General features: G+C 65.1%; 198 protein-coding genes, 4 tRNA genes, 1 pseudogene and 1 riboswitch (2 of these 204 running past the window's edge). Of the genes and pseudogenes, 164 read left to right on the top strand and 39 right to left on the bottom strand.

The genetic code is table 11. The features are described 5' to 3' along the window. The 8 genes from NYE40_RS14685 to NYE40_RS14650 form a co-directional block, all read left to right on the top strand. On the top strand, positions 1-475 hold the 3' portion of the coding sequence (locus tag NYE40_RS14685; protein WP_028596980.1) for a hypothetical protein. 380 nt of this gene lie to the left of the window's left edge; only the last 475 of its 855 coding nucleotides appear in the window; the start codon falls outside the window, past its left edge; the stop codon is at positions 473-475. After that, a complete protein-coding gene (locus NYE40_RS14680; protein WP_101809322.1) occupies positions 472-1,092 on the top strand; it encodes a hypothetical protein in 621 nt (206 codons plus the stop codon). The genes NYE40_RS14685 and NYE40_RS14680 overlap by 4 nt, the downstream gene beginning before the upstream one ends. After that, positions 1,076-1,573, top strand: coding sequence for a GNAT family N-acetyltransferase (locus NYE40_RS14675; RefSeq protein ID WP_101809321.1), 498 nt, complete (start codon positions 1,076-1,078; stop codon positions 1,571-1,573). The genes NYE40_RS14680 and NYE40_RS14675 overlap by 17 nt, the downstream gene beginning before the upstream one ends. Before the next feature lie 95 nt (positions 1,574-1,668). Then, positions 1,669-3,015, top strand: a complete 1,347-nt coding sequence (locus NYE40_RS14670; protein ID WP_052332849.1) for a stalk domain-containing protein — start codon at positions 1,669-1,671, stop codon at positions 3,013-3,015. 84 nt (positions 3,016-3,099) lie between these two features. After that, complete coding sequence (locus NYE40_RS14665; protein ID WP_101809320.1) at positions 3,100-3,591, top strand: tetratricopeptide repeat protein; 492 nt, start codon at positions 3,100-3,102, stop codon at positions 3,589-3,591. Positions 3,592-3,897: 306 nt separating this feature from the next. Then, complete coding sequence (locus NYE40_RS14660) at positions 3,898-4,926, top strand: ATP-binding cassette domain-containing protein (RefSeq protein ID WP_101809491.1); 1,029 nt, start codon at positions 3,898-3,900, stop codon at positions 4,924-4,926. Continuing rightward, positions 4,923-5,723, top strand: a complete 801-nt coding sequence (locus NYE40_RS14655) for an ABC-2 family transporter protein (protein ID WP_228551559.1) — start codon at positions 4,923-4,925, stop codon at positions 5,721-5,723. The genes NYE40_RS14660 and NYE40_RS14655 overlap by 4 nt, the downstream gene beginning before the upstream one ends. Continuing rightward, positions 5,713-6,609, top strand: coding sequence for an ABC-2 family transporter protein (locus tag NYE40_RS14650; protein ID WP_339278596.1), 897 nt, complete (start codon positions 5,713-5,715; stop codon positions 6,607-6,609). The genes NYE40_RS14655 and NYE40_RS14650 overlap by 11 nt, the downstream gene beginning before the upstream one ends. Before the next feature lie 36 nt (positions 6,610-6,645). Here NYE40_RS14650 and NYE40_RS14645 read toward each other — a convergent pair whose 3' ends face one another. Next, on the bottom strand, positions 6,646-7,641 hold the full coding sequence (locus tag NYE40_RS14645) for a glycosyltransferase (protein ID WP_339278595.1): 996 nt from the start codon (positions 7,639-7,641) through the stop codon (positions 6,646-6,648). A gap of 160 nt (positions 7,642-7,801) precedes the next feature. On the opposite strand from NYE40_RS14645, the gene NYE40_RS14640 reads away from it, so the two are divergent. The 8 genes from NYE40_RS14640 (at position 7,802) to NYE40_RS14605 (ending at position 19,249) form a co-directional block, all read left to right on the top strand. Next, the gene (locus NYE40_RS14640) at positions 7,802-8,611 is read left to right on the top strand and encodes an alpha/beta hydrolase (RefSeq protein ID WP_153783807.1); all 810 of its coding nucleotides are present in this window, start codon (positions 7,802-7,804) and stop codon (positions 8,609-8,611) included. A gap of 60 nt (positions 8,612-8,671) precedes the next feature. Continuing rightward, positions 8,672-9,166, top strand: a complete 495-nt coding sequence (locus NYE40_RS14635; RefSeq protein WP_153783806.1) for a glutathione peroxidase — start codon at positions 8,672-8,674, stop codon at positions 9,164-9,166. Between the two features lie 237 nt (positions 9,167-9,403). Continuing rightward, on the top strand, positions 9,404-10,390 hold the full coding sequence (locus NYE40_RS14630; protein WP_339278594.1) for a Gfo/Idh/MocA family oxidoreductase: 987 nt from the start codon (positions 9,404-9,406) through the stop codon (positions 10,388-10,390). 1,520 nt (positions 10,391-11,910) lie between these two features. Next, positions 11,911-12,813 carry an ABC transporter ATP-binding protein gene (locus NYE40_RS14625; RefSeq protein WP_101809319.1) on the top strand — a complete coding sequence of 301 codons (903 nt, stop codon included), beginning with the start codon at positions 11,911-11,913 and terminating at the stop codon, positions 12,811-12,813. Further along, the gene (locus NYE40_RS14620) at positions 12,779-13,861 is read left to right on the top strand and encodes a biotin/lipoyl-binding protein (protein WP_028596969.1); all 1,083 of its coding nucleotides are present in this window, start codon (positions 12,779-12,781) and stop codon (positions 13,859-13,861) included. Before NYE40_RS14625 ends, NYE40_RS14620 begins: the two co-directional genes overlap by 35 nt. Before the next feature lie 31 nt (positions 13,862-13,892). Next, on the top strand, positions 13,893-16,799 hold the full coding sequence (locus tag NYE40_RS14615; protein ID WP_339280057.1) for an ABC transporter permease: 2,907 nt from the start codon (positions 13,893-13,895) through the stop codon (positions 16,797-16,799). Between the two features lie 6 nt (positions 16,800-16,805). Then, positions 16,806-17,690: an ABC transporter ATP-binding protein gene (locus NYE40_RS14610; protein WP_028596967.1), complete on the top strand. Its 885-nt coding sequence runs from the start codon at positions 16,806-16,808 to the stop codon at positions 17,688-17,690. Next, positions 17,687-19,249: an extracellular solute-binding protein gene (locus NYE40_RS14605; protein WP_084136445.1), complete on the top strand. Its 1,563-nt coding sequence runs from the start codon at positions 17,687-17,689 to the stop codon at positions 19,247-19,249. Before NYE40_RS14610 ends, NYE40_RS14605 begins: the two co-directional genes overlap by 4 nt. 156 nt (positions 19,250-19,405) lie before the next feature. On the opposite strand, the gene NYE40_RS14600 is transcribed toward NYE40_RS14605, so the two are convergent. After that, positions 19,406-20,149: a sulfite exporter TauE/SafE family protein gene (locus tag NYE40_RS14600; RefSeq protein WP_153783804.1), complete on the bottom strand. Its 744-nt coding sequence runs from the start codon at positions 20,147-20,149 to the stop codon at positions 19,406-19,408. Positions 20,150-20,357: 208 nt separating this feature from the next. Between NYE40_RS14600 and NYE40_RS14595 the strand changes: the two genes are divergently transcribed. After that, positions 20,358-20,534 (top strand): hypothetical protein, encoded by a 177-nt coding sequence (locus NYE40_RS14595; RefSeq protein WP_153783803.1) that lies wholly within the window; start codon positions 20,358-20,360, stop codon positions 20,532-20,534. A gap of 127 nt (positions 20,535-20,661) precedes the next feature. Further along, a complete protein-coding gene (locus NYE40_RS14590) occupies positions 20,662-21,582 on the top strand; it encodes an HD domain-containing phosphohydrolase (protein ID WP_228551555.1) in 921 nt (306 codons plus the stop codon). Positions 21,583-21,633: 51 nt separating this feature from the next. Here the strand turns inward: NYE40_RS14590 and NYE40_RS14585 are convergent, their stop codons facing one another. Further along, positions 21,634-21,942, bottom strand: a complete 309-nt coding sequence (locus tag NYE40_RS14585; RefSeq protein WP_028596963.1) for a hypothetical protein — start codon at positions 21,940-21,942, stop codon at positions 21,634-21,636. 246 nt (positions 21,943-22,188) lie between these two features. On the opposite strand from NYE40_RS14585, the gene NYE40_RS14580 reads away from it, so the two are divergent. The 3 genes from NYE40_RS14580 (at position 22,189) to NYE40_RS14570 (ending at position 22,595) form a co-directional block, all read left to right on the top strand. Beyond that, positions 22,189-22,262 (top strand) — tRNA-Met (locus tag NYE40_RS14580). 38 nt (positions 22,263-22,300) lie between these two features. Beyond that, positions 22,301-22,377, top strand: a tRNA-Ile gene (locus NYE40_RS14575). A gap of 135 nt (positions 22,378-22,512) precedes the next feature. Further along, positions 22,513-22,595 (top strand) — tRNA-Leu (locus NYE40_RS14570). Between the two features lie 63 nt (positions 22,596-22,658). Here the strand turns inward: NYE40_RS14570 and NYE40_RS14565 are convergent. Next, positions 22,659-22,910, bottom strand: coding sequence for a hypothetical protein (locus tag NYE40_RS14565; RefSeq protein WP_028596962.1), 252 nt, complete (start codon positions 22,908-22,910; stop codon positions 22,659-22,661). A 150-nt stretch (positions 22,911-23,060) separates the two neighbouring features. Next, positions 23,061-23,330, bottom strand: coding sequence for a hypothetical protein (locus tag NYE40_RS14560; RefSeq protein WP_043110782.1), 270 nt, complete (start codon positions 23,328-23,330; stop codon positions 23,061-23,063). 67 nt (positions 23,331-23,397) lie between these two features. Here NYE40_RS14560 and NYE40_RS14555 point away from each other — a divergent pair, with 67 nt between their 5' ends. Next, positions 23,398-24,123, top strand: a complete 726-nt coding sequence (locus tag NYE40_RS14555; protein ID WP_028596961.1) for a uracil-DNA glycosylase — start codon at positions 23,398-23,400, stop codon at positions 24,121-24,123. Next, positions 24,120-24,929 (top strand): radical SAM protein, encoded by an 810-nt coding sequence (locus tag NYE40_RS14550; protein ID WP_153783802.1) that lies wholly within the window; start codon positions 24,120-24,122, stop codon positions 24,927-24,929. Before NYE40_RS14555 ends, NYE40_RS14550 begins: the two co-directional genes overlap by 4 nt. Here the strand turns inward: NYE40_RS14550 and NYE40_RS14545 are convergent. Together NYE40_RS14545 and NYE40_RS14540 are read right to left on the bottom strand one after the other, a co-directional pair. Next, positions 24,892-25,875 (bottom strand): S-layer homology domain-containing protein, encoded by a 984-nt coding sequence (locus NYE40_RS14545; protein ID WP_052332848.1) that lies wholly within the window; start codon positions 25,873-25,875, stop codon positions 24,892-24,894. The genes NYE40_RS14550 and NYE40_RS14545 overlap by 38 nt on opposite strands. Positions 25,876-25,988: 113 nt before the next feature. Beyond that, positions 25,989-26,327: a L,D-transpeptidase gene (locus NYE40_RS14540; RefSeq protein WP_028596959.1), complete on the bottom strand. Its 339-nt coding sequence runs from the start codon at positions 26,325-26,327 to the stop codon at positions 25,989-25,991. A 162-nt stretch (positions 26,328-26,489) separates the two neighbouring features. Here NYE40_RS14540 and NYE40_RS14535 point away from each other — a divergent pair, with 162 nt between their 5' ends. The 4 genes from NYE40_RS14535 (at position 26,490) to pstA (ending at position 30,840) form a co-directional block, all read left to right on the top strand. Beyond that, on the top strand, positions 26,490-27,851 hold the full coding sequence (locus tag NYE40_RS14535) for a stalk domain-containing protein (protein ID WP_028596958.1): 1,362 nt from the start codon (positions 26,490-26,492) through the stop codon (positions 27,849-27,851). Between the two features lie 60 nt (positions 27,852-27,911). Further along, positions 27,912-28,775, top strand: a complete 864-nt coding sequence (locus NYE40_RS14530; RefSeq protein WP_028596957.1) for a phosphate ABC transporter substrate-binding protein — start codon at positions 27,912-27,914, stop codon at positions 28,773-28,775. 248 nt (positions 28,776-29,023) lie between these two features. Beyond that, a complete protein-coding gene (gene pstC, locus NYE40_RS14525; RefSeq protein WP_052332847.1) occupies positions 29,024-29,959 on the top strand; it encodes a phosphate ABC transporter permease subunit PstC in 936 nt (311 codons plus the stop codon). Beyond that, positions 29,956-30,840: a phosphate ABC transporter permease PstA gene (pstA, locus tag NYE40_RS14520; protein ID WP_028596956.1), complete on the top strand. Its 885-nt coding sequence runs from the start codon at positions 29,956-29,958 to the stop codon at positions 30,838-30,840. Before pstC ends, pstA begins: the two co-directional genes overlap by 4 nt. A 129-nt stretch (positions 30,841-30,969) precedes the next feature. Here the strand turns inward: pstA and NYE40_RS14515 are convergent, their stop codons facing one another. The 3 genes from NYE40_RS14515 to NYE40_RS14505 all read right to left on the bottom strand — a co-directional run bounded on the left by NYE40_RS14515 (position 30,970) and on the right by NYE40_RS14505 (position 32,062). Beyond that, positions 30,970-31,260, bottom strand: coding sequence for a hypothetical protein (locus tag NYE40_RS14515; RefSeq protein ID WP_028596955.1), 291 nt, complete (start codon positions 31,258-31,260; stop codon positions 30,970-30,972). A gap of 98 nt (positions 31,261-31,358) precedes the next feature. Continuing rightward, the gene (locus NYE40_RS14510; RefSeq protein WP_084136441.1) at positions 31,359-31,502 is read right to left on the bottom strand and encodes an aspartyl-phosphate phosphatase Spo0E family protein; all 144 of its coding nucleotides are present in this window, start codon (positions 31,500-31,502) and stop codon (positions 31,359-31,361) included. Positions 31,503-31,621: 119 nt separating this feature from the next. Further along, entirely contained in the window at positions 31,622-32,062 is a 441-nt protein-coding gene (locus NYE40_RS14505) for a VanZ family protein (RefSeq protein ID WP_052332846.1), read from the bottom strand. Positions 32,063-32,248: 186 nt separating this feature from the next. Here NYE40_RS14505 and NYE40_RS14500 point away from each other — a divergent pair. Beyond that, positions 32,249-32,321, top strand: a tRNA-Val gene (locus NYE40_RS14500). A gap of 149 nt (positions 32,322-32,470) precedes the next feature. On the opposite strand, the gene NYE40_RS14495 is transcribed toward NYE40_RS14500, so the two are convergent. The 3 genes from NYE40_RS14495 to NYE40_RS14485 are packed head-to-tail and all read right to left on the bottom strand — an operon-like array spanning position 32,471 to position 35,962. Beyond that, entirely contained in the window at positions 32,471-33,553 is a 1,083-nt protein-coding gene (locus tag NYE40_RS14495; protein WP_028596954.1) for a Ger(x)C family spore germination protein, read from the bottom strand. Beyond that, positions 33,550-34,620, bottom strand: coding sequence for a GerAB/ArcD/ProY family transporter (locus tag NYE40_RS14490; RefSeq protein WP_339278593.1), 1,071 nt, complete (start codon positions 34,618-34,620; stop codon positions 33,550-33,552). The genes NYE40_RS14495 and NYE40_RS14490 overlap by 4 nt, the downstream gene beginning before the upstream one ends. Further along, a complete protein-coding gene (locus NYE40_RS14485; RefSeq protein ID WP_339278592.1) occupies positions 34,613-35,962 on the bottom strand; it encodes a spore germination protein in 1,350 nt (449 codons plus the stop codon). Before NYE40_RS14485 ends, NYE40_RS14490 begins: the two co-directional genes overlap by 8 nt. Before the next feature lie 184 nt (positions 35,963-36,146). Between NYE40_RS14485 and NYE40_RS14480 the strand changes: the two genes are divergently transcribed. After that, a complete protein-coding gene (locus NYE40_RS14480) occupies positions 36,147-37,661 on the top strand; it encodes an alpha-L-arabinofuranosidase C-terminal domain-containing protein (RefSeq protein WP_205621409.1) in 1,515 nt (504 codons plus the stop codon). Positions 37,662-37,760: 99 nt separating this feature from the next. Here NYE40_RS14480 and NYE40_RS14475 read toward each other — a convergent pair whose 3' ends face one another. Then, positions 37,761-38,339: a TetR-like C-terminal domain-containing protein gene (locus tag NYE40_RS14475; protein ID WP_028596951.1), complete on the bottom strand. Its 579-nt coding sequence runs from the start codon at positions 38,337-38,339 to the stop codon at positions 37,761-37,763. A 206-nt stretch (positions 38,340-38,545) separates the two neighbouring features. Here NYE40_RS14475 and NYE40_RS14470 point away from each other — a divergent pair, with 206 nt between their 5' ends. From NYE40_RS14470 to NYE40_RS14430, 9 genes are all read left to right on the top strand, one after another. Continuing rightward, the gene (locus NYE40_RS14470) at positions 38,546-40,033 is read left to right on the top strand and encodes a DHA2 family efflux MFS transporter permease subunit (protein ID WP_028596950.1); all 1,488 of its coding nucleotides are present in this window, start codon (positions 38,546-38,548) and stop codon (positions 40,031-40,033) included. Between the two features lie 177 nt (positions 40,034-40,210). Further along, positions 40,211-40,690, top strand: coding sequence for a WGxxGxxG family protein (locus tag NYE40_RS14465; protein WP_043110731.1), 480 nt, complete (start codon positions 40,211-40,213; stop codon positions 40,688-40,690). A 121-nt stretch (positions 40,691-40,811) separates the two neighbouring features. Further along, positions 40,812-41,093: a phage holin family protein gene (locus tag NYE40_RS14460; protein ID WP_028596949.1), complete on the top strand. Its 282-nt coding sequence runs from the start codon at positions 40,812-40,814 to the stop codon at positions 41,091-41,093. Positions 41,094-41,097: 4 nt separating this feature from the next. Then, a complete protein-coding gene (locus NYE40_RS14455) occupies positions 41,098-41,289 on the top strand; it encodes a hypothetical protein (protein WP_043110730.1) in 192 nt (63 codons plus the stop codon). Positions 41,290-41,352: 63 nt separating this feature from the next. Then, positions 41,353-41,598: a hypothetical protein gene (locus NYE40_RS14450; protein WP_127464477.1), complete on the top strand. Its 246-nt coding sequence runs from the start codon at positions 41,353-41,355 to the stop codon at positions 41,596-41,598. Positions 41,599-41,908: 310 nt separating this feature from the next. Beyond that, positions 41,909-42,160 carry a DUF3892 domain-containing protein gene (locus NYE40_RS14445; protein WP_028596947.1) on the top strand — a complete coding sequence of 84 codons (252 nt, stop codon included), beginning with the start codon at positions 41,909-41,911 and terminating at the stop codon, positions 42,158-42,160. Between the two features lie 159 nt (positions 42,161-42,319). Continuing rightward, complete coding sequence (locus tag NYE40_RS14440; protein ID WP_028596946.1) at positions 42,320-42,529, top strand: hypothetical protein; 210 nt, start codon at positions 42,320-42,322, stop codon at positions 42,527-42,529. A 264-nt stretch (positions 42,530-42,793) separates the two neighbouring features. Continuing rightward, positions 42,794-43,360, top strand: a complete 567-nt coding sequence (locus tag NYE40_RS14435; RefSeq protein WP_028596945.1) for a copper amine oxidase — start codon at positions 42,794-42,796, stop codon at positions 43,358-43,360. Positions 43,361-43,438: 78 nt separating this feature from the next. Beyond that, positions 43,439-43,750: a DUF1292 domain-containing protein gene (locus tag NYE40_RS14430; RefSeq protein ID WP_028596944.1), complete on the top strand. Its 312-nt coding sequence runs from the start codon at positions 43,439-43,441 to the stop codon at positions 43,748-43,750. A 109-nt stretch (positions 43,751-43,859) separates the two neighbouring features. On the opposite strand, the gene NYE40_RS14425 is transcribed toward NYE40_RS14430, so the two are convergent. Beyond that, entirely contained in the window at positions 43,860-45,329 is a 1,470-nt protein-coding gene (locus NYE40_RS14425) for an aminotransferase class I/II-fold pyridoxal phosphate-dependent enzyme (protein WP_028596943.1), read from the bottom strand. Between the two features lie 61 nt (positions 45,330-45,390). Between NYE40_RS14425 and NYE40_RS14420 the strand changes: the two genes are divergently transcribed. Beyond that, positions 45,391-46,707, top strand: a complete 1,317-nt coding sequence (locus NYE40_RS14420) for an MFS transporter (RefSeq protein ID WP_084136438.1) — start codon at positions 45,391-45,393, stop codon at positions 46,705-46,707. 534 nt (positions 46,708-47,241) lie between these two features. Here NYE40_RS14420 and NYE40_RS14415 read toward each other — a convergent pair. Beyond that, complete coding sequence (locus NYE40_RS14415; protein WP_101807766.1) at positions 47,242-48,426, bottom strand: IS256 family transposase; 1,185 nt, start codon at positions 48,424-48,426, stop codon at positions 47,242-47,244. Between the two features lie 641 nt (positions 48,427-49,067). Next, positions 49,068-49,754 (bottom strand): DUF1054 domain-containing protein, encoded by a 687-nt coding sequence (locus NYE40_RS14410; protein ID WP_101809310.1) that lies wholly within the window; start codon positions 49,752-49,754, stop codon positions 49,068-49,070. Between the two features lie 333 nt (positions 49,755-50,087). Between NYE40_RS14410 and NYE40_RS14405 the strand changes: the two genes are divergently transcribed. The 3 genes from NYE40_RS14405 to gndA all read left to right on the top strand — a co-directional run bounded on the left by NYE40_RS14405 (position 50,088) and on the right by gndA (position 54,358). Next, positions 50,088-50,684 carry a hypothetical protein gene (locus tag NYE40_RS14405; protein WP_028596940.1) on the top strand — a complete coding sequence of 199 codons (597 nt, stop codon included), beginning with the start codon at positions 50,088-50,090 and terminating at the stop codon, positions 50,682-50,684. 521 nt (positions 50,685-51,205) lie between these two features. After that, a complete protein-coding gene (locus tag NYE40_RS14400; protein WP_339278591.1) occupies positions 51,206-52,786 on the top strand; it encodes a gluconokinase in 1,581 nt (526 codons plus the stop codon). A 150-nt stretch (positions 52,787-52,936) separates the two neighbouring features. Continuing rightward, positions 52,937-54,358 carry an NADP-dependent phosphogluconate dehydrogenase gene (gndA, locus tag NYE40_RS14395; RefSeq protein WP_028596938.1) on the top strand — a complete coding sequence of 474 codons (1,422 nt, stop codon included), beginning with the start codon at positions 52,937-52,939 and terminating at the stop codon, positions 54,356-54,358. Here gndA and NYE40_RS14390 read toward each other — a convergent pair. Further along, entirely contained in the window at positions 54,355-54,657 is a 303-nt protein-coding gene (locus NYE40_RS14390) for a hypothetical protein (RefSeq protein WP_028596937.1), read from the bottom strand. The genes gndA and NYE40_RS14390 overlap by 4 nt on opposite strands. A gap of 135 nt (positions 54,658-54,792) precedes the next feature. On the opposite strand from NYE40_RS14390, the gene NYE40_RS14385 reads away from it, so the two are divergent. From NYE40_RS14385 to ptsP, 5 genes are all read left to right on the top strand, one after another. Then, entirely contained in the window at positions 54,793-55,347 is a 555-nt protein-coding gene (locus NYE40_RS14385) for a shikimate kinase (protein ID WP_028596936.1), read from the top strand. Between the two features lie 49 nt (positions 55,348-55,396). Next, positions 55,397-56,689, top strand: coding sequence for a 3-phosphoshikimate 1-carboxyvinyltransferase (gene aroA, locus NYE40_RS14380; protein WP_339278590.1), 1,293 nt, complete (start codon positions 55,397-55,399; stop codon positions 56,687-56,689). Positions 56,690-56,767: 78 nt separating this feature from the next. Further along, complete coding sequence (locus NYE40_RS14375; protein ID WP_028596934.1) at positions 56,768-57,196, top strand: CoA-binding protein; 429 nt, start codon at positions 56,768-56,770, stop codon at positions 57,194-57,196. A 127-nt stretch (positions 57,197-57,323) separates the two neighbouring features. Continuing rightward, complete coding sequence (locus NYE40_RS14370; protein WP_028596933.1) at positions 57,324-59,213, top strand: glucose PTS transporter subunit IIA; 1,890 nt, start codon at positions 57,324-57,326, stop codon at positions 59,211-59,213. Further along, complete coding sequence (gene ptsP / locus NYE40_RS14365; RefSeq protein WP_052332842.1) at positions 59,210-60,979, top strand: phosphoenolpyruvate--protein phosphotransferase; 1,770 nt, start codon at positions 59,210-59,212, stop codon at positions 60,977-60,979. The genes NYE40_RS14370 and ptsP overlap by 4 nt, the downstream gene beginning before the upstream one ends. Before the next feature lie 67 nt (positions 60,980-61,046). On the opposite strand, the gene NYE40_RS14360 is transcribed toward ptsP, so the two are convergent. Further along, positions 61,047-61,571 (bottom strand): type 1 glutamine amidotransferase domain-containing protein, encoded by a 525-nt coding sequence (locus NYE40_RS14360; RefSeq protein WP_101809307.1) that lies wholly within the window; start codon positions 61,569-61,571, stop codon positions 61,047-61,049. 270 nt (positions 61,572-61,841) lie between these two features. On the opposite strand from NYE40_RS14360, the gene NYE40_RS14355 reads away from it, so the two are divergent. From NYE40_RS14355 to NYE40_RS14340, 4 genes are all read left to right on the top strand, one after another. Further along, positions 61,842-62,255 carry a hypothetical protein gene (locus tag NYE40_RS14355; RefSeq protein WP_101809306.1) on the top strand — a complete coding sequence of 138 codons (414 nt, stop codon included), beginning with the start codon at positions 61,842-61,844 and terminating at the stop codon, positions 62,253-62,255. Positions 62,256-62,297: 42 nt separating this feature from the next. Then, the gene (ytxJ, locus tag NYE40_RS14350; protein WP_101809305.1) at positions 62,298-62,636 is read left to right on the top strand and encodes a bacillithiol system redox-active protein YtxJ; all 339 of its coding nucleotides are present in this window, start codon (positions 62,298-62,300) and stop codon (positions 62,634-62,636) included. A 93-nt stretch (positions 62,637-62,729) separates the two neighbouring features. Beyond that, a complete protein-coding gene (gene ccpA / locus NYE40_RS14345) occupies positions 62,730-63,740 on the top strand; it encodes a catabolite control protein A (protein WP_028596929.1) in 1,011 nt (336 codons plus the stop codon). Then, positions 63,737-64,444 (top strand): 5'-methylthioadenosine/adenosylhomocysteine nucleosidase, encoded by a 708-nt coding sequence (locus NYE40_RS14340; protein ID WP_101809304.1) that lies wholly within the window; start codon positions 63,737-63,739, stop codon positions 64,442-64,444. The genes ccpA and NYE40_RS14340 overlap by 4 nt, the downstream gene beginning before the upstream one ends. 70 nt (positions 64,445-64,514) lie before the next feature. On the opposite strand, the gene NYE40_RS14335 is transcribed toward NYE40_RS14340, so the two are convergent. Together NYE40_RS14335 and NYE40_RS14330 are read right to left on the bottom strand one after the other, a co-directional pair. Beyond that, complete coding sequence (locus NYE40_RS14335; RefSeq protein ID WP_101809303.1) at positions 64,515-65,696, bottom strand: acetoin utilization protein AcuC; 1,182 nt, start codon at positions 65,694-65,696, stop codon at positions 64,515-64,517. 19 nt (positions 65,697-65,715) lie between these two features. Next, on the bottom strand, positions 65,716-66,348 hold the full coding sequence (locus NYE40_RS14330; RefSeq protein ID WP_028596926.1) for a GNAT family N-acetyltransferase: 633 nt from the start codon (positions 66,346-66,348) through the stop codon (positions 65,716-65,718). A gap of 275 nt (positions 66,349-66,623) precedes the next feature. Here NYE40_RS14330 and acsA point away from each other — a divergent pair, with 275 nt between their 5' ends. After that, a complete protein-coding gene (acsA, locus tag NYE40_RS14325) occupies positions 66,624-68,345 on the top strand; it encodes an acetate--CoA ligase (RefSeq protein WP_028596925.1) in 1,722 nt (573 codons plus the stop codon). Between the two features lie 128 nt (positions 68,346-68,473). Here acsA and NYE40_RS14320 read toward each other — a convergent pair whose 3' ends face one another. Next, positions 68,474-71,587, bottom strand: coding sequence for a transglycosylase domain-containing protein (locus NYE40_RS14320; RefSeq protein WP_101809302.1), 3,114 nt, complete (start codon positions 71,585-71,587; stop codon positions 68,474-68,476). 508 nt (positions 71,588-72,095) lie between these two features. Between NYE40_RS14320 and tyrS the strand changes: the two genes are divergently transcribed. The 3 genes from tyrS to NYE40_RS14305 all read left to right on the top strand — a co-directional run bounded on the left by tyrS (position 72,096) and on the right by NYE40_RS14305 (position 75,561). Continuing rightward, positions 72,096-73,379, top strand: coding sequence for a tyrosine--tRNA ligase (gene tyrS, locus NYE40_RS14315; RefSeq protein WP_339278589.1), 1,284 nt, complete (start codon positions 72,096-72,098; stop codon positions 73,377-73,379). A 95-nt stretch (positions 73,380-73,474) separates the two neighbouring features. Beyond that, positions 73,475-74,014 carry a protease gene (locus NYE40_RS14310; protein ID WP_339278588.1) on the top strand — a complete coding sequence of 180 codons (540 nt, stop codon included), beginning with the start codon at positions 73,475-73,477 and terminating at the stop codon, positions 74,012-74,014. Next, the gene (locus NYE40_RS14305; protein WP_028596921.1) at positions 74,014-75,561 is read left to right on the top strand and encodes a flotillin family protein; all 1,548 of its coding nucleotides are present in this window, start codon (positions 74,014-74,016) and stop codon (positions 75,559-75,561) included. The genes NYE40_RS14310 and NYE40_RS14305 overlap by 1 nt, the downstream gene beginning before the upstream one ends. A 137-nt stretch (positions 75,562-75,698) precedes the next feature. Here NYE40_RS14305 and rpsD read toward each other — a convergent pair whose 3' ends face one another. Further along, complete coding sequence (rpsD, locus tag NYE40_RS14300; RefSeq protein WP_028596920.1) at positions 75,699-76,304, bottom strand: 30S ribosomal protein S4; 606 nt, start codon at positions 76,302-76,304, stop codon at positions 75,699-75,701. 280 nt (positions 76,305-76,584) lie between these two features. On the opposite strand from rpsD, the gene NYE40_RS14295 reads away from it, so the two are divergent. From NYE40_RS14295 to NYE40_RS14280, 4 genes are all read left to right on the top strand, one after another. Further along, positions 76,585-77,235, top strand: coding sequence for a hypothetical protein (locus NYE40_RS14295; RefSeq protein ID WP_028596919.1), 651 nt, complete (start codon positions 76,585-76,587; stop codon positions 77,233-77,235). Positions 77,236-77,319: 84 nt separating this feature from the next. Next, on the top strand, positions 77,320-78,435 hold the full coding sequence (locus NYE40_RS14290; RefSeq protein WP_028596918.1) for an aminopeptidase: 1,116 nt from the start codon (positions 77,320-77,322) through the stop codon (positions 78,433-78,435). A gap of 117 nt (positions 78,436-78,552) precedes the next feature. Then, positions 78,553-78,795, top strand: a complete 243-nt coding sequence (locus NYE40_RS14285) for an HPr family phosphocarrier protein (protein WP_028596917.1) — start codon at positions 78,553-78,555, stop codon at positions 78,793-78,795. Between the two features lie 148 nt (positions 78,796-78,943). After that, positions 78,944-79,240 carry a YlaN family protein gene (locus tag NYE40_RS14280; RefSeq protein ID WP_028596916.1) on the top strand — a complete coding sequence of 99 codons (297 nt, stop codon included), beginning with the start codon at positions 78,944-78,946 and terminating at the stop codon, positions 79,238-79,240. Between the two features lie 72 nt (positions 79,241-79,312). Here NYE40_RS14280 and cax read toward each other — a convergent pair whose 3' ends face one another. Further along, positions 79,313-80,392, bottom strand: coding sequence for a calcium/proton exchanger (gene cax, locus NYE40_RS14275; RefSeq protein ID WP_043110728.1), 1,080 nt, complete (start codon positions 80,390-80,392; stop codon positions 79,313-79,315). Positions 80,393-80,569: 177 nt separating this feature from the next. Here cax and NYE40_RS14270 point away from each other — a divergent pair, with 177 nt between their 5' ends. Continuing rightward, positions 80,570-80,962, top strand: coding sequence for an Asp23/Gls24 family envelope stress response protein (locus NYE40_RS14270; protein WP_028596914.1), 393 nt, complete (start codon positions 80,570-80,572; stop codon positions 80,960-80,962). 164 nt (positions 80,963-81,126) lie between these two features. Here NYE40_RS14270 and ftsW read toward each other — a convergent pair whose 3' ends face one another. Then, positions 81,127-82,335 carry a putative lipid II flippase FtsW gene (gene ftsW, locus NYE40_RS14265; RefSeq protein WP_028596913.1) on the bottom strand — a complete coding sequence of 403 codons (1,209 nt, stop codon included), beginning with the start codon at positions 82,333-82,335 and terminating at the stop codon, positions 81,127-81,129. A 14-nt stretch (positions 82,336-82,349) separates the two neighbouring features. Next, the gene (locus NYE40_RS14260) at positions 82,350-82,697 is read right to left on the bottom strand and encodes a YugN family protein (RefSeq protein WP_028596912.1); all 348 of its coding nucleotides are present in this window, start codon (positions 82,695-82,697) and stop codon (positions 82,350-82,352) included. 165 nt (positions 82,698-82,862) lie between these two features. Here NYE40_RS14260 and NYE40_RS14255 point away from each other — a divergent pair, with 165 nt between their 5' ends. From NYE40_RS14255 to NYE40_RS14220, 8 genes are all read left to right on the top strand, one after another. Beyond that, complete coding sequence (locus NYE40_RS14255) at positions 82,863-84,059, top strand: amidohydrolase (RefSeq protein ID WP_101809296.1); 1,197 nt, start codon at positions 82,863-82,865, stop codon at positions 84,057-84,059. 184 nt (positions 84,060-84,243) lie between these two features. Then, a complete protein-coding gene (locus tag NYE40_RS14250) occupies positions 84,244-85,938 on the top strand; it encodes a DNA repair helicase XPB (RefSeq protein ID WP_339278587.1) in 1,695 nt (564 codons plus the stop codon). After that, on the top strand, positions 85,935-87,830 hold the full coding sequence (locus tag NYE40_RS14245; RefSeq protein ID WP_339278586.1) for a hypothetical protein: 1,896 nt from the start codon (positions 85,935-85,937) through the stop codon (positions 87,828-87,830). The genes NYE40_RS14250 and NYE40_RS14245 overlap by 4 nt, the downstream gene beginning before the upstream one ends. Before the next feature lie 181 nt (positions 87,831-88,011). After that, complete coding sequence (locus tag NYE40_RS14240; RefSeq protein ID WP_028596908.1) at positions 88,012-88,473, top strand: YlbF family regulator; 462 nt, start codon at positions 88,012-88,014, stop codon at positions 88,471-88,473. Between the two features lie 92 nt (positions 88,474-88,565). Further along, positions 88,566-88,832: a YlbG family protein gene (locus tag NYE40_RS14235; protein ID WP_028596907.1), complete on the top strand. Its 267-nt coding sequence runs from the start codon at positions 88,566-88,568 to the stop codon at positions 88,830-88,832. Between the two features lie 238 nt (positions 88,833-89,070). Next, positions 89,071-89,508, top strand: a complete 438-nt coding sequence (locus NYE40_RS14230) for a hypothetical protein (RefSeq protein WP_028596906.1) — start codon at positions 89,071-89,073, stop codon at positions 89,506-89,508. A 164-nt stretch (positions 89,509-89,672) separates the two neighbouring features. Next, complete coding sequence (locus NYE40_RS14225; protein ID WP_028596905.1) at positions 89,673-90,584, top strand: selenium metabolism-associated LysR family transcriptional regulator; 912 nt, start codon at positions 89,673-89,675, stop codon at positions 90,582-90,584. Then, positions 90,575-91,423, top strand: coding sequence for a PHP domain-containing protein (locus NYE40_RS14220; protein ID WP_153783784.1), 849 nt, complete (start codon positions 90,575-90,577; stop codon positions 91,421-91,423). Before NYE40_RS14225 ends, NYE40_RS14220 begins: the two co-directional genes overlap by 10 nt. 147 nt (positions 91,424-91,570) lie before the next feature. On the opposite strand, the gene NYE40_RS14215 is transcribed toward NYE40_RS14220, so the two are convergent. After that, complete coding sequence (locus tag NYE40_RS14215) at positions 91,571-93,346, bottom strand: NFACT RNA binding domain-containing protein (RefSeq protein WP_339278585.1); 1,776 nt, start codon at positions 93,344-93,346, stop codon at positions 91,571-91,573. 242 nt (positions 93,347-93,588) lie between these two features. Between NYE40_RS14215 and NYE40_RS14210 the strand changes: the two genes are divergently transcribed. The 18 genes and pseudogenes from NYE40_RS14210 (at position 93,589) to spoVM (ending at position 114,508) form a co-directional block, all read left to right on the top strand. Then, the gene (locus tag NYE40_RS14210) at positions 93,589-96,384 is read left to right on the top strand and encodes a calcium-translocating P-type ATPase, SERCA-type (protein ID WP_339278584.1); all 2,796 of its coding nucleotides are present in this window, start codon (positions 93,589-93,591) and stop codon (positions 96,382-96,384) included. A 294-nt stretch (positions 96,385-96,678) separates the two neighbouring features. Then, positions 96,679-97,509, top strand: coding sequence for a diaminopimelate epimerase (dapF, locus tag NYE40_RS14205; protein WP_339278583.1), 831 nt, complete (start codon positions 96,679-96,681; stop codon positions 97,507-97,509). A gap of 448 nt (positions 97,510-97,957) precedes the next feature. Next, positions 97,958-98,218 carry a DUF370 domain-containing protein gene (locus NYE40_RS14200; RefSeq protein WP_006036475.1) on the top strand — a complete coding sequence of 87 codons (261 nt, stop codon included), beginning with the start codon at positions 97,958-97,960 and terminating at the stop codon, positions 98,216-98,218. 14 nt (positions 98,219-98,232) lie between these two features. Beyond that, entirely contained in the window at positions 98,233-98,856 is a 624-nt protein-coding gene (gmk, locus tag NYE40_RS14195) for a guanylate kinase (protein ID WP_043110725.1), read from the top strand. A 17-nt stretch (positions 98,857-98,873) separates the two neighbouring features. Next, on the top strand, positions 98,874-99,077 hold the full coding sequence (rpoZ, locus tag NYE40_RS14190) for a DNA-directed RNA polymerase subunit omega (RefSeq protein WP_028596897.1): 204 nt from the start codon (positions 98,874-98,876) through the stop codon (positions 99,075-99,077). 139 nt (positions 99,078-99,216) lie between these two features. Then, a complete protein-coding gene (gene coaBC, locus NYE40_RS14185; RefSeq protein WP_101809294.1) occupies positions 99,217-100,434 on the top strand; it encodes a bifunctional phosphopantothenoylcysteine decarboxylase/phosphopantothenate--cysteine ligase CoaBC in 1,218 nt (405 codons plus the stop codon). After that, entirely contained in the window at positions 100,431-103,016 is a 2,586-nt protein-coding gene (priA, locus tag NYE40_RS14180) for a primosomal protein N' (RefSeq protein WP_339278582.1), read from the top strand. Before coaBC ends, priA begins: the two co-directional genes overlap by 4 nt. A 33-nt stretch (positions 103,017-103,049) precedes the next feature. Further along, entirely contained in the window at positions 103,050-103,538 is a 489-nt protein-coding gene (gene def / locus NYE40_RS14175) for a peptide deformylase (protein ID WP_028596894.1), read from the top strand. Between the two features lie 5 nt (positions 103,539-103,543). Next, complete coding sequence (gene fmt, locus NYE40_RS14170; RefSeq protein ID WP_101809292.1) at positions 103,544-104,551, top strand: methionyl-tRNA formyltransferase; 1,008 nt, start codon at positions 103,544-103,546, stop codon at positions 104,549-104,551. A 138-nt stretch (positions 104,552-104,689) separates the two neighbouring features. Next, a pseudogene (gene rsmB / locus NYE40_RS14165) lies at positions 104,690-106,066 on the top strand (16S rRNA (cytosine(967)-C(5))-methyltransferase RsmB); the annotation flags it as partial. 190 nt (positions 106,067-106,256) lie between these two features. Further along, positions 106,257-108,092, top strand: a complete 1,836-nt coding sequence (locus tag NYE40_RS14160; RefSeq protein ID WP_164820190.1) for an LTA synthase family protein — start codon at positions 106,257-106,259, stop codon at positions 108,090-108,092. Between the two features lie 232 nt (positions 108,093-108,324). Beyond that, positions 108,325-109,395: a 23S rRNA (adenine(2503)-C(2))-methyltransferase RlmN gene (rlmN, locus tag NYE40_RS14155; protein WP_339278581.1), complete on the top strand. Its 1,071-nt coding sequence runs from the start codon at positions 108,325-108,327 to the stop codon at positions 109,393-109,395. Positions 109,396-109,407: 12 nt separating this feature from the next. Then, positions 109,408-110,166, top strand: a complete 759-nt coding sequence (locus tag NYE40_RS14150) for a Stp1/IreP family PP2C-type Ser/Thr phosphatase (RefSeq protein ID WP_028596892.1) — start codon at positions 109,408-109,410, stop codon at positions 110,164-110,166. Positions 110,167-110,176: 10 nt separating this feature from the next. Further along, complete coding sequence (gene pknB / locus NYE40_RS14145) at positions 110,177-112,348, top strand: Stk1 family PASTA domain-containing Ser/Thr kinase (RefSeq protein WP_339278580.1); 2,172 nt, start codon at positions 110,177-110,179, stop codon at positions 112,346-112,348. After that, positions 112,341-113,264, top strand: a complete 924-nt coding sequence (rsgA, locus tag NYE40_RS14140; protein ID WP_101809286.1) for a ribosome small subunit-dependent GTPase A — start codon at positions 112,341-112,343, stop codon at positions 113,262-113,264. Before pknB ends, rsgA begins: the two co-directional genes overlap by 8 nt. 2 nt (positions 113,265-113,266) lie before the next feature. Further along, positions 113,267-113,911 carry a ribulose-phosphate 3-epimerase gene (gene rpe, locus NYE40_RS14135; protein WP_101809285.1) on the top strand — a complete coding sequence of 215 codons (645 nt, stop codon included), beginning with the start codon at positions 113,267-113,269 and terminating at the stop codon, positions 113,909-113,911. Positions 113,912-113,916: 5 nt separating this feature from the next. Continuing rightward, positions 113,917-114,186, top strand: a complete 270-nt coding sequence (locus tag NYE40_RS14130) for a hypothetical protein (protein ID WP_028596888.1) — start codon at positions 113,917-113,919, stop codon at positions 114,184-114,186. A 241-nt stretch (positions 114,187-114,427) separates the two neighbouring features. Further along, a complete protein-coding gene (gene spoVM / locus NYE40_RS14125; RefSeq protein WP_040711006.1) occupies positions 114,428-114,508 on the top strand; it encodes a stage V sporulation protein SpoVM in 81 nt (26 codons plus the stop codon). Positions 114,509-114,681: 173 nt separating this feature from the next. Here spoVM and rpmB read toward each other — a convergent pair whose 3' ends face one another. Beyond that, positions 114,682-114,870, bottom strand: coding sequence for a 50S ribosomal protein L28 (gene rpmB / locus NYE40_RS14120; RefSeq protein WP_048748286.1), 189 nt, complete (start codon positions 114,868-114,870; stop codon positions 114,682-114,684). Positions 114,871-115,160: 290 nt separating this feature from the next. Here rpmB and NYE40_RS14115 point away from each other — a divergent pair, with 290 nt between their 5' ends. The 5 genes from NYE40_RS14115 to NYE40_RS14095 all read left to right on the top strand — a co-directional run bounded on the left by NYE40_RS14115 (position 115,161) and on the right by NYE40_RS14095 (position 120,733). After that, positions 115,161-115,520, top strand: a complete 360-nt coding sequence (locus NYE40_RS14115; RefSeq protein ID WP_028596887.1) for an Asp23/Gls24 family envelope stress response protein — start codon at positions 115,161-115,163, stop codon at positions 115,518-115,520. 59 nt (positions 115,521-115,579) lie between these two features. Beyond that, positions 115,580-117,340 (top strand): DAK2 domain-containing protein, encoded by a 1,761-nt coding sequence (locus NYE40_RS14110; protein WP_052332838.1) that lies wholly within the window; start codon positions 115,580-115,582, stop codon positions 117,338-117,340. A gap of 78 nt (positions 117,341-117,418) precedes the next feature. Next, complete coding sequence (locus tag NYE40_RS14105) at positions 117,419-118,276, top strand: DegV family protein (RefSeq protein WP_101809284.1); 858 nt, start codon at positions 117,419-117,421, stop codon at positions 118,274-118,276. Beyond that, complete coding sequence (gene recG / locus NYE40_RS14100) at positions 118,273-120,336, top strand: ATP-dependent DNA helicase RecG (protein WP_101809283.1); 2,064 nt, start codon at positions 118,273-118,275, stop codon at positions 120,334-120,336. The genes NYE40_RS14105 and recG overlap by 4 nt, the downstream gene beginning before the upstream one ends. A gap of 109 nt (positions 120,337-120,445) precedes the next feature. Further along, positions 120,446-120,733 carry a stage VI sporulation protein F gene (locus tag NYE40_RS14095; protein ID WP_028596883.1) on the top strand — a complete coding sequence of 96 codons (288 nt, stop codon included), beginning with the start codon at positions 120,446-120,448 and terminating at the stop codon, positions 120,731-120,733. A gap of 67 nt (positions 120,734-120,800) precedes the next feature. On the opposite strand, the gene NYE40_RS14090 is transcribed toward NYE40_RS14095, so the two are convergent. Continuing rightward, complete coding sequence (locus tag NYE40_RS14090; RefSeq protein WP_028596882.1) at positions 120,801-121,244, bottom strand: Lrp/AsnC family transcriptional regulator; 444 nt, start codon at positions 121,242-121,244, stop codon at positions 120,801-120,803. A 146-nt stretch (positions 121,245-121,390) separates the two neighbouring features. Here NYE40_RS14090 and NYE40_RS14085 point away from each other — a divergent pair, with 146 nt between their 5' ends. From NYE40_RS14085 to NYE40_RS14065, 5 genes are all read left to right on the top strand, one after another. Next, positions 121,391-122,206 (top strand): alpha/beta fold hydrolase, encoded by an 816-nt coding sequence (locus tag NYE40_RS14085; RefSeq protein WP_028596881.1) that lies wholly within the window; start codon positions 121,391-121,393, stop codon positions 122,204-122,206. 100 nt (positions 122,207-122,306) lie between these two features. Next, positions 122,307-123,530, top strand: coding sequence for a putative sulfate exporter family transporter (locus NYE40_RS14080; protein WP_339278579.1), 1,224 nt, complete (start codon positions 122,307-122,309; stop codon positions 123,528-123,530). Positions 123,531-123,692: 162 nt separating this feature from the next. Beyond that, positions 123,693-124,325: an SGNH/GDSL hydrolase family protein gene (locus NYE40_RS14075; protein WP_101809282.1), complete on the top strand. Its 633-nt coding sequence runs from the start codon at positions 123,693-123,695 to the stop codon at positions 124,323-124,325. Beyond that, entirely contained in the window at positions 124,298-125,263 is a 966-nt protein-coding gene (locus NYE40_RS14070; RefSeq protein WP_180968514.1) for a GNAT family N-acetyltransferase, read from the top strand. Before NYE40_RS14075 ends, NYE40_RS14070 begins: the two co-directional genes overlap by 28 nt. Positions 125,264-125,437: 174 nt before the next feature. Continuing rightward, a complete protein-coding gene (locus NYE40_RS14065; RefSeq protein WP_028596878.1) occupies positions 125,438-126,376 on the top strand; it encodes a TauD/TfdA family dioxygenase in 939 nt (312 codons plus the stop codon). Between the two features lie 528 nt (positions 126,377-126,904). Here the strand turns inward: NYE40_RS14065 and NYE40_RS14060 are convergent. After that, positions 126,905-127,579 carry an SOS response-associated peptidase gene (locus NYE40_RS14060; RefSeq protein ID WP_028596877.1) on the bottom strand — a complete coding sequence of 225 codons (675 nt, stop codon included), beginning with the start codon at positions 127,577-127,579 and terminating at the stop codon, positions 126,905-126,907. 122 nt (positions 127,580-127,701) lie between these two features. Here NYE40_RS14060 and NYE40_RS14055 point away from each other — a divergent pair, with 122 nt between their 5' ends. From NYE40_RS14055 to NYE40_RS14020, 8 genes are all read left to right on the top strand, one after another. Continuing rightward, positions 127,702-129,186, top strand: a complete 1,485-nt coding sequence (locus tag NYE40_RS14055) for a DUF2515 family protein (RefSeq protein ID WP_052332836.1) — start codon at positions 127,702-127,704, stop codon at positions 129,184-129,186. A 264-nt stretch (positions 129,187-129,450) separates the two neighbouring features. Beyond that, the gene (locus NYE40_RS14050) at positions 129,451-130,779 is read left to right on the top strand and encodes a serpin family protein (protein WP_339278578.1); all 1,329 of its coding nucleotides are present in this window, start codon (positions 129,451-129,453) and stop codon (positions 130,777-130,779) included. 97 nt (positions 130,780-130,876) lie between these two features. Beyond that, a complete protein-coding gene (locus tag NYE40_RS14045) occupies positions 130,877-131,581 on the top strand; it encodes a G1 family glutamic endopeptidase (RefSeq protein WP_052332834.1) in 705 nt (234 codons plus the stop codon). 267 nt (positions 131,582-131,848) lie between these two features. Then, positions 131,849-132,871, top strand: coding sequence for a LacI family DNA-binding transcriptional regulator (locus NYE40_RS14040; RefSeq protein ID WP_028596876.1), 1,023 nt, complete (start codon positions 131,849-131,851; stop codon positions 132,869-132,871). 162 nt (positions 132,872-133,033) lie between these two features. Further along, positions 133,034-135,316 carry an alpha-amylase family glycosyl hydrolase gene (locus tag NYE40_RS14035; RefSeq protein WP_339278577.1) on the top strand — a complete coding sequence of 761 codons (2,283 nt, stop codon included), beginning with the start codon at positions 133,034-133,036 and terminating at the stop codon, positions 135,314-135,316. A 330-nt stretch (positions 135,317-135,646) separates the two neighbouring features. Next, entirely contained in the window at positions 135,647-136,957 is a 1,311-nt protein-coding gene (locus tag NYE40_RS14030) for a maltose ABC transporter substrate-binding protein (RefSeq protein ID WP_339278576.1), read from the top strand. 110 nt (positions 136,958-137,067) lie between these two features. Next, positions 137,068-138,378, top strand: a complete 1,311-nt coding sequence (locus tag NYE40_RS14025) for a sugar ABC transporter permease (RefSeq protein ID WP_028596873.1) — start codon at positions 137,068-137,070, stop codon at positions 138,376-138,378. Further along, a complete protein-coding gene (locus tag NYE40_RS14020; protein ID WP_028596872.1) occupies positions 138,375-139,208 on the top strand; it encodes a sugar ABC transporter permease in 834 nt (277 codons plus the stop codon). Before NYE40_RS14025 ends, NYE40_RS14020 begins: the two co-directional genes overlap by 4 nt. 265 nt (positions 139,209-139,473) lie before the next feature. Here NYE40_RS14020 and NYE40_RS14015 read toward each other — a convergent pair whose 3' ends face one another. Further along, a complete protein-coding gene (locus tag NYE40_RS14015) occupies positions 139,474-140,865 on the bottom strand; it encodes a PLP-dependent aminotransferase family protein (protein WP_028596871.1) in 1,392 nt (463 codons plus the stop codon). A 116-nt stretch (positions 140,866-140,981) separates the two neighbouring features. Here NYE40_RS14015 and NYE40_RS14010 point away from each other — a divergent pair, with 116 nt between their 5' ends. From NYE40_RS14010 to NYE40_RS13935, 16 genes are all read left to right on the top strand, one after another. Then, complete coding sequence (locus NYE40_RS14010) at positions 140,982-142,337, top strand: EamA family transporter (RefSeq protein ID WP_339278575.1); 1,356 nt, start codon at positions 140,982-140,984, stop codon at positions 142,335-142,337. Between the two features lie 35 nt (positions 142,338-142,372). Continuing rightward, complete coding sequence (locus tag NYE40_RS14005; protein ID WP_028596870.1) at positions 142,373-142,840, top strand: SRPBCC domain-containing protein; 468 nt, start codon at positions 142,373-142,375, stop codon at positions 142,838-142,840. Between the two features lie 50 nt (positions 142,841-142,890). Beyond that, positions 142,891-143,700: a GNAT family N-acetyltransferase gene (locus NYE40_RS14000; RefSeq protein WP_028596869.1), complete on the top strand. Its 810-nt coding sequence runs from the start codon at positions 142,891-142,893 to the stop codon at positions 143,698-143,700. Positions 143,701-144,646: 946 nt separating this feature from the next. Beyond that, positions 144,647-145,900 carry a DNA polymerase IV gene (locus NYE40_RS13995; protein WP_028596868.1) on the top strand — a complete coding sequence of 418 codons (1,254 nt, stop codon included), beginning with the start codon at positions 144,647-144,649 and terminating at the stop codon, positions 145,898-145,900. Further along, positions 145,897-146,397 (top strand): hypothetical protein, encoded by a 501-nt coding sequence (locus NYE40_RS13990; protein ID WP_028596867.1) that lies wholly within the window; start codon positions 145,897-145,899, stop codon positions 146,395-146,397. The genes NYE40_RS13995 and NYE40_RS13990 overlap by 4 nt, the downstream gene beginning before the upstream one ends. A gap of 107 nt (positions 146,398-146,504) precedes the next feature. After that, positions 146,505-147,524, top strand: a complete 1,020-nt coding sequence (locus NYE40_RS13985) for a LacI family DNA-binding transcriptional regulator (RefSeq protein WP_028596866.1) — start codon at positions 146,505-146,507, stop codon at positions 147,522-147,524. 148 nt (positions 147,525-147,672) lie between these two features. Beyond that, positions 147,673-149,820, top strand: coding sequence for an amylo-alpha-1,6-glucosidase (locus NYE40_RS13980; protein ID WP_339278574.1), 2,148 nt, complete (start codon positions 147,673-147,675; stop codon positions 149,818-149,820). Between the two features lie 105 nt (positions 149,821-149,925). After that, entirely contained in the window at positions 149,926-151,278 is a 1,353-nt protein-coding gene (locus NYE40_RS13975; protein ID WP_028596864.1) for a sugar ABC transporter substrate-binding protein, read from the top strand. A gap of 105 nt (positions 151,279-151,383) precedes the next feature. Then, on the top strand, positions 151,384-152,331 hold the full coding sequence (locus NYE40_RS13970) for a sugar ABC transporter permease (protein WP_052332832.1): 948 nt from the start codon (positions 151,384-151,386) through the stop codon (positions 152,329-152,331). Between the two features lie 6 nt (positions 152,332-152,337). Beyond that, the gene (locus NYE40_RS13965) at positions 152,338-153,180 is read left to right on the top strand and encodes a carbohydrate ABC transporter permease (RefSeq protein ID WP_052332831.1); all 843 of its coding nucleotides are present in this window, start codon (positions 152,338-152,340) and stop codon (positions 153,178-153,180) included. An 8-nt stretch (positions 153,181-153,188) separates the two neighbouring features. Then, entirely contained in the window at positions 153,189-155,510 is a 2,322-nt protein-coding gene (locus NYE40_RS13960) for a class I SAM-dependent methyltransferase (protein ID WP_028596861.1), read from the top strand. Further along, positions 155,497-157,914 carry a hypothetical protein gene (locus tag NYE40_RS13955; RefSeq protein WP_052332830.1) on the top strand — a complete coding sequence of 806 codons (2,418 nt, stop codon included), beginning with the start codon at positions 155,497-155,499 and terminating at the stop codon, positions 157,912-157,914. Before NYE40_RS13960 ends, NYE40_RS13955 begins: the two co-directional genes overlap by 14 nt. Before the next feature lie 146 nt (positions 157,915-158,060). After that, positions 158,061-160,109, top strand: a complete 2,049-nt coding sequence (locus NYE40_RS13950; protein ID WP_052332829.1) for an alpha-galactosidase — start codon at positions 158,061-158,063, stop codon at positions 160,107-160,109. Positions 160,110-160,652: 543 nt separating this feature from the next. After that, the gene (locus tag NYE40_RS13945) at positions 160,653-162,344 is read left to right on the top strand and encodes a spore germination protein (RefSeq protein ID WP_228551547.1); all 1,692 of its coding nucleotides are present in this window, start codon (positions 160,653-160,655) and stop codon (positions 162,342-162,344) included. Then, positions 162,341-163,570: a Ger(x)C family spore germination protein gene (locus tag NYE40_RS13940; protein WP_052332828.1), complete on the top strand. Its 1,230-nt coding sequence runs from the start codon at positions 162,341-162,343 to the stop codon at positions 163,568-163,570. Before NYE40_RS13945 ends, NYE40_RS13940 begins: the two co-directional genes overlap by 4 nt. A gap of 7 nt (positions 163,571-163,577) precedes the next feature. Continuing rightward, positions 163,578-164,786, top strand: coding sequence for an endospore germination permease (locus NYE40_RS13935; protein WP_339278573.1), 1,209 nt, complete (start codon positions 163,578-163,580; stop codon positions 164,784-164,786). 175 nt (positions 164,787-164,961) lie between these two features. On the opposite strand, the gene NYE40_RS13930 is transcribed toward NYE40_RS13935, so the two are convergent. After that, the gene (locus NYE40_RS13930; RefSeq protein ID WP_028596860.1) at positions 164,962-167,037 is read right to left on the bottom strand and encodes a GxGYxYP domain-containing protein; all 2,076 of its coding nucleotides are present in this window, start codon (positions 167,035-167,037) and stop codon (positions 164,962-164,964) included. A 333-nt stretch (positions 167,038-167,370) separates the two neighbouring features. On the opposite strand from NYE40_RS13930, the gene NYE40_RS13925 reads away from it, so the two are divergent. The 11 genes from NYE40_RS13925 to NYE40_RS13875 all read left to right on the top strand — a co-directional run bounded on the left by NYE40_RS13925 (position 167,371) and on the right by NYE40_RS13875 (position 182,375). After that, complete coding sequence (locus NYE40_RS13925) at positions 167,371-168,543, top strand: GntR family transcriptional regulator (protein ID WP_028596859.1); 1,173 nt, start codon at positions 167,371-167,373, stop codon at positions 168,541-168,543. Positions 168,544-168,697: 154 nt separating this feature from the next. Further along, positions 168,698-171,715 carry a glycoside hydrolase family 38 C-terminal domain-containing protein gene (locus tag NYE40_RS13920; protein WP_101809263.1) on the top strand — a complete coding sequence of 1,006 codons (3,018 nt, stop codon included), beginning with the start codon at positions 168,698-168,700 and terminating at the stop codon, positions 171,713-171,715. A gap of 106 nt (positions 171,716-171,821) precedes the next feature. After that, entirely contained in the window at positions 171,822-172,736 is a 915-nt protein-coding gene (locus tag NYE40_RS13915; protein WP_339278572.1) for an ABC transporter permease subunit, read from the top strand. Positions 172,737-172,754: 18 nt separating this feature from the next. Beyond that, a complete protein-coding gene (locus tag NYE40_RS13910; RefSeq protein ID WP_028596856.1) occupies positions 172,755-173,651 on the top strand; it encodes a carbohydrate ABC transporter permease in 897 nt (298 codons plus the stop codon). A 91-nt stretch (positions 173,652-173,742) separates the two neighbouring features. After that, the gene (locus NYE40_RS13905; RefSeq protein ID WP_028596855.1) at positions 173,743-175,386 is read left to right on the top strand and encodes an extracellular solute-binding protein; all 1,644 of its coding nucleotides are present in this window, start codon (positions 173,743-173,745) and stop codon (positions 175,384-175,386) included. A gap of 31 nt (positions 175,387-175,417) precedes the next feature. Next, complete coding sequence (locus tag NYE40_RS13900; protein ID WP_127464537.1) at positions 175,418-177,850, top strand: hypothetical protein; 2,433 nt, start codon at positions 175,418-175,420, stop codon at positions 177,848-177,850. Between the two features lie 136 nt (positions 177,851-177,986). Next, positions 177,987-178,094, top strand: a riboswitch (TPP riboswitch). Positions 178,095-178,270: 176 nt separating this feature from the next. Beyond that, on the top strand, positions 178,271-179,299 hold the full coding sequence (locus NYE40_RS13895; protein WP_028596853.1) for an ABC transporter substrate-binding protein: 1,029 nt from the start codon (positions 178,271-178,273) through the stop codon (positions 179,297-179,299). Positions 179,300-179,330: 31 nt separating this feature from the next. Further along, the gene (locus NYE40_RS13890) at positions 179,331-179,633 is read left to right on the top strand and encodes an MTH1187 family thiamine-binding protein (protein WP_028596852.1); all 303 of its coding nucleotides are present in this window, start codon (positions 179,331-179,333) and stop codon (positions 179,631-179,633) included. Beyond that, entirely contained in the window at positions 179,623-180,579 is a 957-nt protein-coding gene (locus tag NYE40_RS13885; RefSeq protein ID WP_339278571.1) for an ABC transporter permease, read from the top strand. The genes NYE40_RS13890 and NYE40_RS13885 overlap by 11 nt, the downstream gene beginning before the upstream one ends. After that, complete coding sequence (locus NYE40_RS13880) at positions 180,576-181,397, top strand: ABC transporter ATP-binding protein (protein ID WP_052332826.1); 822 nt, start codon at positions 180,576-180,578, stop codon at positions 181,395-181,397. Before NYE40_RS13885 ends, NYE40_RS13880 begins: the two co-directional genes overlap by 4 nt. Before the next feature lie 96 nt (positions 181,398-181,493). Continuing rightward, the gene (locus NYE40_RS13875; RefSeq protein ID WP_084136422.1) at positions 181,494-182,375 is read left to right on the top strand and encodes a TatD family hydrolase; all 882 of its coding nucleotides are present in this window, start codon (positions 181,494-181,496) and stop codon (positions 182,373-182,375) included. A 227-nt stretch (positions 182,376-182,602) separates the two neighbouring features. Here NYE40_RS13875 and NYE40_RS13870 read toward each other — a convergent pair whose 3' ends face one another. Beyond that, positions 182,603-183,169 carry a TetR-like C-terminal domain-containing protein gene (locus tag NYE40_RS13870; RefSeq protein WP_028596848.1) on the bottom strand — a complete coding sequence of 189 codons (567 nt, stop codon included), beginning with the start codon at positions 183,167-183,169 and terminating at the stop codon, positions 182,603-182,605. Further along, positions 183,150-183,887, bottom strand: a complete 738-nt coding sequence (locus NYE40_RS13865; RefSeq protein WP_028596847.1) for an MBL fold metallo-hydrolase — start codon at positions 183,885-183,887, stop codon at positions 183,150-183,152. Before NYE40_RS13865 ends, NYE40_RS13870 begins: the two co-directional genes overlap by 20 nt. Positions 183,888-184,035: 148 nt before the next feature. On the opposite strand from NYE40_RS13865, the gene NYE40_RS13860 reads away from it, so the two are divergent. The 5 genes from NYE40_RS13860 to NYE40_RS13840 all read left to right on the top strand — a co-directional run bounded on the left by NYE40_RS13860 (position 184,036) and on the right by NYE40_RS13840 (position 191,479). Then, on the top strand, positions 184,036-185,136 hold the full coding sequence (locus NYE40_RS13860) for a metallophosphoesterase (protein WP_028596846.1): 1,101 nt from the start codon (positions 184,036-184,038) through the stop codon (positions 185,134-185,136). 61 nt (positions 185,137-185,197) lie between these two features. Continuing rightward, positions 185,198-186,781, top strand: coding sequence for a tRNA (N6-isopentenyl adenosine(37)-C2)-methylthiotransferase MiaB (gene miaB / locus NYE40_RS13855; RefSeq protein ID WP_153783753.1), 1,584 nt, complete (start codon positions 185,198-185,200; stop codon positions 186,779-186,781). Positions 186,782-187,435: 654 nt separating this feature from the next. Next, complete coding sequence (locus tag NYE40_RS13850; protein WP_228551545.1) at positions 187,436-188,770, top strand: phosphodiester glycosidase family protein; 1,335 nt, start codon at positions 187,436-187,438, stop codon at positions 188,768-188,770. 536 nt (positions 188,771-189,306) lie between these two features. Next, positions 189,307-190,758: an amino acid ABC transporter substrate-binding protein/permease gene (locus NYE40_RS13845; protein ID WP_028596843.1), complete on the top strand. Its 1,452-nt coding sequence runs from the start codon at positions 189,307-189,309 to the stop codon at positions 190,756-190,758. Beyond that, entirely contained in the window at positions 190,751-191,479 is a 729-nt protein-coding gene (locus NYE40_RS13840) for an amino acid ABC transporter ATP-binding protein (protein ID WP_339278570.1), read from the top strand. Before NYE40_RS13845 ends, NYE40_RS13840 begins: the two co-directional genes overlap by 8 nt. 154 nt (positions 191,480-191,633) lie before the next feature. On the opposite strand, the gene NYE40_RS13835 is transcribed toward NYE40_RS13840, so the two are convergent. Then, the gene (locus NYE40_RS13835) at positions 191,634-192,086 is read right to left on the bottom strand and encodes a NucA/NucB deoxyribonuclease domain-containing protein (protein ID WP_339278569.1); all 453 of its coding nucleotides are present in this window, start codon (positions 192,084-192,086) and stop codon (positions 191,634-191,636) included. Positions 192,087-192,258: 172 nt separating this feature from the next. Here NYE40_RS13835 and NYE40_RS13830 point away from each other — a divergent pair, with 172 nt between their 5' ends. Next, positions 192,259-193,062 carry a hypothetical protein gene (locus tag NYE40_RS13830; RefSeq protein WP_339278568.1) on the top strand — a complete coding sequence of 268 codons (804 nt, stop codon included), beginning with the start codon at positions 192,259-192,261 and terminating at the stop codon, positions 193,060-193,062. Between the two features lie 90 nt (positions 193,063-193,152). Here NYE40_RS13830 and NYE40_RS13825 read toward each other — a convergent pair whose 3' ends face one another. Next, positions 193,153-194,214 carry a permease gene (locus NYE40_RS13825; protein ID WP_153784746.1) on the bottom strand — a complete coding sequence of 354 codons (1,062 nt, stop codon included), beginning with the start codon at positions 194,212-194,214 and terminating at the stop codon, positions 193,153-193,155. A 189-nt stretch (positions 194,215-194,403) separates the two neighbouring features. Here NYE40_RS13825 and selD point away from each other — a divergent pair, with 189 nt between their 5' ends. From selD to NYE40_RS13760, 13 genes are all read left to right on the top strand, one after another. Beyond that, positions 194,404-195,453, top strand: a complete 1,050-nt coding sequence (selD, locus tag NYE40_RS13820) for a selenide, water dikinase SelD (RefSeq protein WP_153783752.1) — start codon at positions 194,404-194,406, stop codon at positions 195,451-195,453. Between the two features lie 18 nt (positions 195,454-195,471). Further along, positions 195,472-196,509 carry a tRNA 2-selenouridine(34) synthase MnmH gene (mnmH, locus tag NYE40_RS13815; RefSeq protein WP_339280056.1) on the top strand — a complete coding sequence of 346 codons (1,038 nt, stop codon included), beginning with the start codon at positions 195,472-195,474 and terminating at the stop codon, positions 196,507-196,509. Between the two features lie 248 nt (positions 196,510-196,757). After that, a complete protein-coding gene (locus NYE40_RS13810) occupies positions 196,758-197,717 on the top strand; it encodes a sugar ABC transporter permease (protein WP_028596836.1) in 960 nt (319 codons plus the stop codon). Continuing rightward, positions 197,714-198,550: a carbohydrate ABC transporter permease gene (locus tag NYE40_RS13805; protein WP_153783751.1), complete on the top strand. Its 837-nt coding sequence runs from the start codon at positions 197,714-197,716 to the stop codon at positions 198,548-198,550. The genes NYE40_RS13810 and NYE40_RS13805 overlap by 4 nt, the downstream gene beginning before the upstream one ends. Before the next feature lie 109 nt (positions 198,551-198,659). Continuing rightward, entirely contained in the window at positions 198,660-200,444 is a 1,785-nt protein-coding gene (locus NYE40_RS13800) for a sensor histidine kinase (protein ID WP_339278567.1), read from the top strand. Continuing rightward, positions 200,419-202,041, top strand: coding sequence for a response regulator transcription factor (locus NYE40_RS13795; RefSeq protein ID WP_339278566.1), 1,623 nt, complete (start codon positions 200,419-200,421; stop codon positions 202,039-202,041). Before NYE40_RS13800 ends, NYE40_RS13795 begins: the two co-directional genes overlap by 26 nt. Positions 202,042-202,160: 119 nt before the next feature. Further along, positions 202,161-203,438 carry an extracellular solute-binding protein gene (locus tag NYE40_RS13790; protein WP_339278565.1) on the top strand — a complete coding sequence of 426 codons (1,278 nt, stop codon included), beginning with the start codon at positions 202,161-202,163 and terminating at the stop codon, positions 203,436-203,438. A gap of 262 nt (positions 203,439-203,700) precedes the next feature. Further along, the gene (gene nikR / locus NYE40_RS13785; RefSeq protein ID WP_028596831.1) at positions 203,701-204,117 is read left to right on the top strand and encodes a nickel-responsive transcriptional regulator NikR; all 417 of its coding nucleotides are present in this window, start codon (positions 203,701-203,703) and stop codon (positions 204,115-204,117) included. A 346-nt stretch (positions 204,118-204,463) separates the two neighbouring features. Beyond that, positions 204,464-206,107: an ABC transporter substrate-binding protein gene (locus tag NYE40_RS13780; protein WP_339278564.1), complete on the top strand. Its 1,644-nt coding sequence runs from the start codon at positions 204,464-204,466 to the stop codon at positions 206,105-206,107. After that, on the top strand, positions 206,095-207,174 hold the full coding sequence (locus tag NYE40_RS13775) for an ABC transporter permease (RefSeq protein ID WP_153783747.1): 1,080 nt from the start codon (positions 206,095-206,097) through the stop codon (positions 207,172-207,174). The genes NYE40_RS13780 and NYE40_RS13775 overlap by 13 nt, the downstream gene beginning before the upstream one ends. Next, positions 207,171-208,052 carry an ABC transporter permease gene (locus tag NYE40_RS13770; RefSeq protein ID WP_228551541.1) on the top strand — a complete coding sequence of 294 codons (882 nt, stop codon included), beginning with the start codon at positions 207,171-207,173 and terminating at the stop codon, positions 208,050-208,052. The genes NYE40_RS13775 and NYE40_RS13770 overlap by 4 nt, the downstream gene beginning before the upstream one ends. A 53-nt stretch (positions 208,053-208,105) precedes the next feature. Continuing rightward, positions 208,106-209,113, top strand: coding sequence for an ABC transporter ATP-binding protein (locus NYE40_RS13765; protein WP_153783746.1), 1,008 nt, complete (start codon positions 208,106-208,108; stop codon positions 209,111-209,113). 223 nt (positions 209,114-209,336) lie between these two features. Then, entirely contained in the window at positions 209,337-209,963 is a 627-nt protein-coding gene (locus tag NYE40_RS13760; protein ID WP_339278563.1) for an ATP-binding cassette domain-containing protein, read from the top strand. 1,023 nt (positions 209,964-210,986) lie between these two features. Here NYE40_RS13760 and NYE40_RS13755 read toward each other — a convergent pair. Then, on the bottom strand, positions 210,987-212,825 hold the full coding sequence (locus NYE40_RS13755; RefSeq protein WP_228551539.1) for a glycosyl hydrolase family 18 protein: 1,839 nt from the start codon (positions 212,823-212,825) through the stop codon (positions 210,987-210,989). 280 nt (positions 212,826-213,105) lie between these two features. Here NYE40_RS13755 and rsmD point away from each other — a divergent pair, with 280 nt between their 5' ends. Together rsmD and coaD are read left to right on the top strand one after the other, a co-directional pair. Further along, positions 213,106-213,696, top strand: a complete 591-nt coding sequence (gene rsmD, locus NYE40_RS13750) for a 16S rRNA (guanine(966)-N(2))-methyltransferase RsmD (RefSeq protein WP_101809250.1) — start codon at positions 213,106-213,108, stop codon at positions 213,694-213,696. Beyond that, positions 213,680-214,243, top strand: coding sequence for a pantetheine-phosphate adenylyltransferase (gene coaD, locus NYE40_RS13745; protein ID WP_153783743.1), 564 nt, complete (start codon positions 213,680-213,682; stop codon positions 214,241-214,243). Before rsmD ends, coaD begins: the two co-directional genes overlap by 17 nt. A 109-nt stretch (positions 214,244-214,352) precedes the next feature. On the opposite strand, the gene NYE40_RS13740 is transcribed toward coaD, so the two are convergent. Beyond that, complete coding sequence (locus NYE40_RS13740; protein WP_153783742.1) at positions 214,353-215,714, bottom strand: nucleoside recognition domain-containing protein; 1,362 nt, start codon at positions 215,712-215,714, stop codon at positions 214,353-214,355. Between the two features lie 98 nt (positions 215,715-215,812). On the opposite strand from NYE40_RS13740, the gene NYE40_RS13735 reads away from it, so the two are divergent. Then, positions 215,813-216,667, top strand: a complete 855-nt coding sequence (locus NYE40_RS13735) for a S16 family serine protease (protein WP_153783741.1) — start codon at positions 215,813-215,815, stop codon at positions 216,665-216,667. Between the two features lie 267 nt (positions 216,668-216,934). Here NYE40_RS13735 and NYE40_RS13730 read toward each other — a convergent pair whose 3' ends face one another. Further along, entirely contained in the window at positions 216,935-218,179 is a 1,245-nt protein-coding gene (locus NYE40_RS13730) for a nucleotidyltransferase (RefSeq protein WP_153783740.1), read from the bottom strand. Between the two features lie 137 nt (positions 218,180-218,316). On the opposite strand from NYE40_RS13730, the gene NYE40_RS13725 reads away from it, so the two are divergent. The 11 genes from NYE40_RS13725 to smc form a co-directional block, all read left to right on the top strand. Next, on the top strand, positions 218,317-218,820 hold the full coding sequence (locus tag NYE40_RS13725; protein WP_153783739.1) for a DUF177 domain-containing protein: 504 nt from the start codon (positions 218,317-218,319) through the stop codon (positions 218,818-218,820). A gap of 50 nt (positions 218,821-218,870) precedes the next feature. After that, a complete protein-coding gene (gene rpmF / locus NYE40_RS13720; protein ID WP_028597468.1) occupies positions 218,871-219,044 on the top strand; it encodes a 50S ribosomal protein L32 in 174 nt (57 codons plus the stop codon). A gap of 144 nt (positions 219,045-219,188) precedes the next feature. After that, positions 219,189-219,794 (top strand): transcription factor FapR, encoded by a 606-nt coding sequence (gene fapR, locus NYE40_RS13715; protein ID WP_028597467.1) that lies wholly within the window; start codon positions 219,189-219,191, stop codon positions 219,792-219,794. Beyond that, positions 219,791-220,792 (top strand): phosphate acyltransferase PlsX, encoded by a 1,002-nt coding sequence (plsX, locus tag NYE40_RS13710; protein ID WP_028597466.1) that lies wholly within the window; start codon positions 219,791-219,793, stop codon positions 220,790-220,792. Before fapR ends, plsX begins: the two co-directional genes overlap by 4 nt. Then, positions 220,789-221,775: a beta-ketoacyl-ACP synthase III gene (locus NYE40_RS13705; protein ID WP_028597465.1), complete on the top strand. Its 987-nt coding sequence runs from the start codon at positions 220,789-220,791 to the stop codon at positions 221,773-221,775. The genes plsX and NYE40_RS13705 overlap by 4 nt, the downstream gene beginning before the upstream one ends. Before the next feature lie 82 nt (positions 221,776-221,857). After that, complete coding sequence (gene fabD, locus NYE40_RS13700) at positions 221,858-222,802, top strand: ACP S-malonyltransferase (protein WP_028597464.1); 945 nt, start codon at positions 221,858-221,860, stop codon at positions 222,800-222,802. A gap of 13 nt (positions 222,803-222,815) precedes the next feature. Beyond that, on the top strand, positions 222,816-223,565 hold the full coding sequence (fabG, locus tag NYE40_RS13695; protein ID WP_028597463.1) for a 3-oxoacyl-[acyl-carrier-protein] reductase: 750 nt from the start codon (positions 222,816-222,818) through the stop codon (positions 223,563-223,565). Positions 223,566-223,683: 118 nt separating this feature from the next. Beyond that, complete coding sequence (gene acpP, locus NYE40_RS13690; RefSeq protein WP_021880976.1) at positions 223,684-223,917, top strand: acyl carrier protein; 234 nt, start codon at positions 223,684-223,686, stop codon at positions 223,915-223,917. A 244-nt stretch (positions 223,918-224,161) separates the two neighbouring features. Then, positions 224,162-225,403, top strand: coding sequence for a beta-ketoacyl-ACP synthase II (gene fabF, locus NYE40_RS13685; protein ID WP_028597462.1), 1,242 nt, complete (start codon positions 224,162-224,164; stop codon positions 225,401-225,403). Then, positions 225,393-226,091: a ribonuclease III gene (rnc, locus tag NYE40_RS13680; RefSeq protein ID WP_101809244.1), complete on the top strand. Its 699-nt coding sequence runs from the start codon at positions 225,393-225,395 to the stop codon at positions 226,089-226,091. Before fabF ends, rnc begins: the two co-directional genes overlap by 11 nt. Before the next feature lie 118 nt (positions 226,092-226,209). Further along, on the top strand, positions 226,210-228,644 hold the 5' portion of the coding sequence (gene smc, locus NYE40_RS13675) for a chromosome segregation protein SMC (RefSeq protein ID WP_101809243.1). Its footprint extends 1,150 nt past the window's final position; only the first 2,435 of its 3,585 coding nucleotides appear in the window; the start codon lies at positions 226,210-226,212; its stop codon lies off the right edge, out of view.

Genomic DNA, 228,644 nt, shown 5'->3' with positions numbered 1-228,644 from the left:
AACCATAAAGCAGGTCCGGGCCGGCACGCTGCGCAAGCGCGAGGAGTCGGTTCTAGGCATCAAGGGCAAGGGGGGCGGGTCCGACAACGGTTCCGTAAACGGCGCAGCCGCTTGCGACTGCACGCTCGAAAGAATCGAAGTCGTTCCTGCTGAGCTTGGCGACTCGATCCGGTTGAAGCCTTACGGCTTCGGGGCTAAGTCGCTGCAGCCGCCGGTCGCGCTGACCAAAGGGGAGACGATCCGGATCGACTGGTCGTTCGCGCCTGACGGCGGGAACAGCCTTCGCGGAGCCCATTATTACGAGATGGGCCTGGAGCTGACGTTCCGGACGGAGGACGGCCGGATCATCCGGGAGCGGGAGCCGCTTGCTTTTCCGAACTTGGCCATCGACGAGAACGACTTGACGGCGCTGGTGAAGCAGCTTCGAAAAGGAAGCGAGCCGCATCCGGCCATGAACGGAGGGAGCTCGCGATGAATGTATCCTGGCGAAAGCCGCTTCGCCGCATCGGCTGGGGCCTCCTCCTCGTGCTGCTCGACGTGCGGATCGCGGGCATCGACTGGCTGCCGGACTTCGTCGGCTATATGATGGCGGCGTCGGGATCGCTGCGGCTCGGCAGCGAGTTTCCCGCGATGCGCCGCGCCGGGCGGCTCGCCTGGGGGCTGGCGGCCGTCTCGCTCCCGGCTGTGCTCATGCCGTATACCATGAATCCGACGGAGGGAATCTCGCAGCTGCCGCTGCCGGTCCAGCTGTACGGCCAGCTGATGCTGGCGCTTCACGCCGTGCTGATCATGCTGCTCTGCACAGGGCTGCGCGAGGCGGCATCCAAGGCGAAAGCGAGGGACATCCAGCATCAGGCCGGAGGCAGGCGGACGTTTTATGCGCTGCTCGCTTTTGTCCTGCTGGTGTTCTATCCGTTCCAGTTCAATCTAGAGGAGCTGCAGTGGTGGGTCTGGTATGGAGGCGGCGTCCTCCTGCTCGGCATCGCCGAGCTGCTGGCGCTGCGGCTGCCGTTCCGTCTAGCCCGTGTCCGCAGGCACAGAGTCGACAAGGAGGCGACAAGGAGGCGCCAACCCTATGATCATCATTCGTAAACGAAATCCGGAAGAGCCGCTGCCGATGGAGCTGCTGCTGCTCGCCGACCCGTCCGCCGAGATGGTCGCTTCCTACGCGGAGCGCGGTGAATGCTGGCTGCTGGCCGATGGCGACGGACCGCCGATCGGCGCGTACGTGCTGCTGCCGACGAGGCCGGCGACGCTGGAGCTCGTCAATGTGGCGGTCGCCGAGGAGCGCCAGGGCCAAGGCCTCGGCAAGCGGCTCGTGCTCCATGCGGTCGAGCGCGCCCGCGAGCTCGGGGCGGCGACGCTCGAGGTCGGCACGGGCAACTCCAGCATCGGCCAGCTGGCGCTCTATCAGCGCTGCGGCTTCCGCATCGCGGGCGTCGACCGCGATTTTTTCGTGCGCCACTACGACGAGCCGATCGTGGAGAATGGAATTCCGTGCGTCGACATGATTCGGCTGTCGATGGATCTTCCCCGCTCCGACGCGGGTGCCGGGACTTCCGGCCCCCGTTGATTTTCCGATAGACAAGGCGAGGCCGACCTCCGATAATAGAGTTGAAGTTTTCCATACGTGGAGCTTACATAATCGAGGTCAGGGGAATGCCAATCATGAACCATTGGAAAGGTCTTGCCGCCACGGCAATCGCTGCGGCCGTCATCGCGACGAGTCTCGGAAGCGGCGCGGCCGATTCGGCCGCGGCGGCCGCCGCCAAGCCGGCGATCAGCGTCGTGCTGAACGGCAAGACGCAGAAGTACGATCAGCCGCCGGTCATCGTGAACGGCTCGACGCTCGTGCCGCTGCGCGGCATTTTCGAAGGGCTCGGCGCCAAAGTGTCCGTCAGCGGCAAGCAGATCACCGCGACGAAGGGCTTCACGACGATCGTCCATACGATCGGCCAGAACTGGGCGCTCGTCGACGGCCAGAAGGTCGAGCTGTCCCAGCCTTCGCTCGTGCTCAAAGGACGCACGCTCGTGCCGCTTCGCTTCATCGGCGAAGCGCTTGACAGCAAGGTCGGCTGGAACGCCGCCAAGCAGCAGGTGACGGTCGCTCCGCTCCAAGGCGCCGAGCTGCAGGCGCGCTGGGCGGACAAGGCCAACAGCTTCGCCTGGGCCGGCAAGCTGGACAAGCTCAAGGCGATGCTTGCCGCAGGCTGGAAGCCGGCGCTCAGCGAGCAGGCGTTCATCACGAGCGTCTTCACCAAAAACAAGGACATCGTCAAGCTGTTCCTCGACAACGGAGCCGACGTCAACATGATCGTCACGATGGAAGAGGGCGACGCCATCGCGCTCGTCGAAGCGGCGACGTTGCCTTACCGCGAGACGGCGGACGGGGAATATCCGGCAACGACCGAGGCGTCCGATCTGGAGCTCTTGCGGCTGCTGCTCTCCGCCAAGCCGGACATCGCCGGCCTCGAGCAGGAGAACGGCAACCTCGTCTGGACGGCGATCCACGCCGGACGCCTGGAGATCGTGAAGGAGCTGCTGGCGGCCGGAGCGAGCGCCAAGTCCGACGGCAAGCAGCAATTCGCTGCGCCGCTCGCCGCCGCTGCCGGCTATGTCGGCGCTGACGGCAGCCGCGCGTACGCCATGATGGAGCTGCTGCTCAAGAACGGCGCCGATCCGAACGACTGCAACTGCGACGTCAAGGAGAGCTACACGCCGCTTGAGCTCGCGAGCGGCATGCTGTACGACGCCCAGGATGACGGCATCGCCTACAAGCCGGAAGCCCGCGTCGTCGAGCTGCTGCTCCAGCATGGAGCCGATCCGAAGCGGGACCATGCGCTGTACGAAGCGGTCGACGCCGAGGCGCTGGACATCGTCAAGCTGCTGCTCGCCAAGGGCGCCGACCCGAACAAGAAAAATCCGTCTACGGAAAAAACGCCGCTGGATCTTGCCAAGGAGCTCGGCAACGCCGAGCTGACCGCGCTGCTGCAGCAGACCGCGGCAAGCGTATAGCAACAGAGCCCGTCCGCATTGTCGGACGGGCTTTTTTAAGTCAACCGGAATTTTAAGTCAATCGGAAGAAGGAGGCAGGCCGAGATGAATCGAGAGGAAACGATCCGCGCCGCGGCGCGCTTGCGCGGCGAAGGCCAGGGCGAGGAAGCGCTGCGGCTGCTGAAGGCGCTGGCGGAGCATGCCGAGGAGGACGCCGAGCTGCAGTACCAGCTCGCCTGGACGCATGACTCGCTCGGACTGGAGCGGGAGGCGGTGCCGCATTACGAGCGGGCGCTCTCGCTCGGACTGGCGGAGCCGGGAGACGATGCGGGAGCGAGGCTCGGACTCGGGAGCACGCTGCGGACGCTCGGCCGCTACGCCGAGGCGCGGCAGCTGCTGGAGGCGTCGGCGCAGCGGTACCCGGAGCGGGCGGAATTTCGCGTGTTCCTGGCGATGGCGCTGTACAACGAAGGCGAGGCCGCCCGCGCGATGGAGCTGCTGCTGCGCGAGCTGGCGGACAGCAGTTCCGCCGCCGGCGTGCGGGATTATGCGCCTGCGATCCGTTTTTATGCGGACAAGCTGGATCAGGTATGGTGAAAAAAAGCCTTTACCAAACCTTCCCTTCCGTGTAAGATGAATCATCAAACGGAAGGGTTTCTAGGGATCCGGGAAGCGGCCGCGCCGATGCGGCCCTCTTCGACCGAACCGAGCGAGACCGGCGCGGCGCCATAGGCCGCGTACACCGTAAGGGATAAAAGACCTTCGGAAAGTTCCGCCTGCACGCCTGTGCCGGCCGGCTTTCCGAAGGTCTTTTTGCCGATTCCGGCCGAGGCCGGGAAAGGAGCGGCCCCGCATCGCGTGCGGGTCCGGCACGGACAGACGAGCACGAAGGGAGCGGAGAGCATGAACGTATTGGAGACGAAGGGACTGCGGAAGACGTTCCGCGTCAAGCGCAAGGAGCCGGGATTCGCGGCGAGCCTCCGCTCGCTGTGGGCGCCGAGCTGGAGCGAGAAGGAGGCGGTGTCGGGCATCGACCTCGCGGTCGAGGAGGGGGAGACGATCGCTTTCCTCGGTCCGAACGGAGCCGGCAAGTCGACGACGATCAAGATGCTGACCGGCATCCTGCATCCGAGCGGCGGCGAGGCGACCGTGCTCGGCCATGTGCCTTGGAAGGAGCGCAAGCAGCTCGCCTACCGGATCGGCACCGTCTTCGGGCAGAAGTCGCAGCTGTGGTACCATCTGCCGCCTAGCGACACGTTCGAGCTGATGAGCCGCATCTACGAGCTCGACCGGGACGACTACCGCCGCCGGCGCGACTTGCTGATCGAGCGCTTCGAGCTCGGGCCGTACCTCGATACGGCCGTGCGGCGGCTGTCGCTGGGCGAAAGGATGCGCTGCGAGATCGCCTGCTCGTTCCTGCACCGGCCGCGCCTGCTGTTCCTCGACGAGCCGACGATCGGCCTCGACGCCATGATCAAGGAGCGGATCCGCGAGCTGATCGCGGAGCTGAACCGGGAGGAGGGGACGACGGTGTTCCTGACGTCCCATGACGCGGGCGACATCGAGCGGCTGTGCCGGCGGGCGGTCGTCATCCATCACGGCGGCATCATGGTCGACGGCTCCGTGCAGCGGCTGAAGCGCGACATCCTCCGCTACAAGACGGTCGCCGTGCGGCTTGCCGAATCGTCCCCGCCCGCCGAGTCGCTGCCGCTGCCTCCCGGGGCGCGGCGGCTGCCGGCCGACGCCGGCCAGCTGCGGCTGTCGGTCGATCTGACGGAGATCGGCGTCGAGCAGGTGCTGCAAGGGCTCATGTCGACGCTGGCGATCGCGGACGTGACGATCGAGGACCCGCCGATGGAGGAGGTCATCAAGACGCTGTTCGCCCGAGGCCGGGACGAAGGCGTGGCCGCGCGAGAGGAGGATGCGCCATGATCGCCGCCAAAGGCGCGAAATACGCCGCCGTCGTCCGCATCACGCTCAAACAGCAGACCGCTTACCGGATGGACTTCCTCATGCGCTCGCTGTTCCTGCTGCTCATCCTCTACGTGTTCATGCAGCTCTGGTCGGCGGCGTACAGCGGCCAGGGCGAGGGCGCGGAGATCGCCGGCTTCCGGCTCAAGGACATCATCTGGTACCTCGTGCTGACCGAGGCGTTCACGATGGCGTTTCCGCAGCTGTGCACGCGCATCGAGGAGGAGGTCAAGAGCGGCGGCATCGCCGTCCGCCTGCTGACGCCGATCTCGTACGCCGGCTACCAGTACGCGTCCTATCTCGGGGAGGCGGCGCTGCGGTTCGTCGTCAATCTGGCCTGCGGCAGCCTCATCGGCTGGATGCTCGTCGGCCCGCCGGAGCTCGGAGCCGGCTGGTCCTCGATCGCGGTGCTCGGGCTCGGCAGCTTCACGCTGGCGTTCCTGCTCAACCTGTCGATCGCGCTCTGCTCCTTTTGGGTGGAGGAGACGCGGGGACTGGAGTTCATCCTGCAAAAGCTGCAGTTCACCGTCGGCGGCATGCTCATCCCGCTCGACCTGATGCCGCACTGGCTGCAGCAGGTATGCGCCTGGCTGCCGTTCCAGGCGGTGCTGTACTTTCCGGCCAAGTCGGCCGTCAGCGGCGGGGAGGAGCTGGGCGCCTACGTGGCGCAGCAGCTCGGCTGGATCGCCGTCATGGCGGCGCTGTGCGCCTGGATCTATTCGCGGGGCATAAGGAGGCTGAATGCCAATGGAGGCTGATCGCAAGCCGGCCGAGCGGTCCGCGTCGGCGGCCGCGCCGACCCGGGCCACGACCATGGCCGCTTCCGCAACGGCTGCGGACGGGCGCAAAGGAACGTTTTGGCGAGGCACGCTGCCGTTCCTGCTCACCTGCTGGAAGCTGAACCTCGCCGGCGCGATGGAGTTCCGCCTGAGCTTCCTCATGACCGCCGGCATGATGTTCCTGAACAACGTCATCTGGCTGCTGTTCTGGGGCATCTTTTTCGACCGCTTCCCGGATGTCGCCGGCTGGGAGCTGAAGGACGTCATGCTGCTCTGGGCGGTCAGCGCAGGCGGCTTCGGCTGGGCGAGCGTGCTGCTCGGCAACTTCACGCGCATCGCCTATCTGACGGCGAACGGGGAGCTGGACGTCTACTTGACCCAGCCGAAGCCGCTGCTGCTGAACGTGCTGGCGAGCCGCATGTCGCTGACGGCGATCGGCGACTTCCTGTTCGGCGCGGCGATCTATGCGTACGTCGGCGACCATAGCTGGACAGGGCTGGCCTCTTTCCTGCTCGCGCTGCTGATGTCCGGCCTGTTCTTCCTGTTCTTCACGCTCGCGGCCGGCTCGCTGGCGTTTTTCTTCGGCAACGCCGAGGGCATCGCCTTCCAGCTGTTCAACAGCTTCCTCGCGTTCACGACCTACCCGGCGGACATCTTCAAAGGGCTCGGCCGGCTGCTGCTGTTCACGATCGTTCCGGCGGGCTTCATCAGCTACATGCCGATCGGCCTGCTGCGCGGCTGGGACGGATCGTTCATGCTGGCGGCGGCAGGCATGCTGCTGCTGCTGGCGGCGCTGTCGCTCGGGCTGTTCTATGCGGGCCTGCGGCGCTACAGCTCGGGCAACCGGATGGCGATGAGGAGCTGACGTCCAGCCGGCGGAATGGCTGCGGCCAGCGAATGCCTACAGCCAGCCGGAGTAGAATTTCTCGTAGCCGGCCTTCATGACGCGTCCGCTGAAGCGGCTGAACGCCTGGTCGCGGTTGTCCTCGGACACCCGGCGCGGATGCGCGGCCGCCATGTTCAGCAGCTCGAACCAGTTGGACTCGCTGCCGGCGAACGTATGCGTCGACGCGATATGCCCGTAGCAAGGATGCTCGGGCTTGACGACGAGCTTGCCCATCGCCATCGCCTCCGCGAGCGGCATCGAGAACGTGTCGAAGCGGCTGCTGCTCCAGTACACCTTTGCCGAATTCATCAGCTCGAACACCTCGTCCCTGGACAGCGCGAACTTCAGCGTCACGTTGGACGGGATGTCGTAGCGCTTCATGCTCTCGCGGTAGCGGAGGCCGCCCATCGCCATCACGACGTCCTTGTCCGGATTGCGGCGCGCGTACTCGAGCGGCAGGTCGGGACGGCGGTTCGGCTCGTCGCGCCCGATCCACAGGATGCGGTTCTCGACCACCTGCGACGGGTCGTAATGGCGCTCGGCGAGCTCCTCCTCGAAGCCGATCGGGATGACGTCCACGTCCGTGACGCCCCAATCGGCGCGGAACAGGCCTTTCAGATAGTCCGTATGCACGACCGCCTTGTCCACGATCGAGTAGAACGGCTTCATCATCTCGTAGCCGGTCAGGTCGGGATGCGGGTAGCTGTGCGGGAACAGCACCGCCTTGTCGCGGAACATCTTGAGGAACGTGAACCCGGATACCGTGTAGATGACATGCTCGATCCGCTCCCGGTCGAGCTGCTCCAGCACGAGGTCGTAGTTGACGAGATCGCCTTTTTCGTACTCGTAGCCGGGCGCCTGGTCGTATCCGCTCACATGGCGGTCCGGCGCGACGAACACGATCTCGACGCCGAGCTCGCGGCTGAGCGCCTGCAGCCTTTCGGCATAGATGCGGGGGCCCTGGGCCTCCGCGAATTGAATTTTTCTCATGACGAGACCGACTTTCGTCACCGTCGATTCCTCCTTCGGGTGGGGCATGCTTCTGCTAGTATAATCGACCGGCCCGATATGGGGTAGAGAAGAGGGAGGAGAACGGCAGAGCGGCGAGGAAGAGGGTATAAGGCATTAAGGAAACGAAACGCCGCATCAGCACTCGAGAGGAGCATGCATCATGGAAAAAATCGAGCTATGGCCGCAAGGAGCGCCGGGCGCGCTCGGCACGCAAGAGGAGGACCGGCCGCATCTGCTGCGCTTCCCCGCGGCCGGCACGGCAGCGAGAGGGGCCGTCGTCGTCTGCCCCGGAGGAGGCTACGCGATGCGGGCCGGACATGAGGCCGACCCGATCGCGGCCTGGTACCAGGAACGCGGCTTCCACGCGTTCGTCCTGCATTATCGCGTCGCCCCGTACGCCTATCCGAGCGCGCTGGAGGACGCCCAGCAGGCGATCCGCCTCGTGCGGCTGCACGCGCAGGAGTGGGGCGTCGATCCGGAGCGGATCGCGCTGCTCGGCTTTTCGGCAGGCGGGCATGTGGCGGCGAGCGCGGGCACGCTCAGCAACGACGGCGACCCGCTGTCGGACGAGCCGATCCGGCGGATCGGCTGCCGTCCGGACGCGTTGCTGCTTTGCTATCCGGTCATCAGCATGCGCCCGGACGTGACGCATGGCGGATCGCGGCGCAACCTGCTCGGCGAGCGGCCCGACCCGGAGCTGGAGGCGCTGATGAGCGCGGACGAGCAGGTCGGCCCGGATACGCCGCCGACGTTCCTGTGGCATACGGCGGAGGATGAAGGCGTCTCTTCTCGCAACAGCCTCCGATTCGCGATGGCGCTGGCGGAGCACGGCGTCTCCTACGACCTCCATGTGTACCAGCGCGGGCGGCACGGCATCGGCATGGCGGCGGACGACCGCCGCGCCGGCGGCTGGCTGGAGCTTTCCCGGAGCTGGCTGGAGGATCTCGGCTGGGGAGGATCGTCGCGTTGACGGCATTGAATTAATTTTATACAATTGAATCAGAAACGATTTAATTGGGAGGCGATGCCGATGTCGATCTATGAGATTCCAGTGGAGAAGTCCGGCGGGGAGCAGACGACGCTGGAGCCCTATCGCGGCAAGGTGATGCTGATCGTCAATACGGCGACCAAATGCGGGCTGGCGCCGCAGTTCGACGGCTTGGAGAAGCTGCATCAGACGTATAAGGACGAAGGGCTGGCCGTGCTCGGCTTTCCGTGCGGCCAGTTCGCCAATCAGGAGCCCGGCGGCGACGATCAGATCCAGGAGGCGTGCCGCATCAACTTCGGCGTCACGTTTCCGCTGTACGCCAAGGTCGACGTGAACGGCGACGGCGCGTCGCCGCTGTTCCAATACTTGACGAGCGAGGCCAAGGGCTTTCTCGGCACGAAGGCGATCAAGTGGAACTTCACGAAGTTCCTCGTCGACCGGGACGGCCGCGTCGTGCAGCGCTTCGCGCCGACCGACAAGCCGGAGAAGATCGAGAGCCATATCCGAAGGCTGCTCGGAGCCGGCGCTCCGGCGTGAGCCGCGCCGGGCGATGAGCGGCGCCAGGTGATGAGCGGCTCGACCGCAGAGGCGCCTGTCCGATAAGCGGCTCGATCGCAGATGCGCCCGTCCGATAAGCGGCCCGATCGCAGAGGCGCCCGATCGATGATGCCGGTCGTCGCCCGCCCGTCTCCGACTCCGGAGGCGGGCTTTTCTATCTGCCCAAGGCCGCTCTGTGATAGACTGGATACGATCCAGATCCAAGGAGGAACAAGCATGCTGCGTATCGGAATCATCGGCTCCAACTTCATCACGGAAACGTTCATCGACGCGGCTCGGCAAGTCGACGGGCTGCAGCTCGCGGCCCATTATTCGCGGAGCGCCGAGCGGGGGGCGGAATTTGCGGACAAGCACGGCATCCCGTACCGGTTCACGGATCTCGAGGAGATGGCGGCGAGCCGCGAGCTCGACGCCGTCTACATCGCCAGCCCGAACTCGCTGCATGCGGAGCAGGCGGTCTTGTTCATGAAGCGCGGCAAGCATGTGCTGTGCGAGAAGCCGATCGCCTCCAACAGCCGCGAGCTGCGGGAGATGATCGCCGCCTCCAGGGAGCATGGCGTGCTGCTGCTCGAGGCGATGAAGTCGACGTTCCTGCCGAACTTCGCCGCGATCCGGGACAACCTCGGCCGTCTTGGCGAGGTGCGGCAGTATTTCGCTTCGTTCTGCCAGTATTCCTCGCGCTATGACCGCTACAAGGCGGGCGAGGTGCTGAACGCCTTCAAGCCGGAGCTGTCCAACGGCTCGCTGATGGATATCGGCGTCTACTGCCTGTATCCGCTCGTAGCGCTGTTCGGCAAGCCCCAGACGGTGCAGGCGAGCGCCGTCATGCTGGATACCGGCGTCGACGGCCGCGGCAGCCTGCTGCTCGGCTATCCGGGGATGGAGGCGCTGATCGCGCACTCCAAGATCAGCGATTCGTCGCTGCCGGCCGAGATTCAGGGGGAGCAGGGCGTCATGCGCATTGAGCGGATCAGCCAGCCGGCGTCCGTTCGGCTGCAGCTCCGCGGCGGGCAGGAAGAGGACTTGAGCCGGCCGCAGGCCGCCAATACGATGCAGTACGAGATCGAGGCTTTCGTACGGCTGATCGCCGAAGGCCGGACCGAGTCGGACATCAACACGTTCGAGCTGTCGCTCGCCGTGATGGAGGTCATGGACGAGGCGCGCCGCCAGATCGGGCTTGTGTTCCCGGCGGACCGGGCGTAAGGGCAGGGGCGGCGCGAATCAAGGGTACAAGAGATGAGGGAAGAGGCTGTTTCCAAGCCGGCTGCGCGCCGGTTGGGGACGGCTTCTTTTTGTGTGCGGGATAAGGGGACTGGCGTTCGGGGGCGGACAAGCCGCTGTGCGGGCTGACTGGGACGAACAGGCCGCTGCGCGAGCCGAGCCAAGCCAAGCCTGTGGGACGAATAGGCCGCTGTGTGAGCCGAGCCAAGCCTGTGGGACGAACAGGTCGCTGCGCGAGCCGAGCCTCTCTCCGATTCCACTGGAAGCCGGATGGCTTGATCCCCTGACCTCCTATTCGGAGGCCATCCGTCTTCCAAGAGGACCGCTGCCGCTTCTCCGAAAGGCATCGTCTCGCTTCGCTCCCTTCGTCCGCCGCCCGCTTCCCCTTTTTTTAGGGGGGAGGGCCGTCTCCCGCAAACCTGGGAGACGGCAGCCTCGACTGTGCCCAGCGCTCGCCAAGCTAGCTCGGCTTTGCTCCATCTCCGCGTCCGCCCAACCCGCGTCGACTTCTAAGCAGGCTATGATCTGCCAAGCTGCCGACCCTACTGCCTCGTCAGCCAGCCATTGGCGAAGCTAGCTGGTGAACGGAGGAGCGTGATCGAGGCATGAAGTCGAAAAAATCATGTTACCTGGAGGACAGTTGGAGAAACGACGGAGATGCGCGGAAAAACCGAGTAGCTCGGGTGCGAAGACGAGTGAACAGGGGGAGATACGCGGTAAAACCGAGCAACTGGGACTCGTAGACGAGTAAACGAGGGAGATGTGCGGAAAAACCGAGCAACTGGGGTGTGGAGACGAGGAGAGGTGTGCGGGCTGCTGAGCTCGGGCGGCGTCGGTCGGGTGGCGCGAGCGCGGGATGCAAACGGTGGCATGCGAGCGGGACGCGGGCGGTGCGGACGGCGTGGGGGAGTGCGGGCTGCGGAGGCGAGGATGCAGGCAGCGGGAGCCCGGGATGTGCAAGGCGGGACGCGAGCGGTGCGGACGTCCGGGCGGCGTGGGCGGAGCTAACGAAACTGAGGAACGTTATTTGTCCGAAATAGGCGCAAATAAAATTGTAACGATACTGAGAAGTGCTATTGAAGGCTTCAACACCGATTTTTCGGAGTTGAAGGCCCCGTAGCGCTCGTCAGTTTCGTTAAAAGTTCAGAAAGGCGGTTTTCGGCGAAATAGCGTCTCTCCGTATTGTTAGCCCTCCAAGGATGCGGACAACACAAATGGAAGCGGCTGTAAGATGCCTCCGTTCTCGAGGAGCTTTCCGAACCGCCGCTTGTGCCGGAAAAGGGAATTCGTGGCTTCGGGCTCCACGAAGACCGAGAAGAGTCCCCGTCATTCGGACGTTCAAGTCCGGAGCTTTAGCCCGGGAAGCCGCATCTGAAACGGGACTTTTGTCGCGTTTTTTGGTTTTTTTTCGAAAAAGGCAATTTCCGGTGTAACCTTTAACCATTTCCATCCGTCTACAGGAAAAATGAGAAAGATGAGAAAATGGAGGGTCGAGATTCACCATGATCTGGAAAAAGAAGAAAAAAGATTCTCCTGCTCAGGCGCCGCCGGATGAACTGTCGCCGGAACCGACCGCCGAAGGCGAGCTTGTCGAGGCGGTCGGACCGGCCGATCCCGCCGGGCTCCAGGGCGGCACGCATCCGGCCGATCCCGCCGAGCTCCAGGGCGGCACGCATTCGGGCGCTGCCGCCGGCCGCATCGAAGCCGCGGCAGCGGAACGGGACGTTCCGTCCGGCGAGCCGCTGCTTCAGGTCAGCGGCGTCCAGCGCAGCTTTCCGGCCTCGGGCGGTCCCATCCATGTGCTCAAGGGCATCACGATGGAGGTGCCGCATCGCCGCCTCGTCATGCTCAAGGGCCGCTCGGGCTCCGGCAAGACGACGCTGCTCAATCTGATCGGGGGACTCGATACGCCGTCCAGCGGCGAGATCTGGTTCGACGGTGAGCCGATCCACAAGCTCGGCGACGACAAGCGCACGGTCATCCGGCGCGAGCGGATGGGCTTCATCTTCCAAGCGTTCGCGCTCATGCCGCTGCTCTCCGCGTACGAGAACGTCGAGCTGTCACTGCGCATGGCCGGAACGCCCCGCTCCGAGTGGAAGGGCCGCGTGGAGCATTGCCTCGCGATGGTCGGCCTCGAGCGCCGCATGAAGCACCGCCCGTTCGAGATGTCCGGCGGCGAGCAGCAGCGGGTCGCCATCGCCAAGGCGATCGCCCATCGGCCGCGCCTGCTGCTGGCCGACGAGCCGACCGCGGAGCTCGACACGCAGATGTCGGCGCAGATCATGTCCGTATTCCGCACGATGATTCAATCCGAGGGCGTCACGATCTGCATGACGACTCACGATCCTACGATTTTGGAGGTTGCCGATCATGTTTACGAAATGGTGGACGGGACGTTCATCTAAGCGTGCCGCCGCTCTGCTGCTGGGCTGCTCGCTGGCGCTCTCCGCCGGCTGCTCGCTGCTGCCGGCCGAGCCGGAGGAAGAGGTACTGCCGACCATCGCTCCGCCGCAGATTTCCAAGAAGCCGGAGTACGAGGTCACGACGCAGACGCTGGAGACGCGCGTCGAGGCCGCCGGCAAGCTGATCTCGCTGCGCGAGGAGACGCTCTATTACACGCTGGATGGAAAACGGCTCAAGGACTTGTACATAAAACCCGGACAAAAAGTGAAGAAAGGCGATCCGATCGCGTCGCTCGACGTCGAGGACATGCAGAAGCAGCTGCGCGACCAGCGCCTGCAGTTCCGCAAGGACGAAGTCGCGATGAAGGAGACGCTGCGAAAGAAGGACGAAATGCCGCCGGTCGACTTCGAGGCGGCCGTCATCGCCTTCGAGGAGAAGCGCCAGGCGATCGGCGACCTGGAGGAGGAGATCGGCAAGGCGACGCTCGTCGCGCCGTTCGCCGGCACGGTCGTGCAGCTGCCGGTGCAGAAGGGAGACGCGATCAAGGCCTACGATCCGATCTGCGTCATCGCCGATACGGGCCAGCTCGTGCCCGGCATCAAGCTCGACGCCGACGAGCTGGAGCAGGTGACGGTCGGCATGAAGGCTGTCGTCGACATCAACGGCGTCGGCGAGGTCAGCGGCAAGATCACCGCTTTGCCGGTGGCGCAGCCTGACGACAACGGCGGCAACGGAAACGGAGGCAATGGAGGCAACGGAGGCGCGTCCACGCCGGAGCGTCCGGAGGACTTCCTGCTCATCCAGCTCGACAAGGTGCCGGCGAACGTGGCGCGCGGCACGATGCTCTCCGTCAGCATCGTCGTCAAAAGCAAGCCGAACGCCATCGTCATCCCGCCGTCCACGCTGCGCAGCATCGGCTCCCGCACCTACGTGCAGGTCGTCGAGGGCGAGACGAAGCGGGAGGTGGACGTGGAGGTCGGCGAGCAGACGGCGACTGCGGTCGAGATTCTGAAGGGCCTCGAGCCCGGGATGAAAGTGGTGGGCAGGTAACGTGCTGCTGATCCGATTCCTGTTCCGCAAGATGTGGAACACCAGATGGCTGACGCTCAGCTCGCTCGCCGGCCTCGTGCTGGCGGTCGCGTTCGCGGTCAGCATCCCGATGTACGCGGACGGCTCGCTGAAGCGCGTCGTCACGCAATCGCTGCAGGAGGAGAGCGAGGGGCTGCCGGCCGGCTCCCTGCTCATGCGCTACAATGCAAGCCCGGGCCCGACCGATCTGGCCGCGCTCGGCAGCGTCGACGGCTACATCCGCGACGACGTCCCGGCTCAGATCGGCTTCCCGATCGAGACGGCGACGCGCAGCTACTCGATCCGCAGCGCCGACATCACGCCGGAGGACCCGACCAAGGTCAGCGCCAGCGTCAGCCGCAAGTTCTCGCTGCAGGCGCTGACGGGGCTCGAGGGCAAGGCCGAGCTGACGCAGGGGCGCTGGTTCGTGCCCGGCAAGGGCGGCGGGGATACGATCGAGGCGGTCGTGCTGGAGGAGGCGCTGTACCGCGCCGACATGCACGTAGGCGACGTGTTCCTTTACCCGGCCTACGGAGGCGGCTCGAACCAGACGCTGCGCGTCCAGATCGTCGGCACGTTCAAGCCGAAGCAGGATACGGATCCGTTCTGGTACCAGGGCCTCGAAGGGATGATGAACACCTTCCTCACGAGCGAGCCCGCCATGACGGACGGCATCCTGAAAGACCGCAAGCTGCCGCTCCACAGCGGCACCTGGTACTACGCGTTCGACCTGCGCGAGATTCGCACCGGCGAGCTCGTTCCGCTGAGCCGCACGCTGGAGAGGCTGAACATCGAGCTGTACCAAAAGCTGCCGGATACGCGCGTCGAGATCAGCTTCGCGTCGATCCTGCAGCAGTTCCGGACGACGAGCCTGCAGCTGCAGACGCTGCTGTTCACGCTCGCCGCGCCGATGATCGCGATGGTGTTCTATTTCATCGCGATGAACGCCCGCCAGGCGCTCGACAAGCAGCGCAGCGACATCGCCGTGCTGCGCAGCCGCGGCGCCGGCACCCGGCAGATCATCGGGCTCTATCTGCTGGAGAGCCTGCTGCTCGGCGGCGCGGCGTTCGTGCTCGGCCCGCTGCTCGGCTGGTTCATGGCCAAGAGCATCGGCTCGGCCAACGGCTTCCTTGAATTCGTCGACCGCAAGTCGATTCCGGTCGGCTTCACGACCGATGCGATCATCGCCGGCAGCGCGGCCGTGCTGCTGGCCGTGCTGGCGACGGTCATCCCGGCCGTCGTCTACGCGCGGGCGTCGATCGTCGGCTACAAGCAGAAGCTGGCGCGCTCGGACCGCGCGCCGTTCTGGCAGCGCTGGTTCCTCGACGTGCTGCTGCTCGGCGCGAGCGGCTACGGCTGGTACCTGCTGAGCGAGCGCCAGATGCTGACGTTCCAGACCGGAATGACGACGGATCAGCTGAACGTGCAGCCGTTCCTGTTCTTCGTGCCGGCGCTGGCGATCTTCTCGCTCGGCCTGTTCTTCCTGCGGCTGTTCCCGTGGCTGCTGCGGCTGTTCAACTGGCTCGGCCGCAAGCTGCTGCCGGTGCCGCTCTACTTGACGCTGACGCAGCTGTCGCGCTCGTCCCAAGGCTATTATCCGCTCATGATCCTGCTCATCCTGACGCTCGGGCTCGGCGTCTACAACGCCTCGGCCGCGCGCACGATCGACCTCAACTCGACCGAGCGCACGCTCTACCAATACGGCACCGACGTCGTCATGCAGACCGTATGGTCCAGCACGCCGGAGCTGCAGCCCGGCCAGGGCGGCAACGGAGGCGGAGGCAACGGCGGCAACGGCGGCAATGGCGGAGGCGGCAATGGAGGAAACGGCGGCAACGGCGGAAACGGCAATGGCGGCGGCAACGGCGGCGGCGGAGGCGGCAATCCGGGCGGAGGCGGCCAGCAGCCGGTCAAGGTCCGGTATTCGGAGCCGCCGTTCGAGGTGTTCCGATCGCTGGACGGCGTCGAGGCGGCGGCCCGCGTGCTGCAGGCCAAAGGCAACCTCGTCGTCTCCGGCCGCTCGATCGGCCAGGGCACGCTGATGGGCATCGACAATGTCGACTTCGCCAAGGTGGGCTGGTTCCGGGACGATTTGTATCCGGTCCATCCGAACCATTATCTCAACAACCTCGGCATCTATGCCGAAGGCGCCGGAGCGATCGTCCCGTCCGGCCTCGCCGAGAAGTATCAGCTCAAGCTCGGCGATACGATCTCGATGGGGCTTTCCGACGGCATGATCGACTTCGCGGTCGTCGGCATCCTGCCGTACTGGCCGTCGCAGTATCCGGACGAATCGCCGTTCCTGATCGCCAACCTGGACTACATCTACGATCAGGTGCCGCTCCTTCCGTACGAGGTCTGGCTCAAGATGAAGCCGGACGCCAAGGTCGCCCCGCTCATGACCGAGCTTCAGCAGCACGGCATCGAGCTGGCGAGCGTCAAGGACGTGCGCTCGGCGCTGATCGCCCAGAGCAAGCTGCCGACGCGCGGCGGCGTGTTCGGCATCCTGAGCCTCGGCTTCCTCGTCTCCGTCATCGTCACGCTGACCGGCTACATCCTGTACTGGTTCTTCAACCTGTCGGGACGGGTCGTGCAGTTCGGCGTGCTGCGGGCGATGGGGCTGTCCAAGCGCCAGCTGACCGGGATGCTGCTGCTCGAGCAGCTGTTCACCGCCGGCCTCAGCATCGGGCTCGGCGTCGCGATCGGCAAAATCGCGAGCCTGCTGTTCCTGCCGTTCCTGCAGACGGCGGACAACGCATCGGGCAACGTGCCTCCTTTCCGCGTCGTGTTCAACAGTCAGGATACGATGCAGCTGTACGTCGTCGTCGCCTTCATGATGCTCGTCGGCGCGCTGCTGCTGATGCTCCATATCCGCAGGCTGCGGGTGCATCAGGCGGTCAAGATGGGAGAGGAGCGATGATGGGTCATGATTGATTGCGAAGGGCTGGTCAAGATCTACAAGACCGACGATCTCGAGGTCGTCGCCCTGCAGGGGCTCAACCTCAGCGTCAAGGACGGCGAGCTGATGGCGATCATCGGCAACAGCGGCAGCGGCAAGTCGACGCTGCTCAACATCCTCGGCGGCCTCGACCGGCCGTCGGCCGGAACGGTGCGCGTCGGCCCGTGGGATCTGCTCAAGATCACCGACGAGCAGCTCGTCAAGTACAAGCGGGAGACGGTCGGCTTCATCTGGCAAAACAACGCCCGCAACCTGCTGCCGTACCTGTCGGCGATCGAAAACGTCGAGATGCCGATGATGCTGCGCGGCAAGGTGGACCGCGCCTATTCTCGGCAGCTGCTGGAGTGGGTCGGTCTGAAGGAGCGGATGCACAACAAGCTGCATCAGCTGTCCGGCGGGGAGCAGCAGCGGGTCGCGATCGCGATCTCGCTGTCCAACCGGCCGCAGATGCTGCTCGCCGACGAGCCGACCGGCTCCGTCGACAGCCGCACGAGCGACCTCATCATGGACATTTTCCGCACGCTCAACCGCGAGCTCGGCCTGACGATCGTCATCGTCACCCATGACCTGTCGCTCGCGGGCAAGGTCGACCGGGTCGTCGCCATCCGCGACGGCCTCACGAGCACCGAGTTCCTGCGGCGCAACACGCATCTCGACGAAGCGACCGGCTTCGGACAGGGCGGCCTGCAGGACGTGCACGAGGCTTTCGCCGTCGTGGACCGGGCCGGGCGGCTGCAAGTGCCCAAGGAGTACCTGACCGCGCTCGGCATTACAGGCAAGGCGTCGATGGAGTTCGACGGGGAGCGCATCATCATTACGAAACCGAAGCTAATTGAGGGGGAACAGGCATGAAGGAGCTTGGAGAAAACGCCGTGGTAAAAAAGAAGGGGACGCGCCTGCGCGCGGCCGGCTTGGCCGCGATGGCGGCGGCACTGGCCGCGGGAACGCTTGTAGGCTGCAGCGGCTCCTCGTCGGAGCAGGCGGAGCAGAGCGTGCTGCGCATCGGCATGCTGTACGGCTCGCCGGACAATGACTCGTGGTTCCGCCAGCAGTACACCGATACGTTCGAGTTCACGCATCCGAACGTCAGCTTGGAAATCGTCTATGCGAACAATTACAACGACATGCGCTACACGAACGGCGACCAGCAGAAGGAGCAGCCGGATCCGTACGAGAAGATGCAGGAGCTGCTGACCGGACAAAATCCGGTCGACGTCGTGATGGTCGACTATTACCAGCTCCAGCGGATGGTGCAGGACGGCCTGCTGCAGCAGCTCGACCCGCTCATCGCCAAGGATAAGTTCGATATCAGCGACTACGTGCCGACGGTCATCGACGGCATCAAGGCGGCCGGAGACTCCAAGATCTACGTGCTGACGCCGACCTTCTCCGGCTCCGCCCTGTTCTACAACAAGAAGATTTTCTCGGACGCCGGCGTGCAGCCGCCGACCGACAAGATGACCTGGAACCAGGTGTTCGACCTCGCCCGCAAGGTGAAGGGCGGCACGGGGGAGAAGCAGGTGTTCGGCCTGACGATGAACCGCTGGAGCGGCGGCGATCCGTTCAGCGACCTTCAGACGTATATCGCTCCGCTGCAGCTTAAGATGTTTGACGATAAGGGCGAGAAAATGCTCGTCGACAGCGGACCGGCCTGGTCCAACGCCTGGGATACGATCCTCAAGCTGTACAAGGAGGACGTCCTGCCGACGCAGGAGAAGATCCAGAAAATCAACGAAGCGCAGCAGAAGCAGCGGGAAAAGGACCAGAACTCGTTCATGTACCAGAACGACCTGTTCAACTCCGGCAACGTCGCGATGACGATCGCCGACTACAACTACATCATGGAGCTCAAGAACATCAAGGATGCGGCCGCGACGAACAAAAACATGAAGCCGATCGACTGGGACGTCGTGACGGTGCCGGTGTTCGAGGAGCACCCGGATGTCGGCGGCAACTCCTACCTCGGCCAGCCGATGGGCATCAACGCCAAGGCGCAGAATCCGGACGGCGCTTGGGAATTCATCAAGTTCCTCAACAGCCGCGAATGGGCGAAGCTGAAATCGCGCAGCACCTATGAAATTCCGGCGCGCGCGGAGTTCATCAAGCCGATCGACGGCATGCAGTACAACATCAAGGCGTTCTACTCGCTGAAGCCGGTGCCGCCGACGAGCAGCGCGATGGAAGAGCTCGCGCGCAAGAAGCCGGGCATCTACGAGGTGCAATCGATTGGACAGCAGTCGTTCCAGCAGGCGCTCAGCGGCAAGATGACGGCCGAGGAAGCGGTCAAGGACTGGGCGACGAAGGGCAACGCCTTGCTGGCGAAGCTGAAGACGAACCCGACGAACAGTCCGGAAGGCAAGGAAGGCGGAAGCACGGACGGAGGAGCGGTGGAGGTTCTGCCGGCCGGCTGACGGAAGCGTTCGAATCCGCCGGCTCTCGGGACGGCGTCCCGAGCCGAGCCGGCGATTGTCGGACTGCCGGCCGGATCGTTCCGGCAGGCGTCAAAAAGGGACGAAGCGCGCATCACTGCGCTTCGTCCCTTTTTGTCCTGCGGGATGCGTTGCGTCCTAGAAAAGGATCAGATTGAGGCCGCCAAGCGCGGCAAGCCCGAGAATCAGCGCTTGGAACACCTTTTGCGGAATGAGCGGCAGCAGCTTGATGCCGACCCAGGCGCCGGCGGCGACCGCCGGAATCATCCAGGCGTTCAGGACGAGCGTATCGGCCGTGATCAGCCCGAGCGAGGCGGTGAACGGCACTTTAGCGACGTTGACGATGAAGAAGAACATGGCGTTCGTGCCGACGAAGCGCATTTTGTCCATGCCCTTGGCGAGCAGGTAGATCGACATGATGCTGCCGGCGGCGTTGCCGATCATCGTCGTGAAGCCCGCCAGCACGCCGAGGCTGTTGTTGAACGCCGGAGCGGAGCTCAGCGAGACGGACGCGGCGCTTTCGATGCGGTTCTTGAACAGATGCAGCAGCAGCAAGGCGAGCACGAGGCTGCCGAGCAGAATCGAGAGCGGCCGGTCATGGATGCGCCCGAGCACGAGGAAGCCGCCGATCAAGCCGGCGAACACCCACGGCAGCAGCGTCGCCAGATGCCGCCAGACGACCTCCTTGCGGTAATAGAGGATCGCGATGATGTCGCCGATGATAAGCACCGGCGTGATCAGGCCGACGGATTCCCGTGCCGGATAGACGCTCGCCATGACGGCGGCGACGAACAAGCCGAGCGTCGGCATGCCGGTTTTGGAAAAGCCGATGAGGATGGAGCAGAGGACGAGGACGGCCAGCTGCAACGATGTCGGTTCCATGGTAGCCTCCTCTGCGTCAGCCAGGCGAATGCCTGGCCATGTCATGCGCGGTTTCCTTCATCTTAACGGACGGAAGGCGCGTCCGGCAATCCCGCCGTTTTCGCGCGTGCATCCGGAATGAAGCGCGTACATCAGGGGAACGATGACGATAAAGAGGCTCGGACGACAGGCAGGAGCCGCCCGACGACGAAAGGATGCGAGCGACGCGATGACAGCGATGACAAGATGGATTTATTGGGGACGCCTGTACGACAGCAAGTTCCAGGCGGGCTGCCTCGTCAAGCGGATGGAGAACGATTGGTGGATTTACGGCTACGAATGCCCGAAGGAAATCGAAGTGTTTCAATCGAAACGGGGAAAGTACGGCGTCCGCTACATGCCCTGAGCCTGCTCGGGGCCGCTCTCCAAAATCTCGTTGCAGCCGGAAATTGAACGCGATAGAATAGCGGTAGCATGAAGCCGAATGACGCGTTCAAACGTCAGCTTGGCAGAGAGCGAAGGGAGGGGCGCGCATGAAGGAAAGCCAGTCCGGCTTGACGATTCGGAGCTTCGACCAGCCCATGGAGACGGTCTCGCTGACGAGCAGCGGCTTGGAGCTGAAGCTGATCGCATCCGGCGACGGCACCGAGATCATTCACCACCGGCTGAAGGCCGGAAGCCGCTGGGCGTTGTATCCCGCCGACGGATGGGAAGCGCTGGAGTTCGTCTACGTGCTGACGGGCTCGTTGATCTGGCATTCTCCGTCGGGCGACCATGTGCTGAGGAGCGGGGACTCCGTCTCCGGAGAGCCGGTTCGGGACGAGACGATTTTCATCGCCGAGACGGATTGCGAGTTTTTGTATGTCGCTTCGCAGCCCGTGTTCCACCACTATAGCGAAAATGCCAAGGAGCTCATGAGGCTGGCTGTCGACATCGAGCAGAAAGACGGCTACACCGCCGACCATTGCTACACGATCATGAGGATGGCGATGATGATCGGGGAGAGCATGGGCCTCACCTCCGCCCAGCTGATGGAGCTGAATTACGGCTCGTTCTTTCATGACATCGGCAAGACGAGGGTGCCGGCCAGCATCTTAGGCAAGCCCGGCAAGCTGACGAGCGAGGAATACGAAATCATGAAGACCCATGCGGCGCTAGGGCGCAGCATCCTGAACGAAACCGGGATGACCCATCTGAAGGCGGCCGGGCTCATCGTGGAGCAGCATCACGAGCGATTCGACGGCAGCGGCTATCCGTATGGCTTGAAGGGCGGCAGCATCCACATCGGCTCGGCGATCGTCGCCGTCGTCGATTCCTACGATGCGATCACGGCCCAGCGCGTCTACAAGGAAGCCGTGCCCAAGGAGCAGGCATGGGAAGAGATGGAGCGCTCCCGCGGAAAATATCATCCCGATGTCATGGACGCCTTTTTCAAGCTGGCGCATCAGCTATAAAAAAACCTGCCTGGCCCCGAGCTCTCGAGAGAGCCCGCAGCCAGGCAGGTTTTACGTTTTTGGCCTGTTGATCAGCGCCAGGGGCGGATCGACGGCCAGCAGGGAGAAGCCGTTCAGCTTGACCATGGCGTAGGAATGATCGATGGAAAGGCCGGTGAGGCCGGTTACCGTCCCATGCACGTCTTCTTGCAGATTGAAGGTCGCTTCGCCCAGTGCGCCCGAAGGCTTGATGACGCTTGGCAGCAGGTTGATGCCGACGGTAATGTCCTGTTCAGGCTTGTAGGCGGCAAAGGCGCTTCCAGCGAGCAGCGTTTGGACCGCGATTGCAGCGGCAACGAGCAGCGTTGCTTTTTTCTTCATTCTACCCCTCCTATCAGGTGATGGATATAAACAAGGTCATAGGTCCTATAAACCGATAAAAATCGGTATATATGGGCCTTTTGACGCATGATTTATAGGGTGATCTTACCAATTCCTGCTAGAGTCGTCAATTGCGATTTGCGAGAGTTTGCATCGAATCAAAGCCCGCCGGCCGGCAGGTTGACTTTGCCAGAGCGGCTGTAGTATATTTATGTTTGTGTTCCCAAGCGGAACCGTGATTTTTGACGCGGGGTGGAGCAGCCCGGTAGCTCGTCGGGCTCATAACCCGAAGGCCGCAGGTTCAAATCCTGCCCCCGCAACTTATTCGCCCTTATGCGAGTCAACCTATCCCTCAAAAGGGCCCTTAGCTCAGTTGGTTAGAGCGGTCGGCTCATAACCGATTGGTCGCAGGTTCGAGTCCTGCAGGGCCCACCAATCAGAACGAACGGACCGCCTCGCGATGCGAGGCGGTTTTTTATTTCCCGGCGGTCCGGACAATCCGTTGACGCGCGCTGGCGAAGTATGGTAAGCTGTCTTTCGTCATGTCGCTCATACGGCGCATCTCGTCTTGCCGGAGTGGTGGAATGGCAGACACAACAGACTTAAAATCTGTCGGGGGCAACCCCGTACCGGTTCGAGTCCGGTCTTCGGCATCATACGCAAAAAAGCAGCCCTCGGGCTGCTTTTTTGCGTGGATCATGCTTTCGCGCGGCCGATCAAGGAAGCTCGTCCGAATCCGGCGTGGCAGGAGCGGCCGGACTTGCGGCGGCGGGAACGACCTTGGCCTGCACCTGCTGGGCCGGATTGCTCGGCGCGCCGTGGGGCATCGCCAGAGCGAGCAGCGACAGCAGCAGAGCGGAGGACCAGACGGCGCCGACCAGGCGGCTCGTCGCAGACAGCTTGCTCCATCTGGCCGGCAGCATGACGAACGGAGCCATCATCCAGCCGACGGCTGTAGCCAAGCGCATGGCAATCACGCTCCCTCCCGTGGATACGAACTATATCGGCAGGTTTTTTCATTCCATTAAACGGATCAGCGTGAAAAATAACGCCGGATTGCCCGGCTTGGCTGAATCCAGTACACTGGAGACAGAAAAAAAGAAGCCCCTGGAGGCCTCTTACTTCGCTGCCGGCTCGGCAGCCTTCAGCTCTTCCAGGTCGACCTGGCTGCTGATTTCCTCGATGAACTTGTCCATGCAGTTGCAGTAGTAGTCTCGGCGGCATACCGGACAAGGCGTCGTCTGGAGACGATTGATCTTGGTGCCTTCCGGGCCGTAGAACAGGCGGCATTCTCCGCCGTCCTTGAGCTTTACGACGACCTGGTACAGCTGGGTGGAGTCGTTGCGCTCCGCGAGCTTGACGTTCGTTACGAGCGGACGGTAACTCATGGCCATCACCTGCGACTTTCTTCGATATGGGCTAATCAATTTTACTTTCTACGGAGGGCGATGTCAAATGACCGTGACGTTCCGCAACGACTGGGAGCCGTTTATCCGGGAGGAGATGCAGCAGCCGTATTACCGCGAGCTGCGAGGCCGGCTGGCGGAGGAATACCGCAGCGGTCCGGTCTATCCCGACATGCATGATATTTTCAACGCGCTGCATCTGACCTCGCTCGCAGACACGAAGGTCGTCATCCTCGGCCAGGACCCGTATCATGGCCCCGGCCAGGCGCATGGCCTCAGCTTCTCCGTACAGCCGGGCGTGCGCATCCCGCCGTCGCTGCAAAACATCTACAAGGAGCTTCAGGACGACATCGGCTGTCCGCTGCCCGAGAGCGGCGACCTGCGCGGCTGGGCGCGCCAGGGCGTGCTGCTGCTCAACAACGTGCTCACCGTGCGGCGGGGACAAGCCGCTTCGCATCAGGGGCTCGGCTGGGAGCGGTTCACGGACCGCATCGTGCGGCTGATCGGCGAAAGGGAGCGTCCGGCGGTGTTCCTGCTCTGGGGCAAGCATGCGCAGAACAAGGCCGCTTTTCTGGACGGGAGCCGGCATCTGCTGCTGTCTACGCCGCATCCGAGTCCGTTCTCGGCCCATCGCGGCTTCCTGGGCAGCCGGCCCTTCTCCAAGGCGAACGCTTTTTTGGAAAAGCACGGCATGGAGCCGATCGACTGGTGCCGGACGGCCGAGCCGGCCGCTCGCGACGAAGCCGCCGCCGGGCACGAGCGCGGCGCCCGATGAGCGGCCCGGCGAAACGGCCGGCCCGCTGGCTCAATCCTGCGGCAGGCTATCTCGAAGGCTATACGCATACGCTCAATCCGTACACGGGCTGCAGCTTCGGCTGCAGCTACTGCTATGTCCGCCGGATGCCGGTCGGACTGTTCCGGGCCGAGCCGTGGGGCAGCTGGGTCGACGTCAAGAAGCTCGATGCGGCCGCGTTCCGGCGCGAATGGAGCCGCGAATCGGACAAAGGGCCGATCCGGCTCTTTTTCGGCTCGGCGACCGATCCGTACCAGCCCGCGGAGGCGCAGGCGCGCACGACCGCTTCGCTGCTCGAGCTCATGCTGGAGCGCCCGCCGGAGTTCATCCTGCTGCAGACGCGCAGCGCCTTGATCCTGCGGGACAAGGAGCTGCTGGCCCGCTTCGGCGGCAGGCTGCGCGCGAGCGTGACGATCGAGACGGACGACGAGGCGATGCGCCGCCGGTTCACGCCGCAGGCGCCGCCGCTCGCCGCCCGCTGGCGCGCGCTGAAGGAGCTGCGCGAGGCGGGCATTCCCGTGCAGGCGGCCGTCTCGCCGCTGCTGCCCCATACGGAGCGGTTCGCAAGCCGTCTCGTCCGCGAGGCGCCGCGCATCGTCGTCGACGACTTCCACCGCGGAGACGGCAGCGGCGGCCGGCGCTCCGGCCAGCTCGGCATGAGGGAGCAGTACCGTTCCCTCGGCCTCGAGGCCGACTATGCGCCGGCCGCCGCGGACCGGTTCTATGAGTCGCTGCTGGCAAGCCCGGACGTCAGCGTGCATTTTTCCCGGGCAGGATTCCTCCCTTGAGCGGCTCGCCGCTGCTGGCCGCCGCTTCGTCGAGCACGGCCGTATAAGCTTCGTCGACATACGTGTCGGCGCTCACCTCGGTGATGACCTGCGGGTACATCTGGCCCGGCTTCGGCCGTACGACGGCGACGCTCACGATCGCCTGTCCGCCGTCGAAGCGGATCGAGGCGATCCGGATGCCGTAGCCGGGATTCGGTGCTTGAGCGGATACGGTCACTTTGACGACGCCGTCCGCCAGCTTCGCTGTCGTCAGCTCGACGCCTGCAAGCGGCGAGACGGGAGAGGGAGATTCGCTTTCCGGTTTTATGCCTTTCACGAGCTTCCTTCCTCCTTCGACCCAGGCTGCCGCGTCGCTGCGCGAGACGGCCTTTTTGGGCTGGAAATTTCCCGACGGATCGAGCAGCGGCAGACCCGCGCCGATCAGCTCGAGCACGCTGTCCCGATAGGCGCTTCCGACCGCGGAATCGTCCTCGGGCGCCTCGCCTTTTGCTCCGCTCCACCCGCCGTCAGCCGCCTTCATCGCCTGCAGCAGCAGCGCCGCGAACGTCTCGCGGGACATCGGCGCGCCCGGCTTCACGTCCTTCGGCAGCCCGACGCCGAGCGCCGCGCCGATCAGAAACGACTCCGAATACCATGCGCTGTCGCTCATGCCCGGATAGTACTGGCTCGCCTGCGGAGCCTGAATGAACCGGATCCGGTCCAGATTGAGCCCGAACGCCTTCACGAGCAGAGCTATTCCTTCCGCATTCGTCAGCGCCTCCGCCGGCCGGAACTTGCCGTCTCCGCCGCTCAGCAGCCCGGCCTGTTCCAAGCTGCGGATGGCGGCCGCGTTCGGATCCGCTTCCACATCGGCAAAAGCGCCGGCATGGAGCGGCGCGGCCGCCAGCAGCAGCGCCGCTGCCAGACCGCCGGCCAGCAGCCGGCTTTTCTTTCTATTCCTCGTCATCTTCCCTCGCTCCCTTCTCGATTCCGCTATCTGTAGGTTGGCCCAAAACTCGGCCCGGCAAGCAAAGACCATTCTGCCGTTACAGACGCAGTCCAGGAGCGAATGGTTGCGGCTCAGGGACGGATCGTGACTCTGGTCCCGAGCGGCACGAGCGCCGAAAGCTCGAGCACGTCCTCGTTGTGCATGCGGATGCAGCCATGCGAGACTGCGCGCCCGATGGAGGCGGGATCGTTCGTGCCATGAATGCCGTAGTGAGGCTTCGACAGCCCCATCCATAGCGCTCCGAACGGCCCGCCCGGATTCAGCTGCTTGTTGATGATCGTGTACTCTCCGGTCGGAGTCCGGGTCAGCATCTTGCCGACAGCAATCGGAAACTGCCTCACGACAATATCTCCGTCCAGCAGATAGAGCGCGCGATCGGACAGATCGACGATGATGCGGTATTTAGGCATGCGGACCTTCTCCCTTCCCGGTAGCATATGCGACCGAAGCCCCCTTTCGCCTGGGTCTTTCCTTTACATAATCGTTAAAAATTCCAAATATAGCCTAAACAATTATGCCTTAGGATCAGCTTGTACGGGACAATAGTCGCAAAGAAGGGTGAAGAGCCAACCATGAACAGAGGATCTAAAGCAATTGCAGCGGCGCTGGTCGCCGCGATCGGAGCCGGTGCGGCAACAGCGGTGTCCGCGGCCGAAGCGAAGCAAGCCACGATCAGCGTCAATGGAAACGAAGTGATCGTACGCTCGATCGTCCAGGGGGGCAGCCAGCTGCTGTCCGCCGCTGATCTCGCCCATGCTCTCGGCGCCGAGCTGGAGGTTCTTCCCGGCGGAGCCGGCGTGCGCGTCACGCTCGGAGACCGCACGCTGCTGCTGCAAGCCGGCTCCAAGCAGATCCAGACGGACGAAGGTCCGGTCGCTCTGTCCAGCGCCGTCACGAGCTGGAAGCAGGTCAACTACATCGAGCCTGGCGCCTATGCGGCCGCTCTCGGAGCGACGTGGAAGGGCGGAGCGGACGGCTGGTCGATCGAGACGCTCGACCTGCTCGATGCGGTCGACTCGGTCCAATGGGCAGGCAGCGGACTGATCGCATCCGTCACGACGGAGGACGGCCGCCTCGACTACATCGTCGACCCGGCGACCGGAGCGCGGACACAGCTGCTCACCTCGAACGGCGCTTCCGAGCTGGTCGTCTCGCCGGACGGCGCCTCGGCGGCGTTCGCGGATGCTGACGGCGTCGTGCGGATCGTCGATCTGGCGGCGCGGACGATGCGCAAGCTCGGCACGGACACGAGCATCAAGAGCAATCTGCAATGGGCGCCGGACGGCAAGAGCCTGTTCTTCCTGCAAGGCGACAAAACCTCTGTCATCGCGGCGATTTCCCTCGAAGACGGCAAAGTGTCCAAGGTGCTGGACGACAAGGTCGAGTACAAGGGCGACCTGTCCGTGAACGGAGCGGGCCTGACGTATTCGGTCGTGAAGACCGGCAAGGTGACCGCCGATGCGAACAAGGACGTCAGCCTCGACGATGTCGCGATCGACTTGGCCGGCACGAGCCCGCAGCTGTTCGATCTGGCGCTTGGCGCCGCTGACGCCAAGCCGGCCGCTCTGACCAAGGGCGACGAGGACAAGCTGTTCATCCAGCGCTCCGCATCCGGCACTGTTTATTATGTGAAGGCCGGCGACGAGAAGACGATCTCCACGCTCGTCTCGCAAAAAGGCGAGCAAGCGAAAACCGCCTTCGACAAAGAGGACGTGCTGGAAGCCGTCCAGGCGGGCAGCTTCATCGGCATCCTGACCGAAACGTCGGTCTACGTGCTGGACGAGTCCACCGAAGCGGTGACGAAGCTGGCTGCCGCTCCGGAAGGCGCCTACGGCCTGACGCTGTCCAAGGACGGCAAGCGCGCCGCGCTGATCGCGGACGGACGGCTGCAGTCGCTCGGCGCGGACGGACGCTGGACAACTCTCAGCAAGTAAGCGGCAAGCACGGCCTGACGGCCAATTTTTACGGGTCCAATCGAAAGGGGAAACTTCCACATGAAATGGTTCGGCAAAATGACTACGATCACGCTGGCGGCGACGCTGCTGCTCGGCTCCTACTCCGGCTCCGCCACGGCGGCCGCCTCCAAACTGAGCGGCAAAATCGTCATCAACGGCTCCTCCGCGCTGCTGCCGCTGTCGCTGCAAGCTGCGAGCGAATTCAAGAAGCTGCATCCGAAGGTGCGCATCTCCGCCTCCGCCGCGGGCTCCGTGACCGGTCCTCAATCGGTCCGCAAAGGCATCGCCGACATCGGCGCTTGCGACTGGGACGCCTCCACGGACGTTCCGGGCTTCAAGAAGTTCGACGGCCAGGTCGCCAATAAAGTGGCGGTCATCCCGTTCGCGGCGATCGTCAACAAAAGCACGGGCGTGACCGAGCTGTCGACGAAAGAGCTGCAGGACATCTTCTCCGGCAAGGTGACAAACTGGAAGGAAGTAGGCGGCAAGGATGCCGACATCGTCGTCGTCAACCGCGCCTTCGGCTCCGGCACGCGCGTCAACTTCCAGCTGAAGGCGCTCAAGGGCACCGACTTCATCTCCAAAGGCGACAACTATAAAGAAGTCAAATCGAGCGGCGACATGAAAACGGCCGTCGAGACGACGCCGAACGCGATCGGCTACATCGACCTCGTCTACGTGACGGACAAGATGAACGCCGTCAAAATCGACAACGTCGCTCCGACGACGGACAACGTCATCAACGGCAAGTACAAGGTGTGGAGCTACGGCTACTACATGACGAAGGGCCAGCCGACCGGCGCGACGAAAGCGTTCATCGAGTACATCCAGAGCGCCAAGTTCCAAAACGGCTCGCTGAAGAAGCTGAAGTTCATCCCGATTACGGCAATGAAAGGCGAGTAATAATCTCGCCTTCCATTCCGGTGTCGGCAATGAAAGGCGAGTAATAATCTCGCCTTCCATTCCGGTGTCGGCCATGAAGGAAGCGTAACAACTTCGCCTTCTCCATTCCGGTGCCATTCCCGCTCGACCCGCTCCCCGGAAACCGCGCCCAGGGCGTGTTTGCAAGGCTCCTAAGCCGGTTTGCAAACACGTCCCGGGAGGCCGGCTTCCGGGGATGCTTTTCATCTCTCGGAGAGGATCGTCCGCCCATGAGCAAAACCATTCCAACCCTATCCGCCCCGCAGCGCCCTTCGCGCAGCTCCAGCGTCCGCAGGCTGCGCCTGAGGCTGGAGCATCGCTCGTTCCGGCTGCTGTGCGCGTCATCGGCCGTGCTCGTCTGCGGCGTGCTGCTGGCGATGCTGTTCTTCATGTTCCGCACCGGCGTGCTGACGTTCCGCGACGTCCCGGTCAGCGAGTTTTTCCTGTCTACGGCCTGGGAGCCGGAAAACGAGAAGTACGGCGCGCTCGTCTTCATTCTCGGCACGTTCGCGGTGACGGGCCTGACGCTGCTCATCGCCGTGCCGATCTCGCTGCTGGCGGCGCTGTTCCTGGCCGAGCTCGCTCCGCAGCGGCTCAGCCGAGTCGTGCGTCCGATCCTTGACCTGCTCGTCGGCATCCCGTCCGTCGTGTACGGCTATATGGGCCTGACGCTGCTCATTCCGGCGCTGCGCGCGGTCACCGGCTCGAATCTGGGCGACGGCGTGCTGGCGGCATCGCTCGTGCTGGCGGTCATGGTGCTGCCGACGATTACGCGCATCAGCGACGACGCGCTGCGCGCCGTGCCGCGCAAGTATGTCCAGGGCTCGTTCGCGCTCGGTGCGACGCGCTTTCAGACCGTCACGGGCGTCATCCTGCCGGCCGCCGGCCGCGGCATCGTGCAGGCGGTCATCCTCGGCATGGCGCGCGCGATCGGCGAGACGATGGCCGTCGTCATGGTCATCGGCAATACGCCGCAGCTGGCGGACAGCCTGCTCAAGCCGACGTCGGTGCTGACGAGCAATATCGTCATGCAGCTGCCGAACGTGCCTTTCGACTCGACCTGGAACAACGCGCTGTACATGATGGGCTTCCTGCTGCTCGCGATCTCGCTGCTGATGATCGGCGTCGTCCGGATGCTGCAGAAGAAAGGGGAGAATGCGGCATGAGTCAAGCTGCGAATCAAGCGCGGCGCACCGCGCTCCGCCGCAGCCGTCGCGCCGACAAGGCGTTCACCGCCGTCGTCTGGTCCGTCGGCCTCGGCTGCGTGCTGTTCACGCTCGCGCTGCTCGGCACGATTTTGGCGGAGGGGCTTCCGGGATTGTCGTGGAGCTTCGTGCTCGGCTTGCCAAGCGAGATCGAGGAAGGAGGCGGCATCGGACCGGCGCTGTTCAACTCGCTGTATATTCTCGTGCTCTCGCTGCTCATCTCGATTCCGCTCGGCCTTGCTTCCGGCATCTATCTGGCGGAGTTTGCTCCCGACAACCGCGCGATCGGCCTCATCCGCATCTGCGTCGAGGGACTGGCGTCCGTGCCGTCGCTTATTTTCGGCCTGTTCGGCATCGCGCTGTTCGTGGAGGGCATGGGCATCGGTCTGACAATCATCGGCGGGGCCGTGACGCTCGCGCTGCTCAATCTGCCGCTGCTGACGCGGGTGACGGAGGAGGCGATGCGCTCGGTGCCGCCGGAGTACAAGCAAGGCTCGCTGGCGCTTGGCGCGACGCATACGCAGACGATCTTCAAGGTGTGCTTGCCGGCCGCCTTGTCCAGCATCATGACCGGCATCAGCCTGACGGCGGGACGCGCGTTCGGAGAGAGCGCCGTCATCGTGCTCGTATCGGGCGTCTCCACCTCAGGGCTCATGTGGGACTTCGATCCGATGTCGCCGGGAGCGACGCTGGCCGTGCATCTCTGGTACGTGCAATCCGAGGCGATCGTGCCGGACGCCGCTGACATCGCTTCGCATGCGGCTGCCGTGCTGCTGATCGTCGTCCTGCTGCTCAATCTGCTGCTGCGCATCCCGATCTGGTGGAACGCGCGGCGCGCCTAGGTTTTGGGCAAGGATGAGGCAGGCGTTCCTGCGGGCGCTCCTGCCGCCGCCGAGAGGCTTCCATGGCCCATCGTCAAAAGACCGCGATCGTCCCCTGCCGGCGGACCATCGCGGTCGATTTCGTTTTATTTAGGAGTCGGATGCTTGGTGCAGCGAAGGAGGGGGCTGCTTGCGCCTGCGGACGCGCGGCGCGAGCGATTCGACTGCAGGGCGATGCGGAAGGACGGTGCGGCAGCCCTCGAACTTGCATTGTTCCATGAAAAAATAAGTTCCGGCAATTTTCACCGTATCGCGATTGAACATCTCGATCGGATGGCCGCTTAGGATCAGGCGGGAATCCTTGTAAACGGACACGGTCCATCCTTCGTCGACGGCCTGCTGGAAATGGGCCGGCTCGCTCAGCAGCCTCAGCACTAGCATGACAGCAACCCCTAAACCAATCTACTATGATACGAATTGTATCATAAAAGGCCTGTAGAATGGAAGAGGCAATAGGACGAAAGAACGATTATACGGAATCAGCCTGCTTTATAAAAAGAAACGATCAATTCGTCCAAACGTCTGCTTAGCTCCAGACTGTATCCAGAAGAGCTTACGGGAGCCTTATTGAGGGCTTCGCGCAACCGTTCGATATCCTTCATGATCTCGGTCTTTTTCGACATGGTCAGTCACATCCTTAGAAAAATTGATGGATGATGTCGACAACTTATGCATAATTTACTATATATTGCCACTCTCTATGACTATTCTTAAAGCGATTGAACTCGGTTTGAAACAGGGGTCACCGGTCTTTTTTGGACAAGGCGGCAAAACAGACGAGTAAAAAGGCTGCGGTCAGGGCTCCCGACAGATCGATGATCACGTCGTACAGCCTGCCGTCCCGATGCTGAAACAGCTGCAGCGCTTCCGTCGCCAACGCGAACAGCAGCGAAAGAGCCAGCGCCGGGAGCTTGCGTCCTAACCACAGCATGAGCAGCAGGTCGAGCACCGCGAAGCCGAGAAAGTGGCCGAGCTTGACGAGCAGCCATTCGCTATGGATGGAGCGGATGTCCGCCCAATGGAAAAACGGCCGGAAGTCGGGAGAAAGATCGAAGGAGAAAACCAGCTCCCGATGAAGGAGGAGCTGACGGAGGCTTTCCGTGCCGGTGAGCATGAGCAGGAGGCCGGCCCAGGCAAGCACGGCGGCTAGGCGCAGAGGATGAGGATTCGGTTTTGTCGGCATGGCGGCGGATCACTCCTTTTCGTTGGCCGTTTGGTTTGCAGTATAGCCGATGGAATCGCCTGCGAAACAGGCCGGAAACTTTTTTTGAAAAAAGTGTTGACGATGTTTGGTCGAGCTGGTATAGTATTAATTGTTCGCGGGACAAACGCGGACGAGATGAAAGAAAGAAATATCCCTTCTAAACATGATCTGTTAGCTCAGCTGGGAGAGCACCATCTTGACAGGGTGGGGGTCAGTGGTTCGAGCCCACTACAGATCATACCAAAAACCCTTGCGGAGCAAGGGTTTTTTTCATTTTGAGGAAGAAAGCGATATCAGTGTTCCTCTTGTATGGATAAGCGTCCGGCGTCCGAGGACAGATCATGCCCTGGTCAACAACGTGGCTATAAATGTGACCTGAGAACGTTTTTATCGAATTAAGGTCTTATCCTTTTGAATTTCATTTTTAATGAAGATATCGTTGATGACGTTAACTTGAACATTGATTTTCTGCTCAAGCTTAGGAAACCATTCTGATTTCCAATTTTTTAGCTGCTCTTCCGATAGCTGTGGACGGTAAATAACGCCGACGCCTAGCACATCTGAGCGAAGAAGCTCTAATTTTTTGACGGTCTTTTCAAAGTTTCGATTTAACTGCTTGCGAACCTCTCTTTCAATCTCCATATTGCTTTTTCCGCTAGGGCCTTCAGCAATGGTAACATCAAGGGTGATATCCGTTCTTAATGAGGGCCCTTTAGCCGACCAGCGGGGATAATGTCTTATTTTTACATTTTTGATGAGAACGCTTGTATTCTCTGCAATCTCAATCGTTCCTCCCGTATATTCGCCTTTAAATAAATTGTACAGAAACGTCTCTTCTCGATTCAGCCTCCCAACCATGCGGTCCTCACGCATGACGGCTGTTCCTTTAAACTTATACATGGTGCGTTCACCATTTTGAAGCAAGGGTATGGCCATGTCTTCGGAATAGGAATTCTGGCTGCGATAAGCTTCCCATATCCGTAAAAGGGATTGGTTTGGAGTCCAGCCTGCTTCTTTGTTGAAAAAATCATAGGTAGATATTTCTGGTGTTGGCGAGATAACATGATACATCGTCTTGTCGAAATCGCCATCGACAATGGCGACCATGCCTTTAATTGAAAGGTCGTTTGCTCTGACGGCATAATCGATAATGTCTCGAATACCTTCGCCGGCAATCTTGTAATCGAACAATAAGAGCCTTAAATGCACCAAATTGATGCTTTTTTCGGAATCGGTACGAATGAGATCAATCGCTTTACTGATAGATTTGGCTTCCTTTTCCAAAAACTGAATTTTTCCTGCTGCATCCGGGATTTCTAAAATAATGTTGTATTTTTCATTCGAACCCTTCCCGATCCCCATAACGACCGGAAGATACTGCTTGTTAATATCTTTCGTATCCCAGCATCCTTCCAACAAGATCATCATTCCAATCATGACGGCAACAATCTTCATCCTTAAGCTTATCATGCGCGGACCTCCTTTCTGCGCCACAATGTCGACAAGTAGACGATAATTGGAAAACCAACGGTGGAATACAAGCATAAGCAAGCGTTGATATAAAGAAATTTATCGAGAGCCATAATGTTAGGAATCCACTGACTGGCGGCATACAGGAACAGGCATACAACGGCCAGGATCCATCGACTTTTCGCCTTAGGCAAATAGAGCTGTTTCAGCATAGACGTGAACATCCAGAGCAGAACAGCAACTTTTATTAATCCCAACCCGCTGGAAGAAACGACATAAAAACTCGGAAGCCAGTCAAAAACGACCCATTCCAAATCGACGGTATCGGAGGCCATGAGCATCGGATATTGAAAATGAATGGCCGTTTCCTGTCCAAAAATGAGCAGAGGGACGTAGACGGAGGTCAGCGCAATCAGGAAGATAACTCCGACTAGCGCAGCAGCAGTGCCAAAACGGATCCTTAAATGGGACGGAGTCATGCCAAGAAACAGAAACCCTGCGAAAATAATGGTCCCCACATAAAAATCCGGCCGCAACAGGAACGAAAACTGGCTGTCCCAAACCGGGAAAATGTAGTGGAAATTAAAGTTGCCTATGCTGATCAGCAAGGAGAAAAGGATGAAAGGCATGAACAAAATAAACCATCCCATACTCGCCCGAATCATTGCGGCTAGTCCCGTCCAGGCTCCGTAGAAACAGATGGCGACAAAAATGGCCGAAGTAGCGTATGCAGGTGTTTCTGGGAGCAGGACAGTTCGGATCTCTGAAGACAGGTAATAAGTAAGCAGGACTACTTCTAGAAATAGAAAAACCAACAGCGGGAGCACGATCAGCCCGGCCCCCCATTTTCCGATAGCATCCGAGCAAAGCTCCATGACCGTTTTTTCTGGAAATTTTGACATAGCCTTCAGGTAGAGCCACAATACCAGCAGCTCCGCCAAAAAAATGATCGCAACCGGCATCCAGTGTCCTTTGGAGGCGGAAGCTATCATTCGCTCCGGAAAGATGGCGAATATGGAAGCTAGATGCAGCAAGAAGAAAAGGATAATCGTCTGGAATTTATTCATCAGCCATCCTTCCCTTCACACTCCAACTCAAGTAAGGCACCGCACAGGTCGTCAACGATGCAAAGTAAAGAATGACCCAAACCAGGGCAGCCTCTAGACCCCAAATGCCGAAGATGGAACTGACAACCAACACCACATACTTGTATAGTCTTACTCCGACCGCATTCATGTAGCTCGTCAAGGCAAAATTTGAAATGGCAGACGCAACTAAAATAATAATAAGCAAATTACTGACCAGTTTAGCCTGAACGATGGCCTGTCCCAGCAAGATGCCGCCAATCATCGTTATCGTCGGACCAATGTTTTTGGGCAGCCTTATTGTCGCTTCTATAATCATCTCCAGCAACAATAACACCAACAGTGCTTCAATGAGCGATGGATACGGCACGCCCTCCCTGCTCTTGGCTACGGTAATGGCCAGCTGGATGCGGAGCAGCTCCGGATTCACGGAGTTGAGAACAACGTATAAGCCTGGAAGCGTGACGGATAACAACAAGGATGCGCCGCGAATGGCACGAAGAAACACTTGAAACAGAAGCGGGTATTGGACATCCAGGGTAGTGGACCATAAATCGCTGACGATAGCGGGAAATGCGAAAGCAAAGGAAAATTGGTCCATTAAAATAACCACTTTGCCATTGAGCAGATTTTGCACCGTCTCCTCGGGCAATTCCGAGGAAATATAGGTTGGAATAAGAGTGAGTTTAGGATGTCCCAGAATTCGGGTCAAATCCCGTACGGTGGAAAGCTCTAAATGGGCATTTTCATCCAGCTTTTTCTTCACTGATTCAATTACTTCCGGAAGTGTTGTTCCTTTTAGATAAACCATGGCGATTTTCTTTAAGGCTCGGTTGCCGACGGATCGAGTTTCGATCACTAATTGGTCCGAGATCATTTTTTTTTGAATCAACCCGATATTGGTATCCAGATCTTCCGTAAAGGCATCAAATGCCGACTGCAGGGGATTTTCGCTGTTGGGACTCATGACAGCCCTGGAGAGCTCCGCCCCCTCAGGTTCAATGATGGCGAAAAATCCCTCTTGGCCAAAAAGGATAAGCTTTCCTTGCAGCACATAATCAAACAAGGCATTCAGCGATCCCGAAGCATCCACTTCCATCGAATGGAGCGCATCCCATTTCAAGTCATTATTTTTATCCATGACGATTTGATTTAGAATCGACAGCGTCACCGGCAAGTTTACTAGAGTTCGCAGATAATAGGCTTTGAATTTCTCTCCTGCAATGACAACGTGCTTGCATAGAAAATCCGCTCTTTGATAAAGTCGTTCCTGCAGCTCGCTCTCCAAGCTTTGAGCATAGTCTTGATCCAAATACTGCAACATCAACCACCTCTTTTGAGGTATTATGCAGATTCCCTAAATTCTTTATGCAATAATTGGGGCTGGACACATTGAAATGCATTCCTAGATGTCGCACAGCAAACGAGCATTGATGCGTGCTGATGGATCAGCTACACTGGGTTGGACTGAGGCCAGGAAATTCATGCCGTAGAACGGAGATGAGCCATTGAAGCCGATCAAAGCCGTCATTCAGGTGAATCGAAGCTTGGGGACGAAGGACCCGAACCTGTTCGGGCAGTTTATAGAGCATTTCGATGATCAGATTTATGGAGGCGTTTACAAGCCGGATTCGCCTCTCTCCGATGAGAGCGGCCTGCGCATGGACGTGACGGAGGCTATCGCGGCTTTGAATCCTCCCGTCGTGCGCTGGCCCGGGGGCTGCTTTGTCTCCGCCTACCACTGGGAAGACGGAGTCGGACCGGAGCGCCAGCCGTCCTTCGATAAGGCCTGGCGGGTGGAGGACCCGAATACGTTCGGAACGGACGAGTTCATCGCGTTATGCCGGAGGATCGGCGCGGAGCCCTACATCTGCACGAACGCCGGCACGGGGACTCCGGAGGAAATGAGCAACTGGGTGGAATATTGCAATCTGCGCAGTGAAGGAAAATACGCCAGGAAGCGGATCGCCAACGGTCATGTCGAGCCGTTCAAGGTGAAGTACTGGAGCATCGGGAACGAGAATTATCTGCCCGGGGAAATCGGAGCCAAGACGCCGCTGGAGTGGGGGGTATTCGTACGGGAATCGGCCAAGATGATGAAGCGCGTCGATCCGACCATCGAGGTGCTTGCAGCCAGCGTTCCCGATCTCGAATGGAACCGGCATCTCCTGCAGGAAGCAGGGAGCTATCTCGACTGGATCTCCATCCATGGCTACTGGGACGAGAGATGGCAGAACAACGATTTGTCCTCGTACGAGACTTGCATGGCATACTCGCTGGAGATTGAGAACCGCATCGTCACTACGAAGCACATGCTGGGCGCATTCGGATACCTCGGAAAAATCCGCATCGCGTTCGATGAGTGGAATCTTCGCGGATGGCATCACCCGCATGTCGATTCGGCGACGGAGGATTATTTGACGCCCCGCAAGCTGAACAACCGGAACGACAGCTATACGATGGCGGACGCGGTTTTCAACGCCTGCTTCCTGAATCAGTGCCTGAAGCATTGCGATGCAGTTGGCATGGCCAACTTTGCCCCGACCGTCAATACGCGCGGTGCCATCTATGCCCACGAGAATGGCATCGTGCTGCGCTCGACCTACTTCGTGTTCCAGCTGTACGGCAAGCTGCTCGGCGACCGGGTCGTGGACAGCTGGCTGGACGGCAATGAGGACTTCGGGAGCGTTGACCGCAAGGGCCAGGCGATCCGGGTTCCGGCACTGGATGTCGCTGCGACCGTATCCTCGGAGGACGAATCGCTCCGTCTGGCTGTCGTCAACCGCCATCCGGACAAGGCGGTGCCGCTCGATCTGACAGCGCTCGGCATGCCGGGGGATGCGGCATCGGCCGTACTGCACAGCATCGTAGCGCCCGGCAAGGACGCTTATAACGACGTGCATTGTCCCGATGATATCCGAGTGATGGAGCGGGAGCTCGACCTATCGGAAAGCGGACCGCTGGCGATCGACATCCCGCCCCACTCCGTTCATGTTCTGGTCCTGACTCCCCGCCGGAGTTAAATGGAGCGTTGCGGGATTCCAGGAGCAAGCAGCCCTTATAACGCCTGATCGGCCAAAGAAGCCAGAGCGAGCGTTCTCGCTCTGGCTCTTCTTGCGGCTTCAGGCTCCTTTGCGCTTGGTCAGAAGCATGAATTGCTTAGCAAGAAAGCGGGGGGTATAGGGCATGTCTCTACGGAGCCACGAGACGATCAATCCGATCAGCGCGGACGAGCCGTACCAGATGACGATATCCTTCGGAACAGCCGGTTCTTCGCCCGACTGCTCCGCCTTCCATTGCATGCGGCTGGTAATAAGCTCCGACAGGAGCTGCAGCAGCCTATCGGCGAAAGCCGGCATGAGGCGCGCGGCGAGCACGGCTTTGTAAAAGGAGGAGTGCATGGCGATATGCTCCAGCAGGTCGATCAACGTCTGCTCGAGCTCCTCCGTTTCCTGGGAAGAGGAGGCGAACAGGATCAGCCGGATCTGCTCGGCCATTTCTTCCGCCAGCCGATCCATCAGATCCGGAATGTCCCGGTAATGCAAATAAAACGTCACCCGGTTGATCGAAGCGCGCTGGGTCAGCCGCTGCACCGTAATTTTATCAAGCTCCGTTTCTCCGAGCAGCTCGATAAAGGCATCCTTCAGCAGCTGGCGCGTGCGCAGGATGCGGGGATCGACACGAGGCCCCGTTTCCGCCATTTCCGCCCCTCCTAAACAATTTAGTGGTAAATGTTTAATATCATCCATCAAAACGACAGCGAGCGTTTTCAATCGGATTTTCTTTACAGATCGATGGATTCTGTCGCTTGAACCTCCGTTGAAACGGACTATAATCTCCTTTATGCCGTGTTTAGTATACAACACTGTGTAAAAAAGATTCCAGAGTCGGCGGAGGGTGATGGAGAATGGGCGACAGCCATGCAGGAGAAAGGGATGGAATCAAAAAGGGACCGATTTTGTTCGTCATGATTCTCGGAGCGTTTCTGGCGACGCTGAACCAGACGGTCATGACGGTAGCGATCCCAAAGCTAATCGTGGAGTTCGGCATCGAAGCATCGACGGCGCAATGGCTGACGACGGGCTACATGCTGGTGAACGGAGTGCTTATTCCGATCACGGCGTTTTTCATGCAGCGCTTCTCGACGCGTCAGCTGTTCCAGGCCTCGATGTGGATTTTTCTGGCGGGCACCGTCATCTCGGCGATTTCGACGGATTTCCCGCTGCTGCTGACCGGGCGCATGGTGCAGGCCGCGGGAGCAGGCATCATCATGCCGCTGCTGATGAACGTCATCCTGACGATCTTCCCGGCGGACAACCGCGGAGCCGCGATGGGCATGGTCGGACTCGCGATCATCTTCGCTCCGGCGATCGGTCCGGTGCTGGCGGGCTATATTTTGGAGAGCTACGATTGGGAGGTCATGTTCTACGGCATGATTCCGCTGGCGCTCATCGCCATCGGATGCGGCTTCATTTATTTAAGGAACGTTTCGGAAAAAATCGACGCCCGCCTCGACATCGGGAGCGTCATCCTGTCGACGATCGGCTTCGGAGGCATGCTCTACGGCTTCAGCCGCGCCGCGAGCGCGGGATGGGCAAGCGCCGAGGTTCTCGTCACAATCGGCGGCGGAGCGCTGGCGCTGGGCGCCTTTATCTGGAGGCAGCTCATCTTGAAGGCTCCGCTTCTTGATCTGCGCGCATTCCGTTATCGGCAGTTCGCGCTGACGACGCTCATCCAAGTAGCCGTCACGATGGTCATGTATGCCGACATGATGCTGCTTCCGCTTTATTTGCAAAACGCGCGCGGCTATACGGCGCTGGAGACCGGCCTGCTGATGCTTCCGGGCGCGCTCGTCATGGGCGTGCTCATGCCGGTCGCGGGCAAGCTGTTCGACCGTTTTGGCGTCAAATGGCTGGCCGTCATCGGCCTTGTCGTTACGATCGGGACGACGTTCAGCTTCATCAACCTGACCGATTCGACAAGCTATATGGACCTGCTGCTTCTGTCGACGGGCCGGCGGATCGGCATGGCGCTGCTCACGATGCCGATCCAGACCGCCGGGCTGAACGAGCTGCCCTCGCGCCTGAACCCCCATGGCACGGCCATCTCCAATACCGTCCGCCAGGTCGCGGGAGCGGTCGGCACGTCGCTGCTCGTCACGATCATGACCGATCGCACGAAAGTCCATATCGGCGAGCTTGCGGCAGGCGGAGCGCTCACCAAGGAACAGATGATCGTGGAAGCCTCGATTCAAGGCATCAACGACGCCTACGTCTGGATCATCGGGTTCGCGACGGTCGCGCTGGCGCTGTCGTTCTTCCTCGCGAACAAGCGGCGGGCGCCTGTGACGGAACTCGTCCCGGCGGCTTCTGCGGCCATTGCCGAGCGCGATTGATGCGGCGGACCCTTCATCGCTGGAGAGTTTGCTCTTTCCGTCCAAGGAGGACCAGACGAGCCAACGGTTGACGGGGTTGCGGATCGCCTCCGGGGGGATGCTAGGAGGGCTTCCTTTTGCGGCTGTTCCACTTGGCCGTTTCATCCCATCCCATTAGCGAACCTGGAGGTCTGACCTGTGAAAAAAACGATGACATCCCTAGCTTCCGTAGCCGTGCTGGCTTCCATGCTGAGCGTTCCTGCTCATGCCAACATGAAGGACATGACCCGCAACATCGGCCAGAACCTTAACCCGTCATCCGTCACGACGGATGTAGAGCGCGGCATGAACCGCGGCATGACCGGTCTGGAGCGCGGAGCGAACCGCGGCATGCACCATCTGGAACGCGGCGTGAACCGTCTGGAGAACGATCTGGATCTGAACCGCCATCACCGCATCAACACAAACGGCACGGTGACGAGCCCGACCGGCTACCGCGCCGGAACCTACGACGGCATGGCGGCAGGAACGTACCGCGCGCACAATGTCGGCACGACAGGCCACTACACGGCTGCCGCTACGACCAACACGCGCAGCCATGCCGGCTGGGGCTGGCTTGGCCTGCTCGGCCTGTTCGGTCTGGCCGGGATGCGCTCGCGCAATCCGGAACGCCACTAATCGACGATCGACCGCCGCAGCCTCGCGCTGCGGCTTTTTTGCGTTTTTCCGCCGACCGCTCGTCATATTTGTCCCGCTTCCATCATATAGTAGCTTGCCAAGGAAGAGAGGGGGGACGAGGATGACGGTCGAAGCGCTATCTGAGATGATCGATCCCGAGCTGACCATTGTCGTCGCCGCGTGCTGGGTCATCGGCATGATCTTGAAGGGGACGCCTCAAATTCCGAACTGGACCATCGTCTACATCGTGTCGGGAGCGGCGATCTTGCTTGCGATGGCGCTCCAGGGCTTCACGTTGGAGGTGGCGCTGCAAGGGCTGCTGTGCGGAGCCGTATCCGTTTACGGCCATCAGCTGTTCAAGCAGACGAGGGAAGCGGTTCGCAAAGACGGGGAGGAGAGCTGAAGCGATGGGCAATGCGGCGGTATGGACGGCGGAGCTGGCAATTTGGCTGCTCGGCTTGGCGGCTTTGGTCGGAACGGCGGTCTATCCGCTCAGCCGGCTGATCCGATGGGATTCGTACAAATATGACCGGACGTATGTGTGGGTCGGGTACGGGGAGGAGCTGGACCGTTCCGAAAGAAACGGCAAGCCGGAATAAGGAACGGGGCGATAGGGCGATACTGATCGCAAGATCAGCTCGTAGAAAGGAAGCCGACGCCTCGTGAAAAATAAGTTGGGACAAGCGGCCTTGCTGGCGGCGCTGCTCGGATTGGCCGCCGGCTGCCAAGGAGCTTGGACGCTGCGCGGCGCGGCGGAGCCGACGCAGGGCAGAACGGAATCGGTCCGCTCCGCCCTTTATCCGGAGTCGGTCCGATCGGCCCTCTACGGAGAGCGGCCGTCGTCGGACGGCGGACTCGCTCCGCAGCGGCGCCATGACCGGGACCGGACGTGGAAGCAGGCTTATTGAGACGGAAAAATGGGACGAGGAAATCATTCCTCGTCCCATTTTTTGGAGTAGGCTTTTTTGGTTACGGCCAGCAGCAGCCAGATCATCAGCGCTACCATCAAGCCGGAAAGGAACAGCACGCCTCCCATGCCCATGTCAACGTCACCTCTTCCCGAGTCCGCCCGCCGCTTTGCGGGCGTGCAGTCATGCCTTCATCATACCGCATCTGGGCGGCACGGGCTACTCGCGGATAAAAAAGGGGCGGCGAGGGAAAGCTGAACCTGCAAGCGGATCGTTCCGCTTCCCTACATGAAAAGGAGGGGAATCCCCCATGGAGATCGGAAACGGAGAAGCGCAGAAGCGCGAAAGCATCGTTGCCGTGCAGAAAAACGGCGACGGCGATCTGACCTCGTTCAAAACCGACAGCGGCCGCGTGCTCGCGTACGACCAGGCGATCGCCGAGGCGAACCAGGGCCTGCTCGCCGGCGTGAACGTGTTCAAGGGCAAGGATGGCGGCCACTACCTGCGCGGAGACGCGGACGGAGACCCGACCAACAACCTGGATCAGCTGCCGCTCTTCTGACGAGCCTTCGGACAGCTCGAACCGCGCGTTTTCCGCTGGCTGGCGGAGGCGCGCTTTTTTGCTGTCTCTGCCCGTCCGCGGGCGGGCCATCCGCCGGACCGCTGCATAGGATAGCGGGGAAGCGTCCTGCAGCGGGACGCCCGGAAGGAGAATGGCAGCATGAGCAAAGGCGGCTCCAAGACGAAGACCGCGAAGAAAAAGGCGCCCGCATCCGACCGTCGGCAGGTCCAGATGAAGCTGGTCCTGTCCGACACATGCGCGGTATGCAAGACTCCCTGCTCCCGCGGACAGCAGTATCTGGCCCGGATGCGCCAGCCGGGAGCGCTCGGCAAAGGCGTGCCGTGCGTCCTTACCCGCACCTACGGCTGAGCGCCGGCGGCACGGTATTTCCCGGGCAAGCGCAAAATACCGCATCTTCCGACAAGACGCTCCCCGCGCCGAAGAGGATGCGGAATTCCCGGAGCCGAGCAGATGGTTGCGCCGCCCCCCGCAACTTTGGATCAAGCCGAGCAAATGGTTGCGCCGCCTCCCGCAACTTTGGATCAAGCCGAGCAAATGGTTGCGCCGCCTCCCGCAACTTTGGCTCAAGCGATGAGTATAACTGTTCAACTGGTTCCGGAAGAGGGGATATTCATGAAAGGGAAGAAGGTTCTGGTGCTGACGCTGGCCATGGCGCTTTGGGGCGGGACGATGATTTTCGCGAACTCGGCCTCGCAAGCGATCCGGGTGGCGCTCAACGGCAGCGAGCTGTCCGAGGGCGGCATCATGAGCGAAGGCAAGAGCTACCTCCCGCTTAGACAGCTGGCGAGCCAGATGCAGGCGCTCGTCCTTTGGGACGAAAACGGCAAGAAGGCATCGATCATCAAGCCCAACGTACATATGTTTCTGTTCAAGCCGGACAAGTCCACCTTCGGCGGCGTCGAAGTCGGCAAGAAGGTCACGTTCAGCGTTTTCGCGCAGATCGACACGCTGACGACGGACATCCATTCGTTTCGGATCACCATCACCGACCCGTCCGGCAAGGAGTCTTTGATCCAGCAGGATACGATGAAGGCGAGCAAGGACAACTTCTGGTTTCTGACGGATGATTTCAAATACAGCTTCGACAGCGCGGGCAAGTATTCGGTCCGTTTTTCGATCCGGCTGGCGGCCGCAGACGATTGGAGCGTCGTGTCCGAGAAGAATCTGCTTGCCAAGTAATCCCGATTTGACCCGTGAGGCGGCTCATGGTACGATACCAGAGTTAATTCGAGAGCACTGATGAAAGCAGGGATAGATATGAGCGAGCACAAGCATGACGACAACTGCGGCTGCGGCCATGACCATGACCACGAAGAGCCGGTATTCGTCGTTTCCGACGAAGAGGGCGTCGAGCGCGAGATGGTGATGGTGTACCAGTTCGAATCCGACAACCAGGCGTATGCCGTTCTTCTGGACCGCAACAATCCCGAAGAGGACGGGCTGATCCTGCGCGTCGAGGAAGAGGACGACGAAGCTTTCCTCGTCGGCATCGAGGATGATGCCGAGTGGGAGCGCGTCACGGCGATCTACGAGGAATTCGCGCGTCAAGAGAACGAAAAGCAGGGCTGAGCCCAGCTTTCCAAGCCTGTCAAGCCCGGCCGTTGCGGCCGGGCTTTTTGACGTTTCGCCCGGCGTTCGCAAAAAAAGCCGCCCCTTGGCCGGGGCGGCTCGAACAGCTTTAGAAAATGGCGGATTCCTCGACGATGACCTTGACGAACTGAATGCTGCGATCCTCGGGGCCTTTGACCGGCAGGCCGACCTCGACATGATCGACGATGTAGTCGATGTTGGACTGCGAGATGACCTCGCCCGGCAGCAGGATCGGGATGCCCGGAGGGTAGACGTAGATGAATTCCGCGATGATGCGGCCGGCCGATTCCTTGAACGGCAGCACCTCGGTCTCGCCGTAGAAAGCCTCGCGCGGCGTCAGCGACAGCTGCGGGATCTCGGGGATCTTGACGACGAGCTCCTGCACCTCGTCCACCTGCGGATAGCGCTCCACCATCGCGCGCAGCGCGCCGAGCAGCTGGCCGACCGTGTCCTCGGAGTCGCCCGGCGTGATCAGGCAGAGGATGTTGTACATATCCGACAGCTCGACCTCGAGATTGAAGTTGTCGCGCAGCCAGTTCTCCGCCTCGTAGCCGGTGATGCCGAGATGGCGGACATGGATCGTCAGCTTGGTCGGATCGTAGTCGAACGTCGCCTCGCCGCCGAGAATCTCCTTGCCGAAGCAGTACAGACCGGGAATCGCGTTGATCGCCTCGCGGGCAAACTCGGCGAGGCCGATCGCCTTCTCCGCCATCGCCTGGCCGTTCACGGCCAGATTGCGGCGCGACGTATCGAGCGAGGCGAGCAGGATGTACGAGGTCGACGTCGTCGTCAGCATGCTGATGATCGTCTGCACGCGCTGAGGATTGACGCGTCCCGCCCTCAGGTTGAGCACCGAGCTCTGCGTCATCGAGCCGCCGAGCTTGTGCACGCTCGTCGCCGCCATGTCGGCTCCGGCCTGCATGGCGCTCATCGGCAGCCGGTCGCTGAAATGGATCAGCACGCCGTGCGCCTCGTCGACCAGCACCGGGATGTCGTAGCTGTGGACGAGATCGACGATTTCCTTGAGGTCGGCGCAGATGCCGAAGTAGGTCGGGTTGATGACGAGCACGGCCTTGGCGTCGGGATGGCGCTCGAGCGCGCGCCGCACGGAGCGCGTCGTGATGCCGTGGTCGATGCCGAGGTTGCCGTCGCGCGCCGGAGAGATGAAGACGGGACGGGCTCCGGCGAAGATGATCGCCGACATGACGGACTTATGGACGTTGCGCGGCACGATGATCTTGTCTCCCGGCGCGCATACCGAGAGGATCATCGTCATGATGGCGCCGCTTGTGCCTTGGACGGAAAAAAAGGTATAATCGGCTCCGAACGCATCGGCAGCCAATTTCTGGCTTTCCTCGATGACGCCGGTCGGCTGATGCAGGTCGTCCAGCGGAGCTATATTGATCAAATCGATCGACAAGGCGTTGTCGCCGATGAAGGAGCGAAATTCAGAGTCGGTTCCAGCGCCTTTTTTGTGCCCGGGAATATGGAATTGCAGCGGGTTGTTCTCCGCATGGCGGCGGAGCGCGCTGAAGAGAGGGGTGCGGTTATGGTCCACCGTATTCATCCACAGCCTTTCAGATTCGGATTCAAGGATAACAAACAAGGTTGAGTATAGCATGTACGGGGGGGATTGCAAGCCTGCGGATTCCCCCGCCCGAACTGGGAAAGGAGCTTGTCGATCCGTGAAGCTGAGCCTGCCGAAAAACAGCAAGAAGATTATCCGCTCTCCGTTTGTCATCAAGCTATTGATCATCATGTTCGGCGTCGAATTCGTCAAGGGGGCGATGCTCGTCTCCGTGCTGCCCGTCTATATGAGGGACGAGCTCGGCCTGACCGCCTACGCGGTCGGATGGGCGCTGGCGAGCCAGTACATCGGCGACAATTTCTTCCGCAGCCCGCTCGGCTGGATCATCGACCGCATCGGCTACCGCACGGTCATGCTGCTCGGCGTGCTGTTCACGGGACTGTCCGTGCTCGTCATCGCGCTGACCGACCAGACGGGCTGGATCATCGTCGCCTGCGTGCTGCTCGGCATCGGCACCTCGCCGCTCTGGCCGTGCGTCATCACCGGGGCGACGGCGGTCGCCGGCGACGAGGCCGGCGGCAGCATGATGAGCGTCATCTACATGAGCTGGCTCGTCGGCGTCGGCATGGGCCCGATCGTCATCAACTTCTTCATCATCAGCCGCTACGAGCCGGCGTTCTGGCTGATGGGCGCGATCATGGCGGCGATCGTCGCCGTGACGATGACGCTGCCGGGCCGGCGGGCCTCTCGGGAAATCGAAGGCCGCCTGGCGGACGAAGCGCCGAGCAAAAGCTCCGAGCCGCTGCCGGAGCGGATCCGGGCGTACTTCCGCAAGGTCGGACAGTCGCTGCATGCGAGCCGCCTGCTCTATCCCGCGATGTTCATCCAAAACTTCGCGCTCGGGCTGCTGACGCCGGTGCTGACCCAGTACGCGCGGACGGTGCTGCATCTGTCGCCGCAGCAGTACAGCTATTTCCTGCTCGCCGGAGGCGCGATCACCGTGCTCGGCCTCATTCCGATCGGGCGCGGCGTCGACCGCTACGGCACCCGCTGGTTCCTGCACGCGGGCTTCCTGCTTGCCGCGGTGTCGCTGCCGGTGCTCGGCTACATGCGCTACCTGCCGCTCGTGCTCGTTGTCGTCGCCGTCGTCGGGCTCGGCTACGCCTGCATCATCCCGGCGTGGAACGCGCTCATCGCCAAGGCGATTCCGAAGGAGGAGCGCGGCGCCGTCTGGGGCTTCTTCCTGACGATCGAGGGACTCGGCATGGTGTTCGGCTCGATCCTCTCCGGCCGCCTGTGGGACAGCTTCGGTCCGCACGCGCCGTTCCTCATCAGCGGCGCCTCGCTCGTCGTGCTGTTCGTCCTGCATCTGCTCATCATCCGCCGGGGACGCATCTCTCTCGCTTAGAGCGCAGCTGCAGGCCCGTGACGCACCAAAAGAGGGGATTCCGACACCTTGGCTTACTAGGGACAACATCTTCTAAATGGGTTGTACACAAAAAAAATCTTCCTCTGGCAAGATGCAGGCATCACCCAACATGGGCCAGAAAGGAAGATTTTTTTTGGGCATCCAGCAGACCACGGATCCGCTTGCCCTGCCCATGGATTTGTCGAGGACTCCCCGAAATCCGCCTCGTTCGTGTCGTGAATGCGGCGGCGGTGGGCCGCATGAACGACAAGATGTTTGCCGAGACAGCTGCATGAATGGGATGTTCTCGCGAACCGCCTTCGGGAAGCGGGCCAACCAAGGCAGAAATGTGCCTTGGATCCGGCACGCCGGCCGGGAAGCGGGCCAACCAAGGCAGAAATGTGCCTTGGATCCGGCTCGCCGGCCGGGAAGCGGGCCAACCAAGGCAGAAATATGCCTTGGATCCGGCACGCCGGGGTAGCGTCAAGAAGTATGTGTAAGCAGCAAGATATTCCCAGTCAAAATGGGTTGACGTCACTCTTGGTGGTGGGGGTAGCGTTTCTCAAACATCTGCTTCAACCTACGTTTTACCGACGGGTCGCCGAAGCCGCGAATGACTTTCTTGCCATAATACTCGTTGTACTCGCTAGCCGTCAGGTAAAGGATTTTCTCGACCGCCTCCATGTTGGTCAGGCTGTTCATGGGCTTAAGTCGTTTGCGGAATTCCTTGTTCATGCGTTCAATCGGGTTGGACGTGTAGATGGCCAGCTTCATTTCGGCGGGATACGAGTAGAACGTAAGCAGCGTGTCGAGCTGGTTTTCCCAGGACTGAATTTCTTTGGGATAGCGCTTCTGCCATTTGTCCTTAAGCCGGTCAAAAGCAGCCAGAGCCAAGTCCCGGTCTAGGGCGTTGTAGACGGTTTTGAGATCGGCAACGAAGTCCGTCTTGTCCTGCATGCGGATCTTGGGAAAGGTCGAGCGCACTTTGTGGACGACACAGTGCTGGACGTCGGCTTTGGGAAAGGCTTCCCGGAAGGCCGTATCCAGCCCAGGCAGCCCATCGAATACGCCAAGCAGAACTTCCTCCACGCCGCGCTGCTGCAAGTCTTTCAGCACGTCGCGCCATACGTTGGCACTCTCTTTTCCCCCGACGTAGAAGCCGAGGATGGATCGGTACCCGTCTTCGTCGATGCCCATCGCAAAACAAACGACTTCGCCGCTGACCGTGCTGCGCTTGAGCTTGACGTACATGCCGTCGAGGTAAATGACGGAGTAGCGCTTGCCGAGCGGCCTTGTCTGCCAGCGCTCCACGTCTTCCAGAACCGTCGAAGTGATGTTGCTAATCGTGGTCGGCGAGTACGCTTGACCGAACATGCCTTCAATGAACCGAGCGATGTCGCGGGTCGGCATGCCGCCTTTGTACATCTGAATGACGGCCTCCTCCAGCCAGCCGTCGCGCCGCTGATAGGGCTCGAACAGCTGCGTTTGGAAGTCGCCGTTTCGGTCTCGGGGCATCTCCAGATCCTCGATCAGGCCGTAGCGGGTGTGCAGATCCCGGTAGTAGTAGCCGTTTCGGCTGTTGCGGATACCCGCTGCCGCAGCCTCGGCCATGTGGTGCTGAATCTCCGTACGGATGAGAAACTCGATCCGCTCCTTTACGAAGGGGATGACAGAATTTTCAAAGAGATGGTTCAGGTGGTTTTCGGTTATACTAGTCATGAAGTAGGGTCCTTTCTTGGTGGCGTCGTAACCCCGAGAATACCCTACTTTTTTTGTGCCTAGCTAGGCTCCAAATGTTGGTACACAACTTATTGTACGTCACCCACGCCGGCCGGGAAGCGGGCCAATCAAGGCAGAAATGTGCCTTGGATCCGGCACGCCGGCCGGGAAGCGGGCCAACCAAGGCAGAAATGTGCCTTGGATCCGGCACGCCGGCCGGGAAGCGGGCCAACCAAGGCAGAAATGTGCCTTGGATCCGGCACGCCGGCCGGGAAGCGGGCCAACCAAGGCAGAAATGTGCCTTGGATCCGGCACGCCGGAAACCAACCTGCACGAAAGCGGAAGGAAACCGAGAAATCAATGTCAGCCCCGGGGGGTTCCCGAGGTTCCGGTGTTTTCTGCTTCGCGGCTTACCAAAAGCAAGCTTGGAGGTCGGGTGGCCTTCCCTTGCCCACAATCTACTGAAGAGGGCAGCTGTGGATGCACAAAGACCCCGAATGGAAATGGAGCCGAGGCAGCTGGCTTCATGCTTCATTCGAGGTCTTTGTTTCTTTTGGAGATTTTGGAGTGTCTCCATTTGCTTTGGGGACAGCCCCTTTGTCGTTCCGGGGCGCCGGCTTCCGCCCGGCGCGCGTCCGAATTTAGCGAGACGCCAGCAGGTAGAGCGGCATGAGCGTCTGGAACACCGATTCGGCCTTGCGCACGAACGCCTCGCCGTCCTGCAGCAGCGGGTCGCTGCGGTCCAGATGGACGCCGCAGAGCAGCTCGGCGGCTTTGACCGTGCGCAAGCGCTCGAACAACGCCCGCAGCTCGTCCCGGCTCATGCCGTCATGCGGCGCGGCTTCCGGCCGGGTATGGTCGCCGGACCAGACGTAGCCTTGTCCGGCCGGAGGCAGGGCGTAGATCTCGTCCAGCCTCTCGAGGGCGCGTCTCGCGAACTCGGCCTTGCCTTCCGCCTCGTAGATGACGGCGAACTGGATGAAGGCATGGGTGCCCCACAGGCCGATCTGAAAATGGGGATGCGCCTTGTAGCCCCGCTTGTTGGCGGCAAAGGCGACCCAGGTGTCGCTCGGCGGATTGACCGTGCGCCGGGCGTGCTTGGCGACGTGAGGGTGGAACTCCGTGCCGGACAGGACGGACAGCTCGGGGGAGAGGCGGCTGCCGAGCTCCTCCAGCTTGGGGCGGATGCCCGAGATGAGGGCCGACATGCGCGGCTCCAGGCCGTCGATGGCGAAAACGTCGAAATCGGCCGGTCCGAAGCCGGGGAAGTCCTTATGGCGCTCGTCCAGTGCCGAGGCGCTGGATCCGCGGGATGGAGGTTGGATCATAGGCTTGTTGTCCTTTCGTAAATGAAAAGTTCGCGGACGAACCGGCTCCCGGTCATCAGGACGGATCGTCGTCCATATAGTATATCACAGCCTGCATCGAGGCTGGACAAGTCTCCCTTTTAGCGGAAAGACCGCGTGCCGGACAGGCGCGGCGGACGCGAGCGGCGTAAGTCGACATTGGGAGCGCTGTCATTCCGAACAGGCTTGCGCCCTTTTCTTCAAAATTAGTCAATAAACCAAGTTGCCATCACATAAGATGGAGTATAAACTACGGGTAAGATCAAATTGTCTGAACATTTAGTCAAAACAACCTAAAGCAGGGGAGGGATTGCCGTGAATAAAAGCTACGAAGTGGAATATTGCAACTTGGAGCTGAGATTTGACCGCCGGCAAATCCAGAATCTCATCCGCGATTTGATCCATGAAGGCTACTCCCTCTACTGGAGCGAGACCGAGGCCCAATTTTTGATCTCGATCCGCACGGGCCGCAAGCTGGTGAAGCTCAGGTTCCAAAAAATGAAGAACCGGTACAAGATCGTGGGCGACTACATCATCAAGGACGAAAAGCTGTCGGAGCTGATCGAGAAGCTGATCGGCGATACGCGCGGCCATGCGGTCGTAAAACGGATGAAGGACCGTCAGATCGTCATTGAAAATATTATGTTCGGCGAAATCATTCGACTCGTGGAGGTGTCAGGGATGGAGCATCGGATTATTTATCAGAAGAAGCCTGTCGTCACCCTGGAGGAAATTACGAAAGCCTTCCAGTCGACCCGAGCGGAGGAGCGGGCAGCGGTGCTCCGCTACGAGCTGGATTACGAGCTGTGCGTCCTCTACGACGCGCTGCAGGCAGGCGACAGCCAGGCCGCGGAAGACAGCCGCGACCGCCTCGTCCAGATGCGTGGGGAAATGCTTCAGCTAGAGCTGTAACCACGCGAACCGGTCAGGCGAGCGGTTACGCGGGCAGGGAGCTGTAACCTCGCGAACCGGTCAGGTGAGCGGTTACGCGAACAGAGAGCTGTAACCACGCGAACCGGTGAGGCGAGCGGTTACGCGAACAGAGAGCTGCAACCTCGCGAACCGGTGAGGCGAGCGGTTACGCGGGCAGGGAGCTGTAAGTCAATTGACGAGCTTTAACCACGCGAGTCACTAGGCGAGCGGTTAAGCCCATCTTATTCGGCAAGGTGACAAAAGGTGACAAGCGGACCGGAATCGGAGCTTGGCGGCGGCATCGCCGCGAGCTGAAGCCGGCCGGAAGACGGAGACGCGGATCCGCTTGGATCAGCGCTCCGTCTTTTTCCGCTTGAAGGCCGTGCTCGAGGCCCGTCCGCCGCCGGACGGGCTTTTTCGCGTCCGTTCCGGCTTTGCGTTTGACGGCTGCCGGGTCTACTATTAGAGGAAGGCCGCTTGAGCCAAGCGGTTCGGAAGCGACTTCGGGGGGAGAACGAACGATGGATGGTAGGGTTAGCGGTCCCGCGGACCGGCTGGAGCTGGTGGCGGCGATCGATCTCGGGACGACGAGCGCGAAGGCGGTGCTGATGAATGCGTCGGGCGGCCGGCTGTCGGTCGAGGCCGCCGCCGACTGCGGCTATCCGCTGCTTGCCGCCGAGCCCGGCTGGGCGGAGCAGGATCCGGATCAGATCCGCGAGGCGGCGGAGCAGGCGCTGCGGCAAGCGCTGCAGGCGCTGGCAGGCCGCCCGCTGCAGGTGCTGGCGCTATCGTTCAGCAGCGCGATGCACTCGCTCATCGCGCTCGATGGACAAGGCAGGGCGCTTACGCCCTGCATCACCTGGGCCGACCAGCGGGCGGCGGAGCAGGCGCGGCGGCTGCGCGAGGACGAGGCGCTGCAGGGGCTGCGCAGCCGGATCGGCGTGCCCGTCCATGCGATGCTGCCGCTGTGCAAGCTCGTCTGGATGCGCGAGCAGCGGCCGCAGCTGCATCGCGAGGCGGCCTGCTTCGTCGGCATCCGCGAGTATGTGATGCGTGGCTGGACGGGGCGTCCTTGCCGCGTCGATCCGTCGATTGCGGGCGGCACCGGCCTGTATGACCTGCAGGGACGCCGCTGGGATGCCGAAGCGCTGGAGCTGGCGGGCATCGGAGCCGATCGCCTGCCCGAGCTGGCGCCGGCAGCCTGGATCGATCGGCAAGGCTTGAGCGAAGAAGCGGCGGAGCGCCTCGGCCTGCCTGCGGGCACGCCGCTCGTGCTCGGCGGCGCGGACGGCGTGCTCGCCAATCTCGGCGCGGGAGCGGTGCAGGACGGCATCGCCTCGGTGACCGTCGGCACGAGCGGCGCGGTGCGGGCGGCGGTGAGCCGCCCGGCGGCGGACGCCGAGGGGCGGCTGTTCTGCTACGAGCTCGGCGAAGGGCGGTGGATCGCGGGCGGTCCGGTCAACAGCGGCGGCGTCGTGTTCCGCTGGGTGCGGGACAAGCTGTTTCCTGGCATCGCGGAGGAAGCGGAGCGCAAAGGAATGGATCCATATTCCTACCTGGTCGAGCTGGCGATGCAGACGCCGCCGGGGGCGGACGGCCTGCTCTGCCTGCCGCATCTGGCGGGCGAGCGGGCTCCGCATTGGAACGAGGACGCCCGGGGCGTCTTCGTCGGCTTGTCGCTGGAGCATGACCGCCGCCACCTGATCCGCGCCGCCCTGGAGGGCATTCTGTACGGCCTGCGCTCGGTGCTGGAAGCGCTGCGGGAGACGGCCGGCCCGCTGCGCGAGATCCGCGCCAGCGGCGGCCTGCTCCGCTCCGCGCCGCTGCGCCAGATGCTCGCGGACATGACGGGGCTGCCCGTGCTGCTCATGGACACGGCGGAAGCCTCCTCCGTCGGAGCGGGCCGGATCGCGCTCGAGGCGCTCGGCCGCGGCGGGGAGGCGGCGCCCGAGGTGCCGATCACCGATCGGCGGGAGCCCGATCCGGACGCCGGCTTGACCTACGACCGCCTGTACGGGATCTACCGCCCGGTGTTCGGCCGGCTGGCCGGAACGTTCCGCGAGCTGGCGGACATCCAGCGGGCGGGAGCGGACAGCCGCTGAAGCGTTCCGTCCGCCGTTCATCCAATATTCATGTAGCGGGCGTTCCGCACGGCGAATCGTTCGTGGTACAATCATTTGCATAACCGATCAAAAAGGGTACACTAGGGCAAGATGCATATCGGGACTAACTCAGCAAAGGAATGGTCATTCATGTCGAAACAGCAAATCGGCGTTGTCGGTCTCGCCGTCATGGGCAAGAACCTCGCGCTTAACATCGAGAGCAAAGGCTTCACCGTATCGGTATACAACCGTTCCCGCGAGAAGACGGACGAGCTCCTGGCCGAATCGCCGGGCAAGAACCTCCATCCGGCCTACACGATCGAGGAATTCGTCGCTTCCCTGGAAGTGCCGCGCAAAATCCTCATCATGGTCAAGGCGGGCGGTCCTACGGACGCGGTCATCGACGAGCTCGTGCCTCATCTGGAGCAGGGAGACATCATCATCGACGGCGGCAACGCCTACTTCCCGGACACCGAGCGCCGCAGCAAGGCGCTTGAAGCCCAAGGCTTCCGCTTCGTCGGCACGGGCGTATCGGGCGGCGAGGAAGGCGCGCTCAAAGGGCCTTCGATCATGCCGGGCGGTCCGGAATCGGCCTACAAGCTGGTCGAGCCGATCCTGACGGGCATCTCCGCCAAAGTGAACGGCGACCCTTGCTGCACGTACATCGGGCCTGGCGGCGCCGGCCACTACGTCAAGATGGTGCATAACGGCATCGAATACGGCGACATGCAGCTCATCACCGAGGCGTACCATCTGCTGAGCTCGGTGCTGGGGCTTTCGACCGACGAGCTGCACGAGATCTTCACCGAGTGGAACAAAGGCGAGCTCGACAGCTACCTGATCGAGATCACGGCCGACATCTTCTCCAAGAAGGATCCGGAGACGGGCCTGCCGATGGTCGACGTCATCCTCGACTCCGCCGGCCAGAAGGGCACGGGCAAATGGACGAGCCAAAGCGCCCTCGACCTCGGCGTGCCGCTGTCGATCATCACGCAGTCCGTCTTCTCGCGCTTCCTGTCCGCGATGAAGGAAGAGCGCGTCGCCGCGAGCAAGGTGCTGAGCGGACCGAAGCCGGCTCCGTATGCAGGCGATAAGGCCGCCTTCGTCGAAGCGGTGCGCAAGGCGCTGTTCGCGAGCAAGATCTGCTCCTACGCGCAGGGCTTCGCCCAGATGCGCGCGGCATCCGACGAGTTCGGCTGGAACCTGCGCTACGGCGACATCGCGATGATCTTCCGCGGCGGCTGCATCATCCGCGCCCGCTTCCTGCAGAACATCAAGGACGCCTACGACCGCGATCCGGAGCTTCGGAACCTGCTGCTCGACGAGTACTTCAAGAACATCGTCGAATCGTACCAGGGAGCTTGGCGCGAAGTAATCACGGCGGCCGTGGCGAGCGGCATCCCGGTGCCGGGCTTCTCCAGCGCGCTGGCGTACTTCGACAGCTACCGCACGGAGCGCCTGCCGGCGAACCTGCTGCAGGCGCAGCGCGACTACTTCGGCGCGCATACGTTCCAGCGCACGGACAAGGAAGGCGCCTTCCACTTCGAGTGGATGGACTCCAGCGAAGGCTAAGGCCGATCCGGCTCCAGCGCTTCCAGCGCCTCGCGCAGCTTCCGGCGCAGCCGGTCGGCCTCCAGCGGGCCGCTGCGCGGCGAGCGCAGCAGGCTCATGGAGGCCTCGGCGAAGCCCTCGAAGCAAGTCAACCAACGTGGCTGCGGCAGCCCCTGCAAGGCAGGGGCGCCGTCAGCCACTTTTTTTCGGATATAATCGAGCGCCCAGATGACGTCCTCCCGCGAGAGCGTCTCGCCGGACCCGACGATCCGGCTCATCCGCCGTTCGGCGGCCCCTGGATCCAAGCTGCGGCCGGTCATGGAACCGCCTCCTTATGCCGTTCTCGTTCTCTATTCAATCCTTATGAAAAATAGAGATTTTTATACCCCGTCTCTAGCAATTGATGATATGATATTCGGAAGGAAAACGACCGCAAGGGTGGGAAGACAGACACGATGCGCCAGGCAGAACAGGATAGGGACAAAATTGTCCTCATTGGCTTCATGGGCACGGGCAAATCGACAGTAGCCGCCATGCTGGCCGAGCGGCTCGGCTGGCGATGCGCCGACACCGATGCCGAGGTCGTGCGGGAGCAGGGCAGCTCGATCGCCGAGCTGTTCGCGACGCGCGGAGAAGCCTTCTTCCGCGACGCGGAGACAAGAGCGCTCGAGCGGCTGCTGGCATGCGGAGATCCGCTCGTCATCGCGACCGGCGGCGGAGCGGTGCTGCGCGAGCGCAACCGGCAGCTCATGCTGGGCGGCGCGTTCGTCGCGGCGCTGCAGGCTTCCGAGGCTGTCATCGTGGAGCGGGTGCGGCATGACCAGGGCCGTCCGCTGCTGGCGGGCGATCCGGCCGCCAAAGTCCGCGAGCTGCTGGAGAAGCGCCGGGGGGCGTACGATTTCGCGCCTCTGCAGGTGATGACGGACGGACTTTCCCCGGAGCAAGCGGCGGAGGCGGTAGCCTTGGCGTATCAAGACGCTTCAAGGCTTTACCGCGCTTCCGACCTGTAGCCCTCCGGCAGACAAATTTTCAACCAACAGACAAAGGGGTATGACGAACATGGACGTAGTGGTAACGCCGACACCGGAGCTGAAGGGCAGCATCCAGGCTCTATCCTCCAAAAACTACACGACCCGCTACCTGCTCGTGGCCGCGCTGGCGGAAGGCACGAGCACGATCTATCATCCGGCGCACAGCGAGGACAGCGACGCGATGCGGCGCTGCATCCGCGACATCGGCGCAGAGCTGGAGGAGGACGGCGAGAAGATCGTCATCAAGGGCTTCGGCAGCAAGCCGCGCGACGTGCGCGAGCTCAATGTCGGCAATGCCGGCGCCGTGCTGCGCTTCCTGATGGCGGTCGCTGCGCTTTGTCCGGACGTGACGTTCGTCAATGCGTACCCGAACTCGCTCGGCAAGCGCCCGCACGACGATCTGATCGTCTCGCTGCGCCAGCTCGGCGTCGAGGTCGACGACCATGAGGGCAAGCTGCCGATCACGATCCGCGGCGGCGCGCCGAAGGGCGGCAACATCACCGTATCGGGCAACGTCAGCTCGCAGTTCCTGAGCGCGCTGCTGTTCCTCGCGCCGCTGCTGGAGGAGGACAGCGAGATCGAGGTGCTGGACGACCTCAAGTCCAAGGTCGTCGTCGGCCAGACGCTGGAGGTGCTGGAGCAGGCGGGCATCGTCATCGAAGCGTCCGAGGACCTGATGCGCTATCGCGTGCCGGGCGGCCAGCGCTACCAGGCGCGCACCTACCGGGTGCAGGGCGATTATCCGGGCTCGGCGGCGGTGCTGGCCGCAGCGGCGGTCACGCGCTCCGAGGTGACGATCCACGGCCTGCCGGAGAAGAGCCGCCAGGGCGAGCGCGCCGTCGTCGACGTGCTGCGCATGATGGAGACGCCGCTCGTGCATGACGGCGACGACATTACCGTGCGCGGCAACGGCAAGCTCAAGGCGGTCGAATTCGACGGAGACGCGGCCACCGACGCGGTGCTGGCGATGGTCGCGGCGGCCGTGTACGCCGAGGGCACGTCCCGCTTTTACAACGTCGAGAACCTGCGCTACAAGGAATGCGACCGCATCACCGACTACCTGGCGGAGCTGCGCAAGGCGGGAGCGGACGTCGAGGAGAAGCGCGACGAGATCATCGTGCACGGCAAGCCGGAAGGTCTGGAGGGCGGCGTCGAGATCAACGCCCACTACGACCACCGCGTCATCATGGCGCTGACGGTCGTCGGCCTGCGCTGCCGCCAGCCGCTGCGCATCCGCGACGCGCATCATGTCGCCAAGTCGTACCCGATCTTCTTCGACCATCTGCAGGCGCTCGGCGCGAACGTGCAGTGGCAGGAGTAGCGTAAGCGCCCGCCGCTCGGGGCAACGTATATTTTGACGCAACCCATCCTTACCCATGCCGAGGAGGAATCGTACGCCATGCCGTTTGCCAATCCCGAACGCGAACAGATCAAGAGCCTGCTCGAGGCGCACACGACCGTCGCGGTCGTCGGCCTCTCCGACAAGCCGGACCGCACGTCCCATGCCGTCTCGCAGGCGATGCAGCAGCGGGGCTACCGCATCATTCCGGTCAATCCGGCGGTGCAAGGCGACATTTTGGGGGAGCGCTGCTACCCCGACCTCGCCTCCGTGCCGGAGCCGATCGGCATCGTCAACGTGTTCCGGCGCAGCGAGTTCACGCCCGACATCGCGCGCGAGGCGGTCGCAGCCGGAGCCAAGGTGCTCTGGCTGCAGCTCGGCGTCTACAGCGAGGAAGCGGCCGAGATCGCCCGCCAGGGCGGGCTCGACGTCGTGATGGACCGCTGCATCAAGGTGGAGGACTCCATCCTCCAGCCCCGAATCCGCTGAGGCGGACGCTGCCGAGCAGCCGTCCGGACAAGCGCGGAGGCAGGCCGAGCCGGCCTGCCTTCTTTCTTTTGACAAGGATAGGGCGCGCGGCGTAATCTAGATCGGTAGCAAGAAAGGAGGAGCAGGCTTGAACTTCATGGGCAACTTGCAGCAGCTCGGCCGGGCCGTCATGCTGCCGATGATCGTGCTGCCTGCCGCGGCGATCTGCATGAGCCTGGCGCAGCTTCCGTGGGATGCGGCGGGCCTGCCGGCGATGGCGGAGTACCTGCAGATCGCCGGCCGCTCGCTGTTCCTCTTCCTGCCCTATCTGTTCGCCGCCGGAGTCGCCTGGGGCACCTCGAGCAACGGGGGAGCGGCGAGCCTGTCCGCGCTGGCCGGCATGTTCATCTACTCGGGCATCGTGCAGTCGAGCAGCTACGACATCGAGCCGACGGTGCTGATCGGCGCGCTGATCGGCATGCTCGCCGGATACAGCTACGAGCGGTTCAAGTCGATCCGGCTGCCCGAGTCGATCCAGTTTTTCGGGGGTCCGCGGTTCGTGCCGCTGTTCGTCAGCTTCGTCTGCATCCTGTTCTCGCTGTTCATGGTCGCGGCGGCTCCTTCGCTGAGCCGCGGCCTGCTCTGGCTCGGCGACGTCGTCGCCTCGGCCGGAGGCTTCGGCGTGTTCCTGTACGGCTTCCTGCACCGCATTCTCGTCGTATTCGGCCTGCATCATCTGCTCAACCATGTGTTCTGGTTCCAGATCGGCGGCTACCGGATGGACGGAGGCGAGATGGTGTACGGCGACCTGCCGCGCTTCTTCGCGGGCGACCCGACTGCGGGGGCGTTCATGGCCGGGCTGTATCCGACGATGATGTTCGCCCTGCCGGCGATCGCGCTGGCGATCATCCAGGAGGCGCGGGAGGATCTCAAGCCGAAGATCAAGCGCACGTTCCTGTCGGCGGCGCTCGCCTCGTTCCTGACCGGCGTCTCGGAGCCGGTGGAGTTCGCCTTCCTGTTCGTCGCGCCCTATCTGTTCGTCATCCATTCCGTGTTGTCCGGCCTCATCATGTGGGCCGCGTACGAGCTCGGCATCCGGCACGGCTTCTCGTTCTCCGGCGGCGCGATCGACTACGTCATCAACATGCATCTGGCGACCAAGGGCTGGCTGCTTCTTCCTCTGGGCATCGTCGTGTTTCTGCTGTATTATGGACTTTTCCGCTGGGCGATCCGCCGCTTCCAGATTCCGACGCCGGGACGCGAGGAAGGCTCGGCGCTCGACGAGTGGGCCGGCGACATCCCGTACCGCGCGCCGCTCATCCTGCAGGCGATCGGCGGCAAGGAGAACGTCGAGACGCTCGAGGCCTGCATCACCCGGCTGCGGATCAAGGTGCGCAACGACAAGCTGCTCGACAACGCGGCGCTGCGCGATCTCGGCGCGGCCGGCGTCATCCGGCTCGGCGGCGGCAACGTGCAGGTCGTCTTCGGCACGTTCTCCGAGCTGATCCGCGAGGAGATGCTCAAGACGATGCAGCGCGACCGCGCGCAGGTGCTGTTCAGCTCGCCGGTCCAGGGCCGGATGATTCCGCTGGACGAGGTGCCCGATCCGATCTTCGCGGGCAAGCTCGTCGGCGACGGGGCGGCGTTCCTGCCGGAGCGCGGAGAGCTCGTCGCCCCGGTCAAGGGCGAGGTCATCCTGCTCTATCCGACGATGCACGCCATCGGCCTGCGTACGCCGGAGGGCTTGGAGGTATTGATGCATATCGGCATCGATACGTCGTCCTTGGACGGCTATTTCCATGCGGCGGTCAAGGAAGGGGATGAGGTCATCCCCGGCCAGCTGCTCATCTCGTTCGACATCCAGCGGCTGCGCAAGGCGGGCAAGTCGCTGGCGACGCCGATGCTCATCACGAATCCGCAGCTCGTCCGTTCGTGGGGCTTCGGACCATTCAAGACGGTGAAGCGGGGCCAGACGGCCGTCATGTCCGTCATGCTTCGCGAATCCAAGGACAGTCAGGCTGGAGGGAAACGCTCATGACACAGGGAATTGGAGCTTCGGCGGGAATCGCGATCGGCAAGTGCTTCGTGCTCCCGAACTGGGAATGGGACCTGCCGGAGCAGAAGATCGACGTCGCCGACCTGGCGCGGGAGTTCGAGCGCCTTTACGAGGGCATCCGCACCTCCAAGGTCGAGATTGAGCAGATGAAAGACGAGCTCAGCGAGGTTGTCGGTCCCGACGAGAGGAGCATTTTCGACGCCCATCTGGCGATTCTGGACGATCCGGTCTTCATGAACGAGATCCAGGGCATGATCGAGCGGCAGTACAAGGCGGCGGAGGTGGCGGTCAAGGAAGCGATCGACCACTTCGTGACGATGTTCGACCTGCTGGACGACGAGTACATGAAGGAGCGGGCGCTCGACATCCGCGATGTCGGCAACCGGCTGCTCAAGCATCTGCTCGGCGCGCCCGAGATCACCCTTCCTTCCGATACGCAGCCTTACGTCCTCGTGGCCAAGGAGCTGTCTCCTTCGCAGCTCGCCCATCTCAATCCGCGCAACGTGCTCGGCATCGTCACCTTCGGCGGCAGCACGACGTCGCATTCGGCGATCATGGCCCGGGCGCTCGGCATCCCGCTCGTCGTCGCGGTCGACGACGACCTGGAGGAGCGCGTGCAGACCGGCGACGTCCTGCTGCTGGACGGCGGGAGCGGCTTCGTGGAGCTGAGTCCTTCGGCGGAGCTCGTCGCCGCCTATGCCCGGCTCAAGCAGGAGCAGGAGGAGGAGAAGGCCCGGCTGCGCGGCCTGGCCCATGTCGATCCGTCGACGCCGGACGGCAAGCGGCTGCGGCTGTCGGCCAACATCAGCTCCCTCAAGGAGCTGGAGATCGCCTTGTCGAGCGGAGCGCACGGCGTCGGGCTGTTCCGCACGGAGTTCCTCTACATGGACCGGACCCGCTTTCCCAAGGAAGAGGAGCAGTTCGAGGTGTACCGCAGCGTCGCCGAAAAGCTGGACGGCGGTCCGCTCGTCATCCGCACGCTCGACATCGGCGGCGACAAGCATCTCGACTACTTCGAGCTGCCGGAGGAGGAGAATCCTTTTCTCGGCTATCGCGCGATCCGCATCAGCCTCGACCGCAAGGACCTGTTCCGCACGCAGCTGCGCGCCATCCTCCGCGCCTCTCACTATGGAGACGTCAAGGTGATGTACCCGCTCATCTCCTCGGTCGAGGAGGTGCGGGAGGCGAACCGGCTGCTGCGCGAGGCGATGGCGGAGCTCGAGGCGGAAGGCAAGCCGTTCAACCGGGCGATGGAGACCGGCGTCATGATCGAGCTGCCGGCCGCCGTCATGATCGCGGAGCTGCTGGCCAGAGAGGTCGACTTTTTCAGCATCGGCACGAACGACCTCGTTCAGTTCACGCTCGCCGTCGACCGGATGAACGACAAGATCTCGCATCTCTACGAGCCTTACCATCCGGCGGTGCTGCGCATGCTGCGCACGACGGTGGAGGCCGGGCGGAGGCAGGGCATCACGGTCGGCGTATGCGGCGAGATGGCCGGCGATCCGGCGGCGCTGCCGATCTGGCTCGGGCTCAACGTCGACGGGCTGAGCATGTCGTCGCATTCGATCCTGCAGGTCAAGGAGCGCCTGCTGCGCACGAGCCAGGAAGAGAGCCGCGCCGCGCTGGAGCATGTGATGGCGAGCAGCACGGCGGCCGAGGCGAAGCTGCAGCTGCAGCGCTTCAAGCGCGAGGTCGACGAGCGCGAGACGCCGGAGCTGGCCGACGGCCGGCGCTGCAACGGATAGGCGGACGACCAAAAAAGCCTTGCCGGAACGTTTCCGGCAAGGCTTTTGCTTGGGGCGGCACTTGTCTTCAGCGGCTTTTCAGCGCATCGACGAACGCTTTGGCATAGGGCGGCAGATCCGGCGGACGGCGCGCCGAGATCAGGTTGCCGTCCACGACGACGGCCTCGTCATGCCAGACCGCTCCGGCATTCTCCATGTCGTCACGGATGCCGGGCGTGGAGGTCACTTGGCGGCCCTGCAGGATCTTGGCGGAAATGAGCACCCAGCCGGCATGGCAGATCTGGCCGATCGGCTTGCCGTCGCGGTCCATCTCCTGCACGAGGCGCAGCACCTCGGGATAGCGGCGGATCTTGTCCGGCGCCCAGCCGCCGGGCACGAGCAGCCCGTCCACCTGCGAGGCGTCGATCTCCTCGTAGGCGAGATCGGCGGTCGCGGGCACGCCGTACTTGCCGATATGGGTCTTGCCTTTCGACGGACCGGCGAATTCCACGAGGGCTCCCTCCTCCCGGACGCGATAGACGGGATACCACAGCTCGAGATCCTCGAATTCGTCATCCAGGAGGCAGATGACTCGTTTTCCTTGCAGCGTCATGTTCGATCACTCTCCTCTAGCAGCCATTGTAAGGCAGGGAGACAGGACAAATCAAACGGACGGGCGCGGCAAAACCGCTGACAGAAAATGCTTGCCGCGCGTCAGCAGGAATTTTCGCGAAAAAGGTCGAAGTAAGCAAAAGCGAGCACGGACGGGAACGTCGTGCCTCCCAGCGCCGCCGGGCAGAGCGGAGCCCGGGCGCCGAGCAAGCGGATTCGCCGCTGCCGGGCCGGGCGGCCATGCTGCCGATGACGAAGGAGTGGACCAATCATGCACAAAACCTGTACTTGCGGACAGACGATGACGATGAAGCTGCGCACCGTCATTTACTCCGGCAAGGTCGAAATCGACAATGTTCCGATCTATTCCTGCCCTTCCTGCAGCCGCAGCGAGGTGCTGCCGGAAGTGAAGCCCGACCTGACGGGCCTGATCGGCCAGCTCGGCGAAGAGCCGGCCAAGCAGACGCTTTTGTTTAACGAGCTGAACGAGTGGGCAGATTTACTGCTAGAGGCTTCCGCCACCCGCAAGACGCCGAACGGCGCCGCCGTCCAGCAGATCGTAGACGAGCGCATCGACAGCCTGCTGGAGCTGCTGCTGCTTGCCGGATCGGTCGGAGACGAGACGTGGAGGCAGGATATCGAGAAAAGGCTCGCCCAGCTGAGCCGCTGCACCTTGCATACATAAGAACAAAAGCCGACTATCGAACGAATAGGAGAGTGGGAACCGATGAGCTTCATTTCCCTTCAGACGCTAGAGGATTGGAACCGCGTGCTCGAAAAGTCGCATGAGAAGCCGGTGCTGGTGTTCAAGCACAGCACGCGCTGCTCGGTCAGCGCCGAGGCTCATGAAGCGTGGGAGAGCTGGACGCGTGCGGCCAAGGACGAGGGCGTGGAAACGGCGCTCGTGCGCGTCGTCGAGGAGCGTCCGGTATCGAACGCCATCGAGGAAAGCCTCGGCGTCAAGCACGCTTCGCCGCAGGCGATTCTGGTGAAGGACGGCAAGGCCGAGTGGAACGCCTCGCACTGGAACATTACGGAGTCCTCGCTGGCCGAGAACGCCCGCTGACATTGCAACCGCCCCTGCGTTTGTCGTATGATAGCCGTAACGTAGAGGGGTATCATGCTGCCAAATAATTCATCATATTGGAGAGAAGGAACCGTGACTGTAACCATTTACGATGTTGCAAGAGAAGCGGGAGTGTCCATGGCTACGGTCTCCCGCGTCGTCAACAACAATCCCAACGTCAAGCCGCAAACGCGCAAGAAGGTGTACGAGGCGATCGAAAGGCTCGGCTACCGCCCGAACGCGGTAGCGCGCGGACTCGCCAGCAAGAAGACGACGACCGTCGGCGTCGTCATCCCCGACATCTCCAACTCGAACTTCGCCGAGGTCGCGCGGGGCATCGAGGATATCGCCAACATGTACCACTACAATATCATCCTGTGCAGCGCCGACAAGCGCAAGGAAAAGGAGATCCGCGTCATCAACACGCTGCTGGAGAAGCAGGTCGACGGCCTTCTCTTCATGGGCGGCGCGGTGACGGAGGAGCATAAGCAGGCGTTCAAGACGGCCAACGTGCCGGTCGTGCTGTGCGCGACGACAGACGAGCAGAACGAGATTCCGTCCGTCGACATCGATCATGAGGCGGCCGCCTACGACGCCGTCAAGACGCTGATCGGCCAAGGCCATCGCGACATCGCGATGATCAGCGGCACGCTGCAGGATCCGTCGAACGGCTACGCCCGCTACCAAGGCTACAAGCGCGCCTTGCAGGAAGCCGGCATCGCGGAGCGCGAAGACTTCGTGCGCATCGGCAATTACCGGTACGAGTCCGGCGTCGAGGCGATGGGTCATTTCCTCGAGCTGGACAAGCTGCCGACCGCCGTCTTCGCGGCGACGGACGAAATGGCGATCGGCGCCATCCATGCGATCCAGGACAAGGGCCTCGCCGTGCCCGGCGACATCTCGGTCATCAGCGTCGACAACAGCCGCATGGCGGAGATGGTCCGTCCGACGCTGTCTGCCGTCGCCCAGCCGATGTACGACATCGGCGCCGTATCGATGCGCCTGCTCACCAAGCTGATGAAAAAGGAGCCGGTCGAGCAGGCGAAGGTCGTCCTGCCTCATGACATCGTCAAGCGGAACTCGGCCGGAGCGGCAAAAGCATGACGTACGGAACGATCGGAATCATCGGCGCGATGGCGGAGGAGCTCGAGCTGCTCTTCCGCAGCGCCGAAATGGGCGAGGAGACGCGCAAGGCGGGCATGACGTTTCGTCGCGGCACGCTGCACGGACAGCCGATCCTCGCCGTCAAGTCGGGCGTCGGCAAGGTGAACGCCGCCGTCTGCACGCAGGCTCTCGTCGATCTCGGCGCGGACTGCGTCCTGTTCACCGGCGTGGCCGGCGCGATCGATCCCGAGCTGCGCATCGGCGACATCGTCGTGTCGACGGCCTGCATCCAGCACGATATGGACGTGACCGCCCTCGGCTTCGGACCGGGCGTCATCCCGTATCAGGAAGTATCGGTCTTCCCCGCCGACGCGGAGCTGGTCGAGCTGGCGGCGGAAGCCGGCCAGTCGGCCGCCAAGGGCAAGGCGATCCGCGGCATCGTGCTGTCGGGCGACCAGTTCATCGCCAGCCGGGACAAGGTGCAGCAGCTGCGCGACAGCTTCGGCGGAGCCTGCGCCGAGATGGAGGGCGCGGCGGTCGCTCAAGTCTGCCATCTCAACGAGGTGCCGTATGTCGTCATCCGGTCGATGTCCGATCAGGCGGACGGCAGCGCGCATATGAATTTCGAGGAATTCACGATGCTGGCCGCGAACCAGTCGTTCCAAGTCATCGACGCGATGATCCGCCGCCTCAGCCGAGGCTGAGCGCGATTTCTAGACCAGCAGCCGCCGGTCTCCGAGAGGAGGCCGGCGGCTGCTTTTTGGCATGTCGACATCAATAGTCCTGGGCCGAAAGCTCCCATGTCCGCCGGTTTTGGAGCGTGATCTCGGCGCGACGCGGCATCGGGCTCCAGGCCGACGTATCGTCGAGCCAGTGGAGGGGCAGCGCGACCGGAGCCTGAGGCTGCCAGAGCTCAAGCCAGGCTTGGGGCAGAAGGGAGAGGCCGCCTTGCGGCTCCTGCAGCCGGGAAGCGAGCGGGTGGCCGGACATGACGAGCCAGACGAGCGACCATGCGCGCGGGACGACGCGCCACGGGTCGTAGCCGCCGCCGCCGAGCGCCACCCACCGTCCGTCGCACAGCTCATGGGCAAGCTGGCGGATCAGCCGAGGCATCTCCAGATAGATCCGCATGCTGCAATGCACATGCGACAGCGGATCGAACGCATGCGCGTCGCAACCGTGCTGGCTGACGATAAGGTCAGGCTTGAAGGCGCGGGCGATGCGCGTGACGGTCTCCGTGAAGCACTCCAGCCACGACTCGTCCTCGGTATACGGCTGCACGGGCACGTTGCAGCAGGCGCCGAAGCCTTTGTCGATGCCTTTTTCATGGGTGAAGCCGGTGCCGGGGAACAAATACTTGCCGGTCTCGTGGATCGAGTAGGTGAACACGTCCGGATCCTCGTAAAACGCGTACTGCACGCCGTCGCCATGATGGACGTCCGTGTCGATGTAGAGCACGCGCGCGCCGTGCTTGCGCCGCATCGCGGCGATGGCGATCGCGGCGTCGTTGTAGACGCAGAAGCCGGAGCCATGGCCGGGAAAGGCGTGATGCAGCCCGCCGCCCATATGATAGGCGTGAAGGGCGCGTCCGGACAGAACCGCGTCCGCCGCCGCGATCGAGCCGCCGACGATGGCGGACGCCGCCTCATGCATGCCGGTGAAATAGGGCGTATCCTCGGAATCGAGGCCGAAGCGGCGGGCGAGTCCCGCGGCGCTGGCCGGCGGAACCGGCTGGCTGAGGCCGCGCACCGCCTCGATGTAGTCGGGGCGGTGGATGAGCGCGAGCTGCTCATCCAGGGCCGTATCCGCTTTCAAGACGGATTCGGAAGGCAGAGCCCCGCTCGCTTCGAGCAGCGTCTCGGCGAGCTCCACGCGCAGCGGGCTGAACGGATGCTCATCGTTGAACCTATACGGGCTTGCGCCGGTCGAGCGGACATAGACGGCTTTATCCTTCATGTTCTTCCTCCTGAATCGATCAGTACATGAATCGCTGCCGGAACCGGACGCGGTCGAACTGCTCGACCGACGACAGCGGGACCTGCTTGCCGATGCGCACCATGAGGCAGTTGGCCGGATGGGAGCAGATCTCCGGGTCGTCGGTGGCGAACCAGACCATGCCGACCGATTTCATCAGCTTCTCCATCATGCGGCGGTAGTCCCAGATGCCGAGGCCGGTGCCCTCCAGATCCCAGTGCCAATAGTACTCGGTCGTGTAGACGATGAAGTTCTCCAGCTGCCCGTCCTCGAATGCGAGCGCGATCATTTTTTTGCCGAGTCCGACGGAGCGGTAGTCCTTTGCCACTTCGACGGCGCCGAGCTCGATCAGATCGTCCATGCCGCCTTCGGACCAGCGCTCCAGCTCGTCCGGATAATGGAAGGTGACGTAGCCGACGATCATGTCTCCGTCGCGGGTTATGATGATGCGGCCTTCCTCGAGGCCGGCGATCTCGATCAACGCTTCCAGCTGATCCTTCGGCCGGCGGAAGGCATCCAGGCCGGGATGCATCGTACAGTCGGCGAGCCGGGACGGATCGACCGGCCCTTCGAGCACGAGCTCCCGATTGCCGAAAGGAACGACAAGGGAATGGTGGCGCTTGATAGGCTCCAACGTGATCGCACCTCCAAAGCGAAATGGCGGCAGACCAAAAATAGGCGGTCCGCGCCTCTTATCACTTATAGCAGAAAAAAAGCGGGATGGAAAGGACAAGCGTCACGCCCGGAGGGCGACTTTTTAGTCGAACAGGGGTAAAAATAGGCGAAAAGTAGGCGCATACATTTCCATATGCTATACTGGAGGAACATGAATTCCGATTCATCCTTGGCTTGTAAGCGCATCCGATCCGTTGCAGTACACTACGATGATGACGATGGAAGGTGATTAGCATGTCGATTGACCACAAGGAAAAGATCGCGGTTTCCGCTGCTTCTCCGAATATGGGCAGCTATGAGGAAGAGCATGCTTCGTTTGACTGGAGCGAGGTAGAGAAGCATTTCACCTGGCATGAGACGGGCAAGGTCAATATGGCGCACGAGGCGATCGACCGCCATCTGGCCGAGGGCCGGGGGCAGAAGACCGCTCTGCTCTACAGCGATCCGAAGCGGGATGAATCCTATACGTTCGAGCAGCTGAGCCGCCTGTCGAACCGCTTCTCCAACGTCCTCCGCAAGCTGGGCCTCAGCAAGGGCGAGCGGCTGTTCATTTTCATGCCCCGCTCTCCGGAGCTCTACGTGGCGCTGCTCGGCTCGCTCAAGGTCGGCGTCGTCGTCGGCCCTCTGTTCGAGGCGTTCATGGAGACGGCGGTCAAGGACCGGCTGCTCGACAGCACGGCGACGGCGATCGTGACGACGCCGGCGCTGCTGCCCCGGATCAAGCGCGACGAGCTGCCGGACCTGAAGCATGTCATCGTCGTATCCGATGAAGACGTGCCGGAGGGCACGGTCTCCTACAAGGACGAGATGGCCGCCGCTTCCGAAGAGGCGCAGATCGAATGGCTGGACCGCGAGGACGGGCTGCTCATCCACTACACGTCCGGCTCCACCGGCAAGCCCAAGGGCGTCTTCCACGTGCAGAACGCGATGCTGCAGCATTACCATACGGGACGGGTCGTCCTTGACCTGAAGGAAGACGACGTCTACTGGTGCACCGCCGACCCGGGCTGGGTGACGGGCACGTCGTACGGCATTTTCGCGCCTTGGCTGAACGGCGCCACGAACGTCATCCGCGGCGGCCGCTTCAGTCCGCAGGACTGGTACACGACGCTCCAGCGCTACGGCGTGACCGTCTGGTACAGCGCGCCGACGGCGTTCCGCATGCTGATGGGCGCAGGCGACGACAGCGTCGCTCAATACGATCTTTCCAGCCTGCGCCATGTGCTGAGCGTGGGCGAGCCGCTCAATCCCGAGGTCGTCCGCTGGGGACTCAAAGTGTACGGCCAGCGCATCCACGATACGTGGTGGATGACGGAGACGGGCGGACAGCTCATCTGCAATTACCCGTCGATGGAGATCAAGCCGGGCTCGATGGGAAGGCCGATCCCCGGCGTCGAGGCCGCCATCATCGACGATGCAGGCAACGAGCTGCCGCCGTACCGCATGGGCAATCTGGCGGTACGCACGCCTTGGCCGTCAATGATGCGCAAGATCTGGAACAATCCGGCCAAGTACGAGGAGTACTTCCGCATTCCGGGCTGGTACATCTCCGGCGACTCCGCCTACCGCGACGAGGACGGCTACTTCTGGTTCCAAGGCCGCATCGACGACGTCATCAACACGGCGGGCGAGCGGGTCGGACCGTTCGAGGTCGAGAGCAAGCTGGTGGAGCATCCCGCCGTCGCCGAGGCCGGCGTCATCGGCAAGCCCGATCCGATGCGCGGCGAGATCATCAAGGCGTTCATCTCCCTGCGCGAAGGCTTCGAGCCTTCCGACGAGCTCAAGGCGGACATCGCCCGCTTCGTCAAGGAAGGGCTGTCCGCGCACGCGTCGCCGCGCGAGATCGAGTTCAAAGACAAGCTGCCGAAAACGCGCAGCGGCAAGATCATGCGCCGCGTCCTCAAGGCTTGGGAGCTGAACCTGCCGACGGGCGACCTGTCGACGATCGAGGACTGATCCCCGTTATCCTTCATGCCGCACAAGAAGAAGCCCTGCTCCGATCGGAGCAGGGCTTCTTCTTGTTTTTATGTCTAGAAAAAAAGCTTGCGGACCGAGGAAGCTGTCCGCAAGCCAGGCAAGAAGGATCAGCGGGCCGACCAGGTGACCGCTTGGGAAAAGTCCGACTCTCCGGCCGCATTGACGGCCGTGATCCGGAACGTGCCGGTGCTGATCGGAGCGACGTATTCGAAGCTCGTGCCGCCGGTCGAGCCGATGTTCTGGAAGCTGCCGTCGTTGCCGGCGCTGAAGTACACCTGATACGAGGTGACTCCTTCCGCGGCGCTGTTGGCGCTCCATTCGAGCTTGACGCCGGTGCCGGTGCCGGAAGCCTTGAGCCCGCTTGGACCGGACGGCTTCATCGCTGCAGGCTGCTGCTCGTTGCCGGGCTGCTCCTTAGCTGGAGGAGCTCCGCCGTCTCCGGAGCCGTTGCCCGTGTCCGGGAAGCCCGGAAGGCCCGGAAGGCCCGGCAGCGAGCCGCCAGGGCTGACCGTCTGGCTGCGCTCGGACTCATGCCCCGCGACGTCGACCGCGGTGACGTAGTACGTGCTGCCGAAGCCGCCGGAGCGGTCGACGAATGCCGTGGCGTCGCCGGCCAGGATGGAATCGCCGACCTTGGCGAAGTCGCCGCCCGACGAGCGGTAGAGGCGGTAGCCGACGACGTCGTTTTGCGGGCTCGCCGAGAAGGTGATGCGGTAGGCGCCGCTCAGCGACTCCAGCGCGACATTGGAAGGCGCGGACGGCGCCGCTCCGTCATCCTGCCGCGGATCGAGCCTCGACGGAGCCTCGCTCTCGGCGTCTTTGGGGATGAACGCGGAGATCGGCTTGCGGTATTCGGCCGGCATGACGGCCTGCGCCTTGTTGATCTCCTCGATCAGATCGCCGAGCGGCTTCTCGCGCCGGATCGTCGTCTTCGTGAACACGAAGTCGGCAGGCGTGCCGTCCTGGGCGATGTAGTTGACGCCGTTGTAGCGGATGAAGCTCATCGCGCCGAGCACGTCGTCGACTTTGACCGGAAGGTATTTTTTGTTGAACCAGTCGGTCGTGAGCAGGCCGCTCGAGCGGATCAGCGGACTCGGCAGCAGGCCGCTGACGCTCGATACGGTCGCCTTGACGAGCCCGCCCGGCTGCGGGAACGCGTCGGTCTTGAAGATGTCCGGACGGTCCTTGACCGTTTCGTTCATGATTTTGGACCAGAGCGTGCGCGCCCTGGACTGGGAGGCTTTGACGAGCGTATTTTTCTGCTCCTTATAGCCGACCCAGACGCCAAGCGTGATGTCGGGGCTGAAGCCCATGAACCAAACGTCGCCGTAGCTTTGCGTCGAGCCGGTCTTGCCGGCGATCGGAATCTTGCCGTACGCGTCGAAGCTGCTCGCTACGCTGTGGCCCGTGCCGCTCCGGTCGGCGATGACGGTGCGCAGCATGTCCGTCATGAGGAACGCCGTCTGCTCCGAGTACACCTGCTTCGGCGCCAGCTTGTGCTCATAGACGATATGGCCGGAGGCGTCGACAATCTTGCTGATGAGATACGGCTCGTTGTACTTGCCGCCGTTCGGAATCGTCGCGTACGCGTTTGTCAGCTCTTTGACGGAAACGCCTTTGCTCAGTCCGCCGATGACGCCGGTCTGGGCGTTGTCGTCCTCCGGCTGCAGCGTCGTGATGCCGAGCGAGCGGGAAAATTCCCACGCCTTCTCGATCGTCACCTTGTCGAGGAACAGCTTGAGCGCCGGGATGTTCAGCGAACGGTTGAGCGCATCCCTCGCCGTGACGAGGCCGTTGAACTTCTTGTTGGCGTTCATCGGGATATGGTAGCCCTTCTGGCCGTCCTTGAGGATGATCGGCGAATCGTCCAGCACGCTTGCCGGCTGTACGAGCCCGGCTTCGAGCGCCGGCAGGTAGGCCGAGATAGGCTTCATTGTCGAGCCGGGCTGGCGGGTCATCTGGGTCGCGTAGTTCATCTGCTCGATGTTGAAGTCGCGCCCTTCCAGCATGCCGAGGATCGCTCCCGTATGATGGTCGATCATGATCGCGGCCGCCTGCTCCGGTCCTTTGGACTTGCTCGTCGGGCCGAAGTTGTCGGGATCGTTGCCGATCTCGCGCATGTTGTTGTAGATGACCTTGTCGATCGTCGTGTAGATGCGGTAGCCCGAGCGGAGCAGCTGCTCGCGCGCCGCCTGCACGATTTCGGCGTTCTCGCTTTTGGCGAGATCCGCTTTTTGGAGATTCGGGTTCTGCTTGAGGGCGATGAGCTCGGCCGCCTCCCGCTCCGTCTCGAGCATCAGGTACGGGAACGTGTTGTACGCCTTCTCGCGATGCGGCGCGAGCGAGCCCTTGATGTCGAAGGCGAGCGCCTCGTCGTACTCGGCCTGCGTGATGCGGCCGGTCTCCAGCATGCGGGAGAGGACGAACTTCTGGCGGGAGATCGCCCGGTTGAAGCCGGACTCGTTGAACTGGCCCTTGCCGTTGAACGCCGAGTAGGCGGACGGCAGCTGCGGCAGGCCGGCAAGATAGGCCGACTGCGCCAGATTGAGCTTGTTCAGGTCGGCGATGTTGAAGATGCCGATCGAGGCCGACTTGATGCCGTACAGGTTGTAGCCGGACGAGCCGTTGCCGAACGGCATCTTGTTGAGGTACGCGGCCAGGATCTGCTCCTTGGTCAGGTAGCGCTCCATCCGGATGGACAGCAGGATCTCCTTGAACTTGCGGCTGTCCGTGCGGTCGAGGCTGAGGAAGACGCGGCGGGCGACCTGCTGGGTCAGCGTGCTGCCCCCGGTCTGCCGGTCCTCGTTCAGCAGCTTTTCCTTGACCGCTCTGCCGAGGCCTTTGTAGTCGACTCCGATATGATTATAAAAATTGCTGTCTTCGGTCGAGAGCAGGGCGTCGATGACGGACTGCGGGATGTTCGACAGGTCGACGAGCCGGCGATCCTCGTCGGTCCTCAGCTGACCGACCGGCGTCGTGCCGTCGTTGAAGTAGACGAAGCCGGTCAAGGCGTTTTCGTTGACCTTGGCTTCGAGCTCGCTGCCCGGCCGCACCGGATCGTCCTTGACGAGCGCGGCGACATAGCCGGTGGCGATGCCTCCCGCGAACAAGGCGCCCGTGATGCCGAATATAACGAGCCATTTGACCGTTATCCAGACGACAAGGCCGAAGGTCCTCCAGCCGCTGCGCGGCTTGCGGAGCTGTTCCTGGTCTTGAGCCATATGTACGTATCCTCCTCCAAATGAACAGAGCTATTATATCACATGCTTCCTGAATCGGCACGGGCGGACAGCGTTCGCTGCGATTCGCCGCCTGCCGTCTGCTATCGGAAAATGCTGCGGGTTGACAGCCGCGCCAGGGGCATGATATAACTTGCAGCAACAAACCGCATCCCGGCCCGGTCCGCGGATGCGCATAGCGTGAACGGCATGGATGGGCCTCCAGTAGCCGGACGTCGAAGCGGATCAGAGAGCCGGTGGGTGGTGTGAACCGGTGCGCAGCGTCTTGGCGAATTACCGCCCGGAGCCGGCTGGACGAGGCTGAGCGATCGGCATGTAGTCCGGTCCCGGAAGCAGTCTTCCGTTATCTTCAACGAAGTGGGGGCAGTTTTGGCTTTTCCGAATGGAGAAGCCGCCGCTCCAACAAGGGTGGTACCGCGAGCTGATCCTTCTCGTCCCTTCGGACAAGAAGGATCTTTTTGCATTTCATTTAAGAAAGGGGACCCCCATCATGAGCGTTGAGGAGCAGAAGGAGCAGGAGAAGAAGCGCTTGTCGGAGGCGCAGCAGGAGGAGGTCAGGCGCCAGCTGGACATTCTCGCCCGCGGAGCGGCGGAGATCGTCCCGGCGGACGGGCTGCGGGAGAAGCTGGAGCAGTCGGTGCTCGAGGGCAGGCCGCTCAACGTGAAGCTCGGCCTCGACCCGTCGGCGCCGGACATCCATATCGGCCATACGGTCGTGCTGCAGAAGCTGCGCCAGTTCCAGAGCCTGGGCCATCAGGTCCAGCTCATCATCGGCGACTTCACCGGCCGCATCGGCGATCCGACGGGCAAGTCGGAGACGCGCAAGCCGCTGTCGGAGGCGGACGTGCGTCGCAACGCGCAGACGTACCAGGATCAGATGTTCCAGGTTCTCGATCCTGAGCGGACCAAGCTGTACTACAATTCCGAATGGCTGTCTCCGCTCCAGTTCGGCGACATTCTGGGGCTGGCGGCCAAGTCGACGGTCGCGCGCATGCTGGAGCGGGACGACTTCACCAAGCGGCATCGGGCGGGCCAGCCGATCGGCATCCATGAGTTCTTCTACCCGCTGATGCAGGGCTACGATTCCGTCGCGCTCGATACGGACGTCGAGCTTGGCGGCACCGACCAGACGTTCAACCTGCTCATGGGACGCCAGCTGCAAAAAGAGTACGGCAAGCGCCGCCAGATCGCGATCACGATGCCGATCCTCGAAGGCCTCGACGGCGTGCAGAAGATGAGCAAGAGCCTCGGCAACTACATCGGCATCTCCGACGAGCCTTCCGACATGTTCGGCAAGGCGATGAGCATCCCCGACGAGCTGATGGCGAAATACTTCCTGCTGGCGACCGATCTGGACGAAGCCGAGCAGGCCGGAATCCGCGACGGATTGGAGAGCGGAGCTCTCCATCCGATGGAAGCGAAGCAGCGCCTCGCCTGGACGCTCGTCCGCCAGTACCACGGCGCCGCAGCGGCCGACGCAGCGGCCGAGCGGTTCCGCGAGGTATTCCAGCAGCGGGAGCTCCCGGAGGAGATCGAGGAAGCGTTTCTGCAGGGAACGGAGCTGGAGGACGGAGCGATCCGGCTGTCCCGGCTGCTGACCGTCCTCGGACTGTCCGAATCCGGCAGCGAGGCGCGCCGGAGCGTGCAGCAAGGCGCTGTCCGGATCAACGGAGAGCGGCTGGACGATGCGTCCGCGGAGCTGCGTCCCCGGGATGGGGATGTCGTTCAGGTCGGACGCCGGAGGATGGCGCGGATCCGCTTCGATAAAAGTTGACCGGTCATTTGTCAAAGTAGTGAAACATTTCCTTGAATCGGGCGTATAGAAGACCAGGCGGTTACAATCGCTTCCAATAATGGGGGGTGAGTGAAATGGAGACGCTATATTTATCCTGCTTGGCTTTCGGCGTGCTGTTCGCGCTCGTCAGCGTCGTGCTTGGCGATCTGCTCGGCTCGGCGCTTGACGGAGCGCTGGATTTCCTCTCGGCGGATGCCGGCGGCATTTTCCAGCCGGCGGCGCTGGCGGGCGGGATCACCACGTTCAGCGGTGCCGGCCTCATGCTGGAGAAGTACACCGAGCTTGGCGCGGGAGCGACGGCGAGCCTGTCGGTTCTGATCGCGATCGCCGGCTCCGCGGCGATGTTCTTCCTTTATGTGAAGCCGATGAGGAACAGCGAGACGTCGTCGGGCTACTCGGTCCGGGAGCTGGGCGGGATGATCGGCGAGGTCATCACTCCGATCCCCGCCCATGGATGCGGCGAGGTGCTGATCCGGATCGGCGCAGGCGTTACGAACCATACGGCGGAGAGCTTTGAGAGCCGGGACATTCCGTCCGGCAGCCGTGTCGTCGTCGTCGAGGTGAAGCCGGACGCGCTTTCGGTCGCCATGATGAATGAGAGAGGAGACCTGTAATGCCAGAATTTCTCGTAATTCCTTCGATTGTCGTCGGCGTCATCGTCTTGCTGGGCCTCGCTTTCTGGGCTCGCTACAAGACGGCGAGCCCGGACGAGGCGATGGTCGTCACCGGTTCTTTCCTCGGCGCGAGCAATGTCGCGTCGGATGATTCCGGCCGGAGCATCAAGATCGTCCGCGGCGGGGGCGCGTTCATCCTGCCGGTGTTCCAGCGGGTGGAGTTCCTGTCGCTGCTGTCGATGAAGCTCGACGTCTCCACGCCGGAGGTGTACACGGAGCAGGGCGTGCCGGTCATGGCCGACGGCGTCGCCATCATCAAGATCGGCGGCTCGATCGAGGATGTCGCGACGGCCGCCGAGCAGTTCATGGGCAAGCCGGTCGAGGCGCTCAAGAGCGAGGCTCAGGAAGTGCTGGAGGGCCATCTGCGGGCGATCCTCGGCTCGATGACGGTCGAAGAAGTGTACCGCAACCGCGACAAGTTCGCGCAGGAGGTGCAGTCGGTCGCGGCGAAGGATTTGAAAAAGATGGGGCTGCAGATCGTCTCGTTCACGATCAAGGATCTGCGCGACAAGCACGGCTATCTGGACGCTCTCGGCAAGCCGCGCATCGCCGCCGTCAAGCGGGATGCGGAAATCGCCGAGGCTCAGGCGCTCCGTGACTCGCGGATTCAGAAGGCGGCGGCGGAGGAAGAAGGCCAGAAGGCCGAGCTGCTGCGCGACACGAACATCGCCGAGGCGTCCAAGCAGAACCAGCTGAAGGTGGCCGAGTTCAAGAAGGAGCAGGATACGGCCAAGGCAGAGGCGGATCAGGCGTATACGATCCAGGAAGCCCGCATCAAGCAGCAGGTCGTCGAGGAGCAGATGAAGGTCGAGCTGGTCCGCAAGGAGCGCGAGATCGATCTGGAGACGAAGGAGATCCTGCGCCGCGAGAAGCAGTACGACTCCGAGGTCAAGAAAAAGGCCGACGCCGACCGGTATGCCGTCGTGCAGGCCGCCGAGGCGGAGAAGGAGCGGCAGTACCGCGCTGCCGATGCGCTCAAATATCGCATCGAGGCGGAAGCTCACGCGATGGCCGAGCAGAAGCGGCTCGAGGGCCAGGCGCAAGCCGACGCCGAGCGCGCCAAAGGTACGGCGGAAGCCGAAGTCATCCGGCTGCGCGGTCTCGCCGAAGCCGAGGCGAAGGAAAAGCTCGCCCTGGCGTTCGAGAAGTTCGGCGAGGCAGCCGTCCTCGACATCATCGTCAAGATGCTGCCGGAGCTGGCTGCGAACGTCGCGGAGCCGATCAAGTCGATCGACAAGCTGACGGTCGTCGATACCGGCAACGGCGCCGGAGCGGCGCGCCTCTCCAACTACGTGACCGACCTGATGGCGACCGCTCCCGAGATGCTCAAGAGCGTCGCCGGCATCGACGTCAACGAGCTGATGCGCAGCCTGACGTCCCGATCGGCGTCGCCGGCAGCTGCGGCGTCGCTTCCGAAGGCCGAGCCGGCGCTGCCCGCCGCGGCTGCGCTGAGCGCGGCCGCAGCCGAGGCGCCGAGCAAGTCCTGATCCTCCGCATTCATGCTGGAATGCGAGCCGTTTCCGCCCTAGCGGCGGGAACGGCTTTTTTCGTCTAGCAAGGAGCGCGCAAAAAAGCCTCGCGGCATATGCCGCGAGGCTTTTGAGGCTGCTGATCCGAAGTCGGATTAACGGCTGTAGAACTCGACGATTTGCTTTTCGTCGATGTCGGAGCTCAGCTCGCCGCGCTCTGGCAGGCGGATGTACTTGCCTTCGAGAGCTTGCTCGTTGAATTCCAGGTACGCCGGCAGGTGATGGCGGCCTTCCATAGCTTCTTTGACCAGCTTGAGGGAACGGCTGCGCTCACGCAGGCCGATCACATCGCCAGGCTGGACTTGGTAGGAAGCGATGTCGACCTTCTTGCCGTTCACCGTCACGTGGCCATGCGCTACGAGCTGGCGAGCGCCTGCACGGGAGTTGGCGAAAGCAAGACGGTACACGAGGTTGTCCAGGCGGCTCTCAAGCAGGAACATGAAGTTCTCGCCGGAGATACCTTTGATTTTCGAAGCTTTGTCGAACAGGTTGCGGAATTGCTTTTCGTTCACGCCGTACATGTGGCGCAGCTTTTGCTTTTCCGCGAGCTGGAGGCCGTAGCCGCTCACTTTTTTGCGCTGGCTCGCTTGGCCGTGCTGACCCGGAGGGAAAGCGCGCTTCGCGAGTTCTTTGCCGGTGCCGCTCAGGGAGATGCCGAGGCGGCGGCTGAGTTTAAACTTGGGACCTGTATAACGTGACATATTGGGTGTAGCTCCTTCTTCAAATGGAATGTTTGAAAAGGGTCCAACGTTTCGCCGAATGCTGCATGAACATGGACGAGCCATGACCTGAAGGGGAAGTTCAGCCGCTGCCCCCGCAGCTGCAGCACCCATGAGGGTGTCACAAAACCTTTGGCCTATATTCAACAACTAATTTTAAAGGATTCATGCTCGACATGTCAAGGGAATCGCCGCTTCTGCATAAGGGAAGGGCAAGCGAGGGAAAATCCTACGGAACGCAGGAATGAGAGGAGTGCTTTTGATGACCTTCCGCATCCCCATAAAGCGAATTCATACGCTGCTGGCGCTGCTCGCCGCGGCGTCGCTGCTCGCCGGCTGCGCGGCAACGTCCGCGGAGCGCTCGCCGCGGGAGCTGCTGCGCCTCGCCGTATCGGGGCTGTCCGTCCCGGAAAGCTATCGCTTCGCGTTGATCGAGACCGATCCGTCCGGTGCCGGAGCGGCGCGGCAGGAGGAGTGGAAGGGCGAAGTGCGCCGGCATGACGGACTTCGCCTGTTGACCAGCGGAGCGGGAGCGGCGGTCCGGATCGACGGGAGCGACCGGTACGGCGAGGACAGCTACAACCCTTCGGCGCTGCTGGAGGGGCTGCTGGATGGAGCGGCGAGCGTCCGGCTGGACGAGGCCCGCTCGGACGGAGGAGAGGCAGTGCTGCTCATCAAGCCTAGTGCGAGCTTCGCGTCGGGCCTCTGGAGCAAGCGGCTGCGCTCGCAGGCCGAGCCAAGCTCCGCGGCCCGTCCGCTGCAGGCGGCCGACATGCGCTGCGAGCTTGTCGTGGATCGGCATCGGCTCGTGCCGGTGGAGCTGACGGAGCGGTCCAGGCTGGTTTTTGCCGACGGCGGAAAGCGGGTCGAGGAGGAGCGGTCGCTGCGGTTCCGCTTCGAGACGGAACCGTGATGCGATGACGCGGAGCCGTGCAGAAGCAGGAACGCTCGTGATAGGATGGGAACGGAATTCATCTATTCGAGGAGGTATGCAGCCATGCGCGATCCGCGCCTGCAAACATTAGCCGCCAATCTGGTCCGCCACTCCGTGCGCGTCCAGCCTGGCGAGAACATCCTGATCGACATGATCGGCCCGGAGCGGGAACTGGCCAAATGCCTCGTGGAAGAAGTGGCCCGCGCCGGCGGCCGTCCGTTCGTCGAGACGAGCGACCGTTCCGTGCTGCGCTCGATGCTGCTGCACGCGACGCCGGAGCAGATCGGGCTGTGGTCGAAGCTCGACCAGGAGCGCATGAAGCAGATGCAAGGGTACATAGGGATCCGATCGGGTGAAAACGTCAACGAGCTGTCGGACGTGCCGGAGGACAAGATGAAGCTGTACCAGCAGCTCTACTCCCATCCGGTGCACTCTGAGATCCGCGTCAAGAAGACGAAGTGGGTCGTGCTGCGCTATCCGAACGCCTCGATGTCCCAGCTCGCCAAAATGAGCACCGAGGCGTTCGAGGACTTCTACTTCGACGTGTGCAACCTCGACTACAGCCGCATGGAGGAGGCGATGACGCCGCTCCAGCAGCTGATGGACCGCACGGACAAGGTCCGCATCGTCGGACCGGGCACGGACCTGAGCTTCTCGATCAAGGGCATCGGCTCCGTCAAATGCGCCGGCGAGCGCAATATTCCGGACGGAGAGCTGTACACGGCGCCGATCCGCGACTCCGTGCAGGGCACGATCACGTACAACACGTCGAGCGTCAACTCGGGCGTGACGTTCGACAACATCTCCTTCACGTTCGAGAACGGCCGCATCGTCAAGGCGACGAGCAGCGATACGGACCGGATCAACGAGATTCTCGACACGGACGAAGGAGCCCGCTACATCGGCGAGTTCAGCCTCGGCTTCAACCCGTACATCCTGCACCCGATGAACGATACGCTGTTCGACGAGAAGATCGCCGGCTCGCTGCACTTCACCCCGGGACAGGCTTACGAGGAAGCGGACAACGGCAACCGGTCCGCGGTCCACTGGGATCTCGTCCTGATCCAGCGTCCCGAGTACGGCGGCGGCGAGATCTATTTCGACGACGTGCTGATCCGCAAGGACGGGCTGTTCGTGCTGCCGGAGCTGGAAGGGCTCAATCCCGAGCGATTGAAATAAGCGGATTCCGCAGATGGGCTTCCGGGTAAAAATATCCTGTTCATCTTGAACGGGGGAGCGTTTCGGAGTATGATGGAGGAAACGTTTTCTTAAGTTTTTTAACAGGGAGGAATACCCATGTCCAACAATGCGGCTATCGTAGAAATTTCCCAAGTTGCCAGCCGGTTCCGCTCGTCGATCGTGCTTCAAGCCGAAAACAAGTACATCGACGTGAAGAGCATCCTCGGCCTGTTCACGACGTTGGTGGGTACGCATTCCTACGAGCTTCACGTCCACGGGCCTGACGCCGACGAGGCGAAAAAGGCGCTTGCCGAAGTATTCGCCAAGCACAATCTCAACATTACGATCATCGGCGAATAGATGCCGGCGAAGGGCGACTCTACCCGTCATGCGGGCGGAGTCGCCTTCTTTGTTTGTCCTTGTGTATTCCCCCCGAATCGTCTACTATTAGAGATATTAGGCAAACCAATGACAACAACGGCGAGACATCCGCACAGGGGGGGAAACTATGTCTTCACCGGAAGTTCTGGTCCATCTGCATCAGAAGGCGGTTCTACTGCTGCAGGATGACGCAAACAAGATCGAGAAGCTCATCGAAGTGCAGATGGAAAATCTTGCGACCCGCAAATGTCCTCTGTACGAAGAGGTTCTGGATACCCAGATGTACGGTTTTTCCCGGGAAGTAGACTTTGCGGTGCGGGCTGGCCTGATCGAGGAATCGGCAGGGAAGGCCATCATCAGCAAGCTGGAGCGCAACTTGGCTCAATTGTACGAAGCGCTGGACCAAAAATCCCAGCTTCTATAGGATGGACCGAAGGCAAATGAAAAAGCGGCGCCGCGTCGACAGACAGCGGTGCCGCTTTTTTGCTTAGATGCGCTACACGAGGTAGAACGCGAAGCCGAGAATGATGTACACCATGACGAGCAGGAAGCCCTCGTACCAGTTCGTGCGTCCGTCGCTCGAAACCGCCTTGGCGATGAACACCGAGACGGCGATGGCGGCAAGCTCGATCGGCGTGAAGACAATGTCCATCGTCGGGCCGAAAAAGCCGCTGATGAGGACGAGCACCGGCGCCACGAACAGCGCGATCTGCAGGCTCGAGCCGACGGCGATCTCGACGGCGGCGCCCATCTTGTTTTTCATCGCGAGCATGATGGCCGCGCTGTGCTCGGCCGCGTTGCCGACGATCGCGACGACGAAGGCGCCGATGAACAGCTCGGACAGGCCGAAGCGCTCGGATACGCCGTGCAGCGTGCCGACGAGCCATTCGCTGACGAACGCGACCATGACGGTCGCGACGACGAGGTAGAGCACCGAGCGCTTGAGGGACCAGAGCGGCTTTTCCTCATGCGCGTCCGCTCCGGCCTCGGCCTTGTCCTCCATCTCGGACAGCATGTCCTTGTGGGTGACCATCGAGAACACGAGCCAGAGCAGGTAGCTGACGATCAGGATGATCGCGACCGTGATGCTCAGGATCTGGTCCTGGCGGAAGCTGAAATGCTCGGACGTGACGAACGTCGCCGGAATGAACAGGGCGACGACGGCCAGGATCATCAGCGTGGAGTTGTGGGTGGCGAGCTGCACGTTGTAGCGCTGCTCCTTGAACTTGAGGCCGCCCAGCAGGATGCTGAGGCCGAGCACGAGCAGCAGGTTGCCGATGATCGAGCCGGTCAGGCTGGCCTTGACCGTCTCGAACGAGCCGGCTTTCACGAGGAAGATGGCGATGATCAGCTCCGCCGCGTTGCCGAACGTGGCGTTGAGGAAGCCCCCGAGCCGCTGGCCGGCGTAATGGGCGACCGATTCCGTCGCCTGGCCGAGAAAGCCGGCGACGAAGATGACCGAGATCGCCGATACGGCGAACTGGAGCATCTCGTTCCAGTGGAGATAATGGGCGAGTCCGCTCACGACGAACGTGAGGATGAGCCCGGCGAAGAACAGCTGGCGACGCTTGGCCATAATGCACCTCTTTGGCAAGGATGAGCCGGGTCGGGACCCGGCAAAATATGTATCTTACTATACCCAATTCAAGGACTAAAGTAAACGGAGGCGAGCGGCTTCCGGACTGTCTTGCATTTCCGAGAGCGCATCCTTTACAATGGATGAAAGTGGAGTCAAACGAAGGGGTGGAGCGTCGTGGCGGAAGATCTTGAAACAGGAATGATTCGGATTTCAGATGACGTAGTCGCAACGATCGCAGGACTCGCCGCGCTCGAGACGCCGGGAATCGCCGCCATGTCGGGCGGCATCTCCGAAGGGCTGGCCAAGCGGCTGAGCGGAAAGAACGCCCAGAAGGGCGTGACGGTCGAGGTCGGACAGCTGGAGGCTGCGATCGACCTGCGCGTCATCGTGCAGTATGGGATTCCGATCCAGGAAGTATGCCGGCAGCTGCAGCTCGGCGTACGGGAGGCGGTCGAGAACATGACCGGCCTTCATGTCGTCGAGGTGAACGTCAAGGTCGACGGCGTCATGTTCAAGGAAGAGACGGCGGAGGAGCCGGCTTCCGGCGCCAGCCGTGCGATCAAATAGCTTCGCCTTTGCTTGTCCCGCTCGAGCGGGACAGGCTTTTTTTTGATCCGACGGCGTGGCCGCTCGCAGGCGAGGAGCGGAAGGCGGAGGGGAGACAGCGAAAAGAGCAGGCGAAAGCGCCTCTGCCGGTGATTCGGGCAGAGGCGCCGAGAAGGACGGAAGCGTTAGTTTTCGGACAGCATCGGCTGCTTCGCAGATCGAGGCCGCGCGTTCGGCGACGTCTGGATCGCCGGATCCCGATTGGCCTCGCGGGAGATGCTCAGCATGACGCCCATCGCGATGAGCGAGGCGAGCAGCGACGATCCGCCGTAGCTGATGAACGGCAGCGTGACGCCGGTCAGCGGGATCGCGCCGGTGACGCCGCCGATGTTGACGAACGCCTGGATGGCGAACAGCGAGACGATGCCGGCTCCGACGACGGTGCCGTAGATGTCCGGGCAGCGGAGCGCCACGATGATGCCGCGCCACAGGAACATCAGGAAGACGAGCAGGAACAGGCTGCTGCCCAGGAAGCCCAGCTCCTCGCCGATGATCGCGAAGATGAAGTCGTTGTAGGCGAAGGGCAGATACTGGACCTTTTGCACGCTATGGCCGAGGCCGGCTCCGGTGAAGCCGCCATGTCCGAGCGCCATCAGCGAGCGGCTCACCTGCATGCCGGATTCGAGCGCGTGGGCGAGCGGATCGCGGTAGCTGGTGAACCGCTCCAGCCGATATGCCCAGCCGTCGCTGTCGACGAGGAAGCTGATCGCGATGACGATCGCGATAGCGATGGCGCCGAAAAAACCCGAGGCGACGAGCTGGCGCAGGTTGGCGCCTCCGGCGAAAATCATCATCATCGCGCAGGCGCAGATGACGAGGCAGGAGCCCATGTCGGGCTGCAGCATGATCATGCCGCAGACGACGGCGACGATGACGATGACCGGCACGAGGCCGCGCTTGAAGCTGCGGAACCGCTCGCCCTTTTTGGCGATGAGCGAGCCGAGATAAAGGATGAGGGCGATCTTGGCGAACTCGGTCGGCTGGATGGTGAAGCCGAACAGGTTGATCCAGCTTCTCGCCCCGTTGATCTCATCCGCCACGAAGGGCACGAGGAGCAGCATGAGCATGGCCGGAATGAAAAAAAGGATGAAGCCCTTCTTGAAGAACTGATAGCGGAAGTTCATCAAAAGGAGCATCAATCCCGTGCCGAGACCGGCGAATAGAAGCTGTTTCTTGAAAAAGTGCAGCGGATCGTATCCGTACCGCCTGTCCACCTCTGCGATGCTGGCGCTGGCGCTGAAAACCATGACGAGGCCGAAGCCGACCAGCGCCAGCGTCAGGATGAGAAGCAGGAAGTCCGGTCGGCCGCGGCGGCTTTCCGGGTTTGCTTTCATTTCATACCATCACCTTATTCGGCCAGCTTTTGCTTCAGCTCGGCCAGCTTTTGCTTGGCGGCGCTCAGGATCGGCTGCGGTACGGCAGATTCATATTCCATTCCGTGGGGGAAGGTGGCGCGGCCGATGTAGACATGCTCGATCGCAAGCACGGCGGCCGGGTTTTCCAGCTTGCCTTCGACGGCGCGGGTATTCAAGCGCAGGAAGTACTCGAAGTCCGTGCTGCGGTCGACGAACTTAAGGTCGTATGTAGCCCGGTAATATTCCCACTGCCAGCGGACGAATCCGAGACTTTCCGCGCTCTCGTCCAGGTGAGCCAGATCGCTCTTCATTCCGTCAAGGCCGGTGTTTTCAATAATCATGAATATCCTCCTCAGCAGCTTGGCAAAGACTGTATGCACGTTCATCATTCATATTAGTATGTTTCAAAGTCGAGCGCAAGGGCGCGGCTTTTTTTGAAACGGCGCTCTATCTCCCCCGGCCGGCCTTCTGGTACACTAGTCCGTGAGAGCAAGGAGGAGATGGGAATGGACAACCAAAGACGTCTGGAGGCGGAGCGGACGCTGGAGCGGCTCATGCCGCGGATGGTGGAGCATCGGCGCCATCTTCACCGCCATCCGGAGCTGAGCTTCCAGGAAGCGCGGACATCGTCCTGGATCGCGGAGCGGCTGGCCGACATCGGCTGCGGCAGCGTGCGGACCGCCGTCGGCGGCTTCGGCATCGTCGCGGAATGGACGGGTCTCGAGCCAGGTCCTACGGTCGCGCTGCGGGCCGACATGGACGCGCTGCCGATCGAGGAGGAGACGGGAGCGGACTACGCCTCGACCGTGCCGGGCGTCATGCACGCTTGCGGCCATGACGCGCACACGGCCGGCCTGCTCGGCGTCGCGGCCTACTACGAGTCGCTGCAGGGCGCCTTCAAGGGGACGCGGCGCCTGCTGTTCCAGCCGGCGGAGGAGCTGACGCCGGGCGGAGCGAAGCCGATGATCGAGGACGGCGCGCTGAGCGGAGTCGACGCCATCTACGGCGTGCATCTGTGGAGCCCGCTGCCGGCGGGCCGGGTCGAGACGAGAGCCGGCGCGTTCATGGCCGGAGTGGACGAGTTCACGATCGACATCGTCGGTCGCGGCGGCCACGGCGGCATGCCGCAGCATACGGCGGACGCGATCGTCGCCGGCGCGGCGCTCGTGACGGCGCTGCAGACGATCGTCAGCCGCAACGTCAGTCCGCTCGAGACGGCGGTCGTGACGATCGGCTCGTTCCAGGCCGGAGAAGCGAGCAACATCATCGCCGGCCACTGCCGGCTCAAAGGGACGGTGCGTACGTTCGACCTCGGCGTGCGCGATCAGATCCGCGCCCGCATCCGGGAGCTGACGCGCAGCGTCTGCGCCGGCTACGGCACCGAGGGGCGGCTCGACTACCGCGAAGGCTATCCGCCGGTCATCAACGACGAGGCGGAAGCCGCGCGCTGCCTGCGGACGGCGGCGATGCTGTTCGGCGAGGACGCCGCGGGCCTGTCGGAGCTCATTACGGCGGGCGAGGATTTCGCCTACTATCTCGAGCGGATTCCCGGCTGCTTCGTCTTCGTCGGAGCCGGCAATCCGGAGCTTGGCGCCGTCTACCCGCATCATCATCCGCGCTTCGACATCGACGAGAGCTCGATGAAGCAGGCCGCCTTGCTGCTCATCGGCTGCGCGGAGTCGTTCGCAGACGCGAACGGCTGACTTTTTCGCGGCGCCTGGCGCCGCAGCGCCGTACGGCGGCCCTCGGCCCTTTTTTCTGCCTGCACAGGCGGGGAGAAGGGCTTTTTGGCGCGCCGCGGCGGAGGGAGGGGCGCACAGAGGGCATAAAATCAGGCTTCGCTGCCCCATACTGTCAAAAACAGGATTGGGGAAAGGAGCCCTGGCGATGCTGAAACGAAGCAGCGGCCCGTTGGTCGTGCAGGCGGACGGCACGGTGCTGCTGGACGAGTCGCATCCGGCAGCGGAGGAGGCGAGGGAAGCGCTCGGGCGGTTCGCCGAGCTCGTCAAACGGCCGGGCACGCTTCATCACTATCGGATCGGGCCGCTTCCGGTCTGGAATGCGGCTTCGCAAGGAATGACGGCGGAGCAGATGCTGGAGCCGCTGCGGCGCCATGCCCGCTACTCGGTGCCGGCCGCTTTGGCGGAGCAGATCCGGCAGTGGGTCGAGCGCTGCGGCGGACTCGAGCTGCGGAGCGGCCGGGAGGGAGGTCTGCTGCTCGTCGGGGAGCAGGCGCTCCTGGAGGAGCTGCCGGAGCCGTTTTTTCAATCGCATGCAGCCCGGCGGACGGAGCAAGGATGGGAGCTGCCCGCCGACCGGCGCGGAGAGCTGAAGCGCGAGCTGCTGCGGCTCGGCTTGCCGGTGAAGGATCGGGCGGGCTACCGGGCAGGCGAGTCGCTTGACATCCGCCTGCGCGGCGAGCTGGCGGGCGGGCGGCCGTTCGAGCTGCGGGACTATCAGGCGGAGGCGGTGGACCGCTTTTGCCGCGAGGACGGAGCCGGCGGCAGCGGCGTCGTCGTGCTGCCGTGCGGAGCGGGCAAGACGGTCGTCGGCGCGGCGGCGCTCGCCCGGCTCGGCCAGGCGACGCTCGTGCTGACGTCGGGCTCGACCTCGGTTCGGCAGTGGAAAAGAGAGCTGCTGGAAAAAACGACGCTGCGGGAGAGCGACATCGGGGAATACACGGGCGATCTCAAGCAGATCCGCCCGGTCACCGTGGCCTCGTACCAGATCGTCGCCCATGGCAAGGGCGCGTCGGGAGCCCGGGCGGACGGAGGCCACTTCGACCTGTTCGGCAGCCGCGACTGGGGCCTGATCATCTATGATGAAGTCCATCTGCTGCCGGCGCCCGTCTTTCGTCTCACGGCGGAGCTGCAGGCGACGCGCCGGCTCGGCCTGACGGCGACGCTCGTGCGCGAGGACGGCCGGGCGGAGGACGTGTTCTCGCTCATCGGTCCGAAGCTGTACGAGCTGCCGTGGCGGACGCTGGAGCGCCAGGGCTGGATCGCGGGCGTGCGCTGCCGCGAGCTGCGCGTGCCGCTGTGCGACTCGATCGCCGAGCGATACGAGCGCGCGGACCGCAAGACGAAGCTGCGCCTGGCGAGCTCGAATCCGGCGAAGCTGGAGGCGGTGAACCGGGTGCTCGGCGCTCATCCGGACCGTCCCGCGCTCATCATCGGCCAGTATCTGGACCAGCTGCATGCCCTCGGCCAGGCGCTCGAGGCGCCGGTGCTGTGCGGCAGCACGCCGGCGCCGGAGCGCGAGGAGCTGTTCCGCCGCTTCAATGCCGGCGAGCTGCGGCGGCTCGTCGTCTCCCGCGTCGCGAACTTCGCGGTCGATCTGCCGGACGCCTCGCTCGCGGTGCAGGTGTCGGGGACGTTCGGCTCGCGCCAGGAGGAGGCGCAGCGCATCGGGCGCCTGCTCCGTCCGAAGGCGGACGGCATGCCGTCGCTGTTTTATACGGTTGTCAGCGCGGGCACCAAGGAGACGGAGTTCGCGCTCAAGCGGCAGCTGTTCATGGTGGAGCAGGGCTATGCGTACGAGACGATTGGACCGGAAACGGCGGAAAGGGGATGGAGCGGATGAGCGGCAGCAAGCCGTGGGAACGAAGCCGACCGGCCGTTCGTGCGGGCGGCGCGCCCGTCGGGAAGTCTGGCGGGGCGCTTCACGGCGCCGGAGCGGCGGCGGAAGCGCAGCCGTCTCCGTCCGCTGGCGATGCGGGCTGGAGCGCGCTTGCCGGCCTGACGGGCGCTCCTGCGGAGGGGGCGGCCGGCAGCTCCGGCAGCGCCGCCGAGGAGCGCAGCCGGCCGGCTGCGCGGCTGCTGCGGCTGCTGCTTCGCCGCTACGGGCTTGCCGGAGCGGAGGAGGGGCGGCTGCTGGAGGCCGCTTGCGCCGAGCATGCATGGTCCAGCCTCGAAGCGGAGGCGGCGCTGGAGGCGCTTGCGCGATCCGGCGACGCCCAGGTGCGCGCCCGATTCTGGGGCGAGCGGATCGTGCATGTGCCCGAGGCGGACGCGCTCGCCCTGCTGCAGCGGGAGTTTCCCGCGCAGGCGGAGCCGCTGCCGCTGCAGCAAGGCGTGCGGGAGCTGCCGGGCGGCGCCAGCACGCGGCTGCTGTCGCGGGTGCTGCTCGGAGCGGCGGCGCAGCTGGCGCGCGACGGCTTCGCCGTCACCGCCAAGGGACGGCTGCACCGCAAGCTGTGCCGGAGCCTGGAGGAAGAGCTGCGGCTGCCGGAGGAAGGGCTGAGCCTGCTGCGGCTGCCGCCCGCCTGGACGCTGGAGTATGAGCCGCCGCTCGCGCTTGCGCTCGATCTGATGGTGGAGCATGGCTGGCTCTCCGCGAGCGGCGAAGGCTGGCTGCTGGACGGCGAGCGCCTGCGCGGCTGGCTCGAGCGGCCGATGCTGCAGCGCGAAAGCTCGCTGCTGCGCGCGCTGACCCGCCGGGCGCTGCGGAAGGGGCCGAGCGAGGCTGCCGCCGCTTCCGCCACGGCGGGGCTGGAGCCGGACCGCTGGTACCGGATCCGGGAGCTGGAACAGGCCGCGAGCGTCCGCGGCGAGCCGGAGGCGGCGCAGCGCTGCTTGCGCGCCTGGCTCGAGCTGCTGCGCTCTTGCGGCTGGGCGGAGCTCGCCGAGACGCATGATGGCGAGCCGGTCCTGCGGATGCAGCTTGCTTTTGACGGACAGGACGGGGAAACGGCGGATTGCGAGCCGCTGCTGGCGCAGCCGGGAGGCGAGCTGTGGGCGGCGAGCTGGTCGGACTACCGCGCAATCTGGCTGCTGGAGCTGGTCGCCGAGCGGGGGGAGCTGCGCGAGCTGACCTCTTACCGGCTGACGCCGCGCTCGCTGGCGAGGCTCGGCCAAGGCGGGGACGGAAGCGGGCTGGCGAGCCTGCTGGAGCAGGCCTGCGGCTGCCCGCTGCCGGCCGCAACGCTCGGCGCGATCCGGGAATGGACGGCGAGCAGCGAAGCGGCCGCTGCGGGCGGTGCGGAGCGCGTCCGCGCATTTGCCGCCGAGTCCGGCGAGGACAAGTTTTGGGCGGGCTGCATGGGCCTGCTGCCGCAGCCGGCCGCCACGCCCGCCGGGGCGGCCGCCGCGCGCGGCCAGCTGCGCCAGGCCTGCGCCCAGGCGGAGGATCCGTTCGGTCTCCAGCAGCTGCCGGCAGCCGAGCCTACGCGGCAAGGGCGGACCGAGCTGGAGCGGTCGCGCCCGGGACTGCCGGCCGCCTGGTGCGAGAAGCCGCGCCGCTATCACGCCTCGACTGCGCTGCAGCTGCTCGAGAGCGCGCTGCGGATCGGACTGCCGGTCGAGCTGTCGACCGCCGAAGGCCGGCACATTTTCGTGCCGGAGCGGGTCGAGCGCGAGCCGGGCGGCGGCTGGACGGCCGGCGGCAGATTCCGCGACAGCGGCGGTTGTCCCGCCGGGGCGGGCAAGCTGGATTCCGCGGACAAGGCGGCGCTGCGCCTGCTTCTCCCGCGCTGAGTCCCGTCCGCATCCTTTCGCCGGGATCAAGCTCCTGCGCAGCGGCCTGGCTGCGGGACAGGCCCGCCCTCGGCAGCCGGACGGCCGGGAAAGTCCGCCGGCGGCAGTATCCGATTCGCTCGCGGTTGTGCTATGATAAGCGATAAGCGGCTGCAGCTGCGGAAAGGAGTGATCGCGGATGATGCAGGATCTTTCCCTCGCGGAGCCTGCCCCGCTGGACATGGCGCCGCTCGTGCTGCGCGCCTACGAGCTCGGCGATTCGATCAATCAGTCGGCGCTTGTCGCCGAATATCTATATTGGAAGGACCGCGTGGAACAGGACCCGGAGGCGCTTCGGCTGAAGCGGGAATTCGCCAAGGCCAAGGAGCTGTTCGCCGAATGCGAGCGCTTCGGACGCTTCCACCCCGATTACCATGCGGCCAAGGACGCCGTCAAAAAAGTCGAGGCCGAGATGGCCGAGGTGGAGAGCATCCGCCGCTACAAGGAGACGGAGGCGGAGGTGGACGCGCTGCTCTACGACGTGTCGCTGCTCATCGCCGAATCGGTGTCGAGCGCGATCAAGGTGCCGAGCAACAACCCGCTGCCGACGGGCGGCTGCGGAAGCGGCGGCTCCTGCAGCTGCGGAAGCGGCGGCTGCGGCTAGGGCGTGTCTGCATGCCCCGAAGGAAGCAGATGTGACCGAATTTTTAAAGGCCGGACCGACATTTACACAGGATCAGGACGGTGAATCCTAGCATGCTTTCGGAACAGAGAAAGGGACATATCGTCTGGGTGAGCGACGTCAAGGCCGCCCGCAGTTTGGAGAAATACGGCAACGTCCACTTCATTTCCCGCCGCCTCCACTATGCGGTCGTCTACGTGGACGCGGACCGCGAGGAAGAGACGCTTCGCAACCTGCAGCGGCTTCCTTACGTGAAGAAGATCGAGCGCTCGCTGCGCAGCGAGCTCAAGACGGAGTACACCAAGGAATCCGAGGACAAGACGCGCTTCTACAGCATGTAGCCTCCCGTTTGGCGCGGACGATCGGATGCGCGCCTTCAAGCCTTTGCTCCCGATTCGGGAGCGAAGGCTTTTTTGCTTGCCGAATCGTCTAGAGGAGGAGAGGCCTCGCTTGATAATCCAAAATGTGCCAATAATGGGGAGGACTTATTTTATATTTGAAAAAGGAAATAGTCATGGTAGAATAAGCCTAAACTATATATAGATATAAAGGCCTGCTTCCTCAGAAGGAGTGGACAAGGTGAAGGATCGAGTAACGGAGAGATGGAGCACCTACGAGACGTTCCACGTGCAGCTCGGCGACAAGCGCGTGGCGGACATCATCATTACGAACCATGCCCGCGACCGTTGGACGGATCGGGTGGAGAGCCAGAAGACCGGCTACGAGGATATCGCAGACTTCATCTGGCAGTGCCTCAAGCAGGGAAGGGTCGAGCCCTACTACCGCAAGGAAGAGGACGTGTATCTGATCGACGACGATCTCGTGTTCGTCGCGGAATTCACCGATTCCGAAAAGGATTTCGACCTCGCGGGCACGCCTCTGCACAAGATGATTGTCGTCACGTTCCTGGGCCGGATGTCGGAAACGATCGAATTGAGGGACTTGAAGTCCTATTATTCCTGGCTCAGGCATTCCAGGCGGATGACGCTGATAAAAAGCAGCCGGAAACGCAGATAAAAAGAATAATTTGACTAACCTCAGTCAAATATGGATTTCTTTGGATTAAAACAAGCCTTTCAGCCCCCGATGAAAAGGCTTGTTTTTGTTGGTTTAATCTTTTTCCTATGAAAATGCCCAAAGGCACGGTTTGCGGTATAATGTCGCTTAAGGAGGCGAAACCGGTGGCTCTCAATTTTCATCAGCTGCATATCTTCCATACCGTTGCCGAAAAAGGAAGCTTCTCGGCGGCGGCGCAGGCGCTGCACATGACGCAGCCTGCCGTGACGATGCAGGTGCAGTCGCTCGAGGAGCTGCTCGGGACGAAGCTGCTGCTGCGGAGCACGAAGCGCATCGAGCTGACCGACGCCGGCAGCGTGCTCATGCCGTACGCCCGGCGGAGCATGGACCTCATCCGCGAGGCCGAAGGCGCGATGGCCCGTTACGCCAGCGGCCTCAAGGGCCGGCTGCAGCTCGGCGCGAGCCTGACGATCGGCGACTACATCCTGCCGCGGCTGCTCGGTCCTTTCAACCGGGAGCATCCCGACATCTCGATCCGGATGAAGGTGATGAACACGACGCAGATCATGGACCACATCCAGAACCATCAGCTCGACTTCGGCTTGATCGAAGCGCCGATCACCCATCCCGACCTGCAGACGGAGCCGGTGCTGAGCGACGAGCTGCAGCTCATCGTCGGCCGCCGCCATCCGCTCGCGGGACGAGGCGAGGTGACGCTGGCGGAGGCGATCGGGTACCCGCTCGTGCTGCGCGAGGAGGGCTCCGGCACCCGTCAGGTGATGGAGGATCAGATGACGCTGCAGGCGATCCATCCGCAGGATCTGCAGATCGTCATGGAGCTCGGCAGCACGGGGGCGGTCAAGTCGGCGGTCGAGGCGGGCATCGGCATGTCGTTCGTATCGGCCTCGTCGATCAAGCATGAGCTGTCGCTCGGCCTGCTGGAGACGGTCCGGATCGTCGACGCCGACTTCAGCCGCAAGTTCTATTCCATCTATCTCAAGTCGGCGGTGCTGCCGCTGCCGGCCGTCTCGCTGCTGAATTTCCTGCGGGGGAGGGACCTGAGCCAGTGGCTGTGATTCGAGCGGATCTGCATGCGCATACGAACGCCTCCGACGGCGTCGACTCGCCGGCGTCCGTCGCGCGGATGGCGGCCGAGGCCGGACTCGATGCGCTGGCGATCACCGATCACGATACGATGGCCGGCGTCGAGGAGGCGGTCCGCGAAGGGAAGCGGCTCGGCCTGCTGGTGCTGCCCGGCATCGAGCTGAGCGCTTCCGAGGACGGCATCGACATTCATGTGCTCGGCTACGGCATGGACGCCGACGATCCGCTCTGGCGCGAGCGGCTGCTGCTCCAGGGCAGCGCGCGCACGCGGCGCAACGAGCGGATGGTCGAGCGGCTGCAGGCGCTCGGCATCGAGCTTACGCTCGAGGAGGCGATGGAGGCCGCTCGGGCGGCCGGCGCGGAGCCGGCCAGCCTCGGCCGCCCGCATCTGGCGTCGGTGCTCGTCGCCAAAGGAGCGGCGGCGAGCATCCGCGATGCGTTCGACCGATATCTCGGCGAAGGCGCTCCGGGATATGCGGCGCTGCCGCGCATCGCGCCGGAGGAGGCGGTCGAATGGATTATCGAGGCGGGCGGCGTCCCCGTGCTCGCCCATCCGGGCCTGTACGGCCGCGACGACATCGTGAAGCGGCTGGCGTCCGGCGGCCGCCTCGCCGGCATCGAGACGAGCCATCCGAGCCATGACGAACGGCAGGAGCAGCGCTACGCGGCGATCGCGGATCGGTTCGGCCTGTTCGCGACGGGCGGCTCCGACTATCACGGGAATCGCGGAGGAGAGCAGCGCCACAGCGCGGTCGGGGCCAAGACCGCCGATGCCGCTCCGCTCCTGGAGCGGCTCGCGGCGGGGCTGTAGGCTAGGCCCCGCTGGAAGCCGTCTGCTTGACGGGCGGAAGCCGTCGATGCCGCCGTCGATGCCGCCATCCGCGGCGACAGCAGGAACAAAAAAGCATCCCCCGGGTCCATTCACGGACCTGGGGGATGCTTTTTTGTTTTTCGCGTATCAGCTTTTGATCGTCGACGGCAGCGCCTTGATGCGCTCCTCGTCGGGGGTGATGAACAGCGTTTTCTGCCGGTCGTAGATGACGAATCCGGGCTTGGCGCCGCTCGGCTTGTGCACGTGGCGGATCAGCGTGTAGTCGACCGGGATCATGCTCGAGCCTTGGGCCTGGCTGTAGTGGGCCGCCAGCATCGCGGCTTCCTCCAGCGTCGGATCGCCGAACTCGGCCGCGCGGATGACGACGTGGGAGCCGGGGATGTCCTTCGTATGCAGCCAGGTGTCGCCGGAGGCGGCCAGCTTGTTGGTCAGATGCTCGTTCTGCGTATTGTTCTTGCCCACATAAATCGGCAGCCCCTCGGAGGAGGTGTAGCAGAGCAGCGACGGACGGGCCGGCTTCTTGCGCTTGGCGCCGCGCTTCTCGCGCGCGCGCAGGTAGCCTCCGGCGACGAGCTCGTCGCGGATCTCCTCGACATCCTGCAGGGAGGCGGAGCCGAGCTGCTGCAGCAGCGAGTCGAGGTAGCGGATCTCCTCGCGCGCCAGCTCCATCTGCTCCAGCACCGCGCCGGTGCTGTTGCGGGCTTTGGCGTAGCGGCGGAAGTACCGCTGGGCGTTGTCCGACGGGCTCAGCTGCGGATCGAGCTCGATGTCGATCTCGGCGCCGTTCTCGTCATAGTAGTCGACGACGGTGACCGAGCGGTCGCCTTTTTGGAACGAATGCATGTACGTCGTGAGCAGCTCGCCGAGCTTGCGGTGCTTGTCCGCGTCCTTGGCTTCTTCAAGCGTCGCGGCTTGCTTCTCGAGCTTCTTGACGTTTTTGGCGCGTTCGTTGTGCAGGAACTGCAGCATGTCGGAGACGCGCTGCTTGACGGCGTCGCGGCCGGCCTTGTCGCCGTAGTACGCCTCCAGGCACTCGCTGATGGTGGCGAACGTCCGGCGCTCGCCGGCGGCATGTGTGAGCGGAGTGATCGAAAAGAGGGCCTTGCCGTCCGGCTGCTCGACGATGCCCGGCTCGTCGTCATGATCGCGCGCGGCGTTCAGGAACCGGTCGAACTCCGTCCACAGCGCCTCGGCCGGGTCCGTGCCCGCCGCCTTGGAGGCGCGGTAGGCGAGCTCGCGGCCGAGCAGCGGACTGAAGCCGCTGAAGGCGGCGACGAGCCGCTTCTCCGGCGCGGGCGCGGGACGCGGCGCCTCGGCATCCGCGTCGGCGCGGGCCTCGACCGCTTCCAGCGCGGCCTCGAACTGCTCCCGGGTGACGATGCCGAGCGGGTCCTGCTTGCCTTGCTCCGGCGGAGCCGTGTAGCGGGAGCCGGGCATGACGATGCGGTAGGCGCTGATCGCCGGCGTGACATGGTGGATGCCGTCGTGGATCGTGCCGCTGGCGGAGTCGGTCAGGATGATGTTGCTGTGGCGGCCCATCAGCTCGACGATGATCGTCTTGAGCGACAGGTCGCCGAGCTCGTCGCGCTGGCGGATCTCGATGTGCAGGACGCGCTCCATGCCGATCTGGCGGATCGACTCGATCTGGCCGCCTTCGCAGTATTTGCGGAGCAGCATGCAGAACATCGGCGGCTCCATCGGGTTCTGATAAGTCCGCTCGGTCAGATGGACGCGCGGGTAGGTCGGGTTGGCGGACAGCAGCAGCCGCTTGCCGCCGCCGGCGCCGCGGGTCTGCAGCACGAGATCGTGGGAAGAGGGCTGGTGGATCTTATGGATGCGGCTGCCGACGAGCTGCTGCAGCTCATGCGCGGCGGCGCGCAGGACGAATCCGTCTAGGGCCATGTCGGGTCGTTCTCCTTTTTGCGAATGGGCGCGGCGTGCGGAAGAGAAGAAGCGCCGGGCGCGCGCGGATGGATGGATCGATGCGTCCTCCAGTGTACCACACCCTGCGGCGCATGGCATCCGGCAGCCTGGCCGGCTCGCCGGACAAGGGATAATTCGGAGATTGTCCTCATATAGTGTCCTAGAGCCTTGCGGATGCTGGCGGCAGCATGAGTGCGGGCAGCGGGAGGGAGAAGAGTCGAATGGAAAATACGAATTGGCATCGGCTGTCGGAAGAAGAGCTGCTGGCCCGGCTCGGCTGCTCGCCGGAAAGCGGGCTGGCTCCGGACGAGGCGGCGAGGCGGCTCGCGGAGCATGGCCGCAACGAGCTGTCGGAGGGCGAGAAGCTGTCGCCGGCCAAGCTGTTCCTGAATCAGTTCAAGGACTTCATGGTGCTCGTGCTGATCGGCGCGACGCTGATTTCCGGCCTGCTCGGCGAATACCTCGACGCGATCACCATTTTGGCGATCATCGTCATCAACGCCGTGCTCGGCTTCATCCAGGAGTTCCGCGCGGAGCGCTCGCTGCGGGCGCTCAAGGAGCTGTCGGCGCCGACGGCGCATGCGCTGAGGGGAGGGAGCATCGTCTCCGTGGCGGCGAGCGAGCTCGTGCCGGGAGATATCGTGCTGCTGCAGAGCGGAGATCGCGTGCCGGCCGACCTGCGGCTGCTGAGCGCGCACGGCTGCCAGGCCGAGGAATCCGCCCTGACCGGCGAGTCCGTGCCGGTATCGAAGCATGCCGATCCGATCGACGAGGACGATCTGCCGCTCGGCGACCGGCGCAACATGGCCTTCCTCGGCACGCTGCTGACCAGCGGCACCGCGCGCGGCGTCGTCGTGCGCACGGGGATGGGCACGGAGATGGGCAAGATCGCCGACCTCATCCAGCAGACGGAGGAAATGGAGACTCCGCTGCAGCGCCGGCTCGAGCAGCTCGGCAAGATTCTGATCGTCGTCGCGCTCGGCCTGACCGTCATGGTCGTCGTCGCCGGCATCCTGCACGGCCAGCCGGCCTACGGCATGTTCCTGGCGGGCGTCAGCCTCGCGGTGGCGGCCATCCCGGAAGGGCTGCCCGCGATCGTCACCGTCGCGCTCGCGCTCGGCGTGCAGCGGATGATCCGGCGCAAGGCGATCGTGCGCAAGCTGCCTTCGGTCGAGACGCTCGGCTGCGCGTCGGTCATCTGCTCCGACAAGACCGGCACGCTGACGCAGAACAAGATGACGGTGACCCGGGTATGGACCGGCAGCCGCGAGCTGGAGGTGACCGGCGAGGGCTATGTGCCTCAGGGAGGCTGCTTCGACGGCGGCAAGCCGGTCGAGGCCAAGGACGACGCGTCGCTGCGGCGCGTGCTGCAAATAGCGGCGCTGTGCAACAACGCCGTGCTGCAGCGGGCGGCCGAGCCGGCCGCTGCGGTCCGCTCGAGCGCGCCGGAGCCGGAGGAGGCGTGGGAGCTGAAGGGCGATCCGACGGAAGGCGCGCTCGTCGTGCTGGCGGCGAAGATGGGCCTATCCGCCTCCTCCTTGGAAGGGCTGTACAAGCGGGAGCAGGAGTTCCCGTTCGACTCCGAGCGCAAGCGCATGTCGGTCGTCGTCAGCCATCAGGGCGGCCGCCTCGCCTGCGTTAAGGGCGCGCCCGATCTGCTGCTGGAGCGCTGCACGTACATCCTCTGGGACGGCAAGGTCGTGCCGTTCACCGGCACGCTCCGCACGAAGGTGCAGCAGGCGCAGGAAGCGATGGCGCAGTCGGCGCTGCGCGTGCTCGGCCTCGCCTATCGCGAGCTCAAGCCGCACGAGAGCTGCGAGACGGCGGAGGAGGCGGAATGCCAGCTCGTCTTCGCCGGCCTCGCCGGCATGATCGACCCGCCGCGCCGCGAGGTGCAGGCCGCGATCGCGACCTGCCGCCGCGCCGGCATCAAGACGGTGATGATCACCGGAGACCATCAGCTGACGGCCGAGGCGATCGCCGCGCAGCTCGGCATCATGCCGCGAGGCGGGCTGTCGGTCAGCGGGCGCGAGCTCGCCGCGATGTCGGACGAGGAGCTCGACAAGGTCGTCGACAACATCTACGTCTACGCCCGCGTCTCGCCGGAGCACAAGCTGCGCATCGTCAAGTCGCTGCAGCGCAAGGGCCATGTCGTGGCGATGACCGGCGACGGCGTGAACGACGCGCCGGCGATCAAGGCGGCCGACATCGGCATCGCGATGGGCATCTCGGGCACCGACGTGTCCAAGGAGGCGTCCTCGCTCGTGCTCGGCGACGACAATTTCGCCAGCATCGTGTCGGCGATCGAGGAAGGGCGCAGCATCTACGAGAACATCCGCAAGTTCATCCGCTACCTGCTCGCCTCCAACGTCGGCGAGATCCTGACGATGTTCCTCGCGATGATGGCGGGCCTGCCGCTGCCGCTGCTGCCGATCCAGATCCTGTGGGTGAATCTCGTCACCGACGGACTGCCGGCGATGGCGCTCGGCGTCGACCAGGCGGAGAACGACCTGATGACGCAGAAGCCGCGTTCGGCGCGCGAGAGCATCTTCGCGCGGCGGCTCGGCTGGAAGATCGTCAGCCGCGGCATCCTGATCGGCGTCTGCACGCTCGGCGCGTTCTGGATCACGCTGAGGAGCGCTCCGGAGGGAGCGGCCGGCCTCGCCCTGGCGCAGACCGTCGCGTTCGTCACGCTCGTGATGGCGCAGCTGATCCATGTGTTCGATTGCCGCAGCTCGCGCTCGATCTTCCATCGCAACATCCTGCAGAACAAGTACCTCGTGCTCGCCGTGCTCTCGTCGCTCGGCCTCATGCTGGCGGTCCTGTACGTGCCTGCCTTGCAGCCGATCTTCAAGACGGTGCCGATCGGACTGCGCGAATGGTGCCTCTCGCTCGTCGCCGCCGGCATCCCGACGTTCGTCATGGGCATCGGCAGCGTGCTCGGCTCCTCCAAGAAGCGCAAGCCGAAGTCGCGCATCAGCTACACGAGCGGCGGCAGCCAGCCTTCGCTCCGCTGACCATCGGCCGCTCCTCTGGGCTCCGCTCCGCGCGGACGCTCGGGGGAGCGGCTTTTTCGATGGGCAGGAAAGGCGAAGCGACAGATTCTCCTGAGCTTGCTTGCCTCGGAACGAGACTCGCCTCTCCGCCGGAGGACGGAGAATGCCGGTTCGCCTTGCTTAAAAGTGCAAATCTTCGACGCATTTGGGAATAGCGTGCCGGACCCGGATGAGCTATGCTAAAGAAATCGTCAACAGGCGGCGGTGCCGCCGTTCCCTACCTTTACTTCCACCATTCAAGGAGCGTGCATAGAGATGCAATTCACCAAAATGAACGGACTCGGAAACGACTTCATCGTCGTCTACGGCGAGCGCGACCTGCCGGCCGGCGTGGACAAGCTGGCGGTGGAGCTGTGCAACCGCTACTTCGGCATCGGCGCCGACGGGCTCGTCTACATCCTGCCGTCGGAGCGCGCGGACTTCCGCATGCGCATCATCAACTCGGACGGCTCCGAGGCGGAGCAGTGCGGCAACGCGATCCGCTGCGTCGCCAAGTACGTCTACGACCACGGCCATGCCGACAAGGAGTCGCTGACGATCGAGACGCTCGGCGCCGGCGTGCAGCAGGTCGAGCTGACGACGCGGGACGGCAAGGTCGAGCTCGTGCGCGTCGACATGGGCGAGCCGATCCTGAGCGGCCTGCAGGTGCCGACGACGATCGACGCCGAGCGCGTCGTCTCCTACCCGATCGAAGCGGGCGGGCGCGAGTTCCGCTTCACCGCCGTCTCCATGGGCAACCCGCATGCGGTGATCTATGTCGACGACGCGGCATCGTTCGACCTCGCCGAGTGGGGGCCCAAGCTGGAGACGCATCCGATGTTCCCGCGCAAGACGAACGTCGAGTTCGTCACGGTGAACAGCCGCGAGCAGGCGGACATGCGCGTCTGGGAGCGCGGAGCGGGTCCGACGCTCGCCTGCGGCACCGGCGCCTGCGCTACGCTCGTCTCCTCCGTGCTGAACGGCCTCACCGACCGCAAGGCGGTCGTCTCCCTCAAGGGCGGCGACCTGCATATCGAGTGGAGCGAAGGCGACAATCATGTGTACATGACCGGTCCGGCGGCGGAAGTGTTCCGCGGCGAGCTGTAAGGGCGCGCCGATCCGGCCGGGGGCTACGGCGACCAGATCTTCGCCGCCGTCGAGAAGCTCGGCAAGGAGCTTCATCCGTAATCGCCAAGCGCGTGGCGCGGCGCATCTGCTTTGTCGGCCCTCTCCCCATGCGGGAGAGGGCTTTTCCGCTTTTTGCGGCTGTCCCGCCAATAGCCGAAAAAGCGCGCGAATCGCCCTTTCGCTCCGGATTTCGCATTGTGCCTTGTTCGCGGACCGATTATCGATTAGAATAGGTACACGAATGCCCGCCCGGCCGCAGCCGGAGCGGACAGGGCAAGCGGGAGCGGGCTGCCCGCGAGCGGCGGCCGGAGTTTGGGCCGTGGAATTTGTGTCAACACTAGTTGCAATGGTTCTGCCCATTGCCAGAGGATGGACCCGGAGACAGGCGTCCGATCCTGTTCCATATCGTCCGGAGGGAGAACCTGACATGGCTATCAAGCTCATCAATATCGGCTTCGGGAACATCGTATCGGCGAACCGGATCATCTCGATCGTCAGCCCGGAATCGGCGCCGATCAAGAGGATCATCCAGGAGGCGCGCGACCGCCACATGCTGATCGACGCGACCTACGGCAGGCGTACTCGCGCGGTCATCATCACGGACAGCGATCATGTCATCCTGTCGGCAGTCCAGCCGGAGACGGTCGCGCACCGTCTGTCCGCCAAGGACGACGATCACGACGAATAATAGCGGGGAGTACTATGAACAAGGGATTATTGATTGTATTGTCCGGCCCTTCGGGAGTCGGCAAGGGCACGGTCTGCTCGGTGCTCCGCCACAAGATGCCGGAGCTCGTCTACTCCGTCTCGGCCACGACGCGCTCGCCGCGCCAGGGCGAGACGGACGGCATCAACTATTTCTTCAAGTCGCGCGACCAGTTCCAGGAGATGATCGCGCGCGGAGCCATGCTGGAGCACGCGGAGTACGTCGGCAACTACTACGGCACGCCGCGCGATTTCGTCGAGCAGACGATCAACAGCGGCAAGGACATCATCCTCGAGATCGAGGTGCAGGGGGCGCTCAAGGTCAAGGAGACGTTCCCGCAGGGCGTCTTCATTTTCCTGATGCCGCCTTCGCTCGACGTGCTCAAGCAGCGCATCGTCGGCCGCGGCACCGAGAGCCAGGACGTGATCGACTCGCGCATGTCGGTCGCCGCCGAGGAGATCGGACTTATCCGCTACTATGACTACGCGGTCGTCAACGACGAGATCGAGGCTGCCTGCCACCGCATCCAGAGCATCGTCACGGCCGAGCACTGCCGCAAGGAGCGCTTCCTCGCCAATCTGCCGGAGACCGTGAAGACCGCCGCATCCGAAAAAGCCTGAACGGAGTGATTCGAACGATGTTGTATCCATCCATTGACGAAATGATGAAGAAGGTCGACAGCAAGTACTCTCTGGTCGTAGCGGCAAGCCGCCGCGCGCGCTCCCTGCGCGACGGAGAGAAGAGCGAGCTCAAAGGGGCCAAGTCCCATAAGCAGGTCGGCGTCGCTCTCGAGGAGATCTACCACGATCTTCTGCAGGTCGAGCAGCGCAACGAGGACTAGTCGGCTTTTCGGATCGGTCCGCCTGGCCCCTCGGCCCGGCGGAGCCAGCAGCCGCATAGCGCATGAATTAACAACCCTTGCGGTTGTTATTTTTTTATCGTCAGGCAAAACAGGCAGATAGCAGAAAGGAGCTGCGGACATGCTACGCGGCAAAACGATCCTACTCGGCGTCACCGGCGGCATCGCCGCCTACAAGGCGGCCGCCTTGTGCAGCAAGCTCGTGCAGAAGGGCGCCGAGGTTCATGTCATCATGACGGAATCGGCGGTCCGCTTCATCGCGCCGCTCACGTTGCAGACGCTCTCGCGCCACCCGGTGCATCTCGATACGTTCGACGAGAAGGATCCGGCCGTCGTGACGCACATCGACCTCGCGGACCGCGCCGACCTCATCCTGATCGCGCCGGCGACGGCGAATTCGCTGGCCAAGCTGGCCGCAGGGCTCGCCGACGACATGCTGTCGACGACGCTGCTCGCGGCGACGGCGCCGATCATCGCCGCGCCTGCGATGAACGTGCACATGTACGAGCATCCGGCGACGGTCGCCAACATGGAGACGCTCGGCCGGCGGGGCGTTCGCTTCCTCGATCCGGGCACGGGCCAGCTTGCCTGCGGCTATGTCGCCAAGGGACGGCTCGCCGAGCCGGAGGAGATCGTACTCGCGGTCGAGAAGTTCTTCGCCTCGCGGAAGCTGCTGGCCGGCAAGCGGCTGCTCGTCACGGCCGGCGGCACGGTGGAGCGCTTCGATCCGGTGCGCTACCTGACCAATGATTCCTCCGGCAAGATGGGCTTCGCGATCGCGGAGGCGGCACGCGACATGGGCGCCGAGGTGACGGTCGTCGCCGCCCGCACGGACGTGCCGGCGCCCGGCGGGGTGGAGCTCGTGCGCGTCGAGTCGGCGGAGCAGATGCTGGAGGCGGTGCTGTCCCGCTACGCGGAGGCGGACATCGTCGTCAAGGCTGCCGCCGTCGCCGACTACCGGCCGGTCGAGCGCCATGCCTCCAAGCTCAAGAAGTCGGCCGGCACGCTCACGCTGGAGCTGGAAAAAACGACGGACATCCTGGCGGAGCTCGGCCGCCGCAAAAGCGGCCAGTTCCTCGTCGGCTTCGCGGCGGAGACCGAGCGGCTGGCGGAGCATGCGATGGACAAGCTGCGCCGCAAAAACTGCGATCTGATCGTCGCCAACGACGTGACGATGGAAGGCGCGGGCTTCGGCGGCGACACGAACGCGGTGCAGGTGTTCGACCGTGACGGCGCGGCGCTTTCGCTGCCGGTGCTGAGCAAGCGCGAGACGGCCGAAAGGCTGCTCGGACTCGTCGCCTCGCGGCTCGGAGGCGCGTCGCCGGAGGGCTCGCGATGAGCCGCGTCGCCGGCGTCATCGTCGACGTGCCGAGCCGCAGCACGGACCGGCCGTTCAGCTATGCCGTGCCGGCGGACATGCGGGCGTGGATCGAGCCCGGCAGCCGCGTCGGCGTGCCGTTCGCCGGCCGCACGCTGCAAGGGTTCGTCGTCAGCCTGGCGGACGAGCCTCCGGCCGAAGGCCCGGCCAAGCTCAAGCCGATCGCGGAGCTGCTCGATCCGCTGCCGCCGCTGCTGCCGGATCTGGTGGAGCTGGCGCGGTGGATCAGCGAGAAATATTGCTGCACATGGACGGCGGCGCTGCAGGCGATGGTGCCTTCGGCGATCAAGGGCAAGGCGGAGCGGCATCTGCGGCTGGCAGACGGCGCGGACGAGCCGGCTGCCGAAGCTGCGGCCGAGTCGGCTGCGGCGCGGTCCGATGTCGGCCGGCCGGAGGCGTTTTGGGCCATGCCGGGAGAGGCGGCTCCGGAGCTGCCGCCGTCCGAGACGCTGCCGCAGGAGCTCGTTCGCGAGCTGCGCCGCCACGGCAGCCTGAAGCTGGAAGCGGCGCGGCAGCGATGGCCGGAGGCGGGCGGCGCGATCAAGCGCGCGCTCGCGCAAGGCGTGCTGATCGAGGAGACGTCGATCCGCGACCGCATCGGCGTGCGCACGCAGCTCACCGTCTATCCGCCGCTGGACCGCGAAGCGGCGAAGGCGGCGCTGGAGGCGCTGCCCGGCACGGCCAAGCGGCAAAAGGAGCTGCTCCTTTACGTGCTCGCGCTCGAAGGGCCGGTGACGCTGCAGGCGATGCTGGCCGACACCGGCGCCAGCGCCTCGTCGGCCAAGGCTTTGGCGGACAAGGGCTACATCCTCGTCGAGGAGGCGGAGCAGCAGCGCGACCCGTACGCCGGACGCGAGTTCCGCCGCTCCGAGCCGCTGCCGCTGACGGACGCGCAGCGCGAGGTGTTCGTGCGCATCCGGGATGCGGTGGAGCGGACGGCTCCCGCGACGTTCCTGCTGCAGGGAGTGACCGGCAGCGGCAAGACCGAGATCTACATGCAGTCCATCCAGCGCGCGCTGGAGCTCGGCCGCGAGGCGATCGTGCTCGTGCCCGAGATCTCGCTGACGCCGCAGATGGTCGAGCGCTTCAAGGGCCGCTTCGGCGACGAGGTGGCCGTCCTGCACAGCCGCCTCTCGAGCGGCGAGCGCTACGACGAGTGGCGGCGCATCCGCCGCGGCGGCGCCAAGGTGGCGATCGGGGCGCGCTCGGCGGTGTTCGCTCCGTTTGCCCGGCTCGGCCTCATCGTCATCGACGAGGAGCATGAGTCGAGCTACAAGCAGGAGGAGACGCCCAAATACCACGCCCGGGACGTCGCCGTGCAGCGGGCCCGCCAGCACGGCGCCGTCGTCGTGCTCGGCTCGGCGACGCCGTCGCTGGAGACGTACGCGGCCGCGGCGCGGGACGGGGCGGGCGGCGCGCTGCTGCGCCTGTCCGAGCGCGCCGTCGCCAGCTCTCTTCCGCCCGTGACGGTGACCGACATGCGCGACGAGCTCAAGAGCGGCAACCGCTCCATGTTCAGCCGCGCGCTGCACGAGGCGCTGCAGGCGCGGCTCGAGCGCGGCGAGCAGTCGGTGCTGCTGCTGAACCGGCGCGGCTACTCGACGTTCGTCATTTGCCGCTCCTGCGGCTATACGGCGCTCTGCCCGCACTGCGACATCTCGCTCACCTACCACCAAAAGACGCGGGCGATGCGCTGCCATTACTGCGGCCATGCGGAGCTCGCGCCGAGCGCCTGCCCGTCCTGCGAGAGCGAGCAGATCCGCTATTTCGGCGCGGGCACGCAAAAGGTCGAGGAGGAGCTGGCCAAGCTGTTCCCCGGCATCCGCGTCATCCGCATGGACGTCGACACGACGACGGAGAAGAACGCGCATGAAAAATGGCTCAAGCTGTTCGGCGAGCGCAAGGCCGACGTGCTGCTCGGCACGCAGATGGTCGCCAAAGGGCTCGACTTCCCTTATGTGACGCTCGTCGGCGTCATCGCGGCGGATACGTCGCTCAACCTGCCCGACTTCCGGGCGGCGGAGCGGACGTTCCAGCTGCTGACGCAGGTGGCCGGGCGCGCGGGGCGCCATCATCTGCCGGGAGAGGTCATCATCCAGACATACAACCCGGAGCATTATGCGGTCATCGCCTCGGAGCGGCATGATTACGAGGGCTTCGTCGCGGAAGAGATGAAGCATCGCCGCATGATGGGCTATCCGCCGTTCTGCCGGCTCATCCTCGTGACGATGTCCCATGAGCAGCTCGCGACGCTGTCGGCGGCGAGCGATCGCTTCGCCCGCCGGCTGATCGAGCTGGCCGGCCAGCGCGGCGTGCTGCAGCCGCTGCACGGCAGCGGCGCGCGGGCGCTTGAGCTGCTCGGTCCGGTCGCCTCGCCGATTTCCCGCATCAAGGACCGGTACCGGTTCCAGTGCATGGTCAAATACCGCGGAGCGGTGCCGGCCGCCGAGCTCGTCTCGGAGGCGATCCGGCAGGCCGAGGCCGAGGCGCCGCGCAGCGGCGTGCTGTTCAGCGTCGATGTCGATCCGCATATGATTTTATAACGTTCGATTTCATCCAAGGAAGGTGCATGCCTCATGGCAATCCGTCTTATCGTTCAAAATCCCGACCCCGTCCTGCGCGAGGTCGCCAAGGAAGTCACGAAGTTCAACGCCAACCTGCACAAGCTGCTGGACAATATGGCCGATACGATGTACCACGCCGAAGGCGTCGGACTCGCCGCGCCGCAGATCGGCATCTCCAAGCGCGTCATCGTCGTCGATGTCGGAGACGACAACGGGCTGATCGAGATGGTGAACCCGGAGATCGTCGAGCGCGAGGGCGAGCAGTTCGGTCCGGAGGGCTGCCTGAGCATCCAGAACCTGAACGGCGACGTGCGCCGGGCGAACAAAATCCGCGTGCGCGGCCAGAACCGCGACGGCGAGACGTTCGAGCTGGAGGCGGAAGGCTTCCTCGCGCGGGCGTTCCAGCATGAGGTGGACCATCTGAACGGCATCCTGTTCATCGACCTCGCGGAAGAGCTGTACGACGGCTCCGCGCGCGACCGCCGCGAAGGCGAGGAGTGAGGCCGATGCGCGTCGTATTCATGGGCACGCCGGAGTTCGCCGTGCCTTCGCTGCATTGGCTGATGGGCGAGGAGGCGAAAGCGCTCGGCGTCGAGGTCGTCGGCGTCGTCTCCCAGCCCGACCGTCCGAAGGGACGCAAGAAGGAGCTCGCGCCGACGCCGGTCAAGGCGGCCGCGCTGGAGTACGGGCTGCCCGTGCTGCAGCCGGAGCGGCTGCGCCGCGCGGAAGCGGTCGAGGAGCTGAAGGGGCTTGCGCCGGAGCTGATCGTGACGGCGGCGTACGGCCAGATCCTGCCGCTGTCGGTGCTGGAGATGCCGCGCCTGGGCTGCATCAACGTGCACGGCTCGCTGCTGCCGAAGTACCGGGGCGGAGCGCCGATCCAGCGTTCGATCATGAACGGCGAGGACAAGACGGGCGTGACGATCATGTACATGGCCGAAGGGCTCGACACGGGCGACATGATCAGCCGCGTCGAGGTGCCGATCACGGACGCCGACGACTCCGGCACGATGTTCGCCAAGCTGAGCGAGGCCGGCGCGCGGCTGCTCGCCGAGACGCTGCCGGAGCTGCTTGAGGGACGAGCTCCGCGCGTGCCGCAGGATGACTCGCAGGCGACGCATGCGCCGAACCTGACGCGCGAGGACGAGCGCCTCGACTGGACGCGCGGCGCGCGCGAGCTGTGGCGGCAGGTGCGCGGCCTGTCGCCGATGGCCGGCGGCTTCACGCTGCTCGGCGGCGAGCCGTTCAAGGTGCGCGCCTGCGCGCCCGAGGACAAGCCCGGGCCGGCAGGCGCGGCGCCGGGGCAGGTGCTGGATGCCGGGCCGGACGGCATCCGCGTCATGACCGGCAGCGGCGTGCTGCGGCTGACGGAAATTCAGCCGGCCGGCAAGCGGGCGATGCCCGCTGCCGAATGGCTCAAGGGTGCCCGGCTCGCAGCGGGCACCGTGCTCGGCGCGCCCGCGGCGGAGCCGGGCGCGGCAGACGCGGCCGCCGGCGAAGGCGGCCGCCGATGAGCGGCGGCCCGCAAGGCGGCCGCCGCCAGGGCGGCGCCGGGCAAAGCCGGCGCCGCAGGCGCGTCCCGCCGGGGCGCTGCCCCCGGCGGCAAGCCGCGCGCCGCGCAGCCGGCGGCGCGGAGGCGCCGCAGCGCGCGCGAGCTCGCGCTGGACGCGCTCGTCCGCGTCGCGACGAGCGGCGCGTACAGCAACCTGCAGCTGCATCACGCGCTGCAGGAGGCCGAGCTGTCGCGCGCCGACGCCGGGCTCGCGACCGAGCTCGTCTACGGCACGCTGCAGCGGCAGCTGACGCTCGACCGCTGGCTGCGCCAATTCGTGGCCAAAGGCTTCGCCAAGCTGGAGCCATGGGTGCTGTCGCTGCTGCGGATGAGCCTGTACCAGCTCGTCTACCTCGACCGCGTGCCGCCTCATGCGGCGGTCAACGAGGCGGTCGAGATCGGCCGCCGTCGCGGACATGCCGGCATCGCGGGCATGCTGAACGGCGTGCTGCGCAGCGCCGTCCGCCAGCTGCCGCAGCTCAAGGCGGAGGACTTCGCCTCCGAGCCGGATGCCGCGCGGCGGCTGTCGCTGCGTCATTCCTACCCGGAATGGCTGGCCGAGCGGTGGATCGCGGCATACGGCGAGGACACAGCCGAGGCGATGATGAGCGCCGGCAACGAGGCGCCGCAGGGCAGCCTGCGCGTCAACCGGCTGCGGCTCTCGCCGCAGCAGGCGCTGGAGCGGCTGCGGCAGGCGGGGCTCGACGCCCGTCCGTCCGCCGCCGCCCCATGGGCGGGCGTCGTCGTCGACCGCGGCGGCAATTTGGCCGGCACGGACGGCTATACGGAGGGGCTCTGGTCGATCCAGGACGAGAGCTCGATGATCGTCGCCGCCGCGGCCGCGCCTCAGCCCGGCTTCCGCGTGCTCGACTGCTGCGCCGCTCCGGGCGGCAAGTCGGCGCATCTCGGCGAGCTGATGGACGGGCGCGGCGAGATCGTCGCCAACGACCTGCATCCGCATAAAAAGGCGCTCGTCGAAAGCCAGGCCGCCCGCCTCGGCCTCGGCCTCATCCATGCGGTCGCCGGCGATGCGGCGGAGCTGCCGGAGCATTTCGCGCCCGGCTCGTTCGATCTCGTGCTGCTCGACGCTCCATGCTCCGGCCTCGGCGTCATCCGCCGCAAGCCGGAAATCAAATGGACCAAGTCGCCGGCCGACATCGAGGCCATCGCCGCCGTCCAGGAGCGTCTGCTGGACGCGGCGGCCGAGCTCGTGAAGCCCGGCGGCACGCTGCTCTACAGCACCTGCACGATCGCCGGCGAGGAGAACTCCGCGCAGATCGCTTCCTTCCTGGAGCGGCATCCGGCGTTCGCGCTCGATCCGGCCGGCTGGCCGGAGTCCGTGCTCGCTCCTCTGCGCGCCGCCGGCATCGGCGACGCGGATGCCGGCCGCTTCGACGGCTCGCTGCAGCTGCTGCCGCATCATTTCGGCAGCGACGGCTTCTATATCGCCCGCTTGCGCCGGGGAGATCACCGCTAGCCTTCCTCGCTCCGACCGTCGGAGCGAGGTTTTTTTTGCGCGCCTGAGGCCGCGCGCCGGCGCCGCAGCCGTCGCTTTCCGCGCTCGCGAACCGGTTCGCGAGCGCTTTTTCATTGGCGCCTTGGAGCGGTTTATATTAAACTATCGTAAAAGGAAAGCTCGCGAAGACCGCTTACAGGAGAAGATGCGCATGAAGAGCAAGTTCCGCCGGAGCATCCGATATTTGTCCACGCTGCTCGGCCTTTACGGTTTCGGCATGATCATTCATTTCTATATCCAGGCCTCGGCGCTCGGCTTCGACGCCGGCGCCGCCTGGGACTGGGCGGCCGGACAGCTGCCGATGTTCTTTTGGGGCAGCACGTTTTTCTTTTTCCTGCTGTGCGGGGCGGCGGCCTTGTTCCGCAACGTGTACGGAGGCTCGCTGCTCGTCGGCGCCGTCGCCGGCCTGACCGGCCTGGCCGTCTACGAAAAGATGAAAGCGACCGGGGAGCCGCTGTTCCCTTGGGATCTCATGCAGCTGAAGAACATGTCCGAGATGGTCTCGATGGCCGACGGCCTGTTCTCGCCGGTCGTGCTCATCCTCACCGCGCTCGTGCTGGCCGGCCTCGGCTGGCTCATCTTCAAGCTTCCGAAGCTGCGTTTTCCGCTCGTGCTGCGCGTCGCGCTCGCCGCCGCGTCGATCACGGCGGTCGCGCTGTTCGTGCAGACCGCAGGGGGCAAATATCCGGCGCTGCTCGACAAGCTCAGCTACCAGAACATTTTCTGGGATCAAAAGGCGAACTACCGCTACAACGGGTTCGTGCTCGCCTTCGCCTCCAACCTGAACCAGACGCTGATCGACGAGCCGGAAGGCTACGGGAGGGAGGCGGTGGAGGCCATCGCGGAGCGCTACGGCTCGCTGCCCGAGGCTCCGCCGGCGGCATCGCCGTCCGAGCCTCCGAACATCGTGTTCGTCATGAACGAGGCGCTGTTCGACGCGACGCGGCTGACGGAATACAAGCTCGCCGAGGATCCGCTGCCGTTTTGGCATGGCGCGCAGCAGTCCCGGCCGTCGGGCTACGTCCTTTCTCCTGAATTCGGCGGCAGCACGGCGAACGTCGAGTTCGAGGCGCTGACGGGGCTGTCGATGTCGCTGCTTCATGACGGCGCGGTGCCGTTTCAGCAAAATCTGACGAAGCAGACGGATCTGCCCTCGGTCGTGAGCATCCTCAAGAGCCGGGGCTACGACGCGCTCGCTCTCCACCCGTACGACAAGACGTTCTACAGCCGCAACCAGGTCTATCCGATGCTCGGCTTCGAGCGGTTCATCGGGCAGGACGACATGAAAAACCGCGAGTGGCTCGGCTCGCGCAGCTATTTGTCCGACATGGCGGCGATGAAGGAAGCGGCGCAGGAGCTGGAGAAGGCGGACGGCAAGCCGCTGTTCCTGCATCTGGTCACGATGCAGAACCATTACCCGTATACGAACAAGGAGATCCACGGCGGCAACTCGATCGAGGCCGAAGGCGTCGATCCGGCGCTGAAGGACCAGCTGGAGACGTACGTCGAGGGCATCAAGCAGACGGACGGCGCGCTCCGCTACCTGAACGAAGCGATCCAGAAGTTGGACCGGCCGACGCTCGTCGTGCTCTGGGGCGACCATCTGCCGGGGCTTCCGGCGAAAATCTACGAGGATGCCGGCTGGACCGACGAGCGCCTGCGCCATGAGACGCCGCTGCTGCTGCTGGCCAACTACGAGCTCGGACGCGAGCCGCTCGGGACGATCAGCCCGTCGTTCGCCGGACCGCTCGCGCTGCGTTATGCGGGACTTCCGCAGCCGGCTTTTTACAAGCTGCTCGAGGCGGTGCGGCAGCAGCTGCCCGGCCTCGGCAAAAAGGTGACGCTGGGCGCCGGAGGCGCGGCGCTCGACAAGGCGGCGCTGACGGAGGAGCAGCAGCGCCTGCTGGACGACTACCGCATGATCCAGTTCGACCTGCTCGAAGGCCAAGGGTACGCCAAGGAGCTGCTGTTCGGGGAAGGAAGCTAAGGCGGGAGCAAGGATGGACGGAGCGGCGGCTCCGTCCTTTCTTGTTGCGCCGGGCCGTCTCGAGCCGGCTTCTTCCGCCCGTCCTCGCGCGGGCGGCCAGCGGCAGCGAGCCCGGGCCAGGCATGGCTGTGGTCTTGGAATGGACGTTTGTGGTAAACTAGAGCGACGAGCGTCCTGCGGAGGCAGTGCCGGACGGCGCTCCAAGAACGATGAAATGAGATGAAGCATTGAGATGAAAGCATTCGATCAGCCTTATATCGTGGAAACACCCTTTATATATGACTATTCCCTGGATCAACTGCAGGACTGGATGAAGGAGCAGGGAGAGCCCGCCTTCCGGGCCGGCCAGCTGTTCGACTGGCTCTATGTCAAGCGCGTCTCCTCGTTCGACGAGATGACGAACCTGCCGAAGCCGCTGAGGGACAAGCTGGCGGCCTCGTTCCAGTTCATCACCCTGAACGAGATCACCCGCTTCGAGTCCAAGGACGGCACGGTCAAGTTCCTGTTCGGCCTGCATGACAACCATGCGATCGAGACGGTCATCATGCGCCACAACTACGGCAACAGCGTCTGCGTCACGACGCAGGTCGGCTGCCGGATCGGCTGCACGTTCTGCGCCTCGACGCTCGGCGGCCTCAAGCGCAACCTGACGTCGGGCGAGATCGTCGCGCAGGTCGTCAAGGCGCAGCAGATGCTCGATCCGGAGGATCAGCGGGTGTCGAGCATCGTCATCATGGGCTCCGGCGAGCCGTTCGAGAACTACGAGGCGACGATGGCGTTCCTGCGCATGATGATCCATCCGAAGGGACTGAACATCGGCCAGCGCCACATCACCGTCTCCACGAGCGGCATCGTGCCGAGCATGTACAAGTTCACGGAGGAGAACACGCAGATCAACCTCGCGATCTCGATCCATGCCCCGAACGACGAGCTGCGCTCCAAGCTGATGCCGGTCAACCGCCGCTATCCGTTCCAGGAGGTCATCGACGCCTGCCGCAACTACATCGCCAAGACCGGGCGCCGCATCACGTTCGAGTACGCGCTCATCGGCGGCACGAACGACCGTCCCGAGCATGCGCAGGAGCTCGCCGAGGTGCTGCAGGGCATGCTTTGCCACGTCAACCTCATCCCGGTCAACCATGTGCCGGAGCGCAAGTACGTGCGCACGCCGCGGGAGGATATTTTCGAGTTCCAGCGCATTCTCGAGAAAAACGGCATCAACGCGACGATCCGTCGCGAGCAGGGCCATGACATCGCCGCTGCCTGCGGGCAGCTTCGAGCGAAACATATGGAACTAACGTAACGAGGTGACGGGATGTTGACAGTGAACCGCAGTGATATCGGCCGCATCCGGATGGCCAACGAGGATCGTTCCTGGGCAGGCGTGACGGCCGGAGGGCTGACGCTTGCGATCGTGGCCGACGGCATGGGCGGCCATCAGGCCGGCGACGTCGCCAGCCAGCTCGCCGTCGACGCCTTCCGCGAGGCGATGGAGCCGCTTCCGGCGGGGGTATCCGCCGACGAGGCGAGCCGCATGCTGCAGGAGGCGATCCGGCGCGCCAACGAGGTCGTGTACGACATGGCGTCCCGCAACGAGCAGTACCACAACATGGGCACGACGGTCGTCGCGGCCCTGTTCGTCGAGGACAGCCGCCTCATCCTCGGCCATATCGGCGACAGCCGCGCGTACCGGATCTCGGAGCAGGGCATCGCCCAGCTGACCGAGGACCACACGCTCGTCAACGAGCTCGTGCGCTCCGGCCAGATCAGCTTCGAGGAGGCGGCCCATCATCCGCGCCGCAACGTGCTGACGCGGGCGCTCGGCACCGACGAGGAGGTGGAGCTGGACGTCCGGATGCTCGACTGGCAGCCGGGCGACATCCTGCTGCTGTGCAGCGACGGCCTGAGCGGCATGCTGGACGACAGCGAGCTGCTGCAAGTGGCGGGAGAGGCCGGCCTGAGCCTCGAGGCCAAGGCGGACCGCCTCATTTCGCTCGCGCTCGCCGCCGGCGGAGACGACAATATCACGGTAGTCCTGATGCAATCCGGCGCCGCAGCGGACGGGGAGGAGTGAGGACTTCATCATGATCGGAAGAGAACTAGGGGGCCGCTACGAGATTCTGACGCGCATCGGCGGCGGGGGCATGGCGCTCGTCTACAAGGCCCACGACCTGCTGCTCAGCCGCAACGTCGCGGTCAAGGTGCTGCGGCAGCAGTACGTGCACGACGAGGAGTTCATCCGCCGCTTCCGGCGGGAAGCCCAGTCGGCGGCGGCGCTGTCCCATCCGAACGTCGTCAGCATCTACGATGTCGGCCAGGAAGAAGAGATCCACTATATCGTCATGGAATGCGTCGACGGCCAAAACCTCAACGAGGTCATCCAGGAGCGCGCGCCGCTCCAGGCGGACGAGGCGGTGCGCATCGCGGCGCAGATCGCCGACGCCCTCGACCATGCCCATCAGAACCATATCATCCATCGGGACATCAAGCCGCACAATATCCTGATCGGCAAGAACGGCCGCGTCAAGGTGACGGACTTCGGCATCGCGCGCGCCGTCACCTCGTCGACGATCACCCAGACGGGCTCCGTCATCGGCTCGGTGCATTACTTCTCGCCGGAGCATGCCAAGGGCGTCAGCGCCGGCGAGAAGTCCGACATCTACTCGCTCGGCATCGTGCTCTATCAGATGGTGACCGGCAAGCTGCCTTTCCTCGGAGAGAGCCCGATCAGCGTCGCGCTCAAGCATCTGCAGGAGCCGCTGGAGGATCCTCGCACGGTCAATCCGCTCGTGCCGCAGAGCGTCGAGAACATCATCATCAAGGCGCTGCGCAAAAATCCGTCCGAGCGCTACCGCTCGGCGGGCGAGATGCTGGAGGATCTGGAGACGGCGCTGTCGCCTGCGCGCCGCAACGAGCCGAAGCTGCAGTTCGGCGGCGGCGACTTCGACGAGACGCGCGTCATGCCGGCGATCCGGCCGGGCCTCGGGCTCAAGGAGCCGGTCCGTGCGGGCGCAGAGCCTCCTCCGCTGCCGGAGGACGGACATGCGACCGCTCGCCAGGAGGCCGTCGACGAAGAACAGGACGAGGAGCCGGCGCGCCGGCGCGGCTGGGTGAAGCCGCTCGTCATCGTGCTCTCGACGCTGGCCGTGCTGGCCGCCGTCTACGGCGTGTTCCGGCTCGTCTCCGGCTCGCTCGACGTCGCGGAGGTCGACGTGCCTTATGTCGTCGGCATGACCGAGACGGACGCCAAAGCCGCGCTCGAGGCGAAGGGGCTGCTGCTGGAGGAGCCGTCCATCCGGGCGTTCAAGCCGGACGTGCCGAAGGATCAGGTATTCGCCCAGTCCAAGTCCAACATGCGCGTGAAGACCGGCTCGCGGGTCAGGCTGTCGATCAGCGACGGGCCTGAGCTCAAGCAGCTCGGGGACTACAAGGGGCAGAAGGCCTCCGACGTCGTCGCGGCGCTTCGGGCGCTCGGCGTCCCGGAAGGATCGATCCGCCTGAACGAGGTCGCCGACGATTCGGCGGAGCCGGGCGTCGTGCTGAGCCAGGAGCCGGGCGCGAACAGCCAGCTTGATCCGCTCGTCGATACGGTGACGCTGACCGTCAGCAAAGGTCCGGAGACGGTGAAGATGCCGGATCTCGTCGGCAAGACGACCGAGGAGGCCCGCAAGCTCATCGCGGACGCGGGCTTGCAGCTTCGAGAAGACAACATCGTCAAGGAAGGCAGCTACAGGCCGGAGGGCGAAGTGCTCTCGCAGTTCCCTTACGATGCCGGCAGTCCGGCCCGCAAGGGCGAGCAGGTGTCGATCACCGTCAGCTCGGGCCTGCCGAAGGACGCGCTGGAGTACACGTTCGACCTGCTCATCTCTCCGGCTCGGGCCGGCAAGGCGAGCGAGATCCGCATCGTCTACACCGACGCGACCGGCAAGGACATCGAGGCCCACAAGCGCGCGATCAAGGATACGCGCAGCTTCCCGGTGAAGGTCGTGCTCGCGCCGAACACGGAGGCGTTCGTCAGCGTCTACCGCGACGGCCAGCTCGCCGACACGTTCTCCCGCACATACGACGAGGTGAAGAGCGGCGCCGACAGCGGCCCGACGACCGTGCCGGGCTCCGAGCCGAGCCCGCCGCCTGTCGCCTCGCCGGAAACGAGCCCGTCGGCCGATCCGAACGCGGCCGCGAGCCCCGACGGGCAGAGCGACGGCCAGGAGACCGCCTTCGGCAGCGGCGACGGGGAGGACGGACACGATGACTAAGGACGGCTCGGCCCGCGAGGGCCAAGGACTCATCGTCAAAGCTCTGAGCGGCTACTATTATGTGGCGGAGGACGGCGGCTCGGAGCAGCCGATCCAATGCCGCGCGCGCGGCATCTTCAAGAAGCGCGGCGAGTCGCCGCTCGTCGGCGACCGCGTCGACTTCAGCGTCAGCGGCACGGGAGAAGGCACGGTCGAGGCGATCCATCCGCGGACGACGGAGCTCGTGCGGCCGCCGGTCGCCAACGCCGATTTGGCCGTGCTCGTCTTTTCGGTCACGGAGCCTTCGCTCAGCCTGACGCTGCTGGACAAGTTCCTCGTCCACATCGAGCATGCGGGACTGGAGGCGGTGCTCTGCCTCAGCAAGCAGGACTTGTCGGAGGAGGGCCGCAAGGAGGCGATCGAGGCGGCGGAGACGGTGCAGCGGATCTATGGACGCATCGGCTACCGGGTCATCGGTACGAGCTCGCGTCAAGGCTCCGGCCTCGAGGAGCTGCGCGGGACGCTCGAAGGGCGGCTCGCGCTGTTCGCCGGACAGTCCGGCGTCGGCAAGTCCTCGCTGCTCAACGCGCTGCTGCCCGGGCTCGAGCTGGAGACGAGCGAGATCAGCGCCCGGCTCGGCCGCGGACGGCATACGACCCGGCACGTCGAGCTGGTGCGCGTCGGCAGCGGCTATGTAGCGGATACGCCGGGCTTCAGCCAGCTCGATTTTCAGGAGCTCGGCATCGAGGACCTCGGCTACGGCTTCCGCGAGTTCCGGGCGCTGTCCGCAGGCTGCAAGTTCCGGGGCTGCACGCATACGCATGAGCCGGATTGCGCCGTGCTGGCGGCGCTGGCGGCGGGCGAGGCGGCGCAAAGCCGGCATGACAGCTACGTCCAGTTCCTGGGCGAGATGAAAGAGAAAAAGCGGAGGTACTGACCATGACCATCATCGCACCCTCGATTCTATCCGCTGATTTTGCCAAGCTCGGCGATGAGATCGCCGCGATCGAGCAGGCCGGCGCCGACTGGATCCACGTCGACGTCATGGACGGCCGGTTCGTGCCGAACCTGACGTTCGGCCCGCCGGTCATCTCCGCCGTGCGGGGAGCGACGAAGCTTCCCTTCGACGTGCATCTGATGATCGAGCAGCCGGAGCGCAGCATCGCCGATTACGCGGCGGCCGGCGCGGACCGCATCACCGTGCATCTCGAGGCTTGCACGCATCTGCACCGCACGCTGCATCAGATCAAGGAGCTCGGGCTTCCGGCCGGAGTCGCGATCAATCCGGGGACGCCGATCAGCCTGCTGGAGCCGGTGCTGGAGGATGTCGACCTCGTGCTCGTCATGACGGTCAATCCCGGCTTCGGCGGCCAGTCGTTCATCCCGTACTCGCTGCAGAAGCTGCGCGACCTGCGCTCGCGGCTGCACGAGCGCGGCCTGAGCGGCGTCTCCGTCCAGGTGGACGGAGGCATCAATCCGTCGACCTCGGCGCTCGTGCGCGAGGCCGGCGCGAACGTGCTCGTCGCCGGCAGCTTCGTCTTCGGCCATCAGTCGCCTGCCGCGGCGATCGCCGCGCTGAGGTAGGCCGGATGAGAGAGAGGCTGAAAACCATCGCGGTCGTCGCCGGCTACGCGCTGCTCGGCGGAGCGCTGCTGGCGATGTTCGTGCTCGTCCAGAGCATGCTCCGCTTCGTCTTCTCGCTGATCGCGCTTTGGCTCGGCGTGCGCTTCTTCCGCAGCCACGAATCGCTCTGGCGCCGCATCGGCTTTGTCGTTTCCGCGCTCGTTTTCTTCTTCCTGATCGTGCTGTTCGTCACGATGGTGATGTTCATCCGCGACGGCATGCCGACCGCGCCCTAGCGGCTTCACGGCCGGGACGAGGCAGCGGAGCGCCGGCATGCGGCGCCTTCTCGCCGGCAACTTGGGCTCGGCCCCCGGAATAGGACATCGCGGGTCCGCATAGGATGGTTACATGAACCTAGGTTCTTGTAGCCTTTTTTGCTTTCGAGGGAATGGGCCCGTGCGGCCTGAAACGGGGATGAACATGCAGGCCCGGCAGTGCTGCCCGTCAACGATCAGCGATCTCGAGGAGGGATGAAGCATGAAGTTCTATACGATCAAGCTGCCGAAGTTTTTGGGCGGATTCGTCAAGGCGATCCTGAACACCTTCCAGAAAAGCTGAGCGATGGCGACTGCGGCTGCCGGCCGCCCGACTTTCGATCCCGAGCGTCAGAGAGCGCCGCGCCGGCACGGCGCACGCTCTTTTTCGCGTGCCGCGGCAGGGGCAAGCCGCGGCAGGGCGAAAAAAAACAGCGTTCCTGCCGTCTGGTGAACGGCGGAACGCTGTTTTTGCGGTTATACACGAGTGACTTTGCCGGATTTCAGTGCGCGGGTGCTGACCCAAACGCGTTTTGGCTTGCCGTCGACCAGAATGCGGACCTTCTGAACGTTGACGCCCCAAGTGCGGCGGTTGCGGTTATTCGCGTGGGAAACATGGTTTCCTGTGCCGGGTGCCTTACCCGTAACGAAGCATTTGCGAGACATGCAGTACACCTCCTTTGCAGCTTGCAGGTTGCAAGTACGAAACCGAAGGATTCCGTAGGCAAACATACTTGGTTATCTTATCATAGAACGTCCGTCTCATCAACCATCGTTTGGCAGGAGACGCGGGCGGGAAAACGGCGCAAATACGCGAAAACGGAAGAGAACGGCGTTTCAGACTTCATAAACGGCTCCGTTTATAGTACAATGAAGGTCAGTCCCGGCCAAATCGGGGCTTTGGGCGCAGTCGGCATCAGCCGAACGGCCCGCAGAGAAGGAGCGTGTGACCGGCCATGCCTATGCAGCTTGCCAACGAATTAGGTAAAATCAACGTAACAGACGATGTAATCGCCGTCATCGCGGGCTCGGCGGCGCTGGAATGCTACGGCCTTGTCGGCATGGCATCCCGCAAGCAGCTCAAGGACGGAATCGCCGAATTGCTGAAGCGGGACAACCTCTCGAGAGGCGTCGAGGTGCGGCGCGAGAACGAGGAGACGCATATCGACCTGCACATCATCGTCGGCTACGGCACCCGGATTTCCGAGGTTGCCCACAACATCCAGACCAAGGTCAAATACGTACTGAATGAAGTGATCGGCCTGAAGGTCGACCATGTCCATATTTTTGTCCAGGGCGTGCGGGTCATCCGTTAGTCAGGAAGGGGAAATTTTGCTTGGGAAAGCGCTTTATTAATGGTTCGGACTTCGCCGGTATGGCTTTGCTCGGTGCGGAGAAGCTGCAGCGCGGCGCGGAGCGCGTCAACGCTCTGAATGTATTTCCCGTTCCGGACGGCGATACGGGAACGAACATGAACTTAACGATGGCCTCGGGGGTGCGCGAGCTGCAGAGCAAGCGCTCGGACTCGGTCGGCCGTACGGCGGAGGCGCTGTCCAAGGGACTGCTGATGGGCGCTCGCGGCAACTCCGGCGTCATTCTGTCCCAGCTGTTCCGCGGCACGGCCAAGGCGCTGTCCGGACTCGACGAGGCCGACCCGAGCCAATTCGCGGCGGCGCTCCAGCAAGGCGTCGACATGGCCTACAAGGCCGTCGTCAAGCCGGTGGAGGGCACAATCCTCACCGTCGCGCGCGAGACGGCGCGGCATGCCCAGCAGGCCGCCCGCCGGGCGCCTGACATGGAGTCGCTGCTGCAGGAGGTGTACGCGGCGGCGAACGAATCGCTGCAGCGCACGCCGGAGCTGCTGCCGGTGCTCAAGCAGGTCGGCGTCGTCGACTCCGGAGGCCAGGGCCTCGTGCTCATTTACGAAGGCTTTCTCGAGTACCTCGCCGGCAGCCCGGCGGAGACGGGCGACACGGCGAGCGAGGCGGCTCCGGCGGAGTCGTTCCGCTACCTGGCGGACGCTCCGCGCGCCGCCGAGCCGGCCAGGCCGTCCATCCCTTCCGCGGGTGGCAATGCCCAGGCCCAGCTGTCGACGAGCGAGATCGAGTTCTTCTACGACATGGAGTTCTTCATCAAGCGCCGGCTCGCGCCTCCGGGAGCTCCGGCGTTCGACGAGGACGCGTTCCGGCGGGCGCTCGCCGTGGACGGGGACTCCATCATCGTGATCGCCGACGACGAGATCGTCAAGGTGCACGTGCATTCCCGCCGTCCCGGCGACGTGCTCAACCTGGCGTACCAGTACGGCGAGCTGACCGAGCTGCATATCCTCAACATGCGCGAGCAGCATCGGGAGATCGTCGGCGAGGAGATCGACTTCAGCGCTCTCGGCTCCGACCTCGCGCCGGATGAGGCGCTGGCCGTCGCCGAGGTGCTGACCGGCGCCTCGCCGCAGGGCATCGCCGAGGCCGCTTATGAATGGGCGCCGTACGGCATCGTCGCGGTCGCGATCGGCGACGGCATCTCCGGCATTTTCAGCGACAACAACGTCGACGTCGTCCTCTCGGGCGGCCAGACGATGAACCCGAGCACGGAGGACTTCCTCAAGGCGATCGACTCGCTGCCGGCGGAGCATATCTTCCTGCTGCCCAACAACGGCAACATCATTCTGGCGGCGGAGCAGGCGGCCGAGCTGTCCGAACGCTCCGTATCCGTCATCCCGACCCGCACGGTGCCCCAAGGGCTCGCCGCCGTGCTCGCCTTCAAGGAGAGCGAGACGCCGGAGCGCAATACGGCCCTCATGGCCGGCGCCGCGGAAGCGGTCCGCTCCGGCAGCGTCACCCAGGCGGTGCGCCAGACGGAGATCGACGGCGTCGAGGTGCAGGAGGGCGACTACATCGGCATCGTCGAAAAACGGATCGTCATCTCCGAGCCGGACCTCCAGGAAGCGTGCCGCGGCCTCATCGGCCAGCTGCTCGAGAACGGCGGAGACCTGCTGACGATCCTCACCGGCGAGGGCTCCGAGCCGTCCGGCACGGACGAGCTGGCGAGCTGGGTCTCCGAGACCTATCCGGACATCGAGCTTGAAGTGCATGAGGGCGGACAGCCTCTTTATCCGTATTTATTCGCCCTCGAATAATCGAAGCCGCGCCGCTGGAGCGGCATATCATTCCTTGCGTTCCCCGACAGCGGGACGCAGGGCCGTGGAGGTAGCCCTATGACTCAGGTTCGCATCGTAACCGACAGCACGTCGGATATTCCGGAGGAGATCCGAAGGGAGCTCGGCATCGAGATGGTGCCGCTGCAGGTCCTGTTCGGCACGGAAGCCTTTCTGGACTCGATCACGCTGAAGTCGGAGGCGTTCTACGACAAGCTGGTCGAATTCAGCGGCCTGCCGACGACCTCCCAGCCGTCGCCGGCCGACTTCATGGCCGTCTACGAGCGGCTGCTGGACGAGACGCCGGACGCGCCGATCCTCTCCATCCATCTGTCCTCGCAGTTCAGCGGCACGTACCAGTCGGCGCTGCTCGCGAGCACGATGCTCGAGCGCGAGGCGGACATCGCCGTGTTCGACTCCCGTTCGGCTTCCTGCGGCATCGGCATGCTCGTCATCCGCGCCGCGCAGATGGCCCGCGAGGGCAGCTCCAAGGACGAGATCCTGGCCGAGATCGAGCGCATGCGCAGCGAGACGGAGCTGTACTTCCTCGTCGACACGCTCGAATACCTCCAAAAAGGCGGACGGATCGGCAAGGCTTCCGCACTCATCGGCTCTATCCTAAATATCAAGCCGATCCTGACGATCGACCCTACCGGCGTGATCACGCCGGTAGACAAGGTGCGCGGCTCCAAAAAAGCGATCCAGCGCATCGTCGACATGCTTCGCGAGAAGTTCCCGCCGGAGCAGCCGGTCGCCGTTCACTTCGCCTGGACGCATCAGAGAGGCTCCGCTCTGGACCTGCAGGAGGCGATCACGTCGAGCTTCAACGTGCAGTCGACTTCCATCACGACGCTCGGTCCGGTCGTCGGCGCCCATGTCGGTCCCGGCACCGTCGCCGTGTTCATGCACCGCAAATGAATCCTCCATCTGCCCTGCCGGAATCCGTTCCGGCGAGGCAAATCAAAGGCGTGAGCGCTCCGAAGGAGCAGGAGCTTCACGCCTTTGGCATCTATACCGTGCTGGATCTGCTGAACTACTTCCCGTTCCGCTATGAGGACTACCGGCTGCGCTCGCTGGCCGAGGTCAAGGACGGGGAGAAGATCACGATCCAAGGCATCGTGCGCGGCCTGCCGATGGTCGCCCGCTTCGGCAAGGGCAAGACGCGCATCACCGCGAAGACGGAGGCGGACGGGCAGCTGATCACCGCCGTCTGGTTCAACCGCATGTTCATCAAGGACCAGCTGCAGCTCGGTCGGGAAATTACGCTGACCGGCAAGTGGGATGCGCGGCGCATGCAGATCACCGTCACCGATTCGGAGTTTCCGGACAAGGGAACGGCCAAGACCGGCACGCTGCAGCCGGTCTATTCCGTCGGCGGCACGATCACGCAATCGTGGATGCGCAAGACGATTCGCCAGGCGCTGGAGCAGTTCGGGCCGCTGCTGGAGGAGAACCTGCCGGAGCGGCTGCTGCGCAAATACCGCCTCATGCCGAGAAGCGAGGCGGTCTATCACATCCATCATCCCGACGATCCGAAGGACGGCCAGGGCGCGCGGCGGCGGCTCGTCTACGAGGAGCTGTTCCTGTTCCAGCTCAAGCTGCAGGCGTACCGCATGCTGAACCGGCGCAAGGCGGACGGCATCGTGCATCGCGTCGATCCGGAGATCATCCGGCAGTTCGCGGCCTCGCTGCCGTTCGAGCTGACCGATGCGCAGAAGAAGGTCATCAACGAGATTCTCGCCGACATGCGCCAGCCGTCGGCGATGAACCGGCTGCTGCAGGGCGACGTCGGCGCCGGCAAAACCGTCGTCGCCGCGATCGCGCTGCTCGCCGCCGTCAAGGCGGGCCATCAAGGCGCGCTCATGGTGCCGACCGAGATTTTAGCCGAGCAGCATATGCGCTCCTTGACGCGCCTGTACGAAGGGACGGGGCTGCAGACGGCGCTGCTGACAGGCAGCGTCAGCGACAAGAAGCGCCGGGACCTGCTCGCCGGCCTGCAGATGGGGCTGATCGACGTGCTCATCGGCACGCATGCGCTCATCCAGGACGATGTGGAATTCCGCTCGCTCGGCCTCGTCGTCACCGACGAGCAGCATCGCTTCGGCGTCAACCAGCGCAGCGTGCTGCGGCGCAAGGGGCCGAGCCCGGACGTGCTGACGATGACGGCGACGCCGATTCCGCGGACGCTGGCGATCACGGCGTTCGGCGACATGGACGTCTCGACGATCAAGGAGCGGCCGAAGGGGCGCATCCCGATCCAGACGTACTGGGTCAAGCACGGCATGATGGACCGCGTGTACGGCTTCATCCGGCGCGAGATCGACGGCGGCCGGCAGGCGTACGTCATCTGCCCGCTCATCGAGGAATCGGAGAAGCTCGACGTGCAGAACGCGATCGACCAGTTCGTGCAGCTGCAGCAGGCGTTTCCCGATCTGCGGATCGGGCTGCTGCACGGGCGCATGACGGCATCGGAAAAGGACGAGGTCATGGCGGCGTTCGCCGCGGCGGACGTGCAGGTGCTCGTCGCCACGACGGTCGTCGAGGTCGGCGTCGACGTGCCGAACGCGACGCTCATGATCATCATGGACGCGGAGCGCTTCGGGCTGTCGCAGCTGCATCAGCTGCGCGGCCGCGTCGGACGCGGCGCCCATGCGTCGTACTGCGTGCTCGTCGCGGATCCCAAGACGGAGACCGGCAAGGAGCGGATGGCGGTCATGCAGGAGACCGACGACGGCTTCGAGGTGGCCCGCCGCGATCTGGAGCTGCGCGGACCGGGAGATTTTTTCGGCACCAAGCAAAGCGGCATGCCGGACTTCAAGCTGGCCGACATGGCGGCGGACTTCGCCGTGCTGGAGGCGGCCCGCGAGGACGCGGCGGAGCTGGCCGCCGAGGACGGATTCTGGACGGAGGAGGAATATGCGCCGCTGCGCGCGATCCTCGCCAAGGATCCGATTTTCCAGGGCAGCCAGCTCGACTGAATCGGCATGGACGAATGCGGAGGAGGCAACTCCGGGCAGACGAGGGCATATAGTAACATCGGTGGTTAGGGGCGGAAGCCCGACCAAATCGATGGAGGTGCCCTGCTGCATGAGCTACGTCAAATACGGAATCCGGCCCGAATTCGTCGAACGCGTCAAGCTGAAGCTGAAAAACCCGGCCGTCAAGGAGCGGATCAAGCTGCTCGTGAACGGGCTGACCAAGTACGATCTCGCCGACCGCGCCAAAGTGCGCAAGCTCGTCAAGAGCGCGGCGAGCATCCTGCACGAGAAGCTGACGGACACGCAGGAGGAGCAGCTCGTGCAGTTCGTGCTCGGCCAGAAGATCGATCCGAACAATACGTTCCATCTCATCAAGCTGTGGGGCATGTTCCGCTGAACGGGCGGAGGCGCCTCGAACGCCAAGCGGCTCCGCCTTCGGGCGGAGCCGCTTTTATTTCTCTCGATTAGTTGGGCGCTTCGCGGCCGGCGACGAGGCTTCGGTCTTCGAATCGGGTCGAAAGGACGACCAGAGTCGAGGAGAAGCCGAAGGCGTGGCAAGTTTCCAGAAACGCTTCCAGCGACTCGCCCGTTTCGGTCATGACCTTCATCAAATAGTTGTACTCCCCGCTCGTCCGGTAGAGGTCGACGATCTCGGGGGCCGTATCGGCAAAAGCTTCGAAGTCCTTGCACGAAGCGGTCTTGAACAGGACGAACGCGGCCGCATGCTTGCCTAGCTTGGACGGCGACAGTTTGGCTCCGTACCCCGTGATCACTTCGCGCTCCTCCAGCTTGCGCAGTCTTTCGGTCACGGCAGGCTGCGACATCGCGATCATCCGGCCTATCTCCGAGACTGTGATCCTGGCATTGTCGTGCAGAATGGCCAAAATCTTGAAATCGATCGAATCCATGCTGAGCCACCTCGTTTTTATCGGGCAAGGGCCTGAACGTACGATAGAAATAAAGATTCAGCCCTCGAACTCCGTTGATTTCTTATTTCGATTGTAGTGCCGGTTCCGTAAACTGTCACTATCAACGAAAGAGGGAGTGAAGGACGATGGCGACACTTGAAACGAAGCAAGGCGCGCTCGAGTTCACGACGGGAGACGGCGTGCGGATCGCGTACCGGCTCGACGGATCGGTGGACAAGCCGGTGCTGCTGCTGGCGAACTCGATCGCGACTTCGATGGACATGTGGGAAGGGCAGGCTGCCCGGCTGAAGGAGCATTTCCGGCTGCTGCGCTATGATTATCGGGGGCATGGAGGCTCGGATACGCCTGCTGGCCCTTACTCGCTCGACCGATTGGGAAGGGATGCCGTCGAGCTGCTCGACGCGCTTCGGATCGATCGGGTCCATTTTCTGGGGCTGTCGCTCGGCGGCATCGTCGCGCAATGGGTGGCGATCCACGCGCCGGAGCGGATCGATCGGCTCATCCTGAGCAATACCGCCGCTCATCTCGGTTCGCCCGAGCTGTGGGAAGGCCTGATCGCGTCCGTGCTGAAGCCGGGCAGCATGCCTGAGACCGCGGAGTCGTTCATGAAGAACTGGTTCCCCTCGTCCATGCTGACGCCGGACAATCCGATCGTCAAGTCGTTCCGCGAGATGGTGCTCGCTACCCGTCCGCAGGGAATCGCGGGAAGCTGGGCTGCCATCCGCGACATGGACCTGCGCCGGACGGCCTCGCTCATCGACCGGCCGACGCTGGTCATCGCCGGCGAGCAGGATCCGGTGACGCTGCCCGAGCACGGAGAGCTGCTGGCCAAGACGATACCGGGCGCAGAGCTGCTTGTCCTGCCCTCCGCCCATCTGCCGAATGTGGAGATGGAATCCGCCTTCATCGAGGAGGTGACCGCGTTCCTGCGCCGCTTATAAGATTTGCTGATCGATCGGATCGGACATTCGGATTGGGAATTCCAGCTCCTCTGCGGTATCGTGGACAGCAGCAAGCAAGAGCGGGCTGGAGGCGAGGCGCATGGCGGGCAATGTCGGGAAAATAGCAGTCGGGCTCGAGAGGAGCGCAGGCGCACGGAGCGCGGCGGCGCGGATGCCAGCCGAGGCGAAGGCGGACGGCAGGGCGCGGATGCAGGCCGAGGCGAAGGCGGACGGATGGATGCGGATGCGGTTGGAGACGAAGGCATTTCGCCCGACGCGGAGGCAAGGCGCTGCCTGGCGGCGGCCTGGACTGCTGCCGGGGCTGTTCCTGACCGCGCTGCTGGCCGCCGCCGGCAGGATGCTCGGCGAGCTGCCGGGCCTCGGCGTGCTGGGACCGCTCGTGCTGGCCATCCTGCTCGGCATGGCCTACCGCGAATGGCTGGGAGGCGTGCCGCTGAGCGCGGCCGCCGGCATCGCCTTTTCCTCCAAGCAGCTGCTGCGCCTCGGCATCGTGCTGCTCGGCATGCGCCTCGACCTCGGGGACATCGTCGCGGCAGGTCCCGGCGTGCTGGCGATCGATGCGATCCATGTCGCGCTGACGATCCCGTTCGTCTGCTGGCTGGCGGGCAGGCTCGGAGCGGACCGCAGGCTCGCTCTGCTGACCGCCTGCGGCACGGCGATCTGCGGCGCCGCCGCTGTCGCGGCGATCTCGCCGCAGCTGAAGGCGAGGGGCGAGGAGACCGCTGTCGCGGCCGCGACGGTCGCCATCCTCGGCACGATCTTCACGATCGCGTACACGCTGCTGCAGCCGCTGCTGCAGCTCGCCCCGGCCGCTTACGGCGCCTGGGCCGGATCGACGCTGCACGAGGTCGCCCATGCGCTGGCGGCGGCGGAGCCGTTCGGCCAGGAGGCGCTGGACATGGCCGTGCTCGTGAAGCTGACGCGGGTCGCGATGCTCGTGCCGGCGGCGCTGCTGATCGGGCTGTGGGCGCAGCGCCGCGAGTCGCGGCGCGCCGCCGCGCAGGACGCTTCGGCTGGCGGCGGCGCAGGACGGACGCGCGTGGCGGCGCCGTGGTTCATCCTCGGCTTCCTGGCGATGAGCGGCGTCCATACGCTCGGCATCGTGCCGCAGGCGGCCGCGCAAGGCATGACGACGGCCGCCTACCTGCTGATCGCGATGGGGATGGCGGGCCTCGGGCTCGGCGTCGACTTCGCCACGTTCCGCCGGCTGGGCGGGCGCGTGTTCGCCGCCGGCCTGATCGGCTCGCTGCTGCTGGCCGCGCTCGGCTACGGCCTCGTCCGCTTGTTCGGACTGGGAGGATGAGCGGGCCGAAAGCCTGCCGTTTCGAAGCGGAACGAGATTCCGTCTCCGGAGCGGGCATGAGCCAGGAGAGCGCATCGGGCGTTTCGGCGAAACGTCCGATTTTCACGGTATCCTTTTCCAGCGGCCCCGGTTTATACTGGCTCTTGGAGGTGCTTTGCACAGATGACGACGCTTATTCAAGAGCATTCGCTCGTATTGTTCCAGGGAGACAGCATTACCGACGCGGGACGCGACCGCGGCGACGCGGCAAGCCTCGGCGCGGGCTACGCGCTTCTGGCGGCGGGCCGGTTCGGCAGCCTGCATGCGGAGAAGGGGGTGCGCTTCCTCAATCGGGGCATCGGAGGCGATCGGGTCGCTGACCTGCAGGAGCGCTGGGAGCGGGACTGCCTGGAGCTGCGTCCGGACTGGCTGTCGATCTACATCGGCATCAACGACACCTGGCGCCGGTACGACAGCGGCTCGCCGACGACCGCGCAGGCGTACAAGGACGGCTATCGCCGGCTGATCGAGCGGGCGCTCGAGGCTTCTTCGCCGCAGCTCGTGCTCGTCGAGCCGTTCGTGCTGCCCGTGAACGAAGGGCAGAAGGCGTGGCGGGAAGATCTCGATCCGAAAATCCAGGCCGTCCGCGAGCTGGCCGGCGAGTACAAGACGCTCTATGTGCCGCTGGACGGCTTGTTCGCGCAAGCGGCGGCTCGGACAGGTCCGGCCTATTGGGCTCCGGACGGCGTTCACCCGTCCGCGGCGGGCGCGGCGCTGATCGCCGAGGCTTGGCTGAAGGCGGTGCAGGCGATCTGACGGCGCCGGAGGGGAAGGGCGGATGGATCGATCTGCGGACCGGGCCTCGGGAGGAGCGGAACGCGCTGCTCGCCCGCTCGCTGTTCGATCCCGGCCGGGCCGCGGAGATCGCAGCCCGCTACGAAAGCGAGCCGGAGCTGGAGCTGGCCGGACGGATCGAGCAAGGAAGGCTCGTCGGACTGGCCGGGTGGCGGAGGGAGGCGGACGGCGGCGTCGAGCTGCGGCATCTGGCGGTGCTGCCCGAGGCGGAGCGCTGCGGCATCGGCCGCAGGCTCGTCCGGCATGCGCTCGAGCGCTCCGCGGCAGGCCGGCTCGTCGCCGAGACGGACGACGACGCCGTCGGCTTTTATCGGCGCATCGGCTGCACGGCGCGTCCGCTCGGCGAGCTCCATCCCGGCCGCGAGCGCTGGCGCTGCGAGCTGCGCCGCTACGGCAGCCGCGAGCCGGAGGCGGCCGACTTCGAGAAGATCGCAGGCTGGCCGCGCAGCCGGGCGGAAGCGTACTACATGTTCCCGAGCGGCGGCTGGCCGCTGCGGGCGGAGCGGCTGCAGGCGCGCGCCGCGGAGCGCCGGCTGCCGACGCTGATGCTGGACGCCTCTGGGACGCCGGCCGCCTACGCCAACGTGTACGAGGACGAGGGGCAATGGTGGATCGGCAACGTCATCGTGAATCCCGAGCTGCGGGGGCGAGGCGCCGCCGAGGCGCTGCTGCTGAAGCTGTGCCGGGACGCCGGGGAAAGGCTAGGCGCGGACGAGCTGCATCTCGTCTGCCATAGCCCGAATGCCAAGGCGCTGCTGCTTTACAGCGGACTGGGCTGGGAGCCGTACCGGATCCTGCGCAAGCTGGGTCCGGAGCTGGAGCCGCTGGCGGGCATCGCGATGAAAAAGCGGCTGGAATCCACCTATTCACACTATTCGGGTAGGAATATAAAAATATAGATTGACAGCTGCTGCATCGAGCGGTAGGATGAATGCAGAAAGACCAAATAAATAGCCCGGGAAACTTGGGAATAGGCCCGCCGGTCAAACCGGAGGTCCATGACAGCGTACAGGAGCTGTCGTGGGCCTTTTTGGCTTTTTTCCAGGCAGAAGGGCAACAGGAGGATGAAAAGGATGAGCGAGCAGCAGCAGGCAGAGCAGAGTGGAGCATGGGAAATCCGGCCGGTCACGCCGGCGACGGGAGCGGAAGTGAGCGGAGTGGTGCTGTCGGATCGGCTCGGCGAGGAGGATATCGTCCGGCTGCGCGAGGCGCTCGCGCGGCATAAGGTGCTGTTCTTCCGCGGCCAGGGCCATCTGGACGACGCCGCGCAGGAGGCGTTCGCCGCCCGGCTCGGGCAGCCGTTCGCCCATCCGACGGTCCCTTCCAAGGAAGGGACGGGCTACATCCTTGACGTCGACTCGCAGCATGGCGGCCGGGCGGACCAGTGGCATACGGACATCACGTTCCTCGATGCGTATCCGTCGGCGTCGATCCTGCGCGCGGTCGTCGTTCCGGAGGCCGGCGGCGACACCGTATGGGCGAATACGGCCGCAGCCTACGAGAGCCTTCCGCAGGAGCTGAAGGAGCTGGCCGAGCGGCTGTGGGCGGTGCACAGCAACGACTTCGACTATGCGGTGGCGGCTCAGCGCAAGGGCGTGCCGCTGGAGCAGGAGCGCGATTACCGCCAGGTGTTCGCGTCCACCGTCTACGAGACGGAGCATCCGCTCGTCCGCGTGCTGCCCGATACGGGCGAAAAGGCGCTCGTGCTCGGCAGCTTCGCCAAGCGCATCCTGAACGTATCCACCTCGGCGTCTCGGCAGCTGCTCGAGCTGTTCCAGGAGCATGTCGTGCGGCTGAACCATACGGTGCGCTGGCGCTGGGAGGAAGGCGACGTCGTCATCTGGGACAATCGCGCGACGCAGCATGTGGCGGTCAACGACTACGGCGAGCAGCGCCGCATCGTGCGCCGCGTGACGCTGGCGGGCGACGTGCCGGTCAGCGTGGAGGGCAAGCAGAGCCGCACCCGCACGGCGGGCGGTCCGCGGCCGCAGCTCGATCCGGCCGGCGCCTAGGACGGGAGCTGAGCGGGATCTCTCGGCAGGTCGACGGCTGAAGGCGCTCGCGAGCCGGAGGCGCGCGAACGACGAAGAAGCGCCTTCTCGCAAAAAGCAAAAGCTCCTTTCCCCGCTTGTCCGAGGGGAAAGGAGCTTTTGCTTTGCGATCCGCTTTGCGATTCGCGGCTGCTCCTGCCTTGGAACCGCCGAATCGGGCTTGGAACGGACAACCAGGGCATAAATGTGCCTTGGATCCGCCGAATCGGGCTAGGAACGGACAACCAAGGCATAAATGTGCCTTGGATTCGCCCGAATCGGGCTAGGAACGGACAACCAGGGCACAAATGTGCCTTGGATTCGCCGAATCGGGCCTGGAACGGACAACCAGGGCATAAATGTGCCTTGGATCCGCCGAATCGGGCTTGGAACGGACAACCAAGGCACAAATGTGCCTTGGATTCGCCCGAAATTGGGCTTGCAACGGACAACCAGGGCACAAATGTGCCTTGGATCCGCCGAATCGGACTGTCCTCCATGCAGTCGAGCTCAGTCGGACAGCGGCTCGATGCAGACCGGGCCTTGGCTGCGCACGCTGCCGACCTCGCGGCGGACCGGGTACGCGCGCATCTCCTCCGGCGGATAAGGGCGGAGCAGCGGCTGCAGCCGCTGCGGATCGCGCAGGCCGCGGTCGAGCCAGAGCGCCTCGTCCTCGGGACGCAGGATGACCGGCATCCGGTCATGGATCGGGCGCATCAGCTCGTTCGGCTCCGTCGTCAGCACGGTGCAGGTGGACAGCTTCTCGCCGGCCGGCGAGATCCATGTCTCGTACAGGCCGGCCATGGCGAACGGCGCGCCGCTCTTCAGCGTGACGCGCAGCGGCTGCTTGGCCCCGTCCTGCTGCTGCCATTCGTAAAAGCCGTCCGCCGGAATGAGGCAGCGCTTGCGCCGCAGCGCCTCGCGGAAGGCGGGCTTGGCGGCGGCCGTCTCGGAGCGGGCGTTCAGCATGCGGCTGCCGATCTTCGGATCGTCGGCCCACGGCGGCACGAGCCCCCACTTGAGCTCGCCGAGCCGATTTTTCTCCCCGTCATGAATGATCGCCAGCACCATCTGGGCCGGCGCGATATTGTACCTCGGCTCGTAGTCCCCCAGCCCCGCCTCGCCGATCAGGAAGCGCAGCATCAGCTCCTCGAGCGTGACGGTCAGCGTGTAGCGTCCGCACATCGTCTCCCGCTCCTTTCGCTCACTCTCGTTGCTCCTAGTATAGCGCATGCCCGTCCGGGGGTTAAGCGGCCTTCTTCCCGACTATACTTCTAACAGATCGTCAGAGCGGGAGGAAGAGAGTCATGGAGGCTGGATCGGGTTCGGAAAACGGGCAAGGAAGCGGCAGGCAGGAGCGGCCTTCCGCATCGGCAAAGGCTGCCCCGCCGCAGCGCCGCCGGCTGCTGGAGCTGCTGCTGCTGCCGGCGGCGCTGCCGGCGGCAGCCTATGCGTATGCCGCCGGCAAGCGTCGCAGCCGCAAGGCGGCCGCGGCGCTGGCGGCAGGCTCGCCGCCGCTCGCGCTGGCGGCGCCGGCCGTCGCGGAGCTGCGCGCCGCGTGGCGCAAGCTCGAGCGCGCCGCCGCCAAGGCTAAAGCCGCGGCAGCCGCGGCCGCTCCGGCGCCGAGCGCGCCTGCGGGCGGCAAGGCCGCCGCATGGGCGGGGCTGCCGAAGGCGAGCCCTGCCTGGAGCGCAGAGGCGGCGGCCGCCCTCGGCGCGCCGCCGGCGCTGCCGGCCGGCCCGGCCGGCGATGCCGCGCTCGTGCAGCGGCTGCGCGCGGAGACGGCGCGGCTCAATCGCAACAACGTGACGCGCACGGAGGCATACCGCGCGTTTTATTTGCGTCGGCCGGAGGTGCACTGGGCGCTGCTCGCGCATCTCGTCTCGCGCAACGGCGGCTGGAACATGTCCGATCTGCAGGGCGAGTGGCTGCCCCGGCTGCTCGACCTGCACAAGCGCCGCTGCACGTTCGGCATGCTGGAGCGGGCGAACGCGCTCATTTTCCACGACGCCTATCCGCAGCTGCTGCTCTATGAGGAATGCCGCCGCACGAGGCGCAATCTGCTGCATCTGCTGCCGCAGCTCGGCGTGTCCGCGTTCATGCGTCCCGTCTGGCAGCAGTTCCTGCGCACAGGCGACGCGGTGCCGCTGACGGTCGGCCTGATCGTCAACGAGCAGCATTTCATCGAGGAGCGGGTCGTGCAAAATCCGTATTATCGGCGAAAGGTGCTGAACACGTTCTTCTTCGGCATGCAGTCGGTGCTGCAGCTCAACCAGGTCCTGTTCCCGTACGGCAAGGACGAGGGCGGCGATCCGCTCGTCGCGGGACTCATCCTCGAGGACTTCTCCGACCTGGCCGAGCGCATCGAGTTCGGCAAGCGGCTGTATGCGATGCTGTTCGCGGTTCCGGGCGTCGCGAAAGGCGCCCTCGCCTTCGTCAAGGCGACGCGCCATACCGGATCGAGATCGGATTACGCGCCGGAGCTGTACGCGCCGGTACGGCACGGGGCTCCCGGCGCCGCCTACCGCGAGCGGCTGCGCGGCGGCAGGCTGCTGCCGGGAGCGGAGCCGCTGTACAGCCCGCCGCTGTCGGCCGCCTGGGCGGACCGGCCGGTGGACGACCCGGAGCCGGGCGACTGGTTCAAAGGGCCGGAGGACGTGCTGCCGTATTTCCGGGCGCTGCCGGTGCCGGATCGGTTCGAGCTGACGGCGGACTACCGCATCGCGCTCGGCAAGGTGGAGCTCGCCGTGCTGGCGGCCTCCGGCTCGGGCTTCGGACCGAAGCCGGGCTGACGGCCCGGCCCTGCGGCCCGCCCGGCGCGGCTGGTCTCAGCCAGCGGCCAAAAGCGATGTCGATGGCGTCCATGACGTCCGGCGAGGGCCGCTGCAGGCGCTTGCCGACGGCCTTTAGCTGCGAGACTATCCCCGGACGCGCGGACCCGGTCGACGGCGTCGCGTCGTCGGCTGCCTGCAGCCTGCAACCTCTTTCCCGCTCGGCTCGTCTGGTGGAAAATGCCAGAAGCGGCCTTTGCGCGGCCGCGACGAGGGGGAAACGGGATGAATCACGGCAAAGCATGGAGACGAGGACTGCTGGCGGCGCTGCCGCTGCTGGCGCTGGCTGCGGCCGGCCAGGGCTGCGGCGCGCCGGATCCGGAGCGGCAGGCGCAGGAAGCCGAACGGCAGGCGGAGGCCTCCGAGCGGCAGGCGAGGCAGCAGGAGGAAGCGCGGGAGGAGGCTGCGGCCAAGCTGGACGGGAGCTACGTGCAGGCGTCCAATCGGCTCGGACTGCAGTTGTACCGGCAGCTGGCGGAGGAGCGGCCGGACGGCAATCTGCTGCTGTCGCCGTGGAGCGTCGGCGAGGCGCTCGGCATGGCCTGGCAGGGCAGCCGCGCAGAGACGGCCGAGGAGATCCGGCAGGCGGGCGGCTGGGCGGCCTTTTCCCCGCAGGAGGCGGCCCGCCAGGCCGGAGGATGGCGCTCCTATCTGGAGCTGCCGTCGGACGGAGCCCGGCTGAGCGTCGCCAATTCGCTCTGGGTGCAGCAAGGCCGGGAGCCGCTGCCGTCCTACCGCAAGACGCTGGAAGCGGATTACGGAGCCGAGCTCGAGACGGCGGACTTCGCTGGCGGCGGCGCGGAAGCGGCGGAGCGCATGAACCGCTGGGTCGACCGGCATACCGAGGGCATGATCCCGCAAATCGTCGATTCGAGCGAGCCGCTTGATCCGGAGACGCTCGCCGTGCTGCTGAACACGGTTTATTTCAAGGGCGGCTGGCAGGACGAGTTCGATCCGGCGCGGACGGAGCAGGCCGCGTTCGCGATGGACGGCGGCGAGCGGCTCGATGTCGCGATGATGCAGCGGGGCGGCAGCTATCCGCACCTGCGGACGGAGCGCTTCGAGGCGGTGCGCCTGCCGTACGGGCTGAAGGGCGGATACCGGCTGCTGCTCGTCCTGCCGGCTCGCGGGCTCGGCGTGGATGACCTGCTGCCGGACCTGGAGCGCTACGAGGAGTGGCAGGACGAGCTGCAGGCCAAGGCCGGCAGCGTCGCGCTGCCGCGCTTCAAGGCCGCGGTCCGCAGCGTGCTGAACGAGCCGCTGCGGCAGCTCGGCATGCGGCAGGCGTTCGCGCCGGGCGCCGACTTCGGCGGCATGCTGGAGGGCAGCCCGGACCTCCAGCTCAGCCTCGTCCTGCAGCAGGTCGTGCTGGAGGTGAACGAGAAGGGGACGGAAGCGGCCGCGGCGACGCTGATGGCGGAAGGCGGCGCGGCGCCCCCGAGCGATCCGTTCGAATTCCGGGCGGACCGGCCGTTTTTCCTCGCGATCGAGGACGGGGTCTCGGGCGCCTGGCTGTTCCTCGGCCGGATCGGCCGGCCCGCGGACGGAGCGTAGCGGCGCAAAAAAGCCGAGCCCGCCAAGGGCGTCCGTACAGGCGGACGCGGCGTCCGGCGCATCGAATAGAGCATCCTTCCGCTAAGGATGTGAAACGATGCCTGTCCGTACACGCAGCGCCAGCCTGCATCCGCCTTGCCGCAGGCTGCGCGATCAAAAGAAAGCCGGGCGCTCCAACTGGAGCTCCGGCAACTGGAGCGGCTACGCGATCGAAGGATCGCGAGGCGCCTTCTCCAGCATTTCCGCCCGCTGGACCGTCCCGGTCGCGCGCCCGACGTCCCAATCCACTTATTCGTCGGCCTGGATCGGCATCGACGGCTACAGCAACAGCGATCTGATCCAGACCGGCACCGCCCACGACTATGTCGACGGCCGTGCAGAGTATTACGCCTGGTGGGAAATCCTGCCCGCCTCGGAGACGCGCATCCCGCATCCGGTCCGCCCCGGCGACGTCATGGCCGCCCGCATCGCCCGCGTGAGCCGCGGCCGCTGGTCGATCGCGCTGCGCAACGTCACGCGCGGCTGGACGTTCCGCACCGTCCAGACGTATCGCGGCCCGCAGCGCTCGGCCGAATGGATTGTCGAGGCGCCGCAGATCGGCGGAGACATCGCGACCTTCGCGCGCATCACGCCGCTGCCGTTCCGCCGCTGCCGGGTTGACGGCCGCAGTCCGGGCCTCAAGCTGTCCCAGCGCGGCGTCATGGTGCAGGGCCGCTATATCCGCGCGCTTCCTTCGCGGCCGAACGCCGCGGGCGACGGCTTCGTCGTGCGCAGCGTGCGGATCCGCACAAGCGAGTCCTGATGGAAGGGGCGCTTGCCGAGCTAACCGGCAAGCGCCCTTTTCGCGAGGGGGGCCGAAGCGCCTCGGCCGGGCGAAGCGGCGGCGATCCTTCGATAGAATACGCTTTCATTTTCTCGTTGACAAAATTCGGGACGCCGATTATGATCAGGGTGTGAAACGTTTAATCATAGACAAGTCAAAGCTGCAACATGTCTGTTTTGGTATCGGTGAAGGGGTCGTTGCTTCATGCGATGAAACGTTTAATCCAAAGAGCAAGGAGCTTCAAGCATGAGCGCCAGTCGCGTTACGATCAAGGATGTCGCCAAGCTGGCCCAAGTGTCCATCGCGACCGTATCCAACGTCATCAACGGCACGGGGCGCGTCTCCCCGGAAACCCAGCGCAAGGTGGAGCAGGCGATCGGCCAGCTCGACTTCGCGCCGAGCGCGTCGGCGCGCAACCTCAAGGACAAGAAATCGTCGCTGATCGCCGTCGTCGTCCCGCTGCTGGAGAAGGGCCGCTTGCAGGACAACCCGTTCTACTGGCATCTCGTCCGGGGCATCGAGGAGAGCGCGCGCGGCGTCAAGCTGCATGTCATCCTCGTCGGCATCGGCCCGGACGAGACGTTCTCGTTCGTGCGCGAGCAGCATCTGGACGGCCTGATCTTCGTCGGCGCGTTCGCCCGCACGGAGCTTGTGGAAAGCATGCTGCGCCTCGGGGTACCGTGCGTCTTCATGGACAGCCTCGTCGACGATCCGTCCTTCTACCAGGTCGCGCTCGACGACGAGCTCGGCGGCTACATCGGCACGAAGCATCTGCTGTCGCTCGGCCACGAGCGGATCGCGCTGCTGACCGGCGTGCTGCTCGAAGGCGGCGTCAACTACTGCCGCTGGCAGGGGTACCGGCGGGCGCTGGAGGAGGCGGGAGTGCCTTATCGGCCGGAGCTCGTCTACGAGGAGCCGACCTCCTCGCTCGGCGGCTACCGCGCCGCCTCGCGCATCGGGGCCAAGACGGGCGGCATCACCGCCGTATTCGCCCTGTCCGACATGGCGGCGATCGGCCTCGTCAAGGGGCTGCACGATCTCGGAATCGTCGTGCCCCGCGACATCTCGGTCGTCGGCTTCGACGATGACGAGCGGGCGCGCTATTGCATCCCCGCGCTGACGACGGTGCGCCAGGACATCGTAGAAAAAGGGCGGACCGCGGTCCGCCTGCTGACGGCCCAGCTGGAGCGGGAGCCGCTCGCGGAGCGGCGCGTGACGCTCGGCGTCGAGCTCGTGCCGCGCCAAAGCACGGCGCCGCCTTCCCGCTAGTCCCGGAGGGGCAGCGTCCAGGCCCGCGCTCCCGGCCGGCCTAGGACGGATGGATTCGAACCGGACCCGAACGATGAAAGGAGGTGGGGGGAACCGTTCGGGAACCCGGAGCTCGGAAGGAGCTCTTGTTCGACCATCCATTCTAGCGGGGAGTGTTGACGAGTGAAGGTATGGAAAAAATTGACGATCGCGGTGCTGGCAGGCGGCCTGTTGCTGCCGTCCGGAGCGATCCACCCGCCTAAAGCGGAAGCGCTTACGGCTTCCGGGGCGCTCAGCCCGGTCACGCCGAAGGACACGGTCTATCAGATCATTACGGACCGTTTCGTAGACGGCGATACGAGCAACAACAAGCCGGCGGGCTTCGACCCGACGCTGTTCGACGACGCGAACGGCGACGGGCGCGGCGACGGCAACGATCTCAAGCTGTATCAGGGCGGCGATTGGAAGGGCATCATCGACAAGATCCCCTATTTGAAAAACATGGGCGTCACGGCCGTCTGGATCTCCGCGCCTTACTCCAACCGCGATACCGCCATCAACGACTATCAGGCGGGCGGCGCCATCAACCGCTGGACGAGCTTCCACGGCTACCATGTGCGCAACTACTTCGCGACGAACAAGCATTTCGGCCTGATGAAGGACTTCGAGGGGCTGCGCGACGCGCTGCACGCCCAGGGCATCAAGCTCGTCATCGACTTCGTCACGAACCATACGAGCCGCTGGCAGAACCCGACAAGCGGCTACAGCGCCGAGGACGGCAAGCTGTACGAGCCGGACAAAAACGCAGCGGGCGCCTATCAGTTCAATGCCGCCGGCGACCTGCTCGACGCCAACGGCGACGGCAAGACGGACAACCTGCTCGCCGATCCGCACAACGACGTGAACGGCTGGTTCCACGGGCTCGGCGACCGCGGCGCCGACAGCTCCCGCTACGGCTTCCGCCACAAGGATCTCGGCTCGCTCGCCGACTTCTCGCAGGAGAACAGCGCGGTCATCGCCCATCTGGAAAAAGCGGCGACGTTCTGGAAGTCCAAGGGCGTCGACGGCTTCCGGCATGACGCGACGCTGCATATGAACCCGGCCTTCACGAAAGGGCTGAAAGACGCGATCGACTCCGCCTCCGGAGGTCCGATGACGCATTTCGGCGAATTCTTCATCTCGCGTCCCGATCCGAAGTACGACGAGTACCGGACGTTCCCGGACCGTACCGGCGTGAACAACCTCGACTTCGAGTATTTCCGCGCGTCGACCAACGCGTTCGGCAATTTCTCCGAGACGATGAGCAGCTTCGGCAACATGCTGCTGACGACGAGCGCGGACTACACCTACGAGAACCAGGCGGTGACGTTCCTCGACAACCACGACGTCACGCGCTTCCGCTACATCCAGCCGAACGACAAGCCGTACCATGCCGCGCTGGCGACGCTCATGACGAGCCGCGGCACGCCGAACATCTACTACGGCACGGAGCAGTACCTGTCGTCGGCGGACAGCAGCGACATCGCGGGCCGCGTGTTCATGGAGAAGGCCGCGTCGTTCAACCAGAACTCGACGGCGTACAAGGTCATCAAGAGCCTGTCGGCGCTGCGCCAGTCCAACGAGGCGGTCGCCTACGGCACGACGTCGGTGCTGTACAGCACGAACGACGTGCTCGTCTACCAGCGCCAGTTCTACGACAAGCAGGTCGTCGTCGCCGTGAACCGCCAGCCGAACTCGAGCTTCGTCGTGCCGGCGATCAACACGACGCTGCCTGCCGGCACCTATGCCGACACGCTTGGCGGACTGCTGTCCGGCGCTTCGGCCAGCGTGACGAACGTCTCCGGCCAGAACAAGATCGCCAGCTTCACGCTCGCCGGCGGCCAAGTGAACGTCTGGTCGTACAATCCTTCCCTCGGCACGACCGTGCCGCGCATCGGCGACGTCGTCTCGACCTCCGGCCGTCCGGGCAATACGGTCTACATCTACGGCACCGGACTCGGCGGCTCGCCGGTCGTGAAGTTCGGCACGGCGACGGCGACCGTCGTCAGCAGCAGCGATACGTTCATCGAAGCGGTCGTGCCAAGCGTAGCCGCAGGCCCGCAGACGATTACCGTGACCAAGGGCAGCAGCGTCAGCAATACGTTCGCCTATGAGGTGCTGACCGACGATCAGGTGCAGGTCATCTTCAAGGTGAACGCGACGACCACGCCGGGACAGAACATCCATCTTGTCGGCAGCATCGCGGAGCTCGGCAGCTGGGATGCGGCCAAGTCTACCGAAGCGATGATGAACCCGAACTATCCGGTCTGGTTCCTGCCGGTCAGCGTGCCGAAGGGCGCGACGTTCCAGTTCAAGTTCGTCAAAAAGGACGCGAGCGGCAATGTCGTCTGGGAAGGCGGATCGAACCGCACGTTCACCGCGCCGACATCCGGCTCGGCCGATACCGTCGTCTATACGTGGCAGTAGGCTTGTCCCGCGTGCAGGAGGGACAATTGAATCAAAAAAAGAGATATTCTGCGTAAAACAGAGGTATTAAGGGCAAAACAACGTAAACGAGCGATTATAGGCAGAAAACAAGCAGTGCAAACGATTTAACAAACCGGTTTTGCTGATGTATGATGGATGAGGTTAATGAATGAACCGCTTTCATGAAAGCGGACAAAACGCAAGTCAGGGGAAAGAAAGATCCGTTCGACAAGTTTCGCAAATTTGGCAAACGTTTGCGCGTTTTGGCGGATTTCGGTCTTTCTTTCCCTGATCGTGAAGCTGGAACATACGAAAGGGGTCAGGTTGAACATGAAAAAGGCTTATGTATGGACGATGGTCGCGGCGATGGCGCTCGTATCGGCATGCGGCAACAACGGCGGCAACGGAGGCAACTCGGCAGAGCCTGCGGCCAGCACCGCTCCGAGCCCGGCCGCGAACGCGGACGCCGGAGGCGCGGCAGCCGAGGAGCTCCAGCCGGAGGAAGGCGCTTCCCTGCTCGTCTGGGAGAGCAAGGAGGAGCGTCCGTTCGTCGAGGCGATCGCCAAGGAGTTCACCGAGAAGTACGGCGTTCAAGTGAAATTCGAGGAGCTGGGCGCGGGCGACCAGGTCAACAAGCTGATCAACGACGGTCCGGCCGGCCTCGGCGCCGACGTCGTGCTGTTCCCGCATGACAACCTCGGCAAGGCGGTATCCGCCGGCCTCGTGCTGCCGAACGACTACTACGAGGAAGAGACCAAAGCGGCCAGCTCCGAAATCGCGCTGAACGCCGTCACGTATGACGGCACGCTGTACGGCTACCCGCGCTCGGTCGAGACGTACGCGCTGTTCTACAACAAGAAGCTCGTGCCGACGCCTCCGAAGACGTTCGAGGAAGTCGAAGCCTTCGCCAAAACCTACAATGATCCGAAAGCGAACAAATTCGCCATCATGTGGGAAGTCGGCAACCTGTACTTCAACTATCCGTTCCTGTCCACCGGCGGCTACATCTACGGCGACAACGGCCAGAACAAGGAAGACATCGGCCTGAACAACGAAGGCGCGATCCAAGGCATGACGTACTACGGCACGCTCAAAGACAAGCTGCTGCCGCTGAACTCCGGCGACATCACGTATGACATCAAGAAGGGCCTGTTCATGAACGGCACGCTGGCGATGGACATTAACGGTCCGTGGACGATCGCCGACTACCGCAATGCCGGCATCGACTTCGGCGTCGCTCCGCTGCCGTCGATCAACGGCCAGCCGGCATCTTCCTTCTCCGGCGTCAAGGCTTGGTACGTCAACTCCTTCTCCAAGTACCCGAACGCGGCTCGCCTGTTCGCGCACTTCACGTCGACGAAGGAAGCCCAGCTCAAGAACTTCGAGATGACGGGCGCGCTGCCGGCCAACAAGGAAGCGGCGAACGATCCTTCCGTGCAGAGCAACGAGATCGTCAAAGGCTTCCTCGATCAGTTCAACCAATCGACTCCGATGCCTTCCATCCCGGAAATGGGCAACGTATGGAGCCCGGTCGGCGCCGCTCTGTCCGACGTATGGAACGAGGGCAAGGACGCCAAGACGGCGCTTGACAACGCCGTGCAGCAGATCAAAGACGCCAACAACGGAGCCGCTCCGAAGTAAGCTGGCGGAACGGAACAATCGACTGAGCAAGCCCGCCGGCCAGCGCAAGCTGCCGGCGGGCCCTGTTCATTCACATGGAGCCTAGATAGACAAGGGAGGGAGCCGGCAGGATGCGCCATCGTAGCCTCGCAGCTGTGCTGTCCACGCTCTTCATGGGCCTCGGACAGCTGTACAACCGCCAATACCTCAAGGGCCTGCTGCTAGCAGCCGTTGAAGCGCTGGCTATTTTCACGTTCTTGCCGAGTCTCGGCAAGGCGATCTGGGGCGTGTACACGCTCGGAGAGAAGACGCAAGGATTCGAAAAGGTCGGCAGGGTCACGGTCCGCGTCGAAGGGGACCACTCGATCTATCTGCTGATCAGCGGACTGATCACGCTGTTCCTGTTCGCGATTTTCCTCATCATCTATATCATGAATATCCGCGACGCCTACCGGACGGGAGCCGCCCGCGAAGCGGGAGCGAAGCCGGCCTCGTTCAAGCAGACGTTCGCTTATGTGACGGATAAGAAGTTCCCGCATCTCATGCTGGCGCTGCCGGCGGCCGGGGTGCTGTTCCTGACGATCATGCCGATCGTGTTCATGATCATGCTGGCGTTCACCAACTACGCCTCGCCGAACCATATCCCGCCGAAGTCGCTCGTCGACTGGGTCGGCTTCGGCACGTTCGCCAACCTGCTCACGCTCAAGACCTGGAGCGGCACGTTCGTCGGCGTCTTCACCTGGACGATCGTCTGGGCCGTCGTCGCGACGGTCACGACGTATTTCGGCGGCATCCTCGTCGCGCTGCTCATCGAGTCCAAGGGCGTGCGCTTCAAGAAGCTGTGGCGCACGATCTTCATCCTGCCGTATGCGATCCCGCAGCTCATCTCGCTGCTCGCCATGCGCAACCTGTTCAACGGCCAGTTCGGTCCGATCAACCAGTATCTCGGCTACTTCGGCCTCGGCAAGCTGCCGTGGCTGACCGATCCGCTCTGGGCCAAGGCGACGGTCATCCTCGTCAACATGTGGATCGGCATCCCGGTGACGATGGTGCTCATCCTCGGCATCCTGACGGCGATTCCGAAGGACATGTACGAGGCGGCGGACGTGGACGGAGCGACCGGCTTCCAGAAATTCCGCATCATCACGATGCCGTTCATCCTGTTCTCGACCGCGCCGATCCTCATCACGCAGTTCGCGGGCAACATCAACAACTTCAACGTCATCTTCCTGCTCACGAACGGCGATCCGGTCAACGGCAGCTACCAGTACGCCGGCAGCACCGACCTGCTCGTCACCTGGCTGTATAAGCTGACGCTCAACAACAGCCAGTTCAACATGGCCTCGGCCATCGGCATCATCATATTCCTGATCGTGGCGTCGTTCTCCATCTGGAACTACAGACGCACGCGGTCGTTCAAAGAGGAGGACATGATCCAATGAAAACGCGCTCGACGATCTTTCTCGTGCTTAAATACTTGCTGCTGATCGCGATCGCGGTCATTGCGATCTATCCGGCGCTCTGGATCCTGCTCTCCTCGTTCCGTCCCGGCACGTCGCTGTACAGCGAGACCTTGATTCCGGAAACGTTCACGATCGCGCACTACAAGGAGCTGTTCAACAACCCGAGCTTCCAGTACGGCCGCTGGTACCTGAATACGCTCAAGATCGCGACGCTGACCATGGTCTTCTCGACGATCCTGATCACGCTGAGCATGTACGCGCTGTCCCGCTTCCGCTTCCGCGGCCGGCAGAACATCCTCACGACGATGCTCGTGCTCGGCATGTTCCCGGGCTTCATGAGCATGATCGCGATCTTCATCTTCCTGCTGCAGCTCAACCTGCTCGACACGCACGCGGCGCTCATCCTCGTCTACTCGGCGGGCTCGGTGCTCGGCGGCTTCGTCGTCAAGGGCTTCTATGACACGATTCCGCGCAGCCTCGACGAGGCGGCCCGCATCGACGGGGCGACGCATCTGCAGGTGTTCCTGAAGATCATGCTGCCGCTGTCCAAGCCGATGCTCACCTACGTCGCGCTGACGACCTTCACCGGCGCGTGGGTGGACTTCATCTTCGCCCGGCTCGTGCTGCGCACGAAAGAGAACTGGACGCTCGCCGTCGGCATGTGGGATCTCGTCAACTCCTTCCAGAACAGCAACTTCACGCTGTTCGCCGCCGGCGCGGTGCTGATCGCCGTGCCGATCACGCTGCTGTTCTTCTTCCTGCAGCGCTTCCTCGTGCAGGGCATGATGTCCGGCGCGTCCAAGGGCTGATCCGGCCTGCCGGATCGGTTTGTGAAAGCCGCAAGGGGCCGCCTCCGGGAGCCGTTTCGACGGACCCGGGGGCGACCCCTTTTTCTTGTTCTCGGCCGCCGGCGGCTCCTTCGGGAGCGGCCGGCGGCTTTTTGAATCGCGGATTCCGCATCAACCAAGGCTTAAATGTGCCTTGGATTCGCTTTGCCTTTCGCCTTGGGGCGCATGGGGGCAGGAGCGGCGAGGAGCGCGGCCGATCCCGCGGCGCAGGGCATGGCGGTGCGGATCAGCTTCCGGCTTCGTCCAGCAGCGCCTTCAGCGCTCGCATCCCCGCGGTGATCTCCTCCGGCTCGAGATGGCCGTAGCCGAACAGCAGCTTGCTCTCGTGCCGGCCTTTCTGGAGGCAATGCTGCTCCAGCGGGACGATGCGGATGCCGCGCAGCAGCGCGAGCTCGCGGAACGTCTCGCCGAAGCGGCGTCCGGGGAATTCGACGGCGAGATGCAGCCCCGCCGCGTCGCCCCAGCAGCGCCAGCGGTCCCCGAACTGCTCGGACAGCGCCTCCAGCAGCGCCTGCCGGCGCTCGCGGTACAGGCGGCGCATGCGGGCGACGTGGCGGTCGAGCTTGCGGGCGGCGAGGAATTCGGCCAGCACCGCCTGGTCGAACGCCGGGTTCTGGACGTCGACATGCAGGCGGGCGTACGTCCAGCGGCTCTGGAGCGCGCGCGGCACGATCGCGTAGCCGATGCGCAGGGCGGGGAAGAGCGCCTTGCTGAACGTGCCGATGTAGACGACCCGCTCCGCGTCCATCGCGGCCAGCGGTGTCGCCGGATCGCCGTAGTAGCGGAACTCGCTGTCGTAGTCGTCCTCGAGGATGTAGCTGCCGCTCTCGCGCGCGAAGCGCAGCAGCTCCGCCCGCCGCGCGGCAGGCAGGATGCCGCCGAGCGGGAACTGGTGGGACGGCGTCACGTAGATCGGGCTGCCCGGGCGCCCTCCGAGCCGCGACGTGACCATGCCGTGCTCGTCCACGGGGATGCGCTTGGCGGCGTAGCCCTTTTCCAGAAAGACGCGGATCATCTCCGCATGGCACGGATCCTCGGTGATGAGATCGAGCCCCGGCTCGTACAGCAGGTCGGCGGCCAGATGCAGCGCGTGCGTCGCTCCCGCCGTGATGAACAGGTCGGAAGGATCGGCCTGCAGCCCCTTGCTGCGCAGCAGCCAGGCGGCGATCTCCTCGCGCAGCCGCGGCAGCCCTTGCGGGCCCGTATAGCCGAGCCACGGCTCCGGCATGTCGCGCATCGCCTTGGCGGCGAGCTGCTGCCACAAGTAGCGGGGGAACGTCCGCAGGTCCGGCTGCCCCGTGCGGAAGTCCGCCAGCAGCCGCGCGGGCGGAGGGGCGGGCGGACGCGGCGCTGACGCGGACCGAGGGTCCAGCCGCACGCCGTCGGCGATCCGCGTCGGCGCCCCCTGACGGCTGACTGCGTAGCCTTCCGCGAGCAGCATCTCGAACGCCTCGTTCACCGTATTGCGCGAGACGCCGAGCGCCTCCGCGAGCCGCCGCGTCGACGGCAGCTCCTCGCCGGCGGCGAGCGCTCCCGACCAGATCCGCTCCCGCAGCGCGGCGAACAGCTGGCGCTTCATCGGCATGTCGCCGTCCCGGTCCAGGCGGATTCCCCACATCGCCCTCATGCCCCCATTCCATTCTCTTGTCACTGGTCCGGCTGATACCGGGCCCGACTGGCTCTTTCATCATACCAGCTTCTGGACTAAGATGGCAGAAAAAGGAGGGGAAGCGCATGGATCGATCATCGAGAACAGGCCTGCTGCTGCTGCTCGCCTCGTTCAGCCTGGCCGGCAGCTCCGTCATCGCGGCGGCGCTGCTCGGCAGGCATCTGCAGCCGTTCACGCTGACGGCGGCGAGCCTGCTGCTGTCGCTGCTCTGCCTGCTGCCCGCGCTCGGACGCAGCGCGATCGCCTCGCTGCGCCGCCTGTCGCGAGGACAATGGCTGCAGCTGGCCGGACAGGCGGCGTTCGGCATCGTGCTGTTCCGCGTCTGCCTGCAGCTGGGCCTGGAGCGGACGAGTTCCGCGGAGGCGGGCATCATGATCGGCGCGACGCCCGCGCTGACCGTCGGAATCGCCTGGCTGCTGCTGCGCGAGCGCAGCGGTCCGGCGCGACTGGGCGGCGTGCTGGCGACCGTGCTCGGCGTCATGCTCATCCAGGGAGCGGCATCGGCCGGCGGAGGCGCGCTGACGGCGGCGCATCTGGCCGGCAATCTGTGGGTGCTCGGAGCCGCCGGGAGCGAAGCGCTGTTCAGCGTGCTGTCGCGCTGGACGGCGGCCGGCCGGGCCGGGGGGCGTGCGGCGGGAGGCTCGGAGGCGAGCGGGAGCGGGGCCGTAGGACGGCCGTCCGGGGCGGCGGAGGCGAGCGGCAGCGGGGACACGGGCGAGCCGTCCGGGGCGGCGGAGGCGAGCGGCAGCGGGGACACGGGCCGGTTGTCTGCAGAGGCGGCGGCGGGCAGCAGCGGGGACGCGGGCCGGTCGTCTGCAGAGGCGGCGAGCGGGAGCGGGGCCGTAGGACGGCCGTCTGCAGAGGCGGGGGCGGGTAGCAGCGGGGACGCGGGCGAGCCGTCCGGGGCGGCGGCGCAACCGGCCGAGGGCGCGGAGGCGCCGCTCCGTCCGGCGCTGCAGACGGCGCTCGTCGCCGGCATGGCGCTGCTGCTCAGCCTGCCGCTCGCCGCCTTCGAGCGGCCGCTCGGAGCATTCGCCGCGCTCGGCGCGACCGAGTGGCTGGCGCTTCTCTGGTACGGCCCGGTCGTGACGGCGGCGGCGTTCGGCCTGTGGTACGCCGGCATCCGGCGCTGCCCGGCGTCGACGGCGGCGGCCTGCTCCGGGATGATGCCGTTCAGCGCGCTGCTGCTGTCGGTGCTCGTGCTCGGCGAGCATGCCGGCTGGACGCAGTGGAGCGGCGGCTTGCTCGTCATGCTCGGCATGGCGCTGATCGGCCGCTCCCCCGGCTCTGCCGGCAAGCGGAGTCGAGGCGCGGGCAGCGCTTCGGCCGAGGCGCGCGGCGGGCAGCGCTTCCGATCCTTCCCGGCTGGAAGCGGGGATCCGGCGGAGGCGAGCATTTACAGCCGCCGGCGAACGAGGTAAGCTGGAAAAAACGTCCGATTTTAGGAGGGGAAGAGATGGATCGGAATGCGGATCAGGCCGAGGGACGGCCCGTCGGCCTTACGGCGGATGCGGGCTGGCAGATCGGCGTGCGCCGCACGCTCGGCGCTTCCGCCGAGCGCATCTGGCGGCATCTGACGGGGACAGAGGCAGGCCTCGCGCTGTGGCTCGGAGACGCGCGGCCTCGGGAGCTGGAGCCGGGAAGCGAGCTTGTCTCTTCGGAAGGCATCGAGAGCCGCTTCGTCGTCGTGAAGCCCGGGCGCCAGCTGCGGCTTCGCTGGCGGCTGCCGGAATGGGACGAGCCTTCGACGCTGCAGATCCGCTTGCTGCCCTCCGGCGAGGGCCGGACGGCGGTGAGCTTCCATCAGGAGCGGCTGGCCGGTCCCGCCGAGCGTGAGCTCATGAAGCGGCGCTGGGAGCAGGCGCTTGGCGCGCTCCGCGACGCCCTGGAGGACGGGCGGGCCGGAGACGGCGAATCGGGCTGACGGCCCGCCTGGCTCCCGCCGGAGCCAGACATGAAAGGAGGGGATCGGCCATGCTGCAATCGTTTCTGCCGGGAGACGGCACGCTGGAGCAGAAAGCGTTCGTGCGGGAAGAGACGGCTTTCAATCTGATCCACACCATCAGCGCGGCGCCGGAATCGAGGCGGCTGCGCTCGGGCGACGGACGGCTCGTGTTCGCCCAGTCGCCAGGCCGCAACGGCTGGCTCTGGCTGTCTCCGGAGCTCGAGCCGCCGGAGCGGGAGCGCCTGCTGGGCGAGCTGGACGAAGCGCTGGCGGACGAGCTGCTGCCAGGCGTATCCGGCTCGCCGGACGCGGCGCCAAGCTTCGCGGCGCGGCACGGGGAGCGCACGGGGAGGGGAACGCGGGTCGGCATGGTCATGGAAGCCTACGCGGCGCCGGCCCTCCTTCCGCCGACCGGCGTCTCCGGACGGATGCGCCTGTTCGGGGCGGACGAGCGGGGGCTCGCGGCGGAATTCCTCGCCGGCATGGTCCGCGACGTGTACGGCGAGCCGGCTGACGCCGCCGGCCAGCTGGCCACGGCCGACACGCTCATCCGCGCGGCCAAGCTCTACCTGTGGGAAGACGGCGGCGAGCCGTCCGCGATGGCGGGCTACGGCGGCGCCTCGCCGCGGCACGGGCGCATCAACGCCGTGTACACGCCCCCGGACCGCAGGCGCAGAGGCTACGGGAGCGCGCTCGTCGCCGGCGTTGCCGGCCGCATCGCTGGCCAAGGGCTCGTGCCGATGCTCTATGCCGACTGCGCCTATCCCGACTCCAACCGCGTCTACCGCCGCCTCGGCTTCGAGCCGGCGGGCGTGATCGCGGACATCAAATTTGCATGATGTCGACTACGAGGGCTGCTTGGACCTGCCAAGTGCAATAACGCTGGTTCCAGGCAGAACAGGACCTATTGCCAGTTCTATATTGTTGAAGCATGCGGTTGAAGCGGCTAAGGATTCATGATCGGCGGGTTAGGGCGTTTATTCAAAGCGCTGGCGCGAGCCAAGGAACCTTCGGCTCCCTCGTGGAGCCGAAGCGCCGGAGATCGTCGAATCAAGGAACCTTCGGCTCCCTCGTGGAGCCGAAGCGCCGGATAACGTCGAATCAAGGAACATTCGGTTCCCTCGTCGAGCCGAAGCGCCAGTGATCGTCGAATCAAGGAACATTCGGCTCCCTCGTGGAGCCGAAGCGCCGGGTGACGTCGAATCAAGGAACATTCAGCTCCCTCATGGAGCCGAAGCGCCGGATAACGTCGAATCAAGGAACCTTCGGCTCCCCCGTGAGCCGAAGCGCCGGATAACGTCGAATCAAGGAACCTTCGGCTCCCTCGTGGAGCCGAAGCGCCGGAGATCGTCGAATCAAGGAACATTCGGCTCCCTCGTGGAGCCGATAGCGCCTCGCCGCTCGCCGTCCGCGGCCCGTGCCTGTCCGCTCGCCTTGTCCGCCTTCGCTCACCCGCGCCCGGCTCGCTATCCCGCTTCCCGCTCTCGTTCGCCGTCCGCGGCCCGTGCCCGTCCGCTCGCCGTGTCCGCCTTCGCTCGCAGCGCCCGGCCCGCTTCCCGCTCTCGTCCGCCGTCCGCTCTTCGCCCGCCGCCCTTTCAGCCCGCAAGCCTCTGCAGAGGCTTGCGGGCTGCTTGCGCTTCCTTATTTTCCCTCTTGCATAGGGAACATACATTCGGTATATAATACGTTTAGAGCGAAATGCGAACATATATTCGATCAACGAGCAACAGGGCTCGCGGCCGGCTCTTCGCAGGCCCGATCCCTAGAGAGCAGGAGGTATGCCCGGTGGAGAGAGCGATCCTGCTGGCGGACTGCCAGTCGTTCTATGCCTCGGCGGAAAAGGCGGCGCATCCCGAATATCGCGACCAGCCGGTCGCCGTCGGCGATCCGTCGCGGAGGAGCGGCATCGTGCTGGCGGCGTGCCCGCTCGCCAAAGCGCGCGGCGTGACGACGGCCTCGCGGGTCGGAGAGGCGCTGACGCTTTGTCCGGAGCTGGTCGTCATCCGGCCGCGGATGCAGCGCTACATCGAGGTGTCGCTGTTCATCACGCAGATTTTCAAACGGTACACGGATCAGGTCGAGCCCTACAGCATCGACGAGCAGTTCCTCGACGTCACGGGCTCCGCGGCCTACTACGGCGGGCCGAGGCGGACGGCGCGCGACATCCAGAACCATATCCTGCTGTCGACGGGCATCAAGTCCCGGATCGGGATCGGCCCGACGAAGATTCTGGCCAAGATGGCCGCCGACAATTACGCCAAGAAGAGTCCGGAGGGCGTGTTCGAGCTGAGGCCGGAGACGCTGGACGCGACGCTGTGGACGCTGCCGGTGCATCAAATGTTCATGGTCGCCTCGCGGATGACCCGGCACTTCAACCGGATGGGGCTGACGACGATCGGCGACATCGCGCGGCTGGAGTTCCCGGAGTTCAAGCGGCGCATGCGGCTCGAGATGGGGCGGCAGAGCGACATCCAGGCCGGCTACTACTGGCAGACGGCGCGCGGCATCGACCCGAGCCCGGTCGTCTCCGGCATCCGCCACCAGCTGAAGTCCGTCGGCCACGGCAAGGCGCTGCGCTGGCGGATGTACCGCTGCCGGGCGGATATCGAGGTCGTGCTGCTCGAGCTCGTCCTCGAGGTGTGCCAGCGCATGCGGAGGCACGGCTGCATGGGAACGGTCGTCGCGGTGTCCGCGACGGAGACCGACGGCGAGCGGACGGGCGGCTTCAGCCGCCAGCTGACGCTGGGGCAGCCGACGTCGCTGACGCATGAGGTCGCCGCGGCGGCGCGCGAGCTGTTCGCGCGCCACTGGAGCGGCCTGCCGGTCGGGCGGCTGAGCGTGACCGTCTCGGGACTGACGGACGACGGCGTCATGCAGCTGACGCTGTTCGAGGACCGGGACCGGGCTTATCGCAAGGAGCAGACGATCGACCGCATCAAGGAACGGTTCGGAGCGGACGCCATCATGCGGGCGTCGTCGCTGCTGGAAGCGGGAGTGGCGCGCGAGCGCGCCGAACAGATTGGGGGGCATTACCGATGAGCAAGCTGGACGGCAACGAGCGCTGGAAGTCCAAGATGCTGCTGACCGAGCATGTGGAGCAGTATGACCGGAGCCAGGCGGGAGCGGAGGCCAAGGTGACGACGGCGGAGGAGCGCGTCATGATCCGCGACTCCATCCTCCTTCCCCATATGGCCGTCATGGTCGAGAAGAGCCTCGCCGAGCTCGAGCATTCCGGCAACATGCTGCGGCGGCTGTACGGCACCGCCGGCCAGCTCGTGCTGAACCGGATCATGCAGGACCAGTACGCGCTGCGCCGCGAGCTGAAGGCCCGCAACATCCGCATCGTCGCGGAGGAGCAGTCGTCCTCGATCGTCCATCATCGCTACTACTGCCGGGGCTACGAGGAGCACTTCGGCATGACCCGCGAGGTGATGCGCTCGGAGATCAGCTGGCGCCTGACCCGGTATGCGGCGGAGCTGGCCGAGCGGATGAAGGATGACGGCAAGAAAAAGCGAGGGACGGAGGGAGCCCCTTGACCGGGGCTGCTTGCGGCGGGGAAAAAAAGGGTTGCAAAGGCTTACATCTCCGCCTATAATGAGCTCACAGGTTTCCGAAACGTTTTGGAAAGATGAGGGGGGTACGTTTGACAACGATCAAAGACATCGCGAAGGCGGCAGGCGTATCCGTCACGACCGTATCCCGGGCGCTCAACGGCTATTACGACGTGAACGAAAAGACGAGGCAGAAAATCCAGGCGATCGCGGAGAAGCTGAGCTATCGGCCCAATGCCGTAGCCCGCAGCCTGGTGACGAAAAAGACGCGCACGATCGGCGTCATCCTGTCCGAGATCAACCGCGAGGGCGCGAAGGACTCGCTCGCATTCGAGACGCTGTGCGGCATCAACGACCGGGCGACGGAGCTGGACTACGACATCCTGCTGTTCAGCACCAGCTCCAAGAAGCAGAAGTCCAAGTCCTACGCCGACCTGTGCAAGGAGCGCAACGTAGACGGCGCGATCCTGTCGGGGCTGCGGCTGCATGATCCGTACCTGGAGGAGGTCGTGCACGATACCGACTTCCCGTGCGTGCTGATCGACATCCCGCTGGAAAGCCGCGAGGTCGGCCACGTGACGACCGACAACGTGAAGGGAGCGGCTGCGGCGGTCGGCCATCTGATCGGGCTGGGGCACCGGCGCATCGCGATGATCAACGGGCATGACGAGGCGGCGGTCAGCCGGGATCGGCTGGAGGGATACCGGCGGGCGCTGGAAGGGGCCGGCATTCCGTTCGATCCGCAGCTCGTCTACAACGGCGGCTTCCGCGAGGAGGGCGGCTTCGAGGCAATGTACGAGATCGGCTACAACCGTAAGGACGTCACCGCCGTCTTCTCGGCGAGCGACCTGATGGTGCTCGGGGCGCTGCGGGCGCTCGAGCGGATGGGACGCAAGGCGCCGGAGCAGATGTCGATCGTCGGCTACGACGACATCGCCATCGCCGCGCATTGCTCGCCGCCGCTCACGACGATCCGCCAGGACCGCTACGAGATGGGCTACCAGTCGGCGCAGCTGCTGATCGACATGCTGGAGCAGCGGGAGGTCGGCCGCAAGATCGTTCTTCATTCCGAGCTGGTCGTCCGCAAAAGCACGGCGCCTTGCAAGGAGTAACGGCTTCAAATGGAGATGCCGCCTGTGCGAGGCGGTTTCGTTTCCATCAAATCCGAAACGTTTTGGATAAAGCTGGAGCGGTACGAGCGCTCCTAGAAATGAAGGGCGGCATCATCCCGAGCGATGCGGCCGACGAAGGAGAATGAACATGAACTACCGGGTCCTGAAAGAAAACGATCTGTTCCTCCTGACGAATCTGGCGGGCGACGTCACGCCCGAGCAGACGGCGGGCGAGGAGCAGCTGACCGGATACGGCCTGTACCGGAGCGATACCCGCTTCTTGAGCCGGATGGAGCTGCTCGTCAACGGACGCAGGCCGATCGTGCTCGCCTCGGAGGCGGATCAGAACTACGCGGCGACGGTCGTGCTGACGAATCCGCATATGGAGGAGGACGGCAAGCTGATCTTGTGGCGCGAGTCGGTGGAGCTGCGGCGAGAGCGCTTCATTTACGGAGACGTGCTGTATGAGACCGTGCGGATGACGAATTTCAGCCCGCAGCCGCTGGACTTCGAGCTGGCGATCCGCTTCGAGGCCGACTTCACCGACATGTTCGTCGTGCGCGGCTTCATGGGCGGCAAGCTCGGCGTCGCGCATCCGCCGCAGGCCGCTCCCGGCGAGCTGCGCTTCGCCTATGACGGCTCCGACGGCATCGCCCGGGCGCTGCGCGTCGTCTGGGACGCCGCGGCGGCCGTCGCCGGCGCGGACGGCGTCCTGCGCCGGCCGGTGTCGCTCGCTCCGGGAGCGAGCGCCGAGCTGTCGCTGCGGCTGCTGCCTTCGCTGGCGGGGGTCGAGCCGTCGCCGCTGCGGCCGGCCGAGGCGCTGGCTCGGCTGGAGGCGGAGTACGCCGACTGGAGGGACGGCAGCTGCTCCGTCCGCAGCGACCGTCCGCTGCTCGACGCGCTCTACGAGCGGGGGCTGATGGATCTGCGCGTGCTGCTGAACGACGAGGGGCTCGGCCGCTTCCCGGTCGCCGGCTTGCCGTGGTACGCCGTGCTGTTCGGCCGCGACAGCCTCATCACGGCGCTGCAGCTGCTGCCGATCCGTCCGGAAACGGCGCTGGCGACGCTGCGCATGATGGCCCGCTGGCAAGGCGACCGCCACGACGCCTGGCGCGACGAGCAGCCCGGCAAGATCATGCACGAGCTGCGGCGCGGAGAGCTGGCCGCCACCGATCAGGTGCCGTTCTCTCCGTATTACGGCACGGTCGACGCGACGCCGCTGTTCCTGCTGCTGGCCGCCGAATACGTCCGCTGGACCGGCGAGGCCGAGGCGCTGCGCGAGCTGAAGCCGCATCTGGAGCGGGCGCTGCAATGGGTCGACGACAACGCCGCCCGCTACGGAGGCTTCGTCTCCTATCACAGCGAGTCGGCCAAGGGCATCGCCAATCAAGGCTGGAAGGACTCCGCCGATTCGATCGTGCACTGCGAGGGAGAGTACGCGGCGACGCCGATCGCCCTCGTCGAGGTGCAGGGCTACGTCTACCGCGCCAAGTCGCAGCTCGCCCGGCAGTTCGCCGGACTGAGCGAGGGACCGGGCGACGGATGGGACGAATGGGCCCGGCGGCTGGAGGCGGAGGCGGAGGCGCTGCGGCAGCGGTTCGAGGCGGCATTCTGGCTCGAGGACGAGTCGTACTACGCGATCGCACTCGACCGCGACGGGCGTCCGGTGCGGTCGGTCACCTCGAACCCGGGCCATGCGCTGTCATCCGGACTGTTCGCGCCGGAGCGGGCGGCAGCCGTCGCACGGCGGCTCGTCGCGCCGGATTTGTTCAGCGGCTACGGCATCCGCACGATGGCCGCCGGGCAGACCGGCTACAATCCGATGAGCTATCACGACGGCAGCGTCTGGCCCCATGACAATTCCATGTGCCTGCTCGGCTTGGCCGAGCAAGGCTTCGCGGCAGAAGCCGCGACCGTCGTCGAGGGGCTGCTCGCCTCTGCCGCCCATTTCGAAGGCGCGCGGCTGCCGGAGCTGTTTTGCGGCTACGGCCGCGACGCCGGCAAGCCGGTGCGCTATCCGGTCGCCTGCTCGCCGCAGGCGTGGGCGGCGGGCACGCCGCTCGTCATGCTGACGGCGATGCTGGGCCTTCGCCCCGACTGCGCAGACGGCGTCGTGACGCTGTCTCCGTCGCTGCCGGACGGCATGGACCGGCTGGAGGCGAAAGGAATCCGCATCGGCAAAGGACGGCTCGACGTGGAGGTGCGCCGCGAGAGGGACGGCTTCCGCGCCGTCGTCACCGCCAACACGACCGGGCTCGCCGTCCGCTGCGAGGCGGCGGCCGCGGCCCCGGTCTGAGCTCCGCGGACCGTTTAACCGAAGGTTTTTCAGGCTCCGCCGCCCTGGGCGGCGGCAGCCTTTGAAACACATACCGACACCATCCAAAAAAGGAGTGTTTTGGGCATGAGAAAAAGGGGAACAGCATTCACCGCGCTCGGATTGGCCGCTACGGTCGCTTTGTCCGGCTGCAGCGGAGGCAACAGCATCGGAGACACGGGAGCATCGACTCCGGCGCCAAGTGCAAGCGCTTCCGAGAACGGCTCGGCCGCGCCGAAGGCCGAGAACGTAACGCTTCGCATCGGCACCTGGGATGGCGGCGACGGCTTGAAGCAGCAGCAGCAGATCGCAGACAACTATATGAAGGAGCACCCGAACGTCAAAATCGCCATCGAGTCGGTGCCGGACCAATACGGCACGAAGCTGCTGACGCAAGTAGCCGCCGGCCAGGCGCCCGACGTGTTCCAGGTCGGCGACGGCGACGTGAAGATGTTCATGCAAAAAGGCGCGCTGGAGGATCTGACGCCGTATATCGGCGGCTCCTCGGGCATCGATCTGCAGGACTATTTTGAAAGCGTGCTCGACGTCGGCAAGCTCGGCGACCAGTACTACACGCTGCCGAAGGACTATTCCGACATCGCGGTCTACTACAACAAGAAGCTGTTCGACGAGGCGGGCGTCGCTTATCCGCAGGCGGGCTGGACGTGGGACGACTTTTATGCGACGGCGAAGCAGCTGACCGTCAAAAAGGGCGAAAAGACGACGCAGTGGGGGGCCAATCTGCCCGGCACGTGGCTGCGCGCGATTCTGCCGCTGATCCACAGCTACGGCGGCAGCGTCATCAGCCCCGACGGCAAGTCGTACGACGGCTATATGAACAGCGACGGCACCGTCAAGGCGCTCGAGCTGTACCAGGACATGTACCTGAAGGATAAGATCACGCCTTCCAGCACCGATTCGGCCGCCTTCCAGGGCGTCGACCTGTTCGCCGCCGGCAAGGTCGCGATGACGGTGACGGGACGCTGGCCGGTCGCGGAATACGAGAAAAATCCGGAGCTCGACTTCGGCGTCGCGCAAATGCCGGCCGGACCTGCGGGAGCGGCGAACACGATCTGCTACTCCGGCTACGGCCTCTATTCCAAGTCGGCGAACAAGGATGCGGCCTGGGACTACCTGAAGTACCTGACCGGCCCGCAAGGCCAGGAAATCATGGCGCAGTACGCGTTCACCGCCGTCAAGTCGACGACCGAGAAGCTCGGCCAGTCGTCCAACGAGCATCTGAAGCCGTTCCTCGACGACATCCCGAACATCAAGGAATTCCCGGAAAAGACGAGCGAGCACTTCAGCGCTTCGGGAGGCAAGGCGATGCAGACGGTGCTCGACAAAATGATGCTCGGCAAGCCGCTCGACATCAAGAGCGAGCTGGACGCCGCGGCCAAGCAGGCGACCGCCGATCTGGCGACGGCGCAGCAGCAGTAACGATCCGGCGGGAAGCCTCGAAGCGGCTTCCCGCCGCATTTCTCTCCGGCAGACCCGCCAACGGGCGGTCTACCGGTCGCAGCCTAGGAAAGAAGGTGTCTGTCCATGAAAACGCAACCCGCAAGCGAAGCTGGGAGCGGCAAGCGTACGAAGCGGCGGCTGACGCGCGCGGAGCGCAAGGAGGAGCTGGCGTTCTACGCGTTGACCGGGCCTTGGCTGATCGGCCTCGCCGTCTTTTTCGCCGTGCCGATGGCGGTCTCGCTCGGCATCAGCCTGACCCGCTGGGACATGCTGACGCCGGCCGAGTTCGTCGGCCTGCGCAACTACACCCAGGCGTTCACCGGCGATCCGCTGTTTTGGCAGTCGCTCAAGGTGACGACGCTGTACGCGCTGTTCTCGGTGCCGCTAGGCCTCGTCTTCTCGCTGCTGCTGTCGCTGCTGCTCAACCAGGCCGTACGCGGCATGCGCCTGTTCCGCACGATCTTCTACCTGCCGTCGGTCGTCAGCGGCGTCTCGGTCATGGTGCTGTGGATGTGGATCTTCAACCCGCAGATCGGACTCATCAACATGGTGCTCGGCGCGTTCGGCATCGAAGGCCCGGGCTGGATCTTCGACCCCGACTGGGCGCTGCCGTCGATGGTCATCATGAGCCTTTGGTCGTCGGTCGGCGGCAGCGTCATCATCTGGCTGGCCGGGCTCAAGGGCATTCCGTCGACGCTGTACGAGGCGGCGGAGCTGGACGGCGCCGGACCGCTGCAGAAGTTTTGGTGCGTCACCGTGCCGATGCTGACGCCGACGATCTTTTTCAACCTCGTCATGGGCATCATCGGGGCGATGCAGGCGTTCGGCGAAGCGTACGTCATGACCAAGGGCGGACCGATGAACTCGACGCTGTTCTTCAACTTCTACCTGTTCGACCACGCCTTCCAGAACTTCCGCATGGGCTACGCCTCCGCGCTTGCCTGGGTGCTGTTCGTGCTGATCCTCGGCCTGACGGCGCTCGTCGTCCGCTCATCCGCCGCCTGGGTCTATTACGAAGGAGAAAGGAGCTGAGCCGCCATGGCCAAAACGAATCCCATCCGCGCGCTGCTGCGGCAAGCGCCCGTCTATTTCCTGCTGGCGCTCGGCTCCCTCGTCATGCTCGTGCCGTTCGCCTGGATGCTGTCCACCTCGCTCAAGGAATCGTACCAGGTGTTCGCCTGGCCGCCGAAGTGGGTGCCGGATCCGATCCGCTGGAGCAACTACAAAACGACGTTCACCTCGCTGCCGTTCGGCACCTGGTTCAACAACACGCTTCTCATCACGTCGCTGTCGATCGTCGGCGCCGTCGTCTCCTGCATCGTCGTCTCGTACGGCTTCGCCCGCTTCCGCGCGCGCGGACGCAACGCGCTGTTCCTGCTGACGCTGGCGACGATGATGCTGCCGGACACGGTCACGATGATTCCGAAGTTCTATCTGTTCAGCGAGTTCGGCTGGATCAACACGTTTTATCCGCTCATCGTGCCGCTGTTTTTCGGCAAGGCCTACTTCATCTTTCTGCTTAGGCAGTTTTTCCTCTCCATCCCTGCCGACCTCGAGGAAGCGGCCAAGATCGACGGCGCGTCCACGTTCGGCATCCTGCTGCGGATCATCCTCCCTCTGACCGTTCCGGCCATCGTGACGATCGCGATTTTCCAGTTCAACGATTCCTGGAAAGATTTCATGCAGCCGATTTTGTATTTGAGCAAGCCGGACCTGTATACGCTCTCGCTCGGCATCAACTTCTTCAAGAGCCAGAACGACGTGCAGTGGAACTTCCTGATGGCCGCCTCGGTCGTCACGATGCTGCCTTCGCTCGTGTTTTATTTCATCGGACAGAAATACTTCGTCGAAAGCATCACGCTGACCGGCATGAAAGGATGAGATCGATCGTGGCTCCCGCGAACGCCCGCCCTGCCTCTCTGCGCTGGATGCTCGGCATCGGCTGCCTGTCGGCGTCGGCGCTCGGGCTGGAAATCGCGCTCACCCGCGTATTCGGCGTGCTGCTGCAATATCACTACGTCTCGCTCGTCGTCTCGCTCGCGGTGCTGGGCATCGGCATCGGCGGCTACGCGGCGCGGGCGCTGCCGGAGCGGCCCGGCTCGTCCGCCGCGGGAGCGGCGCTCGCGACCGGCCTCTACGCGGCGCTGCTGAGCTTCGCGCTTGCCCGCTACCCCTATGTCGGCCAGCTGCCGCTTTATGCGCTGGCGGCGTCCGTGCCGTTCGTGCTGTTCGGCTGGTGCATGGGCAAGGCGCTGTCGTCCGGAGCCGAGCCTCGCCGCCTGTATGCGGCCGACCTGCTCGGCGCCGCGCTCGGCGTCGCCGCCGCCTACGGCTTGCTGCAGCTGCTGGGCGGGCTGGCGGCGCTGTTCGCGCTGGCCGCGCCGGCATTCGCCGCGGCGCTGCTGCTGCCCGGCGGCAGGCCGGAGCGCAGGCCGGCGCAGCGCCGCTGGACGGCGGCGCTGCTGCTCGCGGCCGTGCCGCTGGTCGCCGCGGCAGGCGGGCCCGGCCTGTGGCAGATCAACTTCGCGGGACTGTCGGGGGCCGCTCCGGACAAAACGATCGTCGCCGCGCTGCGGCAGCCGGGAGCGGAGCTGGAGCGCTCCTACTGGGACGCGTTCGCGCGCGCCGACGTCGTCGGCGGCGCGGAAGCGGACCGCAAGACGGTATTCGTCGACGGCGGAGCGGGCAGCTACATGTACCGCTACGACGGGAACCTGCGCTCGGTCGCCTCTCTGGCCGGCGACATCGAGTTCCTGCCGTTCGCCGCCGGTCCGGCCGGCAAGACGGCAATCGTCGGCTCCGGCGGCGGGCGCGACATCCTGTACGCGCTGCTCGCCGGCGCGAAGTCGGTGACCGCGGTCGAGATGAGCGGCTCGCTCGTCCAGGCGATGCGCGAGGACGAGCAGTTCGGCCGAGCCCTGCTGGCCGAGCCCGGAGTCGAGGTCGTCGTCGGCGACGGGCGCAGCGTGCTGGAGCGCTCGGACGGCGGCTTCGACCTGATCGCGCTCGATTTGGTCTACTCCCAGGTCGGAGGGACGAACGGGCACGCGCTGAGCGAAAATTACGCGTTCACGCGGGAAGCGTTTCAAGCCTATATGCAGAAGCTGAACGAAAACGGCCGCTTGATCGTCGTCTCGCATCAGGGCATCGAGGGCGTACGCGCCTTTTATACGGCGCTTGCGGCGCATATGGAGCTGACCGGAGCGAAGCCGGCGGAGGCGGTGCGCCACGCCGCGCTGCTGCTCGCTTCGCCCGAATCGAAGTCGCCGGGGCTGGCGCTGACGGTGCTGCAGCGGCAGCCGCTGCAGCAGAAGCAGCTCGATACGCTGCTCGCGGGAGCGCAGGCGCTGAAGCTGCAGACGCTGTTCCTGCCGGGGAGCAGCGAGCAGCTGCTGAAGCCGCTCATCGACGGCGCCATGCCGTTCGATCGGTTTGTCGCCGACTCGGACTACAACGTCTATCCGACGGTCGACGACCGGCCGTTCTTCTACTTGCTGACGCCGGGACTGCCGGCATCGCTGCGGACGTGGCTGGCGGCCGTCGCGCTGCTCACCGCGCTGCTCGGCGTCTGGATCTGGAGGCGCGAGCGCGCGCTGTCCCGGGCGGCCGGTCCGTCCGGAGCGCGGGCGGACCAGGCGAGCCTGCTCGTCGCCGTGCTGGCCGGAGCCGGCTATATGCTGCTGCAGGCGGCGCTGATCCAAAAGGCGCTCAAATATGCCGGCAGTCCGGCGCTGGCGGCCGCGATCGTGCTGGCGGCGATGCTGGCCGGGGGCAGCCTCGGCAGCCGGCTCGCCGGGCGCCGCCTGCCGGAATCGGCGGCGGCGATCGGGGCGGCGCTGCTGATCGCCGCGCTGACCGCCGCCGAGGCGCTGTGGGGCGGCAGCCTGACGGCGCTGCCGGCCGCGGCCCGGCTCGGGGCGCTCGGGCTGGCGGGCGCGGCGATCGGCCTGCTGGCCGGCGTGCCGCTGCCGCAGCGCCTGGCCGTCGCCGAGCGGCGCCGGCCGGGCAGCTCGCCGCTGCTGTTCGCCGTCTCCGGCATCGCGGGGCTGTGGGGCTCCTGGCTCGGCGCCGCGCTGGCGCTGACGGCGGGCTTGCGCTGGACGCTGGCGGCCGCATGCCTATGCTACTTGCTGCTGCTTCCCGCCGCGCGCTTCGGGCGCGGGGAAGCGTCGAAAGCCAAGGAAAGGGGAGGGGCCCATGTCAACCGATAGAGACAACGAGCCGTTCGCGGGAGCGGAACGGACCGCGGGAGTAGAGCGGACCGAAGGGGCGGAACGGACCGCGGGAGCGGAGCGGCTGCGCGGGCTGCAGGCGAGCCGCCGCAATCGCGAGGGAGAGCCGCTCGATCTGTTCGTCGCGGCCGGAACGCGCAGCATGCTGATCGGCGCGCAGGACGGCGGCTTTCCCGATTTCGGCCATCATATTCCGGACGAGATGGGCGGGCTGTGGGCGCATCCGATCAAGCTGCTGGACGGCTTCTGGGTGCATGTGGCCGAAGCTGGCGCTGGCGGATCGGCCGGCGGCGAATGGCTGCAAAAGGCGGAGCAGTTCCGCAACTACGCTTATTTCAACGAGCATGTCTACACGCTGCCGGCGCTGGAGCTGGAGGCTGTCCGCTCGCAGTTTTGCCCCGACGGGCTGGCGGGACTGGTCGTAGAGCTCGAGCTGCGCGATCGCAGCGGCCGGAGCCGGGAGCTGGAAGTCGTGTTTCAGGCGCGCTCCGACCTGCGTCCCGTCTGGTTCAGCGAGCAGGCCGGCGTCGAGGACGCCCCGGATGAGGCGGCGGCGGTTCCCGGCATCGGCATCGCGGCTCGCGACACGGCTCATCCGTGGACCGTCGTATTCGGCGCGGAGACGGATGAGGCGGAGGCGGCGGTCGGGGACTACGGTCCGGACGCGCCGCGCACCGCCGGACCGGGAGCGGCGGGGCATGTGAAGCGGCGGATCGAGCTTGCCGCTGGAGGGACGGCGCGGCTGCGCTATTTCGTGGCGGGCTCGTCCGTCTCCGAGGAGGAGGCGCTCGCCTCGTTCCGTACGATCCGCGAGCGGCATGCCGAGCTGCGCGGCCAGAAGCGGCTTCGCTACGAGGAATACGCGGGGCGCACGACGGTCGAGCTGCCCGACGAGCGGCTGGTCGAGGCGTTCGATTGGGCGAAGGTCCATGCCGAGTGGCTGCATGTCGACGTTCCCGGCGTCGGCCGCGGACTGGCGGCGGGCATACCGGAGTATCCGTGGTGGTTCGGCTGCGACAACAGCTACGCCTTGCCGGCGCTGCTGACGATCGGCCGCCAGTCGCTCGCGATCGAGACGTCGGAGCTGATCCGCGAAGCCTCCGCCAAGGCGAACGGCAACGGGCGCATCCTGCACGAGCTGACGACGCTCGGCGTCGCGGCCCATCCGGGCAACGCGCAGGAAACGCCGCATTTCATCTCCTGCGTCTGGGAAATCTTCTGCTGGACCGGGGACCGGGCGTATTTGCAGCGCTCTTATCCGGCCGTCCGGGACGGGCTGGAATGGCTGTTCGCCGGCAAGGAGGAGACGGACGACCTGCTGCCTCTCGGCTACGGCATCATCGAGATCGAAGGCTTGAACGTGCGGCTCGTCGATACGGCGGTCTACGCCTGGAAGGCGCTGAAGGACGGCGCGGAGATGGCGGAGCTTGTCGGCGAAGGCGAGGAGGCGCGGCGCTGGAGGCGGCTGGCGGATCGGCTGGAGCGGCAGATCGACGAGGAGCTGTGGCTCGAGGAGGAAGGGCTGTACGCCGATGCCGTCGCGTCGGTCGGCGAGGTGCGCGAGCGGCTGCCGGTACATGTCGCCCGCGCCGACGCGATGGAGGCGCCGGCGGCCGCGCGCGAGCTCGAGCGGCTGCTGGCGTCGATCGAGGAGGCGCCCGCAGACGAGCGGCGTGCCTGGCTGTTCAAGAATTGGGTCGTCAACACCCCTCTTGAGGCGGGGCTCGCTCCGCGGGAGAAGGCGCTGCGGGCGCTGGACCGGCTGGCGGGCGAGGAGTTCTCCGGCCCGGACGGCATGTATCTGTCGGGCATGTACCGCACGCAGATGATGACGATCTCGACCGCCGTGCAGGCGGTGGCGGAAGCGCGCTACGGCCGGATGGACGAGGCGCTGCGCAATATGGGCAAGATCGCCGGCACGCTGGGCCGGCGTCTGCCGGGCTCGATCAGCGAGATGTCGCCGGACTACGGCTGCTTCGTCCAGGCGTGGACGGGCTACGGCCTGCACTACCCGCTCGTGCGCCAGTTCTTCGGCGTGACGCCGCGCGCCCATGAGCGGCGGGTCGAGCTGAGGCCCCGTCTGCCCGAAGCCTGGAAGGAGGCTTCGCTGGACCGGCTCCTGCTCGGCGGCGAGCAGGACGGCATCGAGCTGGCGATGGCCATCCGGCTCGGGGAGGACGGTGACGAATACCGCATCGAGCTGAGCGCTCCGGACTGGACGATGCAGCTCTCCTTGCCTTGCGGCGAGCGGGAGGAGGTCGAGGCCGCCGGGGCGGACTGCCGCATCGTCGGCCGCGCCGACGGCGAGCTGCGGCTGGAAGCCCGGGGCGGCACGCCGCTCACGGTGCGGCGGATCCGCCGGTCGGCAACGGGCGGCGCTTGAGCCCGGGCCGGTCCGGTTAGGGCCGGGTAGGGCCGGATAGGACTGGATTTGGCTTTGACAGGTCCGGATAGGCTGGATAGGCCTGGACAGGGCCGGACGGCGGTCGAACCAATCGAAGCGAGCGAACCGGAAGGAGGAAGCGGAGGATGAAGGCAAGAGGAGCAGACAGCGAGCCGGGCCGGCTGCTGTCGCGAAGCGCGCATCGGCTCGGTACGGGCATCGGCCTGTTCGGCGCAGAGAGCGACGCGGGAGAGGGGTTTCGCCTGACGGCCGGGGGAGCCGAGCTGACCGGCCTGTCTCCCCTGCTGCAGCCTCTCGGCACGGAGACGCGGCAGGAGGAGGGTCGCTGGCGGGAGTCGGCCCGGCTTGCCGGGGCGGGCCTCGATATCGTTTGCCATACGGTATTTTATGAGGGCGAAGCGGTGGCGGAGCGCTGGCTGGACATCCGCAACGCCGGCGATCAGCCGCTCCGGATCGAGCGGATCGAGCCGATGCGGCTGAGGCTGGAGGATGGCGAGTACATCGTCCATGCGTTTGACAGCGACTGGGGAGCGGAATTCGAGCCGCGCTCGGAAAAGCTGGATGTCGAGTTTATCGCGCAGACGCGCTGGGGACGCTCGTCGAAGGGCATGCATCCCTGGCTGACGCTGGAGCGCTCGGACGGCCGCCTGGTGCATCTGTCGCCGATCTGGTCCGGCAACTGGTCGGCCTCCTGCCGGCGGACGCCGAGCGGCATCGACGCCGGAGCCGGATTGAACGAGTGGGCGTTTTTCAAGACGCTTCAGCCGGGCGAGTCGATGCGGACGCCGTCCGTCGCGGTCGTCGCCGGGGAAGGGGGAGACTGGCATGCGCTCTCGCTGCCGCTGGCGCGGGTCGGACGCCGCCACTGGTACCCGGACAACGCGGTGAGCCGCGAGCTGCCCGCCGAGTGGAACCATTGGTGGAGCTACGAAGACACGCAGATCGACGCCGCGACGTTCAAGGCGAACGCGGCGGCCGCGGCGGAGCTCGGCTTCGGCGTCTGCACGCTCGACGCGGGCTGGTTCGGAAGCGAGGATGCGGAAGGCGGCTGGCACGAGCAGCGCGGCGATTGGGACAAGGTCAACCGCATGCGGTTTCCGGGTGGAGTGCGGGAGTGCGCGGACGAGGCTCGGCGGCTCGGGATGCGCTTCGGCCTGTGGTGCGAGATCGAAGGGCTGGGCCGGCACGCGGAGCTCGCGGGGCGCAGGCCGGACTTCCCGGCGCGGCGCGAGGGCGAGCCGCTCGGCTACGTCTGCCTCGGCAATCCGCAAGCGCGCGAGTGGGCGTTCGCCGAGCTAGACCGCCTCATCCGCGAGAGCGGCTGCGAATGGGTGAAGCTCGATTTCAACGTCGATCCGCTCGGGGGCTGCGACCGTACCGATCACGGGCATGGCGAGGGAGACGGGCTGTTCGAGCATGTGCGCGGCCTGTACGAGGTGCTGGAGCGGCTGCGCGCCGTCCATCCGGAGGTGCTGCTGGAAAACTGCTCCTCGGGCGGGCTGCGGCTCGATCTCGGCATGGCCCGCGTCACGCATCTGTCGTTTCTCAGCGATCCCGACTGGCCGGAGCACAGCTTGCAGGTGTTCTGGGGCGCCAGCACGTTCCTCGCGCCCGAGCGCGCGCTGCATTGGAGCTATTCGCACTGGCTCGGCGACTTCGCCAAGCAGCGCTTCGATCCGCAGGATCCGACGCTGTCGGAAGTCCGCTTCGACTACTATACGCGCATTGGCATGCTCGGCGCGTTCGGCGTCTCGCAAAAGCTGCCCGAGCTTCCGCGGCGGCTGGCGGAAAGGTTGGCCGTCCATGTCCGCGATTACCGCGAGCAGGTCAGCCGCTTCGTGCGCGAAGCGGATCTGTACCGGCTGACGGCGCAGCCGCTGCGCGATGGACGAGGCAGCCGCTGGGCGGCGTTCCAGTACGCGCTCGGCGAGGAGCATCTGCTGGCCGTCTTCCGCCTGGAAGGCGGCGAGGCGAGCCGAGTCGTCCGGCTCCGGGGCTTGCGGCCGGACGGAGCCTACGAGCTGCGGGAGCTCGGAGGGACGTCGGAGCCGCTCCTGCGGTCCGGAGCGTCGCTGCTGCAGGACGGGCTGGCGTTCGACGGCTGGGCGGAGGAGCAGTCGGCGCTGTACCGGCTGCGGCTGCTGCCGCCGGAGCAGCCGGAGGCGTCCGGCTAGCGTCCGCTGCCGCTGGAGGCGTCCGGCTGGCGGTCGCCGAGAGCCGCAGTCCGGGTTCCAGCCGTTGCAATCGTTGCAGTCGTCCCGTCTGGCCTTGCCTTCGCCTCGAGCGGCGGCAAGGTTTTTTTGGCGTTAAAGCGAGCCTATCTTCGCGGGCGGGTTAGGGGATGGAACGAACAAGGGGAGGCCTTGCCCCGTTTTTCGGGCTGCAGCCTTGGCATCGCGTGCCGGGGAGTCTGCAGCCCGATTTTTTTTCGTCAAAGGACTTCTGCACGGCCCCAGAGTCCGTCTCACCGTCCATTCGGTTAGACGAGGCGATGTCGATCCGGAGGAGAACACACTCGTCAGTGGTAAATGTACCGCTGCTGGAGCTGCTGACGCGCCCTGCGCGCGGAAAAACCGCGCGAAGCCAGCGCAGCGCGCGTCCTCCATATTCCCCCGGCAACGTTCGAAAAAGCGAGGAGCGAGCCGCAGCATGGAGCGGACATAATTTTCCTGTTCCTGGCCCAAAATAAGGACGACTTGGCAAAGGAGGGACAAGAGATGGAAAGCGGCGGCGGAAACAAGACGGCCAGATCCGGTCCGGGAGCGTCGGACGGAACCGGAGCGGGAAGCGGCGGCGCGCGGAGCGGCGCCGGCGATACAAGCGCCGCGGACCGGAGCGGCGGCGGAGCGGAGAAGCGGACGGGGGGCCCGCTGAAGGCGGCCCCTTCGCCCGGCCGGCGCAAAAGCGCGACGCCGCTCAGCGCGTCGCTGGCGGCGAACGCGCAGGCGATTCGCCGCCAATTCGGCGATTCCGCCGATCTGCGGCTGCGGATGACGGAATCGCCGGCTTTTCCGGGCGTCCGCCTCGCCGTGCTCTACCTGCAGGGCATCGTGGACGAGAACGGCATCCGCGAGAGCATTCTCGACAAGCTGCAATCGGCACCTCCGCCCGCGGAGGAAGGCCGCCGCGCAGACCGCGGCGGGCTGGCCGAGGCGACGGAGCGACTGCGCGCGGGCGTCATCACCGCCGGCCTGACCGAGCCGGTGGCGACGATCGAGAAGGCGCTCGACTCGCTGCTGCTCGGCTGCTGCCTCATCCTGATCGACGGCAGCGGCACGGCGCTCGCCGCCGACGCCGACGGGGGAGAGCGGCGCCCGGTCGGGGAGCCGATCTCGCAGACGGTCATCCGCGGGCCGCAGCAGGGCTTCACGGAGTCGATCGGCACGAATCTCGGCCAGCTGCGCCGCATCATCCGCTCGGAGCGGCTGATCGTGGAGTCGCGGCGCATCGGCCGCCAGACCTGCACGGAGGTGGCGCTCGTCTACCTCAAGGACACGGCCCGTCCGGAGCTGGTCGAGGAGGCGCGGCGCCGGCTGGCGGCGATCGACGTCGACGGCGTCATCGACAGCGGCTACCTCGAGGAGTATATCCAGGACAAGACGTTCACGTTTTTTCCGACGCTGCTCAATACGGAGCGGCCGGACCAGACGGCCGCCTACCTACTGGAGGGCCATGTGGCGATCCTCTCCGACGGAAGCCCGTTCGCGCTGCTCGCGCCGGTCACGCTGTACCGCTTCTTCCAGTCGCCGGAGGACTATTACCAGCGCTTCGACATCGCCAGCTTCCTGCGCCTCATACGCATGGGCGCCTTTCTGATTTCCCTGCACCTGCCGGCGCTGTACATTGCGATCACGACCTTCCATCAGGAAATGATGCCGACCAATCTGCTCATCAGCCTGTCCGCCCAGAGGGAGGGCGTTCCGTTCCCGGCGCTCGTGGAGGCGCTGCTGATGGAGCTGACGTTCGAGGTGCTGCGCGAGGCGGGCGTGCGCATGCCGAGGGCGATCGGACCGGCGATCTCGATCGTCGGCGCGCTCGTCATCGGCACGGCGACCGTGCAGGCGGGGCTCGTCTCCGCCGCGATGGTCATCATCGTCGCCTTCACGGCGATCTCGAGCTTCGTCGCGCCGCAGGTCAACATCGCGAACGCCGCCCGCCTGATGCGCTTCCTGTTCATGCTGAGCGCGGGCGTGCTCGGGTTCGTCGGCATCATCTCCCTGGACCTTATCCTCATCATCCACTTGGCGGGGCTGCATTCGTTCGGGATTCCGTACCTCGCGCCGATGGCGCCCTGGGTCAAAGGAAGCTGGCGGGATACGATCCTGCGCATGCCGCGCTGGAGCATGACGCTGCGTCCCGCGCTGGCCCGCAAAGGAAGCCGCAAGCGGCAGGCCGGCGGCAAGCCATGAGGCGGCTCGCGGCGCTCGCGCTGCTGCTCGCGCTGCTCCCGCTCGGCGCGGCGGGCTGCTGGGACCGGCAGGAGCTCAACGAGCTCGGCATCATCTCGGCGACCGGGGTAGACGTGACGGAGAGCGGGCGCTGGAAGCTCAGCTATCAGCTCGTCATCCCGAGCGCGATCTCGGCCCAGGGCTCGTATGTGGGCACGGGCCATGCGCCGGTCAATGTGTTCACGACCGAAGGCGACAGCTTCCGGGGCGCGGTGTCCAAGGCGACCCAGGAGATGTCGCGGCGGCTTTATTTCGCCCACAACCAGGTCGTCATCGTCGGCGAAGCGGCCGCCCGCAAGGGCATCGCCGAGCTGATCGAAGCTTACATGCGCAACGGCGACTCGCGCGAGACCGTCATGATGTTCGTCACGGAGGGCAGCGCGCGCTTGGTTCTCGAGCAGCTGCTGCCGATGGAGAAGATTTCCGGGGCGGGCATCGTCCGGCTCATCACGCAGGAGGAGAAGCAGGGAGGCAACTTCCGCCAGATGACGGTGTTCGACGTCGCGCAGGAGCTGCTCAGTCCGATCCGCACGACCGGCGTGCCGGGCATCGGACTGAGCGGATCGGACGAGCCGGTGGACACCGTGGATGCGGCCAAGATGACGCATACCGGCGCCAAGGTAAGGCTGCAGAAGCTCGGCGTCTTCAAGGAGGACCGGCTCGTCGGCTGGCTCTCCACGCATGAGACGCGCGGCCTCATGTGGGTCAAGGGAAAGGAACGGGAGACGACCGTCTCCTTCGGCTGTCCGGACGCCAGGCTGAAGCGCAACAGCATCCGCCTCAAGCAGGTCCGGACGCAGGTGATTCCGACGCGCAAGCCGGACGGGGGCTGGCTCATGCGGGTGAAGGCCGAGGCGGCCGGCACGCTGCTCGAGTACAACTGCAAGGGAGCGCTCGACAAGCCCGCCGACCTGCTGGAGCTGGAGCTGCGGATCGCGCAGGAGCTCAAGTCGGACATGGAGGACGGCATCAAGGCCTCGCAGAGGCTGGGGACGGACCTGACCGGCTTCGGCAACGAGCTGAGGCTCCGCTATCCGAAGGAATGGAAGGCGCTCGAGCAGGAATGGAACGACAGGCTGTTCCCGCAGCTCGAGACCCAGCTGGACGTCGCCGTATCGATCGTCCGGACCGGACGGAGCAACGGCTCCTATGAGCAGGCGGCCGAGGACAGCCGCGGGAAGGAGTGAGGGCGGCATGAGCAAGCCGGAAGGAATAAGCGCCGGGCAGATCGGGATCTTCCTGATCCTATTCTGCATCGGCAGCACGCCGATGTTCGAGCTCGGCATCGACGCGAGGCAGGATTCGTGGATCGCCCTCGGCGCCGCCGCGATCGCCGGCCTGGGCGTGCTGTGGGGCTACCGGACGCTGCAAAACCGGGCTCCGGAGGAAGATCTCGCCGGGCTGTTCAAGCTGCATTTCGGCCGGGCGATCGGCACGGCGCTCGGGCTGGCGATGGGCTTGCTGCTCGCCTACGAGTCGATGCGGAACGTCCGCGACTTCGGCGAGCTGACGAGCATGACGCTGCTGCCGGAAACGCCGATCTGGTGCGTCATGCTGCTTATTACGGGCATCGCGTTTTATACCGTCACCAAAGGGGTCGAGACGTTTTTCCGGATCACGCAGATTCTGCTGCCTGCGCACGCGGGCAGCTACGTGCTGCTGCTCGTGCTGCTGCTGGCCTCCGGGCGGATCGAGCCGGACCGGCTGCGGCCGATGCTGGAGAACGGCCTCGGTCCGGTGCTGGATACGGCGTTTCCCGACCTGCTCGCCTTTCCGTTCAGCCAGACGATCGTGCTGCTCGTCTATTGGAAATACGCCGCCGCCAGCAAGCGGGCGGGCGCGGCCAGCTACGGCGCCTACGCCGTCGTGGCTCTGTTCCTGGTCGCCGTCAACGCCGTCATCATGATGGTGCTCGGCCCGGCCATCGCCTCGATCAAGGCGCTGCCGACGCTGGAGGCGGTCGAGCTGATCCGGCTGGCCAGCTTCATCGAGCGGCTCGACATCCTCGTCACGCTGCTGCTCTACATCGGCCTGTACGTCAAGATCTCGGCCCTCTATCTGGCGTCCGCGCTGCTGCTGCGCTCCGCCTGCGGCTTGCCGCTGCCGGCCGGCGCCCTGATGATCGGACCGATCATCTACGGGGCGGCGTTCCTGGAGCCGACGAACACGTTCCATCTGTGGCTCGGTCTGGAGCTGTCGCTCAAGCTGACGCCGATCTACCAGCTGCTGCTCCCGGCGCTCATGCTCGTCATGGGCATCGGCTGGGTGAAGCGCAAGGCGGAGCGGCAGCGCGCGGAGGGAGGCCGAGCCGGCGCAGGCAAGACCGGCGCAGGCAAGGCCGGCGGAGCGGACGGAGCGAAGGGCGGAAGCCGAAGCGGCGGGGAGCCGCGATCCTCGTCTTGAGCCCGGTCCTTGGTTCGCAAGCGAAAAAGCCCTTGGACGCGTCCAAGGGCTTTTTTGGCGCTGCGCCGCCTCGGCCGGCCGCGCTGCCCGCGTCCGCGCACGGAAAACGGACGCGAACGGCGGCGGGCCGGGCAGGGGCAGGGGCGCCATGCGGCGGATCACGCCATGCGGCGGATCAGCGCTTGAGGCCGTTCGCCTCGCGCACGAGCGAGAAATACGGATCGGCGAGGACCGCCTCGAATTCCGGTCCGAGGGAGCCGTTCAGGGCGGCGACGTCCGTCGGCGTCAAGCTCCAGGCGAGCAGGCCGAGCGAGACGAAGAGCGGCGACTTGCCGTCCCAGCCTGCCTTGGCCGCGGCGAGGACCCGCTTCCCGTCGTCGACCGTGCCGATGCCTTGGATCGTCGAGATCGGCAGCTTGTTTTGGGCGATCTCGACGCCGAACCGGTCCTCCCAGCTGAGGAACAGGCCGGGAGCATCGTACTCGTCGGCATAGGCGCTCGCCTTGGCGGCGCTGAGCGGCACGTTGTCGCTGTCGATGCGGTTGAGCACGTAGGGAATCGTCATGCCGGTCTTTTTCAGATACGGATACGTCTGCTTCAGGAAGGACGCGAACGTGCTGTCCGGCCAGGCTTCGGGATAGAAGTAGCCGGCTCCGGAAGGACCGGAGACGAGCTGGTCGTTCGGCGTCGCCGTCTTCAGGTAATACTGGAGCATCGCCGGCGCGCCGTCCAGCAGCAGCGGGCTTGACGTCCAGTTGATCGGCACCTGGCCGCGCGCGGGATCGTCCCAAAGGACGCGCATCCGGTGCTGGTTGTACTGGAAGTTGTCGCCTTCGCTGAACGTATAGCTGACGTAGATCTTGTTCTGGAGCTTCGGCGCCTTGGCGGGCTTGAGCGGCGCGCCGATCGGGCGCTCGCCGGAGAAGACGGTCAGGTTGCTGAACCAGTCGGCGGCGAGCACGTAGACGCTATGCCGCGAAGCGATCTCCACGCCGCTGAACTCTCCGGCCGTATCGTTGCTGAACCAGCCGAGGTAGGGCGTGCCGGGGGCGGTATCCGCGAGAATGCGCTCGAACAGCTCCCGCTCCCGGGGGAGGTTCGGGTCGAGCCAGAACACCATCGCCTTGTTGGCGACGGCATAGTCCCGCAGGTAGCCGTACGGCTCCTTCTGCTCGGACGTGGGCGGCTGCGCGCTGCCGGCGCTGACCTTGAACTGGTTCCACATCTCGACGGCGGCGGTCAGCTTTTTGGCGCCTGCGGGCGGCGTGAAGCGGTAGACGAAGTAGCGTCCGTTGTCGGCGAAGCGGTGGCCGCCGCTGCCTTCCGATGCTTGCGACTGCTGGGCGTCGTACAGATAAGGCTGCTCCTGCGGAGTGCCGGCGACGAAGCGGGCGATCTCCTGCCCGTCGGCCTGGACCGCCACCTCATGGACGGCAGGGCCCCAGCCGTCCTGCGGGAAGGCGTCGTCGAAGCGCAGGTAGACCGATTCCTGGCCGAGGAACGGCGACAAATCCAGCTCGTACACCTTGCGGTTGGCCGCGTCCCGCTCCTGCGCCGTCTCCTCGGCGACCGTCTTGAACGAGGACGGGATGCCGCTCTCCGGCAGGCGGACGGACGTATCCGGGCTCAGTCCGACGAGCATGCGCCGCGTCGTCCGGCTCCACAGCTGCTCGTACTGCCAGGCGTAGGCGTCGAGACGGTCCTTGAAGCGTCCCCGCAGATCGTCCAGCACGGGGAAGGCATACGGCGGGGCGGTCAGCTTCTCGGCCAGCTCGGGGCTGGCGACGACGGCGCTTTTGATTCCGGCGAGCGTCGTGGCGACGTTGATCGAATCGGGCAGCTGCGGATCGTAGACGATGATTCCTTTGACGTCCTGCTTGAACTTGTCGAGAATCGACCATTCGCTGTCGCGGACCTTGTAGGGGACGTCCAGCTCGTTCAGCCAGGCGAACTTGCCCTCTTCCTTGTTCTCAAGCAGGTAAATGCGCGGCTCGCTGCGGTTGACGAGGCCCTGCAGCGTAGCGAAAAGCAGCTTGACGTCGCCCGGGGCGTCGTAGATGTCCGCGACCTCGAGCTGCTTGACCTTCGCGAAGCGGGGCAGCTGCTGCTGCGCGGGCCAGGAGATGGAGCCGGACGGCGGCTTGGCGGCTCCGGCCGCGGCATCCGCAGGGCCGGGCTCGGCGGACGCGCCGAGGCCGAACGATCCGAAGCAGGCAAGCGCGAGAGCGGCGGCGGTAAGCTTGCGTTTCATTAACAAAAGCACCTCTTTTTCTCAGAATGGCGAAACAAGGGCGGGATGTCGCGGCCGGCGAGGCCGCAAGCTTGCCTTCACCTCCTCGGCGGAGAATGGAGGACTGAAATCGCTTGCATTTATATTTAATATATTTTACATATATGATTCAAGGGCTTCGACAAATTCGGAGCGCAAAATGCATCGAAGGGCGCCCGGCCAGGACCATCGTCATACGAGAAAACGGCGCGGGATGCGGCTTTGAGCCCATGTCGCCGGAGGGCGGCGGTTGCTTCTCGAGGACTCAGCCTATATCATATATACAAATCTCGAACCGAAACTGGTGATGGAACGATGAGCTCGACCGAACGAACGCCGCTGTACCAGAAAATTCAAGACTACATCCGCGAGCGGATCGAAAGCGAAGGCCTCAAGGCCGGCGACCGCATCCCGACGGAAAAAGAGCTGATGGAGCAGTTCAACGTCAGCAAGATCACGGTCGTCAACGCCCTCTCGGGCCTCGCCAACGAAAGGTGGATCACCCGCGTGCCGGGGCGGGGCAGCTTCGTGAGCGACCGGACGGCAGGGGCCGCAGCCGCCGGCGCGCCCGCCGGCCTGGCGCCGCATGACGCCTCGCCGGCCGCAGCCCCGCGCGGGCGGACCGGGCTGATCGGGCTCGTCATGCCGTCCATCGACGACTATTTTGCGATCCGGCTCATCGACGGCGCCCGCAGGGCGCTCGAGCGGCGCGGCTACCGGAGCGTCATCCTGCTGTCCGGCGGCCAGCTGGAGCAGGAGAAGGAAGCGATCAAGACGCTGAAGGAGATCGGTGCCGAGGGGCTGCTCATCTTCCCCGTGGACGAGGAGCAGTACAACGAGGAGATCCTCGCGATGAAGTTCGCGGGCTTCCCGTTCGTGCTGATGGACCGCTACCTGCCCGGCGTGGAGACGAATTACATCGCCGCCGACGGGCGGCTCGGCACCTCGCTCGCCGTCGACCATCTGTGGGAGCTCGGCCACCGCGAGATCGCCATCTGCTCCGACTCGCCGATCCAGACCGTCACCGTGCAGGAGCGGATCGAAGGGTATATCGACGGCTTGCGGCGCAAGGGCGCGCTCATCAATCCCGCGCATATGATCAGCGGGTTCCGGGTGGACAGCCTCAAGGAAGCGGAGTCGCATCCGCTGTTCCGGTATATTCGCAACCGGATGGCGACCGCCTACATTACGCTGAACGGCCGCCTCGCCGTGCAGATCTACCAGATGGCGAAGCAGGCGGGGCTGCGCGTGCCGGAGGATCTGTCGATCGTCAGCTTCGACGATCCGACCTCGATCGTGGACGAGTTCAGCCTGTTCACCCATATCCGCCAATTCGAGTCCGACATGGGCGCGCAGGCCGCCGACAAGCTGCTGGAGGTCATCCAGGCGGGCGGCGGGGCGGGCGGACGCTACGCGAAGACGCTGCTCGAGCCCGAGCTGGTCGTCCGCCAGACGTCCGGACCGCCGCCTGCGGCGGACGCCGTTTAGCTTGATCAAGCGAGAAACGCCAGCCGGCTCCTCAGGGAGCCGGTTTTTTTGTGGTTTATAAAAATATATTGAACATATACAATGCATCGATTATAGTTGGGGGGAAGAAAGTGGAGCTTGAGGGCGGGCTCGCCAAAAAGGAGACGATGAACGCATGCCATATGAAGTCATCCGGCCTGAGCAGTTGAAGGGCGTGCTGGAGCGCCTGCAGGCGGGCATTTACGAGCCGATCGCCGAGCTGAGCGTATCGGCCTGGGTCACCCCGGAGCCGGTGCCCTATGGGGAGCGGCGCTCCGGACGGCCGCTGCGGCTGCAGCCCGGCGACCGCTGGGGCGAGCTGTGGGACTGCGCCTGGTTCCATTTTTCCGGACGCGTGCCCGAGCGCGCCAAGGACGCCAAGGTCGTGCTGCTGATCGACGTGAACGGCGAGCTGTGCCTCGTCGACGAGGAAGGCTCCCCGGTCCAGGGCCTGACCAACATCAATTCCGAGTTCGACTTCTCGCTCGGGCTCCCGGGTAAGCGGGTCGTGCTCGTGAGCGAGCGCGCGAGCGGCTCGGAGACGATCGACCTGTGGGCCGACGCGGGCTGCAACGATCTGTTCGGCCGATATCGCAGCGGTACGCTCAAGGAAGCGGTCGTGGCGACATGCCGGGAGGAGCTGCGGCAGCTGTACTACGACTTCGAGGTGCTGCTGGAGACGGCCGAGCGGCTGCCGGCCGGATCCGCGCGCAAGGAGCGGATTTTCCGGACGCTGCATGACGCCTCGCATCGGCTCGCGAGCCTGACGGACGAGCGGATCGCCGAGGCGCGCCGCATGCTGGCCGAGCTGCTGGCCAAGCGAGGCGGGGATCCCGTGCTGACGATCAGCGCGATCGGCCACGCGCATATCGACCTGGCCTGGCTGTGGCCGATCCGGGAGACGATCCGCAAGGGCGCGCGCACGTTCTCCACGGCGCTGCGGATGATGGAGCGCTACCCGGACTACGTGTTCGGCGCGAGCCAGCCGCAGCTGTACGATTGGATGAAGCGCCATTATCCGAAGCTGTACCGCGAGATCAAGGAACGCGTCGCCGAGGGGCGCTGGGAGCCGCAGGGGGCGATGTGGGTCGAGTCGGATACGAACGTGCCCGGAGGCGAGTCGCTCGTCCGCCAGCTGCTTTACGGCAAGCGGTATTTCCAGCAGGAGTTCGGGCAGGAGATGAAGTCGCTGTGGATGCCGGACGTGTTCGGCTATACGGCGAGCCTGCCGCAGCTGCTCAAAAAGGCCGGCGTCGACTACATGATGACCCAGAAGCTGAGCTGGAGCGTCTACAACAAGCATCCGCACCACACGTTCCACTGGGAGGGGATCGACGGCTCGCGCGTGCTGACGCATATGCCGCCGGAGGATACCTACAATAGTCCGGCGGCGCCGCGCTCGATCGTCAAGGCGGAGCAGGACTACCTCGACAAGGGCGTCTCGGACCGCGCGCTGATGCTGTTCGGCATCGGCGACGGCGGCGGCGGTCCCGGGGAGGAGCATCTGGAGCGGCTCGCCCGGGAGAAGGACCTGCTCGGCCTCAGTCCGGTGGAGCAGGAGTCGTCGTCGCGCTTTTTCGAGCGCCTTGCGGAAGGAGCGGAACGCTACGAGACGTGGCGCGGAGAGCTGTACCTGGAGAAGCATCAGGGCACGCTGACGAGCCAAGGGCGCAGCAAGCGCTACAACCGCAAGCTGGAGAAGGCGCTGCGCGAGCTGGAGTTCGCCGCCGCGCTGGCGGAGACGGCGGCAGGACGGCCGTACCCGGCCGCGGAGCTGGAGGCGGTGTGGAAGGAGGTGCTCCTTTACCAGTTCCACGACATCCTGCCCGGCTCCTCGATCAAGCGGGTGTACGACGAGTCGCTCGAGCGGTACGAGGCGCTGCTGCGGCAGGTCGAGCGGATGCTCGGCGAAGCCTACGCCGCGGCGGCGGCCGGCGCGGCCGGCACCGCCGTGTTCAACTCGCTTCCGTGGGAGCGGGAGGAGTGGCTGCGGATCGGCGGCCGCTGGCGGCGCGTGGCGGTGCCCGCGATGGGCTTCGCCGCGGTGGATGCGGCGGCCGGCACAGACGAGCCGGAGCCGGCCTTCCCCCGCCTGAAGGTGTCGGCCGAGGAGCGGACGATCGAGAACGGCCTGCTCAAGGTCGCGCTCGGCGCAAGCGGCGGCATCGTCTCGATCTTCGACAAGGAGGCGGGCCGGGAGCTCGTGCAGGCGGGCCGCGAGGCGAATGCGCTGCGCGTCTACGCCGACGACGGAGACGCCTGGGATTTCCGCCAGGACTACCGGGCGGGAGGCGGCGCGGAGCTGTCGCTGCTGCGGCTGGAGGCGTTCGCGGACGGGCCGGTGGCCGGCCTGATGCTCACCTGGGCGACCGGCGAGTCGACGCTGACCCAGCGGGTGGCGCTGACGGACGGCAGCCGCCGGCTCGACTTCGACACCAAGGTCGACTGGCGGGAGTCCGGCAAGATGCTGCGCGCCTCGTTCCCGCTGGCGATCAGGGCCGACCACGCCAGCTGCGACATCCAGTTCGGCTACCTGCGGCGGCCGACGCATCGCAACACGATGTGGGACTACGCCAAGGACGAGATCTGCGCGCATCAGTACGCGGACCTGTCCGAGCCGGACTACGGCGCGGCGCTGCTCAACGACTGCAAGTACGGGCATCGCGCGGAGGGCGGCGAGCTCGACCTCAACCTGCTGCGCAGCCCGTCCTACCCGGATCCCGAGGCCGACCGAGCCGAGCATGAGTTCCTCTACTCCCTCTATCCGCATCCCGGCGATCATGTGCAGGCGCAGGTATGCCGGCGCGGGTACGAGCTCAACGTGCCGCTGCGCCTCGTCGATCCGGCCTCTGCCGCAGCGGGATCAGCGGCGGCCGGCTGGCGTGAGGGCGCTTCGTTCCTGGAGCTGGACCATCCCCATGTGATGGCGGAGGCGGTCAAGCGGGCGGAGGACGGCGACGAGCTGGTCGTGCGGCTGTACGAGACGGCCGGCACGAGGCTGCGGACGAAGCTGCGGCCCGGCTTCCCGGTGTCCGCGGCGCGGCTCGCCGACCTGCTGGAGCGGGACGAGGAGCCGCTCGACCTCGGCGGCGGCGCGGTGGAGCTGGAGTTCGGCCCGTTCGAGGTCAAGACGCTCAAGCTGACGCGGAGCTGAGGCCAGGCTCCGAGCCAGGCGCCATCCGGAGAAGCGGCGCTTTCTGCATGCGGGAGGGCGCCGCCGCATCCGGCTTGATTTTCATCCGACAAGGAGGTCGAAGCCTATGAGGACGAACCCGCTCCTGAAGCGGATCTGGCGGCATCGCCTGCTCTATCTGTTCCTGCTGCCGGCGGTCGTCTGGTTTTTCCTGTTCTCCTACGTTCCTTTGTACGGCATCCAGATCGCGTTCCGCGATTTCCGCTTTTCCGGCGGCTTCACCGGCAGCCCCTGGGCCGGCCTGAAGTACTTCCGCCAGTTTTTCGATTATTATCAGTCCAGCCAGCTGATCCGCAACACGATACTCATCAGCGGCTTGAAGCTGACGATCGGCTTCGCGATGCCGATCGTGCTGGCGATCCTGCTCAACGAGATCCGGAACCTCAAGTTCAAGAAAACTTTGCAAACGCTTTCGTACCTCCCGTACTTCGTCTCCTGGGTCGTCGTCACCCTCATGCAGCGTCTGCTCACGCCTTACGGCGGACCGGTGAACGACCTGCTCGTCTCGTCGGGCCTGCTCAAGGACCCGATCCAGTTCCTCAACAATACGAGCTGGTTCTACCAGATCGTCATCGGCTCGGACATCTGGAAGAACATCGGCTGGAACTCCATCATCTACATGGCGGCGATCGCCGGCATCGACCAGCAGCTGTACGAGGCGGCGAAAATCGACGGAGCCGGGCGGTTCCGCCAGATGTGGCATGTGACGCTGCCGGGCGTGCGCAACATCGCCGTCATCCTGTTCATCCTCGCGGCGGGCAGCCTCATGAGCGCCGGCTACGAGCAGCTGCTGCTGCTGAACGGACCGGCGACCGCCGCGATCGGCAGCGTGCTCGACGTGCATGTCATCGGCGCCGGCATCGGCGAGGGGCGGCTCAGCTACGCGGCCGCAGTCGGCCTGTTCCAGAGCGCGATCGCGCTCGTCCTCATCCTCGCGGTCAACCGGATCGCCCGCAAGGTCAGCGACGTATCCCTTTTCTAACCCGAAAGGAGCATCCGCATGGGAAGGCGCAAGCTCTCGCTGTTCAGCGCGGCCAACTACACGCTGCTCGCGCTGTTCGGCTTCACGATGATCTATCCGTTCATCTACATCCTCGTCTACTCGCTGAACGACGGCAAGGACTCGATGCTCGGAGCGCTCTACTTCTACCCTCGGCAGTTCACGCTCGACAACTACGCCCAGATCTTCGACAACGCGAAAATCTGGCAGGCGTACAAGATCACGCTGCTGCGCACGGCGCTCGGCACGGCGCTGCATGTGGCGCTATGCACGCTGACCGCCTACGCGCTGTCCAAAAAGACGCTGCCGGGGCGGACGTTCTTCACCTTCTACATCTTCCTGCCGACGATTTTCAGCGCGGGCTTCATCCCTTACTTCATCACGCTTCAGAAGCTTCAGCTCATCAACAGCTTCTGGGTGTACGTCATTCCGATGCTGTTCAGCTTCTTCCACATCGTCATCATCCGCACGTTCCTGCAGGGCATCCCGGAGGAGCTGGAGGAGTCGGCGCGCATCGACGGCTACGGCGACTTCCAGATCTTCCTCAAGATCGTCCTGCCGCTGTCGGGGCCGGTGCTGGCGACGATCTCGCTGTTCATCGGCGTCGCCCACTGGAACGACTGGTTCACCGGAGCCTATTACGTCTCCGACAAGAGCCTCATTCCCGTGCAGACGCTGCTGCAGCAGATGCTCACCGAGGCCGAGGCGCTCTCGTCCTCGATGCAGCGGGCCGCCCAGCAGGGCGGGCAGACGATCAACACCGGCGCGGCCGGATCGACGCCGGAGTCGCTGCGGATGGCGCTGCTCGTCGTCACCGTGTTTCCGATCCTGTGCATCTATCCTTTTCTGCAGAAGTACTTCGTCAAGGGCGTCATGATGGGTTCGGTCAAAGGCTAGGATGAACGTCCGCAAGCGGCTGCGGGCGGGAGGTCCGCCGCAGCCGCCGGACTTTGTCATATACCACTTACGACGATCGGGAGGGGTTCTCATGAGGAACAAGCGGATCAAGGCCGCCGCGGCGCTGCTGGCGGCGATGGCGATGGGCGGCTCGCTCATCGGATGCAGCGACGGGGGCGGCGGAGGGAACAGCGGCGACGGCGGCGAGGTGACGCTGAAGATTCTGCACAACTGGAACGGCTCCGGCGCGGGCGACGTGGAGGCGGACTTGACGCCGATCGCCAAGGCGATCCAGGCGAAGACCGGCGTCAAGGTGAAGATGGACTACACGAAGGGCAGCGAGGTCGAAAAGGTGAACCAGATCTTCGCGACGCAGGACCTGCCCGACATCTACACCGGACCGGCCTGGGGCGGGGAGCTGGACGGCATCGTCAAGGCGGCGCGCGAGGACCAGCTCGTCGACCTGTCGGGCAAGCTGGACGCGTATCCGAACCTGTCCCGGGCGATCGCCAAGGAAAACGTGCCGCCGGCGCTGTACGAGAAGGCGATCGGAGCCTTCGGCGACCAGAGCTACATGCTGTTCCAAAACCAGCCGCTGACGGACAAGGACGCCATGGATTGGCTGTACGGCTTTTACGTCCGCAAGGACATCGCCGATCAGGTCGGCGTCGATCCGCAGTCGGTCCGGACGAAGGACGATCTGTACGCCTTCCTCAAGAAGATCAAGGACGCGGATCTGAAGGAGAACGGCATGCCGGTGTTCCCGCTCGGCGGCTTCTCCAACGGCTGGGCCGTCGGCATCGGCAACACGATGTTCTACGGCACGGAGTATTTGGACCAGGGCGGCGGCACGCTCGAGCATGTGTTCTTCACCAAGCCGTACGAGGACTACACGCTGTATTACCGCAAGCTGCTGGCCGAGGGACTGCTCGATCCGGAGGCGTTCACGCAGACCGATCCGATCGCCCAGGAAAAGATCAAGCAGGGCCGCATCGCCGTGCTGGCGGCGCATCTGCCGGCGATCATCGACGCCTCCAAGGATTATGTGAAAGCGCATCCAGGCAGCGACTACGTGCCGATCGGGCCGCTGGAGCGGGCCGGCGCCGAGCCGGATCGTCCCGTCGATCTCGGCATCCAGGGCAACAACGTCACCGTCATCACCAAGGCATGCAAAAATGTCGACGCGGCGCTCAAGCTGCTGGAGTTCCTCGCCTCGGAGGAAGGCTTCAAGCTCGTCCGCTACGGCATCGAGGGCACGCATTACGACATGGTGGACGGCAAGCCGGTCGCCAAGGCGGAGTTCTTCGACAAGTTCGCGGCCGACACGACGGGCAAGGCCAAGAAAAACGAGGGCTTCGCGACCGGCTTCGAGGACATGACCGGCCAGGACCGGACGAACACGCTCGGCGGCGACATCTGGGCGGACCAGGAGCGGATCGCCAAGATGGAAAGCGCGCGCAAAATCCTCCGTCCGAACGGCATCTCCGTCATCTCGGCCTACAACGCCGCCGACGTCATGGCCAAGTCGCCGCAGTGGGAGGAGCTCAAGCCGTCGATGGACAAAATCGGCGACGTCTGGAAGGAAGCGGTATTCGCCAAGTCCGACGAAGCGGCGCTGGACATCATCGGCGCGCTGCGCGAGCAGATCAAGAAGACCGGCTATCCGGAGGCGATCCAGTATGTGAACGAGAACCTGAAGGGCAAGGAAGTCGTGCAGCTGCAGATGCCGAACTGATCCGGGCGCTTGCCTGAAAGGAGGCCGCGACATGAAGCGGGAGGAAGCGGGCCGGCAGGAGCGGACGGGATTCCAGGAATCCCGTCCGTACGGGCCCAAGTACGATCTGCGGACGGATTTCGTCATGGTGTACGGCATTTCGGACGATCTGCCCGAGCGGATCGAGGGCTGGAGGAAGGCCGGCTACACGATCCATCTCATGACCGGCGTCTCGTGGGGCGAGTACCAGGATTACCTGTACGGCAGGTTCGACGGGCGGGAGCACTGGGACGAGGCGCAGACGCTGCGCTCCGGCGACCCGATGCTGCACGGCAAGGACGTGCCGTACATGGCGCCGACGATCTCGTTCGCCCGGTATTTGGCGGAGCAGATCCGCCGGGCGATCGACTGCGGCGTCGAGGCGATCCATCTGGAGGAGCCGGAGTTCTGGGCGCAGTCGGGCTACGAGGAGGCGTTCAAGCGGGAGTGGCGGAGCTATTACGGCGAGGACTGGCAGGAGCCGCATCGCTCGCCGGACGCCCAGTACCGGGCCTCGAAGCTGAAGGCGGCGATGTACGCGCGCACGCTCGAGCGCATCTGCGGCGAGATGAAGGAATACGCGCTCGTCGCCTATGATCGGGCGATCCGCTTCTACGTGCCGACGCACAGCCTGATCAACTACGCCCAGTGGCGGATCGTCAGCCCAGAGGCGCTGCTCGTCTCGATGCCGTCATGCGACGGCTATATCGCCCAGATCTGGACCGGCACGGCGCGCACGGCCAACGTCTATCGGGGCGTGCGCCGCGAGCGCACGTTCGAGACGGCCTATTTGGAATATGGCATCATGCAGGAGCTGACGCGCGGCACCGGCCGCGAGATGTGGTTCCTGCACGATCCGATCGAGGACAATCCGCGCTACAGCTGGAGCGACTACCGCCGCAACTACCGGGCGACGGTCGTCGCCTCCCTGCTGCATCCGGACGTGAAGCAGTACGAGGTGTGCCCGTGGCCGTGGCGGGTGTTCGAGCTGGACTATCCGACCGAGGACGGCAGCGGCAAGGAGCCGATCCCCGAAGCCTACAAGACGGAGCTGCTGACCGTCATGAACCTGCTGCGAGACATGCATCGCCACGAGGAGGCTCCCGATCCGTCCGGCGCCGGGGCCGGACCGTCCGGCATCGGCCTCTGCCTGGCCAACTCGTCCATGTACCAGCGGGGCGACGTGCTCGGGGAGGGAGAGGACGGAGGCGAGTTCAACTACGACGGCACGAAGGCGGCGGACGGACTGACGACGCGGCAGCTGGAGCTGCTGGACTTCTCGGCCTTTTACGGACTGGCGCTGCCGCCGGTCAAGAAGGGCATCCCGCTGCGCCCGGTCCAGCTCGACAACATCCTGACGTTCCCCGGCTATCTCGAGGGCTACCGCGTCCTGCTGCTCAGCTACGAGTTCATGAAGCCGGAGCATCCCGGCATCCATCAGGCGCTCGCCCAATGGGCGCGGGAGGGCGGCGTGCTGATCTATGCCGGCGACGGCTCGGATCCGTTCCACGGCGTGCGCGAATGGTGGAATCGCGGGGCGGGAAGCCGCGTCTACGAGCGTCCCGAGCAGCATCTGTTCGAGGCGATGGGGCTAGGCCGGGAACCGGAGCCGGGCGAGCATGCCGTCGGGGAGGGCGCGCTGCTGCATCTGCGCTGCCATCCGGCCGAGCTGTCGCGCTCCGCGGCAGGCGCGGAGCGCGTGCTCGGCGCGATCCGGCGCGCGCTGGAGCTGCGCGGCGAGGCGGACGACTACCGCGAGAGCGGCTTGCTGCGCATCCGGCGCGGTCCTTATGTGATCGCGCATGCGCTGGACGAGAGCGAAGCGGCAGGCGGCTCGGCCGTGCTCGAGGGAGCGTTTGTCGATCTGTTCGACGCGGAGCTGACGGTGCGGAATCGGATCGAGCTCGCGCCGGGCGAGGACGCCCTGCTGTACGATCTGGGCGAAGCGGCCGGCGGCTGGGGCGAGGAGGAGCCGGCGCAGGCGGGCTCCGCGCACGGCGGCCCGGGAGCGGGAGCGGAGGAGGCGGGGTCCGCGCACGGCGGCCCGGGAGCGGGAGAGGCGGAGGCGGGGTCCGCGCACGGCGGCCCGGGAGCGGGAGCGGCACAGGCAGGCTCTGCGCACGCCGGCCCGGGAGCGGCGGAGGCGGCGCGGCGCGCCTCCGTGCTTGTCAGCTCCTCCCGCGTCCGGGACGCGGCTCGGGAAGGCGGACGGTTCCGCTACGTGTCGGAGTCGCCGTCCGAGATGACGGTGAGCACGAGGCTGCGCGCTTGTTCCATGCCGAGCCGCATCCGCGCCTGCGCGGCGGATACCCCGCTGGCCGGGCCGGGCGCTGACGCATCCGGCGGCCATGCGGTAGAGGCGGAGTTCCATGCCGCCTCGTCCACGCTGCTGCTGCGCCACGAAGGCCGCCCTGCGGGCGTCCGCGTCGAGCTGGAGTGGCTCTGACAAAAGCGGCGTCCGGCCGGGAGGGCGCTAACGGGCCTGCGGGCTTGCAGGCTTGCGGACTTGCCGCAATCCGGCCGCGTCCTTTTTCAATCCGGTTGCAATCGGCCCGAGCTCTGCTATAATGGCACTATTGACAACCGCATAGCTGGGGAGCTGGCGCACGCCGGCTGAGAGGGGAGAAGCATCCCGACCCGTACACCTGATCTGGATAATGCCAGCGTAGGAACCGTATGCAGCCGACTCGCCGCGGAGCAGCCCTTTCGGGAGCTTCCGTACGGCAAGTCTCGATCTGCGATCCATCACGACGTCTTCCTTGGGGAGACGTCTTTTTTTGTTCGGGCGGGATCGGCTGCGCGGATCGGACGGCGGACGGCGACGAAGGCGATGCGGGCATGAGAGAGAAGAAAGCAGGGGAGAGACATGGGGAGCAAGACAAGATGGACAAGCGGCATGCTGACGGCGGCGCTGGCGCTCGCGCTGGCCGCCTGCGGCGGCAGCGCCGAGCAGGAGAACGGCGGAGCGGCGGCGACGGACGCGCCGCTGCAAAAGGTGAAGGTCGTGCTCGACTGGACGCCGAATACGAACCATACCGGCCTTTATGTGGCGCGCGACAAGGGGTACTTCAAGGAGCAAGGGCTCGACGTCGAGATCGTGCAGCCGCCCGAAGGGACGGCCGCCGATACGCTCGTCGCCAAGGGCGAGGCGGAGTTCGGCATCGGCTATCAGGAAAACCTGACGCTCGCGCGCACGCAAGAGCTGCCGCTCGTCTCGGTCGCGGCGGTCATCCAGCACAATACGTCGGGCTTCGCCTCGCCGGCGGACAAGGGCATCAAGGAGCCCAAGGACTTCGAGGGCAAGACGTACGGCGGCTGGGGAGCGCCGGTCGAGCAGGAGGTGCTCGCCTCGCTCATGCAGGAGCAGCAGGCGGATGTCGGCCAGGTCAAGATCGTCAACATGGGCAACGCCGACTTCTTCACCGCCGTCAAGCGCGACATCGACTTCGCCTGGATCTTCTACGGATGGACGGGCGTCGAGGCGGAGCTGCGCGGCGAGCAGCTGAACATGGTCTATCTGACCGACTATAGCGACAAGCTCGACTACTATACGCCGCTGCTGCAGACGAGCGAAAAGCTGATCGCCGAGCGGCCGGAGCTCGTGCGCGCGTTCGTCGCCGGCGCGGCAGCCGGCTACGAGGACGCGATCCGCGATCCGGAAGGCGCGGCGGAAACGTTGATCGCGGCCGTGCCCGATCTGAACCCGGAGCTCGTGCGCGCCAGCCAGAAGTGGCTGAGCCCGAAATACCAGGATGACGCCGCCCGCTGGGGCGAGCAGAAGGCCGAGGTGTGGAACGGGTACGCCGACTGGATGGTCGAGCACGGCCTGATGGACGCCAAGCCGGACCTGGCGAAGGCGTTCACGAACGAGTTCCTGCCCGCAGACGGAAATTGATCCCTGTTTCGAACGAGAGGAGAGCATCGACATGGCCAACGCGCTGGTAAGCATCCAGATTTTGCCGACGACGCCGGGAGGAGAAAGCGTCCTGCCGTACGTCGACCGGGCGATCGACATCATCAAGGAGGCCGGCGTGCCTTATCGCGTCGCTCCGCTGGAGACGACGATGGAGGGCGACCTGCAGCAGCTGCTCGCGGTCGTCGCCCGCATGAGCGAGGCGCTGGCCGAGCTCGGCTGCCCGTCCGTCATCTCCCAGGTGAAAATCTACTACAATCCGGGCAGCGGAGCCTCGATGGACCGCCTGCTCGAAAAATATCCGGATGGCCGGTAGCGGCCATCGCGGGCCGGATCGGAACGAGGCGGACGGACGCGAAGCCGTCCGGCGCGACGCGGCAGCCGATGGCGCAGCGTCGGAGCGGGCCGGAGCGGCAGCCGATGGCGCCGCGTCGGAGCGGGCCGGAGCGGCGGCCAATGGCGCTAAGTCGGCGCGTGCGCGGGCCGGCGGCCGAACGCGCTTGCGGCTGAAGGCGGCGTGGCCGCCGCTCGCCGTGCTCGCGGCGCTGCTGCTGCTCTGGGAGGCGGCAGTGCGGCTGTGGGGCGTCGAGGCATGGCTCATGCCTTCGCCGGGCCGCATCCTGGCCGATGCGTGGGAAGCGCGGGAGCGGCTCGCCGGCCATGCCGGCGCGACGCTGAGCCTGACGCTGCTCGGCTTCGCGGGAGGATCGGCGGCGGGCTTCGCGCTCGCCGCCTTGCTGCATCTGCTGCCGCTCGTGCGCGCCGGCGTCTACCCGCTGCTCGTGCTGTCGCAAAACGTGCCGATCATCGCGCTCGGGCCGCTGCTCGTCATCTGGTTCGGCTTCGGGCTGCTGCCCAAGCTGCTGCTCGTCATGCTCGTCTGCTTCTTCCCCGTCTGCGTCGCGATGCTCGGCGGGCTGCGCGGCGCCGATCCGGCGCTGGAGCGCTATCTGCGCATGATCGGGGCCGGCCGCTGGCGGCGCTTCGCCAGCCTCGAGCTGCCGAGCTCCGCTCCGCATCTGTTCTCCGGGCTCAAGCTGGCGGCATCGTACAGCGTGACGAGCGCGGTCGTCGCCGAATGGATCGGCTCGGACCGCGGACTCGGCTATTTCATGCTGCTGTCGTCCAAAGGCTTCAAGACGTCGCTCGTGTTCGCGGGCGTCGCCATCGTCGTCGCGCTCAGCCTGCTGCTCGTCGCCGCCGTCGCGGGGGCGGAGCGGCTCGCGCTGCGCTGGCGCTCGGAGAGAGGGGGAGCGGCATGAACAGGAAGCGATCGAACGGAGCGTCGCCGTCCGCTCCCCTCGTGCTTGAGGTCGACCGGGTCGCGCTGTCCTATCCGCAGGCCGCGGGGCGGACGCAGGTGCTCGGCGGCGTCAGCCTGAGCGTGGGCGCGGGCGAGTTCGTGTCGCTGCTCGGCCCGTCCGGCAGCGGCAAGACGACGCTGCTCGGGCTCGTCGGCGGGCTGGAGCGGCCGGATTCAGGCCGCATCCTCGTCGCCGGCGAGCCTGCCGGCAGCCGCCCGGGCCTCGCGGCCTACATGCCGCAGCAGGCGGCGCTGCTGCCCTGGCGCACCGTGCAGGGCAACATCGAGCTGGCGCTGCGCATCGCCGGGCGCAGTCGGGAGGAGGCGCGGCGGCTGGCGCGCGAGGGGCTGGAGCGGCTCGGCCTGGAGCGTCATGCGCGCAGCTATCCGCAGGTGCTGTCCGGCGGCATGCAGCAGCGCGTCTCGTTCCTGCGCGCGCTGCTGTCGCCGCAGCCGCTCATGCTGCTCGACGAGCCGTTCGGCGCGCTCGACGCGCTGACGCGGCAGGAGATGCAGGAGTGGCTACTGTCGCTCTGGGAGCAGGACCGGCGCTCGGTGCTGCTCGTCACGCATTCGATCGAGGAGGCGCTGCTGCTGTCGGACCGCATCCTCGTGCTCTCGTCTGCACCGGCGACGATCGTGCGGGAGCTGGCCGTGCCGTTCGGGCGGCCGCGCCGGCGGCAGCTGTGGAGCGAGTCCGCGTTCGGCGAGCTCAAGGAGGAGCTGTACCAGGCGCTCCGCCGCGAGCGGGGCGGGTCCGGCGAAGGCCGGGCTTGACGGCTGACGCCGGGAAGCCAGCTGTGAGGGAGTACTAATTAGAAGCGCTCGGCGGAAGCCGGGCGCTTTTTGGAGCGGACGAGAGGAGCGGATTGAATGGAAGGCATCGGCAAGGAAGGACAAGCCCCCGGGCAGGCGAAGCAAGGACAAGCCGGCGGGCAGGCGGAGCGTGGAGCGGCGGCCGCGGCGCTGTACGACACGCATCTGCATCTGGAGCAATACGGCGAGCAGGAACGGGAGTCGATGCTGGAGGAGGCCAGGCGGGAGGGGGTGCGCGGCATCGTCGCCGTCTCGATGGATTTGGCGTCGAGCCGCCGCACCCGGGAGCTGGCGCTGCGCCATCCGGAGCTCGTGCTGCCGGCGTACGGCTGGCATCCGGAGCAGCCGCTGCTGCAGGATGGGGAGCTGGACGAGCTGATCGGCTGGATTCGGGAGCGGCATGCGGACGGCGAACGGTTCGCGATCGGGGAAGTCGGCCTGCCCTATTACACGCGATCCGAGGTGGAAAGCGCCGGGGGCTCGTTCGACGAGCGCGGCTATATCGGGACGCTGGACCGCTTCGCGGCGCTGGCGGCCGAGCTGGATCGGCCGCTCGTCCTGCATGCCGTCTACGAGGACGCCTTCAAGGCGGCGAAGCTGCTGCTCCGACATGGAGTACGCCGGGCGCATTTCCATTGGTACAAGGGAGATGCGGAAACGACGGGCGTTCTGGCGCAGGCCGGCTGGAGCGTGTCGGTGACGCCCGACGTGCTGTACGAGCCGGAAATCCGCGAGCTGGCGGCGAGCTATCCGCTCGGACAGCTGATGACCGAGACGGACGGCCCTTGGCCGTTCGAAGGTCCGTTCGCGGGGCAGCCGACGCATCCGCTCCTGGTGCGCGAGGCGGCGCGCGAAATCGCCCGCCTGCGCGGGCTCGGCGAGCGGGAGACGGCCGAGGCTCTGGCGGGCAATGCCCGCAGGCTGTACGGCCTGCGCTGAGCAGCGGCGGGACTGCATCAAACGGGACTGCATCAAGCGGGACCGCATACAATAGGAGGCCATCTTCAGCTCCCGCGCTGAAGATGCGGCAGAACGGCCGAATGAGGAGTAAAAACGGACTTGAACCCAGGCGCAGGAGGCCATGGGGTCAAGTCCGTTCTTTTGCAGAAAGCACAGCGGCCTGGAAATGGTTCTCCCCCGTCATCGCCGGCCTGTACTCTCCGCCTCTACTCCCCGCCGCCGCGGCTCAAGCCGTACAGGTACGCATGCAGCATGAAGCGGAAGCTGGCGTCCCGATCCTGCGGCATCCCGAAGGCGCCGATCCGCTCCAGCGAGACGAAGCCGTGCAGCAGGCTGCGGATGCCGCGCACGGCGTGGATCAACTCGTCCTCCGCCAATCCGTAGCCGGACAAGATGCGGATTATGAGCTGGACGAGCCGATCGGCGGCGGCCTGCAGGTCGGCATCGTCCGGCTCGGGAGCCCGCTGGATCGCCTCGTACTGGCCCGGATAGGCACGCGCGAACGCAAGATAGGCGAGTGAAATGGCGGATGCGGCGTCTTCGTTCGCTCTCGATGCGGCCGCTTCCAGCGTTGCCGTCAGCCGCTCGACCGCGCGGATGGCGAGCAGGCGGCGCAGCTCCGGCAGCCCGGAGACGTGATTGTACAGGGAAGGCGAGCGGACGCCAAGCTTAAGCGCGAGCGCGTTCAGCGCCAGCGCCTCGAAGCCGCGCTCGTCGGCCAGCTCCGCGGCAGCGGCGAGCAGCGTATCCCGATCAAGCCCGATGCGCGGCATCGCCGAAGCCTCCTTCGAGCGCCGCGGCGGCGGCGCGGATCGCTTTTTCGAGCGCTGCCTCCGGCCGCTCCAGCATGCGGCCGTGCCCGGCGGCCAGCAGCGACGGACCGAGCTTCGCCAGCCTGCGGGCGGATGCGAGCGCGGTCGCGGCATTCCAGGTCGCCATCCCGGGGAATGGGAAGCGCCACTGCACCTGGCCGCTGACGGCGAACCCGCCTCGCACCTGAAAAGCGTCGCCGCAGACGAGCGCTTTGCTGCGCGTATCGAAAAAGGCCATCGAGCCCGGCGTATGGCCCGGAGCCGCAACGGCGAGCAGCGATCCGATTCGGTCGCCGTCTTGCAGCAGGACATCGGGACGCGTGCGCAGCTTGCGCGGCACGTCGCCGCGGATCGGGGACGGGGGCTCGTTCGGATCGAGCGAGCGGTCGCCGTCCAGCAGGCGCGCGTCCCGCGCCGACAAGTGCACCGGAACGTCCGGCAGCGCGGCCTTGAGCGCGTCGAGCGCTCCGACATGGTCGCCGTGGGCATGCGTCAGGACGATGCGCGCGATCGGCTGGCCGAGCGCGCGGGCGGCGTCCAAAATGGCTTTGGCGCTGTAGGGCAAGGCGGCGTCGATCAGCGTCAGGCCGTCCTCCTCCTCGACCAGATAGGCGTTGACAGGAAACAAGCGCGGCAGGAAAGCCAGCTGAACGATGCCGTTCGAGCGGGTCATTTTCATGGGAAAAACCTCCGTTTCGGGGTTTGCTAATCCGATTAGCTTTACTTTAACTAATTGTATTAGTTTTTGCAAGCCCGTTTTTTGACCGCGCCTCCGCCGATCCTGTACGATAGATGGAGAACATGCGATCAAAGGAGAGCTGCAGCTGGTGCACATCATGCTTGGAATCGTTTTTCTGCTTCTTTACGGAGGGCTGGTCTGGTATGTCGGCTGGAGCGGCTGGCGCTGGCTGAGGCCGGCCGCGGCCGCCTGGTTCCGCGTCCTTTACATCGCCGGACTGTCGTTTCTGGCGCTGTCGTTTTTTCTCGGGCGCTTTTTCCCCGAACAAGCTCTGATCAGCCGCATCGGCTCGTACTGGCTCGCGCTGTTCGCGCTGCTGCTCATGGTGCTGCCGGTCGCGCAGCTGCTGCTGCTTCTGCTGAGGCTTACGCGGATTCCCCGCCATCGGGCGGAAAAATGGGGCGGAGCGCTCACGCTGGCCGTGCTGCTCGGCCTGCTCGCCTTCGGCTCGTACCAAGCGTACAGCCCGGTCGTCCGCACCTATGAGGTGCGCGTCGACAAGCCGGCGGGAGGGCTCGAGGAGCTGAACGTCGTCATGGCGGCGGACATGCATTTCGGCTTGCTTTCCGGTCCGGCCCACGCCGAGCGTCTCGTGCGGGAGATCGAGAAGCTGCAGCCGGATCTCGTGCTGTTCCCGGGAGACATCATCGACGACGATCTCGAGCTGTACGAGAGCAGCGGCATCGGCGAGATCCTCGCCAGGATCCAAGCTCCGTACGGCGTCTATGCGACGCTCGGCAACCATGACAAGTTCGACGGCCCGACGGAGCGCATCATCGAGTCGCTCGAAGCGAGCGGCATGCAGGTGCTGTACGACGAGGTCGTGACGATCGAGGACAAGCTGACGCTGATCGGCCGCAAGGACCGCACCGAGCAGGACCGGGCGCCGCTCGCGGAGCTGGCCGCGCAGGCCGATCCGTCGAAGCCGCTCCTCCTGCTGGATCACCAGCCGTACGAGCTGGACATCGCCGCGCGCAGCGGCATCGACCTGATGGTGTCGGGCCATACGCATCGCGGCCAGATTGCTCCGGGCCATCTGATCACGGGCGCGATCTACGAGAACGACTGGGGCGTGCTGCGCAAGGAGCAGATGACGTCCGTCGTCACCTCGGGCTTCGGCTTCTGGGGACCGCCGATCCGCCTGGGCAGCCGCTCCGAGGTCGTGCAGCTGCGCCTCGTCTTTTCCTGATCGCCGCTCGCAGAGAAGCTCTGCCGGCGAATGCTTGATTTCCAGAAGGGAGAACTGAACCATGGAACGCGACAGCTCGAATCGATCCGGCGCGACGGCCGGAGAAGCGAAGGACTATGCCAAGTATTTTGACTTTTCGACCGCCAAGATCATCCGGGAAGAAGACGGAAAGACAGCCTATCGGATCAACGGGCGCACGATCCAGGTCAGCAGCGCTCCTTCGCATCGCGACGAGAAGAAGCGCGGCAAGCAGGAGGTCGAGGTGCACCGCGGCTTCGGCATCCCGGAAGACATGGCCGGCTTCGGCCGCGGCAAGAGCTATCATATCCGCACCTACGGCTGCCAGATGAACGAGCACGACACCGAGGTCATGCGCGGCATGTTCGAGGCGATGGGCTACGAGCAGGCGGACGAGTATGCGCAGGCGGACGTCATCCTGCTCAACACCTGCGCGATCCGCGAGAACGCCGAGGACAAAGTGTTCGGCGAGCTCGGCCACTTGAAGAAGCTCAAGACCGAGCGGCCCGGGCTGCTGCTCGGCGTCTGCGGCTGCATGTCGCAGGAGGAGACGGTCGTCAGCCGCATCCTGCAGAAGCATGCGTTCGTCGACCTCGTCTTCGGCACGCACAACATCCACCGGCTGCCCGAGCTGCTGCGGGATGCGGCGCATAGCCGCGAGCTCGTCGTGGAGGTCTGGTCCAAGGAAGGCGACATCATCGAGAACCTGCCCAAGAAGCGGGAAGGGCTGCGCGCTTGGGTGAACATCATGTACGGCTGCGACAAGTTCTGCACGTACTGCATCGTCCCCTATACCCGGGGCAAGGAGCGCAGCCGCCGGCCCGAGGACGTGCTGGCCGAGGTGCGCGAGCTGGCTCGCCAGGGCTTCCAGGAGATTACGCTGCTCGGGCAGAACGTCAACGCCTACGGCAAGGATTTCGAGGACCGGACGTACCGCTTCGGCGACCTCATGCACGACATCTCGCGGATCGCGGTGCCGCGCGTCCGCTTCACGACCTCGCATCCGCGCGATTTCGACGACCGGCTCATACAGGTGCTCGCCCAAGGCGGCAATCTGGCGGAGCATATCCATTTGCCGGTGCAGTCCGGCAGCACCGAGGTGCTGAAGCGGATGAGCCGCAAGTATACGCGCGAGTCCTACTTGGAGCTCGTGCGCAAGATCAAGGCGGCCATCCCGGGCGCGTCGCTGACGAGCGACATCATCGTCGGCTTCCCCGGCGAGACGGACGAGCAGTTCGAAGAGACGATGTCGCTCGTGCGCGAGGTCCGCTTCGATTCCGCTTATACGTTCATCTACTCTCCGCGCACCGGCACGCCGGCGGCGGGGATGGAGGACAACGTGCCGGAAGCGGTCAAAAAAGAACGTCTCCGCCGGCTCAATGACCTGCTGGCCGTCCTCGGGCGCGAGGCGAACGAGGCGATGGTCGGGCAGACGGTCGAGGTGCTCGTCGAGGGCGAGAGCAAGACCCGCTCGGACGTCCTCTCCGGCCGCACGCGCACGAACAAGCTGGTCCATCTGGACGGTCCGCGCTCGCTGATCGGCCGGCTCGTCCAGGTCAAGGTGACCGAGGCGCATAGCTGGCATGTCCGCGGCGAGCTGGTCGGCGACGCGGCGGAAGCGGTCTGATCCGCGTCCTGGAGGTCTTGCCGAGTTGGCGGCGGGGAAAAGTTGGGGCGAAGTCCTCTTCCGCGTAATTTTAATCCGCGGAAGAGGGCTTTTTTGCTCGTTGCAGCCGGCCGATGGGAGGGGGACGGCCGGCTTCGGCCGAGCGGCCGGGATTATGAGGATCCGGGGCAGGAATGTGCCTTGGATGGGGCCGAGCGGCCGGGATTTTGCGGATCCAAGGCAGAAATGTGCCTTGGATGGGGCCGAGCGGCCGGAATTTGAGGATCCAAGGCAGAAATGTGCCTTGGATTGGGCCGAGCGGCGGGGATTATGAGGATCCAAGGCAGAAATGTGCCTTGGATGGGGCCGGGCGGCCGGGATTTGAGGATCCAAGGCAGAAATGTGCCTTGGATGGGGCTGGGCGGCCCCGGGATTGGCGGAACCAAGGCAGAAATGTGCCTTGGATTCGGATGGGCGGCCGGAATTTGGGGATCCAGGGCAGAAATGTGCCTTGGATTGGGCCGAGCGGCATTCGGCTCGGCCTGCGATAAGCGAGCAGGCGAGCCGGACGCCGCCGCATCGCCGCAAGCTAACGTCGACGGAGGCAGCGGCCGATATCGTTAGGATGCATGCCATTCCACGATTTCACGATGTCGAGAAGGAGCTTGGACCGAAATGAACCGATTATCCAGTAAGGCGCATAGCGCCGCCAGTAAGGCGCATGGCGCCGCCAGTAAGGCGCATGGCGCCGCCAGTAAGGCGCATGGCGCCGCCAGTAAGGCGCATGGCGCCGCCAGCAAGGCGCATGGCGCCGCCAGCAAGGCGCATGGCGCCGCCAGCAAGGCGCATAGCGCCGCCAGCAAGGCGCATAGCGCCGCTAAAATGATCGCCGCCGCGGTCGCCGCGAGCATGTTGCCCGCCCTCGTCCTGGGCGCGGCGCCTGCCGCCGCCGCCGAAAAAACATTCGCTTACGCCGAAGAAGGCTCCAGCTATGTGCCGCTGCGCGCGGTCAAGCAGCTGCCCGGCCTGAGCGTCGCTTGGGACGCGGCGTCAAAGACGGCGTCGATCGCGGAGCAGGAGAGGAGCGCGACCGTCACGATCGGCTCGAAGACGGCCCGCTCCGGCGGTGAGAGCTTCGCGCTGGCGCGTGCGCCTTTCCTCGACGGAGGAACGGCCTATGTGCCGGTGCGGCTGCTGATCGACCGGTTCGGCGTGAGCGTGAAGCAGGAGCCGTCCTCCGGCTCGATCGTGCTCGGCAAAGGGGAAGCGCAGCTGCGCGTGCCCGTCGCTCCGCGCGGCTCGGTCAGTCTCGCCCGCAAGCCGGTTAAGGTCGAGAGCCGGACGATCCGGGCAGCCGGCCGCAGCTTCTCCGTCCAGCTGGCGACCGTGTCGCTGCTCGACCCGCGGGTCGATCTGGAGGTAGCGGCGGCCAAGGACAAAATCGGCAGCACCGAGGAGCTCGCCTCCATCGCGCGGCGCGGCGGAGCGCTGCTCGCCGTGAACGGCACGTTTTTCGACGCCTACACCGACGGCGCCGTCAAAAACCCGTACGGCTATCTGTTCAACGGCGGCAGCATGCTGTACAAGAGCAGCGGCGACAAAAAGACGGTGTTCACCTACGACGCCAACCATCTAGCCGAGCTGCTGCCGGGCCTCGACTTCGCGGAGCGGATCGGCGAGGACATTGACGGCGCGCTCCAGGCCGGTCCGCGTCTGCTCGTGAACGGCGAGACGAAGCTCGATCCGAAGACGGAAGGCTTCCGCGATCCGAAAATCCTGACGGGCGGCGGGGCGCGCAGCGCGCTCGGCCTGACGAAGGACCACGAGCTGCTGCTGCTCACCGTCGGCGGCGCGACGATTCCGCAGCTCGCCTCGATCATGAAGGCGGCGGGCGCTTGGCAGGCGATGAACCTCGACGGCGGCGCATCGAGCGGCCTTTATTACAACGGCAGCTACCTCACCCGCCCGGGACGCCTGCTCAGCAACGCGCTGCTCGTACGAGTCCGTTAGGCGGCCTCGCCTGGCTCGATCCCACACTCGCTGCACGCGCAGGTCCGCTAGGCGGCCTCGCCTGGCTCGATCCCACACTCGCTGCACGCGCAGATCCGCTAGGCGGCCTCGCCATGAACGATCCCGCACTCGCTGCACGCGCAGGTCCGCTAGGCGGCCTCGCCTGGCTCGATCCCGCACTCGCTGCACGCGCAGGTCCGCTAGGCGGCCTCGCCTGGCTCGATCCCGCACTCGCTGCACGCGCAGGTTCGCTAGGCGGCCTCGCCATGCCAGACCGCTCCTCCGCCTACTGAGCGCTGCTCGTGCGGGTCTGCCGCTAGGCGGCCTCGCCATGCCCCACTGCTCCGCCTCCTGAGCGCGGCTGGACTTGCAAGTCAGGGATTTCTGCCCGGCATCACGCCGGACGGGAATCCCTTTTTTCGATCTGGATATTCTAATCGAACAACCGCCTCCGCCATCGAATGGAGCTCGGCCTGTTACGAAAGTCCTTTTGGTGGGTAACAAACATCGGAGTTGACACATCAAGGGAGGTCACTATGAGAACGATTCGCGCGCTTGGGCTGGCATGGCTGCTCCTGATCCTGACGGTGACGGGCGCGGCCGGATGGACTGGAACCGCTTCGGCGTCGGAGCCGGCCGCCGGCAAGGTGTATCAGATCGGAACGGACGTCACGTTCGCGCCGTTCGAGTTCCAGGATGCGAGCGGCAAGTTCGTCGGCATCGACATGGATCTGATGGAGGCGATCGCCCGCGATCAAGGCTTCCGCTACGAGATCAAGCCGCTCGGCTTCAATGCCGCCGTGCAGGCGCTGGAGTCCGGCCAGGTGGACGGCGTCATCGCCGGCATGAGCATCACGGACGAGCGCAAGCTCAAGTTCGATTTTTCGGAGCCGTACTTCGACTCCGGCGTCATCATGGCGGTGCGCGAGAACGACAGCCAGACGCGGACGTACGAGGATCTGCGGGGCAAGAAGGTCGCCGTCAAGACCGGAACCGAGGGCTACCGCTACGCGGAGTCGATCGCCGGCGAGTACGGCTTCACGATCGTGCCGTTCGACGACTCGGCGCAGATGTACGACGATGTCAAAGGCGGCAATTCGGTCGCGTGCTTCGACGATTTTCCGGTCATCGCCTACGGCATCCAGCAGGGCAACGGGCTGCAGCTGACTGACGAGGAGAAGGTGGCCGGAGCTTCCTACGGCTTCGCCGTGCGCAAGGGGCAGAACGCCGAGCTGCTGCGCATGTTCAACGACGGCCTCGCCAACCTGAAAAACAGCGGCGAGCATGCCCGCATTCAGGAAGCCTATCTGGGCGAGGGCGCGCAGCAGGCGAGCGGAGGCGGCTGGAACCTGATCACCGAGTCGCTGCCGTACTTGCTCGAAGGGCTGGGCAAAACGCTGCTGTATACGATCGTCTCGCTGTTTTTCGCCTTCCTGCTCGGCTTGCTGTTCGCCTTCATGAAGGTCGGCGGCAGCCGCTTCCTGCGAGGCGTGGCGACGGTGTATGTCGATGTGTTCCGCGGCATCCCGCTCATCGTGCTGGCCTTCTTCATCTACTTCGGCATCCCGCAGGCGTTCGGCTTCACGATGCCGCTGTTCCTGGCGGCGATCCTGACGCTCAGCCTCAACGCCGGCGCGTACGTGACCGAGATCATCCGCGGCGGCATCCAGTCGATCGACCGCGGCCAGATGGAGGCGGCGCGCTCGCTCGGCCTGCCTTACGGCAAGGCGATGCGCAAGATCATCCTGCCGCAGGCGATCCGCGTCATGGTGCCGTCTTTCATCAACCAGATGGTCATCACGCTCAAGGATACGTCGATCCTGTCGGTTATCGGCCTCGTCGAGCTGACCCAGTCCGGCAAGATCATCATCGCCCGCACGTTCGAGTCGTTCACGATCTGGACGACGGTCATGGTGCTCTACCTGATCGTCATCATCGCGCTGACGAAGCTGGCGGAACGCATGGAAAGGAAGGTGCGCCATGGGTAAGATCCGCGTCGAGGGGCTGAAGAAGAGCTTCGGCTCGAACGAGGTGCTGAAAGGAATCGACCTGCAAGTGCAGCCCGGCGAGGTCGTCTGCGTCATCGGACCGTCCGGCTCCGGCAAAAGCACGCTGCTGCGCTGCATGAACCGGCTGGAGGACATCACCGCCGGCAGCGTCGTCGTCGACGACGTCGACATCAACGCCAAGGATACGGACATCAACAAGGTGCGCGAGAACATCGGCATGGTGTTCCAGCATTTCAACCTATTCCCGCACTTCAGCGTGGTCCGCAACATCGCCTTCGCTCCGACGGAGCTCGGCAAGCTGGACGAGGCGGCGGCCCGGCAGACCGCGCTGCGGCTGCTCGAGCGGGTCGGGCTCTCCGACAAGGCGGACGCTTACCCGGCGCAGCTGTCCGGCGGCCAGAAGCAGCGCGTGGCGATCGCCCGGGCGCTGGCGATGAACCCCGACATCATGCTGTTCGACGAGCCGACGTCGGCGCTCGATCCGGAGATGGTCGGCGAGGTGCTCGGCGTCATGAAGAGCCTGGCGAGCGAGGGCATGACGATGATGGTCGTGACGCATGAGATGGGCTTCGCCCGCGAGGTTGCCGACCGGGTCATCTTCATGGACGGCGGCTGCATCGTCGAGGAAGGCCCGCCGGAGGAGCTGTTCGGACGGCCGCGCCAGGAGCGGACGATCAGTTTCCTTGAAAAGGTGCTGTAAAACGAGGCTTCAGCGGCAAAAAGCCCGCTTCATCCGACATATCGGATGAAGCGGGCTTTTTGCATTTGGACCGGCGGAAGCAGATTGCTCGAGCTGCGCCGGAGCGTCGCGGCCGGCGCCGGATGCGGCTCGATCCGGGCCGCGGCGCCATGGGTCAAGGCACGACGAAGCGGATGCGCGTCCCGTCCTCGTAGCCCCGCAGCTGGTTGCCGATCCAGGAGCCGGCGCCGCGGTTGTCGGAGGACTTGACGTAGGCGACATCCGCGCCGGCTCCGCCTTCGCGGCACATCGCCATCGGCCACTCGTCCCGGTCGAATTTCTTGCGCGTCGGGATGCCCTGGAGCGACTCGCGGCGGTTGGCGTCCGCTCCGTCCCGGTCGATCGTGCAGATGGCCGAGGCGCCGGCGGCGATCGCGGCTCGGATATGCTCGGCCGTATCGGGATACCGCTCGGACGGGAAATAAATCGTCGCGTCATGGCCGGAGGGCGCTGCGGATGGCTGCGGCAGCTTGAGCTCGAACGAGCAGCCGCCGAGCAGCGCCGCCAGCAGCAGCGCGGCGAGCAGGGAGAAGAGCAGGCGAAGCGGTCGTCTGTCGGTGCGGGTCATGGTCGTCCTCCTGGTCGGTTCTCTCCTGTGCGGAGCTTGTCTCCAGTATAACAGGGAACGTACGTTTGGGAAGACCAGGAACTGGAAAGGACGCCGGCCGCTTCTAGCCCCGCCTCAAGGTTCATACAGATGAGAGATGGACTTCGCTCACCGGGCCAGAGGAGGGAATGGGATGCGAAAAAGGATTGCCGCCCCGAGACGGACAGCCGCCGACGCGGGACAAGCCGCAGACGGACGGCTGCCGGAGCATCGGCGCGGCATGGCTGTCCGCGCTGCCGTAAAAGGGCTGATCGCCGCCGCGGCGGGCTTGCTGCTTTGGCTCGCCCTCGGCTGCGGATCGGCCGGGATGGCGGGGACGGCGAAAGCGGCCGGCGCCGATCCGATCCGGCAGACGACCCAGGCTGTAGCCGTGCAGCAAGCGCCGGCTCCGGATTCGGCTCCCGCCAGCCATGGTATGAGTCACGGCGGTGGAACGGCGGGCGGCGGGCTGCAGGCGCCGCTGCATGGCTGGCCGCTCGCGGCGGCCGTGTTCGAAATCTTGGCGCTGCTGCTGATCGGCGCCTTGACGCTCCGCCAGATGCTGCGGCTGCGATACATGGAGCGGCCGGCCGAGATGCCGCTCATGATGTGCTGCATGGGCTTTTCGATGGCGGCCGGACTGGCCGGCGGCACGATCCTGTCGGTGCTGCTCGGCCAGTTCACGCTTCCTGCGATCGGCGCGGGAGCTGCCGCAGCCTGGGCCGGCTATGCGGCGGGCAGCCGCCACGGAGCCGCGCCGGCGCTGGAAGGTCTGCTCGGCGGAGCGATGGGCGGCCTAATGGGGCCGATGTTCGGCTATATGGCGCTGCCGGAGCATCCTTTTGCATCAGTGCTGTTCGCCCTCGCGCTGTTCATCGTCGTCGTGCGGCTGCTCGGCCGCCTCGCTCGGGAGAACCGCAGCGAAGCGGCCGCCTGCCTGGAGCCGGACGGCTGCTGAGTGGCGGGATGGCCTGATCCCTACTCGAAATAAAAAAGACGGAAGCTTCCGGCCGCAGCCGGGCTTCCGTCTTTTTTTACATGCAGCCGATTAGAACAGGAACGCGCCGATCAGCCCGCTCAAGAGGCCGGACGCGACGACGGAGCCGAACACGAGCCAGAGCACGCGCGCCGGGAAGGCGCGGCGCAGCATGAGCAGCGAGGGCAGGCTGACCGTCGGCAGCGTGACGAGCAGGGCGCCGGCGGCCGCGCCGCCGTAGCCGAGCGACAGGAACGACTGTACGATCGGAATTTCCGCCGCCGTCGGAATGACGAACAGCGTGCCCGCGATCGCGAACAGGATCAGCGCCAGCACCGTCGTGCCGGCTCCTTCGCCGAGCGTCGGGAACAGCCAGGCGCGCGCGGCGCCGAGCAGCAGCACGGCGAGGATGTACGCCGGGATGACGTTCAGCAGCATCGTGCCGAGGCTGCGTCCCCAGCGGACGAGGAACGGCCGGTCGTCCGCCTGGGCTGGAGCGAGCGCCTCGGCCGGCAGCTTGTCCTCGGAGACGGACGCGTCTCCCGCGAAGCGGTTCGCCAAGTAGCTGACGCCGAACGTGATCGCCAGGCCGAAGGCTAGGCGCAGCAGCGTGAAGTCCCAGCCGAGCACGAAGAACATGAAGATCAGCGTCGCCGGATTGAGCAGCGGATTGCCGAGCCAGAACGCGAGCGCGGCTCCGACGGAGACGTTTTTCTTGCGCAGGCCGGCGGCGATCGGCGCGGCGCAGCAGGAGCACATCATGCCGGGCAGCGAGGCGACGCCGCCCCATACGGTGCTGCGGAACGTGCGCTGGCCGAGCACGCGCATAAGCCAGTTCGCGGGCAGCAGCACCTGCACGAGCGAGCCGAGCAGGATGCCGAATACGGCGGCTTTCCATACGGCTTTATAGTAGACGACGGCATAGTCCCATGCGGACTGCCAGGAAGGATTCGGAATCGCTTCCTGGCCGCCGGTCAGGATCGAGCTGCCGATCGTATGCTCGGTGATCGCCTTGATCGCCTTGCCGTAGTAGGGCCACCACTTGATGTAGGTCAGGCCGGTGGCGGCGATGAGGATGAACAGGACGGCGAGCCACAGCGCTTTGCGGCCGTCGTTCTGCTGCCCGGAGGGCATGGGGGAAGAAGGGCTCAAGACGGAATAACCTCCTAGAATGGTGTCAGATGCTCGACTATTATAGCACAGCGCTCCGAAAGCGGAAGCGGAAGCGAAGCGCCAGGCGGCGGCCGGCCGGAGTTGGAGCCGGACCGAGCTTGTCGTATAATGGATGGGTTGAACGATAGCTCACGGAAAAGAGGGAAACCGATGTCGATAACTCCAAGCGTCAAACTGACGTCCTTGTCCAGCAAGGGCGGCTGCGGCTGCAAGATCGGACCGGCCGACCTGTCGCAGGTGCTGCGCCAGCTCCCTCCGTCGGTGCCCAATCCCGACCTGCTCGTCGGGCTCGATACGAGCGACGACGCCGGCGTCTACCGGCTGAGCGCCGACATGGCGCTCGTGCAGACGGTCGATTTCTTCACGCCGATCGTCGACGACCCGTATGCGTTCGGGCAGATCGCCGCGGCCAATGCGATCAGCGACATCTATGCGATGGGCGGCAAGCCGCTGACGGCGCTCAACATCGTCGCGTTCCCGATCCAGACGCTGGACAAGGCCATTTTGGCCGACATCCTGCGCGGAGCGGGCGACAAGCTGGCCGAGTCCGGCGCGACTCTGCTCGGCGGCCACTCGATCGACGACAAGGAGCCGAAGTTCGGCATGGCCGTCACCGGCCTCGTGCATCCGGACCGGGTGCGGACCAACGCCGGGGCGAAGCCGGGCGACGCGCTGCTGCTGACGAAGCCGATCGGCGTCGGCATCTACACGACCTCGATCAAGAAGGACCAGCTTTCGCCGGACGAGGTCGAGCAAGTGACGCGCGTCATGTCGACGCTGAACCGCCGCGCCGCCGAGATCATGGACGGCTACGACGTGCATGCGTGCACGGACGTGACCGGCTTCGGCCTGCTCGGCCACGCGATGGAGATGGCCAAGGGCAGCGGCGTCGGCCTGACGATCGTCAAGGACGCCGTGCCGGTGCTGCCGCGCGCCCGCGAGCTGGCCGAAGCCGGCTTCATCCCCGGCGGCACGCGCAACAACCATGCGCATGTGAGCCCTTCGGTCGATTTTGCCGACCAGCATGACGAGATCGACCGCTTCATCCTGTGCGACGCGGTCACGTCGGGCGGCCTGCTGATCGCCGTCGCTCCGGAGCAGGCGCAGGCGCTGCTCGGTGAGCTGCGCGAGGGCGGCGTCGACGCCGCCATCATCGGCGAGGCGTCGGCCGAGCAGGCCGGACGCATCCGGACCGTATAAGAGAGAGAAGGAATGGCGATGTTTCAAGACTTGACCGTACCCGAGCTGCGGGACATGAGGGACCGCAAGGAGCTGACGATCGTCGACGTCCGCTCGCCCTCGGAATTCGCGGACGCGACGATTCCCGGCAGCGTCAACATCCCGTTCTTCGACGACGCCGAACGGGCGGAGATCGGCACGCTCTACAAGCAGCGCGGCATGGCCGAGGCCAAGCGGCGCGGGCTCGAGCTCATGAGCGCCAAGCTGCCGGCGTTCATCGCCGAATTCGCGGCGCTGCCGGGCAAGATCGCGCTGTTCTGCTGGCGCGGCGGCGGCCGCAGCCGCACGACGGCGACGCTGCTCGGCCTCATGGACATCCACTGCTACCGGGTGGCCGGCGGCTACCGCGAGTACCGCCGCTGGGTCGTGGAGACGCTGGAGACGTACCGGCTGGACAAGCCGGCCTACGTGCTGCACGGCAATACCGGCACCGGCAAGACGGCCATCCTCCGCCAGCTTGCCGAGGAAGGCTATCCGGTGCTCGATCTCGAGGGCTTCGCGTGCCATCGGGGCTCGATCTTCGGCGACGTCGGCCTGCGGGGGAGCAACCAGAAGACGTTCGACGCCGAGCTGCTGGAGGCGCTGCTGCGCTTCGAGCAGGCGCCATATGTCATCATGGAGGCGGAGAGCCGGCGCATCGGCAAATGCACGATGCCGCAGTTCCTCATGGATGCCAAGGAGAGCGGTGTGCCGATCCGGCTCGAGCTGCCGATGCCGGTGCGCGTGCGGCATATCGTGCAGGACTATCGGCCCGCGGAGCATAAGGACGCCTGCCTGCATGCGTTCAAGATCATCAAGCCGCGCATGCACACTCCCGTGGCGAAGGAGATCCAGCAGAGCATCGAGCAGGACCGCTTCGACGTCGCGGCCGAGCTGCTGCTGGAGCATTATTATGATCCGCGCTACGAGCATGGAGCGGACCGCTACGACCAGGAGCGGGAGCGGCTCGTGCGGGCGCGCACGGAGCAGGAGGCTTTGGACGGCGTAAGGGCGGCTTTGCCGGACGTGCAGGCATGACCGACGAGTCTGCCGGACGGCTGCGGCCGATGAACCCGGCGAACGGGACGAAGCGGAGATCCACTCCGTTTCGTCCCGTTTTTGCGTTCCATGCCGGGCCGGAGCGCCGATCTCGCGTCCGGGCATCGACGAGGACGGGCTCGTCCGGCCCCGATCGGTCAATCGTGAAAGAATTCGTACGATCGCCGCCTACAGCCCCGAGTCCTCATCCACTATACTAGCCTCATCCACTAGCGAGAGGTGAATTCATGGACTTGCCTTCCCTTCAACCTGCCGATCCAGCCCGCGCGCGACCCGATGTGAAAGCGATTACCAAAAAGGCCGGGCAGCGCTGGAACGCGCCAGTCGTCGGCTATCTGTTCATCGCGCCTTGGCTGCTCGGCTTCCTCATCCTGCAGCTATGGCCGATCATCCAGTCCTTCTATCTGTCGATGACCGAGTTCTCGCTGCTGGAGCCGGCCCGCTGGATCGGCCTCGACAACTACCGGGACATCTCGCAGGACCGCTTGTTCTTCAATTCGCTGCGGGTCACCTTCGTCTATGTCGCCGCCTCGGTGCCGCTCAAGCTGATCGCCGCCCTGCTGATCGCCATGCTGCTGAACCGGCAGATCCGGGGCATCTCGTTCTACCGCACCCTCGTCTATCTGCCTTCCCTGATCGGAGGCAGCCTGGCCGTGGCCGTGCTGTGGCGCAATATTTTCGGCCTCAACGGCTTCGTCAACCAGCTGGCCGTCCTGGTCGGCATCGATCCCAAGAACTGGATCGGCACGCCATCCACCGCGCTCGGCACGCTGGTGCTTCTGACCGCCTGGCAGTTCGGCTCCGCGATGATCATCTTCCTCGCCGGACTCAAGCAGATTCCGTCCGAGCTGTACGAGGCCGCCTCGGTCGACGGCGCGTCGAGGCTGCGCAAGTTCGCGCGGATCACGCTGCCGATGCTGTCGCCGGTCATCCTGTTCAACCTCGTCATGGGCATCATCAACGCCTTCCAGATGTTCACGTCCGCCTACATCGTCACGAATGGCGGCCCGGTCAACTCCACGGAGATGTTCGCGCTGTTCCTGTACAACAAGGCGTTCGGCTCGCTGCAGATGGGATACGCCTCGGCGCTGGCCTGGATTCTGCTCGTCATCATCGGTGTCGTGACGGCGCTCAACTTCGTCGCGTCGAAGTATTGGGTGTTCTATGAAACGGAGGGACGAAAATGAACGGCAAGCCTCGCAAAAGCAACCTGCTCGTCCATCTGGTCATGATCGCCGCTTGCCTGGTCATGTCCTATCCTCTGCTGTGGTGGATCGGCGCGTCGTTCAAATCGGCGGCGGAGCTCGGCAATCCCGGCTTGTTCCCCGAGCAGTGGCTGTGGCGAAACTACTCCGACGGCTGGGTCGCCCTGCCGCAATACACCTTCACGCGGTTTTTCGAGAACAGCCTCCTGCTGAACGCCTCGACGACGCTGCTGCATGTCGTCTCGGCCAGCCTCGTCGCCTTCGGCTTCGCGAGGCTGACCTTTCCGCTCAAGGGCATGTGGTTCTCGATCCTGCTACTCACCTTGATGCTGCCGGGCCAAGTGACGCTGATTCCGCAGTATACGATGTTCCACGCCTTCGATTGGATCAACACATATCTGCCGCTGATCGTGCCGTCCGCGATGGGCGGAGCGTTCTTCATCTTCCTCCTCGTGCAGTTCATCCGCGGCATCCCGCGCGAGCTCGACGAGTCGGCGAAGATCGACGGCTGCTCCTGGTTCGGCATCTACGCGCGGATCGTCATGCCGCTGACCGTGCCGGCGCTGATTACGGTCATGATCTTCTCGTTCATCTGGGGATGGGACGACTACTTCGGCCCGCTGATCTACCTCAATACCGTGGACAAGTACACCGTTCCGCTCGCTCTGCGCATGTTCATCGACACGCAGTCCGCCGTCGCCTGGGGCCAGCTGCTGGCGATGTCGCTCTTGTCCGTGCTTCCGCCGGTGCTCATTTTCTTCCTGGCGCAGAAGCATTTCGTCGAGGGCATCGCCACCTCCGGCCTAAAAGGATAGGCGCCTGCGCTCTGGCGCAGCTCCGCGGACACGGATAAAATGGGAGCCCTGGGGAGAGCGGGCGACAGCCGCCTTTCCCGGCACTCAGACGAGAAAAGGGCTGATCCTCATGAACCCGTTTCGCAAGCATCGCGTGGACAAGGTGTTTTTGCTGAGCTTCGCGGCCTTCATCGGCTTGCTGGTCACGGTCATCATGGCTGTCAGCTACCAGCTGTCGGCCCGCGAGCAGGCGACGAGCGCCTCCGCCTATCAGCAGGCCATGCTGCAGCAGCTCAACAAGCAGCTGACCGATCAGATGGATGCGGTCGAGCAGACGGCGCTGTTCATCTCGCTCAACGCCCAGCTGGCGAGCTACCTGACGAGCAAGGGGGATTACTTCGCGCTCAAAAAGGCGAGGGACGAGCTGAACCGAGACTACCTGGCGCCGATTCTGAACAGCTCGCGATCGATCTTCACCTTCCAGGTGTACATGAACGAACCGCTGCAGGTCGATCCGAACGCCGCGATCCAGTACTTGCCGCTATCCCAAGCCAGATCGGAGAGCTGGCATGCCGCGGTCGAAAAGGCGGACTCCGTCTGGGTCGGGCAGCGCGCTGTCGGCTCCCCTCAAGGGGAGCAGCAGGCGGTCAGCTTCATCCGCCGGATCAATACGCCGGAGGGCGTCAATCTCGGCCTCCTCGTCCTCAACGTGCGCATGCGGTTCCTGCAGTCGATCCTGACCGAGGACAACTCTTCGGCCAGCCGTCTGCTGCTCGATTCCGGAGGTCGCATGATCATGCATGCGAATCGAGCTCTGCCGCCGGGCGAGATCGAGGCGCTGCAGCAGCAGGTGCGGGGAGATGCCGGACATGCGCGCCAGCGCTTGGCCGCAGCCGGCTCGCAGCCGGCCAAGGACATGCTCACCGTATGGTCCCGCACGACGCCCAACAGCTGGATGCTGGTGGAGCTGACGCCCTGGAAGGAGATCACGGGCGGCAGCGTCCGCCTCGCCTGGACGCTGGCCGGAGTCGGCGCGGCCGCGATTTTGCTGGCGCTCGTTTTCACGCTTTATTTGTCCCGCAGCTTCACCCGTCCGATCCGGCAGCTCGTGCAGCTGATACAGTCGTACGCGCCGGGCCGGCCGGCGCGGCCGCCGCAGACGGAGTACCGCAATGAATTCGGCAGCCTGTTCGGAGGCTACCGCAAGCTCACCGAAAGGATCGAGGGGCTGTACCAGTCGCTCGAGCAGCAGCATCGCGCCCAGCGCCGGGCGGAGATCCGGGCGCTGCAGGCGGCGATCAATCCCCATTTCCTCTACAACACGCTGGACCAGCTCAACTGGATGGCGATCGAGGCGGGACAGGAGAAGATCAGCCATGTGGTGGAGCTGATGGGGCGGATGTTCCGCATCAGCCTGTCCGGCGGCGAGACGATGATTCCGCTGCAGGAGGAGCTGCTGCTCGTGGAGAGCTACCTGGGGATCCAGCAGGCGAAGTGGCGGAGCGGGCTGGAGTACCGGATCGAGGTCGCGGGCGAGCTGCGGGAGCTGCTCGTGCCGAAGCTGACGCTGCAGCCCTTTGTCGAGAACGCGATCGTGCACGGATTCCATGGCCGCAGCAGAGGGCTGGTCACGATCGCGGGCGAGCAGCACGGCAGCGGCATGCGGCTCGTCGTCCAGGACGACGGCATCGGGCTGCGGGACGACTGGCAAGCCCGCAAGCGGACTCGGACAGGCGGGTACGGCGTCCGCAACGTGAAGGAAAGAATCGAGGTGCTGTTCGGAAGGCCTTACGGGGTCGAGCTTCGCTCCCTGCCGGAGCGGAAGGGGACGCGGGTGGAGATCTATCTGCCGAGCCGAGAGGATCATGGAGCCGAAAGGGGCGAGCCGCATGTGGACGATCGCGATCGTGGATGACGACCGGCAGGCTCTGGACGGCATGTCCCGGCTCATCCCGTGGGACCAGCTGGATGCCAGCCTGGTCGGGGAGGCGTCGGACGGCGAGCAAGGGCTGCGCCTCATCGAGGAGAAAAACCCGGACATCGTCATCACGGACATCTATATGCCGGTGATGAACGGCCTCGACATGATCGAGGAGCTGCGCAAGCAGGAGTACGGAGGCAAGATCATCATCCTGAGCGGCTATTCGGATTTCGACTACGCGCGCAAGGCGCTCCGGCTCTCGGTGGACGATTATTTGCCCAAGCCGGCCTCGCTGCCTACGATCCGCGAAGTGCTGGGGCGGGTAGCGGCGGAGCTGTCCCGGCAAAAGGCCGTGGAAAGCGAGGAGCGGGAAATCCGCGAGAAGCTGCTGCAATACGAGCCTTATTGGGAACGGGAATGGGCGAAGTCGGTGCTGACGGGAGGCGTGCCGTCGCCGTCGGGAGCGGCGGCCGAGCTGCCGGCGAAGCTGGGCTGGAGCCGAGCGCAGGTGATGACGCTCGCTGTGGAGCTGAAAAGGCAGGGCCGGATGGAGGGCATGTCTCTGCGCGACTGGAGCCTGTTCCGCTTCGCCATCGGCAATATGGTGGAGGAGCTGGCCGCAGCCGCCGGCATGCGAAGCTTGTTTCTGGAGCTGCACAGCCATCAGATGGCGATCCTGCTCAGCAAGCCGCTGTCCTGGCCGGAGCCTGTCTTCCGTCAGGAGGCGCTGGAGCTGGCGGGACGGATCGTCGACGCCGCCGGCAGCTGCCTTCACGTCAAGCTCCGCATCGGAGCGGGCTCGCGCAAGTCCGATTGGCGGCTCGCCGCCGACTCGACGGAGGAGGCGTTCCGGGCGCTTGGCTCCAGGCGCCAGCCTCATCCGCTCCATCCGTGCGTCTACCTGCACGAGGAGGGAAGCGGCTCTCCCGGCAGCAGCCGGGAGCTGCGGCCGGTCCGGTTTTTCCAGGAGATGGCGGACGCCATCCGCAGCTTCGACGAGCGGCGCGCGCTGCTGGCGCTGGAGCAGTTTTGCCGGGAGGGGGGAGGAGCGGCGTCCAGTCTCGACGAGGCGATGCTGGAGGAGATCGGAGCGCAGCTGTTCGCCATCCTGTCGTTCACGCTGTACGAATCCGGCATCCGGCTGGACGACGCGCTTGCGCCGTCGGAGCTGTCCCGCGAGCTCGCCTTGGTCGAAGGCGTCTCGTCGTGGAAGGACTGGGTCGCGGAAAAGATCCGCCTCGTCTGCTCGCGGTATGCGCCCAACGAGAACCTGAAGCACAAGGAAACGGTCGATTTCATCATTCAGTACATCCACGAGCATTATGCCGAGAATATCCATCTGCAGCAGCTGGCGGACCGCGTGTACATCTCCAAGAACCACCTCAGCACGATTTTCCGCCAGGCGACAGGAGAGACGTTCGGCGACTACTTGACGCGGGTGCGCATGGAGCGGGCCAAGAGCATGGTGCTGGAGAAGCGGCTGCTCGTCGCGGAGATCGCCGAGAAGGTCGGCTACCGCAACGTGCCTTACTTCACGACGCTGTTCAAGCGCCATACCGGAAAAAGCCCGACGGAGTTCTACAAGGCGTGAGCCATGCGGTCCAGGCCGCCCGCCTCCGGAAAGCGGCTGGACGCGCGCGAGGCGCTCGGTCCGGCCGCGCAAGCAGAGCAAGGCAAATCGGATAAACTCGTTGAGGGAGGCTGACCAGGTTGAGAAAACGGATGACGGCAGGCTTGCTGATCCTGCTCATGATGGGAGGGACGCTGAGCGCATGCAGCGGCGTCAAGGAGGAAGAGGCGGGGACGGCGGATGGAGGCGGCGCTACAGTCAAGCTGCGGATCATGTGGTGGGGCTCCCAGGCCCGGCACGATGCGACGCTGAAAGCGCTGGACGCGTATGCGAGCGCCAATCCGGGCATCGCCTTCGAGCCGGAATATCAATCCTTCGACGGCTATCAGGACAAGCTGTCCACGATGTCGGCGGGCAAAAATACGCCGGATCTGTTCCAGATGGACGCGGCTTGGTTCAATGACTGGGCGTCGAGCGGGAGGCTCGAGGACCTCTCCTCGATCCCGGCGGCGGACATCGACACGTCGCTGCTCGAGACCGGCACCTATGAGGGCAAGCTGTACGCGATGCCGCTCGGCAACAACGCCTGGGGCATGATCTACAACAAGACGATGATGGACAGCCTCGGCGTCGCGCCGCCGACGACGTGGGACGAGTTTTTCCAGCTGGCCCGTGACATCAAGCCCAAGCTGGCGAAGGACCAGTACCTGAGCAAGGATCTGACGGCGGACGGCGCCATGTACATGAGCTATCAGCTGAGCATGGGCAAGGGCTACAGCCTCAGCAAGGACGGCAAGTTCCATTATGACGAAGCGACCTGGAAGGATTGGATGAACAAGTGGGCCGTCCTGCGGCAGGACAAGCTCGCGGCCCCTCCGGACGTGACCGTGTCCGACAAGGGACAGGACGCGCAGATGGACCTGCTCGTGCAGAAGAAGATTCTGCTCAAGGGAGCTCATGCGGCGGAATTCGGCGGGTTCGACGCGCTCATGCCCGGCGATCTGGCGCTGACGGCGCTTCCGCGCGGCGCCCAGGCGAGCGGCTGGCTCAAGGCGTCCATGTACTGGAGCGTCAGCCCGAACAGCAAGCATAAGGAAGAGGCGAAAAAGTTCATCGACTGGTTCGTGAACAGCGAGGAAGCGGCAGCGATACTGGGCACCTCGCGCGGCATCCCGGTGTCCAGGACGGTCGTCGAGGCCATCCAGCAGAACTTCACCGCCGTCGATAAAAACGCCCTCGGCCTGATCGAGACCGTGTCCAAGGACGGATCCGCCTTCGACCCCGGACCAGGCAACAAGGGCGGCTGGGCGAACTTCACCAAGGAATACGACAACATCGTGCAGTCCATCCTGTTCGGCAAGATCGGCATCGACGAAGGATGGGAGCAGGTCGTCGGACTGAGCCGGAATCTAGGATGACCCGGCTCTGACGGCGCAAGGCCTTGCGCTGTCTCCAGAACGGCCGGACATAAAAAAAGCGAGGCCCCCTTGCGGGGGCCTCTTTCATGGGAGAGGAGAAACCGGACGAAGAGCTTATGGGGAAACGTAAGCCTTCTCCGCGGTGTCTACGGCATCTCTCGACGCCGGTAGTACAAGGATGTCCGCCCGGCGCGCCGCTTATACATGCGTTCGCTTAAAAATCTCCCGCTATGCTAAAATCGAAGGCAAGAGGAGGGAGAGCATGGCGGAAAAAGAAGAGCTCGTCCGGTTCGGCGTCGCATTTCCGGCGCCGCTGATCGAGCGGTTCGACGGCTATATCGAGGCGAAGGGCTACACGAACCGCTCGGAGGCGATCCGGGACATGGCCCGCAAGGCCATGCTGGAGGACGAGGGGATCGCGCCGGAGACGGCGGTCGCGGGCACGATCTCGCTCGTGTACGACCATCATGTGCGGGAGCTGCCGCTGCTGCTGACCGAGCTGCAGCATGACTACCACGAAGAGATCATCAGCACGATGCATGTCCATCTGACGCATCATCAGTGCATGGAGATCATCCTCATCCGCGGGCGCGTGGAGAGGCTGCGCAGGCTCCATGGGGCGATCCAGGCGCAGAAAGGCGTGCAGGTCGCGGAAATGTCGGTCACGTTTTTAGAATAGGAGATCGAGCGCGGGGAGATTCGGCTGGCTGCGCTTCGTTCTCGTTCGGTCCCGCGCGGCGAGCGTTCCGCGTTGGCGCCAGGACAACTCACGGCTGCTCCAGGTCGCGTCGGCGGACCTGCGGGCAGTCTTTTTCGTTTTTATCTACCTGTCTAAATGTCAGGTAATATGACGTGAAGAGGCAGTTTTTCATAGGCAGATCCGGCATCGTGTGCTACAATCGGGAGGAATCGTAACACACAGGAGCCGTACAGCGGAAAATGGGGGAGAGAACATGAGGCATGATCGGGGAAGGCAGGACGTCAGGAACGGGAGCGGAGCCGGCTTCCGTCGGGAAAAGCGCCGAATGCTGAGGCCGGCTGTCGCGGCCGCGCTCATCGCCGTCGCGCTCGCAGGCTGCGCCGGAGCGGAAGGAACGCCGGCGCCTTCGGCCAAGCCGGCAGGGGCCGGCGCGGAGGCGGACGGCAACGCCGGGCAAGCCGCAGCCCAGGCGAAGGACAGCCTTATCCTTGCTGTCGGCTCGGAGCCGGAGACGGGGTTCGACCCGGTCACCGGCTGGGGCCGCTACGGCTCGCCGCTTTTCCAGAGCACCTTGCTGAAGCGCGACGACGACTTGAACATCGTAAACGATCTGGCGACCGGCTACGAGGTCAGCGGCGACGGACTGGAGTGGACCGTCAAGCTGCGCGGAGACGCTGTCTTCACGGACGGCGTGCCGGTGACGGCCGAAGACGTGGCGTTCACGTTCGAGCAGACGGCGAAGAGCGGGGCGGCCGTCGATCTGACGAATCTCGAGGCCGTGGAAGCGCCGGCCGTGGATGTGGTCGTATTCCGCCTCCATTCGCCGCAATCGACGTTCGTCAGCCTGCTCGTCTCCACCGGCATCGTGCCGAAGCATGCGTATGGCCCGAGCTACGCCGAGCAGCCGATCGGCTCGGGGCCGTTCCAGCTTGTCCAGTGGGACAAGGGCCAGCAGCTGATCGTGGAGGCCAACCCCGATTATTACGGACGCAAGCCGTCCTTCAAGCGCTTGACGTTCCTGTTTCTCGGCGAGGACGCGGCGTTCGCGGCCGCCAAGGCCGGGGAGGCGGACGTCGCCTACATCCCGTCGTCGTTCAGCCGTCAGCCGGTGGCGGGCATGACGCTCGTCGACGTGAAGTCGGTGGACAATCGCGGCATCCAATTCCCCTACAAGCCCGCCGGCGGCAAGACGTCAGGCGGCGATCCGATCGGCAACGACGTGACGTCCGACCCGGCGATCCGCAAAGCGGTGAACGCGGCGATCGACCGGCAGGCGCTCGTCGACGGCGTGCTGGACGGCTACGGCTCTCCCGCCTATTCTCCGAGCGACGGCCTGCCTTGGTGGAACCCGGATACGACGGTGCCGGACGGAGATCCCGCCGCAGCGCGGCAGCTGCTGGAGCAGGGCGGCTGGAGCGATCCCGACGGCGACGGCATTTTGGACAAGGACGGCCAGCGGGCTGAATTCACGCTGCTCTATCCCGCCGGAGACGTGACCCGCCAGTCGCTCGCGCTGGCCGCGGCGGACATGGTGCGGGCGGCAGGCATCGAGATCCGCCCGGACGGCAAGAGCTGGGAGGAGATCGAGAAGCGCATGCATGCGGATGCGACGCTGTTCGGCTGGGGGAGCCACGATCCGCTGGAGATGGACCATCTGTTCCGCGGCGCGTCCGGCGGCGTCGGCTACTACAACGCCGGCTATTACGCCAACAAGACCGTCGATGCCTGGATGGACAAAGCTCTTGCCGCGCCGTCCGAGACCGAAGCGCTGGAGTTCTGGAAGAAGGCGCAGTGGGACGGCGAGACGGGCTTCAGCGCGCTCGGCGACGCGCCATGGGCTTGGCTCGTCAACCTCGACCATCTGTATCTCGTGAGCGACAAGCTGGACGTCGGCAAGCAGCGCATCCAGCCGCATGGACACGGCTGGCCGATCACCGACAACATCGCGGACTGGACATGGAAAAGCTGAGCGCGGACATCCAAGACGGGCGGAGGCGCGGGGCCGGAGCAGAGGCGGCGCAGTCCGCTTCGGGAGGCGAAGGCATCAAGGGCGGCTGGGGCTTGTACCTCCTTGGAAAGGCGCTCCGGCTCGTCCTGCTGCTCGCGGCGGTGAGCGCCGTCACGTTCACGCTCGTCAGCCATTCGCCGGTCGATCCGGTGCGGGCGTACATCGGCGCCGACATCCTCCGCGTCGGACCGGAGCAGCAGGCGCAGATCGCCTCCTACTGGGGGCTGGACGAGCCTCCGCTCGAGCGGTTTTTCCGCTGGGTCGGGGCGCTGCTGAGCGGCGACCTCGGCACATCGATGATCTACCGCGAGCCGGTGGCGGACGTGATCGCGGAGCGCTTCGCGAGCTCGGCGCTGCTGATGGCCGCGGCGTGGCTGCTGTCTGGCGCGCTCGGCTTCTCCGCCGGCATCGCGGCCGCGATGGCGCATGGCCGCTGGCCGGATCGGCTCATCCGCCGCTGCTGCTATCTGCTCGCCTCGACGCCGCCGTTCTGGCTGGCGCTGCTGCTGCTCACGGTGTTCGGCGTCGCGCTCGGCTGGTTCCCGATCGGCCTGGCCGCTCCGGCCGGAATGGCGGCGGAGGAAGTCGGCTGGCTGGACCGGCTGCGCCACATGGCGCTGCCGGCGCTGACGCTGAGCGTCGTCGGCATCGCGCCGGTCGTGCTCCATACGCGCCAGAAGCTGCTCGAGGTGCTGGCCAGCGACCATGTGCTGTACGCCCGCTCCCGCGGCGAGCGCGGCTGGGCGCTGCTGCGCAGGCATGGACTGCGGGCAGTCGCCCTGCCGGCGCTCACGCTGCAGCTGGCCGGCTTCAGCGAGCTGTTCGGCGGCGCCGTGCTGGCGGAGCAGGTGTTTTCGTATCCGGGGCTCGGCCAGGCGACGGTACAAGCGGGACTTCGCGGCGACGTGCCGCTGCTCATGGGGCTCGTGCTCGGCAGCGCGCTGTTCGTCTTTGCCGGCAACCTGCTCGCCGATCTGAGCTATCGGCTGGTCGATCCGAGGCTGCGCGAAAGGAGCCGTACATCATGATGGAGCGCCCTGAAATGCAGGCTGCGAGCCAACGGAAGGCCGTCCCGGCGGCAAGCCTGCCGTCGGGACGGCTCCGGCTGCTCGTCGGAGCCGCGCTGCTCGTCGCCGCTCTGCTGGGGCTCGGCCTGTGGGCGTCGCTCTCCGGCGGCGGAGAGGGATTGCGCACGAATCTGGCCGAGCGCAGCCTGCCGCCGTCCTGGGGTCATCCGCTCGGCACGGACTGGCTCGGACGCGACATGCTGGTCCGCACTGTGCAAGGGCTGTGGCTCAGCCTGCAGGTCGGCCTGCTCGCATCGTTGGCCGGAGCGGCGATCGCCGCCGCCGCCGGGCTCTCGGCCGCGCTGCTCGGCCGCACGGCGGACCGGATCGTCTCCTGGCTGATGGATCTGTTCCTCAGCCTTCCGCATCTGGTGACGCTGATCCTGATCGCTTTCGTTTGCGGAGGCGGCTTGCGCGGCGTCCTCATCGGTGTCGCCCTGACCCACTGGCCTTCGCTCGCCAGGCTCATCCGCGCGGAGGCGATGCAGCTGCGGTCGGCCGATTATGTCGCCGTGTCGCGGTCGCTCGGAAAGTCCCGCGTCTGGATCATGACGCGGCATCTGCTGCCCCATCTGCTGCCGCATCTGCTGACCGGCTGCCTGCTTCTATTCCCTCATGCGATCCTGCATGAAGCGGCGATCACCTTCATCGGGCTCGGCCTGCCTCCCGACCAGCCGGCGATCGGCGTCATCTTGTCCGAGTCGATGCGGTATCTCAATGCCGGACTGTGGTGGCTGGCGGTATTCCCGGGTGTGGCGCTGCTGCTGCTCGTCGGCGCCTTCGACCGGCTCGGCCATGCGGCGTCGGCGCTGCTCGATCCGGGGCGGTCGCAGCAGTGAGGCCGGCATCCGGACGGAAGGCAAGCATGAGGAGGCACGAGGAGGAGAAGACGATGGCGATTGGGGCAAAGCGTGTTCCGGCGCAGGAGGCGTCCCTGCGCGGAGCAAGCTCGGAGGAAGCCGCGCTCGGCGCGGCGGCTCCGCTTCTGGAGATCGAAGGGCTGCGCGTATCGTTCCTGCAGTATGGTCGCGGGCTGCAAAGAAGGACCGTGCAGGCGCTCGCCGGCGTCGACCTGAGCGTAGGAGCGGGCGAGCTCGTCGCGCTCGTCGGCTCCAGCGGATCGGGCAAAAGCCTGCTCGCCCATGCCGTCATGGGGCTGCTGCCGGACAATGCCCGCTCATCCGGCTCGATCCGGTATGCCGGCGAGCCTCTTGACGGCGAGAGGCTGCTGCGCCTGCGCGGCAAGGAGCTGGCGCTCGTGCCGCAGGGCGTCACGTATCTGGACCCGCTGTTGCGGGCGGGGGAGCAGGCGCTCGGCCGGCAGCGTGGACCGCAGGCGCGGAGCCGGCTGCGCGCGGTTTTCTCCCGATTCGGCTTGCCGGAGCGGGCCGAGCGGCTGTATCCGCATCAGCTGTCCGGCGGCATGGCACGCAAGGTGCTCGTCTCCGCCGCGGCGCTCGGCGGCGCGCGCCTCGTCGTCGCGGACGAGCCGACGCCCGGCATGGAGGCGGGCAAGGCGGCAGAAGCGCTGCAGGCGCTGCGCGAGCTGGCGGACGGCGGCTGCGGCGTGCTGCTGCTGACGCATGACATCGAGGCGGCGCTGCGCGTCGCGGACCGGGTCGCGGTGCTGTACGCCGGCGAGGCGGTCGAGCTGGCCGCCGCGTCCGATTTTGCCGGAGCCGGCGAGCGGCTGCGCCATCCGTATACGCGGGCGCTGTGGCAGGCGCTGCCGGCGAACGGCTTCCGGCCTCTGCCGGGCGTGCAGCCGGCGCCCGAGGAAGCCGCGGCCAGCTGCGCCTTCGCCGCCCGCTGCGGGCAGGCCGCGCCGGAGTGCCGCGCCGCCAAGCCGGCGATGCGGGCGTGGAGAGGCGGCCAGGTGCGATGCTTCAAGCCGGACTGAGGACGCTCGGATGGACGCGCGATGTGGCGGAGGAGCGGTTTGGCTTGGAAGAGATCTCGGATTGAGGGCGGTGGGATGGACGCACGAGTTGGCGGAGGAGCGGTTTGGCTTGGAAGGGAGTTGGGACGTGTCGAGGCGGAATGAGGGCAGAGTGATGGTCATGGATCGGTCCGGAAAAGGCGCCGGTCGTGTCGAGGCGAATGAGCCGGGCAGGAGGCTAGATATGCTGGAAGCGGACAAAGTGGGGATTCATCTAGGCGGACGCTGGCTGTTCCGCGACATGAGCCTGACGCTGGAGGCGGGCGAAGTGGTCGGCATCAGCGGCGACAGCGGCGTCGGCAAATCGACGCTGGCGCGGATGCTCGCGGGCCATCTGGCTCCGGACGAAGGGGAGGTCCGGTACGGCGGCCGGCCGGCCGCGCGGCGCGGACCGCATCCGGCGCAGCTCGTGCTGCAGCATCCCGAGCGCGCGGTCAATCCGCGCTGGCGCATCCGCCGCATCCTCGCCGAAGCGGGAGCGCCGGAGCCGAGCCTGCTGGAGGCGCTGCAGATCGCGCCTTCCTGGCTGGACCGCTGGCCTTCGGAGCTGTCGGGCGGCGAGCTGCAGCGCGTCTGCATCGCCCGGGCGCTCGGCCCGGCGACGCGCGTCCTGATCGCCGACGAGATGACCGCGATGCTCGACGCGCTCACGCAGGCCGGCATTTGGCGCGCGGCGCTCGGCGTCGCGCAGGAGCGGGGGCTCGGCGTGCTGGCGATCAGCCACGACGAGGCGCTGCTCGAGCGCATCTGCACGCGCCGTCTTCGCTGGGAGGAGCTGCGCGGGGACGCGACGACAGTAATGATGCCTTGACGTCGGGCTTTAGGGCGACTTGAACACCGCGCGCGGGCAGCAAAGGCGGGGGAGACGAGCCCAATCTCGAATCCAGGGCACCCAAAGTGCCTTGAATCAGCGGGAACGAGCCCAATCTCGAATCCAGGGCACCGAAAGTGCCTTGGATCTGCGAAGACGTGCTCAATCTCGAATCCAGGGCACCCAAAGTGCCTTGAATCAGGCGAAACCCAAACCAATCTCGAATCCAGGGCACTCAAAGTGCCTTGAATCATCGAAGACGAGCCCGATCTCGAATTCAGGGCACCCAAAGTGCCTTGAACCATCAAAGACGAGCCCAATCTCGAATCTAGGGCACTCAAAGTGCCTTGAATCATCGAAGACGAGCCCGATCTCGAATCCAGGGCACTCAAAGTGCCTTGAAACAGCGAAACCCAAACCAATCTCGAATCCAGGGCACTCAAAGTGCCTTGAAACAGCGAAACCCAAACCAATCTCGAATCCAGGGCACTCAAAGTGCCTTGAATCAGCGAAACCCAGACGAATCTCGAATCCAAGGCACTCAAAGTGCCTTGGATCAGTGGGAACGTGCCCAATCTCGATTCCAGGGCACCCAAAGTGCCTTGAATCAGCGAAACCCAGACGAATCTCGAATTCAGGGCACCCAAAGTGCCTTGAACCAGCGAAACCTAGACCAATCTCGAATCCAAGGCACTCAAAGTGCCTTGAACCAGCGAAACCCAAACCAATCTCGAATCCAAGGCACTCAGAGTGCCTTGAATCAGGCGAAACCCAATCAAATCTCGAATCCAGGGCACTCAAAGTGCCTTGAATCAGCGAGAACCAATCCAATCTCGAATCCAAGGCACCCAGAGTGCCTTGAATTCAAAAAAAGGCGAAGCCGGGAGCATGCTCCCGGCTTCGCCTTTTTGGCATTTGAGCGGCAACCCGCGTCGGCGACGGCATCCTTACGTTGCCGCGTCAGCCCGCATCACGCGCTGGCCGGGCCGGTTTCCGCCGCGTCCGTCCGGTTCAGCTCAGCTCTTACTTCAGCAGCCACAAAGCCGGCACGTTCGGCGGCTCCCAGCCTTGCAGCGATGTGTGCGGCTGGCGGCAGGAGTACGTCTTGCCGCCGTACGTGACGAGGTCGCCGGTCTTGTAGCTGACGCCGGCCGCCCACGCCTGGGCGCCGGAAGCGGCGTCCGTCGTCACGGTCAGCGAGGCGGCGGCGGACAGGTTGCCGGCGGCGTCCTTGGCTTTGACCGCAAACGTGTAGGCGGTCGACGGCGACAAGCCCGTGACGGCGAGGCTCGTCACAGCCGTTTCCACCGACGTCGTTCCATAGGTCACGACGTAGCCCGTAACGCCGACGTTGTCGGTCGAAGCGCTCCAGCCGAGCGTGACGCTTGAAGCCGTCTTGGCGGTCGCGGCGAGCGAGCCCGGAGCGGTCGGCGGCGTCGTATCGGCGGAAGGCGCGCTCGTCGTGACGGAGAGCGGAGCGCTGGCGGCGGACAGGTTGCCGGCGGCGTCCTTCGCCTTGACCGTGAACGTGTAGGCGGTATTGGCCGTGAGGCCGGCGACGGTCGCCGACGTGCCGGACGTCTGCAGCGAGCTGCCGCCATAATAGACGACATACCCCGTTACGCCGCGGTTGTCGGTCGATGCGCCCCAGGAGAGCGACACGCTCGAAGCCGTTTTGGCGGTCGAGACGACGTTCGCCGGCGCGGTCGGCGGCTGCGTGTCCGGCGCGCTAGGCGCGATGGCGTTCAGGTAGGCGCGATGCTGCCTGGAAAATTCGAAGCCGTTGAATTTATCCCAGTTGACCGACCAGGTCATGAGGCCGCCGAAGTTCGGATAGCCAGTCGAGCTGCCGCGCGTCTTGTACGTGCTCAGCTGCTGGCCCTTGATGAGCGCGTCGAGCGCCTTCTGCACCTCCGCGACGGAGGTGAAGCCGCCGCCCGCGTTGCCGTTCGCCGGCAGGCCGAGCAGAACCTGCTCCTGACGCAGCGGCGGGAAGAAGCTGGCGGCGTTTTTGGCCACGGGGAAGCCGGTCAGCAGCATGTCGGCCATGGCGACGTGGAAGTCGGCATTGCCCATCGTATGGTACTGGTCGTCCAGGCCGGTGATCGGACCGGAGTTGTAGTTCTGCACCTGCAGCCAGTCGAGGATGTCGCGGGTCGCGTGGATGACCGGCAGGTAGGCGCCGGCGCGGCTGTCGCAGCTGATGCAGCTGCCGCCGTAGAACGAATAGCCGAGCTGGACGAAAAACGTCTCCGGAGCCATCGTCAGCACGAACTTGTCGCTGCCGTAACGGGCGTCGATCGTCTTGAGCGCGCTGATCAGGTTGACGATGACCGGCGTGGTCGGGTTCTTGAAGTCGGAGTCGCCGGCGTTCAGGTAGAGCGAATGGCCTTCGAAATCGACATCGAGGCCATCGAAGCCGTACTTGTCGATGATGCCGGAGACGCTGCTGACGAACGCGTCGCGGGCGGCTGTCGAGGCGAGCTGCACCTGGCCGTTCGCGCCGCCGATCGAGATGAGCACCTTTTTGCCTTGGCTTTTCAAATAAGCGACGTCGGCCTTGAAATCCGCTTCCGTATAATTGTAGGGAGCGAAGCCGATGTTGCCGGTCGAGCTGCCGCCGACGGGCTCAGCGAAGCTGACGTTCACCACGTCGAAGTCGGGCGAGACGTCGCGCAGCCGGATGAAGCCGGAGCCGTTGTCGAAGTTGTGCCAGTAGCCGACGATCTTGTAGCCGCCAGCCGGAGCGGCCTCGGCGGCTTTTGGCGCGGACAGGGCGGCGGCGCTCAGGCCGGCCGCGAGCGCGAGGGACAGGCAGGCGGCCGCGAGGCGGCGCGGCAGCTTGAACCGGGTTGGGGTCAAATGATTTTCCTCCTTCGGATAGGGAAATGAGTTCCCTTCCATTATCCGGCGGTCCAGGAGGGCCGGTAAGGGGAAAATCAAGCGGACGGAGGGACAAATTCCGCCGGTCGCCCGCCCGCAAGCGGCCGGTGACAAGCGTTTCGCAGCCAGAGCGGACCTCTGGCCCGGAGCCTCCCGCCGCGGCTTTGGCCAGCGCTTTCATCGCGCGCCGCGGTTGTGGTACGATAGGAAGGCCATTTTGGCGGCGACTCGCCGCAAGCAACAGGAGGAGCGGACCACGATGAGAGTGATCGCGGGCGAAGCGAAAGGGCGCGCGCTCAAGGCTGTGCCCGGCATGAATACGAGGCCGACGACCGACAAGGTCAAGGAAGCGATCTTCAGCATGATCGGTCCTTACTTCGACGGCGGCTGGGCGCTCGATCTGTTCGCCGGCACGGGAGGCCTCGGCATCGAGGCGCTGAGCCGGGGGATGGACAAGGCGGTGTTCGTCGACATGGACCGCGCGAGCGTGGCGGTCGTGCGCGCGAACGTCGCGGCGGCCGGCATGGCCGCGCGGGCGGAGATCTATACCAATGAAGCGGGACGTGCCGTCAAGGCGCTGCAGAAGCGGGGACAGCGGTTTTCGGCCGTTTTTCTCGATCCGCCCTACCGGCTGACGCATATGGACGAGCTGATCGCCGAGCTCCAGGAGCGGGAGCTGCTGGCGGACGATGCGGTCATCGTCGTGGAGCATGACGCTTCCCGCGCCTATCCGGAGCGGATCGGCGCATGGGAGCGGAGCAAGCGGGCGGAGTACGGCGAGACGGCGGTCACGGTGTACCGCCGTCGCGAAGACGGGAATACGGAGGCTGCAGATGGACAAGAAGGATAGGCATCTAGAAGGAACGACCGGCGCGGAGGCGGAGCCCGCTGCGGGCACGGCGGGAAAGGGGCGCATCGCGGTCTATCCGGGCAGCTTCGATCCGGTCACCTGCGGCCACCTGGACATCATCCAGCGGGCGGCCCGGCAGTTCGACACGGTCATCGTCGCCGTGCTCAACAATACGAGCAAAAACCCGCTGTTCTCCGTGGAGGAAAGGAAGCGGCTGCTCGTCGAAATTACGAAGGATATCCCCAACGTGGAGGTCGACAGCTTCCGCGACCTGACCGTTCGGTTCATGCGCTCGCGCGGCGCGAGCACGATCGTGCGCGGCATCCGCACGGTGACGGACTTCGAGTACGAGCTGCAGCTCGCCTCGATGAACCATCGGCTCGACGAGGAGATCGAGACGATCTTCATGATGACCAATCCGAAATATTCCTACTTGAGCTCCAGCATGGTCAAAGAAATCGCCCGGTTCCAAGGCAGCGTCAAGGACCTGGTGCCGCCGGCGGTCGAAAGGGAGCTGCTGCTCAAATATCCGGACCGGCCTGAGTAAGGCCGGTTTTTGTTCGTGCCGGGGAAGCTTGCGCGCGTCAAAACGGGCAGGCGGAACGAACGAGACGCCACGTCGTCGAGCCGCCGCATCGCCCGGGCCGCTCCGGCGCTCACGCCTCGGTGCGGGCGGAGCGCCGCAGGCGCAGAGCCAGCGCGGCAGCGGCCGACAGCAGCAGCAGCGCCGAGACGAGCGCTGCGGCGAGCGGCAGCTGCAGCAGCAGCGCTCCGCGCAGCACGCCGCTCCAGGCGCCGGGCTCCTGGAGCAGCCGCTGGGCGCCGGCCGCCCAGCCCGTAGGCGGCGCCCAGCCGGCGTCGGCAAAGGCGGGAGCGGCCGAGCCGGCCAGCGACGACAGCGGCCGCCACAGCAGCAGCGCGAGCCCGCCGGAATAAGCGGCGGCGAGCAGGCGCGAGCCGGCCAGCGGCAGCAGGCGCAGGCCGCTGCCGCTCGCCGCTCCGCCCGCCTGCAGCAGGGCGCACAGCCCGCCCCAGCCGAGCGCGGCGGCGAGCGCGGCCGCCTGCAGCAGCGAGGCGGGCTCCGGCGCATGCCAGCTGGCCAGCGCCGCCGCGCCAAGATGCGCCTCGGCGGCGGCGGTCAGTCCAGGGCCGGCGATGGCGGCAGGCAGCAGCGGCTGCAGCAGGCGCAGCAGCACGGAGGCGAGGATGATCAGTCCGCCGGCCGCCATGAGCTGCTGGACGGCGCCGTTCACGCCGTCGCCGAGCGCTTTGCCGAAGCTGCGGCCGTCGCGCGCGCGGCCTTCCTCGACCGCTTGCAGGGCGCGGGCCGCGAGGCTGGCGCGGGTCGCGGCCGGGCGCATCGCGACTGGCGCGGGCGGGCCTTCCGCTGCCGGCGCCCCTTCGCGGTCGGAGCCGGACGCGTCCCGCGATCCGGCGCCTGTCAAGCCGCTCGGCTCGGCGGCTGCGGCCGACGCGCTCGCGCCGTCCGCGCTTGTCGTCTTCGTCTCTGCGGCCGAGAGCGGCGCGAGTCGGCTCATCGTCCAGGCGGCGAGCAGCGAGCCGGCCCAGAGCAGCGGCAGCAGCAGCAGACCGAACAGCGGCTGATGGAGGAAGCCCGCGCCGAGCACGACGATGACGAACAGCGGGTTGGGCGAATGGACGAGCGCGAGCAGCCGTTGTCCTTGCGCGGGAGTGAGGCGTTGCGAGCGGACGAGCCGCGCCGCCGCGCTCGAGCCGGCCGGATAGCCGCTCGTCCAGCCTTGGACGAGCGCCCAGCCGGCAGAGCCGGGCAGGCGGAGCTGCCGCATGAGCGGCGCCAGCAGCACGCCGAGGCCGTCGACGAGGCCGAAGGCGAGCATGAGCTCGGCGAGCACGAGAAAGGGAAGCACGGCAGGGAAGACGAAATTCCACCACAGCGACAGTCCGGACAGCGACGCCTGGAACGCCTCGGACGTGCCGCCGACGATGGCGGCGACGACGAGGATGGCGGCGCAGGCGGTCAAGAGGGTACGGAGCATGGATCGGTCCTCCTTCGATCTGGGACGGGCAGGCTCCTGTATGTATACGCATCGGCGGACGGGCTTAGAAGAACGGGGAGAGCGGAGGAGGGGGGGGCATGCGGGAAAAAAGGACGGGCCTTGCGCCGCGGGCGTCGATCCGCCGCTGGCTGCCCGCGCTGGCGCTGGCCGGATTCGTCGCAGCGGCGGCGCTGCCGCGGCCGTATTACGTGCAGACGGCTGGATTCGCGCGGAATGCCGCGCCGCTGATCCAGTTCGGAGCGGCCATGGAGGGGCGCGAGGCCGAAGCGGCTGCCGCCGCGACGGGTCCGGCGTGGCTGTATACGGCGGTCAAGCTGGAGCGGGCGAGCTTGCTGGAGGCGGCGTACGCCGAGCTGACGGGGCGCGGAGACGCGCTGAGCGTGCGTTCGGTGCTCGGCGGGGCGTCGGAGGAGGCTTACCGGATACGGATGGAAGAAGCGATGCGGCAAGCGCTGCTCTTGGCGGCGAGAGCGGCGGCCGACGAGGCGAAGCGGGAGGTGGTCGAGGCGGAGGGTGAGGCCGGGACGTCGGAGCGAGAGGCGGAAAAAGCCGGCTCCCAGCCGTCCGGCCTGCGGCTCGCGGACGGAGGCCGGGAGCCGCTATGGCTCGGCGCGGCCGCAGCGGGCGGACCGTCCGCCGGGCTGATGGCGGCGCTGTCGCTGTACGATCGGCTGACGCCCGATGCGGAGCTGCTCGGCGGCCGCCGCATCGCGGGCACCGGCACGATCGACGCCGCCGGCCGCATCGGAGCGGTCGGCGGCGTCGCCCGCAAGGCCCAGGCGGCCGCGGAAGCGGGAGCCGGCCTGTTCGTCGCGCCGAAGTCGGAGGCGGGCGAGGCGGAAAAAGCGGCGCGGCGCGCCGGCGGGCGGATGCGCGTCGTCGGCGCGGACACGCTCGCCGAGGCGGTCGCCCTGCTGCAGCCGCGGCCGTAGGGAACGCCGGCTGCTTCCGGTCCGCTCGCGGCAGGCAGCAGCCGGACGGCGATCAGCGGACGATCCGGAGCCGCCGCTGAATCCCGCCGCCGCGGCCGGACGGCTGGGAAGGCAGCCGTCCGGCCGCGGCGAATCTTCGAGCGCCAGCGGCTGCAGGCGGATCGGCGGCGGATCTTTCGGCGCCAGCGGCTACGGACGGATCGGCGGCGAATCTTCGAGCGCCAGCGGCTACGGACGGATCGGCGGCGGATCTTCGTGCGCCAGCGGCTACAGGCGGATCGGCGGCTCGTAATAGTCGCGCAGCAGCCGCCTCGGGTCGCGGCTGCCGCCGCCTGCGGCATGCACCGCCGTGCCGCGGACGTCCAGCTCCAGCAGCGGCAGCCCGTCCGCCCGCGCGGCGCTGGTCAGCACAGGCGCCGACGCCTCGCGCCGCATGCGCGCGAGCAGCTGCTGGCCGCGCGGCGTGAAGCCGAGCACGCGGATGTAGCCGGGGCCGGCCGCCAGGCGCTCGCGGCCAAGCTCCGCGGCGCGCAGGTTCAGCAGCACGCCGAGCAGCGCGCGCTGCAGCCGAGTGCGCGTATAGCGCTTCGTCTTGACGGCGGCGAGCAGCGGCTCGAAGCCGAGCTCCGGCAGCGCCGCGAGCTGGGCGGCGATCCGCCGCTCCAGTCCTTCGCCGAAGCCGAGCGTGCCTGCAAGCGAGGCGGGCGGCTCGACGAGCAGCCGGTGCAGCAGCTGCGGAAAGTAGTCGTCCCAGCGGCGCGGCGCCTCGCCGGCGGCGAGCTGCTCCTCCACGACGCGCAGCGTGGACGCCGGCACGTAGCGCGCGATGCCGGCCGCGCCGCCGCCCTGCTCCAGCATGCGGCGGATCGCGGTCGCGCTGGCGATCGAGCCGCTGCCGGCCTCGTCATGGTAGCCGGCCCCTTCGCGGCGGATCGTAAGCGGCTCCATGCGGCCGCCGAGCCGCTCGAGCGCAAGCAGATAATGCAGGCCGAGCGTCATGTTCGGCTGCGCGAGCTGCTCCGCCGCGAGCGGCGGGAACTCCGCGCCGCCGTCCCGGCGCAGCAGTTCGGCGGCCGCGGCAGAGTACGCGGACGGATACGGGAGCCCTCGCTCCAGGCCGGACGCCAGCGCCGCGCGAAACGATTCCGGCTCCTCCGCGAGCAAGCGGGCGGCAGCGCGCAGCGGCGCCAGCTCGCCGGTCTCGCTGCCGAAGCAGAACGCGTCGACGACGCCTGTCGCCTCGAGCGTCCAGACGGCGCCGTAGGCGAACCATTCGGCCGGCTGCACCGCATAGGCGAGCGGCAGCTCGAGCACGAGGTCGATGCCGCCTTCGAGGGCGGTGCGGGTCCGGGCCCACTTGTCCATGAGCGCGGGCTCGCCGCGCTGCAGGAAGCTGCCGCTCATGACGGCGACGGACGCTTCGGCGACGGCGGCTTCCTTCGATTTTTGAAGATGATAGGCATGGCCATGGTGAAACGGGTTATACTCGACGATAAGGCCTACGGTCCGCATCCTTGCACCTCGCTTCGGTCAGCGTTTTCATTCCTACTATAGCACGGGCGGAACGAAGCGGTGAATGACAAGGAGATTTGGTTGACAAAAGGCTTCCAAGCTCGATATAATAAATTTTGTTTGTTTGGAGTGATCTTATGGAATTTCGTGTCATGGAAGTCGTGTCCAAAGGACAGGAGCCCAGCTTCCGCGAGAAGCTGGATGTAACCGAGCTGCTGCAGGATCGCAAGGACGTCGTTGCGGCCAAGCCTATGTCCGTGGAGCTTGACGTCCGGCCCTACGAGGGCACGGCGCAGGTGGCCGGAGAGCTTCGCGCCGATCTGACGATGGTCTGCTCGCGCTGCCTGGAGCCGGTGGAGGAGCATCTGAGCATTCCGATCGAGGAGCGTTTCGCGCTCGCCTCGATGGTGAAGGATCCGGAGGCGGACGAGGACCTCATCCTCGTCGCAGAGGACAAGGTCGACCTTCAGCCTTACGTGGAGGGCACCCTGCTCATCTACCTGCCGATGGCGCCGCTCTGCAGCGACGACTGCAAGGGGCTTTGCCCGGATTGCGGAACCAACCTGAACGAGCAATCATGCGGCTGTTCCAGGGATGTCATCGATCCCCGGTTCGAGGCGCTTAAAAAGCTGCTGGAGTAGAAGCGGCTCATGATTGAGGCAACGCCGATCTTTGAAGGAGGTGTTAGACAATGGCAGTACCACAACGCAGAACGTCCAAGACCCGCCGCGACAAACGCCGCACGCACTTCAAGCTGACTGTGCCGGGCATGGTGAAGTGCGAGCAGTGCGGAGAGCTCAAGCTGGCTCACCATGTTTGCAAAGTTTGCGGATACTACAAAACCAAAGAGGTTATTTCCCAATAGTCCTCTTCCGTCCCTTCGGGGGAACCGAAGCGCCCGCCATTCCGGCGGGCGTTTTTTTTGGGTTTGCGGGCCGGGGGCAATTCTACTATACTGAATTGGTACCAGGTGTTAAACTTCGGAATCGTGCATAGGTTAAGGTTAAAGGTGGTGCAGGTCATCGAACGCCTTCCGAAAAAGCAGCGGCATCAGCAGCTACTGAAGCATATGGAGGACAATCCCTTCATGACGGACCGCGAGCTGACCCGCCTGCTCAAAGTAAGCATCCAGACGGTCCGCCTGGATCGGATGGAGCTCGGCATACCCGAGCTTCGCGAGCGGCTCAAGCTGATGGCGGAGCGCTCGTACGATCCGATCCGCTCGCTGCAGGCCGACGAGGTGATCGGCGAGATCGTCGATCTGCAGCTTGACCGCAGCGGCATCTCGATTTTCGAGATCGGGGAGGAGCATGCCTTCTCCCGCAGCGGCATCGCGCGGGGACATCATCTGTTCGCGCAGGCGAACTCGCTTGCCGTCGCCGTCATCAACGACGAGGTCGCGCTGACCGCGACGGCGGACATCCGCTTCCTGCGGCCGGTCCGCCTCGGAGAGAAGTGCATCGCCAAGGCGTACGTGCGCCGGGCCGGGCAGCGCAGCAAGGCCAAGGTCGAGGTGTTTTCCTACGTCGGGGACGAGCTGGTGTTCGAAGGCCAGTTCATGATCCACCGTTCCGGCGGCGAAGCGGCAAGCATAGAAGGAGGAGACGAGCATTGAAGATCGCGATTGACGCGATGGGCGGAGACCGCGCGCCTGCGGAGATCGTCAAGGGGGCGCTGGCGGCGGCCCGCGAATGGCCCGACACGCAGCTCGTGCTGGTCGGCGCCCCCGAGGCGATCGAAGCGCATCTGGACGGCGCTCCGCCGTCCAATCTGACGATCCATCCCGCCAGCGAGAAGATCGAGGCGGACGACGAGCCGGTGCGCGCCGTGCGCCGCAAGAAGGACGCCTCGATGGTCGTGGCCGGACGGCTCGTCCGCGAAGGCGCGGCGGACGCGATGCTGTCCGCAGGCAATACCGGCGCGCTCATGACGGCCGGCCTGCTCGTCGTCGGCCGCATGGACGGCATCGAGCGACCGGCGCTCGCGCCGGTGCTGCCGACGCTCGACAACGTCGGCGTGCTGGCGCTCGACCTTGGCGCCAACATGGACGCCAAGCCGGAGCATCTCGCGCAGTACGCGGTCATGGGCAGCATCTACCGCGAGAAGGTGCACGGCATCGCGCGTCCGCGCGTCGGCCTGCTCAACGTCGGCACCGAGCCGGGCAAAGGCAGCGAGCTGACGAAGGCGGCGTTCGAGCTGCTGGAGAAGGCTCCGATCGAATTTGTCGGCAACGTCGAGTCGCGCGACGTCATGCAGCGCAATTGCGACGTGCTCGTATGCGACGGCTTCGCCGGCAACATTTTGCTCAAGACGATGGAGGGCACGGCCGGAGCGATCATGAAGGAGCTGAAGTCCGCCTTCACGAGCAGCCTGCTGACCAAGCTGGCCGCCGCCGTGCTCATGCCCGGGCTCAAAGGGCTGAAGAGCAAGATGGACTACGCCCAGTACGGCGGAGCGCCGCTGCTCGGGCTGAACGGACTCGTCGTCAAATGCCACGGCTCCTCGGATGCCGAGTCGGTCAAAAACGCCGTCCGCCAGGCGCGGATCGCGCTGCAGGCCCGGCTCATCCCGACGGTGGCCGCAGAGATAAAAGGAAAAGAGGTCCTGTCATGAAGTCCATATCGGTCGGCATCATCGGCACCGGCAAGTACGTCCCCGAGAAGGTTCTTACGAACCAAGACCTGGAGCGGATGGTCGAGACGAACGACGAATGGATCGTCACCCGTACCGGCATCCGCGAGCGGCGCATCGCCGCCGAAGGGCAGGCGACGTCCGACCTCGCCTTCGAGGCGAGCTTGAAGGCGCTCGAGAGCGCCGGCATCACGGCCGAGCAGCTCGATCTGATCATCGTCGCGACGATCACGCCCGATATGTTCTTCCCATCCACGGCGAGCCTGCTGCAGGATCGGCTCGGCGCCTCCCGCGCCGCGGCATTCGACCTGTCGGCGGCTTGCTCGGGCTTCATTTACGGCCTGGCGACGGCGTCGAGCATGATCCAGGCAGGCCTGTACAAGCATGTGCTGCTCGTCGGCGCGGAATGCCTCTCGCGCATCACCGACTACACGGATCGCAACACCTGCATCCTGTTCGGCGACGGCGCGGGCGCGGTCGTGCTCGGCGAGGTGCCGGAGGGACGGGGCTTCCAGTCGTTCGAGCTCGGCTCCGACGGCAGCGGCGGCCAGCTGCTCAAGATTCCGGGCGGCGGCTCGCGCCTGCCGTCGACGGCGGACAGCGTCGAGGCCAAGCAGCATTACCTCAAGATGGCCGGCAACGACGTGTTCAAGTTCGCGGTGCGCGTCATGGGCGCCTCGGCGGAGCAGGCGCTGTCCAAGGCCGGCTTCGGCAAAGGCGACATCGACCTGCTCATCCCGCATCAGGCGAACATCCGCATCATCCAGTCCGCTCTGAACCGGCTGGAGCTGCCGGAGGACAAGGCGATGGTCAATCTCGACCGCTACGGCAACGTATCGGCCGCCTCGATCCCGCTGGCGCTCGCCGAAGCCGTCGAGCAGGGCAAGGTGAGCGAAGGCGACAAGCTGCTGCTCGTCGGCTTCGGCGGCGGCCTCACCTGGGGGGCATCCGTCCTCGTCTGGTGACAGGACTCGGCGTCCTCCGAACGGGAGGACGCCGCCGCCTCGGGCGGCAACAACCGACAAGCTACGAAAGGCGGCTTTCAGCATGGGCAAAATCGCATTTGTATTTCCGGGCCAGGGCGCCCAGGCGGTCGGCATGGGCAAGGACCTGTACGACGCCAGCCCGGCGGCGCGCGCCGTATTCGAGGAAGCGGACGCCGCGCTCGGCTTCGCGCTGAGCGAGCTGATCTTCCAAGGTCCGGATGAAGCGCTCAAGCAGACGGCCAACACGCAGCCGGCGCTGCTGACGGTGAGCGCGGCCTTCCTCGAGGCGTTCCGCGAGACGGGCATCAAGCCGGATTACGTCGCAGGCCACAGCCTCGGCGAGTACAGCGCGCTGACGGCGGCGGGAGCGCTCGGCTTCGCCGACGCCGTGCGCACGGTGCGCCGCCGCGGCGAGTTCATGGAGCAGGCGGTGCCGGGCGGGCAAGGCGCGATGAGCGCCGTGCTCGGCGCCGAGCGCGAGGCGCTTGCCGCGCTTTGCGCCTCGATCGCGGCCGAGGGCCATCCCGTCGAGCTGGCCAACGTCAACTGCCCGGGGCAGATCGTCATCTCCGGCAGCGCCGAGGGCGTCGCCCGGGCGGGCGAGCGCATCAAGGAAGCGGGCGCGAAGCGCGCGATTCCGCTCGAGGTGAGCGGGCCGTTCCACTCCTCGCTCATGAAGCCGGCGGCGGACAAGCTGGCCGCCGTGCTGAGCGAGGTCGCGATCCGGGACGCGTCGGTGCCGGTCGTCGCCAACGTGACGGCGGCTCCGGCGACGGCCGCGGAGGAGATCCGCCGCCTGCTCGTGGAGCAGGTGTACTCGCCGGTGCTGTGGGAGGACACGGTGCGCCGCCTGATCGACGAAGGCGTCGATACGTTCGTGGAGCTCGGCTCGGGCTCCGTCCTCGCCGGCCTCATCAAAAAGACGGACCGCGGCGTGCGCGTGCTGTCCGTCAACAGCGTGGAGTCGCTGCAGGCGGCAGCCGCCGAGCTGAACAACGAAGCATAGGGAGGAACCGGATATGTTTGCAGATCTGACGGGCAAGACGGCTCTCGTGACGGGCGCCTCGCGCGGCATCGGCCGCGCGATCGCCGTCGCGCTCGCCGAGGCGGGCGCCGACGTGGCGGTGAACTACGCCGGCAGCGAGGCCGCTGCCGCCGAGACGGCGGCAGCGGTAGAAGCGCTCGGCCGCAAGGCGCTCGTGCTCAAGGGCGACGTCGGCAAGGCCGCCGATTTCGACGGCCTCGTCAAAAGCGTGCTCGACGCCTGGGGCAGGATCGACATCCTCGTCAACAACGCCGGCATCACGCGCGACAATCTGATCATGCGGATGAAGGAAGAGGAGTTCGACCAGGTCATCGAGACGAACCTGAAGGGCGTGTTCAACGGCATCAAGGCCGTCAGCCGTCCGATGATGAAGCAGCGCTCCGGCCGCATCATCAATATCTCCTCGGTCGTCGGCGCGCTCGGCAATCCGGGCCAGGCCAACTATGTCGCGGCCAAGGCCGGCGTCATCGGCCTCACCAAGTCGTCGGCGCGGGAGCTCAGCTCGCGCGGCATCACCGTCAACTGCGTCGCGCCCGGCTTCATCGAGACGGACATGACGGACAAGCTGCCTGCGGAGGCCCGCGAGTCGATGCTCGGCGGCATTCCGCTCGCCCGTCTCGGCCGGCCGGAGGACATCGCCGCCGCGGTGCGCTTCCTGGCGTCCGATGCGGCCGCCTACATGACCGGACAGACGGTGCATGTGGACGGCGGCATGTACATGTAATGGACGCGGCGCGGCCATCCTATAGCGGCCGCCTGCTTTCGTTCCGTCTCCGAGGAACCGTTTGCGTATGGCATTTTGAATAGGATTCTCGTATAATACGATGGAGGAGGTGAACCGGATGTCCGAAGTAGTGGATCGCGTCAAACGCATCGTAGTCGATCGCCTTGGCGTTGACGAAGCGGAAGTGACCCTCGAAGCTTCCTTCAAGGATGACCTCGGCGCTGACTCGCTAGATGTAGTCGAGCTGGTCATGGAGCTTGAGGATGAATTCGACCTGGAGATCTCTGATGAAGATGCAGAGAAGATTACAACGGTGGGAGAAGTAGTCAATTACATACAATCTCATACGTAATTGTCCAAGCAGAGTCCCGTTTCACGACGGGACTTCTCTCTTACGCCAGGCGGTTTTCCGCATGTCCCATCCCGCCGGATTCATTCCGCTTCATCCGCATGCGCGCTGCGCATCGAACTGACCACGAAGATCTTTTCCTGCCTCCAGCAGGCGGGGAATTCCATACACCGCATGACAAGACGCTTCAAGACGGTCCGGCATCCGGCCGTCCAACCTGCCGTTTCCCGAGGTGAACCTTTTACCAATGACAAATAGAGTCGTAGTAACCGGCCTGGGCGTGCTGACAAGCCTGGGCGACAGCAAGGACCAGTTCTGGGGCAGCCTGCTCGAGGGCAGATCGGGCGTCTCGACCATCGAGTCGTTCGACGCGAGCGAGTATACGACCCGCATCGCGGCCGAGATCAAGGGCTTCGAGCCCGAGGCCTACGGCCTGGACAAAAAGGAAGCCCGCCGCATGGACCGCTTCGTGCAGCTGGCCGTCGTCGCCAGCCTGAAGGCGGTCGAGGACGCGGGCCTGCGCATCGGCGAGAACTCCGACGCGGAGCGCACCGGCGTTATGGTCGGCTCCGGCATCGGCGGCCTCGGCACCTGGGAGGACCAGCACAGCGTCCTGCTCGAAAAGGGGCCGAAGCGCGTCAGCCCGTTCTTCATCCCGATGATGATCGCCAACATGGCCTCCGGCCAGGTGTCGATGGCGACCGGCGCGAAAGGCCCGAACACGACCGTCGTGACGGCCTGCGCGACCGGCACGCATACGATCGGCGACTCGTTCAAGATGATCCAGCGCGGCGACGCCGACGTCATGATCTGCGGCGGCGCCGAGTCGACGATCCGCCCGATGGCGATGGCCGGCTTCTGCAGCATGCGCGCGATGAGCGTGCGCAACGACGAGCCGCATAAGGCGAGCCGTCCGTTCGACGTCGACCGCGACGGCTTCGTCATGGGCGAGGGAGCCGGCGTGCTCATTCTCGAGTCGCTCGAGCATGCGCAGGCGCGCGGCGCCCATATCTATGCCGAGGTGATCGGCTACGGCATGAGCGGCGACGCCCACCACATGACGGAGCCGGACCCGGACGGAGCGACGCGCTGCATGCGCATGGCGATCCGCGACGCCGGCATCGAGCCGGAGGCGGTGGACTACATCAACGCGCACGGCACGTCGACTCCGGTCGGCGACAAGTCGGAGACGACGGCGATCAAGAACACGTTCGGCGACCATGCGTACAAGCTGGCCGTCAGCTCGACCAAGTCGATGACGGGCCATCTGCTCGGCGCGGCCGGCGGAGTCGAAGCCGTCATCCTGGCGATGACGCTCGAAAACGGCGTCATCGCGCCGACGATCAATCTCGACAACCAGGATCCGGAGCTGGATCTCGATTACGTGCCGAACGAGCCCCGCAAGGCGGACGTGCGGGTGGCGCTGTCGAACTCGTTCGGCTTCGGCGGCCATAACGCCACAATCATCATGAAGAAGCATGAAGCGTGATCGGATTCAGGAGCTTCAGCGGCAGCTTGGCCTCACGTTCCGCAAGCCGCAGCTGCTGAGGCTCGCCTTCACGCACACCTCGTACGTCAACGAGCATCGCAGCAGCGTCTCGGAGGACAACGAGCGGCTCGAATTCCTCGGCGACGCGGTGCTCCAGCTGCTCGTCTCGGAGCATCTGTTCGCCACGCATCCCGATCGGCCGGAAGGCGAGCTGACCCGCATGCGGGCCGCCATCGTCTGCGAGCCCTCGCTCGCCCGCTTCGCGGAGCTGCTCGACTTCGGCTCCTACGTCCGCTTGGGCAAAGGAGAGGAGCAGCTCGGCGGGCGCCAGCGCCCGGCGTTGCTCGCCGATCTGTTCGAGGCGTTCATCGGAGCCCTTTATCTCGATGCGGGCGTCGATTCGGTCCGCGCCTTCCTGCGGCAGGAGATGTTCCCCAAGCTGGAGGACACGCCGGGCTTGTCCGGCAAGGACTACAAGTCCAAGCTCCAGGAACGGGCGCAGAACCTGGCGCTCGGCACGGTGGAATACCGCGTCGCTGAAGAGCGCGGGCCGGCTCATGACCGCGAGTTCGTCGTGGAGGTGCTCGTCGGGGAGCAAGTGCTCGGCGTAGGCTCCGGCCGCACCAAAAAAGAAGCCGAGCAGCGCGCCGCCGAGGAAGCTTGGGAAAAGACGCGCGAGGAAGTGTAGGAAGGACGGGCGCCTGTCGCCCGGACCGCATGGCCGAAAGCCCCGGCAGCCTGAACCGCTTCAGGTGCCGGGGCTTTTGTCCGTATGGTACAATAGCCGCAAGAGGTGACATCGACCGATGTTGTTGAAACGCATTGAGCTGTCCGGCTTCAAGTCGTTCGCCGACAAGACCGAGATGGAGTTCGTAAGGGGCATCACCGCCGTCGTCGGCCCGAACGGCAGCGGCAAAAGCAACATATCCGACGGCATCCGCTGGGTGCTCGGCGAGCAGAGCGCCAAAAGCCTGCGCGGCGGCAAGATGGAGGACATCATCTTCGCCGGCAGCGACGCGCGCAAGGCCGTCAACTTCGGGGAAGTCTCGCTTACGCTGGACAACTCCGACGGCGCGCTGTCCGTCGAGCATCACGAGGTGACGGTGACGCGGCGGGTCCATCGCAGCGGCGACAGCGAATACATGATCAACCGCCAGCCGTGCCGGCTCAAGGACATCACCGAGCTGTTCATGGATACCGGCATCGGCAAGGAGGCGTACTCCATCATCGGCCAAGGTCGGATCGAGGAGATTCTGAGCACGCGCTCGGAGGACCGCCGCGGCATTTTCGAGGAAGCGTCCGGCATCGTCAAGTACAAGTCGCGCAAGCGCGAGGCGCAGCGCAAGCTCGACGACGCCGAGGGCAATCTGCTCCGCATCCATGACCTCGTCTCCGAGCTCGAGGACCAGGTCGAGCCGCTGCGCGAGCAGTCCGAGCGCGCCTTGCTGTACAAGTCGATCAAGGAGGAGCTCAAGCACCGCGAGATCGCGCTCTACGTGCATCAGATCGAGGGCGTGCACAAAAGCTGGAACGAGAACAATGCGCGCATGGAAGGGCTGAAGAAGGAGGAGCTGGAGCTGTCGGCGGTCGTCAGCCGCCACGACGCGTCGCTCGAGCAGGACCGGCTGCAGCTGCGCCGGCTTGAGGAGCGGCTCGAGGAGCTGCACGGGCAGATGCTCGCCTACAGCGAGGAGTTCGAAAAATGCGAAGGCCAGGGCGAGGTGCTCAAGGAGCGCCGCCGCTACCTCGCGGACAGCCGCGAGCAGCTGGCGCAGGCGCTGGAGACGGCTGCCGCGCGCCAGGCGGAGCTCGCCGCGGAGGAGGAGCAGGCGCGGGCGAAGGCCGGCGCGCTCGAGGCGGAGCTGATCGACCTGCGCAGCCGCATGGGCAGCGAGGAGAACCGGCTGCGCGGCGTCGCCGGCGGCACGTCCTTGGAGGCCGGCGAATCGCTCAAAGGCGAGCTGCTCGAGGTGCTCGGCACGATGGCGCAGCTGCGCAACGAGATCCGCTACGCGGAGCAGCAGCGCGAGGCGCTGCAGCGGCGCAAGGAGCGGCTCGGCGGCGAGGAGGGCAAGTGGCAGGAGCAGTCCGGCCGCCTGCAGACTCGCCGCTCGGAGCTGATCGAGGCGCTCGCCGCCTCGTCGGCGGAGCTGGAGCGGATCCGCAGCAAGTACATAGAAGAGTCGCAAAGGACGCAGCAGCTGCAGAAGCGGCAGGAGGAGGCTTCGGCCGCCCTGCGGACTTGGGAGCAGCGCAAGGAGGCGCTCGTCTCCCGGCGCGATACGATGAAGGAGATGCAGGACGCGCTGGACGGCTTCATGCACGGCGTGCGCGAGGTGCTCAAGGCGGCGCGCCGCAGCTCCGGCGGCTTGTCCGGCGTGCACGGCGCGGTCGCGGAGCTCGTGCGGGTGCCGCAGCGCATCGAGGTCGCCGTCGAGACGGCGCTCGGCGGAGCGATGCAGCATGTCGTCATGGAGGACGAGCGCTCCGCGCGCGCGGCGATCTCCTTCCTCAAGCAGCGGCAGCTCGGACGGGCGACGTTCCTGCCGCTCGACGTTATCAAGAGCCGCAGTGTCCCGGAGCAGGAGAAGCGGCAGGTCGCCGCGATGGAGGGCTACGTCGGCATCGCCGCGGAGCTCGTGACCAGCGAGCCGCGCTACCAGGCGATCGTCGGCAATCTGCTCGGCAACGTGCTGCTCGCCGAGAACCTGGAGGCGGCCAACCGGATCGCCGCCCGCTGCGGCTATCGCTTCCGCGTCGTGACGCTGGAAGGCGATGTCGTCAACGCCGGCGGCTCGATGACCGGGGGCAGCCTGCAGAAAAAAGGCGCCAGCCTGCTCGGCCGCCAGCGGCAGATCGAGCAGCTCGACGAGGAGTCGGCCGAGCTGCAGCGGCAGCTCGCCCGCGTGCGGGCGGAGCTGGACGATCTGCGCAAGGAAGGCTCCATCGCCGCGCAGAACCGCGACGAGCTGCGCGAGCAGGCGGAGCGGCTGAAGCTGCAGGAGCAGCAGCAGCGGGCCGAGCTGCAGCATGCGGAGAGCGAGCTGGCCGGACTGCAGGAGCAGGGAGCGGTATTCTCCGCTGACCGCTCGGGCTTCGAGGAGGAGGAGCGGCAGCTCGTCCAGGCGGCCGCCGATGCGGCCGAGCGCCTGGACGAGCTCGGCATCCGCGAGGCCGGGCTGCAGGAGGCGATCCGCATCGCCGAGGAGCGGCGCAAGGCGAGCGAGTCGGAGAAGGAGGA

Origin of the sequence: Paenibacillus sp. FSL W8-1187 (genome assembly GCF_037965485.1) — a bacterium.
Lineage (GTDB): Bacteria > Bacillota > Bacilli > Paenibacillales > Paenibacillaceae > Paenibacillus_O > Paenibacillus_O pasadenensis.
The sequence above is the reverse complement of the archived record's forward strand: the minus strand, read 5'-3'. Positions and strand labels throughout refer to the sequence as shown.

Excerpts from the sequence above, each read along its gene's own strand:
- rpmB (WP_048748286.1), bottom strand. The coding sequence starts at position 114,870 with ATGTCTCGCAAATGCTTCGTTACGGGTAAGGCACCCGGCACAGGAAAC.
- gmk (WP_043110725.1), top strand. The coding sequence starts at position 98,233 with ATGAACAAGGGATTATTGATTGTATTGTCCGGCCCTTCGGGAGTCGGC.
- NYE40_RS14295 (WP_028596919.1), top strand. The coding sequence starts at position 76,585 with ATGACCTTCCGCATCCCCATAAAGCGAATTCATACGCTGCTGGCGCTG.
- NYE40_RS14660 (WP_101809491.1), top strand. The coding sequence starts at position 3,898 with ATGAACGTATTGGAGACGAAGGGACTGCGGAAGACGTTCCGCGTCAAG.
- ptsP (WP_052332842.1), top strand. The coding sequence starts at position 59,210 with ATGACACAGGGAATTGGAGCTTCGGCGGGAATCGCGATCGGCAAGTGC.
- fabF (WP_028597462.1), top strand. The coding sequence starts at position 224,162 with ATGACAAATAGAGTCGTAGTAACCGGCCTGGGCGTGCTGACAAGCCTG.
- NYE40_RS14080 (WP_339278579.1), top strand. The coding sequence starts at position 122,307 with ATGGCGGGCAATGTCGGGAAAATAGCAGTCGGGCTCGAGAGGAGCGCA.
- NYE40_RS14160 (WP_164820190.1), top strand. The coding sequence starts at position 106,257 with ATGAAGAGCAAGTTCCGCCGGAGCATCCGATATTTGTCCACGCTGCTC.
- NYE40_RS13740 (WP_153783742.1), bottom strand. The coding sequence starts at position 215,714 with ATGCTCCGTACCCTCTTGACCGCCTGCGCCGCCATCCTCGTCGTCGCC.
- NYE40_RS14510 (WP_084136441.1), bottom strand. The coding sequence starts at position 31,502 with ATGTCGAAAAAGACCGAGATCATGAAGGATATCGAACGGTTGCGCGAA.
- rpoZ (WP_028596897.1), top strand. The coding sequence starts at position 98,874 with ATGTTGTATCCATCCATTGACGAAATGATGAAGAAGGTCGACAGCAAG.
- NYE40_RS13905 (WP_028596855.1), top strand. The coding sequence starts at position 173,743 with ATGAGGAACAAGCGGATCAAGGCCGCCGCGGCGCTGCTGGCGGCGATG.
- pknB (WP_339278580.1), top strand. The coding sequence starts at position 110,177 with ATGATCGGAAGAGAACTAGGGGGCCGCTACGAGATTCTGACGCGCATC.
- NYE40_RS13875 (WP_084136422.1), top strand. The coding sequence starts at position 181,494 with ATGGAAGGCATCGGCAAGGAAGGACAAGCCCCCGGGCAGGCGAAGCAA.
- NYE40_RS14460 (WP_028596949.1), top strand. The coding sequence starts at position 40,812 with ATGACGGTCGAAGCGCTATCTGAGATGATCGATCCCGAGCTGACCATT.
- NYE40_RS14605 (WP_084136445.1), top strand. The coding sequence starts at position 17,687 with ATGAAGGAGCTTGGAGAAAACGCCGTGGTAAAAAAGAAGGGGACGCGC.
- NYE40_RS14435 (WP_028596945.1), top strand. The coding sequence starts at position 42,794 with ATGAAAGGGAAGAAGGTTCTGGTGCTGACGCTGGCCATGGCGCTTTGG.
- NYE40_RS13730 (WP_153783740.1), bottom strand. The coding sequence starts at position 218,179 with ATGCGGACCGTAGGCCTTATCGTCGAGTATAACCCGTTTCACCATGGC.
- NYE40_RS14385 (WP_028596936.1), top strand. The coding sequence starts at position 54,793 with ATGCGCCAGGCAGAACAGGATAGGGACAAAATTGTCCTCATTGGCTTC.
- NYE40_RS13920 (WP_101809263.1), top strand. The coding sequence starts at position 168,698 with ATGCCATATGAAGTCATCCGGCCTGAGCAGTTGAAGGGCGTGCTGGAG.
- NYE40_RS13965 (WP_052332831.1), top strand. The coding sequence starts at position 152,338 with ATGGCCAAAACGAATCCCATCCGCGCGCTGCTGCGGCAAGCGCCCGTC.
- NYE40_RS14115 (WP_028596887.1), top strand. The coding sequence starts at position 115,161 with ATGCCTATGCAGCTTGCCAACGAATTAGGTAAAATCAACGTAACAGAC.
- rpmF (WP_028597468.1), top strand. The coding sequence starts at position 218,871 with ATGGCAGTACCACAACGCAGAACGTCCAAGACCCGCCGCGACAAACGC.
- NYE40_RS14665 (WP_101809320.1), top strand. The coding sequence starts at position 3,100 with ATGAATCGAGAGGAAACGATCCGCGCCGCGGCGCGCTTGCGCGGCGAA.
- NYE40_RS13800 (WP_339278567.1), top strand. The coding sequence starts at position 198,660 with ATGAACCCGTTTCGCAAGCATCGCGTGGACAAGGTGTTTTTGCTGAGC.
- aroA (WP_339278590.1), top strand. The coding sequence starts at position 55,397 with ATGGACGTAGTGGTAACGCCGACACCGGAGCTGAAGGGCAGCATCCAG.
- NYE40_RS14090 (WP_028596882.1), bottom strand. The coding sequence starts at position 121,244 with ATGGATTCGATCGATTTCAAGATTTTGGCCATTCTGCACGACAATGCC.
- NYE40_RS14210 (WP_339278584.1), top strand. The coding sequence starts at position 93,589 with ATGGAAAATACGAATTGGCATCGGCTGTCGGAAGAAGAGCTGCTGGCC.
- NYE40_RS14535 (WP_028596958.1), top strand. The coding sequence starts at position 26,490 with ATGAACAGAGGATCTAAAGCAATTGCAGCGGCGCTGGTCGCCGCGATC.
- NYE40_RS14490 (WP_339278593.1), bottom strand. The coding sequence starts at position 34,620 with ATGAATAAATTCCAGACGATTATCCTTTTCTTCTTGCTGCATCTAGCT.
- coaD (WP_153783743.1), top strand. The coding sequence starts at position 213,680 with ATGGACAAGAAGGATAGGCATCTAGAAGGAACGACCGGCGCGGAGGCG.
- NYE40_RS13935 (WP_339278573.1), top strand. The coding sequence starts at position 163,578 with ATGAGCAAGCCGGAAGGAATAAGCGCCGGGCAGATCGGGATCTTCCTG.
- NYE40_RS14245 (WP_339278586.1), top strand. The coding sequence starts at position 85,935 with ATGAGCGGCAGCAAGCCGTGGGAACGAAGCCGACCGGCCGTTCGTGCG.
- nikR (WP_028596831.1), top strand. The coding sequence starts at position 203,701 with ATGGCGGAAAAAGAAGAGCTCGTCCGGTTCGGCGTCGCATTTCCGGCG.
- NYE40_RS14550 (WP_153783802.1), top strand. The coding sequence starts at position 24,120 with ATGAGCGGCCCGGCGAAACGGCCGGCCCGCTGGCTCAATCCTGCGGCA.
- NYE40_RS14655 (WP_228551559.1), top strand. The coding sequence starts at position 4,923 with ATGATCGCCGCCAAAGGCGCGAAATACGCCGCCGTCGTCCGCATCACG.
- spoVM (WP_040711006.1), top strand. The coding sequence starts at position 114,428 with ATGAAGTTCTATACGATCAAGCTGCCGAAGTTTTTGGGCGGATTCGTC.
- NYE40_RS14320 (WP_101809302.1), bottom strand. The coding sequence starts at position 71,587 with ATGGCTCAAGACCAGGAACAGCTCCGCAAGCCGCGCAGCGGCTGGAGG.
- NYE40_RS14670 (WP_052332849.1), top strand. The coding sequence starts at position 1,669 with ATGAACCATTGGAAAGGTCTTGCCGCCACGGCAATCGCTGCGGCCGTC.
- NYE40_RS14285 (WP_028596917.1), top strand. The coding sequence starts at position 78,553 with ATGTCCAACAATGCGGCTATCGTAGAAATTTCCCAAGTTGCCAGCCGG.
- NYE40_RS14355 (WP_101809306.1), top strand. The coding sequence starts at position 61,842 with ATGCACAAAACCTGTACTTGCGGACAGACGATGACGATGAAGCTGCGC.
- NYE40_RS13735 (WP_153783741.1), top strand. The coding sequence starts at position 215,813 with ATGCGGGAAAAAAGGACGGGCCTTGCGCCGCGGGCGTCGATCCGCCGC.
- NYE40_RS13895 (WP_028596853.1), top strand. The coding sequence starts at position 178,271 with ATGGGGAGCAAGACAAGATGGACAAGCGGCATGCTGACGGCGGCGCTG.
- cax (WP_043110728.1), bottom strand. The coding sequence starts at position 80,392 with ATGGCCAAGCGTCGCCAGCTGTTCTTCGCCGGGCTCATCCTCACGTTC.
- NYE40_RS14060 (WP_028596877.1), bottom strand. The coding sequence starts at position 127,579 with ATGTGCGGACGCTACACGCTGACCGTCACGCTCGAGGAGCTGATGCTG.
- priA (WP_339278582.1), top strand. The coding sequence starts at position 100,431 with ATGAGCCGCGTCGCCGGCGTCATCGTCGACGTGCCGAGCCGCAGCACG.
- NYE40_RS14000 (WP_028596869.1), top strand. The coding sequence starts at position 142,891 with ATGCTGCAATCGTTTCTGCCGGGAGACGGCACGCTGGAGCAGAAAGCG.
- NYE40_RS13705 (WP_028597465.1), top strand. The coding sequence starts at position 220,789 with ATGAAGTCCATATCGGTCGGCATCATCGGCACCGGCAAGTACGTCCCC.
- NYE40_RS14250 (WP_339278587.1), top strand. The coding sequence starts at position 84,244 with ATGCTGAAACGAAGCAGCGGCCCGTTGGTCGTGCAGGCGGACGGCACG.
- NYE40_RS14150 (WP_028596892.1), top strand. The coding sequence starts at position 109,408 with ATGTTGACAGTGAACCGCAGTGATATCGGCCGCATCCGGATGGCCAAC.
- NYE40_RS14600 (WP_153783804.1), bottom strand. The coding sequence starts at position 20,149 with ATGGAACCGACATCGTTGCAGCTGGCCGTCCTCGTCCTCTGCTCCATC.
- NYE40_RS13950 (WP_052332829.1), top strand. The coding sequence starts at position 158,061 with ATGAAGGCAAGAGGAGCAGACAGCGAGCCGGGCCGGCTGCTGTCGCGA.
- NYE40_RS13925 (WP_028596859.1), top strand. The coding sequence starts at position 167,371 with ATGAGCTCGACCGAACGAACGCCGCTGTACCAGAAAATTCAAGACTAC.
- NYE40_RS13980 (WP_339278574.1), top strand. The coding sequence starts at position 147,673 with ATGAACTACCGGGTCCTGAAAGAAAACGATCTGTTCCTCCTGACGAAT.
- NYE40_RS14475 (WP_028596951.1), bottom strand. The coding sequence starts at position 38,339 with ATGGCGGAAACGGGGCCTCGTGTCGATCCCCGCATCCTGCGCACGCGC.
- mnmH (WP_339280056.1), top strand. The coding sequence starts at position 195,472 with ATGTTTCAAGACTTGACCGTACCCGAGCTGCGGGACATGAGGGACCGC.
- NYE40_RS13770 (WP_228551541.1), top strand. The coding sequence starts at position 207,171 with ATGATGGAGCGCCCTGAAATGCAGGCTGCGAGCCAACGGAAGGCCGTC.
- tyrS (WP_339278589.1), top strand. The coding sequence starts at position 72,096 with ATGAGCGTTGAGGAGCAGAAGGAGCAGGAGAAGAAGCGCTTGTCGGAG.
- NYE40_RS14415 (WP_101807766.1), bottom strand. The coding sequence starts at position 48,426 with ATGACTAGTATAACCGAAAACCACCTGAACCATCTCTTTGAAAATTCT.
- fabD (WP_028597464.1), top strand. The coding sequence starts at position 221,858 with ATGGGCAAAATCGCATTTGTATTTCCGGGCCAGGGCGCCCAGGCGGTC.
- NYE40_RS13910 (WP_028596856.1), top strand. The coding sequence starts at position 172,755 with ATGGGAAGGCGCAAGCTCTCGCTGTTCAGCGCGGCCAACTACACGCTG.
- miaB (WP_153783753.1), top strand. The coding sequence starts at position 185,198 with ATGGAACGCGACAGCTCGAATCGATCCGGCGCGACGGCCGGAGAAGCG.
- NYE40_RS14025 (WP_028596873.1), top strand. The coding sequence starts at position 137,068 with ATGCGCCATCGTAGCCTCGCAGCTGTGCTGTCCACGCTCTTCATGGGC.
- NYE40_RS14560 (WP_043110782.1), bottom strand. The coding sequence starts at position 23,330 with ATGAGTTACCGTCCGCTCGTAACGAACGTCAAGCTCGCGGAGCGCAAC.
- gndA (WP_028596938.1), top strand. The coding sequence starts at position 52,937 with ATGTCGAAACAGCAAATCGGCGTTGTCGGTCTCGCCGTCATGGGCAAG.
- rlmN (WP_339278581.1), top strand. The coding sequence starts at position 108,325 with ATGAAAGCATTCGATCAGCCTTATATCGTGGAAACACCCTTTATATAT.
- pstC (WP_052332847.1), top strand. The coding sequence starts at position 29,024 with ATGAGCAAAACCATTCCAACCCTATCCGCCCCGCAGCGCCCTTCGCGC.
- NYE40_RS14565 (WP_028596962.1), bottom strand. The coding sequence starts at position 22,910 with ATGCGCTTGGCTACAGCCGTCGGCTGGATGATGGCTCCGTTCGTCATG.
- NYE40_RS13900 (WP_127464537.1), top strand. The coding sequence starts at position 175,418 with ATGAAGCGGGAGGAAGCGGGCCGGCAGGAGCGGACGGGATTCCAGGAA.
- NYE40_RS13850 (WP_228551545.1), top strand. The coding sequence starts at position 187,436 with ATGAACCGATTATCCAGTAAGGCGCATAGCGCCGCCAGTAAGGCGCAT.
- NYE40_RS13825 (WP_153784746.1), bottom strand. The coding sequence starts at position 194,214 with ATGCCCTCCGGGCAGCAGAACGACGGCCGCAAAGCGCTGTGGCTCGCC.
- NYE40_RS14595 (WP_153783803.1), top strand. The coding sequence starts at position 20,358 with ATGACAGCGATGACAAGATGGATTTATTGGGGACGCCTGTACGACAGC.
- NYE40_RS14290 (WP_028596918.1), top strand. The coding sequence starts at position 77,320 with ATGCGCGATCCGCGCCTGCAAACATTAGCCGCCAATCTGGTCCGCCAC.
- NYE40_RS14065 (WP_028596878.1), top strand. The coding sequence starts at position 125,438 with ATGAGCGAGCAGCAGCAGGCAGAGCAGAGTGGAGCATGGGAAATCCGG.
- NYE40_RS14650 (WP_339278596.1), top strand. The coding sequence starts at position 5,713 with ATGGAGGCTGATCGCAAGCCGGCCGAGCGGTCCGCGTCGGCGGCCGCG.
- rpe (WP_101809285.1), top strand. The coding sequence starts at position 113,267 with ATGACCATCATCGCACCCTCGATTCTATCCGCTGATTTTGCCAAGCTC.
- NYE40_RS14430 (WP_028596944.1), top strand. The coding sequence starts at position 43,439 with ATGAGCGAGCACAAGCATGACGACAACTGCGGCTGCGGCCATGACCAT.
- NYE40_RS14515 (WP_028596955.1), bottom strand. The coding sequence starts at position 31,260 with ATGCTAGTGCTGAGGCTGCTGAGCGAGCCGGCCCATTTCCAGCAGGCC.
- NYE40_RS13940 (WP_052332828.1), top strand. The coding sequence starts at position 162,341 with ATGAGGCGGCTCGCGGCGCTCGCGCTGCTGCTCGCGCTGCTCCCGCTC.
- NYE40_RS13865 (WP_028596847.1), bottom strand. The coding sequence starts at position 183,887 with ATGAAAATGACCCGCTCGAACGGCATCGTTCAGCTGGCTTTCCTGCCG.
- NYE40_RS13970 (WP_052332832.1), top strand. The coding sequence starts at position 151,384 with ATGAAAACGCAACCCGCAAGCGAAGCTGGGAGCGGCAAGCGTACGAAG.
- NYE40_RS14545 (WP_052332848.1), bottom strand. The coding sequence starts at position 25,875 with ATGACGAGGAATAGAAAGAAAAGCCGGCTGCTGGCCGGCGGTCTGGCA.
- NYE40_RS14050 (WP_339278578.1), top strand. The coding sequence starts at position 129,451 with ATGAATCACGGCAAAGCATGGAGACGAGGACTGCTGGCGGCGCTGCCG.
- NYE40_RS13795 (WP_339278566.1), top strand. The coding sequence starts at position 200,419 with ATGTGGACGATCGCGATCGTGGATGACGACCGGCAGGCTCTGGACGGC.
- NYE40_RS14640 (WP_153783807.1), top strand. The coding sequence starts at position 7,802 with ATGGAAAAAATCGAGCTATGGCCGCAAGGAGCGCCGGGCGCGCTCGGC.
- NYE40_RS13975 (WP_028596864.1), top strand. The coding sequence starts at position 149,926 with ATGAGAAAAAGGGGAACAGCATTCACCGCGCTCGGATTGGCCGCTACG.
- NYE40_RS14505 (WP_052332846.1), bottom strand. The coding sequence starts at position 32,062 with ATGCCGACAAAACCGAATCCTCATCCTCTGCGCCTAGCCGCCGTGCTT.
- NYE40_RS14625 (WP_101809319.1), top strand. The coding sequence starts at position 11,911 with ATGATCTGGAAAAAGAAGAAAAAAGATTCTCCTGCTCAGGCGCCGCCG.
- NYE40_RS14045 (WP_052332834.1), top strand. The coding sequence starts at position 130,877 with ATGCCTGTCCGTACACGCAGCGCCAGCCTGCATCCGCCTTGCCGCAGG.
- NYE40_RS14260 (WP_028596912.1), bottom strand. The coding sequence starts at position 82,697 with ATGATTATTGAAAACACCGGCCTTGACGGAATGAAGAGCGATCTGGCT.
- NYE40_RS14215 (WP_339278585.1), bottom strand. The coding sequence starts at position 93,346 with ATGGCCCTAGACGGATTCGTCCTGCGCGCCGCCGCGCATGAGCTGCAG.
- NYE40_RS14390 (WP_028596937.1), bottom strand. The coding sequence starts at position 54,657 with ATGACCGGCCGCAGCTTGGATCCAGGGGCCGCCGAACGGCGGATGAGC.
- NYE40_RS14020 (WP_028596872.1), top strand. The coding sequence starts at position 138,375 with ATGAAAACGCGCTCGACGATCTTTCTCGTGCTTAAATACTTGCTGCTG.
- ftsW (WP_028596913.1), bottom strand. The coding sequence starts at position 82,335 with ATGAAAGCAAACCCGGAAAGCCGCCGCGGCCGACCGGACTTCCTGCTT.
- NYE40_RS14470 (WP_028596950.1), top strand. The coding sequence starts at position 38,546 with ATGGGCGACAGCCATGCAGGAGAAAGGGATGGAATCAAAAAGGGACCG.
- NYE40_RS14110 (WP_052332838.1), top strand. The coding sequence starts at position 115,580 with ATGGCTTTGCTCGGTGCGGAGAAGCTGCAGCGCGGCGCGGAGCGCGTC.
- coaBC (WP_101809294.1), top strand. The coding sequence starts at position 99,217 with ATGCTACGCGGCAAAACGATCCTACTCGGCGTCACCGGCGGCATCGCC.
- NYE40_RS14540 (WP_028596959.1), bottom strand. The coding sequence starts at position 26,327 with ATGCCTAAATACCGCATCATCGTCGATCTGTCCGATCGCGCGCTCTAT.
- pstA (WP_028596956.1), top strand. The coding sequence starts at position 29,956 with ATGAGTCAAGCTGCGAATCAAGCGCGGCGCACCGCGCTCCGCCGCAGC.
- acsA (WP_028596925.1), top strand. The coding sequence starts at position 66,624 with ATGTCGATTGACCACAAGGAAAAGATCGCGGTTTCCGCTGCTTCTCCG.
- NYE40_RS14630 (WP_339278594.1), top strand. The coding sequence starts at position 9,404 with ATGCTGCGTATCGGAATCATCGGCTCCAACTTCATCACGGAAACGTTC.
- NYE40_RS14280 (WP_028596916.1), top strand. The coding sequence starts at position 78,944 with ATGTCTTCACCGGAAGTTCTGGTCCATCTGCATCAGAAGGCGGTTCTA.
- fmt (WP_101809292.1), top strand. The coding sequence starts at position 103,544 with ATGCGCGTCGTATTCATGGGCACGCCGGAGTTCGCCGTGCCTTCGCTG.
- NYE40_RS14010 (WP_339278575.1), top strand. The coding sequence starts at position 140,982 with ATGGATCGATCATCGAGAACAGGCCTGCTGCTGCTGCTCGCCTCGTTC.
- NYE40_RS14680 (WP_101809322.1), top strand. The coding sequence starts at position 472 with ATGAATGTATCCTGGCGAAAGCCGCTTCGCCGCATCGGCTGGGGCCTC.
- NYE40_RS13765 (WP_153783746.1), top strand. The coding sequence starts at position 208,106 with ATGGCGATTGGGGCAAAGCGTGTTCCGGCGCAGGAGGCGTCCCTGCGC.
- NYE40_RS14105 (WP_101809284.1), top strand. The coding sequence starts at position 117,419 with ATGACTCAGGTTCGCATCGTAACCGACAGCACGTCGGATATTCCGGAG.
- NYE40_RS13725 (WP_153783739.1), top strand. The coding sequence starts at position 218,317 with ATGGAATTTCGTGTCATGGAAGTCGTGTCCAAAGGACAGGAGCCCAGC.
- acpP (WP_021880976.1), top strand. The coding sequence starts at position 223,684 with ATGTCCGAAGTAGTGGATCGCGTCAAACGCATCGTAGTCGATCGCCTT.
- NYE40_RS13835 (WP_339278569.1), bottom strand. The coding sequence starts at position 192,086 with ATGACCCGCACCGACAGACGACCGCTTCGCCTGCTCTTCTCCCTGCTC.
- NYE40_RS14455 (WP_043110730.1), top strand. The coding sequence starts at position 41,098 with ATGGGCAATGCGGCGGTATGGACGGCGGAGCTGGCAATTTGGCTGCTC.
- NYE40_RS14085 (WP_028596881.1), top strand. The coding sequence starts at position 121,391 with ATGGCGACACTTGAAACGAAGCAAGGCGCGCTCGAGTTCACGACGGGA.
- NYE40_RS14555 (WP_028596961.1), top strand. The coding sequence starts at position 23,398 with ATGACCGTGACGTTCCGCAACGACTGGGAGCCGTTTATCCGGGAGGAG.
- NYE40_RS13830 (WP_339278568.1), top strand. The coding sequence starts at position 192,259 with ATGCGAAAAAGGATTGCCGCCCCGAGACGGACAGCCGCCGACGCGGGA.
- NYE40_RS14235 (WP_028596907.1), top strand. The coding sequence starts at position 88,566 with ATGCTTTCGGAACAGAGAAAGGGACATATCGTCTGGGTGAGCGACGTC.
- rnc (WP_101809244.1), top strand. The coding sequence starts at position 225,393 with ATGAAGCGTGATCGGATTCAGGAGCTTCAGCGGCAGCTTGGCCTCACG.
- NYE40_RS13810 (WP_028596836.1), top strand. The coding sequence starts at position 196,758 with ATGGACTTGCCTTCCCTTCAACCTGCCGATCCAGCCCGCGCGCGACCC.
- NYE40_RS13840 (WP_339278570.1), top strand. The coding sequence starts at position 190,751 with ATGGGTAAGATCCGCGTCGAGGGGCTGAAGAAGAGCTTCGGCTCGAAC.
- NYE40_RS14240 (WP_028596908.1), top strand. The coding sequence starts at position 88,012 with ATGCAGGATCTTTCCCTCGCGGAGCCTGCCCCGCTGGACATGGCGCCG.
- NYE40_RS14400 (WP_339278591.1), top strand. The coding sequence starts at position 51,206 with ATGGATGGTAGGGTTAGCGGTCCCGCGGACCGGCTGGAGCTGGTGGCG.
- def (WP_028596894.1), top strand. The coding sequence starts at position 103,050 with ATGGCAATCCGTCTTATCGTTCAAAATCCCGACCCCGTCCTGCGCGAG.
- NYE40_RS14585 (WP_028596963.1), bottom strand. The coding sequence starts at position 21,942 with ATGAAGAAAAAAGCAACGCTGCTCGTTGCCGCTGCAATCGCGGTCCAA.
- NYE40_RS14620 (WP_028596969.1), top strand. The coding sequence starts at position 12,779 with ATGTTTACGAAATGGTGGACGGGACGTTCATCTAAGCGTGCCGCCGCT.
- NYE40_RS14635 (WP_153783806.1), top strand. The coding sequence starts at position 8,672 with ATGTCGATCTATGAGATTCCAGTGGAGAAGTCCGGCGGGGAGCAGACG.
- NYE40_RS14360 (WP_101809307.1), bottom strand. The coding sequence starts at position 61,571 with ATGACGCTGCAAGGAAAACGAGTCATCTGCCTCCTGGATGACGAATTC.
- rpsD (WP_028596920.1), bottom strand. The coding sequence starts at position 76,304 with ATGTCACGTTATACAGGTCCCAAGTTTAAACTCAGCCGCCGCCTCGGC.
- NYE40_RS14075 (WP_101809282.1), top strand. The coding sequence starts at position 123,693 with ATGACGACGCTTATTCAAGAGCATTCGCTCGTATTGTTCCAGGGAGAC.
- NYE40_RS14335 (WP_101809303.1), bottom strand. The coding sequence starts at position 65,696 with ATGAAGGATAAAGCCGTCTATGTCCGCTCGACCGGCGCAAGCCCGTAT.
- NYE40_RS14015 (WP_028596871.1), bottom strand. The coding sequence starts at position 140,865 with ATGTGGGGAATCCGCCTGGACCGGGACGGCGACATGCCGATGAAGCGC.
- NYE40_RS13990 (WP_028596867.1), top strand. The coding sequence starts at position 145,897 with ATGAGCAAGCTGGACGGCAACGAGCGCTGGAAGTCCAAGATGCTGCTG.
- NYE40_RS13845 (WP_028596843.1), top strand. The coding sequence starts at position 189,307 with ATGAGAACGATTCGCGCGCTTGGGCTGGCATGGCTGCTCCTGATCCTG.
- NYE40_RS13780 (WP_339278564.1), top strand. The coding sequence starts at position 204,464 with ATGCTGAGGCCGGCTGTCGCGGCCGCGCTCATCGCCGTCGCGCTCGCA.
- NYE40_RS14030 (WP_339278576.1), top strand. The coding sequence starts at position 135,647 with ATGAAAAAGGCTTATGTATGGACGATGGTCGCGGCGATGGCGCTCGTA.
- fabG (WP_028597463.1), top strand. The coding sequence starts at position 222,816 with ATGTTTGCAGATCTGACGGGCAAGACGGCTCTCGTGACGGGCGCCTCG.
- NYE40_RS13760 (WP_339278563.1), top strand. The coding sequence starts at position 209,337 with ATGCTGGAAGCGGACAAAGTGGGGATTCATCTAGGCGGACGCTGGCTG.
- recG (WP_101809283.1), top strand. The coding sequence starts at position 118,273 with ATGAATCCTCCATCTGCCCTGCCGGAATCCGTTCCGGCGAGGCAAATC.
- NYE40_RS14375 (WP_028596934.1), top strand. The coding sequence starts at position 56,768 with ATGCCGTTTGCCAATCCCGAACGCGAACAGATCAAGAGCCTGCTCGAG.
- NYE40_RS14445 (WP_028596947.1), top strand. The coding sequence starts at position 41,909 with ATGGAGATCGGAAACGGAGAAGCGCAGAAGCGCGAAAGCATCGTTGCC.
- NYE40_RS13930 (WP_028596860.1), bottom strand. The coding sequence starts at position 167,037 with ATGAAACGCAAGCTTACCGCCGCCGCTCTCGCGCTTGCCTGCTTCGGA.
- NYE40_RS14495 (WP_028596954.1), bottom strand. The coding sequence starts at position 33,553 with ATGATAAGCTTAAGGATGAAGATTGTTGCCGTCATGATTGGAATGATG.
- dapF (WP_339278583.1), top strand. The coding sequence starts at position 96,679 with ATGCAATTCACCAAAATGAACGGACTCGGAAACGACTTCATCGTCGTC.
- NYE40_RS14255 (WP_101809296.1), top strand. The coding sequence starts at position 82,863 with ATGGACAACCAAAGACGTCTGGAGGCGGAGCGGACGCTGGAGCGGCTC.
- NYE40_RS13885 (WP_339278571.1), top strand. The coding sequence starts at position 179,623 with ATGGCCGGTAGCGGCCATCGCGGGCCGGATCGGAACGAGGCGGACGGA.
- NYE40_RS14610 (WP_028596967.1), top strand. The coding sequence starts at position 16,806 with ATGATTGATTGCGAAGGGCTGGTCAAGATCTACAAGACCGACGATCTC.
- NYE40_RS13775 (WP_153783747.1), top strand. The coding sequence starts at position 206,095 with ATGGAAAAGCTGAGCGCGGACATCCAAGACGGGCGGAGGCGCGGGGCC.
- NYE40_RS14310 (WP_339278588.1), top strand. The coding sequence starts at position 73,475 with ATGGAGACGCTATATTTATCCTGCTTGGCTTTCGGCGTGCTGTTCGCG.
- NYE40_RS14340 (WP_101809304.1), top strand. The coding sequence starts at position 63,737 with ATGACGTACGGAACGATCGGAATCATCGGCGCGATGGCGGAGGAGCTC.
- NYE40_RS14675 (WP_101809321.1), top strand. The coding sequence starts at position 1,076 with ATGATCATCATTCGTAAACGAAATCCGGAAGAGCCGCTGCCGATGGAG.
- NYE40_RS14590 (WP_228551555.1), top strand. The coding sequence starts at position 20,662 with ATGAAGGAAAGCCAGTCCGGCTTGACGATTCGGAGCTTCGACCAGCCC.
- ytxJ (WP_101809305.1), top strand. The coding sequence starts at position 62,298 with ATGAGCTTCATTTCCCTTCAGACGCTAGAGGATTGGAACCGCGTGCTC.
- NYE40_RS14305 (WP_028596921.1), top strand. The coding sequence starts at position 74,014 with ATGCCAGAATTTCTCGTAATTCCTTCGATTGTCGTCGGCGTCATCGTC.
- NYE40_RS13805 (WP_153783751.1), top strand. The coding sequence starts at position 197,714 with ATGAACGGCAAGCCTCGCAAAAGCAACCTGCTCGTCCATCTGGTCATG.
- NYE40_RS14410 (WP_101809310.1), bottom strand. The coding sequence starts at position 49,754 with ATGATCCAACCTCCATCCCGCGGATCCAGCGCCTCGGCACTGGACGAG.
- NYE40_RS13880 (WP_052332826.1), top strand. The coding sequence starts at position 180,576 with ATGAACAGGAAGCGATCGAACGGAGCGTCGCCGTCCGCTCCCCTCGTG.
- NYE40_RS13955 (WP_052332830.1), top strand. The coding sequence starts at position 155,497 with ATGTCAACCGATAGAGACAACGAGCCGTTCGCGGGAGCGGAACGGACC.
- NYE40_RS14005 (WP_028596870.1), top strand. The coding sequence starts at position 142,373 with ATGGATCGGAATGCGGATCAGGCCGAGGGACGGCCCGTCGGCCTTACG.
- NYE40_RS13915 (WP_339278572.1), top strand. The coding sequence starts at position 171,822 with ATGAGGACGAACCCGCTCCTGAAGCGGATCTGGCGGCATCGCCTGCTC.
- NYE40_RS13890 (WP_028596852.1), top strand. The coding sequence starts at position 179,331 with ATGGCCAACGCGCTGGTAAGCATCCAGATTTTGCCGACGACGCCGGGA.
- rsmD (WP_101809250.1), top strand. The coding sequence starts at position 213,106 with ATGAGAGTGATCGCGGGCGAAGCGAAAGGGCGCGCGCTCAAGGCTGTG.
- NYE40_RS14440 (WP_028596946.1), top strand. The coding sequence starts at position 42,320 with ATGAGCAAAGGCGGCTCCAAGACGAAGACCGCGAAGAAAAAGGCGCCC.
- NYE40_RS14420 (WP_084136438.1), top strand. The coding sequence starts at position 45,391 with ATGTACGGGGGGGATTGCAAGCCTGCGGATTCCCCCGCCCGAACTGGG.
- rsgA (WP_101809286.1), top strand. The coding sequence starts at position 112,341 with ATGACTAAGGACGGCTCGGCCCGCGAGGGCCAAGGACTCATCGTCAAA.
- NYE40_RS13945 (WP_228551547.1), top strand. The coding sequence starts at position 160,653 with ATGGAAAGCGGCGGCGGAAACAAGACGGCCAGATCCGGTCCGGGAGCG.
- selD (WP_153783752.1), top strand. The coding sequence starts at position 194,404 with ATGTCGATAACTCCAAGCGTCAAACTGACGTCCTTGTCCAGCAAGGGC.
- NYE40_RS13870 (WP_028596848.1), bottom strand. The coding sequence starts at position 183,169 with ATGCCGCGCATCGGGCTTGATCGGGATACGCTGCTCGCCGCTGCCGCG.
- NYE40_RS14485 (WP_339278592.1), bottom strand. The coding sequence starts at position 35,962 with ATGTTGCAGTATTTGGATCAAGACTATGCTCAAAGCTTGGAGAGCGAG.
- NYE40_RS14130 (WP_028596888.1), top strand. The coding sequence starts at position 113,917 with ATGAGAGAGAGGCTGAAAACCATCGCGGTCGTCGCCGGCTACGCGCTG.
- NYE40_RS14615 (WP_339280057.1), top strand. The coding sequence starts at position 13,893 with ATGTGGAACACCAGATGGCTGACGCTCAGCTCGCTCGCCGGCCTCGTG.
- NYE40_RS14530 (WP_028596957.1), top strand. The coding sequence starts at position 27,912 with ATGAAATGGTTCGGCAAAATGACTACGATCACGCTGGCGGCGACGCTG.
- NYE40_RS14200 (WP_006036475.1), top strand. The coding sequence starts at position 97,958 with ATGGCTATCAAGCTCATCAATATCGGCTTCGGGAACATCGTATCGGCG.
- NYE40_RS14040 (WP_028596876.1), top strand. The coding sequence starts at position 131,849 with ATGAGCGCCAGTCGCGTTACGATCAAGGATGTCGCCAAGCTGGCCCAA.
- NYE40_RS14095 (WP_028596883.1), top strand. The coding sequence starts at position 120,446 with ATGAGCTACGTCAAATACGGAATCCGGCCCGAATTCGTCGAACGCGTC.
- NYE40_RS14055 (WP_052332836.1), top strand. The coding sequence starts at position 127,702 with ATGGAGGCTGGATCGGGTTCGGAAAACGGGCAAGGAAGCGGCAGGCAG.